This window comes from Bilifractor porci (assembly GCF_009696005.1).
GTDB classification, from domain to species: Bacteria; Bacillota; Clostridia; order Lachnospirales; family Lachnospiraceae; genus Bilifractor; species Bilifractor porci.
In genome coordinates, this window is sequence record NZ_VUMV01000002.1 from 115,344 (window position 1) to 346,029 (window position 230,686).

The 230,686-nt window shown below is 50.5% G+C and carries 208 protein-coding genes, 4 tRNA genes, 4 pseudogenes and 1 riboswitch (2 of these 217 only partly in view); of the genes and pseudogenes, 181 read left to right on the forward strand and 35 right to left on the reverse strand.

The genetic code is table 11. From position 1 onward, the window contains the following. The 23 genes and pseudogenes from FYJ60_RS03400 to FYJ60_RS03505 form a co-directional block, all read left to right on the forward strand. A protein-coding gene (locus FYJ60_RS03400) for a hypothetical protein (RefSeq protein WP_154457174.1) crosses the window boundary here: on the forward strand, positions 1-5,231 show its 3' portion. Its footprint begins 169 nt before the window's first position; only the last 5,231 of its 5,400 coding nucleotides appear in the window; its start codon lies beyond the left edge, outside the window; the stop codon is at positions 5,229-5,231. Between the two features lie 379 nt (positions 5,232-5,610). Next, a pseudogene (locus tag FYJ60_RS12915) lies at positions 5,611-6,534 on the forward strand (Ig-like domain-containing protein); the annotation flags it as partial. Positions 6,535-7,740: 1,206 nt separating this feature from the next. Further along, a pseudogene (locus FYJ60_RS12920) lies at positions 7,741-9,441 on the forward strand (Ig-like domain-containing protein); the annotation flags it as partial. Between the two features lie 222 nt (positions 9,442-9,663). Next, positions 9,664-10,944 carry a DUF4430 domain-containing protein gene (locus FYJ60_RS12575; RefSeq protein WP_235903304.1) on the forward strand — a complete coding sequence of 427 codons (1,281 nt, stop codon included), beginning with the start codon at positions 9,664-9,666 and terminating at the stop codon, positions 10,942-10,944. Beyond that, a complete protein-coding gene (locus FYJ60_RS03415; RefSeq protein ID WP_235903305.1) occupies positions 10,934-12,115 on the forward strand; it encodes an energy-coupling factor transporter transmembrane component T in 1,182 nt (393 codons plus the stop codon). The genes FYJ60_RS12575 and FYJ60_RS03415 overlap by 11 nt, the downstream gene beginning before the upstream one ends. A gap of 232 nt (positions 12,116-12,347) precedes the next feature. Beyond that, positions 12,348-14,228 carry an ABC transporter ATP-binding protein gene (locus tag FYJ60_RS03420; protein WP_330579095.1) on the forward strand — a complete coding sequence of 627 codons (1,881 nt, stop codon included), beginning with the start codon at positions 12,348-12,350 and terminating at the stop codon, positions 14,226-14,228. A 45-nt stretch (positions 14,229-14,273) separates the two neighbouring features. After that, positions 14,274-15,140 carry an ECF transporter S component gene (locus FYJ60_RS03425; protein WP_154457176.1) on the forward strand — a complete coding sequence of 289 codons (867 nt, stop codon included), beginning with the start codon at positions 14,274-14,276 and terminating at the stop codon, positions 15,138-15,140. A 20-nt stretch (positions 15,141-15,160) separates the two neighbouring features. Next, positions 15,161-16,009, forward strand: coding sequence for a class B sortase (srtB, locus tag FYJ60_RS03430; protein WP_205838944.1), 849 nt, complete (start codon positions 15,161-15,163; stop codon positions 16,007-16,009). A gap of 224 nt (positions 16,010-16,233) precedes the next feature. After that, positions 16,234-17,589 (forward strand): adenosylcobinamide amidohydrolase, encoded by a 1,356-nt coding sequence (locus FYJ60_RS03435; protein ID WP_154457178.1) that lies wholly within the window; start codon positions 16,234-16,236, stop codon positions 17,587-17,589. Between the two features lie 265 nt (positions 17,590-17,854). Beyond that, on the forward strand, positions 17,855-19,459 hold the full coding sequence (locus FYJ60_RS12760; RefSeq protein ID WP_154457179.1) for a C40 family peptidase: 1,605 nt from the start codon (positions 17,855-17,857) through the stop codon (positions 19,457-19,459). A gap of 403 nt (positions 19,460-19,862) precedes the next feature. Then, positions 19,863-20,309, forward strand: a complete 447-nt coding sequence (locus FYJ60_RS03445) for an Hsp20/alpha crystallin family protein (RefSeq protein WP_154457568.1) — start codon at positions 19,863-19,865, stop codon at positions 20,307-20,309. Positions 20,310-20,601: 292 nt separating this feature from the next. After that, a complete protein-coding gene (locus FYJ60_RS03450; RefSeq protein ID WP_330579097.1) occupies positions 20,602-21,675 on the forward strand; it encodes a DnaJ C-terminal domain-containing protein in 1,074 nt (357 codons plus the stop codon). 247 nt (positions 21,676-21,922) lie between these two features. Then, the gene (gene clpB, locus FYJ60_RS03455) at positions 21,923-24,529 is read left to right on the forward strand and encodes an ATP-dependent chaperone ClpB (RefSeq protein WP_154457180.1); all 2,607 of its coding nucleotides are present in this window, start codon (positions 21,923-21,925) and stop codon (positions 24,527-24,529) included. A 326-nt stretch (positions 24,530-24,855) separates the two neighbouring features. After that, complete coding sequence (locus FYJ60_RS03460) at positions 24,856-25,029, forward strand: DUF4250 domain-containing protein (protein WP_154457181.1); 174 nt, start codon at positions 24,856-24,858, stop codon at positions 25,027-25,029. Between the two features lie 10 nt (positions 25,030-25,039). Then, positions 25,040-26,023: an N-acetylmuramoyl-L-alanine amidase family protein gene (locus FYJ60_RS03465; RefSeq protein WP_235903307.1), complete on the forward strand. Its 984-nt coding sequence runs from the start codon at positions 25,040-25,042 to the stop codon at positions 26,021-26,023. A gap of 199 nt (positions 26,024-26,222) precedes the next feature. After that, positions 26,223-27,488 carry a serine hydrolase gene (locus FYJ60_RS03470; RefSeq protein ID WP_154457182.1) on the forward strand — a complete coding sequence of 422 codons (1,266 nt, stop codon included), beginning with the start codon at positions 26,223-26,225 and terminating at the stop codon, positions 27,486-27,488. 199 nt (positions 27,489-27,687) lie between these two features. Continuing rightward, a complete protein-coding gene (locus FYJ60_RS03475) occupies positions 27,688-29,370 on the forward strand; it encodes a phospho-sugar mutase (protein WP_154457183.1) in 1,683 nt (560 codons plus the stop codon). 148 nt (positions 29,371-29,518) lie between these two features. Then, positions 29,519-31,309, forward strand: a complete 1,791-nt coding sequence (locus FYJ60_RS03480) for a flavin reductase (protein WP_154457184.1) — start codon at positions 29,519-29,521, stop codon at positions 31,307-31,309. 38 nt (positions 31,310-31,347) lie between these two features. Further along, positions 31,348-31,542 carry a hypothetical protein gene (locus FYJ60_RS03485; RefSeq protein ID WP_154457185.1) on the forward strand — a complete coding sequence of 65 codons (195 nt, stop codon included), beginning with the start codon at positions 31,348-31,350 and terminating at the stop codon, positions 31,540-31,542. Positions 31,543-31,620: 78 nt separating this feature from the next. Then, entirely contained in the window at positions 31,621-31,779 is a 159-nt protein-coding gene (locus FYJ60_RS03490; RefSeq protein ID WP_154457186.1) for a hypothetical protein, read from the forward strand. A gap of 19 nt (positions 31,780-31,798) precedes the next feature. Beyond that, positions 31,799-32,785, forward strand: a complete 987-nt coding sequence (locus FYJ60_RS03495; RefSeq protein WP_154457187.1) for a TAXI family TRAP transporter solute-binding subunit — start codon at positions 31,799-31,801, stop codon at positions 32,783-32,785. Then, complete coding sequence (locus tag FYJ60_RS03500; protein WP_330579098.1) at positions 32,782-34,749, forward strand: TRAP transporter permease; 1,968 nt, start codon at positions 32,782-32,784, stop codon at positions 34,747-34,749. The genes FYJ60_RS03495 and FYJ60_RS03500 overlap by 4 nt, the downstream gene beginning before the upstream one ends. Before the next feature lie 70 nt (positions 34,750-34,819). Then, the gene (locus tag FYJ60_RS03505; protein ID WP_154457188.1) at positions 34,820-35,419 is read left to right on the forward strand and encodes a cytidylate kinase-like family protein; all 600 of its coding nucleotides are present in this window, start codon (positions 34,820-34,822) and stop codon (positions 35,417-35,419) included. Between the two features lie 124 nt (positions 35,420-35,543). Here the strand turns inward: FYJ60_RS03505 and FYJ60_RS03510 are convergent, their stop codons facing one another. Beyond that, positions 35,544-36,383 carry a DegV family protein gene (locus tag FYJ60_RS03510; protein WP_154457189.1) on the reverse strand — a complete coding sequence of 280 codons (840 nt, stop codon included), beginning with the start codon at positions 36,381-36,383 and terminating at the stop codon, positions 35,544-35,546. 255 nt (positions 36,384-36,638) lie between these two features. On the opposite strand from FYJ60_RS03510, the gene FYJ60_RS03515 reads away from it, so the two are divergent. Continuing rightward, entirely contained in the window at positions 36,639-37,991 is a 1,353-nt protein-coding gene (locus FYJ60_RS03515; protein WP_154457190.1) for a coiled-coil domain-containing protein, read from the forward strand. Between the two features lie 268 nt (positions 37,992-38,259). Here the strand turns inward: FYJ60_RS03515 and FYJ60_RS03520 are convergent, their stop codons facing one another. Further along, on the reverse strand, positions 38,260-39,819 hold the full coding sequence (locus FYJ60_RS03520) for a CapA family protein (RefSeq protein ID WP_205838945.1): 1,560 nt from the start codon (positions 39,817-39,819) through the stop codon (positions 38,260-38,262). Between the two features lie 362 nt (positions 39,820-40,181). On the opposite strand from FYJ60_RS03520, the gene FYJ60_RS03525 reads away from it, so the two are divergent. The 7 genes from FYJ60_RS03525 to FYJ60_RS03555 all read left to right on the forward strand — a co-directional run bounded on the left by FYJ60_RS03525 (position 40,182) and on the right by FYJ60_RS03555 (position 46,200). Next, positions 40,182-40,694, forward strand: a complete 513-nt coding sequence (locus FYJ60_RS03525; protein ID WP_154457192.1) for a QueT transporter family protein — start codon at positions 40,182-40,184, stop codon at positions 40,692-40,694. A gap of 99 nt (positions 40,695-40,793) precedes the next feature. After that, positions 40,794-41,426, forward strand: coding sequence for a histidine phosphatase family protein (locus tag FYJ60_RS03530; protein ID WP_154457193.1), 633 nt, complete (start codon positions 40,794-40,796; stop codon positions 41,424-41,426). Positions 41,427-41,590: 164 nt separating this feature from the next. Then, positions 41,591-42,124: an LOG family protein gene (locus tag FYJ60_RS03535; protein ID WP_154457194.1), complete on the forward strand. Its 534-nt coding sequence runs from the start codon at positions 41,591-41,593 to the stop codon at positions 42,122-42,124. Positions 42,125-42,295: 171 nt separating this feature from the next. Next, the gene (locus FYJ60_RS03540) at positions 42,296-43,126 is read left to right on the forward strand and encodes a purine-nucleoside phosphorylase (RefSeq protein WP_154457195.1); all 831 of its coding nucleotides are present in this window, start codon (positions 42,296-42,298) and stop codon (positions 43,124-43,126) included. 133 nt (positions 43,127-43,259) lie between these two features. Continuing rightward, positions 43,260-44,006: a YoaK family protein gene (locus tag FYJ60_RS03545; protein ID WP_154457196.1), complete on the forward strand. Its 747-nt coding sequence runs from the start codon at positions 43,260-43,262 to the stop codon at positions 44,004-44,006. Between the two features lie 202 nt (positions 44,007-44,208). Beyond that, entirely contained in the window at positions 44,209-45,057 is an 849-nt protein-coding gene (locus FYJ60_RS03550; protein WP_154457197.1) for a TPM domain-containing protein, read from the forward strand. A 27-nt stretch (positions 45,058-45,084) separates the two neighbouring features. Next, positions 45,085-46,200, forward strand: coding sequence for a hypothetical protein (locus FYJ60_RS03555; RefSeq protein WP_154457198.1), 1,116 nt, complete (start codon positions 45,085-45,087; stop codon positions 46,198-46,200). Positions 46,201-46,320: 120 nt separating this feature from the next. On the opposite strand, the gene FYJ60_RS03560 is transcribed toward FYJ60_RS03555, so the two are convergent. Beyond that, the gene (locus FYJ60_RS03560; protein ID WP_154457199.1) at positions 46,321-47,043 is read right to left on the reverse strand and encodes a hypothetical protein; all 723 of its coding nucleotides are present in this window, start codon (positions 47,041-47,043) and stop codon (positions 46,321-46,323) included. A gap of 201 nt (positions 47,044-47,244) precedes the next feature. On the opposite strand from FYJ60_RS03560, the gene FYJ60_RS03565 reads away from it, so the two are divergent. Both FYJ60_RS03565 and mnmA read left to right on the forward strand, forming a co-directional pair. After that, the gene (locus FYJ60_RS03565) at positions 47,245-48,354 is read left to right on the forward strand and encodes a DUF362 domain-containing protein (protein ID WP_154457200.1); all 1,110 of its coding nucleotides are present in this window, start codon (positions 47,245-47,247) and stop codon (positions 48,352-48,354) included. A gap of 276 nt (positions 48,355-48,630) precedes the next feature. Continuing rightward, positions 48,631-49,758, forward strand: a complete 1,128-nt coding sequence (gene mnmA / locus FYJ60_RS03570; protein ID WP_154457201.1) for a tRNA 2-thiouridine(34) synthase MnmA — start codon at positions 48,631-48,633, stop codon at positions 49,756-49,758. 141 nt (positions 49,759-49,899) lie between these two features. Here mnmA and bsh read toward each other — a convergent pair whose 3' ends face one another. Further along, the gene (gene bsh / locus FYJ60_RS03575; RefSeq protein WP_154457202.1) at positions 49,900-50,889 is read right to left on the reverse strand and encodes a choloylglycine hydrolase; all 990 of its coding nucleotides are present in this window, start codon (positions 50,887-50,889) and stop codon (positions 49,900-49,902) included. Between the two features lie 308 nt (positions 50,890-51,197). Here bsh and FYJ60_RS03580 point away from each other — a divergent pair, with 308 nt between their 5' ends. From FYJ60_RS03580 to FYJ60_RS03590, 3 genes are all read left to right on the forward strand, one after another. Then, complete coding sequence (locus FYJ60_RS03580) at positions 51,198-52,139, forward strand: DUF1848 domain-containing protein (protein WP_154457203.1); 942 nt, start codon at positions 51,198-51,200, stop codon at positions 52,137-52,139. A gap of 79 nt (positions 52,140-52,218) precedes the next feature. Continuing rightward, positions 52,219-55,203: a DUF3427 domain-containing protein gene (locus FYJ60_RS03585; RefSeq protein ID WP_154457204.1), complete on the forward strand. Its 2,985-nt coding sequence runs from the start codon at positions 52,219-52,221 to the stop codon at positions 55,201-55,203. A 151-nt stretch (positions 55,204-55,354) separates the two neighbouring features. Then, complete coding sequence (locus FYJ60_RS03590) at positions 55,355-55,777, forward strand: (deoxy)nucleoside triphosphate pyrophosphohydrolase (RefSeq protein ID WP_154457205.1); 423 nt, start codon at positions 55,355-55,357, stop codon at positions 55,775-55,777. A gap of 49 nt (positions 55,778-55,826) precedes the next feature. Here FYJ60_RS03590 and FYJ60_RS03595 read toward each other — a convergent pair whose 3' ends face one another. From FYJ60_RS03595 to FYJ60_RS03610, 4 genes are all read right to left on the reverse strand, one after another. Then, positions 55,827-56,564 (reverse strand): GTP-binding protein, encoded by a 738-nt coding sequence (locus tag FYJ60_RS03595; RefSeq protein ID WP_205838946.1) that lies wholly within the window; start codon positions 56,562-56,564, stop codon positions 55,827-55,829. Between the two features lie 22 nt (positions 56,565-56,586). Continuing rightward, positions 56,587-57,978, reverse strand: coding sequence for an SLC13 family permease (locus FYJ60_RS03600; RefSeq protein WP_154457207.1), 1,392 nt, complete (start codon positions 57,976-57,978; stop codon positions 56,587-56,589). Positions 57,979-57,994: 16 nt separating this feature from the next. Next, on the reverse strand, positions 57,995-59,107 hold the full coding sequence (locus FYJ60_RS03605; RefSeq protein WP_154457208.1) for a uroporphyrinogen decarboxylase family protein: 1,113 nt from the start codon (positions 59,105-59,107) through the stop codon (positions 57,995-57,997). A gap of 210 nt (positions 59,108-59,317) precedes the next feature. After that, on the reverse strand, positions 59,318-60,796 hold the full coding sequence (locus FYJ60_RS03610; RefSeq protein WP_154457209.1) for a PucR family transcriptional regulator: 1,479 nt from the start codon (positions 60,794-60,796) through the stop codon (positions 59,318-59,320). Positions 60,797-61,050: 254 nt separating this feature from the next. Here FYJ60_RS03610 and FYJ60_RS03615 point away from each other — a divergent pair, with 254 nt between their 5' ends. From FYJ60_RS03615 to FYJ60_RS03625, 3 genes are all read left to right on the forward strand, one after another. Beyond that, positions 61,051-65,856, forward strand: coding sequence for a hypothetical protein (locus FYJ60_RS03615; protein WP_154457210.1), 4,806 nt, complete (start codon positions 61,051-61,053; stop codon positions 65,854-65,856). 410 nt (positions 65,857-66,266) lie between these two features. Next, complete coding sequence (locus tag FYJ60_RS03620; protein ID WP_154457211.1) at positions 66,267-67,448, forward strand: iron-containing alcohol dehydrogenase; 1,182 nt, start codon at positions 66,267-66,269, stop codon at positions 67,446-67,448. A gap of 194 nt (positions 67,449-67,642) precedes the next feature. After that, on the forward strand, positions 67,643-68,203 hold the full coding sequence (locus FYJ60_RS03625; RefSeq protein WP_235903308.1) for an FKBP-type peptidyl-prolyl cis-trans isomerase: 561 nt from the start codon (positions 67,643-67,645) through the stop codon (positions 68,201-68,203). Between the two features lie 2 nt (positions 68,204-68,205). On the opposite strand, the gene FYJ60_RS03630 is transcribed toward FYJ60_RS03625, so the two are convergent. Next, complete coding sequence (locus tag FYJ60_RS03630) at positions 68,206-69,057, reverse strand: class I SAM-dependent methyltransferase (protein WP_235903309.1); 852 nt, start codon at positions 69,055-69,057, stop codon at positions 68,206-68,208. Positions 69,058-69,459: 402 nt separating this feature from the next. On the opposite strand from FYJ60_RS03630, the gene FYJ60_RS03635 reads away from it, so the two are divergent. From FYJ60_RS03635 to FYJ60_RS03645, 3 genes are all read left to right on the forward strand, one after another. Beyond that, entirely contained in the window at positions 69,460-69,939 is a 480-nt protein-coding gene (locus tag FYJ60_RS03635; RefSeq protein ID WP_154457212.1) for a gamma carbonic anhydrase family protein, read from the forward strand. Between the two features lie 201 nt (positions 69,940-70,140). After that, on the forward strand, positions 70,141-71,499 hold the full coding sequence (gene trkA, locus FYJ60_RS03640; RefSeq protein ID WP_154457213.1) for a Trk system potassium transporter TrkA: 1,359 nt from the start codon (positions 70,141-70,143) through the stop codon (positions 71,497-71,499). Positions 71,500-71,626: 127 nt separating this feature from the next. Beyond that, positions 71,627-73,072, forward strand: coding sequence for a TrkH family potassium uptake protein (locus tag FYJ60_RS03645; RefSeq protein ID WP_330579099.1), 1,446 nt, complete (start codon positions 71,627-71,629; stop codon positions 73,070-73,072). A gap of 18 nt (positions 73,073-73,090) precedes the next feature. Here FYJ60_RS03645 and hisC read toward each other — a convergent pair whose 3' ends face one another. After that, positions 73,091-74,146: a histidinol-phosphate transaminase gene (gene hisC, locus FYJ60_RS03650; RefSeq protein WP_154457214.1), complete on the reverse strand. Its 1,056-nt coding sequence runs from the start codon at positions 74,144-74,146 to the stop codon at positions 73,091-73,093. Positions 74,147-74,161: 15 nt separating this feature from the next. After that, the gene (locus tag FYJ60_RS03655) at positions 74,162-74,812 is read right to left on the reverse strand and encodes an L-rhamnose mutarotase (RefSeq protein ID WP_154457215.1); all 651 of its coding nucleotides are present in this window, start codon (positions 74,810-74,812) and stop codon (positions 74,162-74,164) included. A 172-nt stretch (positions 74,813-74,984) separates the two neighbouring features. On the opposite strand from FYJ60_RS03655, the gene FYJ60_RS03660 reads away from it, so the two are divergent. From FYJ60_RS03660 to FYJ60_RS03710, 12 genes are all read left to right on the forward strand, one after another. Further along, complete coding sequence (locus tag FYJ60_RS03660) at positions 74,985-75,827, forward strand: NYN domain-containing protein (RefSeq protein ID WP_205838947.1); 843 nt, start codon at positions 74,985-74,987, stop codon at positions 75,825-75,827. Continuing rightward, the gene (dapF, locus tag FYJ60_RS03665; protein ID WP_154457217.1) at positions 75,824-76,666 is read left to right on the forward strand and encodes a diaminopimelate epimerase; all 843 of its coding nucleotides are present in this window, start codon (positions 75,824-75,826) and stop codon (positions 76,664-76,666) included. Before FYJ60_RS03660 ends, dapF begins: the two co-directional genes overlap by 4 nt. Positions 76,667-76,711: 45 nt before the next feature. Beyond that, positions 76,712-78,370 carry a putative manganese-dependent inorganic diphosphatase gene (locus FYJ60_RS03670; protein ID WP_154457218.1) on the forward strand — a complete coding sequence of 553 codons (1,659 nt, stop codon included), beginning with the start codon at positions 76,712-76,714 and terminating at the stop codon, positions 78,368-78,370. Between the two features lie 281 nt (positions 78,371-78,651). After that, positions 78,652-79,950, forward strand: a complete 1,299-nt coding sequence (locus FYJ60_RS03675; RefSeq protein ID WP_154457219.1) for an Mbeg1-like protein — start codon at positions 78,652-78,654, stop codon at positions 79,948-79,950. Positions 79,951-80,117: 167 nt separating this feature from the next. After that, positions 80,118-83,711: an FtsK/SpoIIIE domain-containing protein gene (locus FYJ60_RS03680; RefSeq protein ID WP_154457220.1), complete on the forward strand. Its 3,594-nt coding sequence runs from the start codon at positions 80,118-80,120 to the stop codon at positions 83,709-83,711. 17 nt (positions 83,712-83,728) lie between these two features. Further along, positions 83,729-84,028, forward strand: a complete 300-nt coding sequence (locus tag FYJ60_RS03685; protein WP_154457221.1) for a WXG100 family type VII secretion target — start codon at positions 83,729-83,731, stop codon at positions 84,026-84,028. Positions 84,029-84,132: 104 nt separating this feature from the next. After that, positions 84,133-84,450 (forward strand): WXG100 family type VII secretion target, encoded by a 318-nt coding sequence (locus tag FYJ60_RS03690; protein ID WP_154457222.1) that lies wholly within the window; start codon positions 84,133-84,135, stop codon positions 84,448-84,450. Then, positions 84,447-84,773: a hypothetical protein gene (locus tag FYJ60_RS12440; protein ID WP_205838948.1), complete on the forward strand. Its 327-nt coding sequence runs from the start codon at positions 84,447-84,449 to the stop codon at positions 84,771-84,773. The genes FYJ60_RS03690 and FYJ60_RS12440 overlap by 4 nt, the downstream gene beginning before the upstream one ends. After that, positions 84,739-86,445 carry a serine/threonine protein kinase gene (locus tag FYJ60_RS03695; RefSeq protein WP_205838949.1) on the forward strand — a complete coding sequence of 569 codons (1,707 nt, stop codon included), beginning with the start codon at positions 84,739-84,741 and terminating at the stop codon, positions 86,443-86,445. Before FYJ60_RS12440 ends, FYJ60_RS03695 begins: the two co-directional genes overlap by 35 nt. 75 nt (positions 86,446-86,520) lie before the next feature. After that, positions 86,521-89,016: a prolipoprotein diacylglyceryl transferase gene (locus FYJ60_RS03700; RefSeq protein ID WP_154457224.1), complete on the forward strand. Its 2,496-nt coding sequence runs from the start codon at positions 86,521-86,523 to the stop codon at positions 89,014-89,016. Further along, entirely contained in the window at positions 88,973-89,218 is a 246-nt protein-coding gene (locus FYJ60_RS03705; protein WP_154457225.1) for a ubiquitin family protein, read from the forward strand. Before FYJ60_RS03700 ends, FYJ60_RS03705 begins: the two co-directional genes overlap by 44 nt. Positions 89,219-89,524: 306 nt before the next feature. Continuing rightward, on the forward strand, positions 89,525-90,424 hold the full coding sequence (locus FYJ60_RS03710) for an NAD(P)/FAD-dependent oxidoreductase (protein WP_154457226.1): 900 nt from the start codon (positions 89,525-89,527) through the stop codon (positions 90,422-90,424). 36 nt (positions 90,425-90,460) lie between these two features. On the opposite strand, the gene tsaA is transcribed toward FYJ60_RS03710, so the two are convergent. The 3 genes from tsaA to FYJ60_RS03725 all read right to left on the reverse strand — a co-directional run bounded on the left by tsaA (position 90,461) and on the right by FYJ60_RS03725 (position 95,085). Then, entirely contained in the window at positions 90,461-91,144 is a 684-nt protein-coding gene (gene tsaA, locus FYJ60_RS03715) for a tRNA (N6-threonylcarbamoyladenosine(37)-N6)-methyltransferase TrmO (protein WP_154457227.1), read from the reverse strand. Beyond that, a complete protein-coding gene (lon, locus tag FYJ60_RS03720; protein ID WP_330579100.1) occupies positions 91,135-93,600 on the reverse strand; it encodes an endopeptidase La in 2,466 nt (821 codons plus the stop codon). The genes tsaA and lon overlap by 10 nt, the downstream gene beginning before the upstream one ends. A 312-nt stretch (positions 93,601-93,912) precedes the next feature. After that, positions 93,913-95,085, reverse strand: a complete 1,173-nt coding sequence (locus FYJ60_RS03725) for an iron-containing alcohol dehydrogenase (protein ID WP_154457228.1) — start codon at positions 95,083-95,085, stop codon at positions 93,913-93,915. Between the two features lie 244 nt (positions 95,086-95,329). Between FYJ60_RS03725 and FYJ60_RS03730 the strand changes: the two genes are divergently transcribed. The 13 genes from FYJ60_RS03730 to FYJ60_RS03790 all read left to right on the forward strand — a co-directional run bounded on the left by FYJ60_RS03730 (position 95,330) and on the right by FYJ60_RS03790 (position 105,719). After that, positions 95,330-96,505: an aldo/keto reductase gene (locus FYJ60_RS03730; RefSeq protein WP_154457229.1), complete on the forward strand. Its 1,176-nt coding sequence runs from the start codon at positions 95,330-95,332 to the stop codon at positions 96,503-96,505. A gap of 374 nt (positions 96,506-96,879) precedes the next feature. Then, the gene (locus FYJ60_RS03735) at positions 96,880-98,178 is read left to right on the forward strand and encodes a PLP-dependent aminotransferase family protein (protein ID WP_154457230.1); all 1,299 of its coding nucleotides are present in this window, start codon (positions 96,880-96,882) and stop codon (positions 98,176-98,178) included. A 465-nt stretch (positions 98,179-98,643) separates the two neighbouring features. After that, positions 98,644-99,126, forward strand: a complete 483-nt coding sequence (greA, locus tag FYJ60_RS03740) for a transcription elongation factor GreA (RefSeq protein WP_154457231.1) — start codon at positions 98,644-98,646, stop codon at positions 99,124-99,126. Positions 99,127-99,277: 151 nt separating this feature from the next. After that, positions 99,278-100,843 carry a lysine--tRNA ligase gene (gene lysS / locus FYJ60_RS03745; protein WP_154457232.1) on the forward strand — a complete coding sequence of 522 codons (1,566 nt, stop codon included), beginning with the start codon at positions 99,278-99,280 and terminating at the stop codon, positions 100,841-100,843. Positions 100,844-101,149: 306 nt separating this feature from the next. Continuing rightward, positions 101,150-101,479, forward strand: coding sequence for a DUF6462 family protein (locus tag FYJ60_RS03750; RefSeq protein WP_235903310.1), 330 nt, complete (start codon positions 101,150-101,152; stop codon positions 101,477-101,479). Further along, a complete protein-coding gene (locus tag FYJ60_RS03755) occupies positions 101,469-101,702 on the forward strand; it encodes an excisionase (RefSeq protein ID WP_154457233.1) in 234 nt (77 codons plus the stop codon). Before FYJ60_RS03750 ends, FYJ60_RS03755 begins: the two co-directional genes overlap by 11 nt. 8 nt (positions 101,703-101,710) lie before the next feature. After that, on the forward strand, positions 101,711-102,004 hold the full coding sequence (locus tag FYJ60_RS03760; RefSeq protein ID WP_154457234.1) for a hypothetical protein: 294 nt from the start codon (positions 101,711-101,713) through the stop codon (positions 102,002-102,004). A 209-nt stretch (positions 102,005-102,213) separates the two neighbouring features. Continuing rightward, complete coding sequence (locus FYJ60_RS03765) at positions 102,214-103,005, forward strand: DUF4428 domain-containing protein (RefSeq protein WP_154457235.1); 792 nt, start codon at positions 102,214-102,216, stop codon at positions 103,003-103,005. Positions 103,006-103,643: 638 nt separating this feature from the next. Then, on the forward strand, positions 103,644-103,796 hold the full coding sequence (locus FYJ60_RS03770) for a hypothetical protein (protein WP_154457236.1): 153 nt from the start codon (positions 103,644-103,646) through the stop codon (positions 103,794-103,796). Further along, positions 103,789-104,052 (forward strand): hypothetical protein, encoded by a 264-nt coding sequence (locus tag FYJ60_RS03775; RefSeq protein ID WP_154457237.1) that lies wholly within the window; start codon positions 103,789-103,791, stop codon positions 104,050-104,052. The genes FYJ60_RS03770 and FYJ60_RS03775 overlap by 8 nt, the downstream gene beginning before the upstream one ends. Further along, entirely contained in the window at positions 104,039-104,242 is a 204-nt protein-coding gene (locus FYJ60_RS03780) for a hypothetical protein (protein WP_154457238.1), read from the forward strand. The genes FYJ60_RS03775 and FYJ60_RS03780 overlap by 14 nt, the downstream gene beginning before the upstream one ends. Positions 104,243-104,300: 58 nt before the next feature. After that, positions 104,301-105,146 carry a DUF6017 domain-containing protein gene (locus tag FYJ60_RS03785; protein ID WP_154457584.1) on the forward strand — a complete coding sequence of 282 codons (846 nt, stop codon included), beginning with the start codon at positions 104,301-104,303 and terminating at the stop codon, positions 105,144-105,146. A gap of 66 nt (positions 105,147-105,212) precedes the next feature. Further along, complete coding sequence (locus FYJ60_RS03790; RefSeq protein ID WP_154457239.1) at positions 105,213-105,719, forward strand: PcfB family protein; 507 nt, start codon at positions 105,213-105,215, stop codon at positions 105,717-105,719. A 288-nt stretch (positions 105,720-106,007) separates the two neighbouring features. On the opposite strand, the pseudogene FYJ60_RS03795 reads toward FYJ60_RS03790, so the two are convergent. The 6 genes and pseudogenes from FYJ60_RS03795 to istA form a co-directional block, all read right to left on the reverse strand. Continuing rightward, positions 106,008-107,450, reverse strand: a pseudogene (locus FYJ60_RS03795) (DNA polymerase); the annotation flags it as partial. 74 nt (positions 107,451-107,524) lie between these two features. Next, positions 107,525-107,788 carry a hypothetical protein gene (locus tag FYJ60_RS03800; RefSeq protein WP_154457241.1) on the reverse strand — a complete coding sequence of 88 codons (264 nt, stop codon included), beginning with the start codon at positions 107,786-107,788 and terminating at the stop codon, positions 107,525-107,527. An 18-nt stretch (positions 107,789-107,806) separates the two neighbouring features. Then, complete coding sequence (locus FYJ60_RS03805) at positions 107,807-108,367, reverse strand: DUF2815 family protein (RefSeq protein ID WP_154457242.1); 561 nt, start codon at positions 108,365-108,367, stop codon at positions 107,807-107,809. Between the two features lie 2 nt (positions 108,368-108,369). Further along, a complete protein-coding gene (locus tag FYJ60_RS03810) occupies positions 108,370-109,218 on the reverse strand; it encodes a DUF2800 domain-containing protein (RefSeq protein ID WP_330579113.1) in 849 nt (282 codons plus the stop codon). Between the two features lie 49 nt (positions 109,219-109,267). Then, complete coding sequence (gene istB, locus FYJ60_RS03815; protein ID WP_154457243.1) at positions 109,268-110,029, reverse strand: IS21-like element helper ATPase IstB; 762 nt, start codon at positions 110,027-110,029, stop codon at positions 109,268-109,270. Further along, positions 110,022-111,305, reverse strand: coding sequence for an IS21 family transposase (istA, locus tag FYJ60_RS03820; RefSeq protein ID WP_154457244.1), 1,284 nt, complete (start codon positions 111,303-111,305; stop codon positions 110,022-110,024). Before istA ends, istB begins: the two co-directional genes overlap by 8 nt. 92 nt (positions 111,306-111,397) lie before the next feature. Here istA and FYJ60_RS12585 point away from each other — a divergent pair, with 92 nt between their 5' ends. The 5 genes from FYJ60_RS12585 (at position 111,398) to FYJ60_RS03845 (ending at position 116,466) form a co-directional block, all read left to right on the forward strand. Beyond that, positions 111,398-112,003: a group II intron maturase-specific domain-containing protein gene (locus tag FYJ60_RS12585; RefSeq protein ID WP_330579101.1), complete on the forward strand. Its 606-nt coding sequence runs from the start codon at positions 111,398-111,400 to the stop codon at positions 112,001-112,003. A gap of 228 nt (positions 112,004-112,231) precedes the next feature. Further along, positions 112,232-113,143, forward strand: a complete 912-nt coding sequence (locus FYJ60_RS03830) for an ABC transporter ATP-binding protein (RefSeq protein ID WP_154457245.1) — start codon at positions 112,232-112,234, stop codon at positions 113,141-113,143. Continuing rightward, the gene (locus tag FYJ60_RS03835; RefSeq protein WP_154457246.1) at positions 113,143-114,042 is read left to right on the forward strand and encodes an ABC transporter permease; all 900 of its coding nucleotides are present in this window, start codon (positions 113,143-113,145) and stop codon (positions 114,040-114,042) included. Before FYJ60_RS03830 ends, FYJ60_RS03835 begins: the two co-directional genes overlap by 1 nt. 116 nt (positions 114,043-114,158) lie before the next feature. After that, on the forward strand, positions 114,159-114,863 hold the full coding sequence (locus tag FYJ60_RS03840) for an ABC transporter ATP-binding protein (protein ID WP_154457247.1): 705 nt from the start codon (positions 114,159-114,161) through the stop codon (positions 114,861-114,863). Between the two features lies 1 nt (position 114,864). Continuing rightward, positions 114,865-116,466, forward strand: a complete 1,602-nt coding sequence (locus FYJ60_RS03845; RefSeq protein ID WP_154457248.1) for a hypothetical protein — start codon at positions 114,865-114,867, stop codon at positions 116,464-116,466. 107 nt (positions 116,467-116,573) lie between these two features. Here FYJ60_RS03845 and FYJ60_RS03850 read toward each other — a convergent pair whose 3' ends face one another. Next, positions 116,574-116,777: a hypothetical protein gene (locus tag FYJ60_RS03850; protein WP_154457249.1), complete on the reverse strand. Its 204-nt coding sequence runs from the start codon at positions 116,775-116,777 to the stop codon at positions 116,574-116,576. Between the two features lie 430 nt (positions 116,778-117,207). Here FYJ60_RS03850 and FYJ60_RS03855 point away from each other — a divergent pair, with 430 nt between their 5' ends. The 9 genes from FYJ60_RS03855 to FYJ60_RS03895 all read left to right on the forward strand — a co-directional run bounded on the left by FYJ60_RS03855 (position 117,208) and on the right by FYJ60_RS03895 (position 121,209). Continuing rightward, the gene (locus FYJ60_RS03855; protein ID WP_154457250.1) at positions 117,208-117,423 is read left to right on the forward strand and encodes a PF20097 family protein; all 216 of its coding nucleotides are present in this window, start codon (positions 117,208-117,210) and stop codon (positions 117,421-117,423) included. 74 nt (positions 117,424-117,497) lie between these two features. Further along, the gene (locus FYJ60_RS03860; protein WP_154457251.1) at positions 117,498-117,938 is read left to right on the forward strand and encodes a LytTR family DNA-binding domain-containing protein; all 441 of its coding nucleotides are present in this window, start codon (positions 117,498-117,500) and stop codon (positions 117,936-117,938) included. Between the two features lie 3 nt (positions 117,939-117,941). Beyond that, the gene (locus FYJ60_RS03865; RefSeq protein WP_154457252.1) at positions 117,942-118,580 is read left to right on the forward strand and encodes a TetR/AcrR family transcriptional regulator; all 639 of its coding nucleotides are present in this window, start codon (positions 117,942-117,944) and stop codon (positions 118,578-118,580) included. Beyond that, positions 118,570-118,749 (forward strand): cysteine-rich KTR domain-containing protein, encoded by a 180-nt coding sequence (locus tag FYJ60_RS03870; RefSeq protein WP_066564161.1) that lies wholly within the window; start codon positions 118,570-118,572, stop codon positions 118,747-118,749. Before FYJ60_RS03865 ends, FYJ60_RS03870 begins: the two co-directional genes overlap by 11 nt. A gap of 198 nt (positions 118,750-118,947) precedes the next feature. Continuing rightward, positions 118,948-119,466, forward strand: a complete 519-nt coding sequence (locus FYJ60_RS03875) for a flavodoxin domain-containing protein (protein WP_154457253.1) — start codon at positions 118,948-118,950, stop codon at positions 119,464-119,466. Between the two features lie 2 nt (positions 119,467-119,468). After that, positions 119,469-119,570 (forward strand): VOC family protein, encoded by a 102-nt coding sequence (locus tag FYJ60_RS12825; protein WP_334296176.1) that lies wholly within the window; start codon positions 119,469-119,471, stop codon positions 119,568-119,570. A gap of 17 nt (positions 119,571-119,587) precedes the next feature. Continuing rightward, complete coding sequence (locus tag FYJ60_RS03885; RefSeq protein ID WP_154457254.1) at positions 119,588-120,004, forward strand: hypothetical protein; 417 nt, start codon at positions 119,588-119,590, stop codon at positions 120,002-120,004. A gap of 76 nt (positions 120,005-120,080) precedes the next feature. Then, complete coding sequence (locus tag FYJ60_RS03890; protein WP_154457255.1) at positions 120,081-120,392, forward strand: GNAT family N-acetyltransferase; 312 nt, start codon at positions 120,081-120,083, stop codon at positions 120,390-120,392. A 22-nt stretch (positions 120,393-120,414) separates the two neighbouring features. Further along, complete coding sequence (locus FYJ60_RS03895; protein ID WP_205838950.1) at positions 120,415-121,209, forward strand: hypothetical protein; 795 nt, start codon at positions 120,415-120,417, stop codon at positions 121,207-121,209. A gap of 148 nt (positions 121,210-121,357) precedes the next feature. Here FYJ60_RS03895 and FYJ60_RS03900 read toward each other — a convergent pair whose 3' ends face one another. Continuing rightward, the gene (locus tag FYJ60_RS03900; protein ID WP_154457256.1) at positions 121,358-121,867 is read right to left on the reverse strand and encodes a hypothetical protein; all 510 of its coding nucleotides are present in this window, start codon (positions 121,865-121,867) and stop codon (positions 121,358-121,360) included. Further along, entirely contained in the window at positions 121,867-122,658 is a 792-nt protein-coding gene (locus tag FYJ60_RS03905; protein WP_154457257.1) for a DUF1295 domain-containing protein, read from the reverse strand. The genes FYJ60_RS03900 and FYJ60_RS03905 overlap by 1 nt, the downstream gene beginning before the upstream one ends. Positions 122,659-122,793: 135 nt before the next feature. Here FYJ60_RS03905 and FYJ60_RS03910 point away from each other — a divergent pair, with 135 nt between their 5' ends. From FYJ60_RS03910 to FYJ60_RS04015, 23 genes and pseudogenes are all read left to right on the forward strand, one after another. Then, a complete protein-coding gene (locus tag FYJ60_RS03910) occupies positions 122,794-123,348 on the forward strand; it encodes a TetR/AcrR family transcriptional regulator (RefSeq protein WP_205838951.1) in 555 nt (184 codons plus the stop codon). A 52-nt stretch (positions 123,349-123,400) separates the two neighbouring features. Continuing rightward, positions 123,401-123,613: pseudogene (locus tag FYJ60_RS12765) on the forward strand (ATP-binding protein); the annotation flags it as partial. A gap of 229 nt (positions 123,614-123,842) precedes the next feature. Then, entirely contained in the window at positions 123,843-124,655 is an 813-nt protein-coding gene (locus FYJ60_RS03920; RefSeq protein WP_154457259.1) for a nitroreductase family protein, read from the forward strand. A gap of 2 nt (positions 124,656-124,657) precedes the next feature. Further along, complete coding sequence (locus FYJ60_RS03925) at positions 124,658-125,101, forward strand: Rrf2 family transcriptional regulator (RefSeq protein ID WP_330579103.1); 444 nt, start codon at positions 124,658-124,660, stop codon at positions 125,099-125,101. Further along, the gene (locus FYJ60_RS03930) at positions 125,098-126,147 is read left to right on the forward strand and encodes an NADP-dependent oxidoreductase (RefSeq protein WP_154457261.1); all 1,050 of its coding nucleotides are present in this window, start codon (positions 125,098-125,100) and stop codon (positions 126,145-126,147) included. Before FYJ60_RS03925 ends, FYJ60_RS03930 begins: the two co-directional genes overlap by 4 nt. After that, the gene (locus tag FYJ60_RS03935) at positions 126,144-127,304 is read left to right on the forward strand and encodes an ATP-binding protein (protein WP_154457262.1); all 1,161 of its coding nucleotides are present in this window, start codon (positions 126,144-126,146) and stop codon (positions 127,302-127,304) included. The genes FYJ60_RS03930 and FYJ60_RS03935 overlap by 4 nt, the downstream gene beginning before the upstream one ends. A 298-nt stretch (positions 127,305-127,602) precedes the next feature. Continuing rightward, positions 127,603-127,818: a MerR family transcriptional regulator gene (locus tag FYJ60_RS03940; RefSeq protein WP_205838952.1), complete on the forward strand. Its 216-nt coding sequence runs from the start codon at positions 127,603-127,605 to the stop codon at positions 127,816-127,818. A 244-nt stretch (positions 127,819-128,062) separates the two neighbouring features. Continuing rightward, complete coding sequence (locus FYJ60_RS03945; RefSeq protein ID WP_205838953.1) at positions 128,063-128,302, forward strand: hypothetical protein; 240 nt, start codon at positions 128,063-128,065, stop codon at positions 128,300-128,302. 670 nt (positions 128,303-128,972) lie between these two features. Next, the gene (locus FYJ60_RS03950; protein ID WP_205838971.1) at positions 128,973-129,344 is read left to right on the forward strand and encodes a pyridoxamine 5'-phosphate oxidase family protein; all 372 of its coding nucleotides are present in this window, start codon (positions 128,973-128,975) and stop codon (positions 129,342-129,344) included. Positions 129,345-129,355: 11 nt separating this feature from the next. After that, entirely contained in the window at positions 129,356-129,664 is a 309-nt protein-coding gene (locus FYJ60_RS03955) for a winged helix-turn-helix transcriptional regulator (protein ID WP_154457264.1), read from the forward strand. Positions 129,665-129,719: 55 nt separating this feature from the next. Then, complete coding sequence (locus FYJ60_RS03960) at positions 129,720-130,028, forward strand: hypothetical protein (RefSeq protein ID WP_154457265.1); 309 nt, start codon at positions 129,720-129,722, stop codon at positions 130,026-130,028. 276 nt (positions 130,029-130,304) lie between these two features. Continuing rightward, on the forward strand, positions 130,305-131,198 hold the full coding sequence (locus FYJ60_RS03965; RefSeq protein ID WP_154457266.1) for a ribokinase: 894 nt from the start codon (positions 130,305-130,307) through the stop codon (positions 131,196-131,198). A 285-nt stretch (positions 131,199-131,483) separates the two neighbouring features. Next, entirely contained in the window at positions 131,484-131,666 is a 183-nt protein-coding gene (locus FYJ60_RS03970; RefSeq protein WP_154457267.1) for a hypothetical protein, read from the forward strand. A gap of 3 nt (positions 131,667-131,669) precedes the next feature. Next, complete coding sequence (locus FYJ60_RS03975) at positions 131,670-131,945, forward strand: HU family DNA-binding protein (protein WP_154457268.1); 276 nt, start codon at positions 131,670-131,672, stop codon at positions 131,943-131,945. Positions 131,946-132,538: 593 nt separating this feature from the next. Next, positions 132,539-132,670, forward strand: a complete 132-nt coding sequence (locus FYJ60_RS12720) for a hypothetical protein (RefSeq protein ID WP_272818869.1) — start codon at positions 132,539-132,541, stop codon at positions 132,668-132,670. Between the two features lie 125 nt (positions 132,671-132,795). Next, positions 132,796-133,062, forward strand: a complete 267-nt coding sequence (locus FYJ60_RS03980; protein WP_154457269.1) for a hypothetical protein — start codon at positions 132,796-132,798, stop codon at positions 133,060-133,062. A 260-nt stretch (positions 133,063-133,322) separates the two neighbouring features. Further along, positions 133,323-133,943, forward strand: a complete 621-nt coding sequence (locus FYJ60_RS03985) for a hypothetical protein (protein WP_154457270.1) — start codon at positions 133,323-133,325, stop codon at positions 133,941-133,943. 302 nt (positions 133,944-134,245) lie between these two features. Further along, on the forward strand, positions 134,246-135,364 hold the full coding sequence (locus FYJ60_RS03990) for an ATP-binding protein (protein WP_235903311.1): 1,119 nt from the start codon (positions 134,246-134,248) through the stop codon (positions 135,362-135,364). Positions 135,365-135,528: 164 nt separating this feature from the next. Then, the gene (locus FYJ60_RS03995; protein ID WP_154457272.1) at positions 135,529-136,341 is read left to right on the forward strand and encodes a protein-ADP-ribose hydrolase; all 813 of its coding nucleotides are present in this window, start codon (positions 135,529-135,531) and stop codon (positions 136,339-136,341) included. Between the two features lie 372 nt (positions 136,342-136,713). Beyond that, the gene (locus tag FYJ60_RS04000) at positions 136,714-137,025 is read left to right on the forward strand and encodes an ArsR/SmtB family transcription factor (RefSeq protein ID WP_154457273.1); all 312 of its coding nucleotides are present in this window, start codon (positions 136,714-136,716) and stop codon (positions 137,023-137,025) included. After that, complete coding sequence (arsB, locus tag FYJ60_RS04005; protein WP_154457274.1) at positions 137,022-138,068, forward strand: ACR3 family arsenite efflux transporter; 1,047 nt, start codon at positions 137,022-137,024, stop codon at positions 138,066-138,068. The genes FYJ60_RS04000 and arsB overlap by 4 nt, the downstream gene beginning before the upstream one ends. Further along, a complete protein-coding gene (locus tag FYJ60_RS04010) occupies positions 138,047-138,355 on the forward strand; it encodes an IclR family transcriptional regulator domain-containing protein (protein WP_154457275.1) in 309 nt (102 codons plus the stop codon). The genes arsB and FYJ60_RS04010 overlap by 22 nt, the downstream gene beginning before the upstream one ends. Before the next feature lie 94 nt (positions 138,356-138,449). After that, on the forward strand, positions 138,450-138,998 hold the full coding sequence (locus FYJ60_RS04015) for a flavin reductase family protein (protein WP_154457276.1): 549 nt from the start codon (positions 138,450-138,452) through the stop codon (positions 138,996-138,998). Positions 138,999-139,089: 91 nt separating this feature from the next. Here the strand turns inward: FYJ60_RS04015 and larC are convergent, their stop codons facing one another. Further along, positions 139,090-140,361 (reverse strand): nickel pincer cofactor biosynthesis protein LarC, encoded by a 1,272-nt coding sequence (larC, locus tag FYJ60_RS04020; RefSeq protein WP_154457277.1) that lies wholly within the window; start codon positions 140,359-140,361, stop codon positions 139,090-139,092. Positions 140,362-141,144: 783 nt separating this feature from the next. On the opposite strand from larC, the gene FYJ60_RS12590 reads away from it, so the two are divergent. The 5 genes from FYJ60_RS12590 to FYJ60_RS04045 all read left to right on the forward strand — a co-directional run bounded on the left by FYJ60_RS12590 (position 141,145) and on the right by FYJ60_RS04045 (position 151,410). Further along, on the forward strand, positions 141,145-141,306 hold the full coding sequence (locus tag FYJ60_RS12590) for a hypothetical protein (protein ID WP_235903312.1): 162 nt from the start codon (positions 141,145-141,147) through the stop codon (positions 141,304-141,306). A gap of 574 nt (positions 141,307-141,880) precedes the next feature. Beyond that, a complete protein-coding gene (locus FYJ60_RS04030) occupies positions 141,881-145,690 on the forward strand; it encodes an InlB B-repeat-containing protein (RefSeq protein ID WP_154457278.1) in 3,810 nt (1,269 codons plus the stop codon). Between the two features lie 78 nt (positions 145,691-145,768). Then, positions 145,769-149,155: a hypothetical protein gene (locus tag FYJ60_RS04035; RefSeq protein WP_154457279.1), complete on the forward strand. Its 3,387-nt coding sequence runs from the start codon at positions 145,769-145,771 to the stop codon at positions 149,153-149,155. A 499-nt stretch (positions 149,156-149,654) separates the two neighbouring features. Beyond that, positions 149,655-151,028 (forward strand): MATE family efflux transporter, encoded by a 1,374-nt coding sequence (locus FYJ60_RS04040; protein WP_154457280.1) that lies wholly within the window; start codon positions 149,655-149,657, stop codon positions 151,026-151,028. A gap of 85 nt (positions 151,029-151,113) precedes the next feature. Beyond that, a complete protein-coding gene (locus FYJ60_RS04045) occupies positions 151,114-151,410 on the forward strand; it encodes a hypothetical protein (protein ID WP_154457281.1) in 297 nt (98 codons plus the stop codon). Positions 151,411-151,426: 16 nt separating this feature from the next. On the opposite strand, the gene FYJ60_RS04050 is transcribed toward FYJ60_RS04045, so the two are convergent. After that, the gene (locus FYJ60_RS04050; RefSeq protein WP_154457282.1) at positions 151,427-153,892 is read right to left on the reverse strand and encodes a YfhO family protein; all 2,466 of its coding nucleotides are present in this window, start codon (positions 153,890-153,892) and stop codon (positions 151,427-151,429) included. Between the two features lie 391 nt (positions 153,893-154,283). Between FYJ60_RS04050 and FYJ60_RS04055 the strand changes: the two genes are divergently transcribed. The 4 genes from FYJ60_RS04055 to FYJ60_RS04070 all read left to right on the forward strand — a co-directional run bounded on the left by FYJ60_RS04055 (position 154,284) and on the right by FYJ60_RS04070 (position 159,854). Beyond that, positions 154,284-155,195, forward strand: coding sequence for a PrsW family glutamic-type intramembrane protease (locus FYJ60_RS04055; RefSeq protein WP_154457283.1), 912 nt, complete (start codon positions 154,284-154,286; stop codon positions 155,193-155,195). A gap of 394 nt (positions 155,196-155,589) precedes the next feature. Next, the gene (locus FYJ60_RS04060; protein ID WP_154457284.1) at positions 155,590-158,220 is read left to right on the forward strand and encodes an FAD-dependent oxidoreductase; all 2,631 of its coding nucleotides are present in this window, start codon (positions 155,590-155,592) and stop codon (positions 158,218-158,220) included. Positions 158,221-158,286: 66 nt separating this feature from the next. After that, a complete protein-coding gene (locus FYJ60_RS04065; protein WP_205838955.1) occupies positions 158,287-159,171 on the forward strand; it encodes a LysR family transcriptional regulator in 885 nt (294 codons plus the stop codon). 200 nt (positions 159,172-159,371) lie between these two features. Next, positions 159,372-159,854 (forward strand): DUF2798 domain-containing protein, encoded by a 483-nt coding sequence (locus FYJ60_RS04070; protein WP_154457286.1) that lies wholly within the window; start codon positions 159,372-159,374, stop codon positions 159,852-159,854. Between the two features lie 165 nt (positions 159,855-160,019). On the opposite strand, the gene FYJ60_RS04075 is transcribed toward FYJ60_RS04070, so the two are convergent. After that, a complete protein-coding gene (locus tag FYJ60_RS04075; RefSeq protein ID WP_154457287.1) occupies positions 160,020-161,189 on the reverse strand; it encodes an ATP-binding protein in 1,170 nt (389 codons plus the stop codon). 214 nt (positions 161,190-161,403) lie between these two features. Here FYJ60_RS04075 and FYJ60_RS04080 point away from each other — a divergent pair, with 214 nt between their 5' ends. The 29 genes from FYJ60_RS04080 (at position 161,404) to FYJ60_RS04220 (ending at position 192,899) form a co-directional block, all read left to right on the forward strand. Beyond that, the gene (locus FYJ60_RS04080) at positions 161,404-161,610 is read left to right on the forward strand and encodes a PD-(D/E)XK nuclease domain-containing protein (protein ID WP_154457288.1); all 207 of its coding nucleotides are present in this window, start codon (positions 161,404-161,406) and stop codon (positions 161,608-161,610) included. Then, complete coding sequence (locus tag FYJ60_RS04085) at positions 161,597-164,023, forward strand: beta-glucosidase (RefSeq protein WP_235903313.1); 2,427 nt, start codon at positions 161,597-161,599, stop codon at positions 164,021-164,023. Before FYJ60_RS04080 ends, FYJ60_RS04085 begins: the two co-directional genes overlap by 14 nt. Positions 164,024-164,349: 326 nt before the next feature. Then, complete coding sequence (locus FYJ60_RS04090; protein ID WP_154457289.1) at positions 164,350-165,054, forward strand: hypothetical protein; 705 nt, start codon at positions 164,350-164,352, stop codon at positions 165,052-165,054. Between the two features lie 216 nt (positions 165,055-165,270). Then, positions 165,271-165,343 (forward strand) — tRNA-Lys (locus tag FYJ60_RS04095). Between the two features lie 170 nt (positions 165,344-165,513). Further along, positions 165,514-165,915, forward strand: coding sequence for an MmcQ/YjbR family DNA-binding protein (locus FYJ60_RS04100; protein ID WP_154457290.1), 402 nt, complete (start codon positions 165,514-165,516; stop codon positions 165,913-165,915). Between the two features lie 135 nt (positions 165,916-166,050). Next, positions 166,051-166,236: riboswitch (molybdenum cofactor riboswitch) on the forward strand. Between the two features lie 279 nt (positions 166,237-166,515). Next, on the forward strand, positions 166,516-167,754 hold the full coding sequence (locus FYJ60_RS04105; protein WP_205838956.1) for a molybdopterin molybdotransferase MoeA: 1,239 nt from the start codon (positions 166,516-166,518) through the stop codon (positions 167,752-167,754). A gap of 88 nt (positions 167,755-167,842) precedes the next feature. Continuing rightward, positions 167,843-168,391, forward strand: a complete 549-nt coding sequence (gene mobB, locus FYJ60_RS04110) for a molybdopterin-guanine dinucleotide biosynthesis protein B (protein WP_154457292.1) — start codon at positions 167,843-167,845, stop codon at positions 168,389-168,391. Between the two features lie 88 nt (positions 168,392-168,479). Beyond that, complete coding sequence (locus FYJ60_RS04115) at positions 168,480-169,502, forward strand: molybdopterin-binding protein (protein WP_154457293.1); 1,023 nt, start codon at positions 168,480-168,482, stop codon at positions 169,500-169,502. A gap of 89 nt (positions 169,503-169,591) precedes the next feature. Further along, positions 169,592-170,617: a GTP 3',8-cyclase MoaA gene (gene moaA / locus FYJ60_RS04120; protein ID WP_154457294.1), complete on the forward strand. Its 1,026-nt coding sequence runs from the start codon at positions 169,592-169,594 to the stop codon at positions 170,615-170,617. Positions 170,618-170,748: 131 nt separating this feature from the next. Continuing rightward, a complete protein-coding gene (gene modA / locus FYJ60_RS04125) occupies positions 170,749-171,669 on the forward strand; it encodes a molybdate ABC transporter substrate-binding protein (RefSeq protein WP_154457295.1) in 921 nt (306 codons plus the stop codon). Between the two features lie 126 nt (positions 171,670-171,795). Next, a complete protein-coding gene (gene modB / locus FYJ60_RS04130) occupies positions 171,796-172,500 on the forward strand; it encodes a molybdate ABC transporter permease subunit (protein WP_154457296.1) in 705 nt (234 codons plus the stop codon). Between the two features lie 65 nt (positions 172,501-172,565). Next, positions 172,566-173,651: a sulfate/molybdate ABC transporter ATP-binding protein gene (locus tag FYJ60_RS04135; protein WP_154457297.1), complete on the forward strand. Its 1,086-nt coding sequence runs from the start codon at positions 172,566-172,568 to the stop codon at positions 173,649-173,651. A gap of 180 nt (positions 173,652-173,831) precedes the next feature. Next, the gene (gene moaC, locus FYJ60_RS04140; RefSeq protein ID WP_154457298.1) at positions 173,832-174,302 is read left to right on the forward strand and encodes a cyclic pyranopterin monophosphate synthase MoaC; all 471 of its coding nucleotides are present in this window, start codon (positions 173,832-173,834) and stop codon (positions 174,300-174,302) included. A gap of 99 nt (positions 174,303-174,401) precedes the next feature. Further along, positions 174,402-174,641 carry an AbrB/MazE/SpoVT family DNA-binding domain-containing protein gene (locus tag FYJ60_RS04145; protein WP_154457299.1) on the forward strand — a complete coding sequence of 80 codons (240 nt, stop codon included), beginning with the start codon at positions 174,402-174,404 and terminating at the stop codon, positions 174,639-174,641. Positions 174,642-174,643: 2 nt separating this feature from the next. Continuing rightward, complete coding sequence (locus tag FYJ60_RS04150; protein ID WP_154457300.1) at positions 174,644-174,940, forward strand: type II toxin-antitoxin system PemK/MazF family toxin; 297 nt, start codon at positions 174,644-174,646, stop codon at positions 174,938-174,940. A 172-nt stretch (positions 174,941-175,112) separates the two neighbouring features. After that, positions 175,113-175,733: a sulfurtransferase-like selenium metabolism protein YedF gene (gene yedF / locus FYJ60_RS04155; RefSeq protein WP_154457301.1), complete on the forward strand. Its 621-nt coding sequence runs from the start codon at positions 175,113-175,115 to the stop codon at positions 175,731-175,733. Between the two features lie 2 nt (positions 175,734-175,735). Then, positions 175,736-176,878 carry an aminotransferase class V-fold PLP-dependent enzyme gene (locus tag FYJ60_RS04160; RefSeq protein ID WP_154457302.1) on the forward strand — a complete coding sequence of 381 codons (1,143 nt, stop codon included), beginning with the start codon at positions 175,736-175,738 and terminating at the stop codon, positions 176,876-176,878. Next, on the forward strand, positions 176,866-177,093 hold the full coding sequence (locus FYJ60_RS04165) for a DUF3343 domain-containing protein (RefSeq protein WP_154457303.1): 228 nt from the start codon (positions 176,866-176,868) through the stop codon (positions 177,091-177,093). Before FYJ60_RS04160 ends, FYJ60_RS04165 begins: the two co-directional genes overlap by 13 nt. 80 nt (positions 177,094-177,173) lie before the next feature. After that, positions 177,174-178,217, forward strand: a complete 1,044-nt coding sequence (gene selD / locus FYJ60_RS04170; protein ID WP_154457588.1) for a selenide, water dikinase SelD — start codon at positions 177,174-177,176, stop codon at positions 178,215-178,217. A 472-nt stretch (positions 178,218-178,689) separates the two neighbouring features. After that, positions 178,690-180,525, forward strand: a complete 1,836-nt coding sequence (locus FYJ60_RS04175) for an NAD(P)-binding protein (RefSeq protein ID WP_154457304.1) — start codon at positions 178,690-178,692, stop codon at positions 180,523-180,525. Next, positions 180,522-183,278: a formate dehydrogenase subunit alpha gene (gene fdhF, locus FYJ60_RS04180; protein ID WP_154457305.1), complete on the forward strand. Its 2,757-nt coding sequence runs from the start codon at positions 180,522-180,524 to the stop codon at positions 183,276-183,278. Before FYJ60_RS04175 ends, fdhF (FYJ60_RS04180) begins: the two co-directional genes overlap by 4 nt. Before the next feature lie 73 nt (positions 183,279-183,351). Continuing rightward, a complete protein-coding gene (locus FYJ60_RS04185; RefSeq protein WP_205838957.1) occupies positions 183,352-184,257 on the forward strand; it encodes a formate dehydrogenase accessory sulfurtransferase FdhD in 906 nt (301 codons plus the stop codon). A gap of 19 nt (positions 184,258-184,276) precedes the next feature. Further along, positions 184,277-184,369: transfer RNA gene (locus tag FYJ60_RS04190), tRNA-Sec, on the forward strand. An 89-nt stretch (positions 184,370-184,458) separates the two neighbouring features. Further along, on the forward strand, positions 184,459-187,173 hold the full coding sequence (fdhF, locus tag FYJ60_RS04195; protein WP_154457307.1) for a formate dehydrogenase subunit alpha: 2,715 nt from the start codon (positions 184,459-184,461) through the stop codon (positions 187,171-187,173). Positions 187,174-187,269: 96 nt separating this feature from the next. Further along, on the forward strand, positions 187,270-188,724 hold the full coding sequence (gene selA, locus FYJ60_RS04200; protein WP_154457308.1) for an L-seryl-tRNA(Sec) selenium transferase: 1,455 nt from the start codon (positions 187,270-187,272) through the stop codon (positions 188,722-188,724). 27 nt (positions 188,725-188,751) lie between these two features. Continuing rightward, a complete protein-coding gene (gene mobA, locus FYJ60_RS04205; RefSeq protein WP_154457309.1) occupies positions 188,752-189,372 on the forward strand; it encodes a molybdenum cofactor guanylyltransferase in 621 nt (206 codons plus the stop codon). A 98-nt stretch (positions 189,373-189,470) separates the two neighbouring features. Beyond that, on the forward strand, positions 189,471-191,399 hold the full coding sequence (gene selB, locus FYJ60_RS04210; RefSeq protein WP_154457310.1) for a selenocysteine-specific translation elongation factor: 1,929 nt from the start codon (positions 189,471-189,473) through the stop codon (positions 191,397-191,399). A gap of 46 nt (positions 191,400-191,445) precedes the next feature. Then, a complete protein-coding gene (mog, locus tag FYJ60_RS04215) occupies positions 191,446-192,369 on the forward strand; it encodes a molybdopterin adenylyltransferase (RefSeq protein ID WP_154457311.1) in 924 nt (307 codons plus the stop codon). An 80-nt stretch (positions 192,370-192,449) separates the two neighbouring features. After that, on the forward strand, positions 192,450-192,899 hold the full coding sequence (locus FYJ60_RS04220) for an Rrf2 family transcriptional regulator (RefSeq protein ID WP_154457312.1): 450 nt from the start codon (positions 192,450-192,452) through the stop codon (positions 192,897-192,899). Here FYJ60_RS04220 and FYJ60_RS04225 read toward each other — a convergent pair. Continuing rightward, positions 192,889-193,779, reverse strand: a complete 891-nt coding sequence (locus tag FYJ60_RS04225; RefSeq protein WP_154457313.1) for a hypothetical protein — start codon at positions 193,777-193,779, stop codon at positions 192,889-192,891. The genes FYJ60_RS04220 and FYJ60_RS04225 overlap by 11 nt on opposite strands. A 310-nt stretch (positions 193,780-194,089) precedes the next feature. Between FYJ60_RS04225 and FYJ60_RS04230 the strand changes: the two genes are divergently transcribed. Next, entirely contained in the window at positions 194,090-196,732 is a 2,643-nt protein-coding gene (locus FYJ60_RS04230) for a calcium-translocating P-type ATPase, PMCA-type (RefSeq protein ID WP_154457314.1), read from the forward strand. A gap of 26 nt (positions 196,733-196,758) precedes the next feature. On the opposite strand, the gene nrdG is transcribed toward FYJ60_RS04230, so the two are convergent. From nrdG to proS, 3 genes are all read right to left on the reverse strand, one after another. Further along, complete coding sequence (gene nrdG / locus FYJ60_RS04235; protein WP_154457315.1) at positions 196,759-197,271, reverse strand: anaerobic ribonucleoside-triphosphate reductase activating protein; 513 nt, start codon at positions 197,269-197,271, stop codon at positions 196,759-196,761. A gap of 12 nt (positions 197,272-197,283) precedes the next feature. Then, positions 197,284-199,515, reverse strand: coding sequence for an anaerobic ribonucleoside-triphosphate reductase (gene nrdD / locus FYJ60_RS04240; RefSeq protein ID WP_330579104.1), 2,232 nt, complete (start codon positions 199,513-199,515; stop codon positions 197,284-197,286). 239 nt (positions 199,516-199,754) lie between these two features. After that, entirely contained in the window at positions 199,755-201,194 is a 1,440-nt protein-coding gene (proS, locus tag FYJ60_RS04245) for a proline--tRNA ligase (RefSeq protein ID WP_154457316.1), read from the reverse strand. Between the two features lie 245 nt (positions 201,195-201,439). On the opposite strand from proS, the gene FYJ60_RS04250 reads away from it, so the two are divergent. From FYJ60_RS04250 to FYJ60_RS04285, 8 genes are all read left to right on the forward strand, one after another. Further along, positions 201,440-202,774, forward strand: coding sequence for a CCA tRNA nucleotidyltransferase (locus FYJ60_RS04250; protein WP_154457590.1), 1,335 nt, complete (start codon positions 201,440-201,442; stop codon positions 202,772-202,774). Positions 202,775-202,923: 149 nt separating this feature from the next. Next, positions 202,924-203,196 carry an HU family DNA-binding protein gene (locus FYJ60_RS04255; protein WP_154457317.1) on the forward strand — a complete coding sequence of 91 codons (273 nt, stop codon included), beginning with the start codon at positions 202,924-202,926 and terminating at the stop codon, positions 203,194-203,196. Between the two features lie 3 nt (positions 203,197-203,199). Then, a complete protein-coding gene (locus FYJ60_RS04260; protein WP_154457318.1) occupies positions 203,200-203,439 on the forward strand; it encodes an RNA-binding S4 domain-containing protein in 240 nt (79 codons plus the stop codon). Between the two features lie 48 nt (positions 203,440-203,487). Further along, the gene (locus FYJ60_RS04265) at positions 203,488-203,808 is read left to right on the forward strand and encodes an FtsB family cell division protein (protein WP_154457319.1); all 321 of its coding nucleotides are present in this window, start codon (positions 203,488-203,490) and stop codon (positions 203,806-203,808) included. A 60-nt stretch (positions 203,809-203,868) separates the two neighbouring features. Further along, complete coding sequence (tilS, locus tag FYJ60_RS04270) at positions 203,869-205,443, forward strand: tRNA lysidine(34) synthetase TilS (RefSeq protein ID WP_205838958.1); 1,575 nt, start codon at positions 203,869-203,871, stop codon at positions 205,441-205,443. A gap of 78 nt (positions 205,444-205,521) precedes the next feature. Then, the gene (gene hpt / locus FYJ60_RS04275; protein WP_154457321.1) at positions 205,522-206,046 is read left to right on the forward strand and encodes a hypoxanthine phosphoribosyltransferase; all 525 of its coding nucleotides are present in this window, start codon (positions 205,522-205,524) and stop codon (positions 206,044-206,046) included. A 47-nt stretch (positions 206,047-206,093) separates the two neighbouring features. After that, positions 206,094-207,884, forward strand: a complete 1,791-nt coding sequence (ftsH, locus tag FYJ60_RS04280) for an ATP-dependent zinc metalloprotease FtsH (RefSeq protein ID WP_154457591.1) — start codon at positions 206,094-206,096, stop codon at positions 207,882-207,884. A gap of 237 nt (positions 207,885-208,121) precedes the next feature. Further along, positions 208,122-210,269 carry a glycoside hydrolase family 13 protein gene (locus FYJ60_RS04285; protein ID WP_154457322.1) on the forward strand — a complete coding sequence of 716 codons (2,148 nt, stop codon included), beginning with the start codon at positions 208,122-208,124 and terminating at the stop codon, positions 210,267-210,269. 32 nt (positions 210,270-210,301) lie between these two features. On the opposite strand, the gene FYJ60_RS04290 is transcribed toward FYJ60_RS04285, so the two are convergent. After that, positions 210,302-210,631 carry a branched-chain amino acid transporter permease gene (locus FYJ60_RS04290; protein ID WP_154457323.1) on the reverse strand — a complete coding sequence of 110 codons (330 nt, stop codon included), beginning with the start codon at positions 210,629-210,631 and terminating at the stop codon, positions 210,302-210,304. Further along, positions 210,628-211,449 carry an AzlC family ABC transporter permease gene (locus tag FYJ60_RS04295; RefSeq protein WP_154457324.1) on the reverse strand — a complete coding sequence of 274 codons (822 nt, stop codon included), beginning with the start codon at positions 211,447-211,449 and terminating at the stop codon, positions 210,628-210,630. Before FYJ60_RS04295 ends, FYJ60_RS04290 begins: the two co-directional genes overlap by 4 nt. A gap of 126 nt (positions 211,450-211,575) precedes the next feature. Between FYJ60_RS04295 and FYJ60_RS04300 the strand changes: the two genes are divergently transcribed. Both FYJ60_RS04300 and FYJ60_RS04305 read left to right on the forward strand, forming a co-directional pair. Beyond that, a tRNA-Tyr gene (locus tag FYJ60_RS04300) sits at positions 211,576-211,657 on the forward strand. 10 nt (positions 211,658-211,667) lie between these two features. After that, a tRNA-Leu gene (locus tag FYJ60_RS04305) sits at positions 211,668-211,753 on the forward strand. 56 nt (positions 211,754-211,809) lie between these two features. On the opposite strand, the gene FYJ60_RS04310 is transcribed toward FYJ60_RS04305, so the two are convergent. The 3 genes from FYJ60_RS04310 to FYJ60_RS04320 form a co-directional block, all read right to left on the reverse strand. Beyond that, a complete protein-coding gene (locus FYJ60_RS04310) occupies positions 211,810-212,931 on the reverse strand; it encodes a tyrosine-type recombinase/integrase (RefSeq protein ID WP_154457325.1) in 1,122 nt (373 codons plus the stop codon). A gap of 310 nt (positions 212,932-213,241) precedes the next feature. Next, positions 213,242-213,550: a helix-turn-helix domain-containing protein gene (locus FYJ60_RS04315; protein ID WP_154457326.1), complete on the reverse strand. Its 309-nt coding sequence runs from the start codon at positions 213,548-213,550 to the stop codon at positions 213,242-213,244. Positions 213,551-213,566: 16 nt separating this feature from the next. Then, complete coding sequence (locus tag FYJ60_RS04320; protein WP_330579107.1) at positions 213,567-214,226, reverse strand: LexA family protein; 660 nt, start codon at positions 214,224-214,226, stop codon at positions 213,567-213,569. A gap of 58 nt (positions 214,227-214,284) precedes the next feature. Here FYJ60_RS04320 and FYJ60_RS04325 point away from each other — a divergent pair, with 58 nt between their 5' ends. The 28 genes from FYJ60_RS04325 to FYJ60_RS04460 all read left to right on the forward strand — a co-directional run. Further along, positions 214,285-214,626, forward strand: a complete 342-nt coding sequence (locus tag FYJ60_RS04325; RefSeq protein WP_154457328.1) for a helix-turn-helix domain-containing protein — start codon at positions 214,285-214,287, stop codon at positions 214,624-214,626. Positions 214,627-214,846: 220 nt separating this feature from the next. Further along, a complete protein-coding gene (locus FYJ60_RS04330) occupies positions 214,847-215,035 on the forward strand; it encodes a hypothetical protein (protein WP_154457329.1) in 189 nt (62 codons plus the stop codon). Between the two features lie 112 nt (positions 215,036-215,147). Further along, a complete protein-coding gene (locus FYJ60_RS04335) occupies positions 215,148-216,308 on the forward strand; it encodes an SNF2-related protein (RefSeq protein WP_235903316.1) in 1,161 nt (386 codons plus the stop codon). After that, the gene (locus FYJ60_RS04340) at positions 216,295-217,200 is read left to right on the forward strand and encodes a pentapeptide repeat-containing protein (RefSeq protein WP_154457330.1); all 906 of its coding nucleotides are present in this window, start codon (positions 216,295-216,297) and stop codon (positions 217,198-217,200) included. Before FYJ60_RS04335 ends, FYJ60_RS04340 begins: the two co-directional genes overlap by 14 nt. Next, entirely contained in the window at positions 217,190-217,387 is a 198-nt protein-coding gene (locus FYJ60_RS04345) for a hypothetical protein (protein WP_154457331.1), read from the forward strand. The genes FYJ60_RS04340 and FYJ60_RS04345 overlap by 11 nt, the downstream gene beginning before the upstream one ends. Continuing rightward, complete coding sequence (locus FYJ60_RS04350; protein WP_154457332.1) at positions 217,384-217,662, forward strand: ImmA/IrrE family metallo-endopeptidase; 279 nt, start codon at positions 217,384-217,386, stop codon at positions 217,660-217,662. Before FYJ60_RS04345 ends, FYJ60_RS04350 begins: the two co-directional genes overlap by 4 nt. A gap of 11 nt (positions 217,663-217,673) precedes the next feature. Next, complete coding sequence (locus FYJ60_RS04355) at positions 217,674-218,003, forward strand: hypothetical protein (RefSeq protein ID WP_154457333.1); 330 nt, start codon at positions 217,674-217,676, stop codon at positions 218,001-218,003. Further along, a complete protein-coding gene (locus tag FYJ60_RS04360) occupies positions 218,000-218,203 on the forward strand; it encodes a hypothetical protein (protein ID WP_154457334.1) in 204 nt (67 codons plus the stop codon). Before FYJ60_RS04355 ends, FYJ60_RS04360 begins: the two co-directional genes overlap by 4 nt. A gap of 158 nt (positions 218,204-218,361) precedes the next feature. Next, positions 218,362-218,652, forward strand: a complete 291-nt coding sequence (locus FYJ60_RS04365) for a VRR-NUC domain-containing protein (RefSeq protein WP_154457335.1) — start codon at positions 218,362-218,364, stop codon at positions 218,650-218,652. Continuing rightward, a complete protein-coding gene (locus FYJ60_RS04370) occupies positions 218,642-219,475 on the forward strand; it encodes a DNA-methyltransferase (RefSeq protein ID WP_235903317.1) in 834 nt (277 codons plus the stop codon). Before FYJ60_RS04365 ends, FYJ60_RS04370 begins: the two co-directional genes overlap by 11 nt. Then, complete coding sequence (locus tag FYJ60_RS04375; protein WP_154457336.1) at positions 219,450-220,064, forward strand: HD domain-containing protein; 615 nt, start codon at positions 219,450-219,452, stop codon at positions 220,062-220,064. The genes FYJ60_RS04370 and FYJ60_RS04375 overlap by 26 nt, the downstream gene beginning before the upstream one ends. Further along, positions 220,064-220,249: a hypothetical protein gene (locus FYJ60_RS04380; protein WP_154457337.1), complete on the forward strand. Its 186-nt coding sequence runs from the start codon at positions 220,064-220,066 to the stop codon at positions 220,247-220,249. Before FYJ60_RS04375 ends, FYJ60_RS04380 begins: the two co-directional genes overlap by 1 nt. Beyond that, on the forward strand, positions 220,249-221,265 hold the full coding sequence (locus tag FYJ60_RS04385) for an AAA family ATPase (RefSeq protein WP_154457338.1): 1,017 nt from the start codon (positions 220,249-220,251) through the stop codon (positions 221,263-221,265). Before FYJ60_RS04380 ends, FYJ60_RS04385 begins: the two co-directional genes overlap by 1 nt. 3 nt (positions 221,266-221,268) lie before the next feature. Beyond that, entirely contained in the window at positions 221,269-221,784 is a 516-nt protein-coding gene (locus FYJ60_RS04390) for a DUF669 domain-containing protein (protein ID WP_154457339.1), read from the forward strand. A 50-nt stretch (positions 221,785-221,834) separates the two neighbouring features. Continuing rightward, positions 221,835-223,808: a hypothetical protein gene (locus tag FYJ60_RS04395; protein WP_154457340.1), complete on the forward strand. Its 1,974-nt coding sequence runs from the start codon at positions 221,835-221,837 to the stop codon at positions 223,806-223,808. After that, complete coding sequence (locus FYJ60_RS04400; protein WP_154457341.1) at positions 223,759-224,022, forward strand: hypothetical protein; 264 nt, start codon at positions 223,759-223,761, stop codon at positions 224,020-224,022. Before FYJ60_RS04395 ends, FYJ60_RS04400 begins: the two co-directional genes overlap by 50 nt. A 70-nt stretch (positions 224,023-224,092) precedes the next feature. After that, on the forward strand, positions 224,093-224,392 hold the full coding sequence (locus FYJ60_RS04405; protein WP_154457342.1) for a hypothetical protein: 300 nt from the start codon (positions 224,093-224,095) through the stop codon (positions 224,390-224,392). 113 nt (positions 224,393-224,505) lie between these two features. Next, entirely contained in the window at positions 224,506-226,506 is a 2,001-nt protein-coding gene (locus FYJ60_RS04410) for a DNA primase family protein (RefSeq protein WP_154457343.1), read from the forward strand. A 156-nt stretch (positions 226,507-226,662) separates the two neighbouring features. After that, positions 226,663-227,178 carry a hypothetical protein gene (locus FYJ60_RS04415; protein ID WP_235903318.1) on the forward strand — a complete coding sequence of 172 codons (516 nt, stop codon included), beginning with the start codon at positions 226,663-226,665 and terminating at the stop codon, positions 227,176-227,178. A gap of 78 nt (positions 227,179-227,256) precedes the next feature. Continuing rightward, positions 227,257-227,508: a hypothetical protein gene (locus FYJ60_RS04420; RefSeq protein WP_154457344.1), complete on the forward strand. Its 252-nt coding sequence runs from the start codon at positions 227,257-227,259 to the stop codon at positions 227,506-227,508. Beyond that, the gene (locus FYJ60_RS04425) at positions 227,501-227,956 is read left to right on the forward strand and encodes a hypothetical protein (protein WP_154457345.1); all 456 of its coding nucleotides are present in this window, start codon (positions 227,501-227,503) and stop codon (positions 227,954-227,956) included. The genes FYJ60_RS04420 and FYJ60_RS04425 overlap by 8 nt, the downstream gene beginning before the upstream one ends. Further along, a complete protein-coding gene (locus tag FYJ60_RS04430) occupies positions 227,953-228,210 on the forward strand; it encodes a hypothetical protein (protein ID WP_154457346.1) in 258 nt (85 codons plus the stop codon). The genes FYJ60_RS04425 and FYJ60_RS04430 overlap by 4 nt, the downstream gene beginning before the upstream one ends. Further along, on the forward strand, positions 228,197-228,508 hold the full coding sequence (locus FYJ60_RS04435) for a hypothetical protein (RefSeq protein WP_154457347.1): 312 nt from the start codon (positions 228,197-228,199) through the stop codon (positions 228,506-228,508). The genes FYJ60_RS04430 and FYJ60_RS04435 overlap by 14 nt, the downstream gene beginning before the upstream one ends. Before the next feature lie 80 nt (positions 228,509-228,588). Beyond that, positions 228,589-228,789, forward strand: a complete 201-nt coding sequence (locus tag FYJ60_RS04440) for a hypothetical protein (protein WP_154457348.1) — start codon at positions 228,589-228,591, stop codon at positions 228,787-228,789. Positions 228,790-229,023: 234 nt separating this feature from the next. Next, positions 229,024-229,266 carry a hypothetical protein gene (locus FYJ60_RS04445; protein WP_154457349.1) on the forward strand — a complete coding sequence of 81 codons (243 nt, stop codon included), beginning with the start codon at positions 229,024-229,026 and terminating at the stop codon, positions 229,264-229,266. A 345-nt stretch (positions 229,267-229,611) separates the two neighbouring features. Further along, entirely contained in the window at positions 229,612-229,833 is a 222-nt protein-coding gene (locus FYJ60_RS04450; protein WP_154457350.1) for a hypothetical protein, read from the forward strand. A 268-nt stretch (positions 229,834-230,101) separates the two neighbouring features. After that, entirely contained in the window at positions 230,102-230,350 is a 249-nt protein-coding gene (locus tag FYJ60_RS04455) for a DUF3310 domain-containing protein (RefSeq protein WP_235903319.1), read from the forward strand. A gap of 275 nt (positions 230,351-230,625) precedes the next feature. After that, on the forward strand, positions 230,626-230,686 hold the 5' end (the start) of the coding sequence (locus FYJ60_RS04460) for a hypothetical protein (protein ID WP_154457351.1). Its footprint extends 227 nt past the window's final position; only the first 61 of its 288 coding nucleotides appear in the window; it begins with the start codon at positions 230,626-230,628; the stop codon falls past the right edge of the window.

The following is a 230,686-nucleotide window of genomic DNA, read 5'->3' on the forward strand; positions in this document are numbered from 1 at the left end:
ATTTATATACAATCAATAAAGGTATATGGACTCTCAATTTTAATCTGGAAATTCAGGTACAGCTTCCAAGCGATACTTCCAAGATCGTTTCAATTAAAAGCACCTACGATTCTATGAATGTGGACTATGACAAGGCAGCCACTATTACCTATGGAGATAATGGCCTGTGTACGGTTCTTTTTGCAAAACCGTCTTCTAATATCGTTCGTTCTACGCTTATAAACGGAAGTGCATATTTCGATTTTCTTGTCGATACGGACGGTGTTCAGACGACCTATCGGCTTTTGGTAGCTGCCGATACTTTTGATTCTCAATTTTGGGGAAATGTTAACAGGATCAATGTGAAAGACATGGAGAGCAATGAAATACTCAGCGACAACATGTCTATTACAAAAGGAGATCTGAACAGCAAGGTATTATATTTAAGTCCATCGGATTGTTCAGGAAAGCTGGCATTCAACGTGCTGCGCACGCAAGATGATCTTGAGCCGGTGATCAAAGCGACACAATACGGACAGTGGATCAGTATCGGATGCAACTATATTTCGGTAAACGGCGGAGCGCCCCAGCGCTTTGATGTAGATTCCAGACAGTCTCAGAATAATGTCAGCGAAACGGTGACTTTAAAGAAGGGCTGGAATGAAATCAATCTGTTTTTTATACGTGGAAAAGGTGGCTACCTTGGTTCAAAAAAAAGGTTTTCGATATATTTTCCTTTTCCAGATTTTTCCAATCCTCTTGAAAGCAAGCCAATCAGAGATGATACTAACTGCACGGTTGCTACTTATCTGATTCACTGGGATGGAGCGGATGCTGAATCGGCGCAGGCAAGCTCAGATGCTTCTATTAAAGCGTTGGACCCGATCAATTACGGACGGGATGCGACAGACGAAATGACTGTGTACCCATATCAGTTGGGCGATAATTCAGCGGAAATTGTTCTGCCAAAATCTACGACAACAACCGCTATGCTTTGCGGAATTATCCCGAACAGTGCCGGCAGCCAGGTGACGGTGGAAGGACTGGACGAGAGCAAGTATGTCTGTGGGAACTATTTTTTCATAAAATACGCAAACAGCCGACTGTTTGGAGAAGACATAGAAAAAAATGTGGTGCAGAAAGATGACCAGGGCAGGCAGTATTTTACTGTTCATGTTACCGCACCTGACGGAGTGACGAAAAAGGATTACAAAATTTACCTTTTGTATAAATCCAGTGAGGCGCAGCTGAAGTCTGTCAATATCAAGGGAGCAACGGTAGACAATCTGGAGGAAGGGCTTGGAAACGGAGAGAATTCTTTCACCATGAAGCTGGATGCCGATGACGGAGATATTACACTGTCGGATTTCCAGGTATCGGACGGCGCGACCTTTACCGTGGACGGAAAGACGGTGCAGGACGGAAGCATTACCGTGAAACCCGGCAATATTACCAGGATTCATGTCACGGCCGAGGACACCATTACAAGCAAGGATTACTATTTGGTGCATCAGAAGCAGGACGGAACATACCCGTACTTTACGGTATCGGACGAGACCAGGAAGCAGGCGGAAGCGCTGCTTGGCAACTGGTATGACCGGACGTACAGCAACCTGAGTTCCATGAAGCTGAAGAAAGACCTGACAGGCGATGTCTGGCCGGTGTTTGAGGTCGCCGCCACGGATAAACCGGGAGACGGGAAAAATGATCTGGACGGCATGGTTGTCTCTGATCCGAACGACAAAAATGCAAAGCTTTCGGAGTGGAGCCAGCCTTCCGATTACGCGAAGGTGATCCTCTACCTCTGCATGATCGGGGAGAATCCCTGGAATTATACCGATCCGTCCGGGAACAACCTTGTCACATATCTGCAGGCAAACTGGGATGGACCATACGCACAGCCGGTCTGGTCTCTGATGGCATTAAAGGCAGCAGGAGCGGAGATTCCGGAACAGTGCAAGACAACGGTTAAAGGAATGGCTAAGAGCGCTTCTGTGGATCTGGATATCCGCGGGTGGTGCCTGAGCGCGATCGGGGACATGGTTTCTAAGGAGGAACTGGCAAAAACTGTTGAGAGTTTCCGTCCTGCCCTTCTTACCAGCGGTCCGGAGGCCGGAATGTTCTACAACAGCTGGTATCCGGAAGCCAATACAATTTCCCACGGCTGCGTGCTGGAGGGTCTGGCCGGGGCAGGCGTGGATCCGGAGAATATTTTCTCTGTATCAGATACCGCTTCTCCGCTGAAGTCGCTCTGGCAGTATGTCAATGAGGACGGAAGCTACGCATATAACAGAAGTGGCTCCGTACCAAACAACTACATGAAGGACATGATCATCGGTCTGGGTGATACGCTGAACGGCGACAACGTCTGGAAGCGCTACGGACTGACCCTGACCAAATACAATACGCTGCTCACCTCTGTGTCCGCTTATCTGGGCGGAGAGGATGCCAAAACCGCGGACGCGGACAAGCTGGCAGTGCTGAATACAGCTTATGAAGCGGCGAAGACTGCCTATACCGGAGCGGCAAGTCCCTACGGAATCGGGCAGCAGTACTACAATCTCTATGAGGCGATGGCGGCGCTGGATCCGACAGTTGTCGGAAAGCCGGATGTGCGCATCTGCACCATGGAGCAGTCGGATCAGGTGGATGCAGTGATCGAAAAGCTCGATAAGCTTCAGGATCTGGCCAGCGTAACCGACGACCAGGTGAAAGAGGCCAGAGAAGCCTATGACGCCCTGGGTGGCGATGACGAGACACTGCAGAAGAGACTGCAAAGCTATGTCAAAAATGCCTCCAATCTGACGGAGGCGGAGAGCTACCGCGCCTTTGCGGGCAAGGTGGACGCCATCGGAGAGGTCACTGCGGACAGCGGAGACGCGATCGCGGCGGCGCAGGAAGCCTATGGCAAGCTGGACGAGCCGATGCGTGAAAAGGAAATCGTGCAGCAGAAGTACAGCGTTCTGCAGGATGCGGATGCGATTTACAAGGCACTCACTGCCATTGCGGCAATTCCGGAGACGGATCAGCTGACGGCGGCAGACGCGGACACGGTAAAGGCGGCGCGGGAAGCCTATGACCTGCTAAGCCGCACGCAGAAGGCAAAGATTACAACGGCGTCCAGACTGATCCAGGCGGAAGAGCGGCTTCGCGACCTGACGGCTATTTCGTCTGTGGTACAGGCGATTGACGCCCTGCCGGCCGCGGCGGATGTAACGCTGGACAATCAGGATGAAGTGGCGAAGGCGCAGGCGCAGTTCCAGGCGCTTACGCAGGCGCAGCAGGCGCTTGTGGGAGAGGAGAGATCCTCCAAGCTCCAGGCGCTTGTGGCTGCCATTGCGCAGCAGCAGTCGGATGCCCAGCAGGTGGCGGCGGTTGTAAATGCCGTTGATGCCCTGCCGGATCCGGCGGCGCTGACGGTGGACAACTATGAGCAGTACGAGACGGCCGTCACCAATGCGGCAGGAATGTACAACGCCCTGGCGACAGACATCCTGCGCAGCCGTGTGACCAATGCGGACAAGCTGAAGAAGCTGCAGGACAGCATCGCGGATCTGCGCAGCCGGAACCTGCTGGCACAGGCGGAAGCCCTGCCGGATGCCTCGGCGCTGACCGGCAAGGAAGAGGACGGATCGGATGTGCAGGTTACCTCGCAGACGCTGAAGGAGATCGCCTACGCGCAGAATCTCTACGGCGCGATGGCGGACGACGACAGACAGATTTTTGCCAACGAGCATCCGGAGTTGAATACAAAGCTGCAGGAACTCTTTAAGGCTGCCGGCGTCTACGACGAATATGTACAGGATGTGCTTCAGCCGCTGGTGGATAAAATCGGTGCGCTGGAGACGCCGCTGACCAGGGAAAATCTGGCGGAGGCAAACGAGCTGATCGACAAGTACAACAGCAATGATGCGGCGAAGACCTATCTGGACAGCATCATCTACAATGAGGGCACCGAAAACGCGTTTACTCTGAAGGACAAAATGGCCGAAGTGCAGAAGCAGGCGGATCAGCTGACAAAAGATCTCGCGGACGCCGCGGAAGTGGACGCGGAGCTGGAGAAGCTTCCCCAGACCGTGACCAGCCAGGAGGAGCGGGACGCCGCAGAGAAGTCTCTTCAGGCGGCGGAAGAAAAGGTAAAGGCATTGAACGATCAGGCGCGCGCAAATCTGGCGTACACAGACCGTGTGACCGCACTGCAGAACGCAATCAATGCCTTTGACGCGGATAAGACGGCGGCGGATGCCCTGCAGGAGAAAATCGAGGCGGCGCAGAACGCGCTGAACGAGAGCCAGACGGCGGACAGCACCGTGGCGGCGCTCAAGACGGCGGAGGAAGCATACAACGCCGCGGAGAGTACGCCGACGGTAAAGGCGCTTCTGACAGACGGGGCGAGAGAATTTATGGAGGCCAGCGCGGATGCGGAGCAGCAGATTCAGGCTGCCAAACAGAAGGCGCTCCAGACCAAGGCGGAGAAGAACGGCCTGCCGCAGCTGGCGGACGGCTCGGCCCTGCCCTGGGATGTGATGCTCACCGTTGAGCCTCTGGCGCAGAGCAATGACAGCTACGGAACCCTGCAGAATGCCATGAAGGGCAAAGACGCGGAGGCACTGAAGGCCTTCACGCTTACCGCAAAGCGCATCCTCGCGGACGGCACGGAAGAGAGCTGGACGCCGGACACGGCCCTGCCCTTTACACTTGACGCGGGACAGGATCTGACGGGAAGAACCGTCTACCTGGCACTGCTTCCGACAGCCACGCAGCGGACGCACGGACTGATGCGCGCGGCAGTCAGCACAGCCGGCACGACGGATCCGGCATGGGTGAATACCTCCGTTAACAGCTCCCTGGTCAGCTTCTCGGCGGATCAGATGGGAAGCTACATGCTTGGTCTGAAGAACGCCGCGGCGGCGGACAATCAGGAAGAGGAAGACGACAACAAAAACAATAATGAAAATCTGAACGGCCAGGGCAGCGGCCAGAACGGATCCGGAGGAAATGCCGGAACGCCGGCTTCTTCCGGAAGCGGAAACACCGGCAACACGGGAAATGCCGCAAAGACGGCAAACGGCACGGCGGGCAAGACGGCTTCCGGTACGACAGCGGCTCTGAACGCGACGGCGGGCGGCGCGTCCGGCGTGCCCCAGACGGGAGATCCGATTCCGCAGGAGACTGCGGCGGCGCTGGCCATGGTGCTGCTGGGCGCCGCGGTGTTCGCGCTTGCGCGAAAAAAGAAAAAAGAGCTGCAGTAAGAAAATCAGGAGGATTGATTCGATGAAGAAGAGAATCACAATCGGAAAAAGGCTGCTGACCATGCTGCTTGCCGTCCTCCTGACAGCGGGGCTTCTGGCAGGGGTATCTCCTGCGCCGGTACAGGCGCAGGAGGCCGCTGCCTCCTCCTATGTTGTGCTCTCGGTGGAGAAGTTTGCCATCGGGCGCGGCTGGATTACGGAGCCGGACATTGTCCCGGTGACGGAGGGGGAGACGGTGGCGCAGGTGCTGCAGGATTACCTGCCGGCCAAGGGCTATCCGCTGGAGATTAAGGAGACGGCGTCCTACGGCGCCTACCTGTCCGGAATCCAGAACGCGGACCCGGACGGTACGCTGGTGCTCCCGGAGAGCACAAGAAAGATGGCGGCAAAGGCGGGCATTACCATCCCGTCCGACCTGGCCAATAAGGATGCCCCGCACCTGCGGGAGTTTTCCTATGGGAACGACGCGGCCGGAACCAACACCTCCGGCTGGATCTATTCGGTAAACAATACGATTCCGGGCGTCGGAATCGGCTACTACAAGGTCAGTTCCGGAGATGTCGTCCGTCTGCAGTTTACGCTGTACGGCACGGGCGAAGACATCTCCGGGGAGGTCTACGGAGGCACGCCGGACTATGTCCGCGCGGACAAGTCGGCGCTGCTGACCAGGCTGGCCTACATTAACCAGAACCCGTCCCAGTGGCTGGACACAGAGGCAAAGCAGAGCGCTTATCAGGCGGCCTGCACTGTCGTACAGCAGCTGGACGCCACGCAGTCCCAGGTGGACGCGGCGCTGAAGGCTCTGCCGGAGCGCGCCATGGTCTGGCCGGAGCTGGTGACGCTTTCCGCATCGGAGCTGACGCTCTATATAAACGGGGAGTCCGAAAAGCTGACGGCCACCGTCAGCCCGGAGAACGCGGATTTTTCGGAGCTGACCTGGGAGAGCTCCGACAGCAGCATTGCCACGGTTGACCAGAAGGGAAATGTGACGCCCCACGGACGGGGCGACGTGCAGATTTCCGCGAAGACGCAGAGCGGCCTTGCCGGCCAGTGTACCGTGCATGTGGTAGACAGGCCGTACCAGAGCATCACGATGAACACGGCCTCCGTTTTTCTGGAGGCGGATCAGACGGCGCAGCTCTCGGTAACGGGTTCGCCTGCCAACGCCACGGAGGCGCTGCGTCTGACCTGGAGCAGCGACCGGGAGTCGGTGGCAAAGGTAGACCAGAACGGACTTGTCACATCGGTGGCAAAGGGCACCGCGAAGATTACGGCGGTCCAGCAGGGCTCCGGCATCCAGGCGTCCTGCACCGTAACGGTTGGGGACGCCAAGGAAGTGGCGGAGCAGGTGCAGGCGCAGATCGAGGCACTTCCGAAGGCAGGAGATCTGAAAATCAGTGACGCGGACGCGGTGCACGCCGCGCAGGCAGCGTGGGACAGCTTGAGCGATACGGCGCGCGGCTACCTGAAGGATGCGGACGCCCTGGAGCGTCGGCTGAAACGCTGCACGGAGCAGATGACGCAGCTGGAGAAAACCTACGCGGGCGTACTGGCTGTGGAGGCACAGATCGAAGCCCTGCCGTCCCTGTCTGCCCTGACGCTGGCGGACCAGACGGCGGTGGACGCCGCCCAGGCAGCGTATCAGGCGCTCTCCACCACGGAGAAGGGACTGATGGACGCCAGCCTGCTGCGGAAGCTGACGCAGGCATCCGGCAGAATCGAGGAGCTGCAGAAGCAGCTGGCCGCGGCGCAGCAGGCGCTTGCCGGGGTGGATCCGGACGGAGGTCTTTCCCAGGCGGCTGCGGTGGCAGCCGCGGCGGAGGCATACCAGAACCTGGACGACGGGCAGAAGAGCCAGCTGGACGGCGCGCTTATGCAGAGACTGAACACAGCCCTTGCCAACCTGACGGCGCAGGTGGAGGCCGCGGTCAACGCACTGGACACCGGGGCGGCTTTTAATCTTCAGGCGCAGACCGTACAGGACTACCTGGCGGCGGAAAACGCGCTGAACCTCTGCGGCGGCCTGCTGACGGTGTCGGATTCCGTCCAGCAGAAGCGCCCGGCGGCGCAGGCGTATATCGCAGGCGGAATTTCCACATCCGGAAAGGTAACGCAGAGCGGGTCGGACTGGTACTTGAAGCTGGAAGCCTCGCGGCTCTCGTCCCTGACAGCGGTCAGCGAGGCGGTGCGGAAAAAGGACGCCACGGCGGATGATGCCGCGGCGGCATGGAAGATCAGCTGGAAGGATCTGCGCAGCGGATCAGAGGCGGTTCCGGATCAGCCGGAGTCGCTGACCTTCTCGGTCGGCGGCCTTTCCGACCTGTCGGATCCGGCGCTGTATCTGGTGCAGGACGCATCCTCCGGCGCGGGAAAGACAACAGTTAAAAAACTGCAGGCGCAGTTTAACGCCGCGGCCGGTATCGTAACGATCCGGACGGATGTGCCGGGAATCTATGCGGTTGCCGGGCATGTGGTGCCGCTTACCGGACTGACGCTGCAGACAACGGCGTCCCTGCTGAAAGGAGAGTCCCTGCAGCTGACGCCCGGACTGGTGCCGACAGAGACGACGGAGCGGCCCTCCTACGTGTGGAGCAGCTCTTCGGAAGATGTGGCGACGGTCAGCAGCAGCGGCGTGGTAAAAGGTGTAAAAAAAGGAACCGCCACCATCACGGTGCGCGTAAAGGGAGACAGCTCCCTCTACGCATCCTGCAAGGTTACGGTGCGCACCGGGGCGAACGCCCTCTCGAAATCGGTCGGCACGATCCTGAAGGAAACGGACGCCTACGTGCAGTCCGTCGATACCAGCCCGACGGTCGGAAGCGAGTGGTATGTGCTTGCCTCCGCCCGCTACGGAAGGAATCTTTCGGACAGCTATTTTTCCACCTACTATAACCATCTGGCCAACTACCTGAAGGAGAAGAACGGCGTGCTCTCGGACACGAAGATGTCGGAGTACTCCAAGATAATCCTGGTGCTGACGGCTATCGGGAAGGACGCGCAGAATGTGGCGGGCTACAACCTGCTGCAGAATCTTGCGGATTTTGACAAGGTAAAGAGCCAGGGGCTGAACGGCCCGATCTGGGCGCTGATCGCGCTCAAGTCCAACCCGGCCTACAGCATCCCGAAGGTGAGCGGGGTCGGCACGCAGACCACGGAGGATGTGCTGGTGCAGTATCTTCTGGACCGACAGCTTTCGGACGGCGGCTGGGCGCTCTCCGGCACCTCGGCGGACACGGATATTACGGCCATGACGCTGCAGGCGCTTGCACCCTACTATCAGAAAGAGGGAAGAGAGAAGGTAACTGCGGCCATCGACAGGGCGCTGGACCGGCTGGGGAAAATGCAGCTCTCGGACGGCGGCTACGGCACCATGGGCGTGGAGACCTCGGAATCTGTCGCACAGGTGCTTACCGCTCTCACGGCGCTGGGAATCGACCCGAAGACGGACGCGCGCTTTATCAAGGGCGGCAGCTGGACGGTGGAGAACATGATCTCCTACCACATCGACAACAGTGGCTTTATGCATGTAAAGCCCGGCGCGGCCAATAACGGGGGCGCCGCCGCCGGATCGGTGGACGGGCTGGCGACAGGCCAGGGCTTCTATTCGCTGGTAGCCTATCAGCGGATGCTGGACGGAAAGGCTTCCCTGTATGATATGTCCGACGTCACTCTGACGGCGGGAGGACAGGGAGACGGCAAAGGCACGGGGCTGGAGAATACCAAAACCGGCACGTCCGGAACCGGAAGCTCCAGCGGAAAGACAGCAGGAGGAACAGACAGCGGCCGCGGCTCCGGCAGCTCCGGGGGCTCTTCCGGCGGAAGCGGTTCTGGGGCTCGCGTCTACAGCGGCACAGCGGCCGCGTCCGGCGCAGCCGGAAAGACGGCGGGAAAGACGGCGGCCGGCTCCACGGGCGCAGCCAAGCCCGCAGAGTCCGTTTCTTCGGACAGCTCCGGGAACAGCGGCTGGCAGTTTACCGGAAAGGATATGGACCTGACCGGGGATGAGGACGGAGAGGCCTCCGCGGAGATGGCGGTCGGCAGCACCTCCGGCGATCCGGGCAAGTCCGCCGCGGCTTCCGGAAACGGGGCCGAACAGGGCGTGACTTCCCATGCGGGCGCGTTCCTGCCGTATATCATCTGCATACTGGCAGGTGCGGCGGTGTTCGGCGTGTGCCTGTACCTGGCTTACAGGAAAAAGCGCAGGCCGTAGCGTGGGACAGAGTTTTACATAACGAGATATGTTGGGGTCAAAAGGTCTTTTGCCCCCAAATGATGTCAATAATTATTTGTTTTTTGAAACTTCTGGCATCATCAGATAACTTTTGTGGTGAATTTCAAATCAGACGGAAGCCGGACTGCGTGGCGCCTCTTACGGGGTACTGCGCCGGTTTCGGTCTGATGGTTTCGGTCTGGTACCGGGAGGCAGATGATCATGCGGAGGAAACTCAGAAAGGGGTTTGCCGCGTTTCTCGCCCTGTTTGTGCTGCTGGCCTGTCTGGCCGGATGCGGCGGCGTAAACAGCAGTCAAGTAACGCGGATGGACCGGGACGCGCAGAAGACGGCAGAGGAGGTTGTCTCTTCCTCTTCCGGCGGCGCGGAGACACTGGAGCGGGAGACAGAGTTGCCCGCGGACGGCGTGATAACGCAGAAGCAGATGGAGTCCATTGCGGGGAAGCAGGGAGAATACAGCTTCTACGCGACGGACAAGGAGACTGGAATCCTCTATACGTGGATTTACGACGGAGCCAGGATACAGAACCCTGTGGAACAGAATCTTAAAGTCAGCTTCCCGCAGGACAAAACGGAGGAGGTAAAGAAAGCGGCGGATCACGCATCGGTCGGGCTGGGGATCTCTCTGCCCAAGACCAACCTGGCCGCTCCGGCGCGCCTGCGCCTGACGCTTACGGAGAAGTGGGACGCGGACACGGTGATCCTGGTCGGCATGGCGGACGGCTCCCCGGAAAAGGTGACGGATGTCACAGTGGGGGAGACGGAGAAAGACGGCGGCAAGGTGACAACGCTGGAATTCCAGGTGCGAAAGACGGGAGACGTCTTTTATCTGGTCGGCGGGAAGTCCGCGGCCGCGGACAGCAGCTCCTCTTCGGTTTCTTCCTCTTCGGGATCGGCCGGAAGTGAAAAGGGATCACAAAGGACGGCCGCTGGCGGCAGCACGCAGGGAAGTGCTGCGCAGGGCGGCACCGGGACGGCCGGAAATACAGGTGCCGCGAAGAATACGGAAGGCAGCGGCGGCACAGACGGTACGGACGGGACAGGCGGTTCCGGCAGCGGAAACAGCGGATCGGCGCATACCTGTACCATCTCGATCGACTGTATGACTATCCTGAACAACATGGATAACCTGAAGAGCACCAAGACGTCCTTTGTTCCGGCGGACGGGTATATTTTGTACGCCTCGACGGTGGAGTACACCCCCGGCGAGACGGTCTACGACCTTCTGTACCGGATCTGCCGCGACACCGGCATCCAGATGGAGGCTGACTACACGCCGGTCTACAGCTCCTACTATGTGCGTGGCATCAACCAGCTGTACGAATTTGACTGCGGCGAGCTTTCCGGCTGGATGTACAGCGTAAACGGGTGGTTCCCGAACTACGGCTGCTCGAAATACACTATCAGCGACGGCGACGTGATCCAGTGGCGCTATACCTGCGACCTGGGGCGCGATGTGGGAGACCAGTATTATGACAACTGAGAAAGCCGGACAGTCCGCCCCGGCCGGCAGCGTGGGTGCAGAACATAGCACGGGTCCGGAAGGCAGTCCGTATATGGAGGGCAGACCGGGGGCGGGGCGCAGTTTTTGTGCGAAACGCAGCATGGGTACGGAAGGCAGCCCGTATACGGACCACAGTCCGGGTGCGGAGCGAGGGGCGAAAAAACAGAAGAAACGCAGGGCGGATGCCTTTTCGTCCTGCCATCCGGCCGTAAATTTTGTGTATTTTCTGGTGGTGCTTCTGACAACGGTTCTGATGACCCATCCGGTACTGCTTGGCATCTCCTTTGCGGGGGCGCTCTGCTATGCGGGGCGCCTGCGCGGCTGGAGGCCGGTGCTGAAATTTAATATTCTTTATTCTATTCCGGCAATGATTCTGGTCGCGCTGATCAACCCCCTGTTCAACCACTACGGCGTGACCTTTCTGTTTTATCTGAAAACAGGGCCGGTCACGGTCGAGGCGATTGTCTACGGCGTTGTCCTCTCCTCGATGCTTTTTATCTCCATCCTGTGGTTTTCCTGCTGCAACGTCGTGATGACGACGGACAAGTTTGTCTACCTGTTCGGGCGCGTCATTCCGGCGCTTTCGCTGGTTCTGTCCATGGTGTTCCGGTTTGTGCCCCGCTTTCACGCGCAGGCGAAAATTATCCGGAACGGGCAGAAGGCGGTCGGCAGGGACGCTGGCAGCGGTAACCTGATACAGAGAATCCGGCACTCGATTACGATCCTCTCGGTGCTGATCACCTGGGCGCTGGAGAACGCGATCGATACCTCGGATTCCATGCAGTCCCGCGGCTACGGGCTGCACGGGCGGACGGCGTTTTCGATTTTCCGCTTCGATGTCAGAGACGGGATGGCCTGCGGTGTTCTGGGCGCGTCCATGGCGGTTTTTCTGTTGGGCGCGTCGCAGGGCGTGACGACGGCGGTATATAATCCGTATATCAGCATCGGGGGCTGGCCGCTTACGCCGGCCGGCGTCCTCTGCTTTGCGGCGTGGGCGGTTATCTGCTTTTTTCCGTCCGTGCTTGGTGCGGTGGAGGATGCGCGGTTCGCCTCCCTTGCCAGGAAGGCGCGGCTGGAGAGGCATCTGCCCTGGTACCTGCAGGACCCGGTACAGCACGGGAAGGAAAGCTCCGCCCCGACGGCCGGGTAAACCAAACCAACCGAACCGGGGTGGAGTTACATTTGCTGCGGAAGTAACCGGAGACAGCCCTGCCCCGGCTGCCGGGCAGCCAGCCGACCGGTGATTTTACATACTGTGCGGCAGGGCGGAGGGAAATCTGGCTTCGGCGGCAGGATGATATAGACATAAGTACAGATACATGATGACTGCCGCGGTGCTTCCATCCGGAAACGCTCCGCGGCTGCCCGGGGGAGATTAAGACGTGCATATTTTAGAGGTGGAAGCGTTCAGCTTCCAGTATCCGGAGGCTTCGGCTCCTGCCCTGAAGCAGGTAGACATGACAGTAGAGGAAGGCAGCTTTGTGGTGCTCTGCGGAAAAAGCGGATGCGGAAAGAGCACGCTGCTCCGGCAGTGCAAGAGCGTTCTTGCCCCGCACGGGAAGCGCAGCGGCGCGATACGCTACTGCGGCGTGCCGCTGGATGAGGTTTCCCACCGCACGCAGAGCGCGGAGATCGGCTACGTCCTGCAGAATCCGGACAACCAGATTGTGACGGACAAGGTCTGGCATGAGCTTGCCTTCGGGTTGGAAAGCCTGGGGTGCGACACGCCGACCATCCGTCTGCGGGTGGCGGAGATGGCGTCCTATTTCGGAATCCAGGACTGGTTTATGCGCAATGTGTCGGAGCTCTCCGGCGGGCAGAAGCAGCTGCTGAACCTGGCCTCTGTCATGGCCATGCACCCGCGGCTGCTGATTCTGGACGAGCCGACCAGCCAGCTGGATCCGATTGCCGCCTCGGATTTTCTGGAGACGGTGCGGAAGATCAACCGGGACATCGGAACGACCATTCTGCTTACGGAACACCGGCTGGAGGATGTCATACCGTGGGCGGACAGCCTTCTGGTTATGGACAGCGGGCGCATGATCGCAACGGGAACCCCATCGGAGATCGGACAGTGCCTTCACGATATGGGACACGACATGTTTCTCTCCATGCCGACGCCGATGCAGATTTACGCCGGGGTGACGGCGCAGGAGCAGAAAGCGCACGCACTTACGTGTCCGCTGACGGTCAGCGAGGGACGCAGATGGATGCAGGAGTTGCTGGACGCGGAAGCGGTGCAGACAGAACCGCATCCTTCGGACGTGGCCGACGCCAAAGAAAGAAACGGGAAACCCCAAAATCCGTCTGCGGGCGGAACAAGCCCGGAAGAGATTTTGGCGGCATGCGGAGAAAGAGAAAAAGGAGTTTCGGCAGCCGCGGAGATGCCGGAACCTGCGGGCAAACGTAATCCGAAGGATGCCCGCGGCGGGGACATCCCGGCGATCCGGGTCCGGGATGTCTGGTTCCGCTACGACCGCGATCTGCCGGATGTCGTGCGCGGCCTCTCTATGGACGTGCGGCGCGGCGAGATTTTTGCGATTGTCGGCGGCAACGGCACGGGCAAGAGTACGACCATGAATCTGATTGCGCACATTCGTTTTCCCTACCGGGGGCGGATCTGGCTGAACGGCCGCGACATCAATAAGTATTCCGATGATGAGCTGTACCACGGTTTTCTGGGAGTGATGCCGCAGAACCCGCAGAGCCTCTTTGTAAAAAAGACGGTGCGGGAGGATCTGTACGAGATGATAGACGGAAAAAGGCAGAAAAAAACCTCTGCTTATCCGATTGACATGCCGAAAAAGGAAGCCGTGGAGGGTATCGCCTCGTTGACCATGCTGGAGGATCTGCTGGATCGCCACCCGTATGATCTGTCCGGCGGAGAGCAGCAGCGGCTGGCTCTTGCGAAGGTGCTGCTGCTGCGCCCGCAGATTCTGCTTATGGACGAGCCGACAAAGGGTATCGACAATTACTTCAAGCGGGATCTGGGGCAGATTCTGCGCCGGCTTACCGCCCATGGGGTGACGGTTCTGATGATCTCTCACGATGTGGAGTTCTGCGCGCAGTACGCGGATCGGGTGGGGCTGTTTTTCCAGGGCAATCTTGTCACAAGCAACACAACCCGCGCCTTTTTTGCGGGGAACAGCTTCTACACGACAGCGGCGAACCGGATGGCCCGTCACTTCTATCCGGACGCGGTCACCGCGGAGGATGTGATCACGGCGATGAACCGCACATTAGCCCAGAGCCGCGGAAGCTGATATGGCGGAAGCCGGACGGAAAAGACTGGAAAGGAGAGACGATTCATGCTGGAGGAAGAAAAGCTTGACCGGTTTCTGGATGCTTTTCTGGAAAACAAGCGCCCGCAGCAGCCGGTAGACACGGATTTCCGCGACAGCGAGGCTGCGGCGCAGCCGGAGGATTCTGTTTTTGCGCAGGCGCAGCAGATCCTCGTGGCTCCCGTGCACAAGGGAAAGCTGACAAAGCGTACCATTGTCTCCATTTTTATCATCCTGCTTCTGATACCGCTTACCATCTGGGTCGGCATTAATGTGTTCGGAGACAGAAAATATCTGGTCATCAGTCTGGTGATCCTGGTTTTTTCCATGCTGCCCTTTTTTATGGTGTTCGAGGGAAGAAAGCCGAAGGCGCGGGAGCTGATGATTATCGCGGTGATGACGGCTCTGGCGGTTGCTTCGCGTGCCGTGCTGTTCGCGTTTCCCAGCTTTAAGCCGGTGGAGACCTTTGCCATCCTTACCGGCGTGTGCTTCGGCGCGGAATCCGGTTTTCTGGTCGGATCGCTGACCATGCTCTCCTCCAATATGCTGTTCGGGCAGGGGCCGTGGACGCCCTGGCAGATGTTCTCGGCCGGCATCATCGGCTTCCTGGCCGGGATTCTGTACCAGAAGGGATGGCTGAAGGCCAGCCGCTGGTCTCTGTGCGTCTATGGTTTTCTGACCACGGTTTTTATCTACGGCGGCATTATGAATCCGGCGGCGCTGGTGATGAGCTCTTACGCGATTAACTGGAAGAACCTGCTGGCGATCTATATCTCCGGCGTGCCGGTGGATCTGGTACACGCGCTGGCAAACGTGCTGTGCCTCTGGTTTATCAGTCAGCCGATGCTGGAAAAGTTGGAGCGGATTAAGGTAAAATACGGTCTGATTGAATGAAGGGAAAGGAGTGCAGAAAAGTGCACAGTTGTATGGAACGGATTCGGAAATGGGCGCAGAGCCTGACACAGCGTCAGAAACTTATCATCCTTCGGGTGGTGATGGCCACGGCGGCTGCGCTGATTGTTTTCGGCGCGGCGCGGATGTTCTGGCTGCAGAAGCAGTATGCGGACGCGGATCGGGAGTATGCAAAGGTACGGGAGCTGGCAGGTGTTACCGATCCGTCGGGGGATAACAACTTGGAGTCTGTCGGTACAGTTTCTTCTTCCTCATCGGGAAGTGCCGCGGCGCTTTTGCCCGGGGAGCTGCCGACGGTCGCGTTGGACAAGCTGCAGAAGGAGAATCCGGACACGGTCGGCTGGCTGTATGCGCCGGCGCTGGGAATCAACTATCCGATCATGCAGGATACGGACAACACGTACTATATTAAGCATACCTTTTCCGGCGGCCGCAATGACAGCGGCAGTATTTTCCTGGACGCGGAGGCAGCGGCGGACTTTTCCGATAAGAATACCTACATCTTCGGGCATAACATGCGGAACGGCTCCATGTTCGGGAGTCTGAAAAAGGTGCGGGAGACCGGGCTGGTATCGGAAAATCCGTATTTCTGGATTTACCGTGAGGACGGCTGGCACATGTACCAGATTTTCTCGTATCATAATGCCAATGCGGACCGGAAGGACATGGCCTTTCAGACGTCATTTGAGAATGATCAGGCGTATCAGCAGTTTCTGACCTACCTGCAGGAGCAGTCGGAGGAGGATCTGCATGTGGCGCTGGATGTGAACGACAAGATTGTCTCGCTGTCCACCTGCACCGGGGATTCCGCCGTGCGGCTTGTTGTGCACGGGAAGCTGGTGGACGTGTAAATCCACCGGCAGGTGAAAAACGCTTACGCACGGACATAGTGCGCGGAGGTGGAAAAAGAGAATCTGCAGGAAGAAGGCCGGGCAGATTTCATCGGAGGAATGCCCCCGGAACCCCGGAAATTTCTGCGGAGGCTCCGGCCGCCAGAAAGCTCGTCGCACCCACATCACAAACCTGAAATTCGGGCTTGACAGGAAGGAAAAGAAAGCGGAGAAAGAGAACAGAGATGGAAAATCTGAGCGGAGAAAAAAACGAAGCGGAAATGACATTCCGAAGGACAAACAGCAGCAGTATCTTTCACTTTAACAGCCCCAGAAAGACACTTTGCACCTCTCCTTTGAACGGAGGCATCCGGGAGGGAATTACCACCCTGATGAACATTAACTGCCAGGGCGACGGCTCCTATGAGGTTGTCATGAAAGAGGACGATTACGGGGAGGAGCTGGCGCGGCAGGTGCGGGAAGAGGGGGAGAATCCGGAAACTACGGTGGCCATGAGCACGGCGGCCTGGATCGAGCTGTCTGCGGAAGCAGAGGAAACCTATGAGGATCTGACCGTGCGCGCCGTGGTGTCCGGGGGAATTGAGCACAACGCGGTCAGTCCGGGAGATCCCACCTGGTATATGGAAAAGAACGGGCAGTATATCCCGGCTCCGGACGGCCGGGAGGACTGTCAGAAACGGATCGGGGGCACATCTGTCCGGAGCATGAGCCGGGAAGAACAGGCAGAGAAAGCAGGAAAAAAAGAACAGGGAGAACAGGCAGGAGAAGAAGACCAGGCAGAGCAGGAAGAGAAAGCGGGAAAAGAAGGACAGAAGGAGAAGGCAGAAGCGGACGGGAAGGATCCCGGATTTATCGGAACCATCAATATTATTCTGATGGTAAACCAGCGCATGACGGACGCCGCCATGCTGCGCGCGTTGGTTTTGTGCTCGGAGGCGAAGGCGGCGGCGGTTCAGGAGCTGCTTCTGGGATCCTGCTATTCCCATGAAATTGCCACGGGGTCCGGGACAGACGGAACGATCATTGCTGCTCCGATGGAATCGGAATACCTGCTTACCACCGCCTCCGGCCATGTAAAGCTGGGGGAGCTGATCGGAAAGACCGTCAAAAAGGCGCTGAAAGAGGCTCTGGTGAAGCAGTCCTCCGCCTGCCCGGCCAGACAGTTCCAGATTCTCCAGCGAGTCCGGCGGTTCGGGCTGAACGTGGGAAGCTTCTGGAATTTCTATGAAAAAAACAGGGAATTGTTTCAGAAGGCCGGTGTCTGTTTCTCCGGCGCGGAGGATCTGGTGACCAGGCTCCAGGCAGTCAACCAGTCCTCCACAGGCGTTATCGTCACCTCTCTCTATGTTCATCTGATGGATCAGTACCGGTGGGGTCTGGTGATGTACCCGGAGGTCATCCGGGAAGGGAAGCGGCTGCTTCAGCAGAATCTGTACTGCGGGAACGGGAAGTTCCTCTGCGATGTCTTTCCGGAAGCGGTCTTAAATCCGGAGGAAGGGAAGAAATTCAATTTCGTGACACAGTATATGTATTTTCTGATGTTATATATGTGGGTTCTGACAGGAGCAAATCTGCACTGACAGACGGCCGGCGCATCGGATTCATCCGGGGTGTCTGAGACATTTGCGGGCATCCAGCCTGGCAGCTGCAGTACATGCCATCATCCGGGTTTTCCGCGATACTTGCGGGCATCCGGCCTGGCAGAAGCAGTGCATTCCATCATCCGGTTTTCCGGTGGTACCCCGCGGCACTTGCGGGCAGCCTGCATACCGGTTCTGTCGGAACCACAGAATAGAATAATCTCATGACATCAGGGTGGAAAGGCTTTCAGAGAGGAGAACATTAGTGAAAACATATCTTACACGGGCGGCGGCTGTTTTCTTCGCCGCCATGCTGGCGGCTTCTGCGGCCCCGGCATCCGTTTTTGCTGAAGATATCGTTTCGACATCTTCGGCAGCCACGTCAGCGTCGTCGGCGAAACTGGCGGCAGATTCGACAGCCACGTCTTCATCGGAATCGGCAGCAGAATCCATCGGCAATCCGGGGAGCGCATCGACGGAAACGCCGGGAACCACGCCGACGGAAACGCCGGGAGCCACTCCGACGGTAACACCGGGGGCTGCGCCGACGGAAACGCCGGGAACTACGCCGACAGTAACACTGGGGACGACCCCGGCCTCACCGGCGGATGAAACCTCTGGGGCGGGGAACGCGGGCTCCTCCGGTGAGAAGGAAAAAGAAGAGGAAGAGAAGCTTCCGGAAAAAGCGCCGGACGGCGAAGAGGAAGCGCAGAAGCATACCGGATCGAACGAAGAGCTGATCCGGAGCCAGAACATCATTGACCTTCCGGAAGTCCTTTCCGGCGACTGGCGGTTCCAGAAGGTGGAGGCGGAAAAGTCCATAGCCAGGGAGGACATGAGCATCCTTACGGAGAAGAAAGACAATGCGGCCGCCGCAGGAACGCTGAAAAGGAACGGCTATGCGTTCATCCTGTCGGATGAAGGGGACGGATGGGTCTACGTGGAATCCGGCAGTGTCCGCGGATTTGCGAAGAGCAGCCAGTTCTACTCCGGACAGGAGGCGTCCAGGTATCGGCAGGAAGAGTCCTACCGGCTGGTACAGAACGCCGTGGCCGATCATCACGCGGCGGATCTGTCCTGCTTTAAGGCCGTGGCGGAGGCGGCAGTCAGCCCTTCGGAGAATCTCGCGTATCTTTACAAGCATCTGACCGCGGGAGAAGTCGTGGCGGACAAGGTGTACGGCATTGTGTCCACGCAGAGCACGCCCCTGATGATGCGGGAGTCGGAGGATGTTAAGAGCAAATCGGTAGGAAACATTCCGAAGGGAGGGCTTCTCTATATTCTGGAGGATGACGGTTCGGATTTTCTGTATGTGGAATCCGGGGACACCAAGGGTTTTGTCCGCAGACAGTATATCAGGACCGGGGATGACGTAAACGCGGAGGTGGAGAAAAAGGGAGAGGACTCCTATGCGGAGGCGAAAAAGCTGGTGGATGACGACGAAAACGCGGCGCTTTATCACACCTTTACATCAATCAAGGAATATCAGGCGGTGAATCCGGTCAGACAGCAGATCCTGGATCTGGCGCAGACAACGCTGGGCCATCCGTATGTCTGGGGCGGCAATGATATCTACAACGGCTGCGACTGCTCCGGCCTGGTGCAGCAAATCTACGCACGGGTCGGTATTTCCCTTCCCAGGGTAGCGGAAGCGCAGGCGCAGGTCGGAACCAAGATCACACCAGCCTCCGCTCAGCCGGGAGACCTGATCTTCTACGCGGAAAACGGCTATATCTACCATGTGGCCATCTACGCAGGGGAGGGGAAAACAGTAGAAGCTTACGGCACGGATTACGGCATCCTCTCGACAACAGCCTTTTCCGGCCGCCCGGTCTGCTGGTGTACCAATGTCATAGACGAACTGAATTAACGCCGGAACGGCAGAAGGCAGAGAATGAGTATTCAAAGAAGCTTGTTCTCTGCTTTCTCTTTTTCTGTCGCTCTCCGGCATCTTTTCCGGATATCCGGATACGGCCTGTATTGTGATCACACACTGCTCTTCGGCTTTCAGCAAATGCGGGAGAGTGTTGAATATTGAGAGCCCAAAAATAAAATTAAAAAATTAGCACTCACCTATTGACAGTGCTAACAATCGGTGCTATAACATAATTGCACGAAGGAAAAGGGAACAAAAAGTTCCGTATCCGCTCCCCCGTATGAGACCTGGGAACGGAGAGAGGTTTTCCTCGTGCAGAGAATATAACAAAAACAATAACCAGGCGTCCAGCCTGAGGAATTTGATTAGATGGATTGGAATGGAGGAATGACTTATGATGTATCTGCCGAGCTTATTTGGAGAAGATTTATTTGATAACTGGTTTGATGATTTTGACAGGGCTTTTTATCCGGCAAAGAGTACCGCACAGCAGAAAACCCACGGCCTGATGCGCACGGATGTTGTGGAGAAGGATGATCACTACGAATTAAATGTAGATCTTCCGGGTTATAAAAAAGAGGATATAGAGCTTTCTCTGGATCAGGGCTATCTGAAAATCTCCGCGAAGAAGGATCAGAACACCGAGGAAAAGAATAAAGAGGGAAAAGTCATTCGCAGAGAGCGTTATTCCGGCAGTATGGCAAGAAGCTTTTATGTCGGGGATGACATCACCGAAGAGGATGTACAGGCTAAGTTCGAGAACGGTGTTCTGACGGTTTCCGTTCCGAAGAAGGATGTACAGAAAGCAGTTCCGGAGAAGAAGACAATCGCGATTGAAGGCTGATCCGCAGTCCGGATGGCCGTGTAAGCGAATAAAAACAAATGGCCGCCGCGTACCTGTGTATCAGGAAACGCGGCGGTTCTTCTGTAATTCCGCAGGACTATAATCCGGAATAAGAATAATATCTTACCGGCTGTCTGCACGGGAAACAGGCGGGTGGCGGGAGACAGGAGAAGCATTTGTACCGTTATCGTATCAATATTTTGTAGCTGTTGAGTCAGGATATGGAGGATTATTCAGGTAATACTGCCGGAAGAACCGGCGGGAAGGTTCGTACGGAGAGAAGGTGAGAACCGTGAAGAGAGATTATTATGAGGTGCTCGGCCTGTCCAAGGGGGCGGGAGAGCAGGAGATTAAACGGGCATACCGGAAACTCGCGAAGAAATACCATCCGGATATGAATCAGGGGAATCCGCAGGCGGAAAAAATGTTCCAGGAGGTTAACGAGGCGTATTCCGTACTGAACGATCCGGAGAAAAAGAAAATATATGACACCTACGGCATGGCTGCCTTTGCGGAAGGGATGGATCCGAAAAAATACGCGGAGGCGCAGCAGGCATGGCAGCAGAGTGGAGGTTACGCGGGCGGAAACGCGCAGGATGCGTCTGACTTTTTCCGTCAGTTCCGGGGGTTCCACAGTGGAACTGATTCGGACGGCACACAGTATCACACCTATCATTTTGAGGGCGGCAATGCGGAAGATATTTTCGGCGATCTGTTCGGCCATGGTTTCGGCCATGCCTCCGGCGGTTCGGGTTTTGGCGGGGCGTCCGGCTTTGGAGGAAACGGATCGGAGTGGTCCGGCATGGGAAATTCTTCCTATGAGAATAATGATCTGCACTCGGAGCTGAGCATCGGGTTTGATGAGGCGGTTTATGGATGTACAAAGACAATCCGGCTTGGTTCGGCTGCCGCTTCGGGAAACAATGGAATGCAGACCCTCCAGATCAGAATTCCGGCGGGCATGGAGGACGGAAAGAGCATTCGTCTGAAGGGCAGGGGAAACACCGGAAGAAACGGCCGGGGCGACCTGTACATAAAAATTCATGTGGAACCAAGAGCGGGTTTTTCCAGAAAGGGAAGGGATATTTACACCACAGCTAAAATTCCGTTCACAACGGCTGTATTCGGCGGAGAGGCAAGAGTGTCCACCCTGAAGGGAAGTGTTGTCTGCAAAATTCCGGCAGGCATGCAGTGCGGCGGGAAGATCCGTCTGCGTGGCAAGGGCGTTCCGGAAGGCGCCGGAAAACCTGCGGGAGATGAGTATGTGACGATTGAAATACAGGTTCCCAGAACGCTGTCGGCAGAGCAGAAAAAAGCTCTGAAGGAATTTGAAAAGGCCTCCGGAGGCCACAGCGCGGTGAGCTGAAGAAAAGAAAAATAAGAAGATAGATAAGAAGATAAAGAACTATCTGCTGCCTTCGTCAGGAAATGATCAGACCGGCATACAGGCATGAGTCCGGTTTGGCTGACGGGGGAGGCAGGATTGAAAATAAAAATTAGCACTCAACACTTGACAGTGCTAACAATGAATGCTATAGTTATGCTGTTGGGAAAAAGGTAGACATAAAGAATGACGGATTTATCATACTACGTTGCGAAACGGGGGTGAGGATATGAACATACAGAAATTTACCCAGAAATCACTGGAGGCAGTGAACAATCTGGAAAAGGTTGCCTATGAATTCGGCAACCAGGAAATCGAGCAGGAGCATCTGCTATATGCCCTGCTGCATCAGGAAGACAGCCTGATCCTGGAACTCATTGAAAAGATGGGGATAGACAAGAATCTGTTCCTGAATGAGGTGGAGCAGGCGCTGAACGCAAAAGTAAAGGTTCAGGGCGGTCAGCATGTCATCGGCCAGTATCTGAACGAGTCGCTGAATATGGCGGAGGACGAGGCCAGAGCCATGGGGGACGAATATGTTTCCGTGGAGCACCTGTTCCTGGCCATGCTTAAAAACCCCAGTCCTTCCATGAAGCAGCTGTTTCAGCAGAACGGGATTACCAGAGAGCGTTTTCTGCAGGCGCTGAGCTCGGTCAGGGGAAACCAGAGGGTAACGTCCGATAATCCGGAGGCGACCTACGATACACTGAAGAAATATGGCACGGATCTTGTGGAAAAGGCAAGAGAGCAGAAGATGGACCCGGTGATCGGGCGTGACGAGGAAATCCGGAACGTCATCCGTATTCTGTCGCGTAAGACGAAAAATAACCCGGTGCTGATCGGTGAGCCTGGCGTCGGCAAGACCGCCGTGGTGGAAGGGCTTGCACAGCGTATCGTGTCCAAGGATGTGCCGGAGGTTCTTCGTGACAAGACGATTTTTTCCCTGGACATGGGAGCCCTTGTGGCGGGCGCCAAGTACAGGGGAGAGTTTGAGGAACGTCTGAAGGCTGTTCTGGAGGAAGTGCGCAAGAGCAACGGAAGAATTATCCTCTTTATTGATGAGCTGCACCTGATTGTGGGCGCCGGAAAAACAGAGGGAGCCATGGATGCCGGCAATATGCTGAAGCCTATGCTGGCAAGAGGCGAGCTTCACTGCATCGGTGCCACGACGTTGGACGAGTATCGAAAATATATTGAGAAGGATCCCGCTCTGGAGCGTCGTTTCCAGCATGTCATGGTCAGCGAGCCCAGTGTGGAGGATACCATCTCCATTCTGCGTGGACTGAAGGAAAGCTATGAAAATTATCACGGTGTGGAGATCACAGACGGCGCCCTTGTGGCGGCGGCGACGCTCTCAGACCGTTATATTACAGACCGGTTTCTGCCGGACAAGGCCATCGACCTGGTGGATGAGGCCTGCGCCCAGATTAAGACCGAGAAAAACTCCATGCCGACCGAGCTGGATGAGCTGGATCGCCGGATTCTCCGCCTGAAAGCGGACGAGGAATCGCTGAAAAAGGAGACCGATACTCTGAGTAAGGAAAGACTGGCCTCTCTTCAGAAGGAGCTGGCAGACCTGCAGACAAAGTTTAACAGCAGGAAGGCACAGTGGGAGAACGAGAAGGCTTCTCTGGAGGGACTCTCAAAGCTGCGTGAGCAGATTTTTGAGTGTAACAAGAAGATCGAGGCCGCAGAGAGAGCTTATGATTACTCCGCGCTGGCGGAACTCCGCAACGGCGAGCTGCCCAGGCTGCAGAAACAGCTGGCGGACGAGGAGGAGCGCGTAAGGAAGGCGGATCTTCAGCTGGTTCATGAAAGCGTGGATGAGGATGAGATCGCCAGAATCGTGTCGCGTCTGACCGGTATTCCGGTTGCCAAGCTGACAGAGGGTGAGAAAACAAAAATTCTTCACCTGGATGAAGAGCTGCACAAACGGGTTGTCGGTCAGGACGAGGCTGTGGAAAAGGTTTCGGATGCCATTATCCGTTCCAAAGCGGGTATCAAGGATCCCACCAGGCCCATCGGCTCTTTCCTGTTTCTGGGTCCCACCGGCGTCGGCAAAACGGAGCTGGCAAAGACACTTGCGGAAAAGCTGTTCGACAATGAGAACAACATGGTTCGTATTGATATGAGTGAGTACATGGAGAAGTATTCTGTCTCCAGGCTGATCGGAGCTCCTCCGGGATATGTCGGCTATGATGAAGGCGGACAGCTGACAGAGGCAGTCCGCAGAAAACCGTACTGCGTCGTGCTCTTTGATGAGATTGAAAAAGCGCATCCGGATGTGTTTAACGTACTGCTGCAGGTTCTGGATGATGGCCGTATCACGGATTCTCAGGGCAGGACGGTGGATTTTAAGAACACCATCCTGATTATGACATCCAACATCGGCTCCCAGTATCTGCTGGACGGCATCGAGCCGGACGGCACTATCAGCAAGAGCGCGCAGGAGGCTGTACACAAGGATCTGCGGGCGCACTTCCGTCCGGAATTCCTGAACCGGCTGGACGAAATTATTATGTTCCGTCCACTGACAAAGGACAACATCGGGCATATCGTGGATCTTCAGATTGCGGATCTGAACCGCAGGCTGGCGGTACAGCAGCTGAAAATCGCATTGTCACCGGAGGCAAAGCAGTATATTATAAATGGAGGCTACGACCCGGTATACGGTGCGCGTCCTCTGAAGAGATATATTCAGAAATATGTGGAAACCCTTTCCGCGAAATTGATTCTGGAAGGAAATGTCCATCAGGGTGATACGATCCTGATTGATGTTGTAAACAATGAGCTGAAGGCTGTCATAGAGCCGACGGCAGAGGTTGTGGACAATTAAGGCGGGGAACCGTCAGGCCGCGGGCGGCCAGGGCGGCTGCCCCGGCTGCAGGGGCGTGCCGGAAAGGACAGCTCACTTAGGGATTCCTGATTTCGGAAAACATCGGCATAGTCGAGGACACTTGGCTGTGCCGTTATTTTTTTTCATGTTGAAAGGAAGCCGCTCTGACCGCCCACAACGAGGAACGCAAGGAGTTCCGAATCTGAGGTACTGAAATAGATACCATTATTTCAGGAAAGCGCTTGAATTCAGAAATAACAGACCTGTTTGGAGATCTTTCTGCAGCTTCACATCAGTGAGAAAACAGAAAGAGAATGAGGAGGAAGATGATGCCAGGAGATCCGGTTATGCTTTTGAGCTATGTGAACACAAAGCTGAGGGATCAGTATTCCAGTCTGCAGGAATTCTGCAGATGCGAGCAGATTGGGGAAGAAGAGCTGAAAACCAAACTGAAAATGATTGATTATTACTACGATGCCGCAAGAAATCAATTTGTCTGAGAGGTAAGGGATGAGAAAAAAGAAATGGCTGTGTGGAATGCTTGGCGCGGCACTGATTCTGGCAAGTCTGGGCGGCTGCGGGAAGCCGGCAGGGCAGGCGGCGGACGCGCAGGCGGGCAGCGGAGCTTCTGCCGCTGTTCTCTCGGAAAGCGGGGAAACGGCGGAGAATGTTTCGGAAGAGTCTGCACCGGAAAGAGCAGAAAGTGTCACAGGGGATTCCAGGAATGCGGCTTCGCAGACGGTTTCCGGCTCCAGTGAGACAGCGGCGGAACAGACAGGCAGCGCGCAGTCGGCGGGGCAGGAGCCGCTGACGGCGGAAAGCGCTTCGCAGGAGGCCGGGCCGACAGAACCGGCGGACAAGGGAATTACCGTCGCGCTGGATCCCGGACACCAGGCACCGGATGTGGATATGAGCGGGCAGGAGCCAAACGCGCCGGGATCCTCTGTCATGAAAACAAAGGCCACCGGCGGGACTTCCGGGACGACGACAGGTGTGCCGGAGTATCAGCTGAATCTGGAAATTGCCCTGCAGGTGCGGGATCTTCTGGAAGCAGAGGGATACACCGTGGTTATGACAAGGGAGGACAATGAGACGGCCATCAGCAATGCGGAGCGGGCAGCGCTAGCCAACGAATCCGGCGCGTCCGTGATGGTCCGGATTCACGCCAATGGCTCGGAGGATCCGGGAGCCAGCGGCGCTCTGGCTCTGGTCGGCTCCTCGTCCAATCCTTATGTGGGCTCTCTGTACGGGGAAAGCTCCCGGCTGGCGGAGGATGTGCTGAGCGCCTACTGCAGCGCCACGGGCATGGCGGACAACGGGGTAATTACATCCGACACCATGACCGGTATCAACTGGAGCACCATTCCGGTCATGATTCTGGAGATGGGATTTATGACAAACCCGACGGATGACACGAATATGGAGGAACCGGATTTCCAGAAAAAAATGGCGGAAGGAATTGCGCAGGGAATTCAGAATTATTTCGGCCGGTAAAACATGCGCCGCGGCAGGAAGAAGACAGGTACCTGGAGCCGGAAACCGCTGATTTGCGGGTGACACAGCTTATCGGGCATATGCCGTAGTCGGGAGCAGGCAGACGCCCGGAGCAGGAAGCCGCTGATTTGCGGGTGACACAGTTTTTCGGGCATGCGTCGTGTCTGGGGTTAGTCAGACTGGGAAAGGACGGAAAGGGATGAAAAAACGCTATGGCAGAAGAACAGCCGTGGCCGCCGTTCTGGCGGCCGCTCTGCTGTCCGGCTGCGGAAGAACAGCAGAGAGCGCGGTCGCGGAAAACTCTTCGGACGGGCTGGCCTTTTCACAGGAGGCAGTCACGGAGAGCGGTGCGAAAGCGCGGAGCAGTTCCGCCGGTGCTATGTCAGATAGCGGCAGAGGCAGCGGGGAGACGGAAAAAGCATCGGGAACGGAGGGGGAATCTGTTGTTTCTGCTTCCTCCGATATAAGCCCGGTGGCGGAGAACCGTTCAGCCGGGAGTCAGCCGCAGGAGCTGGTGGATCTGGAGGAGCAGATACGAGCCGTCATGGCGGGAGAAGTGACCGGAGACACGCGGGGCTCCGTGTATGTGGAGGAGCTGAACGGCACCGGCTGCGCCTGGTATGACAGCAGTTCTGCGCAGACAGGAAAGACTCCGGAGACAGCCGGACCCATGCAGGCGGCAAGCCTGATTAAGCTTTACATTGCAGGTGCCGTGTGGGAGAAGATCTCTGTGGTTCGGGGTCAGGAAAACGAAGAGGGAGAAACCAACAGTCTTCTGCTTGCCATGCTTGCAGAAAGCGATAATACCGCGGCGAATACGTTGACTTCCAGGCTGGGACAGGGAAACGATACCGTAGGCCGGCAGGTGGTGAATGATTACTGTAAGCGGCACGGATATACCGATACCCACATGGGAAGGATGCTCCTGGAATCCAATGCGGCGGATGATAACTATACTTCTGTTCGGGATTGCTCCCGGTTTTTAAAGAATGTCTGGCTTTCCTCCGGGGAGGCGGATGCCGAGGCTGTGAAAAATGCTTTGGGCGCACAAAACACATCGGCCTCGCAGACAAATGCTGCGGGCGCACAAAACGCCACGGACACACAGGAAAACGCCGCGGATTCACAAAACGCTGCGGACAGCGGGGAGAAGAACGGCGGAGGAGAGGCGGGTACGGCAGAGGTTTATGCATATGAGACGGATATGCCGGGAGCGGCGCAGATCCTGCAGGCGTTGGAGCAGCAGGTCCGGAAAGGGAAGATTCCGGCAGGCATTCCGTCCGACATAAAGACGGCAAACAAGACAGGAGAGCTGGACGATGTGCAGAATGACGCGGCTGTTGTTTTTCTTTCGGACAGACCTTATTGTATCAGCGTCATGATACAGAATGTCACCGCTTCCGGAGCCGCCATACAGACAATTACGCAGGTGTCCGCAGCCGTTTACCGGTATATGTCCGGGTAAGGCACACCGCCGTCTCTTTGATTCTGCTTGCTTTTTCAGATTTGTTTTCTGTCAGTAGAAAAAGCCGTGTTTCTATGGTAAGATTACCTATGAAAAACAGGAATGATTCCTGCGCCGGACGGATGCCCAAAGGCTGAGCACAGGGAAGACGGCATCTGGCGGATGCAGGAGAAAAATCAGAAGAAAGGCAGGCCTAATCATGTATCGGGACGAATATGATCGATGGTTGCAGGCGGATCTCGTGGACTTTGATCTGAAAAAGGAGCTTAGAGATGTCGCCGGAGACGATGATGCCATCCGGGAGCGGTTTGCGGTAGCCCTTAAATTCGGAACAGCGGGACTCCGCGGCACACTGGGAGCAGGAACGAACCGGATGAACATCTGGGTGGTGAGGCAGGCGACCCAGGGCGTGGCAAACTGGGTTAAAACGCAGGGCGGAAACCAGACGGTGGCGATCAGCTATGACAGCCGCCTGAAGGGCTGGAACTTTGCCAGGGACGCGGCGGGCGTTCTTGCGGCGAACGGGATTCAGGTACGCATCTATGACGAGCTGATGCCGGTTCCGGCGCTTAGCTTCGCCACCAGATATTATCATTGCAACGCAGGCATTATGGTAACGGCCTCCCACAATCCGGCCAAATACAACGGGTATAAGGCATACGGACCGGACGGCTGCCAGATGACGGATGACGCTGCCGCAGTGGTCTACAACGAGATTCAGAAGACGGACGTTCTGACCGGGGCTGCGTACATGCCTTTTGCCGAGGGCGTCGAAAAGGGGCTGATCCGTTTCGTCGGAACAGAGTGCAAGGAAGCGTTCTATGAGACCATAGAAAAATACCAGGTTCGTCCGGGACTCTGTCGGACAGCCGGTCTGAAGCTGGTGTACTCCCCGCTGAACGGCACGGGGCTGGTTCCGGTTACCCGTGTTCTGCAGGATATCGGTATCGAAGATATTACGATCGTGCCGGAGCAGGAATATCCGAACGGTTATTTTACCACCTGTTCCTATCCGAATCCGGAGATTTTTGACGCCCTGAAGGAGGGGCTGAAGCTGGCGGAGGACACGGAAGCGGATCTGATGCTGGCGACGGATCCGGACGCGGACAGGGTCGGGATTGCCATGCGCTGTCCGGACGGAAGCTACGAGCTGGTGACCGGAAACGAAATGGGTGTTCTGCTTCTCGATTACATCTGCGCCGGACGCATCGAAAAGGGAACCATGCCGCAGAATCCGGTCGCGGTGAAGTCCATTGTTTCCACGCCGCTGGCGGATGAGGTGGCAAAGCATTACGGCGTAGAGCTTCGGAGCGTCCTGACAGGCTTCAAGTGGATCGGCGACCAGATCGCTGCTCTGGAGGCGGACGGCCAGGTGGATCGGTTTATCTTCGGGTTTGAGGAGAGCTACGGGTACCTGGCAGGACCTTATGTGCGGGACAAAGACGCAGTAATCAGTTCCATGCTGATCTGCGAGATGGCTGCCTACTACCGCAGCATCGGATCTTCCATCAAGCAGAGGCTGGAGGAGATCTACGCGCAGTATGGCCGCTACCTGAACAAGGTGGACAGCTTTGAGTTCCCAGGACTTTCCGGAATGGACAAAATGGCTGCCATTATGGATAATCTGCGGCAGAATCCCCCGTCGGATTTTGCGGGAAGACGCGTCATAAAGGTAACGGATTACGACAAGCCGGAAGAAACCGGACTCCCCAAAGCGAATGTCCTGATCTATACGCTGGAGGACGGAGCGGCTGTTGTTGTGCGTCCGTCCGGAACCGAGCCGAAGATCAAGACCTATTTCACAACAAAGGGAGCGACTCTGGAGGAGGCGCAGAAGGAGAAAGACGAGCTGGCGGATGCCGTGCGCCCGCTTCTGTCCTGATTCCCGCGTATCTCTCAGGAAGCTGCCAGGGCGGCCGGCTGCAGGAAACCGGAAGAAAATGCCTTGAACGGCTTTGGGGAAGGACAGTGCTTTTCTTTATCGGAAGCAAAAAATGAATACCGGATAATCCGAATAGAAGGAGGATGAAATGAGAGTAACAGACGACATCAGATATGTGGGGGTCAATGACCACAAGGTGGATCTTTTTGAGGGACAGTATGTCGTACCGAACGGTATGGCTTATAACTCCTATGTCATCATGGATGAGAAGATTGCGGTTATGGACACCGTGGACATTAACTTCACGCATGAGTGGCTGGATAATCTTGCAGAGGTGCTGGGGGACAGAAAGCCGGATTACCTGGTGATCCAGCATATGGAGCCGGATCATTCCGCGAACATTATGAATTTCATGAAGGTATATCCGGACACCACGATTGTGGCAAACAAGAAAACCTTTGTGATGATGGATCAGTTTTTCGACATGGATCCGGGATTCAAAAAAGAGGTTGTGGACAACGGAGGAACCCTTACGCTTGGAAAACATGTACTGACTTTTGTGTTTGCCCCGATGGTTCACTGGCCGGAGGTTATGGTTACCTATGACAGCACGGACAAGGTTCTGTTCTCCGCAGACGGATTCGGGAAATTCGGCGCCAACGATGTGGAGGAGCCCTGGGATGACGAGAGCCGGCGCTATTACATCGGAATTGTCGGCAAATACGGCGCGCAGGTGCAGAATCTGCTGAAGGTGGCGGCCACTCTGGACATCCGCATCATCTGCCCGCTTCACGGACCGGTTCTTACGGAAAACCTTGGTCATTACATCGGCCTGTATGACAAGTGGTCCTCCTATACACCGGAAGAAGAAGGCATTGTGGTCGCTTACACCTCTGTCTACGGACATACAAAAGCGGCGGCAGAGCAGCTGGCGGAGATGCTCCGGGAGAACGGGGCACCCAAGGTCGTCGTTCATGATCTGGCAAGGACGGACATGGCGCTTGCGGTCGCGGACGCTTTCCGTTACAGCAAGCTGGTTCTGGCCACAACGACCTACAACGCGGAGCTCTTCCCGTTTATGCGCCAGTTTATTGATCATCTGACAGAGCGGAATTTCCAGAACCGTACCGTGGCGTTTATCGAAAACGGAACATGGTCTCCGCTTGCCAATAAACTGATGAAGGAGAAGTTTGCAAACAGCAAAAACCTGACCTTTATCAACACCTGTGTCACCATCCGCTCCGCACTGAAGAAGGACAGCAAAGAAGCGCTTGCAAAGATGGCGGATGAGCTGACGAAGGACTATAAGGCTCTTTCTCCGGATAAAGCGGATAAAAATGATATGACAGCCCTGTTCCGCATCGGCTACGGCCTGTATGTCGTGACAACCAATGACGGGAAAAAGGACAACGGGATGATCTGCAATACGGTGACCCAGCTGACCGATTCCCCGAACCGCATCGGCGTCAATATCAACAAGCAGAATTATACCTATCATGTCATCAAGCAGACCGGAAAGCTGAATATCAACTGCCTGTCTGTGGAGGCACCCTTCTCCGTATTCCAGCAGTATGGATTCCAGAGTGGACGTACGGCGGATAAGTTTGCGGGAGAGGAGGTTCTTCGCTCCGACAACGGACTGAGGATTCTTCCGCATTACATTAACGCCATGATGTCTCTGGAGGTAGAGTCCTACGTGGATCTGGACACGCACGGCATGTTTATCTGTACGGTAACGGAGGCCCGCGTGATGTCGGATAAGGACACCATGACTTACACCTACTATCAGAAGAATGTTAAGCCAAAGCCGGAGACAAAGGGCAAAAAGGGCTGGGTATGTACGGTCTGCGGCTACATCTATGAGGGAGAGGAGCTTCCGCCGGATTTCGTCTGCCCGATCTGCAAGCACGGAGCTGCGGATTTCGAGCCGATAAAATAAATTCTATCAGTTTTGGTTTTTGAAAGGAGGAACAGATTATGGCTTTTGAAGGATGTCAGGAGGGTAAGGCAACACCGAAGCTGCAGGAGATTAAGTGCCCGAAGTGCGGGGCGGATATGGAGATTTTCGTCGCCATGCAGGATTCTCAGGCCGGCACTCTGGCAGAGGATGCTGTCTGTGACAAATGCGGCTATACCATTCAGGCGGGAACACCGGTTTCTGAAATCAAATAAACAGAAGGATGCGGTGTTCCGGAGGCCGGCGCGGGATTCCTCTGCGCCGGCCTTTTCTGCGGAAGGCGGATTCACAGGATGCCGTCGGCAGCCGGAGAGACGCAGCACCGCGTCGTGCGGCATGTGCGGCTTTTCGAGCAGCTGTCAGAGGCGGAAGCCGGGGAAATATTGCGCCGCGTCGCGGAATGTGTGCGGCATCCGGTTCAGATGTTAACAGACGGAGCCGCGGGAAAATGAGGACAGGAGATTTTTATTTATGAGAAAAAAATGGCTTCGGGCGTGCGGACTGGTTCTGTGCCTGCTTCTTGCTCTTACGCTTGGCGGGTGCAGACAGTACCGCGCCCGTATGATGTTCGGCACGGGAGGAACGGCGGGAACTTACTATTCCTATGGCGGAGTGCTTGCCCAGTACATGAAGGATTACGCGGATGTCCGGGTGACAGCGGTGTCCACAGGCGGATCGAAGGTAAATATCCAGAGTATCCAGGACGGGGATTTCCAGCTTGGCTTTACCCAGTCGGATGTCATGACTTACGGATGGAACGGAACCAGAGCTTTTGAAAAGGACGGAGCCACCCACGATTTCCGCGTGCTCGGCTGTGTTTACGCGGAGACGGTGCAGCTGATCACTATGGATAAAAATATCAATTCCGTGGCGGATCTGAAAGGGAAAAGCGTCTCCATTGGAGAAGCGGGATCCGGCGTATATTTTAATGCTCTGGATGTGCTGGAGGGAGCAGGACTTTCTCTGGATGATATTAAGCCCCAGTATCAGTCGTTTGAGGATTCCAAAGAATCACTGAAAGATGGCAAGATTGACGCCGCGTTTATTGTGGCGGGGGCGCCTACATCGGCGATTACGGAGCTGGCCACTACAAACGGGGTGAGACTGCTGAATATTGACAAGGATCTGAGGGATCGGATTCTGGAAAAGTGCCCGTATTATGAGGCACTGGAGATTCCTGCCGGCACCTATCCGGGACAGGATGAGCCTGTAGAAACCATCACGGTCGAAGCAACGGTTATTGTGTCTGCCGCGGCGGATAAAGAAATGGTTCATGATCTGACGGCAGCGATTTTTGATCACAGCGAGGAGATCGCGGAGGAAAACGCAAAGGGAGAGGAGCTTTCCCTGGAGACTGCCACAAGCATTACAACGGTGCCCTACCATGAAGGAGCAGCGCAGTATTACGCGGAGCACGGGTATACCGTGAATACGGAAGAGGGAGGGTCTGTTCAGTGAGCGAGTGGAAAAATCATGCCGGACAGCAGTCCGCGGCGGAGAATGCAGAGGTTGCGGAAAAAGCGGATATCGACTCTGTGATGAAAAAATATGACCGGGAATCCAATACCCGGATCTGGACGGGAAAACCGAAGATGGCCATTACCATTATACTGGCCGCGTTTTCTGTCTGGTGCATCTATGTCACCCTGTTTGCGACATTTCTGGAGGAAATACGGCTTACTTCGTTCATGGGGCTGATTATTCTGATGGGCTTTCTGATTTATCCGGCGAAAAAGGGACTTCAGAAGGAAAACCATATGCCGGTCAGCGACATCATTTTTATGGTACTCGGCGCAGGGGCGTTTTTCTACTTTACCTTTCAGGCGAACGTCATTGTAAATCAGGGAACCCGCTTCCATTGGTATCAGATTATCATCGGCATCATCGGAATTGCCGCCCTGGTGGAGGTCACTCGGCGCTGCGTGGGAATTCCCATTCTGATTGTCGCAGCCTTCTTTGTGGTGTACGCGTTGACCTACGGCCTTACCAATCCGGATTTCTTCGGGCGGGTGCGGTATTTAATCCGCAACCTGTTTTACACCAAGGAGGGCGTATTTTCCACGCCGGTCAATGTCTGCTCCAAATATATTGTTGTGTTTATCATTTTCGGCGCGTTTCTGGAACGGACGGGCATTTCCAATTTCTTTATTGATCTGGCGAATTGCGTGGCAGGAAGGTTTGCGGGAGGACCCGCCAAGGTTGCTGTTATTTCATCGGCGCTCTGCGGAATGGTTTCCGGCTCTTCCGTGGGAAATACGGTGACAACCGGGTCGGTCACCATTCCAATGATGAAAAAGACCGGTTACAAGCCGGAATTTGCCGGGGCTGTAGAGGCAGCTGCTTCCACAGGCGGTCAGATTATGCCTCCGATCATGGGTGCGGCGGCATTTCTGATGGCAGATTTTGTCGGCGTTCCCTACTCGGATATCATCGGACGGGCAGTTCTTCCGGCGGTGCTGTACTTTCTCGGTATTTTTATTTCCGTTCATCTGGAGGCGAAAAAACTGCATCTGACGGGCATCCCGAAGGAGCAGCTCCCGAAGGCCGGAAAACTGATAAAAAAGATTTATCTGCTGCTTCCGCTGGTTATGCTGGTGGTCTGGGTATCCGGGAATTTTATGACCATGCAGAGAGCGGCGTCTCTGGCGATCCTTCTTTCTGTGGTGGTCAGCCTCTTTGACAAAGACAACCGGATCACACCCCGGAAGATTCTGGACGCGCTGGAGGCCGGCGGAAAGAGTACCATCACGGTTGCGGCTGCCTGCGGCGTGGCGGGAATCATCTCCGGATCCATCACCATGACAGGGCTGGCAAATGACCTGATCAATGCCATTGTAGGCGTGGCCGGAAATCATCTGATTATCGCCCTTCTGCTGACCATGCTGTGCTGCATTATCCTGGGTATGGGGGTTCCGACAACGGCCAATTACTGTATCATGGCGGCGACCACCGCGCCGATTCTGATCCGCATGGGAGTTCCGACCATGGCGGCGCATTTCTTTGTATTCTATTTCGGGATTGTTGCGGACATTACGCCTCCGGTTGCGCTGGCGGCTTATGCGGGTTCTGCGATTGCCAGGAGCAACCCGATGAGGACGGCGTTCAATGCTTCCAAGCTGGCCATTGCCGTGTTTATCGTTCCGTATATGTTCTGCTATAATCCGGCCATGCTGCTGATTGATACCAGTGCGTTGTCAGTAATCGGCATCGCCGTTACGGCGGTCATCGGTATTTTCGGCCTTTCGGCTGCGCTGGAAGGATATTGTTTTGCGGACATGAATCCGGTTATCCGTGCAGCATTTGCAGCCGGAGGACTGCTGCTGATTCATCCGGGAACGGTGACCGACCTGATCGGACTGGCTCTTGTAGCCGCGTGCCTGGCTGTACAGTATGTAAAAGGAAGGAAAATTTCTGCGGCGTGATGCAGCAGGAGAGCTTTCGCTGAAGTACTGCCCGGACGCACGGGCTGCGGCCGGGAGAAAGGGAGAAAGAATGGGAGAGAAAAGACTGCCGGTTATTACGATCAGCCGCCAGTACGCGGCTTATGGAAGAACAATAGCCAGAATGCTGTCGGAGCGGCTGGATATTCCTTTTTATGACAGGGACGTTATCCGCCAGACAGCGAAGGAGAGCGGGTATTCCGAGGAGGATATTCAGAAAGAGGGAGAGGCCATGAGCCGGGCCAGCAAATTCATGAACAACCTGCTGAATAACGCGTCCGTGTATACCAGCTCTTATGACGGGATTTACTGGGCGCAGCGGGATGTTATTCTGAAGCTGGCGGAGAAACCCTGCATTATTGTCGGCCGTTGTGCGGACTATATTCTGAAAGAAGCCGGAGTCCCTGCGTTTAAAATTTATCTTTACGCGGATCTGGAGGACAGAATCCGCCGGGCCGGAGAACTGGAGGAAAATAAGGGCGAGGATTTACGAAAAATCGTTCCGCGAAGAGAGACGCTGCGGGAGGTGTATTACAAACAGTATACCGGTCAGGATATGGGCGTCTGCAGCAATTACAATATCTGTCTGGACACGGGAACACTGGGGGCAGAGAAATGTACGCAGATCCTGTGCGACGCGCTTCAGGCTTAGTATTTGAAAATCCGCGAGGAACAGGAAGACCGCAGCTATTGCGGCCGCGACCCTGTTCCTCGCGGATTTTTTTGCAGATGGCCGGCAGAACACCTGGAAGGGCATGGATTTGCGTAAGTAGCTTTCAGAGAGTGTTGGTTTCGTAAGCCACAATCAGTCCGCCCAGATCGGCATAGTAGCTGCAAATCCCTGCGCACTCATCAATAGAAACATCACAATTCCGGAAGACCTTCCGGATGGCATCCGCCAGAGCGGCTGCTCCCGTCGGATTGTCACAGTGGGAGATGCGGACTTTGCCTCCGTCAAAACCGGTTTCCGACATGGTGTCCAGGAGCAGTTTTCTGGTGCGGTTTGCGCCGCGGCATTTTCCGACCATCTGAATGGTTCCTTCTGCGCTTCCCGCTCCGACAAACTGCAGACCGATCATGCCGGCGATTTTGGCGACCGCGGAACTGACGCGTCCTCCCCGGCTGAGATTGGTCAGGGATTCCAGGGAAAAAAGGATATGTACCCCCGAGAAATACCGGTGCAGGCGGGCGGAAAGCTCGTCAAAAGGGATTTCTTTTTCTATGTCCTGTTTCAGGCGTTCCAGTCCGAGTCTGATTTCCGGACCGGTGGAAAGAGAATCCACGACATGAACCTGGGTGCCCGGATGCTCATCCATGTATTCCACGGCGGCGTTCAGAGCCGCGTTATAGGCGCCGGAAAGCTGTCCGCTGATGGTCATGCAGAGAATGCGGTCCGCCCCTTCCATGGCATCCATCCAGTCTCCGATGCTGGGACACGAGGTACTGGTTGCGCCGCCGGATTCATGAATCCGGTGCATCAGAGCCGGGGCATTCAGGGATTCCACATCGGGATATTCCAGGCCGTTGAAGATGATTTTCAGCGGTACGGCATGGTAATCCAACCCGTCAAACCGGAAAATATTGGAGGATGAATCTGCAATCACGCGTATGTTCATAAAATTGTGTTCCTCTCTGTAAGCTCTGTAAGCTGTCCTTATTATAAGCCCTTTTTTGTTCGTTTCACAGGGATTATTCCGGCTATAAGTCTTAAAAATGCGTAAAAAGATGCAGGGAAAAACGACAAATGTTACAAAAATATTGCAGAAAGCTTTACAATTCTGTTGCGTAAGGTTATAATTGCGTTACACTCCTGAAAAATAAAAATATCCGGTGACAACACACCGGATATTTCGTTTGAGAGGTGATTATCTATGCACAGAAAAAAACTTCTTTCTGCGGTACTGTCCGCTTCCCTTATGATGGGATTCACCGTCGCGTGTTTTGCGGATACCCAGGAAGATCTGGACAATGCGCAGCAGCAGAAACAACAGCAGGAATCAGACCTGCAGAACTACGAAAGCCGCATCGCGGAGCTCCAGTCAAAAAAGAACCAGTCTTCAGCCTACCTCCAGAGCCTGAACGACCAGCTTACCGAGCTTACCGGCCAGATGGATTCCCTGGATGTTCAGTATCAGGACAAGAGCTACGCGCTTACCCAGTTGGAAACCGAGCTGGACAGTGCGCAGCAGGACGAGGCAGAGCAGCATGACGGAATGGCGAAACGGATTCAGTACATGTATGAAAACGGAACAGGGGCAGGTGCTCTTTCCACTCTTTTTGAGGCGGACAGCTTTTCAGATTTCCTGAACCGTGCGGAGAACATGTCAGAGCTGAACAATTATGACCGGCAGATGCTGGCACAGTATCAGAACCTCTGTGATCAGATTGAACAGCAGGAAAAGGAAGTGCAGGCGGAACAGCAGCAGATTGAAAACCTGCAGCAGCAGAGCGAGGAAAAGAAGCAGGAGATTCAGAACCTGATCGAGAGCACAGCTGCAGATCTGGCAAGCATCTCCACAGATATTGACAGTCAGCAGGAAGAGGTGACGTCGCTTCTCTCCAATATCAGCCGACAGGAAGGTCTGATTGAGACGCTCCTCCAGCAGAAGCAGGAGGAGCAGCAGAAGGCGGCAGAGGCGGCAGCCGAGCAGGCCAGGGAAGCCGCGGCACAGGCAGCGAAAGCGGCTCAGCAGTCCGCAGCGGCAACTTCTTCCGCGGAAACGGACAGCAGTGCGGAACAGGCTGACAGCGGGGAAAGCGTAAGTTCCTCCAGCACAGCGGAAGGCACGCAGAGCTCTTCCTCGGATGTCCAGACGGACAGCGCACAGACTGACAGCTCCGCAGAGACAGATACTTCCGCGGATTCTGCCTCAGACAGCACTTCCGGTTCTTCCGCGGCAGACACGGCCTCTACCAGCTGGACAGGCGCGGTTCTCACCGCGTTTGCCGGAACGGTACAGGGACCGTCCGGGAAAGAAACCTACTATAATATGGACATGAGCGGAGTTGTTTCCATCATGCGGGGCATAGGAAACAGCGATGAATACTGGGTAAGGAATGATGGAGTGAAAATGCTTGGCAGCTATGTCATGGTTGCGGCAAACCTCAGTGTTCATCCGCGGGGAAGTCTGGTGCCAACGTCACTGGGAACAGGAATTGTCTGTGATACCGGAGGATTTGCGGCATCTAACCCGAACCAGCTGGATATCGCGACAAGCTGGTAAACGGTCAGCGCGGAAATGGCTGCGCAAAGAGCAAACAAAAAAGCCGCCTCAGGCGGCATAGGGAGTATAAAAAAGATAAGGAAGTCCGGGGCTTGCCCCGGACTTCCTGCGTTTCACGCTCTGTTTGGATTCCTGGCGTTGTGCGCCCCGTCCGGGCTTCCTGCGTTTGTGCGCTTTGCCCGGACTCCTGGTGCTGTTGTGCGCCCGGCGGGCGCACGCTCTGTTTTATGGCGGGGAAACAGCAGGAAACACCGGTTCCGCCGATTCTTCAGTTTCCCTCTGCGGCAGTATCTTCCAGCGGATTGTCCATATACAGGAACTCGCTGCTGATATTGCTTTCCAGCACGTTTTTAATGTAGTCCAGAGAGAACTCCGGATTGGTCTCCCGTATTCCGTGGGCGTCAGCCTGCTCTTCTGTGTAATCAGAGAACAGAACCGTGTGGGAATCGGTTCCGCCGCTTCCGTAGTCGGTGACGGTGGGAACCAGCCGCGGGTTCTGGACGGTGCAGGTTTTTGTGCCGTCCCCGTTGTCCGTAAAGGAAAGCGTGCAGTCCAGCATGACCCCGATCAGCTCGTCCGGCTGTTCCTGTGTGGAGACCAGATTGCCGAGGGAGTACACGCAGAACACCTGCCTTCCGTCGGAGGCCTGAATCCATTCGCCGTCCTGGATGACATGCGGATGGTCGCCGATAATGACGTCCGCTCCCCAGTCCGCCATATTCTGGGCGGCAGCCCTTTGTTCGTCTGTTATATCGTGGCTGTCCTCCACGCCCCAGTGGCAGCTGACCACAACCGCGTCGGCTTCCTGCTTTGCCAGGGCAATCTGCTGCTGAATGGTGTCTGTCTCGCTCATGTAAATCACGCGCTCCGGCGTGTCTGCGGGTTCATCGTTGTTTGTCACCTCGGTGTAGGTCAGAAAGGCAATCTTATATCCGTTTTTCTCCAGGATGGGAATATTGCTGTAGTCTCCGGGCGTCCAGAGCCCGGTGGTGATAATTCCCTGATCCTTTTTCGTGTTCCAGAAATCCAGCGTGGCCTGGATGCCGTCTCCCAGATAGTCATACACATGGTTGTTGCTCAGACTGAAGACGTTAAAGCCGGCGTCAATCAGAGCCTGTCCGTCCTCTCCGGGAGTGGAGAAAACGGGATACCCGCTGGGCTCATAGACATCATTGATCAGCGTCTCCACGTCAATCCACGCGGCATCGTGTTCCTTAATAAAAGGAGACACGCCCTGGTAGAGATATCCGAAATCGTAGGTGCCGTCCGTGCTGCGGGCCGCCGCCTGTTCGTAAAGGCGCTGGTGAATCAGGTTGTCGCCGCAGGCAACAAGGCTGACCTGATTGACAGGCTCCGGGGTGACGGCCACGGCAGCCTGGGGTTCTTCCGCCGCGGCGGAATCGGAGGCCACGGCCTCCGAGGCGGAGGTACTTCCGGTTTCCACGTTATTGGAGGAGACTGCGGCCTGCGCCAGACGGCTGACCTGTTGATCCGCGTTTTTGGCCTGCAGGCGGATGGATATAATTCCGGCTATGGCAGCTGTGACAAGAAGGATGGCAAGAAGTGACTTCAGGATAATCTGCCGGCGGCGCTTTTTGCGCGCCCGGATCTTCCATTCCCGGTTTTTTCTACGTCTCTCAAGAGAGGCTCTTGCCCGTGCGCGGTCCTGCTCAAAGGTACTCTCGCTGCCGCTGTTTCTGCTTTCTGTATCGTCACCGCCTTCCCAGGAGGCGGATTCATCTATTGTGCTGTCATTGGAAGAAACGGCCTCCTCTGTAAAGGCGTGTTGGCGGCGGTTTTCTTCCGTTTCGGAATGATTTTTGTTCATAATCTGGTACTCCGGATTTTCGTTCTGTTTTCTGCTGCTGCCTGCTGTCCATTTCCCGTCTGCTGCAGACTGCGTACGCGGTCTGTGTTTGTCAACGCAGCGGTGGTTTGCTGTCCGGTTTCCGTCTGCTGTGGATTGCGCAAGCCGGTCTGTATTGGTATACGCAGCGGTGGTTTGCTGTCCGGTTTGCATCTGCCGCGGACAGCTGCTTCCGGCATTATAACACAGGCAGAAGCATTTGGGGCACCCTTGTGCTTTTTTATGCGGTATGCTATGGTATTCCTGCCTCCGGGCTGTGGCAGGCAAAACGTCAGTTCGAGACCTTCCTGACGAGAAAAACAAAACTAAAGGAGAAATTCAATATGGAACACAACAAAATACTATTTCTTACACAGGCAGCCATGATTGCGGCTGTCTATGTTGTTCTGACCTGCGTCTTTTCCGCGTTTTCGTTCGGAGAGGTGCAGGTGCGGGTTGCCGAGGCGCTTACCATCCTTCCGGTATTTACTCCGGCGGCGGTTCCCGGCCTTTTTATTGGCTGCCTGATCGGTAATATCTTTGGCGGGGCAGTTCTGCCGGACATTCTTTTCGGAAGCCTGGCTACCCTGGCGGGTGCGGTGGGAACACGGCTCCTGCGCAGAAAAAGCCCGGTGCTCTGTACGCTTTCGCCGATTCTTTCCAACACGATTGTCGTCCCGCTTGTTCTGCGGTACGCGTATGGCATCCGGATGCCGATTCCGTTCCTGATGCTGACGGTGGGAATCGGGGAGGTCATCGGATGCGGAGTCCTTGGCTTTCTGCTCTATCAGGTTCTGCGGAAGTATAAGGAAACAATTTTCAGGACAAGCCGTTTTGAACATTCTGCGGCGCACTGAGTGTGCCGCGTTCTGACGGCAGTGCCACAGCCGGCAGCCCTTTCATGGACAGGATTACAAAACAAGTCTGCCGGATGCCGCGGCAGTGGAGGAACGATCATGCACAGATTATATTTTCTCCGTCACGGAGAGACAAACATCAATGTGGAAGGCGGACGCTTTCAGGGGCAGATTGACACCCCGGAGGCAGATCTTACCGAAAACGGCATAGAGCAGGCCAGGCAGGCCCGCCGGGAATTTGCCCGGCTGGGGTTTTCCTACGAGCTTGTCTATTCCAGTCCTCTGAACCGTGCAGTCCGGACGGCGGTTCTGGTCTCCGGACGCCCGCAGGGTGAGATCATCCTGGACAGCCGTCTGCTGGAGATGAACTTCGGCCCGCTGGAGGGGATGACCTGGGATCACATGGAGCCGTCCAAATACAGGGCTATGATGGAGGATTTCGGAAATTATTATCCGGGTCCGGGAATGGAAAGCGGCGTGCAGCTGCTTGCACGGGTCAGCAGCTTTCTGGAGGATATGAAGCAGCAGAGTGCGGAGTCCGCGCTTGTTTCCACACACGGCGGAACCATCCGTGCCATGCTGACGCATCTGCACCAGATCGATTACCGCAGATTCTGGAAAAATCCGGTCGGAAACTGCGCGTGGTTTGAGCTGACACTGGTGGACGGGAAATGGGTTCTTACCGGACAGGATACCAAAAAAGAAAGAGATCCGGAGGCGCTGGAGTCCTGAAAACGGCTCCGGCGCCTTGCCGTTTTTCCGGACTGTGGATATAATGAGGCCGGGGTCAAAAGGTATTTTGCCCCCAAATGATGGCACGAACAGTCCCGTTTCTTGGAGGTTCCCGGGCATTGACATAGAAGGAACGCAAAAAGTCTGGCTGGTGTGAGGAAAATATGAATATTACAGTATATCTTGGCGCGAATAAGGGAAACGATCCGGCTCTTTCCAGAGCGGTACACGAGCTGGGAACATGGATCGGGGAGAGCGGAAATGCTCTTGTATACGGCGGATCCCGTTCCGGACTGATGGGGGAGCTGGCGCAGAGCGTCCTGGCCGCGGGCGGCGCGGTGACAGGGGTGGAGCCGGAGTTTTTTGTCGCGTCAGAATATCAGTATGATGAGATAACGAGGCTGATTGTCACAAAAGACATGGCAGAGCGGAAAGCAAAGATGATTGAGCTGGGAGACGCGTTCCTGGCGTTTCCGGGCGGAACCGGGACGCTGGAGGAAATTGCAGAGGTCATGTCCGCGGTGTCCCTGGGACATCTGGACGCGCCGTGTATCCTGTACAATCTGAACGGATATTACAATGATCTGAAGCGGCTTCTAAGGCACATGATAGAGATGGGGCTTTCTTCCCCGGAGCGGCAGAAAGGGATAAGCTTCGCGGACAATCTGGCGGAAATCCGCAGGATTCTTTCTCCATGACGAGGGGGTTCTGCGGAGTCTTGAAGAACCGGGGGCAGGGTCATGCAGGGCTGAGACCACAGAATCCAGGGCAGGCCGGAAGGCCGGGGATGGTTTGAGACTGTCTGTCCTGGTTGGCTGCACAGCCTGTACGCCCTAAATGAATGATATACAACAGAGGAGAACGCCGGTATGGCAGAGATCTATGAAGAATTAAAGGCAGCGCTTGCGTCTGTGCGCAGTAAAACGGATTTTGTTCCGGAAATCGGGCTGACGCTGGGCTCAGGCCTGGGAAGCCTGGCGGAAAGCATGGACGTCGAGTGCAGAATCAATTACCGGGAGATTGCGGGTTTTCCCATCTCCACGGTTGCCGGGCATGACGGAAGCTTTCTTTTCGGAAAAATAGCCGGGCGGCGTGTGGCTGCCATGAGCGGAAGGGTTCATTATTATGAAGGATATCCCATGAAGAAAGTGGTCATGCCGGTTCGTCTGATGCGCCTTCTGGGTGCGCAGGCGGTTTTGCTGACCAACGCGGCAGGCGGCATCAATCAGACATTCCGTCCGGGAGACCTGATGCTGATTACCGACCACATCTCCCAGTTCGTCCCGGATCCGCTGATCGGGTCGAATCCGGAGGAGCTGGGTCCAAGGTTTCCGGACATGACATGCGTCTATGACCGGGAACTGCGGGAGACTGTACTCCGCGCGGCGGAAATGCAGGGGACGAACATCCGGCAGGGCGTCTACCTGCAGACGGCCGGACCCGCCTATGAAACCCCGGCGGAAATCCGGATGTTCCGGAGTATGGGAGCAGACGCGGTGGGGATGAGTACGGTCTGCGAGGCTATTGCCGCCCGCCACTGCGGTCTGCGGGTATGCGGCATCTCCTGTATTACTAATATGGCGGCCGGTATTCTGCCGGATCAGCCGCTGAGCCACGAGGAAGTACAGGAGACAGGGAGGAAGGCAGGGCGGAAATTTGAGGATCTGTTGAAGCAGACGATCCGGGATATTTCTTTGTAAGGCGGATTTCCCTGCGGAACTCAAAAAATGGGAAGTCGGCTGAAACTATCCCTATCCGCAGGCGGGCCGCATCGACAGGTTTCCCTGCGGAGCGCAGAAAAGAGAGCGGGAAATCGGAGGAAAGACAGAAGGAATGAGACATCACATAGAAGCGTCATCAAAAAACGATACAAACCAGGAGTTTTTTCTTGAGTGTGAAAAACACTGGGTATTCTGGTCGCTGATCCTGGTGGGCGGCTTTTACGGAGCCTATACCTTTATGGCCAGAGGAGGCGTGTTCTGCAACGCCCAGACAGCAAATGTTGTGCTCCTGTCCATGGCAATCGGTAGCGGGGACTGGGAAAAGGCACTGTACCTGCTTATCCCGATTTCCGCCTATTTCATGGGGGCAATTCTGTCGGAGTTCCTGGCAAAAAAAGTCAAGCGCTTCCGCATGCTGCGCTGGGACACCATTCTGGTGGGATTTGAAATTCCGGTGGTTATACTGCTTGGGGCACTTCCCGCCAGCGCACCGGACCAGATCTGCCAGGTCACGCTGAATTTTATCTGTTCCATGCAGTTTAATACCTTCCGCCAGAACGAGGGAATACCTATGGCCACTACCTTTGTGACCAATCATATCCGCCAGACGGGCAGCAACCTGGTAAAAGCGGTTCGGGACAAGGATCCGAAGGCGGATCTCCGGTGGAAGATGCATGGCTCCATGATTCTGTTTTTCCTGGTCGGGGGGATTTTTTCCACGCTTTTGTGCGAGGCGTTTTCCGTCCGGGCCATCTGGGGAATTATTCCGGTTCTTTTTTATACCTTTATACGGCTGATGATTGCGGACCGGACATACGAAAGAGAACTGCTGGCCAAGGTGCCAAGAGGACATTCCTGAAACAGCGGAAACAGGGCTTGCCAGAGAAGGATGATTCCCATATAGTTAATTCTATAAGGATCCCGGCACAGTTCCGGCAGACGGATAGATTCCTTCTGTAGGGACTGCGGTACGGTTCTGACAGACGGAAAGCCTTTCAAATGAATGGATTCAGGGAAGGTTCTTCTTCTATATCATTAACACAGATTTTCGGAGAAACGCCATGAAAAATGACCAGAGAAAACGGAAAGCCAGACAAGCAGCGGGGAAGGCAGGCATCGCGCGGTGTCTTCTGCTGTTTCTGCTCCTGTCGGCAGCGCTTCTTCCGGCATTCGGAGCCGCAGGTGTCCCGGTGTTTGCGGACACTTCCGGAAGCTCTGCTTATGTGACGGATTCGCAGGAACTTCTGACGCGGGAGGAAGCAGATCAGCTGGCAGAGGCGTGCGGGGAATTTGCGGAAAAATATGACTGCAATATTTTCTTTGTGTCGGCCGGGGATCAGCAGATCGGAGAAAACCACACGGAGGAAGACGACCAGACCTATCTGGAAAATTTCAATGAGCAGAATTTCGGCGCGGGCTCGGATTCCGTCGGCCTGCTGATTGATATGGATCTCCGGTATTATTATATCGATATCATGGGGGATCAGGCGCTTCAGGTTTTTACGGATCAGAAGCAGGCAAAGCTGCGGGATGCCGTCGAAGAAGAGCTGGCACAGGGAAATTACGCGCAGGCGGCATTTACCTTTGTGGATAAGGCGGATTACTGGTACGGACGGAACCCGAAGTCCGGCAGCTATGTCATGTGGACCCTGATCTCCATCGGGGTGGCGGCGCTGATCGTGTTCTTCTGGTACAGGTCGGCAGCGGCAAAGCATAAGGAGCAGCATGTGTCCGCAGAAGCGGCGGCGTATGTCCGTCCGAATTCTTTCCGGCTGTCTGTCCGTCAGGACCGGTTTTTACGAACCTATGTGACGCGGGTGGCAAAGCCGAAAAACGATGGCGGCGGAGGAACCTCAACCCATTCATCGGGCAGCGGGACCAGTCATAGCGGGGGCGGCGGTCATTTCTGACGGAATACAGAAGAAGGGCGGGTAGATATGGCAAACCAGACCTATAAATGTCTGAACTGCGGAGGCGAGCTGAACTGGGATCCGGCCAGTCAGAAGCTGAAGTGTCCCTACTGCGGTTCGGAATTTGACCTTTCTGTTTTTGAACAGAAGGAGGAAAAGGCAAAGCAGGATATCCGGGATAAGGCCTATGAGAAGGGAGCCAGTGCCGAGGAGAGCGGACAGACCAGGTCCACGGATGACACGGAGGTGCGTCCGGAGGATCTGCGGGTCTATAAATGCTCTGTCTGCGGGGCGGAGGTGATTACGGACAAGACGACGGTAGCCACCTCCTGCGCGTTCTGCGGGAATCCGGTCATTCTGGAAGAAAACCTGGACACACAGTTCCATCCGGACGCCATTATCCCGTTCCGCATCAGCAGGGAGGAAATCAAGGGGCTTTATACCCAGTACCTGAAGTCCAGACCCTTTACGCCGCGGGATTTTTATACCGATGCCCATATCCAGAAGATCAAGGGAATCTATGTCCCGTTCTGGCTCTACGATATGCCGATGGAGGGACAGCTTCACGGAACCGGCGAGCGCGTCAGCTCCTATTCCGACAGCAATTATATCTACACGAAGCACGATGTATTTGAGGTTGAGAGAGAGGGGACGCTTCAGATTGACAGCCTTCCGGTTGACGCTTCCTCTAAAATGCCGGACGAGGCGGTAGACAGCATCGAGCCGTTTGACTACAAAGACCTTGCGCCGTTTAAAATGGCCTACATGCCGGGGTTCTTCGCGGAACGCTATGATGAGGACGCCTCGTTCTGCAGTTCCCGTGCCCTGAAGAGGGCAGGGCAGACCACAGTGGAAATGCTTCGCGGCACCGTAACAGGGTACAGCAGCGTGACCGTGACCGGCAGCAGCACCGGCGTGCAGGGAGGGGAAAAAGGCGTGCGCTCCCGCTATGTCCTGATGCCGGTTTATCTGCTCTATACAAAATACAAGGGAAAAGATTACCTGTTCTCCATGAACGGGCAGACCGGAAAGGCGGTCGGAAATGTGCCCATCGACGGGAAGAGAGCCGCCCTTTTCTGGCTGATCCGTTTTCCCATTGTTCTGGCAGCGGCGCTGCTGATCAACCTCCTTATTTTCGCGTAAACGCGTTGATTTGGGTTTCTTCCATATATCCGGCATGGAAATATTTCCCCATATCTTTGCGTAAACGCGATGATTTGGCACCAAAATATAAATTTCGGTTGTTATTGGCTTCGTGCTCTTTCAGGACATCCCCATCAGAAGAGAGGTCAGACTTTCTTCCGTAATGCCCTTACCTTCTTCCCCTGCGTCACAGGAAACCGCATAATGATAAGAATCCACGCTGAAGGTGGCTTCGTTGATCCGGGTTCCGTCTCCCCTGCAGGTGACGGGCAGCCCCTTCATGGAATATTCCCAGGTGGAGGAGTATTCGCTGTAATCGCCGGACAGGGTCTGCCCCTCGGTGTCCGTGGATTTCCGGATGGTCAGGGTATCGCTTCCGTTGGAGTAGTCCGCTTCGATGGTTCCGTCCATGTAGAGGTATGTCTGCAGGGTAAGACCGTCATAGAAGGACAGCGCCGCGTCAATCGGAGGTGTGAAATCCACGCCGGATCCTTCCACCGCTTCCTCCAGGGAAGAAGTCTCTGTCCATGGGTTCGGAATCTGCGCAGAACCGCTTTCTGTTCCTCCAGACGAAGCTTCTGCGGAAACAGAGGAACTTGTTCCGGTGTCGGTGCTGTCTGCGGAGACAGAGGATGCTTTTTTTGTACTGTCTGCAGAGGCAGAGGCATCCGCAGGCGCTTTCTGTGCTGCGGATGAGCCGGAAGATGCCGTGCCGGTTTCAGAGACAGAGGCAGACGCGGCGGTTTCGGAAGCCGCGTGCACACCACATCCGGAGAAAGTACCGGTTCCGGCCAGAACAGCCGCCAGAACAAGAGCGGCGGCAGAAACTGTTCTTTTCATCATTATCACTCCTTTCCCCAAAGCGGGGTTTTATCATACATGCAGGTTCTCCTCCGCGGTTGTAAAAGCAGGGAAAAGAAACTGCAGATTCAGGGGTCTGCGTTCAGTATACCATATTCCGGATTTGTCGTGACGCCGGAGATGTTATAATATAAAAGCCACGGGACAGCGAAGAACCTCAGAAGGAACGGGAGAAGAAGAAAAATGATCAGAAAAAATCAGATCTGGAAAATATACGGTACTGAATATAAAAAAATGACCATGGAGCTTCTGGAAAAGACGGATCTGGCAGCTTTGATTTCAGACCGAAAGCTGCGTATCGGCATTAAGCCAAATCTGGTGTGTCCGACTCCGGCGGATTTCGGAGCGACCACCCATCCGGAGATCGTCGCGGGAATTCTGGAGTATCTGCAGGGACACGGCTTTTCCCATCTGGTCATGGCAGAAGGCTCCTGGGTGGGAGACAGAACGTCAGAAGCACTGGAATACTGCGGGTATCGGGAGCTTTCGGAGCGTTATGGTGTGGAATTTAAGGATACAAAAAAGCTTCCCTTTCATGCGGCTGACTGCGGCGGCCTGGAACTGAATCTTACGGATATCGTGGACGAGGTGGATTTCTGGATCAATGTTCCGGTGCTGAAGGGACACTGCCAGACAAAAATGACCTGCGCGCTGAAAAATATGAAAGGACTGCTTCCGGATTCGGAAAAGCGCAGATTCCACCGGATGGGTCTGCACAAACCCATTGCCCATCTGTCCGCGGGCATCCGCCAGGACTTTATTGTTGTGGACCATATCTGCGGAGACCCTGATTTCGAGGAAGGAGGCAGTCCGCTTGTCCGGAACTGCATCATGGCATCCCGCGACCCGGTACTTACGGACAGCTATGCCTGTGCCCTGCTCGGGCTGTCGGCAGCGGATGTGCCGTATGTCGGCATGGCGGAAAAACTAGGCACGGGGACGGCAGACCTGAAAAATGCAGAAATTATCTGCCTGAACGGCGGCGAAGAAGAGCGGGAGGAAGGAAATGCAGCGTCCCGCCGGGTTCTGGATGTCTCCTACGCCGTGGAGGAAGTGGATTCCTGCAGCGCCTGTTACGGGAGCCTGATCCCGGCTTTGTACCGCTTAAAAGAGGAAGGACTGCTGGATCAGCTGAAGGATAAAATCGCTATCGGCCAGGGGCATCAGGGGAAAACAGGGAAGCTCGGAATCGGGCGGTGCACAAAGAATTTCGCGTTCAGTATTCCGGGCTGCCCGCCGGACGAGGAAAAAATATATCAGGAACTGAAGAAATATATTCTGGCGGAGACGTAACAGCTTTGCATCCCGGATTTCCGCTGCTTACCGCAGATACATTTCCGGTAAGATTCCGGCCGGATAAAGGAAGCTTTTAGCACTGCTAGTTTAATTTATGCCGCCCCGGCAGCTAGGCATGCTCGGAGTTATCGTCTGAGCTGGTATTGTGTTTTATCTTGACTGCCCGGCAGAAGGGTATTCGTAGAGTTTTCATCTGAGCCGTTGTTTTGTTTGATTTTATTTTAACTGCCCCGGTCACGGGGCATACCGGTTTTTGTGAGGTTGAATGATAAAATGGAAAAGGAGAATAGTTCCGTAAAGACAGCGCTGATTGCCATGAGCGGAGGAGTGGACAGCTCGGTTGCGGCCTACATCATGCACCAGAAAGGATATCGGTGCATGGGCACGACCATGCGCCTGTTTTCCAACGGAGAAATTCACAGAGAGGGAGCGCACACCTGCTGCTCCGCAAAGGATGTGGAAGACGCGGCCATGGTGGCGGAGGAAATAGGGATTCCCTATGGCGTCATCAATATGATGGATGATTTCAATGAAAAGATCATTCAGAAGTTTATCCGCGTCTACGAGGAAGGCGGGACGCCCAATCCGTGTATCGACTGCAATCGTTACATGAAGTTTGACAAGCTGATGGAATTCGCGCATGAAAACGGCTATGACTATATTGTGACAGGCCATTACGCGCGGATCGAGAGAGATGAAAACACAGGCCGCTGGCTGCTGAAAAAGGCGGTGGATTCCACCAAGGATCAGAGCTATGTCCTGTATTCCCTGACGCAGGAACAGCTGGCGCACACACAATTTCCGCTGGGAGAACTGCGGAAAACAGAGGTGCGGAAAATTGCCGGAGCCCTGAAATTTGTCAATGCCGATAAACATGACAGCCAGGACATTTGCTTTGTCCCCGACGGGGATTATGTTGAATTTATCGAAAATTACACCGGAAAAGCACACGCCCCGGGAGATTTTCTGGATCTGCAGGGAAACAAAATCGGAACACACCAGGGCGCCATCAGTTATACCATCGGCCAGAGGCGGGGACTGCATCTGGCCATGGGCGAACATGTGTATGTCTGCCGTAAGGATATGAAAAACAACACCGTCACGGTAGGTCCGGGACAGGCGCTTTTCTCCCGTACGCTGATTGCGGATGACATGAACTGGATTTCCATTCCGGAGCTGTCCGGCCCCATGCACGTGGCCGCAAAAGCAAGATACCGTCAGAAGGAGCAGCCTGCCACAGTATGGCCGCTGAAAGACGGAAAAATCCGCCTGGTATTCGATGAGCCGCAGCGCGCGCTGACTGTGGGACAGGCCCTTGTCCTGTACGACGGAGATGTTGTCGTCGGAGGCGGCACAATCACAGAAGTGCCGGAAGAAGAGCCCGTCGGTTCCGCCGGTTAAGCAGATGGTGTCCGGCAGCCGCTTAACCAGCCTGTTTGAACATAAGGTAATAAGATTACTAAAGCCTTTCTGTTAAGCAGATGGTGTCCGACAGCCGCCGAATCAGCCTGTTTAGGCATAAACTGCAGAAACAGGGATTTCTCAGTTCATCATGCGGATCTGCTCCTGCTTTTCCAGCTCGTAGGTGACAAGCTCCGTACCGTCCAGATTTTCATGGTGCATGTCTACACCGGTAATCTGGCTGTTTTCGTAGGTGGTGTAGTAGTAAATCCCTTTTTCCATATTGCAGCAGGAGCTGTAAATGGTGTATTCACAGAGGTCATTTCCTTTTTCGTCTTTACCCAGACGGCAGCATCCTTTTTGCTGTTCTACGGAACCCAGAATCTTGAAAAACTGCCCGATGCTTTCTTCCTCGCTGCTCCCCGACAGGGAATTCATCTTTGTAAAAGCCACCTTTACAAAACGAGAGGCGGAGGAGAGATCTCCGGGAATGCCCATGCCGCCCATTCCGCGGCTGTAGGGATTCATACTCATTCCGGGAATCAGGCGGTTCTCCGGCAGAGACGCGGAAGCGTTCATATAATCCTGCAGGTGAGTCAACTGATAGTCAAAGGTCGGGTTGTTTGTCATAACACCGACGGGATTGTCGTATATCTTGCCTCCCTCTGCGGTCTGCTCAAAAACAATGGATTCCGCCGGATCTGCAATCATCCAGTGAAGCGGAGACGGGGGAAGCTCTTTGGCAAAAGCATCATCGGTCAGGTTGATTCGTTCCAGAAGCACGCGTGCCTCCTTCACGGTCGCGCATTTTCCCAGAATCCATGAAATAAATTCAAAGGAGGCCACGTTGTCTCTGTCCCCGGCAACCGGACGGTAGCAGGCATTGCCCGGAAAATTAAGACCGGCCATGCTGAGTCCTTTTTCATTGGTCGCATCGTAGTACAGCGGGTAGCCGGAAACGACAAAGGCCATGCCGATCATGGCATAATGTGTAACCATGTCGTCCATATGGCGCATAGGAAGAACCTTATTCCTGGGGGTGATTGTCACCGTCTCGTGGTATGAAAATTCCAGATCCAGGTTCCGCCCGAAGTAATGATTTTTGGTTGCGTAAACAGCAGCGGTGCACATTGCAATACCTCCCTTGTGAAAAATAATTTAAGTGGTATAAAAAAACAGACAACTTCTGCAGCCGTGTCCATCCTCACGCAGTCAGGGCGTTCCGCTTTTCCCTGCCGCTGCGTGCGCATGACAGTTCATACATGGATGCATGTGCCCTGTCATACACTGTGTTCAGACTGATACATTCAGTGTACCACAGAGGGAGGATTCCGGTATAATAAAAAGAAAATTTCCCATGGCATTGGCATCCTGCCTGCGGCTCCTGTGCCGACAGCGGGACTATAAGGGCACAGAGCCGAATAGAAAAGGGGATATCTATGATTATCAATACAGGACAGCGGACGGATATACCGGCTTTTTACAGCAGGTGGTTTTACAATCGCATCCGTGAGGGCTATGTCTGTGTACGCAATCCTTATTTCGAGACGAAAGTAACCCGTTACAGACTGACCCCGGATGTGGTGGATCTTCTGTGCTTCTGCACCAAAAATCCGGCGCCGATGCTGGACAGACTGCAGGAGCTTTCGGCCTATCGGCAGTTCTGGTTTGTAACCATTACACCTTACGGAAAGGACATAGAACCGCATGTACCGGAAGCAGATAAGGTTATCCGGTCATTTCAGCGCCTGTCTGAAATGGTGTCTCCCCGCTGTATCGGCTGGCGTTACGATCCGATCCTGATCACGGATCAATATTCGGTAGATTTCCATGTCCGGTCTTTCCGTCGGATGTGCGGAATGCTGCAGGGCTATACCCATCAGGTTGTCATCAGCTTTCTTGACCTGTACGAAAAAACAAAGCGGAATTTTCCGGAAGCAAGAGAAGTAACGCAATCCGAAAGGCTTGAAATAGGAAGGGCGTTTTCTGAAATCGGAGCTTCTTTTCACATGAATATGCGGACCTGCCTGGAAGGAGAAGATCTGGAGCCCTTTGGCTTTGACTGCTCCGGCTGTATGACAAAACAGGTTCTGGAACAGGCGATGGGAGAGGAATTCTGCATTCCCTCCTCCGCAGCGCCGCAGGCAAGGCCGGGATGCAGCTGTCTGATCGGAAATGATATCGGCGCCTACAACAGCTGCGGACACGGCTGCCGCTACTGCTATGCCAACCAGGATATGGGGATTGTCCGGACAAGAATGAAATGGCATGATCCCGACTCCCCCTTTCTGATCGGAGGTTCCATGCCGGGGGACGAAGTACACGATGCCGTGCAGAAGCGTTGGGCCACCGGGCAGATGGTACTGCCGCTTGGGGGATAATGAGATAAAAGAAACTTGGCTGGAATGAGGAAAAGAGATAACGGGAATGGTATTTCAAATACAGAAGGTGCGGTAAGAGATGGACAATATTCGTAGGAAAGTTCTGAATGAATATGCGAAGAAGATAGAGGATGGGGCGTATTCAGCATTTATTGATGGAACACATAATACAAATCTGGCCTATAAGCCAGAGTTTGTTTCAAATAATTATAGAGAAGGAAGGAAAGTTCTCTCCACTATTGAATCCGAACTGCTGCGTTGTGAGAAGTTCTATATCAGTGTGGCATTTATCACGCTGAGCGGAATTACGCCTCTTCTTCAAACGCTGAAGGAATTGGAAATGAAAGGAATTCCTGGGAAAATTCTTACAACAGATTATCTTAACTTCAGCGATCCAAGAGCAATTCATAAACTGCAAGAGCTGACCAATATAGAGATACGTATGTATATGGCAGATGAAGCAGAAGGCTTCCATACCAAGGGTTATATTTTTGAGAATAAAGAGATATACCGTATTATTGTGGGCAGTTCCAATCTGACTATGACAGCGCTGACGAGGAACAAAGAGTGGAACACAAAAATAGTATCTACGGAAGATGGAGAATACGCGGAAAAGATACGACAGGAGTTTCAGGAACTGTGGAGTTCGGAGAACACCAAACGCTATGACCAGTTCATGCCAGCCTATCAGACGGCATATGAAGTCAGTCGGGAGCAGCGAAGAATAGCGAAAAAGGCATTCCAAAATAGCCTTGCTATAGATCTTGAGACTTATCGGCTGAAACCAAACTCCATGCAGGTCGGCTTTATCAAAAATTTGAAAAAAATGATAAAGGAAGGAAAAAAACGAGCGCTCCTTATTTCGGCTACGGGGACGGGCAAGACCTATGCCTCGGCTTTTGCCATGCGAGAAGAAAATCCGGAAAAGATGCTTTTTATTGTTCATAGAGAGCAGATCGCAAAGCAGGCGATGGCAAGCTATAAGAGGGTATTTGGAAACACAAAGACATTTGGCCTGCTGTCCGGAAATTCTAAGAATTATGATGCAGATTATCTTTTTGCAACGATGCAGATGATGGCAAAAGATGAAACGCTGCAGCATTTTGAAAGGGATGAGTTTTCATTTATCACGATTGATGAAGTGCATAAATCCGGATCGGCAAGCTACCAGAAAATTCTGAGATATTTTCATCCAAAGTTCTGGCTCGGTATGTCTGCTACTCCGGAAAGGACGGATGGTTACGATATTTATCAGCTTTTCGATCACAACATTGCCTATGAGATTCGTCTGCAACAGGCGATGGAGGAAAATCTGCTCTGTCCATTCCACTATTTTGGCATCACGGATTTGATCCTTGACGGTGAAATTTCACAAGATGAATCCTTTTTGGAAAGGACAGATCCAGCGGAAAGAATTCGGCAGTTTAATTACCTTACGAGCGATGCCAGGGTAGATTATATTTTGGCAAAGGCTGCGTATTATGGGCATAGTGGTGATCGGGTGAAGGGCTTGATGTTCGTCAGCCGCCGAGAGGTCGGTGAGAATCTCTCGCAGAAACTCAATGAGAGAGGGCTTCGGACAGTATTCCTGTCAGGTGAGACTTCTCAGGAAAAGAGAGAGAACTATATTGAGAGACTGAGCACAGATAATCCAGACGCTGATCTGTTGGATTATATTCTTACAGTCGATATTTTTAACGAAGGAGTCGATATCCCTGAAGTTAATCAGGTGATCCTGCTACGGCCGACACAGAGCCCAATCATTTTTGTGCAGCAGCTTGGCCGGGGACTTCGAAAGGCAAATAACAAGGAATTTGTTGTTATTCTTGATTTTATCGGAAATTATACAAATAACTATATGATCCCGATCGCACTGTCCGGTGACCGTTCTTATAATAAAGATAATATGCGCCGTTATGTAGCGGATGGCGCACGGGTGATACCGGGAAGTTCTTCGATTCACTTTGATGAAATTTCGCGAAAACGGATCTATGCGGCAATCGACAGTGCAAATGTGAATGACATAAAGCTGATGCGCGGGAATTATGAGAATCTGAAGTTTAAGTTAGGGCGAATTCCTACCTTGCGCGATTTCGATGAATATGGTGAAATGGATGTACTGCTTATCATAGGCAAATGTGGATCCTACCACAATTTTCTCGTAAAATATGAAAAAGAATACAAGATCAGGCTTACCGAGCGGGAAACAAGAGTTATCGAATTCGTTTCGTTAAAACTTGCGGATGGGAAACGGGCGGAAGAACTTCTTTTGCTAAAGCATGCTCTTGAGGCACCGGAGAATATTTTTTCCGGGTGTGCCGCACCTATTCAGGATTCTTTCAGGCTCAATGTGATCAATTACCTGACAAATGAATTTCCTACCGGGGCGGGGAAAAAGAAATTTTCGGATTGTGTTCTGATTCAACCAAATGGATCGGGTAATGGGGACTATAATCTGTCGGAATCGTTTCGCAAGATGTTGGGAGATCCGGAATTTCGGGCAATTCTTGCGGAAGTACTGGATTTCGGACTGTACAGAAATAAAAGAGATTATAGCAATACTTATCGAGATACAAAGCTGGTTCTCTACCGCAAATATACCTACGAGGACGTCTGTCGCTTGCTGAATTGGGAGCACAATGAAGTGCCACTTAATATTGGTGGCTACAAATATGATCCGAAGACAAAAACATTTCCGGTATTTGTGAATTACATAAAGGATGAGTCGGTCGCGGCGACACAGCAGTATGAGGATATTTTCACTGCGCCGGATCGCTTGACAGCGATTTCCAAATCAGGGCGAACACTTACTTCTGATGATGTGCAAAATTTTCTGCGGTGCGAAGAACGTGGTATCGCCGTACATCTTTTTGTTCGGAAAAATAAAGATGATAAGGTGTCAAAGGAGTTTTACTATCTTGGCAGAATGTTCCCGGATAAGACCATGCAGCCGGAAGAATTTATCCTCCCCGGCACAGATAAAACTGCTGTCCGGATGTACTGGAAGCTGGATGTACCGGTCAGGGAAGATTTGTACGAATATATTACGGAAAAAGAGCTTTGAAAGTTTTAGATGATAACGCTTTTGAATGAGATGTACTAAGAGGGGTAGGCAGTGTGAAGTTTTTTTGAAAAAGCCAGCGCCAGCGTCAAAGCAAAAGGTTCTAATGATCTTTGGAAATTTATAGACATTATAGATACAGGGAGAAAACAAGATGAGAAAAATACATGTTGCCTGTGCTGTTATCCTGCATGATGGAAAGATTTTCGCGACCCAGCGTGGTTACGGTGAATATAAGGATGGCTGGGAGTTTCCCGGCGGAAAGATCGAGGAAGGGGAAACGCCGGAACATGCGATTGTGAGAGAAATTCGGGAAGAATTAAATACAGAAATTGAGCCGGTTCGGCTGCTCGATACAATCGAAGAAGATTACCCGACATTTCACATCTCCATGAAATGCTTTTTATGCCGGGTGAAGAGCGGAAAACTGGAACTTCTGGAGCACGAGGCTGCGCGTTGGCTGGACAGGGAGCATCTGTATGATGTCGCATGGCTTCCGGCAGATCTGGAGCTGGTAAGAAATCAGGTGGAGAAACTGCTGGCGGATGGGGAGAAGGACGCTGCCCCGAAGGCATGATTTGCAGTGAGAAAGAAAACCGCTGCACCTGAAATGGTGTGGTGTTTTTTCAAAATCGTATTCTGATTTTTATCTTTCGCCTTTCTGATCGGTCAGAATCTATATACTTGGAACTGAGCTGATTTTCGGAGAAAGAAAATAGATTTTCATACTTCAATTGTCCAATCGGAGTAAAATAATTCTGATATTCAGGACAGAGCTCTTGATAAAAATTCATGCTCAGGATTCTGGTATCTGCAAGGTTTTTTTCGTTCAAAGGAAGGATCAGCGCATTTTTGTTGTGCTCCCGGATAGACTGCAGGCAAGACATAAATTGTTCGGGAACCAGTGCATTGCACCGGTTCATTATAATAATCGGAGCCTCGGCAATTTGATTCCAGAGTAAGCTTCCCATGATGTGCATACGCGCAGGTAAATGCTGCATATTCAGAATATGACAGAATAGTCCGGGAGCACAGTCGGGGATGAGGTGGAGGAGGGGAAGGAGGTCTTTTATTCTTCCGGCTCCGCAGAGTTCAATGATAAAACGTTCCGGATTATCTTCGGCCAGGGATTCCTGCATGAAATGGATAAGTTCTGTTTGTCCGCTGCAGCAGATACATCCTCCGAGAATAGGGTAGATACGGAAACAATCCGGGTTGGAAGCAGAATAGGCTATGGATCCCTCTTCGTTAAGAAATAACACATTCCGTTTTCGCGGAAGTTGCACCTTCTGTATTGACTGTATTAGCGAAGTTTTACCGGCACCTTTGGCGCCGGTAAAACAGTCTGTGAATATTGTTTTCATATTATCTTTGAGAACACCCTCTCTATAATCCAAACAGCCTGGAATAATAAGGAAGAAAAGCCATAATTCCACACATGCAGAGGGAGGGCAGTATGCCATATTTCAGTAAATCAAGAGGCTTATAATAGCCATAACCATAGCTGAACAAATAGATTGGTTCAATCCAGAGCAACATAGGCGCGCAGGCCCAGAAAGCTGGCAGAGCCAGAAGAGCAGCGGGAGTTGCTCCACTTACGGCGACTAGAGAGAGCAGAGGCGCCCCGAAAAGGGCAACAATAGCCGGAGCTGTCGGAATGAAAGCGCGGATGATACAGATTACCAATCCCAGAACAAAGAACATAGGGATCAGGCTCCAGCCGGCGATACCGGAGAAGAGTCGTGCTACAATCCAGTCCATGATTCCAGTGGAAGTCATCCCGCCGATTAGAACGCCGACAGATCCAATGGTCAGACAGAGATCCCAGTTAATTCTTGCGGCAGTTGCCTTCCAGTCCAGGACGGCAATGCCGGGGAAAAACAGGACGGCCATTCCGACAACTGCAACAACAGTAACATTCAGAACGGAAACCCAGGTGCCAAGAAGCCAGCAGATAAGCATAGCAGCAATGATCAGTATAGTCTTTTTCTCTTGAATTTTCAGAGAACCGGTTTTTTCCAGATTATCCTGAAGAGTGTGGATAGCTTCTGAGGATATATCTTCTGGTTTGTATAGGTGAACAATCCACAGTGAACCAATCAGGATGCACAGAAGCGCCAGCGGGGCAAAGAACAGAACCCATTGCAGAAAGGACATCGTGATTCCCTGTGTTTCCAGAAGCTGGATGATTAAAAGGTTTCCTGGAGTTCCCGCAGGTGTAATCAGGCCGCCTACGCCTGCAGCGCAGGGAATTCCAATCATCAGGCTTTTTCCCAGATTGGAGTTTCCCGGCTCACAGTTATTGGCTTTCAGAAGTGCCAGACCGAGATTCAAATAAATAATACATGTAGAAAGATTTGACATTATGCCAGAGGTCAGACCACAGGCAAACATGATTGCGATTACAAGTTTTTTAGGGTCACCTTTTGCCAAGCGGGTCAGAACATTGCATATTCTGAGAGGTACAGACGTGTTTTCCAATGCCAGAGAAATTGCAAAGGTTGCGATTGCAAAGAAAAAGGCTGTTCCGCCAAAGGAAGAATAAACATCTTCCAGTTTCATGACGCCCAGCCCTGGCATAAGGAACATCATCAGCAGGGCAGTAACACACATTGGTAATGAATTTAAAATCCACATCAGGATTGTTCCGAAGAATACCGCCAGGGACAGCAGGCCAACTCTTGTGACACCGTCTGCCAGCGGTATTATCTCGGCGGCAATAATCAAGATGGCGCACAGAAGAAGACCGGTGATTGATTTTCTGGCAGATGTTTTCATTTATATCACCATCCTTTCATTTCCCTGCAGCATCATCAGCAGCTTTAGCCATCATCTGCATATTTTCTATTTTTCCGTTAAAAGGAATATCGCAGCCAGAACATACCATGTATCCTCTCGGGCCGATTGTGTGAATGAGGTTCATTGTATAGTCATAAACGTCTTGAGGCTTGGAAAAAGCAATCATAGATGCCGGAACATCTCCCATAATGCACATCATATCGCCGATAACTTCTTTGGCTTTATGGATGTCAGTTTTCCCATCCAGTGCCATAATTGCTTTTTTAGGTGTAATGTCACGGAAATAGGGTAGGCCGAGATCCCAGCAAGCATCCAGGTGCAGAATGGGCAGGACATTGTACTGAATACAGAGATCAACAAGATCTCGGAAATATTTCCAGCTGAAGCGTTGGAACATAGTCGGATTCAATGTTTCCGGCGTGCCTCTCCAGCCGCCGATCCATACGCCGAACGGTTTGGCGGGGGATTCAAACAACTTTTGATAACGATTCATGTTGTATTTATGGATGACTTCAAATACAGCGTCTACCTTATCCGGAATTTCCATCAGATCATCAATTAAAAAGGCCTCCAGAGAACGGCCTCCGCAAAGCATTTCAAAGGGAGTGAGCAGAGAGCTGTTTTTAATAACAACAAAACCGGCATCTTCAAATCGTTTTTTTGCTGTAGGGCCATAGGAAACTAGCGGCTTCATTCTGGTGAGTGGATCACGAAGTTTTTCTTTCATGAATTTCAGATACCATGACTCAAAACCGTCACGCAGAATGATGTCATAATCCGCTTGGGTCACAAGTTCTTTTTCCTTTACCTGCCAGAGCTGGTTATCCGGAATATCCTCTCCGGGAACGCCAATGTTGGACAGCCAAAGGGTCGGAAGACCTTCCGGAGAAGAAAGTGTTGTCTGAACACCATCAACGTTGCCCAGCATTTTGGTCGCTTCGATATTACAGGTGCAGTTTAACTCCATGTCGCTGAGAAAATCGGATACATTGGTGTGTGTCATCGGTGCGGCGACAGCAGCAAGACCAGAAATAACCGGGATTTTATCCACAGGTTCCAGCGCGATAGCAGCCTTAATGCGTTCCAGACGTTCTTCATAAGTTCCCATAAAAATACCTCCTGAGTGCTTGTTCTTTTGATATTAAGCGAAGAAGATCATCTTTCTTTTCCTGTACAGGGTTTTTTCCGTTGTTTTTATGGTAAAAAAGAATGGACGAAAGAGAAAGGTGCAGATTAGGATAAAGAGAAATTTTCTTTGTGCAAAAATGTAGATAATAAAGAAATGGGAACCATACCAAAGGCCGGATAGTTCTCACTGTCAGCTGTCGTAATATAAAAATGTATAGAAAAACTCATTGATTTTCTGAAAGTCACGGGTGCTGGATAAAATATCTATTTCTTGAAAAGAGATAATATTGCGCATTCGCTCAAAGCGGTATAGGAAACTATTGCGATGAATTCCGAGGATGGCTGCAGCGGTTCCCGGGTGGAAACCACTGTAAAACCAGGCGCGCAGAGTTTCGTAATAGTGCGTATTGTTTTCCTCATCATATCTGTGGAGCCTGGATATTTCAGGCCTGAGATAGGTTCCGGAAAGATTGTCTTGTTTGAACAGGGTGTGGATATAGCTGTGGATATGATCTTCTGCACGGGAACGAAGCATTCCATTTTCCTTACAGCGTGCAAGTTCCATATGTGCCTGGCGAAAATATGGATGAAGATTCTGTATTCCATGGAATGTCATGCTTACTCCACAGTAGAACTTTTCCCCCAATGTATTCAGCTCAGATTCTACACGTTGTTCTGCTGTAAGACCGTTTTGTATATTACATAGAATGACGAGAAAACGATCTTCTCTGAAAACTGCTGCATTATGGAGACAGCCAGAAAGACGGGTATAACAGCCGGCAAGCAAGACCGGTTCGCCCGTTACGTTTTCTTCCAGCAGATAGAAGCGGAATAAATCACGATCAATGTTCCATCTAAGTACTTTTTGAAACAGAATCAGACTTTTTTCAGGGCAGGGACGCCCATCAATCAGGGCAGAGATCAGCTCTCCAATCCGGGAAGTGGGGCTGAAAACGTCTGGATGTCTGTACATGTATTGCTGCATATATTGGATCAGTACAGAAACCAGCCAGGAAAGCCCCTTCTCAAAAGGCTTTAACATGCTGAAAATTACCAGATGTCCGGCCATATAATTGTTGACAACAAGGCTGCAGTGCATGTATTGATAGTTTCCCATGTGAGAATTCCTGGTGGTTGGTTCTCTGTCAAGAAAAACGTTTGTAAGGTCAATGCTCTCCTGCAGTTTTTCCATGCGTTCTTCTGTAAGACCATTATTCTTCAGAATTTCTGCCCAGTGCCAGTGAATGGAAGCAGGGTAATCTGGAGAAATGGCCAGAGCTCTCCCGTCTGGAGCGTAGATAAATGCTGGGTTTTGTAAAATCCAGGCACTGTTATGCAGCATTTCCTGTAGACCATTATTAGAATTGCAGCAGTCCTTAAGACAATGTTCCCATTTCTGAAAATGTTCCATAATAGCGGAAACCTCGTTAAAGGCTTCTTCCGGGTCTACGTTGTGTATCAGGATCATATCGTATCGGTGAACAATCAGAGTATCATTTTCGGAGGAATCAAAAAATTCTCCGGCGCTTCCAATATAAACGGAATTTGGGTTTAAATCCCGCGGGATGATCCAGCGCACATTTTCTATTGTTGGAGATCCATTCTTTATCAGAGGAATTTTTTCTGGGTAAGGAAGCTTATTATAAATGTTCCAGATACTGATTTTCATGATACCTGTGTCTCCGTAATCTGTGATTTTGGCTGCTGTTAGTATTGTACCTTTCTTTTTTTATGCTGTCGACTTTTCTGTTTTCGCCAGTTTGGAAAAGTAAACCAGCCTGCCAGCCTTTTGCTAAGGTTAAAAATAAAGCGTAAAGCAGGAAAAACCTATTTATAGGTTTTTTTAGTGCTCTTTCGCTTTTCTTTTCAAGGCAGAAAAGGTATTATGAAAAAGTATAATATTTTTTAAGAGGGGGGAAACCATTGAAGAAAAGAAAAAAGCGTGGACGATTAATGTTCATCAGCGCACTGCTGTGCATGATGATGGTATTCAGCCTAAATCCGGTCAGCACACTGGCAGAAGGAGAAGGCGTGGTCGGTACGGCTTCGGTTGCAGCAACGGAGGATGCCGGAGAAAAAGGCACGACACAGGCAGACAATAAGACGGAAAGTACTGTGCCTCAGGCAGAGGAAATGGATGGGGACGCACAGTCACAGGAACCCGCGGCAGGAGCAAAGGCTGAGGAAGTACCGGAGATAACAACTGTGCCGTCGGAAACATCTGAGGTTTCGCAGGGTGACAGCACGGAAACAACAGCACCTGCCGGGACAGAGGAAACGTCCGGAGCGGCTGATGCCGCGGCAAAGGCAGCGAAAATGCCGGCTGCACTTCCAGCGGATGGCGAACCGTTCTGGATTAACGAAGACACGGAGACTACCTATGCGACCCTGGCGGAGGCAGTCGCTGCGGCGAATGAGGGCAGCACGGTTCACATGCGTGGCGAGATTAGCGCTTCTGCCGTGAGCGGAGCCAAGGTGGACAAGAACATCACGCTGGACGTGGCTGCTGACACAACCATCACCGGGACGGGAAGCGGCAATGGTTTTACGCTGGCTTCCGGATCGAAACTGCAGACGTCGGACGGAGCAACGCTCACAATGACCGGCTTTGGTACCGCACTTACGGTTGACACCGGTGCGGTCATGACGGACGGCACATATGTGTTCACGAACGTTAATACCGGTATCAGCCTGAAGGGCGCGATGAGCGGTACGGACCAGTCGAAGATGCACGTGACGGTGACGGCAAATAAGGGAGCTGCTGGTATAGTAACGACAGGCAAAGACTTAAAGTTTGATCATGTGTCGCTCATCTGGAATGGAGGTAATCAACAGGGTTACGCTGATTGTAGTCTGTACGCACAATACTCGGACATCACAATCCGTGATGTGTGGCTGGATTACACGGAGAACAAACCTTTAAACCTGTATCAATGTAACGTTCAGATCAGTGGGAAATTTTCCGGAAGCTATAATGGATTTGTTCTGTTGGTAGAACAAAACTGCAGGGCAGAAATTCGTGAATCGACTGTGGTTGTGCAGACGTCCAGGGTTAACGTGACCGGTGAACTGACGATTGATAAATCAACATTTACTGTTATGAACAGTAATTCCGGCGGATTCAACGTTAATTTTGGGGGCACGCTTCGCGTTAATAATTCCACACTGAAGGCAGATCATGTTGATCCAGCTTTTATTGCGGTTGGATCGCGCGAAAAATCCAATCTGTACATCGGCGGCTCTTCGGTAATCGAGACGCCCGGAAGTTCTTCCGCGGATTCTATCGGTGGCAACGGCGCGTTTGTTGTGACAGGCGGATCCTATAAAGTTGACGAGAACCAGCTTACCCGGGATGACCTGATCCCGACGAACGGCGAAGCCAATGGCAATGAAAAGCTTACCCTTTTCAATCTGGCAGATCCGTCGGTTTCCACCATCTCCATGGTAAATGCTAACGGTACAACGTATCCGTATCCGGTAGCGCAGGCAAATGAAGACGGCCAGAAGCGTGTCTGGGGTCCGAAGGCGACGGTGGTGTTCAAGCTGAATAACGGCAATGCCACATTTGCCGACGGGGCGACGGCGGACAAGACAGCTGCGACGATCCGCGGCAATTCCCTGAACTTTGTGAAGGGCAATACGGATCCGGGCACACCGGTAAGCAGCGATGAATTCCTCGGGTGGTACTACAAGGATAGTAAAGGTACAGAGCATCCGTTTACGATGGATACGGCTGTGAGTGGCGATACCGAAGTTTACGCCAAGTGGAACAAAATCAGCGTTGTGTACCATAACGGCGAGGGGCAGTCGTTCATTCAGAGCCCGCAGCCGGGCCAGACGGAGATGACGGTCATCGGCTATTCGGATATTGTGAACCGCAATTCGGACTTTGCCGTACAGGGAAAGACATTCGAGTACTGGACGACGGCAGAGGACGGAACGGGCACGCAGTACAAGAAGGGCGCTGCGGTTTCGTTTGAGAACGGGCAGACGCAGGTTGATTTGTACGCATATTACGGGGCAAAGCAGTACAGTGTCAGATTCTCGGCCGGCGGCGGCACGTTCAGTCCGAATTCCATCTATCACAATCCTAATTACTTTACGATTGAGACGGACAGCTACGGCGGGGAGACGGCGGTTCTCAAGAAGACGGCCACATATGGACAGACTCTGCACGACCTGACAGAGGCTCTCGGACTGGATTACAATCAGCTGAAGCCGGATGCGGATGCGGTGTGGAGCGGCTACAAGCTCGCTGACACGACATCCTGGTCAACCAGCGCGTTTTCCGGTGACGACTCAGAGGTTCGTTTTGATGATTACGTCGTATGGTTCATCATTCCGATAAACGGCGAAAATCCGACGATAACGGATGACATGACCTGGTATCTGCGCTGGACACCGACCGCCGAGCGCTCCAAACTCAACGGAACCATCACGCTCCCGGCTTATATCTGGCACGGCGGCAAAGAGAATGGCGATGACTCCACACGGATTCAGTCGGTTAAGCCGGGTGACACGGTGATCCTGACAGCAGCTGTTGACGTGAAGGAAGTAAAGGAAAAACTTAAAGCCATCGCGGGAAACTTTGGCGTCGGCCGGGATGAGTACAGCAGCATTGTCATAACGGATCCGAAGTGCACGTTTACGGCCGGCTTTGATATTCCGGAAGGATTTGCGGTTCCGGATGAGACGGCCATCCAGGTTAGCGCCGATGGGCTCGGCAGCTGTTTTGATGTGACGCAGACAAAGGTGAGCGGGCGAAAGATTACCGTGACCTTTGAACTGAAGAGCGGCATTGACAATTATCAGAAGCTTTATGATGCGGTAAACAGCACCGGTATACAGACGGCTCTTTCTGAATCGGATACGATCACCTTCACCATCGACGGTCTCATGGTCAATGGGGAAAACAAGTCTGACAGAGATGTCCTTGAAGTTTCCGGTGATGTGAGCGGCAATTTCCAGGCGATCGCGACGCTGGACCGCAATCCGGACGCCACAAGCCAGGGCACATCGTATTATTTCGCCTTTACGTTTAAGCCGTCTCAGACAGACTCCGGAAAGGACAGCAATGCAGACAGTAAGAATCCGATTTCGATTTCTTACCGCCTGAGCAAGACACAGAACCTGGTACTGCCGGGCGACATGACAACAGAGGGCGCGGCGGACAGCCGATCCATCCGGGAAGTGCAGCCGGGCGGCGTGTTAAACTATGTCGGCAGACTCGATGTTTCTTCCATAAAAGATCAGATTGACACGATGGAGGGGAGTGAGAGGGAACATAAGATCCGCAACGTGAAGAGCTCTTTCAGAGCTGTAATCACACTCGGTGATGGACTCTCCAGCAATGCGGACGCAGGCAGCGTGACGCTCACGGACAATGATCTGTTTGAAATCAGCGGTGTGACGGTTGAAGGCAGCACTGTCACGGTTGACATGACGCTGAAAAACGATTATACAAGCTTCACGGAACTTAAAGAGACCGTTGACAGCGTGAGCGATATTCTGGAAGTTACGGTTCCGGTTAACGTTTCGGCCAGTCTCCCGAGTGCCGCACGCATCACATCGACCGGAAGCTTAAACGGAATGTTCTCAGCGGAGGTTGTGGACGAGAAGGGACAAGTCCTGTATGAGCCGTCCTTCACATGGAAGGCGAAGCAGGCCTGCGAAGGAACAACGTCTGCGCTTGGAAACGGTAAAGATGATGCCCAGGGTGAGAACGACAACGATACAATTGCCTATACGGTAAAGACACCGTCCCTGTTCAATCTTCCGGGAGATATCCGTGTTCTGGAAGGCGATAATGAGCTGACCGGGAATGATACTATATACAAGAGCAGCGTCGGAGATCCGATTGTGCTTATTGGCGCTCTTGACGTGGACGATATCGTCAGCCAGCTTGATGCTATCAGCGATTCTTATGGAAACCCGGACAACATCACTCTTACTAATGCGGTCGGTGAGCCGGGCGTGACGTTTGGATTTACACTGAAGCTGAAATTCCCGGACGGTGTGACCATTGCTCCGGATGCAAAGGTGGAGGCGGTTGCTCCGACTTTCGGTAAGGATGCATTTGCCATCAAAAGCTCGGAGGTGAATGGTCAGGAAATAACGGTGAGGTTCGGGCTTGCGGATGACTCGGTGGACACGTTTGACAGGCTTTCCGAGATTGTTCATCAGGTTGGATATTCGGATGCGGAGCACGTCATGAAGATCCGCTTCTCCGGACTTACAGTCACGGGATCCGGTCAGCAGACGATCACGGTTGAGACGCTGCAGGGCAGCTTCTTTGCAAATGCGAAGAACGCGGAAGGTACGGTAAAGCCGTTTAACTTTACATGGAACGGTGTTCAGTCCACAGCAGGCGGTGTGCTCTCTGATCTTCTCGGTGAGGGAAAGGACGTAGCACAGGCAGCAGATGATAACACGATGATTGCATTTACGCTGACGGCGGCTGAGAAACCAACAGAACCGGCACCCAAACCAACAGAACCGGCACCCAACCCGACGGATCCAGCACCGAAACCAGAGGTGACAGACACAGCAAGACAGTCTGTTTCCCCTACAACCGCTCCGGCCCAAAAGATCCGGACGGTGGACAAAGTCGGGAAGAATGCGCCGAAGACCGGAGACCAGATGAATCTGAGTCTGTGGCTTATCGTATTGAGTGCGGCAGCAGAGGCATTGGTTATCATGCTGATCTGCAGAAGAAAAGCAGAAAAGTAATACGCTCATGCGCAAAAGAGTGCCTGGCAGGCGGAAGAACTGATTAATCAGACACGAAACTATGGAAGGCAGTCAGGATAGAAAACCTGGCTGCCTTTTCATACAAATTGTGATTGGGGTAATATAATATATATTTTTTCATATGTTTGATTCCCTTTGTTATATCTGTAATTCCTTGATACAATACAGGTATAAGCTCCGTCTGTTCACAGAGAGGGTCGGGCAGGTTTTCCGGCAATGCGGCCGGGGATTCGGCCGGGCTTATCCGGAAGGCCGGTTCCTGCCGGGCGGACGTGCACCGTATTTGTGAATGTTCGGAGAGAGCAAGCCTGCTTTTTGCTAAAAGCGAGGCGGGTTTGTTGTGTGTAGGAGAGGTGTAGAAGTGCGTTAGAGTGAAATGGGAGGCAGCTATGGAAAATTTTGTGCAGTATGCGCCGACGGAAATTGTCTTTGGAAAAAAGACGGAAGAAAAGGCAGGAGAAGAGGTTAAAAAGTGGGGAGGAACCAATGTACTGGTCGTTTTCGGAAGTGACCGGGTAAAAAAGAACGGGCTTCTGGGCAGGGTTGAACAATCGCTGTCAGATCAGGGTATTTTATTCCGGGAATTCGGGGGTACTCTGCCGAATCCCCGTTTGGCTCATGCGGAAGAAGGTGTTCGGAAAGCCGTGATCTATGATGTGGATTTTATTCTGGCTGTCGGCGGAGGAAGCGTGATTGATACCGCCAAGGCCATTGCTCACGGAACGGCTAACCCGGAGACGGATCTCTGGGATATCTGGACCGGAAAGGCTCCGCTTACGCAGTCGCTTCCTGTGGGATGTGTGCTGACTTTTGCGGCAGCGGGAAGTGAGATGAGTGATTCCGCGGTTCTTACGAATGAAGAGGTCGGACTGAAAAAAGGTATCAATACTCCGCTGAACCGGCCGAAGTTTTCCATTCTGAACCCGGAGCTTGCTTTTACCGCGCCGAAATACCAGATTGTCTGCGGGGTGGCGGATATTATGATGCATACGATGGAGCGCTATTTCATTCCGGGCATTACCTGTCAGCTTACGGACGAGATCGCCGAGGGGCTGCTTCGCACCATGGTTAAGAACGGCGCAGTGGTATCGGAGACTCCGGACGATTTTGATGCGATGGCGGAGGTCATGTGGTGTTCCAGCATTTCTCATAATAACCTGACGGAGTGCGGAAGGGGAAAGGATTTTTCCGTACATAAGTTCGGCATGCCTCTCAGCGCGCGGTTTGATTCTACGCACGGGGCGACGCTCACGGCTGTCTGGGGTTCGTGGGCACGGTTCCAGATGGACGGAGCGGTTGACCGTTTTGCGCGCTATGCCAGAAAGGTTTGGGGCGTGACGGAGACGGACGACAATAGGGCGGCGGAAATGGGAATCGACAGGACGGAAGAGTTTTTCCGGTCTCTGGGTCTGCCTGTTACTCTTCCCGAACTGTTAGGAAGAAAGCTGACAGAGGAGGAAATCTGCGAAATGGCCGATATGATTACGATGGGCGATACGATCCGGCTGTCCCGGATTCATCCGATCGGGAAGAAAGCGGCAGAAAAGATTTACCGGGAAGCGAATAAGTAAAAGGCCGAACACTAATACAAACATTTTTCACAACTCCGTGATATGCTGATATACAGTTTTATTTCCCGCAATACATGATTCGGACATGCTTATCAGTCGGGAAAAAGATATGGTATATTTTTACCGTTCTGTTTCCCGGAAGGCATGTACAAATCTTCCGGGAAACAAGTTTGACAGGAACAGGAGCTGGAAAAATGAAAAAGGAAAACAGGAAAATGGCGCAGGAACTGCGTGCGAAGGAGCGTGCCGCTGCGGACAGGAGAAAGAGAACACAGAAAATAGTGATTACCGTGCTGGTTCTTGCGGCAGTCGCGGTTGTGACAGTTGGTATAATTCTGACCTCCACTTCGATCGGGAAGAAGAGTTCAGCCTCATCGGAATCGGTGGCATCTGCCAGTGCTTCTTCGGCAGGTACGGCTGCCGGAACTTCTGCTTCTTCCGGGGCGTCCTCTTCCTCGGAAAAGACACTGGATACAACAGAGGGAACGGTAGTAGAGGCCGGCGATACGATCAACCTGGATTATGTGGGCAGCGTGGACGGCGTAGAGTTTGAAGGAGGAAGCACCCAGGGACAGGGGGCGGATCTGACTCTCGGATCCGGAACCTATATTGACGGCTTTGAAGAGGCTGTGGAGGGCCACAAAGTCGGAGAGAATTTCGATATCAATGTGACCTTCCCGGAAAATTACGGCAACTCTGATCTTGCGGGCAAGGATGCCGTGTTTAACATTACCATCAACGGAGTTTATAAATAATATTATTTCTTTTTGTGAACTTCCACCAGAAACATAGGGGTAGTTGCAGCATAATTTATTTTCTCACTCTCGGACCAGACTTTCTGCCAGATTTCTGTATCGACACAGATTTCGGCGTCTGTCAGTCCGAGTTTTTTTAATGTCCGGATATCCCAGTCGGGGCGGTTCTGCCGGGTTAGGGGAACTCTGCGGACAATTCCGTCCATGGCATCCTCATCGATTCCCGGATCTGTCTCAAAATTGCGGATTCCGTTTTCTTCCACGATTCTCCGTTCTTCCTGCCGTGCCGTCTGCATTTTATCATCGTAGATCCAGGTGTACCAGTTGGCATCAAAATTGAGCAGAAGACCGCCTTTTTTCAGGACACGGAGCCAGGAGGCATAGGCATTTTCAGGATGCTCCAGGTTCCATGTCAGGTTTCTGGATATAACAATATCAAAGGTGCCGTCGGGAAAAGTCAGGTTCTGTGCGTCCATCTGACGGAAACAGATATTGTCGGCCAGGGCTCCCGCGTTTTTTCTTGCTTCGTCCAGCATGGCTGCCGTAAAGTCTGCCGCTGTGACAGAATAGCCGGCTCCGGCCAGGATAATGGAAAAGAAGCCGGGACCGGTACCGATATCAAGGACGGATAGGGCTTGGGGCGGTACGGACGGGAAGACAGACCGGATACGCTTTTCGATTTCGCCCAGCCAGTCCCCGCCGACTTCTCCGGCCAGTTCTTCCTGATTCACAAGCGAGTAGCCGCCCGCGCGGTTGGTCCAGTAGCTTTCGATCTCCTGGTGCAGAGATTTTCCGGCAGTGCTGTTTTCTTTTGCGGACATGCAGCCCGGTTCTTCTTTTTTTGTGTCTGACATTTTTCTATTTCCTTCTGTATTTGTGGTGATCCTGTTTGTTGTCGTTTCTGGAGCGAAAGCTTCCTGGTCCGCAAGCGGCCCGTAAGCTTTTGCTCTGAAACTGGACTTATGAAGTATTTTCTTGTATAAGTCCTTCGCGCTGCTCCGCTGCTTGCGCAGCTCTCGCATCGCTAACAGGTATTCGCATTTTCGCGGTGCTTCACACCGCTTCATGCTCATACCTGTTGTCGTTTCTGGAGCGAAAGCTTCCTGGTCCGCAAGCGGCCCGTAAGCTTTCGCTCCGAAACTGGACTTATACAGTAAATCATGTTAAGTGTATCATATTCTGTGGAAGTTCAGGGAAAAAGATGGTAGCATGGCAGTATGGAACGATGGAGAAGAGACAGGAGGGCATCAGATTATATGCGGGAGAAAAATTATTACCGGACTGAGGGATGTTATCTCTCCGGAGATGTGACGGTGGGGGATGATAGTAATTTCTGGTATGGAGCGGTGGTTCGCGGGGATGCGGCTCCTGTTTCGATCGGAAAGCGCACGAACGTGCAGGACAATGCTGTGATTCACGGCAGCATTGGGCATCCGGTCCGGGTGGGAGACGGCGTGACGGTTGGGCATTCTGCCATTGTTCATGGTTGCACCGTCGGTGACAATACGTTGATCGGCATGGGAGCCATTGTACTGGATGACGCGGTGATAGGAAAGAACTGCATTATAGGCGCCGGCTCGCTGGTAGCCGGAGGAACGGTTGTGCCGGACGGAAGCATCTGGTTCGGGGCGCCGGCCAGGTTTCACAGGCAGATGCGGGAAAAGGATATCGATGCAAATCGGAAGAATGCGGATCATTATGTGAAAATGGCCGCAGAGCATATTGCACCGCATTGATCAAAGTGTTATAATTGCCAGACTGCGGGCCATAATTTCTTTGAAATGGGCTCGCAGTCAGGTTTTTACCTGTTTTTCCTATAAAGATATGGGTGTCAAAATACCTTTTGCCACCCATGGATTACGCGTGGCGTCGGACTTATGACACGGTAATCCTAACATTCTTTCTTCAGATATCAGATTATCCAGGAAGGGGCAGTTATGCAAATTGTCATAATCGGCTGCGGGAAGGTCGGCAAGACTCTGGTCGCACAGCTTGTGGCGGAAAATCACAACATCACGGTTATCGATACCAATCCGGAGGTTGTGGAGGACATCACGGAGCTGTACGATGTTCTGGGAATTGTGGGAAACGGTACCAGCAATCAGATTCTTCAGTCTGCGGATATTGAACACACGGATGTCCTGATTGCCGTGACAGACCGGGACGAAGTAAACCTTTTGTGCTGCGTGATCGCCAAGCAGAAATCAGCCTGCCACACGATCGCAAGGGTAAGAAATCCTATTTACTCGGCGGAGCGGCATTTCCTCCGGCATGAACTGCAGCTGTCCCTGACGATCAATCCGGAGCAGGAGGCGGCGAGGGAGATTGCGCGTCTGCTTCAGTTCCCGAATGCGGTGGAAATAGACAGCTTTGCTCAGGATCGGATTGATATGCTCCGGTTCCGGATCATGAAAAATTCTCCGCTGGAGGGAAAGGCGCTTCGCGACCTGTCCCCGATTCTGGGCGGAAATATTCTTGTCTGCATGGCCGGTACGGAAAACGGGTCGGTCGTCATACCGGATGGAAATTATGTGGTTAAGGTCGGAGATACCCTGACCATTATCGCCATGCCCGGAGAAGCAGAGAAATTTTTCAACCGCATCGGGATTACCACCAACAGGGCGAAAAATACGATTATTATCGGCGGAGGCGGCATTTCCTACTATCTGACGGAATTCCTTCTGAAGATGGGTACAGAAGTGAAAATCATCGAGCAGAACAAGGCACGCTGCGAGGAGCTGAACGAGCTCTTCCCAAGTGCGGTCATTGACTGCGGGGACGGAAGCAGCCAGGAGCTTCTGAATGCGGAGCATCTGGAGACGATGGATTCTCTGGTGGCCTGTACAGGGATTGATGAGGTGAACGCGATTCTTTCCCTGTACGCCAGAAAAAAGGTCAGAAAGAAAGTTGTCACCAAGCTGAACCATGTGGAGTTTGACGACGTGATTGACAGTTTGGATCTGGACAGTGTCGTCAATCCGAGAAAGCTGACGGCTCAGAAAATTCTGCAGTACATCCGTGCGATGAATAACAGCATGGGAAGTAATGTAGAGACACTTTATCGTCTGATGAACGGGAAGGTGGAGGCTCTTGCCTTTATTATCCAGAAGGCGTCTCCGGTGACGGGCGTCCGTCTGGCGGACCTGCGGACAAAGCAGAACACGCTGATCGCCGGTATTATCCGCGGCGGCCGTCTGATTATCCCCGGCGGGCAGGACACCATAGAGGTAGGGGATTCGGTCATTGTTGTGACGACGAATCTCGGCTTTGTAGATATTTCTGATATTCTGGATTGACGCAGCTGTGGAATCCGGACTTCGCAGTCCCGGTCTGATCACCGTGGAACAAAGGCGGGCAGGCAGGGCTGTCACGTCTCCGGAGACAGTCTGACGTTCTGGCTTGCATGAAAGAGGAAAAAAAACAGTGAATTATTCAATGATCCGGTTCATTCTGGCCTGGGTACTGAAGGTAGAGGGAGTGCTGATGCTGCTCCCTTGTATCATTTCTCTTATTTACCGGGATCCGGAAGGGAAAGTTTACCTTTTGCTGGCGCTTGCCGCCATGCTTGTGGGAGGACTGATCAGCGCCCGCAGACCGAAGAATATGGAGCTGTATCCCAAGGACGGCTTTGTCGCCGTGGGACTCTCCTGGGTGCTCTTAAGTGCCTACGGGGCGCTTCCGTTTGTGTTTACCGGCGAGATTCCTTCCTATGTGGATGCTTTTTTTGAGATCGTCTCCGGTTTTACAACAACCGGTTCTTCCATCCTTTCGGATGTGGAGGCTCTGTCACACACCACCCTGCTGTGGAGAAGCTTCTCGCACTGGGTCGGCGGCATGGGAGTTCTTGTGTTTATCCTGATGATGATACCGTCTCAGAACGGATCGCACATGAATCTGATGAAGGCGGAGAGCCCCGGCCCGGAGGTTTCCAAATTTGTTCCCAAAGTCCGCAATACGGCCAGGATTCTGTACCGCCTCTACCTGATCATGACAGTGGTGCAGATTGTGCTGCTTCTGGCTGCAGGTATGTACTGGTTTGATGCTCTCTGCATTTCCTTCGGAACCGCGGGCACCGGAGGTTTTGGTATTCTGAATTCCAGCTGCGGAAGCTACACACCCGCACAGCAGTGGATTATTACGGTATTCATGATTGCCTTCGGCGTGAATTTCAGTTTTTACTATCTGCTGAAAATCCGCAGGCCGAAGGACGCGTTTAAGATGGAAGAAGTCCGTTATTATATCATCATCATCCTTCTTGCCATCGGTGTTATCGCATGGAACATCAGCGGGTCCGGAATGTATCACGGGGTGGAAGAGACGGTTCGGGCATCGGCTTTTCAGGTCGGCAGTATTATTACCACCACCGGATTTTCCACGACAGATTTTGATATGTGGCCGACCCTGTCCAAGACCATACTGGTCGGACTGATGGTGATTGGCGCCTGCGCGGGAAGTACCGGAGGCGGTATCAAGGTCAGCCGGTTTGTTATCTGTCTGAAATCTGTCAAACAGGCGATTTACGCCATTGCCCATCCGCGCGCGGTGCGGAAGATCCGCATGGACGGACATCCGGTGCCGGAAAATATTATGCGCTCCCTGTATGGGTATATGGTTGCCTATTTCGCCATCTTTGCTTTTTCTGTGCTGGCAGTCAGCGTGGATAATTTTTCGTTCGAGACGAATTTCACCGCGGTTGCCGCCACGCTGAACAACATCGGTCCGGGACTTGCCCAGGTGGGGCCGACACAGAATTTCGGAGGGTTCAGCATTTTCTCCAAGCTGGTGCTGTCCTTTGACATGCTGGCCGGAAGACTGGAACTTTTCCCCCTCCTGATGATCTTCTATCCGAAGACATGGAAAAACTGTTAATGACAAAATAAAGCCGGTTTACCGGAGAATCTCATCCAGCGCGTCAAACAGCGCCTGCATTTGTTCTTTGGTGCCTATGGTAATGCGAAGATAGTTATCGATTCTGGGTCTGTTGAAATAGCGCACATAGATGTGCCGTTTCCGCAGACCCTCAAATATTTTTACGGCCGAAACAGTTTCATGGGAGGCAAAAAGGAAATTTGCCTTCGAGTCCGCGAAATGGAAGCCCCGCTTTCTCAGTTCGTCCTTTGCCCATTCGCGCGTTTCTATTATTTTTCTGGTTGTATTCCGGAAATAGATGTCGTCCTGCAGGGCGGCTTTTCCCAGAAAAATAGAGGGGCGGTTCATGGTATAGGAATTGACAGAATATTTTACATCCTGCATGAAGCGGATCAGCTTTTCGTTTCCGATGGCGAAACCGATTCGCATGCCTGCCATGGAGCGTGACTTGGAAAAGGTCTGCACAACCAGAAGGTTGTCGTATTTTTTCAGGAGCGGGAGGGCGGAGGCGGTGCCGAAATCCACGTAGGCTTCGTCGACGATCACGACGGAATCCGGATTCTGGCGGATGATCTGCTCGACACCCTCCGGATTCATTGCAGCGCCGGTGGGCGCGTTGGGGTTCGGGAAAATAATGCCTCCGTTTTCCAGGGTGTAATCTTCCGGACAGATGCGGAACTGATCGTCCAGAGGGATGGTCCGGTAAGGAATCCGATATACATCCGCCCAGACTTCGTAGAAGGAATAGGTAATATCAGGGAAAAGGACAGGCTTTTTCCCATGGAAGAAGGTCAGAAAAGCCATGGAGATTACGTCGTCGGATCCGACTCCGACAAAGATCTGCGAGGGACTGACCTGATAATGATCTGCCAGGGCATGCACCAGGTCTGCCGAGGCCGGATCCGGATACAGACGCATCTGACCGGCATCCATGGCGCTTAGGGCTTTCTGTACGCCCGGTGCCGGAGGATACGGATTCTCATTGGTGTTCAGTTTTATCATATCCGGCTGGTTCGGCTGTTCTCCGGGAACATACGGAACCACCTTTCTCACATTGTCTTCCCAGCTGCCCATAAATGATCTGCCTCCTTAATTGTGATATCCGATCCTGACGATATGGTTGTGATGCTCCCCGGTAATCCAGTCTACATCGTCGGTGTACCAGCTCATGATTTCCAGCATTTTTGTCTCCCAGGCAACCGTGTCCTTTTTGTCCTGTTCGGTGGGAGCCTTTTCCATGGTCACATCAATCTCGTCATACCCGAAAATAAAATCTTCGGCATTCCAGATGGAAAAATTGCTGTCCGGTCCGGGATCGGTTTTTCCCTGGCGGGCATCAATCAGGCCGTCATGGCGCCGCTTGTATTCTTCCTGGAAGCTGCCTTTTAAGCGGGTGACGAACACGCGGTGACGGATTTGTTCCTTGTTCGGCCTGACAATGCCGAAATCATGATACATCAGTCTCATCTCGCGGTCCGGTCCGGAAATCCAACGGAAAGATCCCGCCATCTCATTCTCCAGAGCCTGAAATTCCTTCCGGGTGTGATCATCGGGCTTCGGTCCCATTTCGTCTGTCTCGTAGTAACCGAAGACCAGATCTTCAATATTCCACAGGCTGAAATTCTTTATTTCCAGATCGTCCATGATCCGGGTCAGGCGGTTCCAGATTCTGCCCAGACCGCTGCGGAAATCATTAAAACGCCCGGCTGAAATCTGCAGGGCAACAGCATGTCTTTCCATGATAATCCTCCTGGTAGACTTTTGATATTTGAAAATGCTATACTAACGTAAGGTTTGTATATTTTTATACGTGTATAAGTCCGCCTGCCCGGTTCCGTAAGCGGACCGTCCGCTCGTACAAAGAAGCAGGACTGATACACTTATGATAGTGGGGGAATGGAGGAAAGTCAATTTGGAAAATGACAGACGGTATGCGGTTCTGATCGACGCGGATAATATTTCAGAAAAATATATTAAGATTATTCTGGAGGAGACGGCGAACAACGGAATTGCTACTTACAAGAGAATATACGGGGACTGGACCAGCACGCATATGAACAAGTGGAAGCCTGTCCTGCTGGACAATTCCATTATTCCCATGCAGCAGTACAGCTATACGACAGGAAAAAACGCGACGGATTCCGCCATGATTATTGACGCGATGGATATTCTGTATTCCGATACGGTGGACGGGTTCTGCCTGGTTTCCTCGGACAGCGATTTTACCCGTTTGGCGGCGCGACTCCGGGAGGCGGGCAAGCAGGTCATCGGCATGGGGGAGAGCAAGACACCGCAGCCTTTTATTTCGGCCTGCAATCAGTTTAAGTATCTGGACCTGCTGCTGGAACAGAAACTGGAGGAGGAGGCCGCGGAGGCGGAAAAGACGGCAAAGGTATCGGAAGAGAAGGTGAAGAAGGTCCGCACCAAAACCAGACAGCAGAAGGATCTGGAGAAAAAGCGCCAGAAGGATCTGAACCGTGTCCGGAACACCATTGACGCCATTCTGGAGAAGTTTTCGGATGATGACGGCTGGATTTTCTCCGGCAAGCTGGGAGATCACCTGTCCAAGCGGCTGCCGGATTTTGATGTGCGGAACTTCGGATTTTCCAAATTCACTGCCTTTATCAAGTCTCTGGGCAGCTACGAATGGAATGAAATCCTGGACAACAATCACCAGAAGCAGATTTACTTCCGCAGAAGATTGAAGGACGATAAAGTCGGAAAAACAGAGGAGAAGAAAGGCGTTTTGGAATGAAGTTTACAAAGATGCACGGATGCGGCAATGATTATGTATACGTCAACTGTTTTACAGAGAAGGTGGATCATCCGGAAGAAACGGCCATTCTGGTCAGCGACAGGCATTTCGGAATCGGGTCGGACGGCCTGATCCTGATTAAACCCTCCGATGTGGCGGATTTTGAGATGGATATGTACAACGCGGACGGATCCCGCGGGGCTATGTGCGGGAACGGAATCCGCTGTGTGGCAAAATATGTGTATGATAACGGCCTGACGGACAAGACCCGGATTACGGTCAGCACCGGAAGCGGAATCAAGACGCTGGATCTGTCGGTGGAAAACGGCTGCGTAAAGACGGTCCGTGTAAACATGGGGAGTCCGGTCCTGGAGGCGGAAAAGATTCCGGTTGTCTCCGATACGTCCAGGGTGATCAGCCAGCCGATTACGGTGGCCGGAAAGGACTTCTTCTATACGGCATTGTCCATGGGAAATCCGCACGCGGTTGTTTTTCTGGATGATGTGGAGAATCTGAAAATTGAGGAAATCGGTCCGGAATTTGAGCATCACAGAAATTTTCCGGACAGAGTCAACACGGAGTTCATCAAGGTGATCGATGATCACACCATTCAGATGCGCGTCTGGGAAAGAGGCTCCGGGGAGACACTTGCCTGCGGCACCGGCGCCTGCGCGGCGGCAGTGGCCTCCATTCTGAATCACAAGGTAAGCAGCCGGAAGGTTTCGGTTCTTCTGCGCGGCGGAGAGCTGCAGATAGAGTGGGCCGGAGAAGGGCAGCCGGTTTATCTGACCGGACCGGCCGTTACGGTATTTACGGGCGAATATCCTGCCGGAAAATAACCGGAGGGGAGAATACGGCGCGTTTTGCGGAAGGCGGAAGCAGAAATGAAGAAGAATAATGAGATTTATATTGTGGGGCACAGAAATCCGGATACGGATTCCATTTGTTCGGCGATTGCCTACGCGGATATCAAGAACCGGTCGGAAAAAACAAAAATTTACCGGGCCATGCGTGCGGGCCAGGTGAACGAGGAGACCGAATTTGTCCTGAAGTATTTCCAGGTGGACCAGCCGGATTATCTGCCGGATGCAGGGACGCAGGTGGAGGAGATCGAGATCCACAAGGTTCCGGGCGTCTCTGGGGATATGTCTGTGAAGCAGGCATGGAACAGCATGAAAGAGCAGAATATCGTCACGCTTCCGATCACCACAAAGACCAATCGCCTGCAGGGGCTGATTACGGTGACGGATATCGCAAAATCCTATATGGATGTGTACGACAGTGATGTACTTTCCAAGGCGAAAGCGCAGTACTCTGTCATCGCGGAGACCCTGGACGGAGAAATCCTGGTGGGAGACGGACAGAAGCATTTCGAGACTGGCCGGGTTATCATCGGAGCCTTTCATCCGGATATGATGTCGTCCTTTATTCATGAACACGATCTGGTTATTCTCGGAAACCGTGTGGAGGACCAGCTCTGCTGCATTGACCTGAAGGCGGGCTGCCTGGTTGTCGGACTGGGGGCAAAGGTCAGCAATTCCATCAAGAAGCTGGCGGAGGAAGCCGGAAGTGTTATCATCAGCAGTCCGCACGATACCTACACCATCGCGCGGCTGATCAACCAGGCTATCCCTATCAGCCATCTGATGAATGCGAAGGATCTGATTAAATTCAGCATTTCAGATAAGGTGGATGACATTGAAGAGGTGATGAAGAACAGCCGGCACAGGGATTATCCCATTCTGGACAAGAGAGGCTGCTATGTAGGAACCATCTCCCGCAGGAATCTGATCGGCCTTCATGGGAAGAGACTGATTCTGGTGGATCACAATGAAAAATCACAGGCGGTTCTGAATGTCGGTGAGGCGGAAATCCTGGAAATTGTGGACCATCACAGGCTGGGGTCTCTGGAGACAGTGGGTCCGATTATGTTCCGGAACGAGCCGGTTGGCTGTACCGCGACCATCATGTATGAAATTTATCATGAGAGAAGGCTGAAAATTCCGCAGAAAATCGCCGGCCTGCTCTGCTCCGCGATTATTTCGGACACTCTACTGTTCCGCTCTCCTACCTGTACGCCGCTGGATCAGAAGGCGGCCAGGGAGATGGCGGAGATCGCCGGAATTCAGGATCTGGAAAAATATGCCGCCGACATGTTCCGCGCGGGAAGCAATCTGGAGGACAAATCGGCGGAGGAGATTTTCTACCAGGATAACAAACGGTTCAATATAGAGAAAACGGTATTCGCCGTCGGACAGATCTCCTCCATGTCCGGAGAAGAGCTCCATCTGATTAAGGACAAGCTGATCCCGCATCTGGAGATGGAGTGCGGAAAGCACGATGTCCATATGGTGTTTTTCATGCTGACCAATATTATTGAGGAGTCCACGGAGCTGCTGTATTACGGGGAAGGCGCAAAGGAGCTGATTGAGGAGGCTTTCCACACCGAGGTCGGCGCGGCCAGCTGTGTTCTGCCGGGCGTCATTTCCAGGAAAAAGCAGCTGATCCCGGCATTTATGCGGGCTCTGCAGGAGAAGGATTGAACGGATACGGAACAGCAGCGTCGGCCCGGTTCTTTTCCGGGGCGGAGAACAGGGATCCCACACATCTTTCATAAAAGGCAGGAGTAAGAATTGTGAAAAATTACTCCTGCTTTTTCTTTGCATTCTTATGTAAACTCAGCTATAATAAGCATACACTTCAGCGGCAGTTCCGCTCGGAACTGTCATCTCTATTTTTTATCAGTTGAAGAAAGCGTTACCGGTGCCGTTTGTCAGTTCTGTCCGGCCAGCCTCTGTCCGGTCAGAAAAGGAGGGAGGCTGCCTTGGGATGCACGGATTCGGAAATGGTTGTGGCTTCACAGATCGCCAGGATGGATTTTGATCCCGCCATCCTTAAAGAGGGCGGGTGCAGCGTAGGAGAAGTCATCGAAGAGGAAAAGAAGTATGCGGATAAGAACAGAAAAAAAGAGCTGGAAAAACTGGAGGCGCTTCTGAGGGAAACGCCGGGGGCGGAAAACAGCAGGAACTGGATCATCCGGGATGTGTGCAACGACCAGAGGGGCAGCGGGATGTATGCCTGTCTGCTGGAAACGTCTCCGGGAGAAGCGGTTCTTGCTTTCCGGTGCAGTGAGTCAGATACGCCGGAAAGCATCATGAAGGACTGGGTGCTGTCCGATCTGGGACTTCTTAACCACATGCTGACCCCGCAGCAGTGGGCGGCGGAAGCCTATACGCAGGAGGTGTACCGGAAATATGGAAACAGCTTTGCCACGTTTTCTTTTTCCGGACATTCTCTGGGAGGAAATCTGGCGGAGCACGCGGCGATAACCGCTCCGGCAGCTATGAGGGAAAAAATCGGGATATGCCGGAATCTGGACGGACCGGGATTTTCCGGCGCCTACCTGACCGCCCATGCGGGGGAAATCGCCGAAACCGCCGCACGGATCCGGCATGACAGGTGGAGTCTTGTGGGAAATCTGCTGAATGCTGTGCCCGGAACAAGGACAGAGACCGTTACCGCGGTGACTCCGATGATGGGAAATCCCCTGAAGTCGTTTCTGTGGAGACATGATACACAGACGTTGATCTACGATAAAAACGGCAATTTTGTCAGCGGCGTGCAGGACCTGCTTGCCAGGGGATTGTCTTCGTTGTCCAGGAAACTGGATTTTTCCATGTTTGTTTTCTCTCCCGGCAGGATGGTCTTAAGCAGCCAGACAAACCGGCTGAGGGAGAGGTGGAAAAGCGCGGAAATAGTTGAGGATTTTGCAGACCCCAAAAGTTTTCCGGTATCGGCAGGATCCGATGCGCAGACAGCCGCGGACACCGGCGCCGTCAGGCGGAATCTGGAAAAGGCGGAAGCTCTTGTCCCGAAAATCCTGCGGCTTGCCGCGGAGGCGGAGGCGGCGGCCGTCCGGGTTTCTTATTCCGCGGCGGAAGCAGGAGAGGGAAAACGGCAGGTGTGCCGATGCGCAGAGCTTCTGGAAAAAGACGGGCGGGCGCTGAAAGGCTGGGCGTCCCGCGGCAGAATGATCTGTCAGGGCTATGAGGAGGCGGAGCGGCAGGCAGGTGTGCTGGCAGCAAACCTGCTGTCCGGCCGGCCCCTTACCGCAAAGAGGTAGATGACAGAAACGACACAGACGGGACAAGAATCAGCCCCTGAAGTGGTCTCTTCCTATGAAGGGGCAGGCGGCAGAAAAATACAGACGGGAGAAGAATCTGTCCTTGAAGCGTTCTTTTTCTGTGAAGGGGCAGGCGGCAGCGGCGGGACGGCGCCGGAGGGATCGGGATGGAAAGTGACAGAAAAACAGAAAAGAGCGGGAACACGGCCTGCTGTTCTCCCATGCAGATATACAGGATTTCCGGGCTGAAGGAACTATCCGCAGGGAGCAGAAAGGGGAACCTGATCCGAAGCGGCACCCTGGAGGCGTTTCAGTTTCTTCTTGTCCGGAGAGAGGACGGGTACTGGTACATGGGACAGGACGGCAGACGGCTGAAATTCGGGCAGACACTTGCGGCAGGCGGTTTACGGCTGGTGTGGCTGGGTGATTTTCTGGCGGTCGGTTCAGACGGAGAATTTGAGCTGGAGACGCTCCTGCAGGAAAAAATTCTTTCTGCGGGGCAGATTGCCGGAGAAATGCAGGAAAACACTGCACCAGACCGGGGGACCGTCATCTTTCGCCGGTCTCCACGGGGAACTTCCGGTCTGCATGAAGAGACGGTGGAGCTGGAGCTTCCGCCGGAACAGCCGCCGGAGAGAAAAGAATCCCTTCTTCTGACTGCGGGTCCGGCGCTGACGATGACGGTTCCCATGCTTCTGGGGTGCTCTGTCACCGTGTATGTGGCAAGAACGGGATATGGGGGAGGGGGCATTTACCTGTATCTGGGGCTTGTCACGGCAGTCTCGTCCGCGGGGCTGGCCTTTTTCTGGTCTCTGGCACGGATGAGGGAGGATAAAAAAAGAGAGATCCGGGAAAAGCAGCTTCGCCGGGAGAAATACGGGGAATATCTGCAGAAGATCCGCCGGAGACTGTCGGAGGAGGCGGGGTATAACACTGCCATGCTGCATCAGCTTTATCCTTCGGCGGAGGAGTGCCTGCAGTACACGGAAAAAAGACCGGAGCTGTGGAACAGAAGTCCGGGCGAAAAGGATTTCCTCTTTGCCCGGCTGGGGCTGGGAAGTGTGCCTTTTCAGGTCCATCTGGAAATGCCGAAGACCGGATATCGGAATGACAGGGATCCGCTGGTGTCTGAGATGCGTCGGACGGCGGAGGAATTCCGGTACCTGAAGTCCGTCCCGTTCGGGGTATCTCTGCAGAAGGATCCGGTGCTTGGGTTTGCCGGAAGCGGTGCGGTCCGTCTGATGCAGCTGGCGGCGGCGCAGCTTTCGTCCGCCTGCAGCGGTTCGGATCTGAAACTGGGATTTTTCTGGAACAGGGAAAATACGGACAACAGGGACTGGGACTGCTTTCGGCTGTTCCCGCACGTGTGGTCGGAAGACGGGAACCGGAGACTTCTTGCCGCGGACAGGGAGGAGGCGGAAGAGATTCTGGCTTATCTGGCCGGGCTGTTCAGGAAAAGAGGGGAAGAAAAAGAAAACCGACATCCACACTATGTGCTGTTCTTTCAGGATCCTTCTGCTCTTCAGGGGGAGTGGCTTCTCCGCTGCCTTTTGAACCGGGACGGAGATATCGGGCTTTCTGCTGTATTTTTGGCAGACCGCCCGGAGGAGCTCCCGTTTTTCTGCCGCACGGTCGTTTTTTCCGACGGTCGGCGCGCAGTCGTGCGGAATCCGGAGGCACCCGCGGCAGAACAGGCGGAATTTGTTCCGGACAGAGTTTCCCGCCGGATGCTGGAGAACTTTGGAAGAAGAACAGCAGGAATCCGGACCGGAGAGGAGAGGCGCAGCCATGCGCCTCCGGAGCAGCCGGGGTTTCTGCGGCTGCACAATGCCTGTACGGTGCAGGAGCTGTCCATAGCGGAAAACTGGAAATCCGGACGGACCTGGCAGAATATCCGTGCGCGGATCGGGTACGGCGCTGACGGAGAAACCTGTTTTCTGGACATCCATGAAAAGCATCACGGCCCCCACGGGCTGATCGCCGGGGCGACCGGAAGCGGCAAATCTGTTCTGCTGGAAGCCTTTCTTCTGTCCCTGGCTGTCTGTTACAGCCCGGAGGACATCAGTTTTTTTATCATTGATTTTAAGGGAGGCGGCCTGGCAAATCAGTTCGAGGGAATCCCGCATCTTGCCGGAAGCATCACTAATCTTTCCGGCTCGCGGATCCAGAGGGCGCTTCTGTCTGTGAAAAGTGAGAACAGGCGCCGGCAGAGGCTTCTGGCAGCCGTCGGGGTAAACCACATTGACGCCTATACAAGACTGGTAAAAAGCGGACGGGCAGAGGAACCCATGCCTCACCTGCTGCTGGTGATTGATGAGTTCGCAGAGCTGAAGCGGGAATTCCCGGACTTTATGCAGGAGCTGATCAGTGTGGCCCAGGTGGGAAGGAGCCTTGGCATTCATCTGATCCTTGCGACACAGAAGCCGGGAGGGACGGTGAGTGAATCCATCTGGAGCAACAGCAGGTTCCGTATCTGCCTGCGGGTTCAGAGCCGGCAGGACAGCATGGATATGCTGCGTCACGGGGATGCCGCGGGGCTTGTCCTTCCGGGACAGGCCTATCTGCAGGTGGGGAATGATGAGATTTTCCGGCTTTTCCAGGCCGCGTGCCCGGAATATCCCTATGAAGGGGAGGCCGGAAGATATCGGAACGGCGCGGTCATGCTGACAAGAACCGGTGCCAGGGCGGTACAGCCTCTTCCGGTGCAGAGCGGGGAAAACGAGCTGGATGCTGTGATCGGGGAAATAAAAAGAACGGCGCAGCGGCAGAAAACGGTTCCCTGCAGGCCGCTTTGGCTGCCCTCCCTTCCGGACAGGATTACGCTTGCGGAGTTAGAAAAAAACTATCCGGATCCCTCAAAAACCGGCGGCAGGGAGGAAGCCCCGGAACTCAAAACACCGGTGGGACTGCTGGACGATCCGGAGCATCAGAGACAGCTGCCGCTGGAAGTGAATTTTACGGAGAAAGGCCATATGGCAGTCTGCGGGACTGCGTTTTGCGGGAAGAGTACCTTTCTGCATACCATGCTCTCGGGGCTCCTGCAGAATTTCGGGGCGGACCGCCTTCAGGTGCTGGTTCTGGATTTCAGCAGTCATCTGCTGGAGGAGCTGGCCGGCCGGGAGCAGGTCCTGGCAGTTCTGGGAGAAGGAGAAGAAGACCGGACGGAGGAATGGATGAAAAAACTGGAGGAGGAGATGAATTTTCGCAGGAAAAACGGGGCCGGGCACAGGCCGGATGTTCTTCTGGTTATTGACCAGCTCCCGGAATTCCGTCGGGAGACTTGCGGCAGATACGATGACCTGCTGGAAGCATTGGCAGTCTGTGGCAGACAGCTCCGGCTCTATCTGGCTGTTTCCGCGGCCGGTTTCGGGATCATGGAAATTCCTTTCCGCCTTGCCGAAAATATTCCTCAGATTTTCTGCCTGGAGCAGACGGAACCCCTGCGCTACCAGGACTGTCTCCGGGTGAACCGGCTCTCCGTCTGTCCCGAACCCGGACACAGGGGGAGGGGGCTTGCCGCCGTCTGCGGGAGTGTTCTTGAATTTCAGACCGCCCTGGCGGTTAGTAAAGAAACACCTGATATCCGTAGGCAGGCAGAAGCCGTAGTGGACAGTAAAAAAATATCTGATATCCGGGAACAGCAGGAAGCTTTGACAAATAACCGACAGGCGGCCCGGCGTCCGGATAAGGAGACAGAGAGGACGTGCGTAAGAGGGGCGCAGAAGAAAACAAATAAGAATAGGAAAGAAACCAAATTGTGAAAAGGAGGAGATTCTTAATGGCAGAATTCAGTGTTACGGTGAACCGGATGTATCAGCAGGCGGAAGAGCTTTCCGGGCTGAACCGGCGGTTCTGCGCCGCAGTCCAGGATCTGAGGCAGACAGAAAATGCGCTGAACCGGATGTGGGAGGGGGCGGCCAGGGAGACGTTTCATTGCGCCTTCGGACGGGGCTGTGTGCAGATGGACAAGTTTTCCGAGACCATATCGTCCTATACCATCTCCCTGCAGGAAATCTGCAGGAGGTATCAGGAGGCAGAAAGAAGAAATCTGGAGCTGGCATCGGGGAGATCCTGGTAAATACCCCATCCGGGTGACGGTGACGGGGATCTGGAACAAAGGCATCTGATGCCGACGAATAGAAAAATAACAGGACGGCAGAAAATCAGAAAGGAGAAGATGGTATGGCAGAAAAAATCAAGGTAACGCCGGAGCAGCTGAAATCTACGGCTGCCCGGTTTTCGGAGGAAGCGGAGACCGTGCGGCAGCTTTCGGAGCTGATGATGCAGATTGCCCGGTCCATATCCGGAGCGTGGACCGGCGCGGCGGCCGCCGCTTATGTATCCCGGCTGCAGGCTCTGGAGACAGATATCCGGCATCTGGTTCAGATGATCCAAAGCCAGAGCCTGAATCTGCAGGATATGGCGCGGAATTACACAGAGGCGGAGAATCTGAACGCGGAAGCGGCAGGCGCCCTGGCCCGTGATGTGGTTTCTCTGTGAGACCGGAAACAGCAGGGCTGAATTACCGGACCGCAATCCGGAATATTCAGGAAATACAGGATGCCGCAGCCGCTGTCTGCAGGCTGGCGTACGAACTGGAGGAGGCTCTCGCAGAAATGCGGACAGGCTGGACCGGACAGGCTGCGGAACTGTTTCAGGGCGAAGGAAAGAAGCTGCAGGAGAATCTTCTGCGGCATGCCGGTCTGCTGCGCCGTGCCGCTTCGGGGATGTCTGCGGCTGCCTGGGAGCTGTATCAGACGGAGCAGAGGCTGTTGGAGCAGGAAAACGATGCGCAGGGGAGAAATACTGGACGGGAAATATGAAATCCTGAAAGTGATCGGGAAGGGCGGGATGTCGGTGGTTTATCTTGCCAGGGATATCCGCCTGCACAAATACTGGGCGGTGAAGGAAATCTTCCGGACGGGAAGAGATGCGGCGGGGCGGAAAACCGTCTGCGGCCTTCTGACGGAGGCAAGCCTTATGAGAGCGCTTGACCATCCGGCGCTTCCCCGCATCGTGGATATTCTGGAAAAGGACAGTCAGATCTACCTCATCATGGATTATATCGAGGGAGAAAGCCTGTACTGCCTTTTGCAGAAAAACGGTCCTTTTTCCGAGAGAGAGACGGCGGATATCGGCATCCAGCTCTGTGATGTTCTTCAATATCTGCATACCCGGAATCCGCCGGTCATTTACCGGGACATGAAGCCGTCCAATGTGATCCGCAGGCCGGGCGGGAAGCTGGCTCTGATTGATTTTGGAATTGCCAGGGAATACAAGGAGGACAGTGAGCTGGACACCGTCATTCTCGGGACGGAGGGATATGCCGCACCGGAGCAGCACGGAACCGGACAGAGCGACCGGAGATCCGATATTTTTGCTCTTGGAATGACACTGATTCATCTTCTGACAGGAACAGACCCGAAGCATGACCCGTATCTGTACCGGGCACATCCCCTTCGCGGAATCGATAAAGGGATCAGCGAGGGGATGGAGATAATTCTCAATAAATGCACCGCGTTTCGTCCGGAGGACAGATATCAGAACTGCCTGGAGCTGAAAAAGGATCTGGAAAATCCGGAGAAGCTGTCCGCCGTCCGAAAGAGAAAAAAGAAGAGAAAACGGCTGCTGTATTCGGCTGTTTGTGTTTCCCTGGTTTTGTCTGTGTCCGGAGGCATTGTCCTGCATGCGGCCGGGCAGTGGAAAAAGGACAGTGAATACCGCGCCCTTCTTTCCGTTCCTCCCTCTGTATCCTGTCGGGAACGGGTGCAAGGTTATAAAAAAGCCATAGAACTGGAGGAGAAACGGCCGGAGGCGTATCTGAAGCTTCTGCAGACATGGCAGGAACAGGGCGTTTTTACGGAGCAGGAGAGCCGTTATTTTACGAACGCCTATAACCGGAACCTGCGGTATTTTCAGGCGGATGACCCGCGGGTGCTGGAGCTGAATTATCAGGCCGGAGTTACCTGCCTTTATCTCTATACAGGAGGGGACGGTTCGTTCCGGAACCGCATCCTGAAAAGCGATCCTTATTTCCGCAGGGTGACCGGCAGCGGAAGCGAGGATTATGCCAATTACCGTCTCTCGGAGACCTATTGTATGCTGGGGGATTTTTATAAGAAATATGTCTGCAATGCTGTCGGCGTGTATGAGCCCGGAAAAAAGGATTATCAAGCGCTGCTGCGCTCTTTCCGTCTCTGCCTGCAGAAGTCGGAAAGCAGCCGGTACGGCGGCGCGGATTATGTGGGCCTTTTGATGGACAGGGAAATGCTGTATATCCTGAATGACCAGAGAAGGGGATTGGCGGCAGAACAGATCCCTCTGGAAGAGGTGCTCGACCTTGTTTCTGAAATAAAAAAAGACGCAGGGGAGAGACAGGCTGCGCAGAACAAATCATTTGTGCTGCAGGAAGAAGTCCTTTCCGGCAGCGGGACCTGCTGGAATAACATCACCAGAACCTATGAAAATTTCAAAAAATCGGATTCGGAGCCGTGAAAGAGGTTTATCAGCAAAACACGGCGCAGGCAGCTGCCGGCCGCGCCGGAGCAATGACAGGGGGAAACTGGAATTATGAAAAAAGAAAAAATCAGGTATCTGCTTCTGGCAGCCGTGCTGGCCGGAATGCCTTTCTCCGCAGAGCAGACGGCGGTGCCGGTCATGGCGGAAGAACCGACGGGGCAGGATATGTCAGGGCAGAGGGCGGATTTCGAAATAAGCCGGACAAATCAAATGGTTCCGGGTGAAATGGAAGAGGAAATATTTCCAGGTTCGGCTCAGACCTCGGAAGCGGATGTGTCAGCGGAAGAATATGACCGCGAGAGCGGGGCGCAGGAGGATGCTTCACAGGAAGAAGCTTTACAGGAGGAAAGTGCAGGGGAAGAAGCCGTGCAGAATGAGGTGATGGAAATTCCCCTATGGATAACAGCTGAAAAATATTTCGGGCAGCCGGACCCGGATCTCACGGAGGAAATCCGCAGCCAGATTCTTTCCGCGCTGGCACCGCAGAAAGTATCGGGGGCAGGAGCCAAGGAAGAACAGGAGGATTTCTCCGCAGAAGAAACTGCGGACATGCTGCTTTCGGAAATTCACTGGGAATATGACGATAGCGGTGTCTGGGGAGAGGAAGGGGAATATCGACCCGAAGGATCCTCCGTCATCCGCTTTACTTATGATACGGATCAGAATGCGGAGGAGGAAGATTATCGCTTTGTTTTGAATGGCGATCCGGATAACAGGGAAGCGGTTCTGACTACAAAACAGAAAACGGCGGAAGGAGAAGTCCTGGTGGCCTACCGGACAGTCGGACTGGAAACAGGACCGGACGGAAACCGCTGGGGCAGAGAGGATACAGGAGTCTCTGTGTTTGTGAAAGATAAGAAGCACTGGAAGGTGTCCGCCTCCGCACCGGAGGAAGGAATCTGGTCGGATTCGGTGACCTGGAACGACCGGGGTGGGACGGCAGATCATGTCTTCTATCTCAGGGATATTTCGGAAGAAGGGAATGGCACGATATTTCCGGCCTTCTCGGAAAGCTTCGGAATCCGAGAGGACACCGGGGAAATTTCCGAAAGCCATTCCGGAGGGAGCGGAGAAAATACGGGGAATAAGGACACCGGCGAAGAGCTTTCGGAAAGTAACGGGGAGAAAGAGACGGAGAGCGGAGAAGAGGTTCCTTCCGGAGACAGGGAGCCATCCGGGGAAAATACGGAAAGCAGGGATGAAAGGCAGGAGAATTCTTCGGACAACAACAATACGATCCGAAAAGACAGCACTCCGGAAGAATACGCGGATGATGAGCCCGAGGATCCGGATGATACGGATGAGGCAGAGGCTCTGGCAATTCTGCCGGAGACGAAGAAAACGCCTCCGATCATTCAGTTCATCGGACTGGAAAACGGCAGGCTGGGCAGTGGGGGAAATCTGCCGGAGATCTCTATGGACGGCGGGGATTCTGACCATGTAGAGGTCCATCTGTACAGAGTCCGCCCGGACGGAACCGAAGAGGATCTCGCGAAAATCCTGAGCCCGTCAGAAAAGAAGGCATCGGACGGGACCGGGAGACCGAAACTGCAGACCGGAGTGCTGGAACAGATCCGCGAAAACGATGGTATCTACAGGATGTCTGTGGATTACCGGGATCCGGACGGGGTAGTGAAAAAGGCAGGAGAGACAGAGTTTACCGTGAATCATTTCGGCTCGGTCTATTCCATCAGCCAGTCGGTCCGTAAACTGCAGAATTCCGTTGTGAAAAAAGTAAAAGAAAGCCTGGTTATTACAGAGTATAATCCGGACGCGCTGCTGGAAGGAAGCCGGCATGTGGAGATAACCAGGGACGGGGAGCCTCTTTCTAAGGTTCGTTTTACCGTAAAAGACAGGACGGCAGAGACAGCGCAGAGGGGCGGAAAGGAGAAAAACAGCGGCAGCTGGCATGTCTGCGACTATATCATAGATTCTTCTAATTTCAGGAAGGACGGAATATACAAGGTAGTTGTTTCTTCGGCGGACCAGGCCGGAAATCAGCCGGAAAGCCAGACAGACAAAAGCAGGGAAATCCTGTTCCGCGTCGATTCTACTCCGCCGGAGCTGGTCAGTCTTACCGGTCTGGAGAAAAAGGTGATACGCAAAAAACAGCAGGATGTCACCTATGAGGCCTTTGACGCAATGGGACTGAAATCGGTGGAGGTACAGTGCGGAAACAGGGTAATCTTCAGAAGAACAGATTTTACAGACAGAATCCGGGACAGCGGCAGCTTTCAGGTGCCTGCCGGCTTCTGCAGCACGGTAACAGTTGCCGTGACAGATCTGGCGGGAAACACCGCGGTGAACAGGAAAACGGTCACGGTTTCAGAGAATCCGGTTCTTCTGACAGCGGCAGAGCTCGGGAAAATACAGCTTCATCTTTCTCGGATTTTGATTCCGGCAGGACTTGCGTGTGCGGGAGGAATCCTGGGAATCCTCTATGCGGTACAGAAAAGAGGAAAAAAGCGGAACGCTGCGGAAGATGGGAAAGGAGCGGTAAGTCATGCTGCTGCAGATTCAGGTAGTCATGCTGGACAAGACCTTTGACTTCAGAGTAAACGAAAAAATGCCGGTGTCAGTCATGAAGAGGCAGATCCTTCAGGAGCTGTCTCTTGGAGGAGAGGGAGCCTTTGAGGGAAAATCAGAAGACTGGACACTGGTGGATGCAGACCGAGAGTGTTTTCCGGATGAAAACAGAAGTGTGGAAGAAAATCACATCCGGGGAGGAAGCACACTTCTTCTTTTGTAGACGTCCTGTCCCGCAGGTGTTTGTGCCCGGCCGTTCATATACTGTCCGGAATGCGGAGCCGGACGGATCGGTACAGAAATTGCCAGCATAAAGTTTTAGTCGGAAATAAAAAAATATAAGAAGAGAACACCACCTGTGGCAAGGTATTAAGCGACCAAACAGAAACTGCAGGTATTTGCGGCCTGGCCGTCCGGATGCTATAATCAAAAAACAGAATATTTCTTCATTTACTTCAGGATTACCAAGCGGCACGGGAGTGCCGAATACTTTTGACAACCGCAACATTATCTTTAAGAAAGGAATATTATGACAGATTTGATTATTGTAGGAGCAGGGACAGCCGGCCTGACAGCCGCCATCTACGGAATCCGTGCCGGAAAATCCGTTCTGATTCTGGAAGCAAAGACCTACGGAGGGCAGATTGTTAATACGCCGGATATTGAAAATTATCCGGGGCTGGCACATATTTCCGGATTTGATTATGCGACAGCTCTTTATGAACAGGCAACCGGTCTTGGGGCAAAGTTCAGAAATGAGAGAGTGCTGTCTGTGGAGGATAAGGGAAAAACAAAAGTTGTCCATACCAGGCGTCATGAATACGAGTGCAAGGCAGTTATTCTGGCCACAGGGGCAAAGAACCGGCAGCTCGGACTGGACAGGGAAGAGGAACTTGTCGGGAAGGGGATTTCCTACTGCGCGACCTGCGACGGCTCCTTCTTTAAGGGACAGACAGTCGCTGTCAACGGCGGAGGAAATACCGCGCTGGAGGATGCTGCTTATCTGGCGGAAATCTGCAAAAAGGTGTATCTGATTCACAGTAGAGACCAGTTCCGCGGGGATGCGGCAGATGTGGAAAAACTGCGGGAAAAGGAAAATGTGGAGTTTGTCCTGAACGCATCCGTCTCCGGGCTGATCGGAGAGGGTCATCTGGCAGGAATTGTTGTGAAGGATAAGCTGACCGGGAATACGCGGGAGCTTCCGGTATCCGGTCTGTTTGTGGCCATCGGGCAGGAGCCGGATAATCAGGCCTTCAGCAGCCTGGTCAGGCTGGATCCGTCCGGGTATATCCAGGCGGGAGAAGATTGTCTGACCGGCACTCCCGGCATTTATACGGCAGGGGACTGCAGGACAAAAAAAGTGCGGCAGCTGACGACAGCCGCCGCGGACGGGGCAGTGGCCGCACTGGCAGCCTGCGCCGATATGTAATATTAAATATTTCTTTTTCCTTGCGGCCGGACTGATCTATTTTACGTTTACTTCGAGGACGGTGAGTGTCCGGCCTTCCACCCGGAAACGGATGTCCGCGTGGTCAAAGGAGATACCGTAAATCCGCTCCGGGTCTTTCTGATAGGAAGGGCGGGGATCTTCTGCGAGGACTTCCAAAAGACCGACTCTCTTTTTCTCACTGATTTTCCGCAGAAGATTTTCCGGAAATACAACATCCAGATGAGAAAAAGGGTGCGAGTCTGTAAATCCTCCCTGCGCGTCCGGAAAGGAATCGGAGGAAGGGATATAAGGCTTAATGTCATAAATCGGCGTTCCATCCATCAGGTCAGCGCCGGTTACGGTCAGCACCGGCCCCAGATCCTTTCGGATTTCTACGGAATTCAGCTCGACACAGGAAAGTCCCAGCGAGTTGGGGCGAAAAGGGGAGCGGGTGGCAAAAACACCCATCCGGATATTTCCGCCAAGTCTCGGCGGCCGGACAGTAGGACTCCAGTTCTTTTTTGCCTTTTCTGTATTCTCGGAAAACTCCCAGATTATCCAGATTCGGGAAAAGCCTTCAAGCCCGCGCACGGCTTCTGCCGCGCGGTATCCGGGCTCGAAGATGATTTCCGCTGTCGTGTGTGCCAGGCCGCTCTGCCTCGGAATTCCGAATTTGGTATTAAAGTCAGAGTGGATCCTGGCAATCGGCGTTATCTCCATGTTTTCTTTCCTGCTTTTTTCCCTGTCTCCTGGGCAGGAGCCTTCTTATCGGAGAGGTTTTCTGCTCCGTCTTTGCTGCTTTCTCTCTCTTTTTCTTCCGTTCTTGATTTGGCGGTTTCATCGGCAATATCAAACAGGGGGCGGTTCAGCCTCGGAAGAGAGATTCCCAATGCCTCGTGGATGACATCACCAACGGTGTCCACAGGTACAATCTCCAGCGAGGAGGTAACCTCCTTCGGCACATCCTCCAGATCCCGCACGTTATCCTTCGGGATTAAAACCTTCCGTACGCCGGCACGCTGCGCAGCCATCAGTTTTTCCGGAAGTCCGCCGATGGGAAGCACCTGTCCGCGCAGAGAAATTTCTCCGGTCATGGCCAGATGCGGGTCAACCCGCTTTCCTGTCACCAGCGATACCAGTGCGGTGAACAGCGTGACACCGGCGGAGGGTCCGTCCTTCGGAACAGCGCCTTCCGGTACATGGATATGGATATCCTTGTCGGAAAAATCCAGTTTTTTGTTCAGGAAACTGGACTTTAGAAGGCTCAGCGCAATTTCGGCGGATTCCTTCATGACATCTCCAAGCTGGCCGGTAATGATAATCTTTCCGTTTCCGGGCATCACGGAGGTTTCAATAAACAGAATTTCGCCGCCGGCCTGGGTCCAGGCCAGTCCGGTTACGACTCCCTCCCTGGTGCTGGGTTTCAGTATCCTGTCGTGCGGAATCGGTTTATTTCCAAGGTATTTCCCCAGATCCGCCTCTTTTACGGAGAGAATCTGATCGTCTCCCTTTTCCACAATTTCCGTTGCCGCGTGACGGCATAGAATATCCAGCTGCTTCTTCAGCCCACGCACACCTGCCTCCATGGTGTAGGAGTCTATGATTTTTTTCATGGCTCCCTGAGAGATGTGCAGCTGCTTTTTGGTGATGCCGGCATCCTCCATTGCCCTGGGCATCAGATACTGTTTGGCAATCTGAAGCTTCTCAAACGGTGTGTAGCCCGGAAGCTGAATGACCTCCATACGGTCCAGCAGTGGTCCCGGAATGGTGTCATAGGTGTTCGCCGTGCAGATAAAGAACACGTTGGACAGATCGTATGGCACATTCAGGTAGTGATCCGTAAAAGTATTATTCTGTTCAGGATCCAGTACCTCCAGAAGAGCACTGGCCGGATCCCCCTGGAAGCTCTGGGCGAGCTTGTCCACCTCATCCAGAACAACAACCGGATTCATGGAACCGGAGCGCTTGATGCCCTCCATAATCCGCCCCGGCATAGCGCCGACATAGGTTCTCCGGTGTCCCCGGATTTCTGCTTCATCCCGGACTCCGCCAAGACTGATCCGGACATATTTTCTGCCCAGCGCCTCTGCGATGCTTTTGCCCATGCTGGTTTTTCCGGTACCGGGAGCGCCCACCAGAAGGAGAATGGAGCCGGACTGGCTTTTTTTCAGTGTCATCACGGCAATCTGCTGGATAATCCTGTCCTTGACCTTTTTCAAGCCGTAATGATCCCGATCCAGGATTTTTCTGGCATTGGCCAGATCGGGAACCGGCGTCGGATCCAGCTTCCATTTGAGACTGGTCATAAAATCAAGATAGCTTTCCAGAACGCTTCGCTCCGGATCTGTCGGCTGAGACTCCAGATAGCGGTGCAGGGCACGGTCCGCCTCTTTGCGGGCTTCCTCCGGCATATCGGCGGCCTCAATCTTCTTCCGGTATTCATCCTCTTCGGACGCAGAGTTGGGATCCATGCTCTCCAGTTCCTTCTGGAGCATTCCCATCTGCTTCCGGATTGCCTGCCGTTTGTAGGTCACGCCTTCTGTCTCGTTGTACCGCTTATCCAGATCCAGCTGCAGGTCGATGCTCCCCTTGAATTTCCGGAGAGCCTCCTCAATCAGAAGCCCTCTTTCCTTCAGTGAATCGGTACTCAGAAGATGATATTTTTCATCCTGGCTCATGTCAAAAAACTGGCAGAACGCGGCGCCGTATTCATTGATGGAATGGATGCCCTTGATATACTGGATAGCCAGCTCGCCGCCCTGTATATGCGTGGCAATTTCCGTCGTCATTTTTTTCAGGTCATCCAGAAGGTTCTGTTCCGCCTTCACGGTGATGTCGGAAACCTCTTCCAGTGATTCAAAAGAGCCTTCCAGCAGTGTATCCCCCACATTCAGATCGGTAAGCCTGACTTTTTCTCTGGTTTGTGCGTGGATCCGTGTTCCCTTGGGAGTTTCCCGGAGCTCCAGAACCTCGGCCTCCACGCCGAGGCCGTAGAAATCCTCCATGGTAAGAGAAGTACGCTCCTTTGACTCCTTCAGGGGCATCAGCAGCACACGGTTATTATCTATTTTTATTCTGCTTTTTTCATCATCGGTCAGATCAGAAATTCCCAGCTGATAATCCACATCGGGAAGAATAACAGTATCATATACAGGTATGATCATATAGGTTTTCAATTCAATCGCCTCCTTTACCTGCGATGTCTTTCCTTACATGTCTTTCTGGTAGCACTCGATAATAATGAGTGCTAATCACTGAGGCTATTGTAACATCTTTTTTTCAGGTGTCAAGGGGAGAGTTGGAGGGGAGAGTGAACTTTTTATCAGCCTTTTATCATCGCCTTTTTTCGGGATGTCAGCTGGGAAGAGAATGGAAAGCGGTGACAAAAAAGATGATATTATTATAAGAAAAAAGCAAAAAAGCAAAGAAAAACCTGCCGGACAAGGGATTGTCCGGCAGGGAAAGAAAGGCGGTATGATCTGGATGGATTATCGGAACGCGCGTTCGTAGATGCCGGCGATTTCTTCATCGGTGGTTTCCGCCGGATCCGCCACAAACAGGCGGAGCATGGTTGCCCTTGCGTTTTTGGCAAGGGTCATGGCATCTTCCTTTTTAATACCGTAGTCAGACATCTTCAGATTGTCTACACCGCAGGCCCGCTGCAGACTGGCAAGAGCTTCCAGAAAGTCCTCCGGTTTTTCTGCATCTGTTTTTCCCAGGAATCTTGCCATGTCCACAAAACGGTCATCGCAGACATGCTTATTGATCCAGAAGCGGAAATACTCCAGAGAGAGCATAATCAGACCGGCTCCGTGCGGAAGCTGCATATGATAAGCGCTCATGGCGTGTTCCATGCTGTGCTCTGAGGTACAGGACGCAAAGACCATGGAGTAGCCGGAGAGCGTATTGGCAAAGGCAACCTTTTCCCTTGCCTCCATGTCATTGCCGTCTTTTACCGCGCGGGGAAGATATTTTCCTATGTTTTCAATGGCGGTCCGCTCCACCATCTCACTCATCAGATTGTGTTTGCAGCTGATGTATCCTTCCAGGGAGTGGAACAGTGCGTCAAAGCCCTGATATGCGGTATACATGGGCGGAACCGTTTTCATCAGTTCCGGATCAACAATGGCATAGGCGGCGAAGGGACATCCGCTCACACCGATTTTTTCATGGGCGCCGGGATTGGAGATCACGCTGGTGGCGTCTACTTCCGAACCGGTTCCGGCCGAGGTGGTAATGGCAATCCAGGGGAGGGCCTTTTCAGAAGGAATCTGTTTTCCACCCGCGGGGGAATTGGCAAAATCCCAGAGGGTATCGGTGTGCTGGGGAATCAGCATGGCAATGCTCTTCGAGGCATCCATGACAGACCCTCCGCCAAGGGCGATTACAAAATCCACCCCGTTTTCACGTCCGATCCTTGCGCCCTCTTCCACCGCCGTGTTTTCCGGATTGGCAGCGATATGGTTGAAGTGGACATAATCAATCCCGAGAGCCTTCAGTTCTCCGACGGTTTTATCAAAGGAACCGTTTTTAATGGTAGATTTTCCGTTGCTGGTGACCAGCAGGGCCTTTTTTCCCAGAGCCGGAAGGGTATGCAGGAGCTCCAGAGAGTTTCTGCCGAATACGACGCGTGTCGGTGCAAAGCAGTTAAAAATATCCATTTTTAAGACCTCCATTACAGAATGATCGCTCAACGCCCTAATCATATACCATAATCCGGGCGGAAAAAAGGTACTAATCTGAAGTATATTTCAGAGTGAATTCCGGTGAACCTTGCAGAAAATAAGCGTATCTGCTGCCGCAGGAAGCTTCTTGCTGAACAGTATTTTTGGAACAGTATTTTTCAATTCTGCATTCGTGTTATAATTCCGGTTAAGGAAAAAATCTATCCGGAGAGGAGAAGAAATGCAGTACAGAAAGAACAGATACGGGGAACCGATTTCGGTTCTTGGATTCGGATGCATGCGGTTTACCAGAAAAGGAACAGGAATTGATCTGGAGGAAGCAGAGCGGGAAATCCTTCACGCGGTTGAGCTGGGGGTTAATTATTTTGATACCGCGTATGTCTATCCGGGAAGCGAAGCGGCGCTGGGTAAAATCCTTTCCCGAAACCCGATCCGGGATAAGATCAATATAGCCACAAAGCTCCCGCAGTACCTGGTGAAGACCAGAGCTGCCATTGACCGATATTTTAACGAAGAGCTGTCCCGGCTGCAGACGGATCATGTGGATTACTATCTGATGCATATGCTTACAGATCTTTCGGAGTGGGAGCGCCTGAAAAAACTCGGTATAGAAGAATGGATCACCCGGAAGAAGGAATCCGGACAGATTCGGAACATCGGTTTTTCCTTTCACGGGAATACGGAGATGTTCCTGAAGATTCTGAATGCCTACGACTGGGATTTCTGTCAGATCCAGTATAATTATATGGATGAGAATACACAGGCCGGGCGAACAGGCCTGCAGGCGGCAGCGGCCAGGGGGATCCCGGTTATTATCATGGAGCCTCTCCGGGGAGGCAGGCTGATTCAAATGCTGCCAGAAAAAGCAAGAAAGGCAGTCGCCGCGGATCCGGGAAAAAGAAGTGCCGCGGAGCTGGGACTGTCCTGGCTCTGGAATCAGCCGGAGGTTACCTGCGTCTTATCCGGGATGAATTCTATGGAGATGGTAGAGGAAAACTGCAGGATCGCTTCCCGGGTACATCCGGGTGCGCTCTCCGAACAGGATCTGAGGCTGATCGGGCAGATCAGGGATTTTATTAATGAAAAATTACGGGTGAACTGCACAGGCTGCCGCTACTGCATGCCCTGTCCGCAGGGAGTGGATATTCCCGGCGCGTTCCGCTGCTATAACGCTATGTATATGGAAAGCAAAAGCGCCGGGCGGCATGAATATTTCCAGACAGTTGCCCTGCGTCGGGAGCCCGCGTTTCCTTCCCAGTGCATCGGCTGCGGAAAATGCGAGAAACACTGCCCGCAGCAGATTCCCATCCGGCAGGAACTGAAAAACGCCGGGAAGGCACTGCTCCCGCCGTATTACCGCGCCGCTGTCGCCATCGCAAGAAAATTTACTGTATAAGTCCAGTCGCTAAGCAGAAACGGGCGCATGCTGGCATGCAAGAGCGTTTCTGCTTAAGCGACGACAACAGGTATGAGCATGGAGGGGAGCGTAAGCGACACGAGAATGCGAATAGCTGATAGCGGCGCGAGAGCTGCGAAGCAGCGGAGGGACGCGTGGACTTATACAGTATAAGGCAAACGAGAGTCCAGTCGCTAAACAGAAACGGGCGCATGCTTGCTTGTGCAGGAATTATACTTTTAACTTGCAAAACCAAAAAATCATCCGTCTCACGCCGGGTTTTTATAAAAAGGGGATTGACAGAACAGATACTTTCCCATAGCATAGATAAGGTACTTGAAAACAAGTAAAAACAGGCGTTAGGAGGAACTTCCATGAAACCATACAGGGAAATGAGCAGAGAAGAGCTGAAAGCCGAGGAGGAGAAGCTGCGGAAGGAATATCGCAAGTATCAGGCGATGGAACTGCATCTTGACATGAGCCGCGGTAAACCCTGCAAGGAACAGCTGGATCTTTCCATGGGAATGATGGATGTGCTGGATTCCAATGCGGATCTGTGCTGTGAAGACGGAACGGACTGCCGGAATTACGGTGTCTTAAGCGGCATCCATGAGGCAAAGGTTCTCATCGGCGACATGATGGAAAATAATCCGGACAACATCATCATTTATGGAAATTCCTCTCTTAACGTCATGTACGATACTGTTTCCCGCGCGTATACGCACGGAATTATGGGGAATACTCCATGGTGCAGGCTGGATAAGATAAAATTTCTCTGCCCGGTACCCGGCTATGACAGACATTTTGGAATCACGGAGTATTTCGGGATTGAGATGATACCTGTTCCCATGTCTCCGACGGGGCCGGATATGGATATGGTGGAAAATCTGGTTTCGGAAGATCCTTCCATCAAGGGAATCTGGTGTGTGCCGAAATACGCAAATCCGACAGGCTACTCCTACTCGGATGAAACGGTACGCCGTTTTGCCAGACTGAAGCCGGCGGCTCCTGATTTCCGGATTTTCTGGGACAATGCTTATGGCATCCATCATCTGTATGACGACAGACAGGATTACCTGATTGAGATTCTGGCGGAATGCAAGCGTGCCGGAAACCCGGATATGGTTTACAAGTTTGCCTCCACATCCAAGATCACCTTCCCCGGAAGCGGAATCGCGGCTCTGGCAACGTCTCCTAATAATATGGAAGATATTCTTGCGCAGATGAAGGTGCAGACCATCGGACACGACAAAGTTAACCAGCTCAGACATGTACGGTTCTTTAAGGATATTCACGGGATGACCGAGCATATGCGGAAACAGGCCGATATCATCCGCCCGAAATTTGAGGCCGTGGAGCAGATATTGGATGAAAACCTGACAGGACTGGACATCGGAACCTGGACAAAGCCGCTGGGAGGCTATTTCATCAGTTTTGATTCCCTTCCGGGATGCGCAAAATCCATCGTTGCACATGCCAAGAAGGCAGGCGTGGTGATGACAGGCGCCGGGGCAACCTGGCCGTATCACAAAGACCCGAACGATTCCAATATCCGGATTGCGCCGACCTATCCGCCAATGGAAGATCTGATTAAAGCGGCACAGCTGTTCTCGCTCTGTGTCAAGCTTGTCAGCGTAGAAAAACTGCTGGGAGAAGAACGGACAGCCGAATGACACATATTCCGGAGGGCGGACAGAACGCCGGAATTCTTGAATAGGAATCGGAGAAAAGACCTGCCGCTGCTGTTTCCGGAAAACCGGGGAAAAGAGATAAAAACCGAAAAATGATAGTCAGAGCTGTGGGGGAGAGCTGTGCTTTTCTTCACAGCTTATTTTCTGCTAAAAAGCGGAAACAGAAAGCAGACTGCAGGCGATTCCTGGCTACAGAGACACCACTGCAGGGACAACTCCGGAAACAGCGTTCCAGAACGCAAAACCATATTGACAATGCTTGCAGAAGCGTTCTATAATAACGGCGCTGTCGCTGAAAAAATTCAGAAATTGACAAAAAAATCAGAAAATTGCAGAGACAGCATTGGCATGTAAAACGGCCTGTACGCATCAGAAGAAGGGACTTATATTACTTGCAGCGTCCCGCCTGCGGGGCATGAGAGTTAATTTTTGGAGGATGAAGCAGTTATGGAAGAAAAGAAGAACATTCTTACTTATGCGGGTCTTCGGCAGCTGGAGGACGAGCTGCAGGACCTGAAAGTAAATCAGCGTCGTGAAATTGCGGAAAAAATCAAGGTTGCCAGAGAGCAGGGCGACTTGTCCGAGAACGCGGAATATGATGCAGCCAAAGATGAGCAGAGAGATATTGAAGCAAGGATCGAAGAGATTGAAAAAATCCTGAAGAATGCGGAAGTTGTTGTGGAAGATGAGGTGGATTCCGGGAAAATCAACATCGGCTGCAAAGTGGCGCTGCAGGATCTCGAATACGATGAAGAAGTAGATTTCAGCATTGTCGGTTCTACAGAGGCAAACAGCCTGAAGGGGAAAATTTCCAATGAATCCCCGGTTGGAAAAGCGTTGATCGGTCATGTGATCGGCGATATTGTCGCGGTAGAGACACCGGCAGGGAATGTTCAGTATAAAATCCTGAATATTGAGAGAAATATTTAAGATCCGGCATGTCAGGCATCCATGACATGAATCGGGTGACAAAAGTACCTTCTGCCACCTATTCTATTCATCATCCTGTGAGGCGCCGGGCTTTTAACACAGTAATCATTACATATAGCACATAAAGAATTTTAGAAAGAGGAGGGTACCCATGGCAGAACAGCAGAACAGCAGTCAGCAGAAACAGGGAGGCCGGAAACCGGCACAGGATCTGAATCAGGTGCTGAAGGTACGCAGGGAAAAGCTGGCGGAGCTGCAGGCGGCGGGAAAGGATCCCTTTGTCATCACAAAGTACGACCAGACCTGCCACAGCCGGGAAATCGTGGAACACTTTGAGGAGATGGACGGCAGGGAGGTTTCCATTGCAGGCCGTATCATGAGCAAGCGTGTCATGGGAAAAGCTTCCTTCTGCCATGTCCAGGATAAACTGGGCACCATTCAGTGTTATGTGCAGAGAGATTCTCTGGGAGATGAAGCCTACAAAGAATTCAAACGCATGGACATCGGCGATATTGTCGGTGTGAAGGGCTATGTATTCAAAACGCAGACAGGAGAAATCTCGGTTCATGCGGAGCAGGTAACATTGCTGTCCAAATCACTGCAGCCGCTTCCGGAAAAGTTCCACGGCCTGGTGAACACGGATATCCGCTACCGTCAGAGATATGTCGATCTGATTATGAATCAGGACGTAAAAGAAACATTTATTAAAAGATCCGAGATTATCAGGGAGATCCGGAATTTCCTGGATGGAAGGGGCTTTATGGAGGTCGAGACTCCTATGCTGGTGGATAATGCCGGAGGAGCAGCGGCCCGTCCGTTTATTACTCATTATAATGCCCTTGGCGAAGATAAAAAGCTTCGGATTTCCCTGGAGCTGTACCTGAAGCGTCTGATTGTCGGAGGACTGGAGAGGGTATATGAGATCGGACGTGTTTTCCGGAATGAAGGACTGGATCAGAGACATAACCCGGAATTTACTCTGATGGAGCTGTATCAGGCATACACAGATTATTACGGCATGATGGAGCTGACAGAGAGCATGTTCCGTTATCTGGCTCAAAAGGTCTGCGGAAGCACAACCATTTATTATGGAAATAAAGAGGATGGAACAGGCAAGGAGATCGATCTGGGCAAGCCCTTCCGCCGTCTGACCATGGAAGATGCGATCAAAGAAGAAACCGGCATTGATTTTGAGACAATCCGGACGGATGAAGAGGCAAAAGCCCTCGCCAGAGAACGGGGAATCGAATTCGAGGAGCGTCATAAGAGGGGCGATATCATCAATCTGTTCTTCGACGAATACTGTGAGGACAAGATGATACAGCCGACCTTTATCATGGATCATCCGATTGAGATCAGCCCTCTTACCAAGAAGAAGCCGGACGATCCTTCCAAGGTAGAACGGTTCGAGCTGTATATCAATGGCTGGGAGATGTGCAATGCTTATTCGGAGCTGAACGATCCGATTGACCAGAGAGAGCGTTTTGCCGCCCAGGATGCCCTGTCTGCACAGGGAGACGAAGAGGCGCAGCACACAGACGAGGACTTCCTGCATGCGCTGGAGATCGGCATGCCTCCCACGGGGGGAATCGGTTACGGGATTGACCGTCTGGTCATGCTTCTGACAAACAGCGCGGCCATTCGGGACGTTTTGCTCTTCCCGACAATGAGATCACTCAAGGCCGAGAACGACAATATAGAGGACAAAAAAGACTGATAACCACTATATGTTGTGTTTCTACTTGCTGTCAAAACGGGTTTGACATCAATTTGACATCAAAAAAACATCGATTGACGCAGAATATTACAGCGTGACAGATATCAGAACAAAATAGAACGGGGCGCAGGCTCCGTTAAGATGGGCATTTCTTAGAGCAATCTTGGAAGTGCCCTTTTTGTATTTGATAATAATTTTAGAAAAGGAAGATAGAGCCTCGACCTATTAAATTCAGTGATGTCCTTAACTGTCATATTCCGAAAGAACCCGTAAATGAAAAAACACAAAACATAGTGGAGGTACAGTATGGAAAATCAGTACAGATCGATTAAAAGCATGAAGGAAGTGCCGGAACAGATTCGAAAGATCCGGCGGCAGTATCTGCGGTATCAGCAGGCAGAAGTTGTTTACAGCCTTTCTCACAAGAAGCTCCTGGAGCTGGCAAGTGATGCCGGTGCAATCTACCGCATGGACAGTACGGTGCTGATTAACAAGGATATTTTTGATCAGTATCTGGAACGGTTTCATGAGCCTGCCACAAAAAAAACAAGTCCGGACGCATCAGTTGAAAGATCCGGAGCTCAAAAAAATAAAAAGAAAACTTCAAATCGGAAGGGAGCAGACGATGGACGGTAATATCTGGATGTTCTCCGATCAGATCGATGATGAGGATCTGGAATTTATGACTCATGAATTTGTCACCTACAAAATGGCGTGTAATTATTACCGTCTCGGGCTCAAAGTAGTCACTCGGCTTTCCCATGAGTGTGGGGCAGTCTACAAGGTTGGAAAGAAAGTTCTGATCAGAAGAAGCATATTTGAAAGTTACCTCAGAGAGAAGCAGATGATTAGGAGGTGATTGTATAAATGATTGTGCTGAAAATAGTTGGAAAAATTTTTCTTTTACCAATATTGCTTGCATTATTTATTTTGGGAATGGTTATCGCAGTGATCGGGGGAATCTATCATCTGATACACGGATTTTTCTGGGCGTTGATGATTATTGCAGTCATTCTGTTTGCCGTTTTTAAGATGTGGCAGAATGTTGTTATGGGAATCGCCTTTATGACAGCCAGTCTGATGATAGTGACGATGCTGGATAGCCTGTCTTCCCTGACCGGTGGAGCTGTCGGAAGGGTTATTGCATTGCTGAGGTCGTAATAGTTTAACTGTGAGTATAATAGTGTGTTATTTATGGAACGAAGCAAATTCGGAAGATCAGAATGAGGGAGTTTTTTGAGACATGTCTTGGTGTATAATAATCCTATAACATCCAGAGCAGGCATTTATAAGAAAATGCTTAATGATTTGGTATTGGAAGCCTTTAACATTACAAATGGATGAAATGCAGATAAGGGGGATTTAGCGTAATGGGAATTTTTAAAACGGAAGACTGCCCGATTTGTGGAACACCAACAGGAGCTATGTCGAAAAGCTCCGCAAAATATAATGGGCTGTATGTATGTCAGGACTGCGCGAAAAAGCTGTCGGCAAATAAGATTTCACTGATCAGACTGAAAAAATATCCATTAGAGGAATTACAGAAAATTGTAAATGCAGAGACAGAGAAAAAGGAAGAACATGAGGCCGAAGTCGAGGCATTCTCTGCCACCAAAGAGATAGGAAAATTTATTCTATTTGATGATGTGAATAAGAAATTTGCCATTCCCAAAACAAGCCTTACGGGAAAGATTCGAGATATGAAAATTTTCGATTATTCGTCCATTGTTGAGTACGAATTGCTGGAAGATGGGAACAGTATCGAAAAAGGTGGTGTGGGACGGGCAATTGTTGGCGGCGCGTTATTTGGCGGGGTAGGTGCTGTTGTAGGAGCAACCACAGGCCATAAGCACAAAGCCACCTGTTCAAAGCTCCAGATTAAAATCACTCTGAATGACATATCTATGCCGGTGGTGTATGTTAATTTTATTGAAGCTGAGACCAAGAAAAATGGGGCTTTATACAAGATGATTTATCCAATGGCGCAGGAAGCACTGTCTGTTCTGAGTATTATTACAAAGTCCCAGGAACAGGGAAATACGGCAAATACGGAAGGCGTTTCCGAGGCTGATGAAATATTAAAATTTAAAAAGCTGCTTGATGCAGGAATCATTACGCAAGAGGAATTTGATCTGAAGAAAAAGCAGCTTCTGGGAATATAAAACAAATCTCTGCTAAGAGTATATCTTTGTCCCTGATGATCTGATCGGATTGTCAGGGCTTTTTTTTCTTTTCAAGGGAGCCGGTTCCGGCTCCTTTTTTCAAAAATAATTTTTTCAGATCCACATTGGGACAGTCCTCTGTCCACAGCAAGTCGATGAAAGAAAAACAATTCTTTCATTGATCATTGATAAGTGGATATACAGCACTCAGAAGTTCCGCACAGGAAGAGCAGCGCGCATTCCGCCGCCGTGATCCGGTTTACCGGGGAGCGATCAACGGAGATGCAGAACGGATCTTAAGAGTCCGACTGCGATGATGGTCTCGTGATGAGAGGAGATTAACCTGTGCAGCATAATGATACTTCCGTAATTCGCGGCCCGGCCATAATGAAGGCGGGGAGGAGTAACGATCCTATGGTCTGAGTGTTCCCGATCGAGTCCGGGGTGCGAGCGGCAAATAGGACGAGAAACACACAAGCAGTTAACACTGATTGACAGTGAAAACTATGTGGCGAAATCAGCAAATGGTTCCGCCATATCCTTTTGCTGTTAAGCAAAGATTTCCGACCTGCCTTTGTCCACACCACTGGCCGGATCGGAGAGAAAACAAATGACAATTGTTTGTGAAGGAGAAGCTTATGAAATACATTGCAGTCATTCTGATTGCGGCCAGTGTCCTGAACGCCTTTTTCATGTGGTGCATCTGCTCCGTAGGCGGAAAAGCGGACCGGGAAGAGGAAGAAGAAATGAGAAAGCGGGCGAACCAAGGAGAGGCGGAAAAGAATGAATAAAACGACAGTCAGATATGCGGAAGACCGGCCTGAGGACTGCCGTTTCTGCTACTGGTGGGGAGGCCGGAACAGGAAATGCCTTCTGGGTGAGGAAAACTGTTATTATCTGCTTCCAGCGAAGAAGCCGGAATCAGAAAGAAACCGATGCGAGGGATGTCCTTATGGGCGGGCAAATCCCTGCATCGGTTTTTGCATGAAGGAGATTCTGAAGGGAACTCGGAGAGCGCAGGAGGCGGATGCCCATGAAAGAGGATAACAGGCTTGTCTGTTACAGGCTTTTGATGAGCCAGAGTTCCGGGAGCGGCCTGGAATTAAGCGAAGATGCTTTCTGCCGGGGATGCAAAAACCACAGGCCAGGCTTTAAGTACCGGTTCTGTGCTTTTGTTGAGTGTCAGGAAATAAAGGGCATGACAACCTATCGGGAAAAATTCAGAGAGGAGGGCTGATCAGTTGAAAAGTAAAAAATCAATCGAGGCCGCCTGCGGAGAGAGGGGGTGATGAATGTTGGCTGTATTCCGCGTTGAGAAAAACAAAAACTATACAGTCATGTCAAATGTTCACCTGCGGGATCAGAACTTATCTCTCAAGGCAAAGGGACTCCTGTCACTTTTGCTGAGTCTTCCGGATGACTGGCACTACAGTATCCGGGGCCTTGCAAAGATATCGAAGGAGAGTCCGGACGGAATCAGCTCCGGATTAAAGGAGCTGGAAAAGGCCGGGTACCTTACCAGAAGACAGATCCGGGGAGAGCATGGACGCATGGGCCAGACAGAGTACATCATCTATGAGATGCCGCGCGCACCGTGTGAGGATTCACCGTGTACGGAAAATCCGGTCACGGCAAAACCGGATACGGAGACACCGTGTACGGAAAGTGCCGCACAAATAAATACTGATAAAACAAATAAAGACAGATCAAATACGGAGATGAATAATAATCGATTCATTTCTTGTCAGGAGGCCGCAGAAGTCAGGGCAGATGAGATGAGAAAGGAAAGGGATGCATATCGTGATCTCATCAGGGAAAATATCTCCTATGATGCGCTGATAACAGATCATCCGGATCAGGCTGACATCGATGAGATCATTGAGATCATGCTCGATGCGGTCTGTTCCACAAAGCCGTTTATTACGGTGGGTGGGGAACAGAGGCCGGCGGAGGTGGTAAAGGCAAGGCTGCTTAAGCTGGACTGTGAGCATATCCGATATGTTCTTTCCTGCATGCGGGAAAATACGACCAGAGTGCGCAACATAAAGCAATATCTTCTTGCGGTCCTGTACAATGCACCGGTGACGATCAGCAATTACTACGGCGCACTGGTCAATCATGATCTGTACGGAAACAGTTAACCGGAAAGCAGGGGGGGCGAAGAAATCCGTCATACCTGCTTCTTTTGATCAGGGAGGAGGAATGCCATGCAGGATGAGGTCAATGAGAAGGTTGTGGTCCTGGTGATCAATACCGGCAGGAAGGGCCTTCACCTGACAGGCTCAATGCTGAGAGCTGCGATTCGGAAGTACATGCAGTATCTGCAGAAGCAGAAAGCCCTGGATGAAAAATATGCGGAGACATATCAGCCGGAAGGCAAACAGTCCATGAAGGACCTGATGAAGCAGAACTCGAAGCTTGCAAACATTGAGGTGACAGACCACAACATCAGAGACTTTGAAAGGGTGGCAAAGAAGTACAATATCGATTTTGCTCTGAAGAAGGATAAGCTGTCGGAAAAACCGCGTTATATGGTCTTTTTCAAGGCCAGGGATGTGGATGTTATGACGGCGGCCTTCAAGGAATATACGGAGCGGACGTCCCTGAAGGAGAAGAAGCCTTCGATCCGCAGGAAGCTGTATCTGTATCAGCAGAAGATCAGCCACAGAAATCGGGAGAAGGTAAAGCAGAGAGAACGGGGGCAGGAGCGATGAATCCGGATTTGAAAAAGAAGCTGGTGCAGGCGGTGCCCTACGGGATCATCTGGTATCTGGTGGATAAGGTCGGATCTGTTTACAGAATTGCAGAGGGCAGTCAGGCCGGAGAAAAACTGGTCTATACGTTTCTGCATTTCGGGGATGCTTTTACAGAAAAGCTTCCGAGCTTTCATCCCCAGGACATGCTCGTTGGTCTCATCGGCGCATTGATTGTCCGTGGAATTGTTTACTACCGGAGTAAAAATGCGAAGAAGTACCGGCAGGGCGTGGAATACGGGTCCGCCAGATGTCGAGCGCTCCCATCGCCTTCAGAGCGCCGACGGAGCCGCCATAGCCGCAGGCGAGAACCGCGATCTTACCTTTCTGCCGGAGCTCACCGTTGACGCCGTGTTTGACGACCGGCTTATGGAACATCGCTGATGCCGTAGCACAATAGATATCTTCTCCTCTGGCAAAGGAGTCCATCGTATGCTGTTCACCAGAGAGATAAGCCAGGACTCTTGCCTCGATGGAAGAGAAGTCGCTGACGATGAATTTCATGCCAGGACGGGGAATAAAAGCAGTCCGGATCAGCTCGGACAGAACGTTCGGAACGGAATCATAGAGAAGATCAAGAGAGTCATAGTCACCGTTTTTTACGAGGGCTCTTGCCTCCGCCAGATCCGGCATGTGGTTCTGAGGAAGGTTCTGTAACTGAATCAGCCGCCCGGAGAATCGTCCACTGCGGTTTGCCCCATAGAACTGGAACATTCCTCTTGCTCTGTGGTCCCGACAGGCAGCGTTCTGCATGGCCTGATACTTCTTTACCGAGGATTTGGCAATCTGCTGACGGAGCATTAACACTTCCTTCAGATCATCCGGAGCAGTTTCCAGAAGGGATGCCACAGCCTTCTTGCCAAGGGTATCTGTCTTAAGGCCGTGGGCACTCAGCCAGTCCTTCATCTGCACGACAGAGTTCGGATTGGAAAGACCGGTCAGCTTTTTGAGCTTCTCGGTAAGAGAGGCTCTTGACCGGCTGTCAATTGCAATGGCCTGTTCTGCCATCTCAAGGTCTACAAGAATGCCCCTGTCGTTGATCTCCTGATCGATGTGGTATTCCTCCCAGACCGATTCCGGGACAGGGAAGTTACGCAGGTGCTTTTTGATGGACATTTCCACCTCGACATCGCGGCGGTTGTATTTCTTAAAGACCTCCCATTTATCCGGTGCGTCAGAGGGGAGATTCCTTGTTCTGCCGCCGTTCGTCTTTGTCGGCTTGCACGGAGTGCAGAAGTAGCGGAGGAGTTCCTTGCCTTCTGCCATTTTCTGTTCTTCGAGATCTAATGCCTCGCCGACGCCTTTCAGAGAGAGGGGAAGGCCAAGATAGGCAGACCAGATCATGGAACAGCGCCAGGATGCCGGGTCGAGGTAATTTCGGACGCTGTCTTCCGGAATACTGTAGGTGACAAAGCGCTCCGGGTAATATTTTCTAAGATATGCGGAAAGACAGATCCGCTCAAAGCTTGCATTAAATGCCCACTTTGTCACTGTTTCGTCTGTTAGTGCGTCCAGAACATCTTCAGGAACAGTATCGCCGGCAGTCAGATCCAGGACGGTTACCGGATCATCATCTCTGGCAAATCCGAAGAGAAGAATCTCAAAGGCCGGACTTTCCGTGTACCGGTACACGCCGGACTTGTTCAGATCGACGTCTGAGAATGTTTCGAGATCGATACTAAGTGATTTCATAATGTGTCTCCATAAAAAATGAGCGGCGGGAATTCTGCCTCCCGCCGCCGTTACATGTTTCCGTTATTCAGTTGTCAGTGTTTCAGATCTTCGAGAGAAGCCATGCGCCTTTCGTGGTATTCTTTATCCCACTGCTGCTTTTGCGCTGCGAATTCCTTGTCACGCTCTGCGGCGGCTGCCTGATTTTTCATCTTCTGATCGTGCGGTTCCTTCTCATACGTATCGTCGCGCTTGGTATTCCGGATGGAGATCACGACCATAGGGATCGTGAGGCCCAGTCCGCCGAGCCCGAAGAGGGCGTAGATGATGTAGAGAACCGTATCAAGAATGTCTTTCATATCGCTGCCTTTCTGCTATCAGCCAAGAAAATCATCATCGCCGGTGTTATCGGAGAAGTCGGAGAAATCATCAGCAGCACTGCTATGACCACCGAGAGGCTCTCCGTCCCTGATCTTCTGAATGTTACCAAGACCACAGGCCACGCCCTTGTTTCCGTTGGAGTTGAAAGCGTAGAAAGTGACAGATACCCTTGCATAGCAGCCGCTGTAAACTTCGCTGCGATCAAGAATCGGCTGAACATGAGCATCAACGATCTGGGGCGGAGTGGTGCTGTTGGCATTGACGAAGAAGCTGTCCTTGTAGGCCTCGTCATCACGCTCAATATCACCGTCGCGGAGAGGAAGCTTGATCGCAGCCTTGTTCGGCTTCTTGCCGCCGAACTTGCTGATACCGTCCTCGATAGCGGCATCGACGGCCTTGTTGATGGCGTCAATCGTCTTCTTGTCGGACTTCGGGATGATCAGCGAAACGCTGTACTTTTCCTTGCCTCCGTTGATGGACTTCGGTTCCCATACATTTGCATAAGAGAGTCTTACGATACCGGTTACGACTTTTGTGGGATTCTGATTGGTTGACATAATTAAATTTCCTCCTTGAATTCATCATGAACATCATTTGCTATTAATTCCGGCCTCTTGTCCGTTCTCGGCACGAGTGTCGGTTTGCCCGGCGGCTTCATCACAAGTCCGCCAAGGACTTCATGGAACGTTTTCTTACCCATCAGGCGTTCCATTTCCGTGATAGGGATGAGGCTTCTCCTGTAAATGTCGGTATAGCCGGCATTCTTCGCGGCCTCTGATACAGCCTGCTCATCTGTATACTTTCTCTTTGAGCGTCCCTCGACCAGTTTGTAGGTTCTCCACTTCTTTCCATGCTCGGCTGCTTCATCTGTGGCATACTGCATCAGATCTTCAGCCCATTTCATCAGTGGATCGAGATCGGGAAGGATCTCATCAATCTCTTCATCCGAGAGGAGGGGTGGCTTCTGGAATTCGTACTTTGCGAGAGCGAGCTGCTTTTCGGCTCTTGCACGGCACTTGACTGCTGCTTTGCAAAAGCGGCACCAGTCGCCGGAGCAGTAATCGCCGAGTCCTTCATTGGCCAGAGCAACTTTAGGTTTTAAGACTTCATCTGCCCATTCCCTGAGGTGTGATACCGTGGTGTTCCAAGTCGAAATATTGTCTCGTCTCGGCTGGAAGATGGTCAGCGATACTTCCTCGAAGTTGTACAGATCTCCGAAGAGATCCAGTGCGCCGAGTGCATAGAGCATCATCTGCGGGTTTTCTTCTGACTCCACGAGCACTCCCTGACCGTACTTCAGATCAATGACATGCATCCTGTTATCGGAAACAATGATGCAGTCGCTGGTCCCGAAGCCATGCGGAATGTAAGCTGAAAGGTCAAGTTCGATCTCCGTGTAAGCCTGTATTAACTGTCAAGTAGAAATGTACAAAAAATCCTAAATAAAAATGTACAGTTTACGGTGATGGTTCCTCCTGTTCAAAGTCCTTCAACCGATAGGATTTTCCTGTGATCGATACGACATGGGAATGATGTAGAACACGGTTCAGGATTGCATCTGCTACGACTGCATCATAAAAAACGCTGTCCCAATCTCCGAAGTTGATATTTGTCGTCAGGATCGTACTTTTCTTCTCATAACGCATATCGATCAGTTGGAAAAACAGGTTGGAATCCTCCTTGTCAATCGGAAGGTACCCGATTTCATCAATAATCAAAAGCTTGTAGTGGTTGAAATGCTTCAGCCTCGCTTCCAGACGATTCTCCAGCTTTGCTTTTTTCAATTGCTGCAGAAGATCGCTGCATTTGATGAAATAGGTGATGTTATGGTGTTTTGCAGCAGCAACCCCGATGGATGTTGCCAGATGCGTCTTACCAACTCCGCTCGATCCGAGAAAGACGATATTCTCCGCCTTCTCCATAAATCCAAGGGTGCAGAATTCCTGCATCTGGGCTTCGCTCACGGAAGGTTGGAAGCTGAAGTCAAAATCCGAAAGTGTCTTTACGAACGGAAATGCCGCCGCATGAATCGTACTTTGTGCTGCAGATTGTTCCTTGAAGTCCACTTCATAATTCGTTAGTTTTAAGAGCCCCTCCGTAAAAGAAAGATTCTTTGTTCCCACATCTCCGGCGACTTCTTCCAGATGGAGTTCCATCTGGTTCAGCCGGAGTGTTCCAAGGTTCTGTATCGTCTGTTTGTAGATACTGCTGTTATTCATACACTGCTCCTAACGCCCTGAGATTTTCCTTTGCTCGTGCTGCGATATTTTCTTCTGCAAACGAATGCGTTCTGCAAATGAGATCCCGGTAATGGTCCTCTTGATAGTTGATTTTCTTTTCCGACAAAGGCTGCAGTGCGATGCGTTTCATGTTACAATACACATGGATGTAGTCATCGTAAACCTGCAGGGTAACGCTTTTGCCAATGTATTCCGGCGGTACGGAATACTGCTTTCCGCGGTAGCGGAAGAGGCTGGCGTTGTCTATGCGGACTTTATGATCGACCAGCTGATAGGGATTTCTGATGGTCTGCTGCGGTAACGGGCCGAAGGAATCCTTTTCTTTTTTCAGATACATCAACGGAATCTTTCCGGTTCCGGGGTGTACTTTCGAGTTTTCCCTGTTGTTGATCTTTGCCAGAAGTTCCACGAATCCAAGGTAAGTCAGCCGACCATTGTATGCACGGAGTTCATCGAGAATCCGCATCGGAGATTCCACTTTTCCTTTTGTCTTTGGCGTGGCGGCAATACATGGCTGGACACGGAATCCATAATCATCGGCGAACTGCTGGAAGCGAATATTTATTTTTCCTTTCGAGCCTCTTGTCCTTGGCTGATCCATGATCGTTTTCATGTTATCTGTCACAATCTCTTCCGGCACACCGCCAAACACCGTAAACGCGTCATCCAGGCAGAAGAAAAGTACATCCTGTGACTTTGTTGGTACCATCCGGTAAATGCGGTATCTGGAGAAGGAAAGAAGCAGGACAAAGATGTTTACTTCGACCCATCCGAGATCTGTCGTTAAAAGCCTCAGGGATTCCTTCCAGTCCAGCTGTGCCTGCTTTCCCGCTGGTGTCTCATAGCGGAGATAGGCTTCTGATTTTGCCGGAAGTCTTTTACGAAAATACGCGGCGAATTCTGGTTCCCTGGAAAGGTAATAGCAAAAGTTACTGTAAGCGCCATGATAACCATGGTTATCGCACAGATACTGCCAAAGAACGCGGCGGTAATAAAAGACCTGTTCATTTTCATCCGAAAGAAGTTCTCGGATGATGTCCTTGTAAGGGGTTAGGCAGTTGCTCGATGTCCGATGCTTTGACTTATGAAATCCATTGATATATTTATCAACAGTTCTTCTGTCCACATCCAGTTCTCGGGCAATCTGGCTTTTATTAATTTTCAGGTTGGCTGATTCCATAAATAGTTTTAACTTGTATAAGTCCTCCAGTTTCTCAATTTTCAGATTCGTTGTAACAGGTGATTTGATAATCATCGCCAAGCCTCCTTTATCAGCTTTTACGATGATACCATTTGTACATTTTTATTCCGGAACTTTTGTACATATTTAATTATGACATAGCATGTGTGATAGCAGTCAGAAGCGAAGCGAGTGCAAAACGTGTCATGCGGACGGTCACGGACTGGATACAGAGGAAACTCGGGCTAAAGGTAAACACGACCAAGACCCATATCACGAGACCAACGAAGCTGAAATATCTTGGCTTCGGCTTCTACATGGACAGCAAAGCGAATGAATGGAAATGCAGACCACATCAGGATTCTGTGAAAAAGTTCAAGAGCAGACTGAAAGAGCTGACCTGTCGAAAAATGCCTGGAACGGTCACAAGTAAGATTGCCAAAATCAACCAAGTGACAAGAGGGTGGATTAACTACTACGCCCTTGGCTCCATGAAAGCAGCGATGACAGAAATTGACGCACATTTAAGGACAAGGCTTCGTGTTATCATCTGGAAACAGTGGAAAGTACCGAAGAAGCGAGAATGGGGGTTGCTTAAATTGGGAATAGACCCATACAGGGCAAAACGAACGTCACAATGGGGCGACCATTATCAATTCGTAGCCACTAAATCATGTCTGAGTCGAGCAGTATCGAAAGCTGTGCTTGCAAAAGCAGGACTCATCAGCTGTCTCGACTATTACAATGAGCGCCACGCTTTGAAGTTATGTTGAACCGCCGTATGCCGAACGGCATGTACGGTGGTGTGAGAGGGGAGAGAAAATCTCCCCTACTCGATTGTTTTAATGCATCTTGGTTCATATATTATGCATCTTAGTAATGCTCATATAGACATATAGATAAATATACGATAAAACAAAAACAGATATATAAAATCTTTATATATGTTGTTGCTTCTGCTGCTAAACATAGTAGATCAGATTGAGATAAAGGAGAACAAAATGGGATCAGATATCATAAAAATAAGTCATTTAACCAAGAACTTCGGTGATATAAAAGCTGTTAATGACCTGAATTTCAAGGTTAAAAGAGGAGAACTGTTTGCTTTCCTCGGCGTTAATGGCGCTGGAAAGAGCACAACAATTTCTATTATATGTGGTCAACTTCACAAGGATAGTGGAAGTGTGGAGATTGATGGAGTAGCTGCTGAAAAGCTGGGAAATGAGCTGGGTAAGAAACTGGGAATAGTATTTCAGGATAGTGTGCTGGATAAACCACTTACTGTAAGAGAAAACTTGAAAAGCAGGGCTGCGCTCTATGGAATCACTGGAAAGGAATTTGATGTGAGGCTTGGGGAGCTTACAGGACTTCTTGGATTTGAAGATTATATAAACAGACCTGTTGGTAAATTGTCAGGAGGACAGCGTAGAAGAATTGATATAGCCAGAGCGTTGTTTCATAAGCCTGAAATACTGATTTTGGATGAACCGACCACAGGTCTTGATCCGCAGACCAGAAGGAGAATCTGGGAAGTTATTGAAAAACTAAGAACAGATGAGAATCTTACAATTTTTCTTACAACACATTATATGGAGGAAGCTGCTAATGCGGGATATGTCGTAATCCTTGATAAAGGAAGCATAGTAGCTGAAGGAACACCATTTGAATTAAAGAGCGCCTATGTGCAGGATACAGTATCAATCTATGGTGTGACAGAAGATGAAATGAAGTCTTTGGGTATGAAGTATAAGGTAATAAAGGACGGATATCAGATAAAAATAGGAAATACCATTGAAGCAACAAAGCTTATAGTTAAACATCAGGATATATTTAGAGATTACGAGGTAGTAAAAGGCGGAATGGATGATGTATTTCTTGCGGTAACAGGCAAGGTGCTGGGAGGCGAAAACTAATGAAGGCAGTTATTTCTCTTATGAACAGGAACAGGAAATTATTTTTCAGGGATAAAGGAATGTTTTTCTCATCTCTGATTACACCTATTATTCTGATTGTGCTGTATGTCACATTTTTAGCAAAGGTCTATAAAGATTCTTTTACATCAGCATTTCCGGAAGGATTTACGATTGCGGAAAAGTTGATTGATGGGACAGTTGCATCCCAGCTAGTTGCCGCTCTCTTAGCAGTAAGCTGTGTAACAGTTACATTCTGCGTGAATCTTACAATGGTGCAGGATAAGGCGAATGGTGCAAGGAAGGATTTCAATGTTTCCCCGATAAGCCGCTCAAAGATATATCTTGGATATTTCCTTGCAACAGTACTGAATTCATTGCTGGTAAATGGGCTGGCACTTGTGATCGGACTTCTTTACATAGGAAAAATGGGCTGGTATTTAAGCTGTGTGGATGTGCTTTGGATTATCTTTGATGAGCTTCTTCTTGTGCTATTTGGAAGTACACTTTCAAGCATTATAAGCTATCCGCTTGCCACGCAGGGGCAGATGTCAGCAGTAGGAACGATTGTCAGTGCAGGCTATGGCTTTATCTGTGGAGCATATATGCCAATCTCTAATTTTGGCTCTGGATTGCAGAAAGCATTGTCATATCTTCCGGGGACTTATGGAACTTCACTTATTAAGAATCATATGCTCCGTGGCATATTTGAGGAGATGGAGAGTGAGAAACTTCCGAAGGAGCTGATAACGGCAATCAGGGAAACGTTAGACTGCAATCCGCAGTTTCATGGAAATGTAGTAAATACAACACAGATGATCGTTATTATGGCAGGCAGTATCGTGGTATTGGGAGCAGTTTTTCTTGTTATGACTTGTCTGCCGGAAAAAGAAAACAGGTAAAGAAGCATAGAAAAGCTGGAAAAAGAAGAGGCTGATAAGATTAACAGGAAAATCGAAGAACGTCGTAGAAAAAAGAACGATGAGTAAAAAAGAATTTTGAAAATGAGGAAAATGATATGTTAAGAATTGAACATCTGACAAAGAAATATGGTGATAAAACAGCAGTAGACGATTTGAATTTGCATATACAGAAGGGTGAAATCTATGGGTTTATCGGTCATAATGGAGCCGGTAAAACAACCACATTAAAGTCTGTTGTGGGAATTTTGCAGTTTGACCGGGGTGAAATTTACATAGGCGGTGAGTCCGTCAAAGAACAGCCATTGAAATGTAAGAGCAAAATTGCATATATCCCGGATAATCCCGACCTTTATGATTATATGACAGGAATCAAGTATCTGAATTTTATAGCAGATATTTTTAAGGTCAGTGCGGCGGATAGAAAAGAGCGTATTCACAAATATGCTGATTTGTTTGAAATTACAGATGAACTGGCGCAGCCGATTGCTGCATATTCACATGGAATGAAGCAGAAGCTGGCGATTATTTCAGCATGGCTTCATGAACCGGAGCTTATTATCATGGATGAACCATTTGTAGGACTTGATCCTAAGGCATCACACTTGTTAAAAGAAATGATGCGTGCGTTTTGCGATAATGGCGGAGCAATCTTTTTCTCAACGCATGTACTTGAAGTTGCAGAAAAATTATGCGACAAGGTTGCTATTATCAAAGGCGGTAAGTTAATCAGACAGGGAACTATGGATGAGGTCAAGGGAGATGAGTCTCTGGAAGATGTATTCCTGGAATTGGAGAAGTAGGATGTTAAAGCTTTTAGTAAAAAAACAACTGAGTGAAATTTTTCGTGTATATTTTTACAATGCGAAGAAGAATAAAGCCCGTTCTAAGGTGTCCACAATCATGTTTATGATATGGTTTGCGGTTATTATGATAGGAGTTCTTGGGGGCATATTTACGATGCTTTCAAGAAAATTATGTGCACCAATGGCGGCACTCGATATGGGATGGATGTATTATGCGCTTATGGGGCTTCTTGCAATTTTACTTGGTACATTTGGCAGTGTATTTAACACATTTTCCGGTCTGTATCTGGCAAAGGATAATGATCTGCTTTTGTCCATGCCAATTCCGGTATCAGCAATTGTTGCATCACGACTGCTTAGTGTTTACATTTTGGGACTGATGTACTCGGCAGTCGTAATTATCCCGGCGTGGATTGTGTATATGGTGACAGCTGGAGTTAATACGCAGAACATATTTGGTGGAATTATTCTTACACTGTTGATTTCTGTATTTGTTATGACGCTGTCCTGCTTGCTTGGATATGTTGTTGCAAAAGTAAGCCTGAAATTAAAGCATAAAAGCATGATTACGGTATTGGTATCGCTTTTATTTATCGGTGCTTATTATTTCTTCTATTTCAAGGCACGGAATATGATTACAGACCTGCTTACCAACCTGACTGTGTATGGAGAAAAGATCAAGGGTTCTGCATATCTGCTCTTTACCTTTGGTAGTGTTGGCGCAGGAGATATGCAATCTTCTCTTATAATGATTGCATTGGTTACAGTTCTGTTTTTAGCGATGTGGTTTTTGATATCAAAAAGCTTCTTACAGGTGGCAATATCCACTGGCAAAGTCGGCAAAGTGAAATATCGCAGAAAGACTATGATACAGGAAAGCGTATCGAAAGCACTGCTATTAAGGGAGTTTAAACATTTTACATCAAGTTCTGGATATATGTTAAACAGTGGACTTGGCGTGTTCCTGATGCCTGTATGTGCGGCTGGACTTTTATGGAAGGGAAGAAAGCTGTTTACAATGCTGAATGGCATGTTTGGAAGTCAGGATGGAAGTGTTCTGCTGCTGATTACGGTCATGCTTTGTGGTCTTATATCCATGAATATTATGACGGCACCTTCGATATCTTTGGAGGGTAAAAGTCTGTGGATTGCACAGTCTCTTCCTGTGACACCATGGCAGGTACTTCGCGCGAAACTGGATATGCAGCTTATTTTAAATAGTATACCTGCGATGCTTTGCATGATTTGTACAGCAGTAGTCTGCCCATTTAAAATCGGACAGTTTGTAATGATGATCCTGCAGGTACTATCCTATGTGTTTGTCATGGCAGTATTTGGTTTATTTATGGGAGTGATAAAGCCGGTGCTTACCTGGACAAATGAGCTTACACCGATAAAGCAGAGTGCTTCTGTGATGATAACACTGTTTGGCGGATTCGGATATACAGCACTTCTGTTTATCGGATATATGGCGCTGCCGGGTTATACATTGGGATATATGCGCTATATCGGAATTTTTATAGCAGTAAATGTTGTGGCTGGTCTGACATTGTATATTTGGCTTAAAACAAAAGGCTGTGATAGATTTGCAGAACTTTGATAACGGAAACAAAAGTAGGAAATTATGAAATAAAAGTCAAGTAATAAACAATACTGAAAGAGGCTGCTTATATTAGCATTTCCAATCATCATGTGGATGTTGTTTACTCAGATTTTTGGAACGATTTGGATCGTGAGTGTAGCATCGGTCTTAGTATTTATTTGTAAATTGGGAATTTTAGGAGTGTTTCTGGCAGTTCTATTGGATGAAGGTGTCAGGGTTCTGATTAATTTTTGGAAATATTCAAGAATCGTAAAGAAGTGGAGAGAATAGTAAAGCTCTGCGTCTAAAGCGTCACTGTATCTGTCCATTTTACCATCCTTACTGTTTATAGAAAGTGCAGTGGTGTGTGGTAATCTTCAACTATTGATATTCGCAGTGCTTTTTGCACCATGTCATATACTGATAGGCTATATGAATGCGATAATGAAATAAACACTTGACAAGTTACCAAGCGGTTACTATAATATGAAGTAACCAAAAGGTAACTTATAATATTATAAGACAGACGCAAAGACGCAGTGCTTATTTTCCTGATGTGGATTTTAAGTGCTGCTTTTTTTAAGAAAAATGAGAGAGACTATTCAGAGCCAACCTCCAAAATGCTGCGCATTTCGTCGGTGTGGCGTATCCGTCAAATAGATTTTCAGAAATAATTGTTCGTTCATGCAAGCATGACTCACAATTTTTCTGGAAATCTGCTTGGCTCTGAACAGTTACAACTTGATGGAGGAATCAAGAATGGTTTGTACAAAATGTGGTAAAGAAATGAGAAAAGGATATTTATTTGCAAGCAAAGATGGAGCATTCAGTTTTGCTAATGAGGTGCCGGGTGTATTTGAGAAGGCAGACAAAGCGGATGGATTTATAGAGATTACTTCTTTAAAGCCGGGGCATCGGACAAGTATAGCGGCTGAGTGCTGTGAGGAATGTCGCTTGCTGGTAATTGGGTATTAGGAGCATTCATATAAGCTGTTTCCTTATATTTGTCAGGAAACTGCTACAATAACATATTTATATGGAGAAAGCAGATGAAAGTATCAGTCATTCGTCCTTCTTCGTATGAGGAGGATGAAATAATATTCAGGTGTCATACCTTATCAGATGACATGGACAGGTTAATACATAGATTAAGGTATGGTGAAATAAAGTTTACCGGATATGATGAGCATGGAATCAGTACGATTGTAGCATCGGATATCTATTATTTTGAGACGGTGGATAACAAAGTATTCGCTTATTGCAGGCAAAGTGTTTATGAGGTTAAGGAAAGACTATATCAGCTAGAAGATGTGATAGAAGAACTTCCATTCATGAGGATTTCAAAGTCCATGATTGTAAATATTGAAAAAATCCTGCATATTTCGCCGGCACTTGGTGGCAGATTTGAAGCAGTGTTGGAAAATGATGAGAAAGTAATTATTTCGAGGCTGTATGTGCCAATTTTAAAAAATAAATTAGGAGTGAGGTAAGTGATGAGTATCAGAGAGAAGAATACAAAGGAAAGAATTTTAGACGAAGCATTAAAGCTGTTTGCCCAGAGTGGTTATATGGGAACTTCCATGAATGATATTGCCGACAGGATGGGAGTGACGAAAGCAGCTCTATATAAGCACTATAAGAGCAAGCAGGAAATCTTAGACAGCATTGTGGAGAAAATGAACCGGATGGATCAGGAAAGAGTGAAGAAATATGATATGCCGGAAGGAAATATGAAAGAAGTGGTGGAGGGCTACCGGTCTACAGCACTTGATAAGATTAAAGAATTTACGAAGGTGCAGTTTTTACACTGGACGCAGGAAGAATTTCCGTGCTGTTTTCGTAAAATGCTGACATTGGAGCAGTACAGAGATCCGGAAATGGCAAAGCTGTATCAAAACTACCTGTCAGGTGGTCCACTTGCATATATAGAAAATGTGTTTCAGGGACTGACGGAGCATAAGGAGGAAGCGGGACAAATTGCATTGGAATTTTACGGACCGATTTTTTTGCTTTACAGCATTTATGATGGAGCTGAGGATAAGGAAAGAATTATTGAGCTGGTTGAACAGCACGTGAACCGTTTTTCTGAGCAATTTATGGATAAGAAAGAAGGGATGGCAGATGCAAAATGAGAATCAAAATGGGAAGCAGGAATGGGTGTACTGCCCGGTCTGTGGAAATAAAACCAGACTGAGACTTCGGGAAGATACGGTTCTTACGCATTTTCCGCTATTTTGTCCGAAATGTAAAAAAGAAAGTCTGATAGATGCAAAGGAATATGTGGTAAAAGCAATTAAATAAAGTTATCGGATTTTGAGCCAGACGCTAAGACGCAGTGCGGATTGTGAGTAATACTACAATTCACATTGCGTTTTATTTACGCGAGCAACGAGCCAAAGTCCGTGCTTGCACGAGACCTTGGCGACTGCCGCGATAACTTGAGAAACTCGCGAAGCGTGTTTCTCATAGTTTATACGCATGAACAAGGAGGAAAGAAAAATGAGAGCAATCATTTATACATCAAATACAGGAAGCACAGCTAAATATGCAAAGCTGTTGTCACATCAGATTTGTGTTCCGTCATATAGCATGGAGGAAGCAAAAACAAAGGTGAAGCCGGGAGCAGAAATCATTTATATGGGATGGATTATGGCAGGAAAAATCAAAGGATATCCGGAAGCTGCCAGAAAGTACAATATCCAGGCAGTATGCGGTGTTGGCATGGGGCAGACCGGAACACAGCTTGTTGAGGTCAGAACGAAAAATAAAGTGCCACAGAGAATTCCACTTTTTACACTGCAGGGAACCTTTGATATCAGAAAACTTCATGGTGTTTACAAAATGATGATGAATGTCATGGTAAAGACCGCCGGAAAAGCATTGGCGGATAAATCCGACAGGACACCGGAGGAGGATGATATGCTGGATATGATGCTGAATGGTTCAGAGCGTGTGAAAGCCGAGAATCTGAAACACATAATTGAATGGTATGACATAGCAGAACGAGGGGAAAATTAAATATGAAAATAGAACATATTGCTATGTATGTGAATGATTTGGAAAGAACAAAAGATTTCTTCACAAAGTATATTGAAGGAAATCTGATAGAAATCACTGAGTAGAAAAGAGGTAAATATCGATGAAATTATATTTTGGTAATACAGTAACGACAGTTACAACAATTATGATTCTTGTATTGCTAGGTTTTATTGGAGAATCCATAGCAAACCGGACAAACATCAATTACTGGGGACGCAGAAGTCTGTTCCTTCTGGCATATGGACTTACGATATGCTGCTTTGCAGCTGCAAGGGATGGGCTTGACAAGACAATTCAGAACACGATTGACGGAAGCTGTGCACCGGGGGTATTTCCGCTTATCAGCATCCCGAATCTGATTGGCTGCGTTGGAGCTGCAATTATAATCATTGCAGCTATTGCAACACCGATAGCAAAGTCGCAGCAAATGAGACAGATTTGGTTTTATGTGATGTCCGGCGGAGTAATGTTGAAGATTCTTGTAATGGAAGTGGCAAGAATTATTGTCAGAGTATAGTAATTTTATTGTGTTAAATAAATAGGGAAAGTGACTATGAGCAATATCATTATTTTGGCAGGAAGCGAGCGAAAGGATGGCAATACAGACATGCTGGTTGATGCTTTCAAAAAAGGTGCCGCAAACTGTAAAAGTAATTACGGAATGGGCTCTATCGATGGAAGGAGTCTGTGCTGTAGAAGCAGAGACAGATCCGGAAAATGTGGCATCGCAGAATGTTTTAAGGAGAGCCGGTTTTGTGAAGAATGGAGTAATTGGAGAAGAAGGTCCCAGATTTGTTTACAGAGGAAAAGAAAATGAAAATCCTCAGAGCTATTCATTCTGGAGAAAGAATGGATTTTATGTGATAAGCGAAAATGAATATATTGTGATGGAACAATTGTTATAACAGGGAAATGGAGAAAAATAATATGAAGAAATTAAATGGGGTATTAATTGCAGTAGCAATGTCGCTCGCATTGTGTGCGTGTGGAACAGAAGCAACAGGCTCTATGAGCATTATGGAGACAGGTGAACAGCAGACTGTGAAACAGAATACTGGCACTGAACAGGCTGATACAGAAGAAAATTCGTTAAAACAGGATACTGAGAAAACTACATCAGAAATTTCTGAATCTCAGCAGACACAGACAAAAAAGCTATCCTATTTGGAGCTTGACAAGGTATTAAATGAAATCAACACAGAAATTAAGCAGGGAACAGCCGGAAGCGGCTCAACCTCAATAAAAGTTGCAGCACACTTATTAAATTGGGGTGTAGGAACCAGCATGACAACAGATGAGATAAAGGAGGAGACTGTAAACTGGCTTTCTGATAAAGGAAATTCTGAACAGGTGGAGTTTTCAAACAAGCTGGCATCTGTTTACGAAGCATATAACAGGCTGCTTGGAAGTGATGCGAAGCAGTTACTTGAAAGTGCCGGTTGTGATGATGCAGCATATCCATGGAGCGATTCTCCTGTAGAAACGATAGAGGCAATCGTAGAAGTGGTGCAGCTTCCGGATGAAGCAAATGAGATAGGCTCAAGCGTAGATCCTTCTTGGGAGGATGTTGTAGAACTTGTAAATTTAAGAGGAGATGAGACGACCGTATATTTACTTGCGGATGGTCGATATATGGATAGGACAAATGCTGTGTACATTTTTGACGGAGCTGATACATGGACGGATGAGTCTGGGGTGGAGTGGAATAAGGCTGTTAGATAGTATGTTAATATGCGTTGCTTGTGGCAATGGTTCTTTTCAATATTAAATTGAACTATCGACGGTGCTCTGGTATCATGGACGCCCATTAAAATAATATGAGAGCACGGCCGGAAGAAGACAGGCCGCATTCAGGTATTGTAAAAGCCGCTCAAAGCAGGATTCCCAGCATAATGCAGAACTGGGCGACGGAGTTGGTGATCTGTTCTTTCCAGTTTGCTTTTGCGTCGCGCCGGTCTTTCTTTTGGGCAAACCACACCATGAGACCCATGCCGGCGGCTCCGGTTAAAAATAAAAAGAGCGCCGGCATATTTGTCATGTGGCGGATTACGGCCGCAATGGACCAGCGGCCGCGGTCAACGAACAGCGCCAGGATGATAAGCAGAAATCCGGCGGGCATCAGATAGCGCATCTGTTTGTTCAGAAAGCGCAGATCCCTGTGCCGCAGAGCGATGACGAATTTCCATCCGGCCTTGAGCGCGCCGGCGAGGATCACCAGCAGGACGCCTGCTTGAAACAGCCGGCTGTTGAATCGTGCCGCCAGGATGGCGGAGCTGACGCTGAAGAACAGGACTGGCAGGCAGTCGACAAGCGCCATGAAAAGGGTGAAACCTTCCGGTACCGGCCCGGGGAGCGTTCTGCTTTGCTTTTCTTTGTCCATTATGCCACCAGCCATTTGTGATTCTTTACGGAGTAGAGAGGGATGAACGGGATCATGATCGGGGTCGTGGATTTGTATTTCTGATATTCCGGATCGGCGCCGTAGTTCTTGTCCTGGCGGATTTCCAGCCGACGGGCGCCGCCGAACATGACGTAGATGATGCCGGCGTAGCCGAGGAGGGCGCAGATCCATTCCGCCGCGCCGCGGCAGATGATGATTCCGGAGACGAAGACACCGGTCCAGAAGATCATCTCACCGAAGTAGTTCGGGCAGCGCACAAGACGGAACAGCCCGGTGTCCACGAAGCGCCCCGGATTCTTCTTCTTGGCCCAGTTTTTCTGGAGATCAGCGGCTGCTTCCAGCGTCAGGCCGGCAGCGGAGATGAGAAGCCCGATGACGCAAAGCGCGTCTGTGCCGCTTCCGTTCATGAGCCGGAATGTCACAGGGGACGTCTGGAGTGCATAGAGAATAGAAGCGGAGATCCAGATCGCCAGCTTGGCGCCGAAAGAAACCCCGTCGTTTTGTTTGACTTCCCCTTTCATGCGTCTGGTGTAAGCTGTCTTGCGGTCCCGGTAGACCAGATAGCCGGAAAGCCGGCAGCCGTAGAGGATAAAGAGTACGCATTGCAGGGCGGTGCCCACGGTGAGCGCGTGACGGAAAAGGGCGAGCTGTCCGGCGCCGATAAGCGCCACCGCCGCACCGTATCCGATGGAAATGAACCAGACATATTTGCGGAAGCCGCAGGAACTGGCGATCAGCGCCAGCACCAGAAGAATCAGAAATGTTTTCATATGTTATCCTCGTTTCTTTTTGACAGATTCTGCCTGTTGGGAGCATAATCAATCATAGCGACATTTGTCGCTATTTTCAAGATGATTCCGGTGAGAAATTATATTTGCAACAGTAAACAGGAGGTGCCGTTTTTTATGAGAAGAAAAGATCTGGACGAGGACCGGATCCGCGAGTGTCTGACCGGGGCTCTCCTGCAGCTCATGAAAGAGAAAGAGTTCGGCGCGGTATCCGTTGGTGAAATCGCAGAACGGGCGGGTGTGCACCGCGCTACCTTTTACAGGCACTTCCGTTCGAAGGAAGATGTCCTGCGCGCCTTCCTGTCGCAGATCTTCAAGGGGGCAGCAGGGAACAGGGAGATGCTGCAGAAGGACTTTTCATCTTTTATCATGCCGGTTTTTCAGGCGCTGTACGACAAAAGGGAACTGATTCTGCTGCTTCACCGCGCCGGCCTTTCCGGCCTGTTTATGGATGCACTGAAGGACTATTTCGATTCGAACGGGCAGCGCGAAGCGCCGGGGCGGGAGAAAACTGGCGCGGACGGCAGGGAGAAAAATTCCGGCGCCGGGCTTCTGGAAGAATACCGGACAGCTTACCGGATCGGGGGTATCTATTCCTGCCTGCTTCTCTGGTTCTCCCACGGGATGGCGGAGACGCCGGAAGAAATGACGCGCATCGCGGCTTCGATGTAAAGCGGCAAGCGTGAATAGTTAACCGATTGAAGGCAATATCTATGGATTATAAGGCAGCAACGCAAAATTTCTTTCTAAAGATATCATTACAGAATTTCGCTGGCGTGGTGATGAAGTGCATATGTATCCGCTGACATTTGCGGAGTTCATGGCTGTGTATGAGGGTGAGAAAGGGGATGGATGGCGCGATTATGTGCTTTACGGCGGGATCCCGCTGGTACTCACATTTACCACGCCGGATCAGAAGAGCGATTTCCTGTTGAATCCTGACAGCATGGATTTATAAATGTGTCTGGTGGCCGGCTGTTCTCGCGGATAGAATGGAAATGAATTTTTCTGACTGCGTAGAGGACTTTCTCAAGGAGCGACTTTTTTCTCTGGACGGATCATTCCGGATTATCGGGAAGGCAAAGATGCAAATTTGGTATTGACAGATAAAATTACACTTGGTAATGTATTAGCAACTGATACAGATACAACAAAGAAAACGAGAAATGAACACAGAAATTATTAGAAATAGAAAAAGCGTACGGACATATAAAGAACAGCCAATTCCGGAACAGACAATGAACCGGGTGAGAGATTATCTTGAGCATGACACCGGACTGTTTGAAGTGCCTGTTGCCTTTTCCATTCTTAATGCGCGGGAAGATGGGGTCAGCAGTCCTGTGATTCTTGGCGAGGATACCTATGTAGCTGGAAAATACAAAAAGCAGAAGAATGCTGAAATTTCATTCGGGTATGTTTTTGAAAAGTTTATCCTTTATGCTACTTCCATTGGATTTGGGACGGTATGGCTGGCAGCAACGATTGACCGTAAAGCATTCGAAAAAGCCGTTCATTTAAAGGAAGATGAGGTTATGCCGGCAGTTACCCCGATAGGATATGCGGCCGATAAACGTTCCATATGTGAGAGTATGATGCGAAAAGGAATGAAATCAGACAGCCGCCTTCCCTTTGAGGAATTGTTTTTCCATGGCAGTTTTCAGAATCCGCTGAATGAGAGCGATGCGGATATATGGCAGCTGCCGTTCGAGATGGTGCGCCTTGCTCCTTCTGCAACGAATAAGCAGCCGTGGAGAGTTGTTACAGAAAAAGACCGGGTTCATTTTTATGAAAAAAAGACAAAGGGGTATGCCAAAGAAGCTACCGGAGATATTCAGAAGGTGGATCTTGGAATTGCGCTGTGCCATTTTGAAATCGCTGCTGAAGAAGGCGGTTTAAAGGGCAAATTCATACAGTCGGATCCCGGTATCACGGCAGCAGAAGACACAGAGTATATTGCGACATATATACTGGAGGGATGATCGTGGACACTAAATTTTCGTCGTCTATTCATACGCTGATCCTGATCTCTGAATCAACAACGCCCATGAATTCTGATCAGATTGCGGAAAGTGTCGGGACAAATGCAAGCTACATACGAAAGCTCACCACAAGATTGAGTAAAGCCGGAATCATTGAGGGACGCCGGGGTGTCAGCGGTTTCCGGCTTGTCAGGAAGCCGGAGGATATTTCTCTCCTTGATATTTACAAGGCCGTTATGGAGACAGACAGCCTCCATCTGTTTGATCTCCATCAGAATCCGAATGACGCCTGTATTGTCGGGCACAATATTCGGCCGGTTCTCGGAAGTATGTTCCGGGATATGGAAGAAAGTGTGGAAAAAAGATTACAGGGTATGACGCTCGCAGCCTGTATTGATAACATGCAGGAATATATCAGGAAGAAGAACAAGGAGGCCGTTCATTGAAAGCAGCAGTTTTAACGCATTATGACAAAAAAGGCACAGATCTGGAAATTCATGACATTCCGGTACCTGTTCCAGAGGATGATGAAATCCTTGTGCGTATTATGGCAGCAGCTGTAAATCCGCTGGACAACATGATTATCCGCGGGGAAGTAAAACTGATTGTTCCCTATAAAGTACCGCTCATTATGGGCAATGAATTTTCCGGAGTGGTTGAAAAGACCGGAAAGAGAGCTGCGCGATTTAAAGCCGGTGACCGGGTTTACGGACGGATGCCGCTTAAAAAAATCGGAGCATTTGCGGAATATGCTTCGGTGAAAGAATCTGCTCTTGCCCATATTCCGGACAATCTGTCCTTTGAGGAGGCGGCGACGGTTCCGCTTACTGCGCTTACGGCAATGCAGGCCTTTGAGATCATGCAGGTAAAACCGGGGGAATCCGTGTTCATTTCCGGTGGAACAGGAAGCCTGGGTGCGATGGCGATTCCGGTAGCCAGGAGTCTCGGACTGCATGTTTATACTAACGGCAGTGCGGAAAATGAAGAACGTGTACGAAAACTTGGTGCCGAGAAATTCATCGACTATAAAAAAGAAAACTACGCCGAGGTATTATCCGATGTCGACCATGTTCTTGATACGCTTGGCGATCGTGCGCTTCCTGACGAATTCAAGGTGCTGAAAAAAGGTGGCAGCCTGGTATCTCTAAGAGGAATGCCAAATGGCAGGTTCGCAAAAAGAAGCAGGATGCCGCTTGTTAAGAGAATACTTTTTCAGGCTGCCGGGAGAAAATATGACAAAATGGCGGCGACAAAGAACCAGACCTATGATTTCCTCTTTGTACATGAGGACGGGAATCAGTTGGAAAAGATAGCCGGCCTGTTTGACAAGGATCATCCGCTGGAAACTTCTATTGATACTGTATTCAGTCTGGATCAGGTAAATGAAGCTCTGGATAAGGTAAAGCACGGTGGATCCAAAGGAAAAACAATCATTAAAGTTCATGAATCTCGGAACACTAATTTATCCCGTATCGTGGGAAGGATATTGTGAAGGTAATAACCGGCATTCGAAGATGTGGAAAGTCTGTTCTTTTGAATGAATTGTATTACGACTATCTACTGTCCGACGGCGTTTCTTCAGACCATATCATCAAAGTATCGCTCGATCTGAAAAAATGGGAAGCACTCAGAAATGGAGATATGCTTTATCATTACATAGCCGACGCGATTCATGATGATGAGCTGTACTACGTGTTTTTAGACGAGATTCAGCTTGTCGATGGGTTTGAGGAAGTTGTCAATTCAATCAAGGCTGAATTTAATACGGATGTATATATTACCGGCTCCAATTCCAAATTTCTGTCTCATGACATCAATACCATCTTTCGCGGACGAGGAATTGAAATAAAGGTTTTTCCACTGTCCTTTGCAGAATTTCTTGCTTACCGGCAAATAGATAAGATGGATGCCTTTGATGAGTATGTACAATTTGGAGGACTTCCCTACGCTGTCCAGGAAACGGAGGAGCAGGATAAACGATCTTATCTGGATATGGTTGTAAATACGGTAGTAACCAGGGATATGATTGAGCGTTATGATATCCGCAATGAAGCATTGTTTACTGCATTAATAGAACTCCTTTGCTCTTCTATCGGTTCGTATGTTTCCACAAATAAAATTACGAATATGCTAAAGAGCAATGGCTTTAAGTCAGTGGATAATGAAACTGTCAGCAGATACCTGAGCCATATTTGCGATGCTTTTCTTTTTTATCGGGCCGACCGGTATGACATTAAGGGAAAAGAATATCTAAAAACACAGAATAAGTATTATGCTGCTGACATGGGCCTTCGTAATGCAGCTATTCATTACAGGCAGATCGAGATCACACATATTATTGAAAATCTTGTATACCTGGAACTGCTTCGAAGAGAATATATTGTAGATATCGGGAAAAACAGGGAAAAAGAAATTGATTTTGTAGCCAGGGAACTGGGAGGCAGACAATATTACATACAAGTTTCTTATACCATACAAGATGAGGTGACGAGGAAACGTGAGATTTCAGCGTTCCATAGACTCGATGATGGCTTTAAGAAGATTCTGATCACTATGGATCGTAATCCGTTGTCGAATCTTGAGATCGGCTACCAGATGATGAACCTGTTTGATTTTCTATTGAATGAGCAGGCACTGGAAATGGCTTAACGCAGCAAAACGCAAAACTTTAAAAATGTAAAAGTTTTGCGCTTTGTATGGACGCAGTTTATCAGCTAGCTTTGTCGGTCGACATACTGTCCCCGGCAGGTGAGATTCCGGTGTGTGTCGCTTTAGGATGCTAAGCGGGAATCGGACAAAAATGCGGATTCCGCATTTTTGCATCATTTTATAGAGATGTGCAGCTTCTCGGAGATTTTGAGTCCATTCTGAACAGCCTGGTGCGAAGTGAAAATCTCTTGACCGTACCCTTAGGGGTCAGCTTATGGTTTAGCTGGAGGTGATGGTTGTGTATATCAATGAAGCCGCTAAATTGTCCGGAATAACAAAGAAAGCAATCGAATACTACTGCCAGAAAGGACTACTGGATCCAGCGTTATCAGATAAGGGATACAGAATTTTCTCTGTTGAAGAGTTGAAAAAGATTTCGCTTTTGCGCAGTCTCGGAATATCTGTTCAAAATATTCCGGAACTAATTCATGTGAATGGCAGCGCAGCCTTTTAAAAAATCGTTGATTCTCAGTTATGTGACATCCAGAGAAGAAAAGAACAGAACGATCTTTTGAAAGAGTTGGAAGTATCAATGGACTGGAACACTGTGAATCGCAAAGTAGAAGCGGCAGAATGCAGGGAATCTGTAGAAGAGATGAACCGGGTTCTGCTGCAGAATTTCAATTCCGTAATTCATAAAAATGATACGGTTTATATCCTTGGAGATATCTGTCATCATATGAAGATTGAAGATGCGGATGAACTCTCATACGGAAGCCTTTGGCATTACAACGCCGGTGGTTGGTACGATCATGAATTTTCTCATCTTTAAGGTGCTGTACAGGAGGAAGGCTGATTTTAACCTGATACGGGACGACATGAGGCTGGACAATCTGTATTTGAAGAACATTCTCACCAAAGGGGAATATCCTGACCGGTTTCCGGCCAAAGAGCTAAAGAACCATATACCGGCGGAAGAGATGGCGAAACTGCTGTGAAAAAGAAAATTTGGGATTTGTAAGCACCAATCTACAAGTGCGCCATGCGGGCGGATCATAAAACCTATGGGTTGCCCCTTGACGGTGTTCAGCCCACACTTTTTGTTTAGCGGGAGATTGTAGAATGCGCCAACAAGTTGGAAAGGATTTTCCTCTGTGAAATGGAGGAAAAAAACTTCCTGCCGGTCAGCGTGAGACAATGGAAAGAACCGATATTGCGTTTCGGGATGTGACATTCGGATATGGGGGAGATGAAGATGGTGGAACACCTCTCCCTCCGGATGGAGGCGGGAAAGACCCGAACCGCTTGCGATCACAATTTGTGATCTCAGGTTTTGAAAAGAATCCATGCCACCAGGTTTCAACCTGATTTTCCCGAACGGTACATGAAAAAAAGACGGATATCCGCAAAAATACAATGAGGCACCAGCGCTTGTATCCGAGAGGGCAGTATCTGAACAAGATCATATCGAAGAAGGACAATGGGTGAATTAAGATAATAACAGGACTTTGTGCGAAGTTGACATGGTATTATCTGCAATGCCAGGTATCCTGAAAAATCGTACTTATGCTCCTTATTTGTCGGTCATATAATTGAAGCAGTTCAAAAATATAACCGATGTTTAAGGAGAATATTTACATGACAAACATTGAAAAGGTAAACTAGTTTCTGGACGAGGCCAAGACCTTCTATTTTCTGACTACCGATGGGGATAAACCAAAAGGACGTCCGTTTGGGTTTCATCTGCTGGATGAAGATAAGCTGTATTTTGGATGTGGTACATTCAAAAATGTTTTTCTTCAGCTCACAAAGAATCCGAATGTGGAAGTTCTCGCAGTCCGTGGCGGCGAGTTTATGCGCTATGATGGCACTGTGAAGATCGTGAAGGACGATGCTCTTCTGGAAAAAGTTCGTGCTGCGCTGCCGCAGGTTATGGGGCTGTATGACAAGAATGGATGGGAAATGGGAATGTTCTATCTGGAAAACGGTCATGTGGAAATTCGCGGAATGCTCGATTTGAAAGAAGAATTTAATGTCTGAGGAGCAATAGAATGAAGCAGTTATTTGAAGCGGATTCGACTATGGAAGAACGCTTTGGCAAATGCCCGTATGCAACAGCACAAAGCCTGATTTCTGGAAAGTGGGCAATTCTGATCCTGCGCTATCTGGAGGACGGCCCGATTCGTTTCAATGAGCTTCAGCGCCGGATGCCGAGAATGACTCATGCAACACTGTCAGTTCAGTTGAAAGACCTTATGGAGAACGGACTTGTTGAGCGGAAACAGTATGAATCCATCCCGCCAAAGGTGGAGTATTCTCTGACGGATAGCTGCCGGAGTTTTCCATTATCTGACACGTGAGGGCGTCAGAGACCTGATCAGCGCAATGGCGGAACATTTCCGGGGAGGACTCCTTGTGTTTGATTTTGTCAGTGAAAAAGGGATGTCGGCGGGGAACACGCACGTCAAGACGACGGATAATGCGGCGAAGTTGACTTTCAGTATGGAAAATGTCGAAAAGGAAGTTCCTGTCTTCAGCGAATATATATCTAAAGTACAGCAGAAGAGCTATATGGAAGGCTATCCGGTTCCCGGAGTGAAATGCAATCTGATTACCAAAGTATATATCAAACCCAAGAGAGACAAGTACTTCGTCGCGAATGTAGAATTTTCCGATATGGAAGCACTCGGTTACGATGCGGGCTTAATTTCTAAAGTGGAATGATATGACATAAAAGGAGAATGACAACATTCTTGAGATGTGGTATACCAAGCATAGGTTATTGGCTATGGGAACAAGAAGCAATATATTCTGACGCGCAACGGATAATGTATGTTCCGGGGATCTTTTGGTTTGCCGTGGAGCAGCAGGGATATTCTTTATATATCATACAGCCGGAGCAAAGGCAGCCGTTCATCAGGAAGAAGTCAGGGTGTTTTCTGACGGATGAAAGCGCAGGGAAATGACAGGCGTTTGCGGAAAGGGTAATCTGGTGGCAGGATGAAGGTTCTGAATTTTGGCTCACTGAATATTGATTATGTTTACCGGGTAGATCATATCCTGGTTCGGGGAGAGACCCTGTTGTCTGATGACAGGAAGGTTTACGCAGGCGGAAAGGGTCTGAACCAGTCCGTGGCGCTGGGAAGGGCAGGCCTGGATGTCTGGCATGCCGGAAATATCGGGCAGGAAGGGAAACTTCTTCTGGATGTTCTGCGCGATGCACATGTTCATACAGAGTTTGTCCGGATACGGGAGGATATACCCTGCGGGCACACAGTGATCCAGAATGACAAGGAAGGCGATAACTGCATTCTCCTGTTCGGAGGCGCCAATCAGGGCGTCACAGAAGAACAGGTCAATGATGTGCTGGGGCATTTTCATGCAGGGGATTACCTTATCCTGCAAAATGAAGTGAATTGTCTTGCCGTGATCATGAACAAGGCACATGAAAGAGGAATGAAAATTGTTCTGAACCCTTCCCCGATAAACGAGCAGATTTCCACGCTCCCCTTGAATTTCGTGGATTACTTTTTTGTCAATGAAATCGAGGCAGGCCTTCTGACCGGAATAAAAAGCAGGGCTGCCGGGGAACTGGTTCCTGCTGTCCGAAGGCGTTTCCCGGAGACAAAGGTCATATTGACCTTGGGAGCGGAAGGCTCCTTCTATATTGAGGGAGAGACCGTACTACACCAGGATATTTTCAGGGTGGAAACCGTGGATACCACAGCAGCGGGGGATACGTTCAGTGGTTATTTTATGGCGGGCATTCTTCGCGGAAAGAACCCCGCGGAAGCGTTGCGGCTTGCCTCAAAAGCCGCTGCCCTTGCAGTATCCCGCAGAGGCGCCGCCCCTTCTATTCCCACTATGGGAGAAGTCCTGGACTTTCCAGCATGACAAATAACAAGATGACGGTATTGCTTATACGTCACATAGAGATTAAGAGACCGGCGATGACAGCTCATGTCAGAATGATCATGAACTGCCATCTCCGGATTTTTTTGCTGTCCAGGACAGGGCGATGAAGAACCCGGAATTTTTACCGTTCTATGTTGGGAGACGGGCTTGAGTGAGATAGATAAATAGGCAGAATATTTACATCGTGTAAAGATATTGTCATGCTTGAATGCTTCAAGATGAATAATTTGCATGCTATGATCAAATACAAGGAGGAGAATTACTGTGGCTGAAATGCTGGTTAACAACTTTGCGGAAATCATACAATGTAAGCCAAATGTAAGCAACAGGTTAAGGGGAGTGTCCGGGACAATGCCCCTTGTTTTTTATGCAAAGTTTACGAATTCAGGCAGAATAGGCATCGCCTTTTATGGAAATGAATGCATGGTTAATGGCGAGGAGAAATGACTTATGAATAGAATGGAATTGATTGAACAGATCCGGGTCAAAACCGGGAAGAAGAAAAAGGATATTGAGGAGATTTTAACCGCATTCACAGAGACCGTATCAGAAGAACTGGATAAAGGGGAGAAGGTGAGGCTGGCAGGATTCGGTACATTTGAGGTGTTCCATCGTACGGCCCGTTCCGGCAGAAACCCCAAAACAGGCGAACAGATTATGATCAGTGACGGCAAGATCCCGAAGTTCAGGGCGGGGAAGAGGCTTAGAAAGCATCTGAATCAATAATTCAGAATATCAGGAAAATAGTTTCCTTTTTTTATCCGGTCGAAAATGACACTGGAAAAGACTGCGGAGAATATTCGGACGGCACTGGGCGGTATTACAGAACAGCTTACGGTCAGGGGTTATCGGGAATGCTGTGAGAACTGCGGCCGGGAGGCCGCGCTGGAACACTATCGCATGGGAAATGAGTACCAGCTTTTGTGCTCCGATTGCTTTTCCAAAAAGGAAAGGAGATATCCGACAGGAGCCAAAAGGAAAGCACTGAAGGAAGAGACGGTAATCGGGGGGCGTGATAGGGGCGCTGTTTGGTTCGCTTGTCGGTGCAGCGGTCATCGTGCTTCTCGGGCAGCTTGGGTATGTTTCCGTATTATCCGGCATAGCCATGGGATTCTGTGTGTTAAAAGGGTACCGGCTTCTGGGAAACCGTATCAGCAGGAAGGGGATCGTGATCAGCTTCCTGGTAATTGCGCTTATGGTATATGCAGCAGACCGGTTCGACTGGTCCCTGTCCTTTTCGCGGTGGTCAGAAGGAGAGGTTAGATGTAATAACAGCCTTCCAATATTTCCCGGAACTTCTGAGGGAGGGGTATATCAACGTGGCCAGCTACAGGCTGAATCTGCTGCTTGTGTATGTTTTTTCTGTGCTTGGCGCCATCCCGACGGTTTTGAATATTGTCAGAAGTGACCGAAACGCAAAGACGTTCAGCCAGATGGGGGAAGAGGGGTAATCCATGCAGGGCAATCTGTGCGGACTTACCGAAGTGCCTTAACAGGATGGAGTAGAAGGAAGTAGGGCAAGCAGTAGGATCAAAAGGACAGGCTTGGCTGCAAGAAGGAGATAGGGGAGAGCTATATGAAACAGATTCTTGCCCTTTCTGCAGGAGATGGCACCCTGGATGTTGATGTGGATTCGTTTGATGTCAATATTGCTTTTGACAGCTATAACGAAGTGGAAGAAATAACAATTCCGGATGAGGCGCTGGAAGCAGAGGAGAATTCTGCGGATTCTTCTCAGCAGCCACCTGCGGATCTGGGAACTTCCGACTGGACGGGAATGACTTTTGACTTGAACGGCGATACGTATCAGATCCCTTTTGCCTATGCGGACAACATACTGTAAAACGGATAACTGCCCGTCCCTTGAACTTCCGGGCGGCATTACCTGGGGATCGACCGCAGAGGACGTAGTGAAAGTGTACGGGGAACCGTATGATGAGCCATACCGCTCAGATGATCTTGGCTATTCTGTCTATAATTATCAAACGATACCTACTTTGACAGTGCCAGCACCCCCCTAAGCCGGCAATCCCGACCAACGGAACGGCAAACGGCAATGAGAAGCTGGACTACGTTACCCTTGCGGATCCTTCTGTCAATACCGTGACAGTGCTGAATAACCAGGGGTCGTACTACAATTATGCAGTCAGCAAAGCCTCCAGCGATAGAAAGAAGCATATTTGGACATCGACTAATACAGATTCCTCAAAGGCATTCAAGGGCTGGTATATCGAGGAAACCAAAACAAAATTTGCTCCATCGATGCAGGTGACCGAAGATATAACAGTAGTGCCAAGATGGGCGGGTATGGAAAATATTTCACAATACGATATGCCACTTTATGGGGATATCCTGGCGAACACCAATACAGAGCATGATAAAGTGATGGAGGTTGCGCCAGGTGCGACCCTGACCTATACAGGCAGGCTGAATGTGCTGCCTGTTCAGGACCAGATCACCGCGATGAAGAACAACTTTGCAGGCCGGGGTGGAAATGTAGATGAAATTACGACTGATGACATCAAGAGCACATTTACCGCAAGTCTGACATTCCCGGCTGAGTTTACATTACCGGAGAACCTGGATGATAAGGTCTCTCTTACGGTCAATAATCTGTTTGCAATTTCGGATGTCACAAAGTCAGGCAGCACGGTCACCGTGACGATGAAATTGAAGGAAGATTATACGACATTTCAGACTTTTGGCAGACGGGGATATAGGTGAGGCATTGAATAGATTATCCTGAGCAGGAGTCATTTCATGGGACGATTATTTGCATGTGATGAAAAAAGAGCAAGTTAACGCTTCATATTTTGATAAAAATGCAAAATATGGAGCGTTAACATGAAAATTAAATTTCCTTATGGTATGATGAACCAGAAACCTGTAAATATGAAACAGGGAGGAAGATCAGGAATGGATCTGTATGTTCGGGAGAAGTATTAAAAAAAATCAGAGGGTTCTACAGGAGCAACGACATTATCAAGGTCATTACAGGCGTACTCAGATGCGGAAAGTCAACCCTGATGAAAATGGTAGCTGATGAGCTGAAAGCACAGGGAGTGCCGGTAGAGAGAATCCTCTATCTGGATCTGGATCAGCGCAAATACAGGAAGATTAAAACCGCGGATCAGCTGGAAGACCTCATTACCAGCAGCATTCATGAAGCAGATCAGAATTATGTCTTTGTAGATGAGATTCAGAATGTGAAGGGATTTGAAGAAGTCATCAATGGCTTTCGGGAGGATGGAAACTGCTCCATTTTTATTACGGGTTCAAATTCCTACCTGTTGAGTGGAGAACTTGCCACAAAGCTGACCGGCAGATACATCGAATTTGAAATGTTTACACTGACATTTGAGGAATATGAACAGATGAAAGCGTTCTATCATGTGCAGATCAGTGACAATCCGATGATAGAACTCCAGAATTACATTTTGGAGGGTGGTTTTCCGAGAGCTGTGCTGATTGATAATCTGGAAGATAAGCGCCGTTATACGGAGAGCGTGGTACAGGAAATTTTTGAAAAGGATATCCGCCATCGCGTGAAGATCAGAAAACGGGAGAGCTTTGAGACCGCACGCCAGTATCTGATCAACAATTTCGGTTCGACGACAAGCATTTCCAATCTGCAGCGTGATCTTAAGAAAAATGGGCAGACGATAACCAGACAGACACTGGCGAGATATATTCAGGCGCTGGTGGATGCAAAGGTTCTGTATGAGTGTAATCGTTTTGACATGAAGTCTCGCAAATCCATTGCAGGTGAGAAAAAGTATTATCTGAGTGATCTGAGTTTCTATTTTGCTTTGAATACCGATAACCGGATCAATTATGAACCTGTACTGGAAAACATTGTGTATTTGTACGCGAGAAGCATGGATAGCAGGGTCAGTGTCGGAAGAATCGGCAAGCTGGAATGCGACTTTATCATGCGCGACACATCGATGAATTATGCCTATGTGCAGGTAGCATATACGATTGCCCAGGGCAGAGAAACAGAAGATAGGAAATACAGGCCATTGGAGATGATCCGGGATAATTATCCGAAGTATATTGCTACGACGGACTATCTGCTTCAGAAGAGAAATGGCATTCAGCACGTAAATCTGATGGACTTCATGAAAGCGGAAAAAATATTCTGACAGTGGGACTGGCGCGCAATAAATTAAACACTTTGGTAATCATAAAATTCCCATTCTGGGAATCCACAAAAAAGAATCCGAATGCCTATAGGCCTGCGGCATCCGAACTTAGAGGCAGAGTCGTCCGGAGCCCGGCTGTCCTGCAGAAAGGAAGAAGAAATAATATGGATATGCACGATTTAACAGAACAACTCCATTTTCTGATCAAGTGTCTGGAAACAGAAATGCCGGAGTATGCGGAATATGCCATGCCTGAGGATCCGAAACAGGCATTTGACCTGTATCGGGCGCTCTGCAATGTCCGTATGCCGTCCGGGGATACCGGGCATACATTACCGGACGATTTTTATACAGTGCAGTCGGAAGTCTTAAAAAGAATTACCGGGGAAAAGGGAATCACAGAGGCGGCGGAACTGCCGCCGGCCAAACTGGATCCTCGTTTATCTCTCTGGCAGGGTGATATCACGACGCTGCGGGCTGATGCGGTTGTGAATGCCGCCAATGCCCAGATGCTCGGCTGCTTCTCTCCGCTTCATGGCTGCATTGATAACATCATTCACACGATGGCTGGTGTGGAACTTCGGGAAAAGTGCTATCAGATCATGAAAACACAGGGGCATGAGGAGCCGACCGGCATGGCAAAGATCACACCGGGATACAATCTTCCGGCACGATATGTCATTCATACCGTCGGACCGATTGTGTCCGGATGGCTGACCGGAAAGGACAAAGAACTGCTGGCTTCCTGCTACCGGTCGGTTCTTTCTCTTGCCTCCGATCATCAGCTGGAATCCGTTGCGTTCTGCTGCATCTCCACCGGCGTATTTCATTTTCCGCAGGACAAGGCGGCGGAAATTGCTGTGAGTACGGTAAGAAGCTGGCTCGATGCACATCCGGGCACATCGGTACAACGTGTTATCTTCAATGTATTTAAGGGCAGCGACCTTGATCTTTACAGGAAGATATTGCTCGGTTAGACATTTGCGGGAGCGTTTTTCATTCATCAATGTAATCACTACGAAAAAGACAGTACAAATTAAACACAAAATAAATGTAATAATTTTATTGACAACAAGAAACGAACGTGATATCTTACAACCAAGGCGAGTTCCTTGTATCCAGCATTAATATACTCAGAAGCCGGCAATCAACCATATCTTCTTTTGCCTGTTATCCCGGTCTCAAAAGATTAGAACAAAAAATCAAAATCCATAATCTTCCAGATTGGAAATTTTTCATATGGAAGATTATGGATATTATTTTTATACAAATACATTGACATATGTCTATGTAAAGCGTTATTCTTATACATAGATAATCATCAATACTTTGGTAGGGAGGTTATTACTATGGAGGCAGAAAAGGTTTCGTCCATTTGCAGGGCGCTTGGTGATCCGAATCGGCTGAAAATTGTTCAGATGCTTTCGGGCTGCGAGAAGTGTGCCTGTGTGATCCTTGAGGCATTTGATATTACGCAGCCGACTCTTTCCCATCATATGAAAATTCTCTGTGACTGCGGTCTTGTTCATGTCCGGAAAGAGGGAAAATGGAGCCATTACTCTTTGAACTGCGAGACGCTGCGGGATTTTCAGCGATTTATCGGTGCACTGGATTGTGAGAAAAGTGTCAGATGTGCGGACGGAAAGTGTGACTGCAGATGAGACAACAGACAGGCATCAGCTTTTTTCAAAAATATCTGACGGTATGGGTTCTGCTGTGCATGGCTGCCGGCATTCTGATCGGCCATTTTATCCCGGCGGTGCCGGATGCGCTGGGGCGGATGGAAATCTCCGGCATCTCCATACCGATCGCCATTCTGATCTGGATTATGATCTATCCGATGATGATCAAGGTGGACTTCCAGAGCGTGAAGGAAGTCGGGAAAAATCCCAAGGGACTCTTTGTTACATGGATTGTAAACTGGCTGGTCAAGCCGTTTACGATGTACGGATTTGCCTGGCTTTTTCTCTTTGTGATATTTAAGAATTTCATTACACCGGATCTGGCGACCCAGTACCTGGCAGGTGCCGTGCTTCTGGGGGCAGCTCCCTGTACGGCGATGGTATTTGTCTGGAGTACGCTGGTGAACGGTAATCCTGCCTATACCGTGGTACAGGTAGCGACAAATGACTTGATCATTCTGATTGCCTTTGTGCCGATTGTGAAATTCCTGCTGGGTGTTTCCAACGTGTCCGTTCCTTACGGCACGCTGTTCGTCAGCATCTTTCTCTTTGTAGTGATTCCCCTGGCGGGAGGCGTTATTACCCGTATTGCGGTGACGAAAAAGAAGGGAAAAGACTATCTGGAGAATGTGTTTGTCCACAAGTTTGACAATGCCACGACGGTAGGGCTTCTTCTGACACTGGTGATCATCTTCAGCTCACAGGCGAAGGTTATCCTCGGTAATCCGCTCCACATTGTGCTGATTGCGGTGCCGCTGATCGTCCAAACCTTTGTGATTTTCTTCATTGCCTACGGGGCGTGCAAGCTGATCCGGCTGCCATTTGAAATTGCAGCTCCGGCAGGTATGATCGGTGCGTCGAATTTCTTTGAACTGGCCGTCGCTGTGGCGATTGCCCTGTTCGGAACTACAAGTCCTGCGGCGCTTGCCACAACGGTCGGTGTTCTGACGGAGGTGCCGGTGATGCTGACCCTGGTGAAAATCGCCAACAGGACGAAAGGATGGTTTGCGGATGGCAGATAAAATTGTGGCATTCATCTGTACGCAAAGGTTTTGATCATATTTCCTCAGATTCTTCTAATCATGATTTGAAGGAAGAGTATGAAAAAATAAAACGTGCAGGCTTTTATATTAAGTATGAAAAAGAAAATGATTTTTATTGCATTGCGGTTCCTCTTCTGAATTCTGCAGCTCATGTTATAGGTGCTGTTAGTGTTGTTGTCCCAAATTGCCGATATAGCGATGCGCTTAGGACAAAAATCACCGAAAAATTAATGGAAACCGCTTCTGTTATCCGAAAAAGTCTGTAGACGAATGAAGAAATGCCAGAGGCAGGGGATATCAGAACAGATTTCGGCAAACACCGCAGGGTGTCCGCATAAAACAGAAAGAGAGGTTACAGAGATGGAATTTACAGGAAAGAAATCAGTCATTACACCGGAAGGCGTCTTTATCATCGGAACGTATGATGAAAATGGGGTTCCGAATGCCATGAACGCGGCATGGGGACAGCAGAGCGATTACGGGGAAATCACGCTTTTCCTCGGAAAGCACAAGACAACGGAGAATATCAAGAAGACAAAGGCTTTCACGGTTGCCATGGCGACAAAGGATACCGTAGTGATTTCTGATTACTTCGGCGTAGAGACGGGAAATAAGGTCAACAAAATTGAGAAGGCAGGGGTTCATGTCCACAAATCTGCTCATGTCAATGCGCCGATCATTGAAGAGTATCCTCTGACGCTCGAATGCGAGATGAAGTCATGGGATGACGAGACCGGGATTCTTGTAGGAACGATTGTAAGCTCACAGGCGGATGACCGTATTCTTACAGATGGAAAGGTAGATCTTGATAAGATGCAGCCGATCATGTTCGATATGAGTACTGGCACCTACAGGGGTATCGGACCGGTTGTAGGTCAGGCATTTCACGATGGCCTGCAGCTGAAATAAGATAATCCGGCAATAGGAGAATCCGGCAGGAGGGGCAGTGATGAAGCAATCCTGCCGGACTTCTCCTGAAAGTGGCGGGGAAGAGAAACCATCAAGATTTTCCCTGCGTTTGGAGATAAGCGGTTACGTCTGCAAGCCCCATGTTCTGTTCTCTTGCAATTCGCGCAAGGCCTTCATACTCGTATTTCTCTTTTGTGACGCCATAGCCTGAAGATATTTTTTTTCGTATGTTCCCCCATTTCGTTTCTACTGTTTCGACGGTACGTGAAAGCGTATAACGGCGGCTGATGTTTTCACGCACACCGAGGGTAGTTGTGTGCCGGAATATCAGCCGGATCATTTGGTCGGAATCCTTTTTGCGGCACATGACTGACAGCAATACTCCCGGACGGGATTTCTTCATTTGAATGGGAACTGTATATACGTCCAAAGCGCCTGCCGCAAAAAATTGTTCTTCCGCAAACCCTATCGCCTCTGCTGTCATATCATCAAGATTGCAGCTAAGCTCAATAATGGTATCCCCGGAATCTTTTGTTTCTCCGAGGAGAGCCCGGACACAGTTCGCCACAGGAAAATCCTTTTTCCCCATGCCATAGCCGATGGCAGTTGTTTGCATCAGCGGCATCTCCCCGAATTCTATGGCGAAGTGCTTCAGCAGTGCCGCCCCGGTAGGCGTACACAATTCACTTTTGATCTCGCCTCCGTAAATCGGGACGTCCCGCAAAATGTATGCGGTTGCCGGAGCAGGAACGGGAAGAATACCATGGGCGCATTTTACATAGCCGCTGCCGACATGAACAGGTGAAACCACAACTTTTTCAGGAGACAGGCGGTTCATCAGCATACAGACTGCCAATACATCAGTAACCGCATCCATCGTTCCGACTTCATGAAAGTGAATGTCCGTCACAGGGACTCCATGTGTATGGCTTTCTGCCTCTGCGATCAGGGAATAAACAGCGAGGACATCTGCCTTTACCTTTTCAGATATGGCCAGTTCTTCGATCATATGCCTGATTTCGCCCATACTGCTGTGATGATGGGGCTTTTCGCTGCCCTGCAGACACTCCTGTTCGTGCATATGTTTATGAGAATATTCATGCTTATATTCATACTTGTGGTCATGATCATGGGTATGAGCGTGCATGTCTTCGGATTCCTCTTCCCCGTTGATCTTTACGGTCAGGTGCGTGCCCTTAATTCCGCACTTGAAAGATACATCGCAGGAAACCGTGACACCGGGAATCCCGGCATGGTTCAGTTCGGCAAGAAATTCTTCTTTGTCCGGAAGAAGCTCCAGCAGCGCTGCCGCCAGCATATCACCCGCAGCGCCCATGCCGCAGTCCAAATATAAAGTTTTCATTTTCATCTCCATTCTGCCACATTCATCGGATGACACAAACCGTCTTGGAAGTATGTTAACTCTCAGCACAGTTCTGCAGAATTATTATACCGTATGTTTTTATTTCCTGGTATCCAAATCCGGCAAAACAGCAGAATGGTATTTTTTTGCGTATTTCTTGCTATAACAGGATGACGTTATTCTTCATCTGTTATTTTTTTTGGGGGGGGGGTATCTGATTCGGTTTCTGATAGATTGCCTGGCGGGATATTCCTGCCCGCTCGGCAATCTCTGTCATTGAAAAAGCTGTTCTGGACGGATTTTCCAGGGCCAGATCCAGAAGTGCATTGGTGATTGCTTTCCTTGTTTCTCTTGCCACAACGTTCCTTCTTCCTTTTCCACGAAACATGATCCGGAGAAATGCCGGCATGTCCGGTACAGTTTCAGAGTTTTATTAATAATGAGCTGCCCTGATCATATGCCGCGGCAGATAAACGTTGCTAACTGATGCTTATCTTACACCATACCCGGAAACTATGAAATGTTAAAATATTTACATTGTGTAAATAACTTGTCATGTGTGAATGCTTTTGGTGAAGAATTTGCATGCAATTTTGCTTTTTCAAACGAAGTGAGGCTGCTCATCCCGGAGTTTTTGCTTTTGTCTCGTATGCAGATAACATAGAGACAGAAGAGCTGCGGTCAAACCGGATATTCCGGAATAAAACTTCAGGGAGGGCTGATTGTTTTGGGTGCAACAGAAATACGCAAATTTGGATATTCACGAAAGTCAAGGGGGTCAATATGATTGTTCTGGATTTCCCCCTGCTTGACACCCGCCATTCCTCAGGCGGAGTTACAGGAGAATTTATTGCCGATCTGGTGCTGCAGATTCTTTCCTATGTCGCCCAGGTTGAAAGAGAAAATACGCACCAACGGCAGAAGGAAGGGATCCGGGAAGCCTAAAGAAGGGGCGCCCGTTTCGGAAGACCCAGACTGCCTGTACCGGATGAATTTGACAAGGTGGCAGACGCCGTCAGGCAGAAAAAGATCAGCCTGAGAAAAGGAGCCGGGATGCTTGGTATCAGCTACACAACGCTGAGGAACTGGATGAAAAATCAGGACAACCAGAAAACTTAGAAAATCAGGGAAGGACATACGAAAACAACCAAGAAAGTGTTGAAAACGTAGAAGTTATTTATCCGTGGTGATATAATGAGAAATGAGTGAAAAGACTAAGAGAAACGATAAAATAAGACATGGATTGCGGTTTAATAAGGATGTAAATTATTGGCTGCTTTTATTAACAAAGTTTATCAGTGCTTAGAAAGCGGTTGACCACTTCCGCTGCAAGCAAAATACCGAAGGCTTCTTTGCCGGAGAATTGGGGTGTTTGCCCCGTTTAAGACCAATCATATCTGGCAGCAGGAAAAGATAGTTTCAGGTTTGCGTCATTTCAAATAGAAAAACATCTCTAAGAAATTTCAAAGAGATTATAGAATCGTATAGCAAAAGGTGTTTTGGGAAAGGACAAGATGAGATGAGTGGCAAAAGAAACGGCATAAAACGTTCAATCATCAGCATTCTGCTAGGCTGTGTGATGCTCTCTGCCAGTGTACCGCTATACGTCAATGCGGATGAGCAACCTGCACAGCAGCAAGAGGTGGAGGAACAGACAGCGGTAGAGAGTGACAGTTCTGTCGGAGAAAAAAAAGAAATAGAGAAATCTCAACAGGATAAAAATGGAGAAGCGGAAGATAAGCCGGAAAAAGAACTGGCGGAATCTCATTCCTCTGCAAAATCGGAAACTTCGCAAACATCGCAAACATTAAATAGTGATTCGCAGATATTAAATAGTGAAGAAAAAAATAATGTTGCTCAAGATACAGCTTCTCCGGAAGGACATTCCAAAAGTTCCGGTGAGGCTGAACCAAATACGAACGGAATCGGTAAAAATATGCCGACCTTTGAAGGAACTGGCACGGCTGACAATCATGTTACGGTTACTGCTCATGCCGAGGCAGGTGTCTTTCCGGAAGGCACTTCGATGAAAGTTACCTCTGCATCATCCAACAGCGCTATGCAGGCAGCGGAAACACTGCTTGATGCACCCGTTATAGATGCTGCTGCTGTAGATATTTCCTTTTTTGATCAAAACGGAACCGAGATAGAACCCAAGGAGGGAAGAAAGGTTTATATCAGCTTTCAAACCGACACAGATATTAGCGGAGATACCCATACGGTTATTCACATTCAGGACGACGGTACGGCAGAGACGGTGAATTCTGTAAGCCAGGTCACCGGGGAATCTGCACAGTTTTCCGCTGGCAGTTTTTCTGTATATGCCTTAGTGGGTACCGGAGATAAGAGCTCCTGCATGGAAACCTATGAATTTTATGATCCCGAGGGGAATGTGGTTTCCTCCCAGAAAGTAAAGAAAGGGGACACTCTTTTCAAGCCGGAAGTTCCAAAGACTTTGGATGGAAAGACCTTCACCGGATGGACAGATGATGCAGGCAATTATTTTGACAGTTTTGGAGAAGTAGGAGACGTTTCACAGGACGGCGCTACGATTGCGCTGCATGCCAGCTATCAGGATGCGGTTTATCTGTATTATTACGACCAATATGGCAACCTGGTTGAAAGCCAGCCGGTGGCGCCGAATTCGATGGTGGCCATTGCTGCAGATACTCCGTTGATACAGGTACAGCCGCTTACCGAATGCCAGGATGGATGGAGTACGGTACAGGGAGGCACAGAAGATGTGTCAGGCTCTTTCACGGTGTGCACGGAATCCGTAAAACTTTATCCGATTCTGAAGGAAGGCTACTGGGTTGATTTTCAGACCAACAGCGAATCCTCGGTGGGCAGACAGTTCATATCCAGAAATGCCGAAGGAGCGGACAGACAGGTAAAGAAACCTGAAACAGACCCGGTAAAGCAGGGGTATGTTTTTGACCAATGGTACGCAGACAAGGAGCTGAGTAAACCTTACGATTTTACACAGGAGGTGACGAAGCCACTCACTTTATACGCAGGGTATAAACCTGCCTCTGACACTGAATATACAGTCCGATATTGGATTGAATATCAAAAGGAATCCGGAACCGGCGTGGGAGACGGAACCTGGGATTATAAGATGATCGCCCAAGAAGTTCTTAAAGGGACAACCGGTGATAAAGCGGGATATCATACAAAACTTATTTTTTCGGCCCCTTATGGAAAGTCTGACCGTGAGTATGAATTGAACACGGATCTCACGACGGCAAATCGCTATGATTCTGCCCGGCCGACGATTGAAGCTGATGGCTCCACTGTACTGAATGTGTATTATCGTTGCAAGTCCTATTCTCTTTCCATCATTGTTCCGAAAGCAGATGGTACAGCACAGAATTTGAAATACGAAAACGTAAAATGTTCCGCGGATCTGACAAATTTCTGGAAGGAAGTATTTTCCATCAGACCGGAGAGTGAATTGTTTGATGGAGTACACAGGTTTTTCTTTTATTTAGCGGATGGTGGCGCTGAATTCGTTGAAGCACCATCTAAGCTGAGTAATATGCAGGCTGAAGATGTCGCTATGAACTGGCAGGGAACCGGGCGCGACAATTCATTCTATGAACAATATCTGGAAACACTGCACGGAAAGGCCCCAGAGGGGAAAACGGTGGTTAATAATACCTCTATACGGGGAGCTTCCGATACAAAGACTTATTATTTACAGAAAGAAGACCAGTTCAGCAGCGGCACATTTGGTGGCACTGATGTTACTACGAATGATTTTCCGGGGTTTACACCGGTTATGGAATACTCAGATGGCAATTACCATCCATTCGGTGAGCATAATGCCCAGGTCTGGTTCCGATATCCGGAATCTGCATTCCAAAGCCGAAATCCGGGTGCCACATATTTTGTTGCTAGAAATCCAGACGGTACGCAGCACATGTATAACGGTGCAGATGACCCTATCCGGATTTATTATACGCGGAACAGTTATTCGCTGAACTTTCATACGGAAGGCGGTCCGGAAGTTACCAATCAGAATGTTCTGTATGAGGATGATCTGAGCCAGTACGATCCGTCAGAGTACGTTGTGAATCAGACGGCCATGAAAAATGGAAACGAGGAGTTTGTATTTGCCGGCTGGTATACGGATTCCAACTATTCAAAACCGTTTGATTTCAATTCTACAATGCCGGCGTATGAACTGGATTTGTATGCAAAGTGGGTTCCCAAGACATATACGGTGACGTTTGATACGGGAAAAGGCTCACCTGTCAAAAAAATTACAGATATCAGGTATGGCACGACTGTGGCAAGGCCGGAGAATCCGACATATGAAGGACACATCTTCCTTGGATGGACACTGGATGACAGACCGTACAGCTTCGAGTCCGGCGTGACCGGAGATATTGTTTTGAAGGCGGAGTGGAGAAGCATTGATGCATGGCGCGTGCAGTACGATCTGAACGGCGGCAGCGGTAAGTGTCCTTCCAATGTGGAGAATTATTACGAGAATGCCGGTGTGACAGTTGCTTCTGCGGATGGTATCACAGCTCCGGAGGGGAAGGTTTTCCTGGGCTGGAAATCCAGCAGTGACGGTAAAGTGTATTACCCGAATGCCTCTGCCCCGATGTCGTTTGGCGGTATGACACTTACCGCGCAGTGGGGAGATGCGGAAAAGACGGTACAGCTGATTTACGATTTCAATTTTGAAAGATTTGGGATTCATACAGAGGGGAATTCTTCTTATACAACTGGTGCCCTGAAGAACAACAGCAGAATAGAGCTGCAGGATATCTCTTCATTTCGTGCAGTGCCTTCAGGTTATGCCTTCAAGGGCTGGTATCTGGACAAAGAATGCAAAGACGGTCCGTATAACACAGTTATGGCAGATAGTCTTGTTGGAGACGGCAACCGGGTGTACGCAAAATGGAATCGAATATATATGATTACCTATACAGACGGAGCCGGAGGAAGCATTTTTGCTGATCGGATCTATCAGGTAGAGAACGGAGAAAGCACACCGGAATACGGAGATACATGTTCCCGTGAAGGCTATATCTTCAGGGGATGGTCACCTGCCATCAGGAAAACGGTTACCGGAGACGAGACGTATTCTGCAGTCTGGGAGAAAAACACCGGGAATGCTGAAGAGAAACCGGATACGAGTGCATTGCAGCCAACTTCCGGGAAAACTACAGGAATGCAAGCCGTGTCGGCTGTTGTGGTTTCCTCCACTCCGAAAACAGGGGATTCGGGACAAACGATGCTCTGGTTAGTGCTTTTGATAATTTCTTCTGCATCTGCTCTTATGATTGTACTTGCCTATCACCGCAGAAGTTATTGATTCGATGTATATCGGCAGACGAAATGAAAGAAACGTATGCGTTTGTTCGCATGCAGTCAGAGGGAAAGGAAGGAAAAAATGAAGGGAAAGAGAAGTAAACGGTTGTCCGTATTTCTGGGAGCGCTCCTGTGCTTTGTGATGGTAATTGGGCTGCTTCCGACAAAGGCTCTGGCGGAGGGAGGCTCTTCTGCGGCAGAACCGGTGATGGAGGCCAGCCAGGAGGAGACAGAGGATCAAGCGGATAAAGAGGAAGAAGCGACAGAGCCGACAGCGGCTCCGATTATAACGCCGACGGCTGCGTCATCGGAAGGAACAGAAGAGCCTTCGGCTGTGCCGGCAACGACAAACACCAACACCCCGGAAGCTGAGACAGACAAGAAGAGCCAGGAAAATTCTCTGGATGAGGCTTCTCCAAAGAAGGCTCCGGCGAACCCGAAACAAAATTCCGGAGTAAAAGGAGATTCTGCCGATAACCCGGTCACGACGACGGAAGAATTGGCTGCGGCGGTCAGCGCTGCAGAAACAGGGGATACCATTTATTTAGGAAAAGGGCATTTTTCTCTCTACAATCAGAAAGCTGACGCAAAAAATAAGAATCTTACATTTATAGGTTCCGGTATCGCCAGTACCTTTTGGGGTATTGGCGCAGAGACTCCCGATCCTGAACATTTCGGTACAGAGTTTAACGGAGACTACAGCTTTGACAGCCGGTATAATGCCGGCGGAAAAGGTAATCTGACAGATACAACTATTAAATGGCAGAACATGACCCTGCAGTCGGGTGGATCTAATATCAATTATCTTGGGTTTATTGGAATCGGTCATACGATTGTAGAAAACTGCGTTGTTAATGGGGGAACCAATTATTGGGGGTATCAGGATAGTATTTTCAGAAATACTACATTCAATAATACTGCCGATTATGTTATGTGGACCAATACCGGGACGGCATACACTTTCGACGGATGTATTTTTAATGTAGCTGGAAAGACACTTAATGTTTATCGTGATTCTGTAAGCTCCTACGGTTCCACGCTGACAGTTAATTTAAATAACTGCACGATAAATTCCACAAAGCCAAATAAAAGCGTGCTGAACATTAAAGATCAGGGCGATAATCCGTGTGGCTGGGATTTTGTAATCAATGTAAACGGAAATATTGCGGTTTCGGGTCTGAATGCCAATTCCAGAACATGTTCCAGACTGTTCCAGGTTTACAATGATAAAAATACCGGAACAGTGAAACACTATGCCACGGTCAACATCAACGGTACGCCAGTCTGGAAAGACGGGGCGCGTGCAGTCGATCACAATTTTGACGGTATTACAGGTGGAAGCTACACAGATGGTACAGAGGGAGCTGGTTCTGCACAGTATACTGACGGTTATAAGGATAACGCATTTGACACATCCACAAGTGAATGGTTTACTAATGCCGACGGTTCTTCTTACCGTACAATAACAAAAATTTGTAGATATTGTGGATATGCAGAGACTTCCAAAGAGGAGAAACCTGCAGCTCCGAAGCAATGGGAATATTCTAAATCAAAGATGGCGACAAACCTGGACGAGCATTTTCAGTCGAATGTCAGTCTTACTCTGCCTTCTTCGGAACAGCAGCTGACAACAGAGATCTGTTTTGTGCTGGATGGTTCCAGTTATTCTAATACCGGCGAGAGTGCGCTTAAAATGCTCAGCTCACTGAAGGAAGCAGTTGCAGAAAGCGGAGCAAAGATTCAGGTTGATATTGTGGGATTCAAGCAGATCGCCTACGATGACGGCTCTTATGATCTGGCTACACAGTATGACGAGATTGCCAAAGCGTTCCAAAAGAAGCATTCCCACGGTACAAACATGCATGCGGGACTGCTGCTTGCAAAGGAGGTTCTGGCAAGAGATACCTCTATTCCCGACAGCCGGAAGTATATGATTCTTATATCAGATGGTGATTCTTATCTCTATTGTAAGAACGGAGATTATACAACGCCATATTCCCGTTCGTTTATCCCGGCTGCTTCTGCCGGAGGTCAGGCATATGGAGGCTTCTATGATGAGGCATGGTATAAACCAAGCGCACCATATGGAACGAATGTCGGACGTCCGAAGACAAATGATGTGATGGCGTGGGACAGATATCTGAAGGATATTGCTGATCGGAATGCAGAAAGCAATGGGGATTCCTACGAATATATATGGAATTATTACGATCATTTATGGGAGAATAAGACCCCAGAGGAGGTTTCCGCAGATGGTTTCAAAACGATGCCGACGGGTAATGCCATTACAGGAGAAAACACGAGGCAGGCATCTAATATAGATATGGCATACCTGTATGCAGCAAGCGCGTACAGTGAACTGGCACAGAAATATAATTGTTGCGCGCTGCAGGCACAAAGTCTGAATACTGCAGACGGAGGCAAGTCTGCCTTTATGGGTTATCTGAACAATGTTGGTAATGGAGGAACAGTAGATTTCCGTACAATCCGAAACGATATTGTCTATTATCTGGATGCTGGAAGTACAGTAGAAGATTATATGGGATATTCGGAGGGAAATTACAACTTTAATCTGGACGCTCCCTCTTCCATGGTGATTGTTGTTAAAGATGCGGACGGGAAGCAGAAAACGTATAATGCTGTTAAAATTAGTGAAAATAAGTACGGGTTCAAGCCTGTTGCAGACAGCGGAAATCCGGACAGCGGAGAAGACACCGCATATAGTTATGTAGCGGAATATTTCCCCGGAGACCGGCAGAAGACGGAACACCTTGTCTGGACGATCAATGTCCCGGTGACCAATTTTGAACACGTCAGCCTGAATTACACGCTGAAGCTGGAGAATCCCAAGACAGAACCGGGTACCTATGGACAATATGATGCCAACGGCTCTCAAAATTATGACGGCCTTTTCACCAATGGAAAAGCAGTGCTGAATCCGGTTGATTCCAAGGGACAGACGGGTGCACCGGAAGAGTTCGCCAAACCGACGGTTTCTTATACTGTTCCGGCGACCATTACGTATACCGATGGGGTTGAGAAGGAAGAAATCTTTGCGGATCAGGAGTACAAAGCGGAAATCGGACAGAAGACACCCCCGTTTGAAGGAACACCGGTCAGGGACGGTTATACATTTAAGGGATGGGCTCCTTCTGTTGCAGATACTGTTGCTGGAAATGTGAAATATACGGCAGTCTGGGAAAAGATAGCGGAAACTCCCGGTATAAACCCGACCCCCACAGATTCAGGAAAACCGGCTTCCCCTGCGCCTACGGGTTCGATAAAGCCTGCATCTCCGGCAAAACCGGCTGTTCCGGTAAAGACGGCTGTTACAGCACAAACAGCCGGTACTTCGCCGAAAACAGGAGACAGCAGCAGCCTGATGCTGTGGATGCTTCTGTTTGCCGCCGCGGCTGCCGGAACCATTGGTATCTGTGTGTATGCGAGAAAGAAGAAAAACATCAAATAATTGACTGAAGCTTCTGCCGCCAGATTTCGGTTTGGCGGCAGTTTTTTAACTTTTATTAAGAGGAAAGGTTTGTTTTGGCACGTTCTTCTTTGGATTCTATTAAGAAACAGCTGCTGAAAGAAAAGGAAAAGGCAGAAGTTCTGGCAGAAGCCTGGTGAAAGGTTTTCTATGAGGTAAAAAAGGATGGTACGCCTTATAAAAATGTAAGAAAAACGTTATCAGGGGCATCTTATCGCAGAATTCCTTATGCTTTCGACCCTTATCATAATGAATTGGACGTTCATGCATGGGGCGCTTATGGGAATGAAGAAGACACGATTCCTGCTTACACGGATCAAATTTCAGAGTGTAAAAAGCCCGAAAACATCCATGAGGGTATTTACGTTTTGATCTGAATGATATAAAAGATGTGGTGGCAGAAAGGACGCGTTATTGGACTGACCGCGCGGGGCAGGGGAATAGGCGTTGAAGAACCGGGTGGAGACAAGACAGGCTTATAATGAAAAAAGTAGATTTTGAGAATGGGAATATCACACAGAATATTCTGAAAACGGCTTTCCCGATGCTTATCGCGCAGATTCTGAATCTTCTGTACAGCATTGTGGACAGAATTTATATTGGAAGAATTCCGCGTACAGGCACACAGGCGCTTGGGGCAGTGGGACTCTGCTTTCCGATCATTATTATCATCACCGGTTTTACTAACATGTTCGGCCTTGGCGGAGCCCCTCTTTTTTCCATGGAACTGGGAAGAGGAGACAGGAAGGAGGCTGCCGAAATCCAGAATACGGCATTCCGGCTGCTTTTCCTGTCGGCACTGATTTTAACGATTCTGGGAGAACTTTTCGGAAGGGAGTTCCTGCTTCTGTTCGGGGCAGATGAGAGCGAGATCCCGGTTTCGCTGTCCTATCTGCGGATTTATCTTCTGGGAACTGTTTTTCTGATGATTTCCACGGGAATGAATTCCTATATCAATGCCCAGGGCTACGCCACGATCGGCATGTGCTCTGTAATAATCGGTGCGGCGGCCAATCTTGTCCTGGATCCGATTTTTATTTTTCAGGCCGGTATGGGAGTGAAGGGAGCCGCGATAGCGACCGTGCTGTCCCAGATTCTCTCTTTTCTGTATGTTATGAGCTTCCTGCGGGGGAAGAAAAACGAATTCCCGGTATCTTTTGGATTCCGGCTTCCGCATGCGGGAGAAATTGTCAGCCTCGGAACCGCGCCTTTTATCATGCAGTTTACAAATTCTCTGGTGCAGGTTGCCTGCAATCAGGTTCTTATGCAGTTTGGCGGCTCCATGTACGTGTCCGTCATGACCATTGTTTCCTCGGTCAGATCCATTCTGGACACGCCGGTATTTGCGGTGACAGAAGGAACATCACCTGCCATCAGTTATAATTACGGGGCGGAAAGGCCGGACAATGTCAAGAAAGCGGTTCGTGTCATGATGGCGCTGGCAGTGCCGTATACCTTTCTGGTGTGGCTTCTGATTCTGATGCGGCCGGTCTGGTTTATACGGATTTTCAGTACCGACCAGACCATTATGAAGGACGCTTCCCGTGCCCTGCATCTGTATTTTTTTGCTTTTATTTTTCAGTCGCTTCAGTACAGCGGACAGACGGTTTTTAAGGCGCTGAACAAGAAGAAAAGAGCCATCTTCTTCAGCCTTTTCCGGAAAGTGATTCTGGTTGTTCCACTGACCTATATTCTTCCGGGTGTCTTCGGACTTGGAACAGACGGGGTTTTTATCGCGGAACCGGTTTCCAATGTGGTCGGAGGGACGGCCTGCTTTCTTGTTATGCTGCTGACCGTCTGGCCGGAGCTGGACAGGATGAAAAAACAAAATAAGCAAAAGTCAGAGTATGGGTGAAGCTTCGTTAGAAAAAAAGTATAATAAATCCCGTTTACCCGGAAATACAGCAGTAATATAAAAAACGCAAAGCTGGGTTTCCGTATTGCAGGAATCTATTCTGGTGCTGACCTCTTTGAGCCATATTCTGGACGAGACAAACCGCAGGATAGATCTGTATCTTGAAGTGGACAGCGGAGAGAATATCCCTATCCTTTTCAGCTATATTGAGAACAAAAAGTACCACATCTCAAACCTGCAGAAAATGAAATCTCAGTCCGTTCTGAAGGATGATATCGCTGTTGTGTTCACGGTAGATATGAGGAAGAGAAAGCAGCACGAAATCTTCCTGGAGGAAATCAGCGCGCTGCCATATGTACACTATGTAGAAGAGATAAAGTGACGGCATTGCGCGGATTTCATATCTGTTTTTTTCGCCTTTTCCGGTCTGCAAGGGAAAACAGAACAAATGCGCTCAGTGACAGGAGGCTGATGGCTGCCCCGGCGGAAAGTCCCGGCGTCGTGTAATGAAATTCGATGCTGTGTGTTCCGGCAGGAATGCGGATCAGCATCATTCCTCCGGAATTGATGATTGCGGTTTCTTCTCCGTCTATAAAAGCTTTCCATCCGCTGTCATTCGGGACGGAAAAGTAGACGAGCTTGTCATCGGAATAATCGCTCTCGCAGATAAAGCCGTCAGAGGTTCTCTGGAAATTTCCTACGGCGCGGCCGGTATCGTACGCGACTCGTTCCGCCGCGACCTTCTGAAGCTCGTCGTCGGTCAGAACAATCTTCTCGACCGGACTGCTTTTGGACAAATTATCGGCACTGCGTCCGGAAGGGCTGTAGCCTTCCTGATCGCTGTCGAAAACAAGGCCTGCATTATCCGAAGGATCCAGTTTACCGGTTCCGGAGCCGGCTATTTTGTCTGTCGCGGCATCTGTCTGAATGGATTCCAGCGCGGTGCGAGAGGAAACGCAGGGGGTGAGATCGCTTACACCCTCATAGTCATCCTGCTGAATTACAGCGGATCTCAGGAGGACGAGTCCTCTCTCGCTTACGTCGATTTTTTTCAAGTCCTCCTCGGTAATCACCTGATCGACCGCAAAACCGATCGGGCACGCATTCCGCTCGACAACATAATAAGTTTTTCCATTCACTTCATATGTCCGGAGCGGCGTCCGCCCCTCCGGGTCAGTTGTTACATCATATTTTCCACCGAAAAGCTCCGCCAGTCCCGCATAAGATGTCTTGTCCAGTCTGCGTGCCTGCTTGTAAAAGTCGAACAGGCTGTCAAAATACACAATCGAATTTGAGACCGTCGAGCTGAAAATGCGCAGACCGGATGCTCCATTGGAATAAAGCATCATGTTTTCGTCGATATAGCGGTACTGCTCATCAATCGGCTCAAGCTGGCTGTATAGGCTTATTCTTTCGGTGTACTTCTCACTGACCCCGTCTGCAAACCGATAATAGCCCAGCGTGTATCCGGTTGTGAGGAGCGCAAAAACGGCAGTCCAGGCGGTGACGGCGCGGCAGAAATGCCGCGCGTTTGCCGAAAGCCGGTAGAGGATGAAAAGCCCGGCCAGCGCCACGGCAAAGATCAGAAGGAAAAATCCCCTGTGGCAGACCAGGCTGTTTTCCGTATCGTTCCACTTGATGAGATTCAAGGCGGCATAAAAGACGATAAGAACAACAGCGTTGGCAAGGATGGCCTTTTTCAGCACATCCCTGTTTTCCTTTCGTACCTCCTGTTCCATCACAATGGCAGAGGCAGACACCATCAATAATATCAGCATATACCACCAGCGCTGATTCGCTTCGGTGAACAGAAGAAACGCAGATGTCAGCAGAGGAGAGAAGGCGGCCACCAGCAAAACGCGCAGCATTCTGGAGAGCCAGTCTTTGTGTCTGCCGTGCAGATAGGCCAGGACGCCGCTCATACCGATCAGGGGCAGGTAAGCGGAAGTGGATGTCCACCTTCGGTTGTATACGGCGCTGCTGTCGTACATCGCCTCGCCCGGAAACAAAAATCCTTTGAGCAGGTACAGGAGCATCCGCGGTTCGGGAAAAAACTGTGACAGAAGAACCCGGACACTGCTTCTCTTATTTCCGGAAATGAACAGGATATTTGGGAGAAACAGAATTCCGGCGATCATGACGCCCCAAAGACCGGCAATACTGCAGAAAATCAGATTTCTGACAGTCAGCTTCAGATCTCTTTTTCCATATCGGAGGAAAAAATAGAGGATCAGAAAAACGACCTGTCCGACAAAGAAGAAATAGCTGTTCAGGCAGGAAAGCGCTGTTACGGCGATGAAATGCCTTCCGTCACGAAGGATGCATTTCCCCGACTTCATCATCCGGTCAAATTCCAAAAGAAGAAGGGGGAACAGAATTGTGGCATCGTGGAAAGTGTAGAATTCGAGATTCACTGCCTGAAAGCCGGAAAACGCGTAGAGCAGCGACCCGATCACAGCGTAATTATCATCACGTGTGAACTGGCGGATATAAAGAAACGAGGTCACTCCCGCAGCAATGTACTTCAAAACATAGAGCCACCCCATCAGACATGGCGTGGCGCTCACCGGGAACAGCATTGTGATCCAGAAGGAAATGCTTCCAAGGCCGTAAAAGCTGTACGCACCGACGGTCTGTGTTCCCAGGTCGACACCCCAGGACCACGACTGGCCGCCCAGAATGGCCTTGTGCATGCCGACACTAAAAGGAACCGCCTGTGCGTTGTAATCTCCGCACAGGGTAAATGCGCCTTTATTCATCAGAATCAGCCACAGAAACGAAAAAAAGGCGACAAGGGAGTTAATAAAAATGCATTGCCAGAGGGCATTATCTTTCTTCTTTATATACGAAAATTTCCTGAACATAAGCGATCCCGAAGTTATATATTTGATGCAGTGCTTTCTATTATAGCCGGGACTGTATCTGAATACAATTAAGCCGGTGTAAATTATGCTGCAGGAGGAAGATCAATGCGGATTACGATCATGTCGATTTATGATTTCCTTCTGAATGACAACAGTTTTGGGCTGTGATTTGCAAAGCATAGGCGTCAGACTGTAGAAACAAACAGGAAACATATTCAGGCGCGCAATAAATTAAATAGCCCCGGCATCATAAAATACCCGTGGTGTCGAATATCTTTTAATTCCGCAGAAAATGGGGCATAATAACACCCGTAATTATTCCCAGCACCGGATGTGCAGATAACGTGGGATCAAGACGGTATGTCTGTTGTGCAGACAAAAGGAGCAGAATATGGAAAACAGTACGGATTCCGTGGTTAATATTGCCGTGGATAAATACAGCGGCCGGGCAGACAAGACAGGTACAGATAACAAAAAGAAGCGAAGAAACCAGTTAGCGCTGACCTGCATTCTCATTCTTTTGTTTGCATACGGAATAGCCATCAATGAATCGGATTATATGGGAAACGCTCATACATCTGTTATTCAGTATCTTGAGGTGTACAGTGCCTTTTTACCGCTTTTTATATATATAGTACCGTTTGGGATTTGTATGAAATGGATCTGCGGCAAATATGAAATGGATGGACGGGAGCTTCTGGCTGCTGTTTTCTGCGGGGCATTTATTCCTGCTGCCTTTGCCGGTGAGCTGAATGGAGGCTTTGATGCTTTGATGAAATCTCTGATGGGTCATTCCTATTCTGACGCCTGGATCGGTTCGTTAGAAGCGGGAATCGTGGAGGAGATTCTGAAGCTGGCTGCAGCAGCAATGCTCTTATATGTGTTTGGCATGAGGGCGCTGAAACATTACCTGGTTATCGGAATGTGTGTCGGGATGGGATTTCAGATCGAAGAGGATATCGCGTATATCACAGAAAGCGGCTTTACTAAGGTGAATGAGGCATTTCCGACAGCGCTGGACAGGGTTACCGGTGCGCTTGGTTCACACTGGGCTTATGCGGCTGTTACGGCTGCCGGACTCTATCTGATTGTCAGAGCCCACGGCAGAAATCACAAGAGAAAAGGGATCGGATGGATTCTCCTTGTGATGACAGATCATTTTCTGTATGATACACCGATCGGAGACGCGCAGCTCTTTAACGCAATTCTTACTGCAGCGGTCGTGCTGCCTGTAATCCTTTTTTTCAGCAGCCCGGAGATGGAAGCAGAAGAGAAAGTTTACGATACGGAGCATATTGATTGATGCGGATGCCCGGCAGATCTTCTTCGGAGGACCGCTTGGAAGGCTTTGTTTCCGTCTGCTTTTCAGGAGGGATGAAGGAAAGATATTTTCGGCATAATACCGGAACAGAAAAGCATAAGACAACAGCCGGGGCTTAAAGCTCCGGCTGTTTGCTACAACATAAAGGCAGAAAATTTTTGCTGAGAGCAGAGGCGGAGCTCTCACTGGAAAGAATAGTCAGGGGAGCTGAAATCAGTCCCTCAATCATGCGAAATATCATAAGTAAAACTTATGAATAATACGAAATATATAATTTTACATTTTGCTATTCCTGATGTTATTCTTCAGATAAGACAGGAGAAAGATTATTTTCTGCTTTAAAAGACTGTGAAGCAGGTATCTGGAGGAAAATGGGATGAAATATGTGATTATTGGCGGCGTGGCTGCGGGAACGAAGGCTGCCGCAAAACTGAAGCGTCTGGATCGAAGCGCGAGTGTTGAAATTATTACCGAGAGTGACAGCATCTCTTATGCGGGCTGCGGACTGCCCTATTATATCGGTGGGGTAATTGCCGAGAAGGAAGAGCTTATTGTTAATTCCCCGGAAAAGTTTCAGTCACTGACAGGAGTGCAGGTGACGACCGGATGCAGGGCGGTGCAGTTAGAACCAGTGGGGAAAAAGATTGCCCTGCTGAACCTGTCCACGGGCGAACGTTTTGAAAAAGCGTATGACAGGCTGATTCTTGCCACCGGAGCCAGGCCTTTTGTTCCGGATATTCCGGGGACGGATCAGAAGGGGGTATTTACTGTCCGGACACCGGATGACGCGGAAGAGATCCGGTCTTATATTAAAAATAACGGATGCAGAACAGCTGCTGTTGTCGGCGCGGGATTTATCGGTCTGGAAGTGGCTGAGAATCTGATGGCACAGGGACTGAGGGTCACTGTCGTGGATATGGCAGGACAGATTCTTCCCGGAGTATTTGATCCTGAGATGGCAGATTACCTGAAGCGGAAGCTTCAGGACAGAGGGCTCCGCATTCTTACGGGTGCGGCACTGAAAGCGGTCACAGGCGGTGATAAGGCAGAAGGAATCCAGACATCCGCGGGTCCCGTCAGCGCAGATGTGGTTATTCTGTCTATAGGAATACGGCCTGCCACGGATTTTCTGAAAGGCAGCGGACTGGAAATGGCAAAGGAAATGATTCTGGCGGATCCGGAAATGAAGACCAGTTTGCCGGATATTTATACAGTAGGAGACTGTGCAGAGGTATTTAACCGGATTACCGGAAAACGGCAGTGGTCTCCAATGGGCTCCACAGCCAATATAACAGGAAGGCTGCTCGCCTGCTGTCTGGAAAAAAATTCCGGCAGGGATTCTGCAAAAGACACAGGCTGCTATGTCTCCGGCCATGCTCAGGAGGACGGGAGATATCATGGATGCCTTGGAACTGCCGTAGTGAAGCTGGCTGATGGCCTTTGTGCGGCCAGAACCGGGCTTACAGAGGGCGCTGCCAGAGAGTCCGGATTTGATCCGATCACGGTGATCAGTGTGCTGGATGATAAGCCGGCTTATTATCCGGGATCGGATTCGTTTATTATCAAGTTGATTGCAGACCGGAATTCACACCGTCTGCTGGGACATCAGGTAATTGGCGGCGGATCCGTAGACAAAATGAATGATATTGCCGTTACCGGAATTTCCCTGAAAGCCAGGGTAGAAGATTTCTGCGATATGGATTTTTCCTATGCGCCTCCTTTTTCCACCGCCATTCATCCGTTTGCGCAGGCCTGCTGCATTCTGAAGAATAAGATGGATGGTGTGCTGGAATCGTTTACGCCAGGGGAATATGCAGACGGAGCGGCCAAAGATTACCGGGTTATTGATGCCCAGCCGCAGCCGAAAATTCCCGGAGCTTTGTGGATTGACCTGACCAGAGTAAATGGGCCGGTAGAAGGACTGGGGCCGGATGAAAAACTGCTGCTTGTCTGCGCAAAAGGAAAACGGGGATATCTGCTACAAAACCGTCTGAAAGCGGCGGGCTACAAAAAAACGAGGGTTTTGGAAGGAGGGGCGTTTTTCAACCGGATCAAGGCGGGAACTGTCGGCGGACAGATTCCCCCGGAAGAAGTCAAGAGGGTAAAAGGGCTTGGATGCCTGCAGGACAAGCGGTATCCGGATGTTTTTAACATTCGGGTGATTACCAGAAACGGTAAAATCACTGCAGGGGAACAGAAGGTCCTCGCCGAAGCTGCGGAAAGATATGGATCCGGAGAGGTTACTATGACAACCCGTCTGACCGTGGAAGTGCAGGGCGTACATTACGACAGGCTTCAGGACGCCATGGATTTTTTGAATGAAAACGGGCTTTTGACCGGGGGAACGGGTTCAAAGGTGCGTCCTGTGGTATCCTGTAAGGGAACAACGTGTCAGTACGGACTTCTGGATACGTTCAGCCTGAGTGAAAAAATGCATGAAAGATTTTACGTGGGCTATCATGATGTCGTGCTCCCGCATAAATTTAAGATTGCCGTCGGAGGATGTCCGAATAACTGCGTAAAACCGGATCTGAACGATATTGGAATTATCGGGCAGAGAATTCCTCATATCAATATGGAAAAATGCCGCGGCTGCAGGAACTGCCAGATAGAAAAAGCGTGCCCGGTCCACGTGGCGGAAGTGAAGGAAGGAAAAATCCGGATTGATCCGGAGCGCTGCAATCACTGCGGCAGATGTGTCGGGAAATGTCCGTTTGGAGCCGTGGAAGATTATACAGACGGATATAAAATCTATCTGGGCGGACGCTGGGGCAAAAGAGTTGCCAGGGGACACGAACTTCAGAAAATTTTTACGTCAGAGGAAGAGGTTCTTGATTTTGTAGAGAAGGTTATTTTATTCTACAGAGAAGAGGGCGCTTCCGGCGAACGCTTCGCCGATATGGTTGAACGCCTGGGATTTGCGTACGTGCAGGACGGGCTGCTGCATGCAGAGCTGGACAAAAGCAGGGCTCTTAAGAAGGATGTTGTCGGAGGGGCAACCTGCTGACGGGATTTCCGTTTGATGACGCTCTTTTTGCGGGGCGGCAGGCTGTTTCAGAAAGGAGACGGGCTGATGCTGGATATCCGTACTCAAACATTTCTGACGGTATGTGAGACCATGAGTTATACAAAAGCTGCGGAACTATTACATGTTTCGCAGCCTGCTGTTTCCCAGCATATCCGGTTTCTGGAAGAAAACTATCACGTCAGGCTCTTTGTCCGGGATAAAAAGACACTGTATCTGACAAGAGAAGGAGAGGCGCTTCGGAGGGTCGCACTGCATACCAGAAATGATGAACAGAATTTAATTCGGGGGTTTCGTGAAAACCGGGACGGAAAACGGGAAATCCGGATTGGGGCGACCATTACGGTCGGGGAATTTATTCTTCCACAGCTTCTTGCGGACTGCATGAAAAAATATCCCTACAGTGAAGTACAGGCAACGATTTCAAACACCAGAAATCTGATCAGGGGACTGCGTGAAGGGCAACTGCATATGGCTTTGGTAGAAGGATATTTCGACCGTGATGAATTTGAAAGTATTCTATATGAAACCGAGCGTTTTGCGCCTTATTGCGGAAAGGAATACGTCTTTTCCAGGGAAATTCACAAGCTGGATGATCTTATGGCGGAACCTCTGATTATCCGGGAACCGGGTTCCGGGACGAGGGAGATTCTGGAAAAAAGTCTGATGCAGGTAAACAGAAGTCTGGAGGATTTTCGGCAAACCATACAGATCAACAGTATGTATGCCATTGTCCATCTTCTGGAAAACAATATGGGAATTACATTCATGTATGAAGCGGCTGCAAAAACCGGAATCCGACATGGAAGGCTAAGAGAAATACCGCTGGAAAATTATTCGGTTTCCCATGATATTTCCATGATCTGGAGTGCGGGGAGTGCTTTCCGCGATAAGTACAGGGAGGATGCGAGAAGGATTCTCGGCAAAGCATAACGGTCTGCCGGGGCAGAAATGTAAACAGGGAAGAACCATCACAAAAAATCCTATTTACATGTATTTTTTCACGCTTTACAAAGAACAGATCTATGCTATAATTGCCTCTGTTAAAATTTTATATCGGTATAAGATTGGAAACGCACACTCCTTTAGTGATAACGAACAACACGGTCATTATTACAGAAGGAGTGCTTTTTATGCCTAAAACGAAGCTCGAAAATTTTATCTTTACCGTAATTATGGCGTTTATTATGGTGTATGCCTTGATCTGCTACAATATTGCTCTGAATATCGGCGGAATGCAGGATCGGATATTTTTAATGGCATTCGGAGAACTGAAAATTATGTGGCCGGTGGCGATTTTCCTGGAGATATTCGTCATGGAGCGTCCGGTTTTGTTTCTGACGAAACGTATCATAACTCCGGATATGCCGTTCATCTGGATCCTGTTGATCCGCTGTTCTCTTACCGTCTGTCTGATGTGTCCGGCAATGAGTTTTGTCGCCACGATTTTATTTAAGGATTCTTCGAGGGCAGGATTCATCAGCGTATGGCTTCAGACCGCCGCTATGAACTTTCCGATGGCGCTGGCGTGGCAGATCTTTTTCGGGGGACCGCTTGGAAGGCTTTGTTTCCGTCTGCTTTTCAGGAGGGGGGAAGGAAAGAAATTTTCTGCATAATACCGGAACAGAAAAAGCATAAGACAACAGCCGGGGCTTAAAGCTCCGGCTATTTGTTATAACATAAAAGCAGAAAATTTTTGCTGAGAGCAGAGGCGCATTCTCTCATTTGTTCTGGTTATCGTTCTGTATTTGCATGCGGTAAAGAAAAAAGCAGGGACTGCATTACAGCAGATGGGGGCTGCCGTCGTCGGAATCATAGGTGTCAAGAAAGCTGTGGCGGTTCCCGTTGTGATCCTTATATCCCAGAACTGCATTCATGCAGATATTCTCCATGCTGCGGAAAATGTTTCCCTCGACAGAAGGAGTTGTTTTCTTCAGCTGGGCGATCAGCCGTTTTGCTTCCAGACGTTTGGAACCGGTTCCGCCGTGGCCGTCCACGGAGCAGGTGTCCGTAAAATGGCAGGCGCAGCGGATAAACTGCAGGCCGTTGGCATCCCGCCATGCCTTGATATCATCCTCGCGAATCAGATACAGGGGACGGATCAGTTCCATTCCCTCAAAGTTGGTGCTATGGAGCTTTGGCATCATGGTCTGAGTCTGGCCGCTGTACAGAATGCTCATCAGAGTAGTTTCTATCACGTCGTCATAATGGTGGCCGAGGGCAATTTTGTTGCATCCGAGATCCTTTGCCTGGCGGTACAGATAGCCGCGGCGCATTCTGGCGCAGATATAACAAGGGGATTTGGGAATATTGTCTACCGCGTCAAAGATTCTGGTGCGGAACATCGTGAGGGGAATTCCCAGGAGTTTGGAGTTTCCCTGGATCATCCCCAGAGTTGTTTCGCTGTAGCCCGGATCCATACACAGATAGACCACCTCAAAGGGGATCTTGTTTCTTCGCTTCAATTCCTTGAAAAGCATTGCCATCAGCATGGAATCCTTGCCGCCGGAAATGCATACGGCAATCTTATCATTCGGCTGGATCAGGTCATAGTCAATGATCGCTTTTACAAAGCGTCCCATGAGGTCGCGCTTGAACCTTTTCCGGAGGCTCTTCTCAATTTCCGCACGGCGCTCCTCGTTGGCGGATTCTGATTTCATGGCGCGGACAAGCCAGCTTCCATAGCCGCCCTCCAGCTGATAGGCGTCATAGCCCTCGCCCAGAAGCTCTTCTGCAGGGGTTTTGCTTAATACTCCGAACATGCAGTAGAGGACTATTTTTTTGTCCGGGGGAAGCTCGAAGCTGCCCGCAAGCAGATCCTGCAGGGGAATGCGGATGGAGCCCGGAATACTGCCGAGACGGTGCGCATTCTCGTCCCGGATATCCACCAAAATATAATCCTCCGCACGCCAGCTCTCCAGCTCGGCGGGGGTAACTGTCTGTACACTCATTTATTGATTCTCCGTTCCATATATCTTGATAGCTGCTGGAATTTTTTCCGTAAAGCGGGTTTATTATATGCCGAAGACATAAAAAGTTCAATCGCGGCACGTTCGCAATTTAATTCGCAGTATATCGTGTATACGTTGATATACTGCGGATTATTCTTTATAATTATTATTTTCCAATGATTACGATAAACTTCAGCAGGCGATTTCGGATTATATGGATCAATCCGTCAGCTTCCATGATGTGGGTGCGGAGGAACTGGATACATTGGCGGACGAAGCGCTGGAACAGATAGATCTCAGACGATATGATTCGGAGATGCGGGCCAGCGGCTTCCGCGAAGTCCTGAAGTTTGGTATCGCTTTTTCGGGTAAAAAAGTGCGTGTGAAGATGAAAAGGTGTGGGCAGTATGCGTCAGCATGAACAGAAAATCCGGGAAATTATCCGAAAGATGCCGCTTACGGACAAGATTGCGCTGTGCGAGGGCGCGTCTTTCTGGGAGACCAAGGCTTTTCCTGAATATGGAATTCCGGCAATGTTCCTGTGCGACGGACCTCACGGGCTGCGGAAGCAGGAATCGAAAGCCAGAGCGGATATGCTGGGGGTGCATCAATCCGCAAAGGCTACCTGTTTTCCCGCGGAAGATGTGATTGCTTCCGGCTGGGATCCGGAGCTTGCCGGGAAGATCGGAAAAGCCATCGGAGAGGAGGCGCTGGCTCAGGACGTCTCGGTTGTCCTCGGTCCCGGTGTAAATATAAAGCGGAATCCGCTGTGCGGCAGGAATTTTGAATATTTCAGTGAGGATCCGGTTTTGGCGGGAGAGCTGGCGGCGGGCTTTGTCCGCGGCCTGGAATCCTGCGGCGTCGGGGCATGCCTGAAGCATTTTGCGGCTAATTCTCAGGAAAAGAGCCGTTTCAATTCAGACAGTGTGATAGATGAGCGCACACTCCGGGAACTATATCTTCCGGCATTTGAGAGGGCGGTAAAGAAGGGAAAACCTTCTGCGGTTATGTGCGCCTATCCGAAGCTGAATGGTATCCACTGCAGCGATAACCGAAATCTTCTCACAGAGATTCTGCGGGAGGAATGGGGATTTGACGGAATGGTGGTAACCGATTGGGCTGCCATGAATAACCGGATCGAAGGCTTCCGGGCCGGGTGCGATCTCAATATGCCGGGCGGGAGCAATTATATGGGGAAAGAAACAATCCGCGCGGTGCAGGGCGGAAAGCTGCCGGAAGCGGACGTTGACAGGAGCGCGGGACGCATCCTTTCCCTGGCATTCCGCTCTGCGGATGTGAGGAGCAGGTACAGGAAGGCAGAAGATGAGGCCGCTCTCTATGAGGAACACAATGCCCTTGCCGGGGAAGCAGCGGAGCAGGGGGCTGTGCTTCTGAAAAACGAAGATGGAATTCTTCCCCTGTCCGGGCGGGAAAAGCTTGCGGTCATCGGACATATGGCAAAAGACATGCGGTTTCAGGGATCGGGCTCCAGCCATGTCCATGCCGTCAGGGTGAGCCAGCCGCTCTCGTATTTCCGGAACGCCGCTTATGCAGAGGGCTGTGACAAAGAGGGAAACACATCGGATCGACTGCTTTCCGAAGTCCGGAAAAAAGCTTCAGAATCGGACAGGGTTATCGTATTTGCGGGACTCCCGGAACGCTATGAATCGGAAGGTTTTGACCGCACCGATATGCAGATGCCGGAAGGACATCTCCGCATGATCGAGGCAGCGGTTTCGGCAAACCCTGAAACTGTCGTGGTGCTTCTGTGCGGAAGTCCGGTGGAATGCCCGTGGGCGGACCGGGTAAAGGGAATTTTATATCTGGGACTTCCCGGACAGGCGGGAGGAGAGGCGGTGTTCCGTCTCCTTTTTGGAGAAATCAATCCCTCCGGAAGACTTGCGGAGACATGGCCGATCCGCTATGAAGACTGCCCGTCTGCCTCTTTTTACGGAAAGACCAGAGACGCGCTCTATCTGGAGGGGATGTATTCGGGCTACCGGTATTATCAGAAAGCCGGGCAAAAAGTCCGCTGGCCATTCGGGTACGGACTCAGTTACACGGAGTTTTCCTATTCGGATCTGAAGATCGAAAAACCTTCGGGCAGATGGCATCCCATTTCAGCAGAAAAACCAGAATTTACGGTGCGCTTTGTGGTGAAAAATACAGGGAAACGCGCGGGGGCAGAGGTGGCACAGCTCTATGTGGAGGCACCGCAGGACGGTGTGCATCGCCCGGTAAGGCTTCTTCGCCGCTTTCAGAAAATCACGCTGGAGGCCGGAGAGGAGAAAACGGTCAGCTTCCTTCTCAACAGACGGGATTTTGCCATGTGGCAGGACAGGTGTATCGTTCCGACGGGGACTTATCGGATTGCGGCAGGGAAAAACTGCGATGAAATCTGCATGAGAAAAGAAATAAGGATAGAGGGAGAAGATGTCTCAAGATCGGAGAACGCAGAGAAGAAAAGCTGGTATGATACCTGTAAGGGAATTCCGTGCCGGAAAGATCTGGAACAGGCATTGGGAAAACCCATCCGTATACAGAGGAAAGAAAAAGGAACCTTTACCATGGATAATACCATCCTTGAAATGAAGGACAGCTCGCTGGTCATGCGGATGCTGTATCAGGCGGTCAAAACTTTTCTGGCGGTCAAATGCAATGGACGTCAGGATCCCCAAAACCCGGAATTTCGGATGCAGCTGGCTTCCAGTGTGGGAAGTCCTTTGAGGTGTTTACAGATTTCGGGCGGACTCCGGGGAGGGCTGATGCAGGGACTTCTGGAGATTGCCAACGGGCATTATGGGAAAGGCATTAAAAAGATTATTTTCGGATAAGTGGATCGTATCATTTTATTGATGTTGGGGTCAAAAGGTATTTTGCCCTCAAATGATACCTTCGGATTGCTTCATTGCTTCGCAATTCCCGCAATCCTCCCGCCATTCGCAATCCCGCAGAATCCTTACAAAACAAGGATTCTGCTTCTTGCTCATGTCGGGGCGGGTCCCAAGGTCAAACGCCTTTTCGTGCAAGCACGAAGGCGTTAAGACCTTTTGACCCTGGTATCATCTTATTTCAGGTACAGGAATATTTTATCCGGCGCAGCGCGAGAGGAAGGGAAAACCCGGTGGCCGGATGAAGGAAACGAAGTGGGGAGGCGGGCATGGATAAGCGTACAATCCGTCGAGTGGTCATCGCGTTGATTGCTGTTTCGGCGGCGATATATATTTTGCAGATTGCGATTTTTCATGATGAGAGAACAACTGCGTTTTATCTGCTGCAGGATCTGGCGTTTATGCCGGTGACGATTGCCATTGCTACATTGGTGGTCGGCGAGATTATCAATGAACGTGAAAAGAAGGAGCGCCTGGAAAAAACAAGAATGCTGACCAGCTCCTTTTTTACCGGTATCGGCGCTTACCTGTTAAAAGAGATTCTTCGGATGACAGATACAGATGCATTTCTGACTGAAGTGGTGCGGTCCGGTGCGTATCAGTCCGGAACGGAAAAGGAAATCCTTAATCAGCTCCAGAACGCAAAGTTAAATGTGCATATTGACGAGGAAGGGTACACAAAGATACGGCAGCTTATCCGGGGGAACCAGACAAACATCCTCGTTATTGCATCCAATCCGCTGGTCATTGAGCATGAGTGCTTTACGGAAATGCTCTGGGGAGTTTTCCATCTCATGGACGAATTTCGGCTCAGAGGTACCTGGGAAGAACTGTCAGAGCGTGATGTAGATCACTTCAACGAGGATTTTGAGAAAGTCCTTCGGCTACTGCTCATGAACTGGGTCGGAGATGTGCGGTATCTCAAGGAAACATATCCGGACTTTTATGCAGCGGCTGCAACAAAGATTGAATAAAAGGTCGACATAAGTCGCGCGTTTTTTTGCAATAGCTATTTTTATGCTGATGTTTCTTATGATGGAAATTTGCCTGTCCTATGGCATAACAGCCTGCGCGTTTGAAATGCGGCCTGAAAACTCCTGAAAAAATCTTAAATTCCCTCTTGATTTTTTATTCAGGATTTCATATAATACCACTGTTGCAGCGATAACGGCTGCGGTAATTGATAAGATGCGCCATTAGCTCAGCTGGTAGAGCAGTAGACTCTTAATCTATTTGTCCAGGGTTCGAGTCCCTGATGGCGCACATCGAAGCACTGTTTTTGGTACCTTGAAGTACCGGGGACGGTGTTTCTTTTTTAGTATTTGTTCTGCCGTAATCAGTGGAACTACAAACAGAAAAAAGTACAGCGCTGTCTGCACGGCCGAAGAGCAAGAGAAAGAGCAAGTTGATGAATTTCCGTAGGGTCTGGTGAAATGAAAGAGAATCCTGTCATCGGAAGGCTGCTGGCGTATGTCAGAAAAAATTATAAGGAGCCGTGGGATGCTCCGTTTTCTGCCCCTTCGGATGCGATTGCCCTGCGGCATGCGGAAAACCGAAAATGGTACAGGCTTGTTTCTTCGGCTTCCAGGCGCCAGCTGGGGCTTGAAGGTGATCCGGATGAGAAACTGGATATTCTGAATGTCAAGCTGGATCCGGCGTTTGCGGATGTGATGCGGCAACAGGACGGGATACTTCCGGGATATCATATGAATCATTCGCTCTGGACAACCGTACTGCTGGATGGGACGGTACCGGAGGAAACGATTTACCGGCTGCTGGATATGAGTTATCAGGCAACGCTGCCAAAGAAAAAGACAAGAAAGAAGGCGCGCTGAAGCAGCTTTGGGCAACCGGACTTCCGCGGCGGATGTCCGAGCCGGTTCCAAATTAGATTATATATTACAAAAATGCACGAAATCAACTTCTAAAAGCGATTGATTTTGTGCATTTTTTGCGTTACTATTTTTGTAATTGAATATGGTTTCCAAGCCTTTATGCCTGAAGCTGTCCGTGCTGCATGAAACGAGCAGAACCGGCGGTATGGGACAAAGGCCGAAGCAGAGAATGTTCTCTGCACAGAGCCATGCGGGAAACGGCATGACTTTCCGGATGGAAGTAATTCCATCAATTTGAGAAGGAGACATGTGGAGACTGTCACAGGGTCATCTGTCTGTGACAGCTGTTGCTTTTTGCGTATCCGGCTGCTGTGTAAGTCCGGCTGCAGGTGTGCCCGTAAGGAGTTATACGTACGGAGAGATCCTGCCTGTGTGCCAGTGGTTTTACAAAACGGGATGAAGAGGGAGACTGTCTGCTTTTTGGCCGACGGTCTTTTTTGATTTGTGCGAAAAAACATGCCGGAGTTAGAAAAGGCTTTTGTTTGTCTGCCTCGTATGGAAAATGCGCAGGGAGCGGGCATAAGAAGTCAACAAGTAAGTATGGAAGGATATTTGTGGGGTGTGGGAATGAATACAGAGCCTCTGGAACTGGAAATGGCGGTGCGGCTTCTCCGGGAGCATGTGAAAAGAATGACAGAGACGGAAGAAGTCGTGCTGGAAAAGGCGGATCGGCGTGTGCTGGCGGAGGATATCTGCGCGGAGCGTGACCAGCCTCCGTTTCCCCGATCTCCGCTGGATGGTTATGCGCTGAGAAGTGAAGACATCCGCGGGGCGGACAGGGAACATCCGGTGGAGCTGCGGGTGCTGACGGAAGTAGATGCGGGCCACTGCGCGGAGCTGGAGGTAACGCCGGGGACGGCTGTCCGGATTATGACAGGGGCGCCGATCCCGGAGGGGGCGGATGCTGTTCTGCGCCAGGAGGATTCGGATTACGGGGAAGACACGGTTCTGGTCTATCACAGTCTCAGACCCTGGCAGAATTACTGCTTTCAGGGCGAGGATTACAAGGCGGGCTCCTGTCTGATGAAGGCCGGGCTGCAGCTCCATGCGGTGGAAATCGGCATTCTGTCCGGGCTTGGAAGAAAGACGGTCAGGGTGTACCGGAAGCCCCGGCTCCTGTTAATGTCCACGGGAGACGAATTGGCGGAGCCCGGAACGCCTCTCCGGAAGGGGCAGATTTATGACTCCAACCTGCATATGCTCTGCGCCCAGTGCCGCATCTGGGACGTGGATATTGCGGGGAGAAAGCTGGTTCAGGATCATGCGGAGGAGGCCGCGGAGTATCTGCGGGAGAACGTGGGACAGGCGGATCTGATTCTTACCACAGGAGGCGTTTCTGTCGGCAAAAAGGATATTATGCACGAGGTATACCGGCTTCTGGGTGTGGAGCGTATTTTCTGGAAGGTGCGCATCAAACCCGGCATGCCGACGCTGGCGGGCATGTACGAAGGAAGGGAGATCATCAGTCTTTCGGGGAATCCCTATGGAGCGGCCGCAAATATGAATCTCCTGGTAAAGCCTGTTCTGGAAAAGATGACGGGCAGGCGGGAGCTTGGTACGGAATACAGGGAGGCGGTTCTGGAAAACGGTTATCCGAAAAAAAGCCCGACCCGGCGTTTTGTGCGGGCTTTTTATGCGGACGGAAAGGTACGTATTGCACAGGGCTCCAATGACTCCGGCATCCTGAGCAATATGGCCGGATGCAACTGCATGGTGGAGTTCCCCTCCGGTTCGCAGGAGGCAGAGGCGGGGGATCAGGTTCGTGTCTGCATGCTCTGAGAAGCAGGAAGTCGGATGGAAGCGGACATGAGAAGTACGGTTACGTCTGTCCGAAAACACGACCGGAAGCAGCAGTCGGGAGAAGGGTATGAAAGAAAATACAGCAGGAACAAAGAATCCGGTGCCGCAACGGCAGATTGTTGTCAGAATCTGCGGAATCAAAAATTCAGGGAAGACAACATTGATTGTCAGCCTGATCCGCATCCTTACCGGCAGAGGGCTCCGGGTGGCCGTGCTGAAGCATGACGGGCATGATTTTACCTGTGATGTGCCGGGAACCGACAGTTACCGGTTTGACCGGGCCGGGGCGTATGGAACGGCGGTTTTCTCCGCCTCGCAGTGTTTTATTCACAAAAGAACGGCGGGGGAATCCATGGGAAATCTGGCTGCCCAGTTTCCGGACGCGGATGTGATTCTGATTGAGGGAATGAAGGAGGAGCCGGGGCCGAAAATAGAGGTGGTACGGGGCTGCATTTCCAGGGAGCCTGCGTCCAATCCGGAAGGACGGTTTTTGATTGTTACCGATCTTCCGGCGGAACTGTTTTCGGAACCTGTGCTGGGCTTCGAAGATGCGGAAAAAATTGCGGATAGAATTCTGGAGACAGGAAGAACGTCTGTCACAGGGAAAAAGGTATAAGCCGGAGTGGCAGAAGGATTCGGGTAGTGTCAAGTGATTTATGAAAACCCAGAGCCAAAGAAAAAGGCTTTGTATGGAGGAAATGTAAATGAAGTTGATGAAAACGGAAGACGCGGTCGGACAGGTCCTGTGTCATGACATCACGCAGATTATCCGTGGAGAGAAAAAGGGACCCGTATTCCGGAAGGGTCATGTGATAAGAGAAGAGGATATTCCGGTTCTCCTTTCAGTCGGGAAAGATCATGTGTATATCTGGGAAAATAATGAAAATACCCTGCATGAAAATGAAGCGGCGGAGATTCTTTACGATCTTTGCAGAAATGACTATATGCATTCGACAGCGGTAAAGGAAGGAAAAATCGAGCTGGTGTCAGACATCGACGGACTTCTCAAGGTGGATAGGGAAAAGCTGAATGCGGTAAATGCGCTGGGAGAGATGATGATTGCCACAAGGCACGGGAATTTTCCGGTAAAGAAGGGCGATCATCTGGCAGGAACCAGGATCATTCCATTGGTGATTGAAAAAGAAAAAATGGAGCGTGCCAGACGCGCCGCGCCCGGCGGGAAGATTCTTACCGTTCTGCCGTTTCATCATAAAAAGGCCGGCATTGTGACAACCGGCAATGAGGTTTATTACGGCAGGATTCAGGATACCTTTACCGACGTCGTGCAGGGCAAGCTGTCGGAGTTTGATGTGGAGATCATCGGGCACGAGGTCTGCAGCGACGACCACGAGATGATTACCGGGGCGATCCGGAAGCTTCTGGATGCCGGGGCGGATATGATTTTCTGCACAGGCGGCATGAGCGTGGATCCGGACGACAGGACGCCGCTGGCGATTAAGAACACGGGAGCAAGGATTGTGACCTACGGTGCGCCGGTGCTGCCGGGTGCTATGTTTCTTCTGGCTTATTACGGGGAGAAGCATATTCCGGTATGCGGCCTTCCGGGCTGTGTCATGTACAATAAGCGGACGGTCTTTGACCTGGTCCTTCCCAGGCTGATGGCGGATGAAATTCTGGAGAAGAGGGATCTGGATGTGCTGGGAGAGGGCGGGTTGTGTCTGAACTGCGGGACCTGCACGTTCCCGAACTGCGGATTCGGAAAGTAAACCCCCTGCTTTTACAGGGTTCATAAGGAATATAGCGATACGGCAAAGAAGGCTGCCGCGAAAAGACAGTCTCAACAGGGCGGATGTGTATGAAGGACGGTTTTGGCAGAGAAATTGAATATATGAGGATTTCCATCACGGACCGCTGCAATCTGCGCTGCCGCTACTGTATGCCGGACGGAATCCGGCAGGTTCCGGCAAGCCAGATCCTTTCCTATGAGCAGATTGCGGAGATTGTGTCCGCGGCTGCCGGCCTGGGGATCAGCAGAATTAAGGTGACAGGCGGAGAGCCGCTTGCAAGGCTTGGATGTCCGGAACTGGTCGCGCGGCTGAAGCGGATTCCGGGAATCCGGCAGGTTACGATGACGACCAACGGCGTACTGCTGGGGCAGTATCTGAAGGAGCTGCGAAGGGCGGGGCTGGACGGGGTCAATATCAGCCTGGACACGCTGAACCGGGAAACTTTCCGGCAGATTACAGGAAGAGACCAGCTCCCGGCTGTCCTGGAGGGACTGGAAGCAGCTCTGGAGGAGTCGGAATGGTCACGCAGGGACGGAAAGAGCGGGGACGCTCCTTTCCGGGTCAAGGTAAATTGTGTGCTCCAGAGGGGCGTCAATGACGGGGAGTGGCCGGAGCTTGCCGGTCTTGCCGGAAACAGGAATTTGGATGTCCGGTTTATCGAGATGATGCCTGTCGGACACGGCCGGCTGGTTCCGGGAGTTTCCAATACAGAGCTCTTCCGGGAGATGCGCCGGAAATGGCCGGAGCTTCATCCCGACACGGCTGTCCACGGAAACGGGCCGGCTGTTTATGTACAGATTCCCGGCTGGAAGGGAAGCATCGGCTTTATCAGCGCCATGCACGGGAAATTCTGCGGCAGCTGCAACCGTATCCGGCTGACCTCACAGGGAAAACTGAAGCCTTGTCTCTGTTATGGGGAGACAGAGGATCTGATGAGGGTATTCCGGGAATATCCGGGTGTGGAAGAAGAAAAAAGGCGAAAAATACTGACGGAAATCCTGGAAAAGGCAGTCCGGGAAAAGCCGGCGGCGCACTGCTTTGAGAACAGGGCAGGCATCACCGAGCAGATGGATATGGTCAGTATCGGCGGCTGAGCATGCGTCGGGCGGCCTGGGCTGCCGGGAAAGGCCGCGGGGGATGAAAATCTCCGGATTGTCCGCGGTTGGAAGGATAGGAGGTTTATCCCTGAAAAAAGGCAGGGATGCGGTAAATAGGATAGGAAGGTATGAAAAAGAAAATTCTGTCACTGGTGATGGCCGGGGCAGTTGTGCTTGGACTGACAGGCTGCGGAGGATCCTCCGCTGCGTCAGAGGCGTCTTCCTCCGAGACGGCGGGAACGAAAGAGGCGGTATCTTCTGCTTCCGGAAGTACACAAGAGGGAGGAGAAAAGACGGAGATCCAGGTTTTTATCGCTGCCAGTCTGAATACGGTTATGACGGAAATCGCGCAGAAATATAACGAGACGCACCCGGATGTCACGATTACGTTTAACGCGGACAGCTCCGGAACGCTGCTTACCCAGATTGAGGAGGGGTATGCGTGCGATCTGTTTTTCTCTGCGGCGCAGAAGCAGATGGACACCCTGCAGGAAGACGGGCTGGTTCTGGACGGAACACGCCAAAACGTGGTCAATAACCGGGTGTGTGTCATTACACTGAAGGACAGCGGGACAAAGGTGACCGGGCTGGAAAATCTGGGAGATGCCGCCAGCATCGCATTGGCGGACGGATCGGTCCCGGTGGGAAAATATACCAGGACCGCGCTGATGAGTCTGAGAATTCTGCCCGAAACTGATGATCCTTCCGCGTACACGACGCAGCAGGTATCGGAAGCGCTGGGCGGTGTGGAAATCAGCGAGCAGGGCAATGTGAGCAAGGTACTCAGCGCTGTCGTGGAAGGCTCCTGCGAAGTGGGAACCACGTATTATTCGGATACATACGGCTATGAGGACAAGCTCGATATCCTGCAGAAAGTAAGCTACGACCTGACGGGCAATGTCATTTACCCGATTGCGCAGGTGAAGAATGATGAGGCGGACAGTGCCGAGACGGCGGCTGCCGCGGATTTTGAAAGCTATATCCTTTCGGATGAGGCCAAGACGATCTTCCAGAACTATTACTTTGATACAAATGTATCAGGCAGCTGACACCCGTAGGCTGACGGACGGCATGACGGAGAAATCCATAGGGAAAGCGGCCGTGTCTGAAAGATACAGGACCGCAGGCTGTGTATGTCCCCGCGGACAAATAGATATAGCAGAAGAGGAGGAACCATGAGTGAACTGGCGGATATACTGAAAAATCTGGACTGGAGTCCGCTCTGGATCTCGCTGAAGACGGGAGTGGTCGCAACGGTTATTTCCTTTTTTCTGGGAATCTTTGCGGCCCGGCGTTCCATCAGGCGGGGACCGGCAGCCCGGTCTGTGCTGGATGGAATTCTGACATTGCCCATGGTGCTTCCCCCGACTGCGACGGGCTTTTTTCTTCTGCTGCTTTTCAGCAAGAGACGTCCGTTCGGCGCTTTTCTCTACGGGCAGTTCGGGATCAAGGTGGTGCAGTCCTGGCTGGGCTGCATTATCGCCGCGACGGTGATCGCTTTTCCGCTGATGTACCGGAACGCGAGAGCTGCCTTCGAGCAGATTGATATGAACCTGGTATATGCCGGAAGAACGCTGGGAATGTCCGACACGAAAATTTTCTGGAAAGTCGTGATGCCCACCTCGGGTCCGGGAATTATGGCCGGAACGGTTCTGACCTTTGCGCGGGCGCTGGGAGAATACGGGGCGACATCCATGCTGGCGGGAAATATTCCAGGAAAGACGGCGACGGTTTCGCAGCGGATCGCCATGGTCATCCAGGACGGGGATTATCTGACGGCGGGGGTCTGGGTCATTGTTGTCCTGCTGATTGCCTTTGCGGTGATTTTTCTGATGAACTTTGTGGCGGGAAAGAACATGAAAAATCTGGAAAGATGGTAGGAGACGTTTCGACAGGGTTCTCTGCGGGAGGCATTCACACGGACAGCGGAAACGGGAGAGACAGAATGAATCTGGAGGTAGACATCAGCAAAAAACTGCGGGATTTTGATCTGCGGGTCTCCTTTTCGGAGGGGAGAAAAAGAATCGGCATTCTGGGCGCCTCCGGATGCGGGAAAAGCATGACGCTCAAAAGCATTGCCGGGATTGAGACGCCGGATGCGGGAAGGATCTGTGCTGACGGCCGGGTTCTGTACGATTCCGCCCGGAAAATCAACCAGAAACCGCAGAAAAGGAACATCGGTTATCTTTTTCAGAACTATGCACTGTTTCCGGCCATGACGGTGGCGGAAAATATTGCTGCCGGACTGTCCGGGACGCGGGAGGAAAAGCGCAGAAGGGTCAGGGAAATGACAGGGCGGTTTCATCTGGAAGGGCTGGAGGACCATTATCCGTCCAGGCTGTCCGGAGGACAGCAGCAGAGGGCGGCGCTTGCCAGGCTGATGGCCTGCCGGCCGGAGATCATTCTACTGGATGAACCGTTTTCCGCCATGGACGCCTATCTTCGGGATCAGCTGCAGGAACAGCTCTCGGAGATGTTGGAGGGATACGGGGGAACGGTGGTTCTGGTCTCCCACAACCGGGATGAGATCTACCGTTTCTGTGACGATGTGCTGATTATGGAACAGGGACAGGTGATACGTGCCGGAGAAAAGAAAGCGGTGTTTGCAGAACCCCGGATCCGGCAGGCGGCGGTGCTTACGGGCTGTAAAAACTTCTGCTCGCTGGAGAGAAGAGACGCGCACCACGCCTTTCTGAAGGATTGGGGAATAGAACTTTTTACGGAACGGGAAATACCGGAGGAAACCACATGTATCGGGTACCGTGCGCACTGGTTTATTCCTGTCTGGGCGGGGGAGCATCCGGAGTATGAGGGGAAAATTCCGCCGAACAGTTTCCGTGTTCAGGAAAGACGCCGGGTGAAACTTCCCTTTGAGATGAATTTCTACCTAGTTCCTCAGGGAAAACGGCAGCCGGAGAATCCGGCGTATATTTCCTGGTTCGCGCAGGAAAATATTCAGAAGTTTCTGGAAAAAAAAGGCATGCCGGATTTTCTTCAGCTGGATGAAAAACAGATACTTTTCCTGAAATGAAACACGAAAATAGAATAAAGGATTCTCAGATTCTTCAGGACTTTTTCTCAGCTCGTAAAGTTGATCCGGGACAGGTATCCGGTTTTTAGAGTTGGAGGGAAAGTCTTTTTACTGTTACAATAAATACAGAGATGTCTGTAACGCGATTCAGGAAAATAACAGACCGGGAGAAGGAAAACTATGGAATTTACGCATTTTGATGAGAAGGGGAACGCCAGAATGGTTGACGTCTCCGAAAAGGAAATTACTCATAGGGAAGCCACTGCTGTGGGAACCATCCGCGTCAGCCGCGAGGTGTATGATGCGGTTGCGGCAAAGAAGGTGAAGAAGGGAGATGTCCTGACGGTGGCGCAGGTAGCCGGAATTATGGGCTGCAAGCGTACCCCGGAGCTGATTCCCATGTGCCACGCGCTCAGCCTGACAAACGCGGCGGTTACTTTTGAGGCAGATTCGGAAAACTGCGCGTTCCATGCCCACTGCACCGTAAAAACCGACGGAAAAACAGGGGTGGAAATGGAGGCGCTGACCGGCGTCATGACTGCCCTGCTGACGGTCTATGATATGTGCAAGGCCATTGACCGCCGCATGGTGATCTCCGATGTGCATCTGGAAGAAAAGAGCGGAGGAAAAAGCGGCCATTTCCGGTTTTGAGAGGGCTGTCGTGTATTGCCTGGTTGACAGAACAATATCATAGGGATATCCTAAGGATATACATAGCTGAGGCTCTTACAGGATGAGAGGAGTACAAACATGAAGACACAGATAAAAACATGGGGAAACAGTCAGGCAATACGCATACCAAAGGATATGCTGGAAGAGGCAGGCTTTCATGATTGTGATGATTTAAATATAGAGGTATGGGATCATAAAATCGTGATCTCAAAAATACACAGACGGCTTTCTCTGGAGGAACGCATAGAGAAGTTTGGTCCGATCTGCAGATTTCCGGAAACAGAATGGGGAAAGCCTGTGGGTAGAGAGGAACTGTAGGAATGAGTATATATGTGCAGGGGGATCTGCTGAAGGCTGAAGGAATCCGCGATTTAATTCTTATTGTGAGTAAAAATGTTTATAACGAGACAGGGCAGGCTATTGTCTGTCCTGTTAGAGACGGCAGGTATTCTTCCCCCACAACCTATGTTCTGGAAGGAAAGGGACAGACAGTCATTTGCGATCACCTTCGTTATTTGGATTTGGACGCCAGAAATATCAGAAAAACTGGGGAAGTTTCAATCAATGATATGGTTGAAATTTCAAATATTGTTGAGAGTCTGTTTGATTACTACTGATTGAGATACAGCGATATATTTGTTATCACGAATATTCGTGAAACAATTCTGCGAGAGTGTGGACATTGGATGTGCCGTTGCGTCATGGTATACTGGTTTCAATACGATATTCCTTTCAAATACCCGCAGAATGTGGGATTGCCAGAGGAAAGAAGACAGGGAGGTATAAAAAATGCTGGTAGATGCAAGAAACAAGGCGTGTCCGCAGCCGGTGGTGATGGCCGTGCAGGCACTGAAGGAGCTTGGCGACGGTGAAACCGCAGAGGTGCTGGTGAATGACCCGGCTGCGGTAGAGAATCTGAAGCGGATGGCGAAGGGAAAAGGATGCCCGGTGACGGTACGCCAGGAGGGAGACCAGTGGCGTGTGACGATTACAAAGCAGGGAGCCCAGGACGCGGCAGCGGAGAAAGCGGCGGATTCTGATGAGGAGATTACCTGTGCGCCGCTCGGACGCAGAGAAGTGATTGTGATAGGGACAGACCGGTTCGGACAGGGAGACGGCAATCCGCAGCTGGGAAAAACGCTGATCAAAAGTTACATTTATGCGCTTGCCCAGCAGGATATTCTTCCGGAAATCATGATTTTCCTGAACGGCGGCGCTCACCTGACGGCAGAGGGCAGCGAGTCACTGGAGGATCTGAAAAGTCTGGAGAACCGCGGCGTCCAGATTTTCACCTGTGGCATCTGCGCTGATTTTTACGGGGTGAAGGATAAGATCCGCGTGGGTGTGATTTCCAATATGTATGACATTGCCCGCATGATGCAGGAAGCGGACAAGGTCGTCCGGATCTGAAGATGATTTACTTTAACTGTGCGGCGACATCCTTTCAAAGACCTCCCTGTGTGGCGGACGCGGTGCTGCGGGCCATGAACGGATTCGGGAATGCTTCACGGGGGACAGCGGATGCGGAACTGGATGCGGCCCGCTCCGTATTCCGGACGCGCAAAGAGCTGGCGGAGCTCTTCGGGTTTGATGCGCCGGAGCGTGTGGTTTTTACCGCAAATGTGACAGAGGCGCTGAATATGGCTCTTTTCGGACTCTTAAATCCGGGTGACCGTGTGGTGGCGACAGACTGGGATCACAACTCGGTCCTGCGCCCGCTCTATCAGCTGGAGCTGAAAGGGGTTCAGCTGGATTTTATTCATGCGGACCGTTCCGGAAATCTGATCCTGGAAGAAGCGCAGGAGAAGATTACGGACGGAACAAAGCTGGTGGTCTGCACCCATGCCTCTAATCTGACCGGAAATCTGCTCCATCTGAAAAAGATGGCCGAGCTTGCTCACAGGCACGGGGCGCTTCTGCTGGCGGATGCGGCGCAGACGGCAGGGACGATCCCCATTTCCATGCGGGACGCGGAGGTTGACGTGCTCTGCTTCACGGGACATAAGGGTCTGATGGGACCGCAGGGGACGGGCGGACTGTGCGTCGGGAGAAACGTGGAGATACGCCCTCTTGTTATGGGAGGAACGGGGATTCAGTCTTATCTGGAAAGGCAGCCCGACGAATATCCGACACATCTGGAGGCAGGGACGCTGAACGGTCACGGGATTGCCGGACTGGGCGCTGCCGTGCGCTTTATTCTGGATACCGGTGTGGAAACTATCCATCGCCGGGAGATGGAGCTGACGCGGGGATTCCTGGACAGAATCCGGAATATTCCGGGGCTTCGCACCTACGGGAATTTTCGCGGGGACAGGGCGGCGATTGTGGCTCTGAATGTGGGAGATATTCCGTCCTCTGATGCGGCGGATTTTTTGCTGGAAGAATACGGAATTGCGACAAGGGCGGGGGCTCACTGCGCGCCCCGGATGCACCGGGCGCTGGGAACGGATAAAACAGGCGCCGTGCGTTTCTCTTTTGGCTATTTTAACACGGAGGAAGAACTGGATATCGCCGCGGAGGCGCTGGGAAAGCTGGCAGAAAAATGGAGCAGCTGATTGTATCTTTTCATACAGCCACAGAGGCGATGGAGGTGGAGGACATCTGCAGGGAGCAGAAGATCTCCGGCCGTCTGATTCCCGTGCCGCCGGACATAAAGGCGGACTGCGGGCTGGCCTGGAGGACGGAACCCGGTAACCGGGAGCTTCTGCAGAAGGCGCTGGAGGGAAAAGTGGTTCCTGCCGGGTGGAATCTCCGGGAGTGCAGGTACTGAGAGTCGGAAGGCGCGGCACTTTGCAAAATACTGCTCAGAAATGGGATGTGCGGATGTCAGACGAAGGAGTGGGGCTTGTGATGGAAAAGGATGTCAAACTGACAAAGCTTTCGGAATGCGCCGGCTGCGGCGCAAAGGTCGGCGCGGGGGAACTGGCAAAACTCCTGGGCGGCCTGCCGGTAAACCGGGATCCCAATCTGCTGGTCGGGTATGACCGCAGTGACGATGCCTGCGTGTATCGGATTTCCGAGGATCTGGCCATGGTACAGACAGTGGATTTTTTTCCGCCGATCGTGGATGATCCGTTCCGGTTTGGAGCCATTGCCGCGGCGAACGCGCTGTCAGATATCTACGCGATGGGCGGGGAACCGAAAACGGCGCTGAATGTCATGGCTGTACCGGAGAATATGGCGCGGGAGACGGTACACGCGATTCTGCGGGGCGGCTACAGCAAGGTCTTTGAGGCGGGGGCGGTAATCGCCGGCGGACACAGCATTTATGACAAGGAGCCAAAATACGGAATGGCTGTCACAGGTTTTGTCCATCCGGAGAAAATGCTTACCAATTCCGGCGCGAAGCCGGGGGATGTGCTGATCTATACAAAGCGGCTGGGAATCGGTGTGATCACTTCCGGGGCAAAGGCAGGAATGGTCTCCGGGGAGACGGCGGAGCTGGCTGAAAAACAGATGATGACGCTGAACCGCGCGGCCAGGGACATCATGGTAAAATACCGGGTGCACGCCTGCACCGACGTGACCGGTTTCGGGATGCTGGGACACAGCCTGGAAATGGCGCAGGGAAGTGACCTGGAGATTCATTTTCAGACAGACCGCATCCGCTTTCTTCCGGAAGCCATGGATCTGGCTGTGCTGGGAATTCTTCCCGCTGGTATGTACCGGAACCGCCATTTCGCGGAGGAGTGGGTGGAACCGGGAAGGACAGAGACGGCATTTCAGGATCTTCTCTATGACCCGCAGACATCCGGCGGGCTTCTTATTTCGGCGGATCCGGCGGACGCGGATGTGCTTCTGGAGGAACTGCAGGGGAACCCGGATACGCGGCAGGCGGAGAAAATTGCCCAGGTGCGGGAATACCGGGGAGGGAAGAGGCTCTTTCTGGACTGAAAAGAGGACAGGTACCCTGCTGCCGGGTATCCGTCCGCGGCAGGCCAGGCGTATCTGGACCATACGGACAGATGCCGGGGGGCCGGGCGTCCGGCTGAGGCAGGAAAGGCGAAAATACAGAATTTTGCTGAGTTAGTCGGCATGAACACATCACATTGTCGTGTGAAGACCGGGCCGTGTCCATCGAAGTGCGGAAAAATGCACAAAAAAATATAAATTCAAATCTATTTACTGTAAATACTGCTCATGGTGTGCTATTCTGTTCCTACGGATTACTGTACCGATTCAGAAGCCGGCAAAGAAGCGAAGCCGTATCAAAGCGATACAGTAATCATCGAATAGACAGACAGGGTCTGCGGAGGCGTAGGATAGAAACTGTCTGCTCTTCTGTTACGGGTGAAAGGTTTGAAAGTTGCCTCAGAGCAATCTGCGGCAGCCTTCTATGCATTGCGGAAACATAGGAGGTGATGCAATGGGTAAAATGTTGCTGGCAGATCCGAACCGTGTCGATGTGAAGATCGGTGCGCTTCTGCGGAAATTTGAGACGAAGGTCCGGGTGTACCCGCCGGGAACCTGTCCGATCACGGCGCAGCTGTCCTTCCTGGAGGCGTCCATGAACCAGACCTGTGGAAAGTGCGTACCGTGCAGGGACGGACTCCCCCAGCTGGCGGAGATGCTGCGGAGCATACTGAACGGCGACGCCACCATGGATACGCTGAAGGAGATGAAGTCCCTGGCGGAATTTATCCGGGATTCGGCGGACTGCGCCATCGGCTATCAGTCGGCGCAGGATCTTCTGGATGGGATGGAAACCTTCAAAATCGAGTATGAGAGTCATGTGCGGGATCATATCTGTCCCTCCAATGTCGGGCAGAAGGTTCCCTGCGTCAACTTGTGTCCGGCGCATGTTGATATCCCGGCGTACATTGCGCTGATCCGGGAGGAGAAATACGCGGACGCGGTCAGGATGATCCGGAAGGACAATCCGCTGCCGACGGCGTGCGCCATGATCTGTGAGCATCCCTGCGAGGAGCGCTGCCGCAGAAACCTGATTGATGATTCACTGAATATCCGGGGACTAAAAAAGTACGCGGTGGATCACGCGGCGGCGGACAAGGTCCCGGTTCCGAAGAAAAACCCGTCTACCGGAAAAAGCATTGCCGTGATCGGCGGCGGACCAGCCGGCCTTACCGCGGCTTATTTCCTGGCGCTGATGGGACACCGGGTGGTTATCTACGAGCGCCATGACAGGCTGGGCGGCATGCTTCGCTACGGAATCCCGAATTACCGCTTCCCCAAGGACCGTCTGGAAGAGGATGTCAGGGCCATTCTGGATGCCGGAGACATCGAGGTGGTCTACCGCACGGAGATCGGGAAAGATCTTTCCGTGGAGGATATCCGGAAACAATATGACGCCATGTTTGTGGCGATCGGCGCGCAGCGGGGCAAGAAGCTTCGCATGGACGGCGTGGACGCCGGAAATGTGGAATCCGCTGTGGAAATGCTGGATGAGGTCGGGAACGGAAAACTTCCGGATTATACGGGCAAGAGAGTTGCCGTAATCGGCGGCGGCAATGTCGCGATGGACGCGGCAAGGACGGCCCTGCGCTGTCACGCGGAGGATGTCATGATTGTCTACCGCCGGCGCCGGGAAGACATGACAGCCCTGGATACCGAGATTGAGTCTGCTGTTATGGAAGGAATTGAGCTTCTTACGCTGGATGCCCCGAAGAGAATCGAGACGGACGAGAAGGGAAATTGTTCCGCCCTGGTTGTACAGCCGCAGATGATCGGCCCGTACCGCGGGGGAAGACCGTCTCCTGTGGACGCGGACAAGCCGGAGCTCAGGATTCCCTGCGAGGTGGTTTTGATTGCCGTCGGGCAGGATATTGTGAGCAAACCGTTTGAGGAGTTCGGCATGGCGGCGGACCGCGGAGTTTTCCGGGCAGGCCTGGATACGGCAGTGGAAAATCTTCCGGGCGTCTATGCCGGCGGAGACTGCGCCACAGGCCCCTCCACCGCGATCCGGGCGATTGCGGCAGGGAAAGTCGCCGCGCACAATATTGACGAATATCTGGGATATCACCATAAAATAGATTTCCAGGTGGAAGTTCCCGTTCCGCGGGAAAACAACAGGGTTCCGACCGGAAGGGCCAATATTTCCGAGCGGCCGCCCTACATCCGGAGAAATGATTTTGAACATGTGGAAAATTCATTTACCCATGAGGAAGCCATGCAGGAATGTGACCGCTGTCTCAGGTGCGATCATTTCGGCTGCGGCGTCCTGAAAGGAGGAATGGACGAATGATTCATGTCACGATAGACGGCATGCAGATGGAGGTGCAGGAGGGCACCACGATTCTGCAGGCGGCCAGAGGTGCCGGGATCCACATTCCGACGCTCTGCTATCTGGAGGGGATCAACTATGTCGGGTCCTGCCGTGTCTGTGTGGTGGAGGTGGAAGGCATGGAAAAGCTGCCGACTGCCTGCAACACACCTGCAGAGGAAGGCATGGTGGTGCAGACCATGTCGGAGCGTGTCGTGAACGCGAGGAAGATGGCGCTGAACCTTCTTCTCTCCAATCATCACAGAGGCTGCTTCTCCTGCCCGTCAAACGGTGCGTGTGAGCTGCAGGAGCTCTGCTACCGGTACGGGGTGGAGGAATCCACCTTTGCGGGGGCAAGGAAGCAGATTGAGACGCCTCCGGTAGAGGGACATCCGTTTCTCTCCTATCACCCGGAGCTGTGCATCCACTGCGAGCGGTGTGTAAGCACCTGCGCGAAGGCAACGGGAAGAGAGGCGATTACTTTCCGGAAAACCGGCATGTTCGGCATCATCAACGCGCCGTTCGGGGAGGATTACAAGGACACGCTCTGCGAGTCCTGCGGAAACTGCGCGCAGAACTGCCCGACCGGGGCCATTACGGAAAAGAGAAAGAAAAAGTACCGCAGCTGGGAGGTCTCCCGTGTCCTGACCACGTGCCCGCACTGTGCGGTGGGCTGCCAGATGTATCTTCTGGTAAAGGACGGGAAGATCGTCGATGTGGAAGCCGCTGACGGCCCTTCCAATCACAAGCTGCTCTGCGTCAAGGGAAGGAGCGCGTCCTTTGATTTCGTGGACTCTCCCAGAAGAATCCGGACGCCGCTGATAAAAAACAAAGAAACCGGCGAATTTGAGGAGGCCACCTGGGACGAAGCCCTGGATCTGGTCGCGGAGAAGTTTACCGATATCAGGGATTCGTTGGGCGGCGACGCGCTTGCCGGGTTTGCCTGCTCCCGCTCCACCAATGAGGACATTTACATGCTCCAGAAAATGGTGCGGACGGCGTTCCAGAGCAACAACACAGATAACTGCGCCCGTGTTTGACACGCCCCTACTGTTGCCGGTCTGGCAACCACGTTTGGATCGGGGGCTATGACAAATACGATCCAGGATATCACACAGGATGCGAACCTGATCCTGTTGATAGGCTCGAATCCGGAAGAGGCACATCCGGTATTCGGCATGCAGATCCGTCAGGCAGTGCAGCGAGGCGCGCACCTGCTTGTGGCAGATCCGCGTGATATTGACCTTTCCAAGAAGGCGGATATTCACCTGAAACTGAAACCAGGCACGAATGTCGCTTTTGTGAACGGAATGATGCATATTATCATCGAGGAAGGACTGCAGAATCAGAAATTCATTGATGAGAGAACAGAAAATTTTGAGGAATTAAAGAAGGTTACCGAGCCATACACAGCCGAGAAAACAGCGGAGATTTGCGGGATTGATCCGCAGCAGCTCCGGGAGGCGGCCAGGCTTTACGCGACAGCCGGAAATTCCGCCATTCTGTACTGTCTGGGTGTCACCGAGCACACCAGCGGAACAGAGGGCGTCATGTCTCTGGCAAATCTGGCTATGCTCTGCGGCATGATAGGCCGTCCCGGAACCGGCGTGAATCCGATCCGCGGACAGAACAACGTGCAGGGCGCCTGCGATATGGGGGCGGATCCGGACAAATTCCCCGGCTATCAGAAAATTACGGACCCGAAGGTTTTTGAGAAATTTGAAAAGGCGTGGGGAACAAAACTGAATCCCAATCCGGGAACCAAGGCGACCCAGTGCTTCCACAAGATGATGACGGGAGACATCAAAGGACTGTTTATCTTCGGCGAAGATCCGGTCCGGACGGATCCGGATACGAACCATGTGATCCATGCCCTTAAGTCTCTGGATTTCTTTGTCATCGACGAACTCTTTATGACGGAGACCGCGAAATACGCGGATGTCATTCTTCCGGGACGTTCCTATGCGGAAAAGGAAGGAACCTTTACCAATACGGAGCGCCGGGTGCAGAGAGTGCGCAAGGCAGTGGAAATTGAAGGAAATACCATGGCGGATACGGATATCTTCACCGAAATCATGAACCGCATGGGGTATCCGCAGCCGAAGCTGACGCCGGCCCAGATTATGGATGAGATTGCGTCTGTGACGCCGTCCTTTGCGGGAATCAGTCATGAAAGACTGGACAGTGAGGAAGTGGACGGACGCGGCCTGCAGTGGCCGTGCACCGGGAAGGATCATCCGGGAACCAGAATTATGCATGTGGGAAAATTCGCCAGAGGAAAAGGGCTGTTCCAGCCCGCAGAGTACCGCGCGTCCTGTGAACTGCCGGATGACGAGTACCCGCTGGTTATGATGACCGGACGGATTCTGTACCACTACAATGCCTGCGCCATGACGGACAAGACCGAGGGAATCAATGAGATTGCGCCGGAGGCGTTCATTGAGCTGAACACGGCGGATGCCGAAAAATACGGCATCGCCGACGGAGAGATGATCGGAATTTCTTCCAGGAGATCAGAGATCAGCGCCCGTGCCCGCGTGTCAGACAAAACACGGCCGGGAGAAACCTGGATGCCGTTCCATTACCTGAAGGCCGGAGCAAATTGGCTTACCAGCGCTGCTCTGGACAGCATTTCCGCGACGCCGGAGTACAAGGTCTGCGCCATTAAGGTCAGGAAGCTGTCGCCGGAGGAAACAGAGGCGGCAGAGGCCAGCGCAAGGACGACACTCGCCTGACACCGGAAAAAAATAATGATATGCCGCAGGCAGGCCAAAAAGAGTGATGCCGGAACATCCGGCGTGGAGAATTATGACGGAAGTAGCAGACGAAAGCAGCCGTGACGGCCTGACCGGAGAAACTCCGGTCAGGACCATCCGGCGGGATGGAAAAGTGGAGAAAACCGGTCAGGAGCTTCTGCATGAGCAGGTGCTCCAGGTCTTTGTGAACGGGAAGCTGACCATGCGCCTTGTCTGCACACGGGAATATCTGCCGGAGCTGGTGATGGGCCGTCTCCTGACAGAGAAAATGATTCTCTGCGCGGAGGATGTCCGGTCTGTCACCGTCTGCCGTTTTGGAAGGAATGCCCTGGTCACGCTGCGCGAACGCGAAGGAGATGCCCTTCCCGCTTCAGACAGTGGAGACGGAGGACAGGCGCAAAAAAGCCCGGAAGGCGCTTCGGAAGAGCCGGGGAACAAGGACGGGAGAAGGCCGGAAAGCGGTGCGGCGGTGGAGACAGTGGCGTCCTGCTGTACCGGAAGCCGGATTCTGGACCGAAGTCTGGCTGCGGCTCCGGAGCTGCGTCCGTCTGCCGGGCGGGAGATCCGGAAAGAATGGGTTTTCCGTCTGGCGGATGCTTTTGCCAAAGAACAGCCGCTTTACGCGGCTACCCGCTCCATCCACAGCTGTATTCTCAGCCGCTGCGGCCGCGTTCTGTTTTCCTGCGAGGATATCGGCAGGCATAATGCCCTGGACAAGGCCATAGGCTACGCTCTTCTCCATGAGATCCCTCTCTCGGAGTGCGAGGTCTACACAAGCGGGAGAATTCCGCTGGATATGACCAAGAAGGTCATACGGGCGGGGATTCCGGTGCTGGTCAGCAAAGCGGCTCCCACGGTGGAGGCGGTGGAACTGGCGCGCTCCTTCGGCATTATGGTCATCGGGCAGGCCCGTCCGGATTCCTTCCGGCTGTACTGTGGAGAGAGCAGTCTGGTCTGACAGCGGCGCCGTTCTTTACGGAGGCGGATAAGTGCTGGTGTGCTTCGCGGTCTTCAAAACCGTTGTGGGGAGTTAGCAGCTTCCCGGATGGGTTCGATTCCCATCCCCTCCGCTCTTCAAATTTTCTGTTCATACACATCTGTCTCAGAACTGTACAAAGACCGGCCGGTGGAAAACGCCGGACCGGCAGAGGAGGTACAAATGGTATCGCTGATGATTAATGGGTATGAATGTATGGTACAGGAAGGTACCACAATTCTGGAAGCGGCACAAGGTGCCGGTGCGCAAATCCCAACGCTCTGTTTCCTGAAAGAAATCAATGAGATCGGATCCTGCCGTCTCTGCGTGGTAGAGGCGGAGGGGGAAGATCATCTTCTTCCCGCATGTAATACCATCGTAAGAGAGGGCATGAAAATTCAGACGGAATCGCCAAGGGTTGTGGCTGCCCGAAGGGAGGTTCTGGATCTCCTGCTGTCCAATCACAAGCGAAACTGCTTTTTCTGCAGCAGGAACGGAGCCTGCGACCTGCAGAAATGGTGTAATTATTATGGCGTGGAGGAGAGCCGCTACATCGGCTCCAGAAAAAAGATCGAGAGGCCGCCAAAGGACAGCCATCCGTTTCTTTCCTACCACCCGGAGCTGTGCATCCACTGCCAGCGCTGCGTGAGTACTTGTGAGAACGCAACCGGGCGCCACGCGATTAATCTGGGAAAAACGGGGATGTTCACGGTCATCGACGTGCCGTTTGGAGACGATTGGAAGACGACGCTCTGCGAATCCTGCGGAAACTGTGCGCAGGCATGTCCGACGGGGGCGCTGACCGAGAAAAGAACCAAACAGTACAGACCCTGGGAGGTGCGCCGCGTCAGGACGACCTGTCCGCACTGTGCGACCGGCTGCCAGATGGACCTGATTGTCAAGGACAACCGGATTGTGGATGTCGAGGGGGCGGACGGGCCGTCCAATCATGGGCTTCTGTGTGTCAAGGGCAGATCCGGCAGCTTTGATTTTGTCCATTCTCCGGACAGACTGCGGTATCCTCTGATCCGGAACCGGGAGACAGGACAGCTGGAAAGAGCGACCTGGGATGAGGCGCTCGATCTGGTGGCATCCCGTTTCATGGAGATCAAAAAGAAATACGGAACCGGATCGCTGGCAGGGTTCGCCTGCTCCCGGTCCCCCAATGAAGACATCTACATGGTCCAGAAAATGGTCCGGACCTGCTTCGGAAACAACAACGTGGACAACTGCGCGAGAGTCTGCCATTCCGCGTCCGTTTCCGGCCTGGCCACGACTCTGGGCTCCGGTGCGATGACCAATCCGATCGGGGATATCACACACGATGTGGACTGCATCCTTCTGGTAGGTTCCAATCCGGAAGAGGCGCATCCGGTTGTCGGGATGCAGATCCGCGAGGCCGTTCAGCACGGGACAAAGCTGATTATTGTGGATCCCAGGAAACTGGGACTCTCCCAATATGCGGATATTCATCTCCGGATCCGTCCCGGAACCAATATCATGTTCGCCAACGGCATGATGCATGTGATGATCCGGGAAGGGCTGGTGGATCAGGAGTTTATCCGGGAGCGCACAGAGGGATTTGAAGAGCTGAAGAAAATCGTCAGCGATTATACGCCGGAGAAGGTTGCGGAGGTCTGCGGAATTGATAAGGACAAGCTGATAGAAGCGGCCAGAATGTACGCGTCCGCGAAGAAAGCGCCGATTATTTATTGTCTGGGAGTCACGGAGCACAGCTCCGGGACGGAGGGGGTCATGGCAATGTCGAACATGGCCATGCTCTGCGGAAAACTGGGGAAACCCGGCTGCGGCGTCAATCCGCTGCGCGGACAGAACAATGTGCAGGGAGCCTGTGACATGGGAGCCATGCCGGATAAATATCCGGGGTATCAGAGTGTGATGGATGCGGCAGTCCGCGCGAAGTTTGAAAAGGCATGGGGAGTTCCGCTGAATCCGGACACCGGAGTTTTTGCGACGGATGTTTTCGGTGCCGCGATCCGCAAGGAAATCCGTGGCCTGTACATCTACGGCGAGGATCCTGTCGTGACGGACGCGGATACCACGCATATTATCAAGGCGCTGAAAAGTCTGGATTTCTTCGTGCTGCAGGAGCTGTTTCTGACGGAGACCGCTCAGTACGCGGACGTTATCCTCCCGGGTATGAGCTACGCGGAGAAGGAAGGAACCTTTACCAATACGGAGAGGAGAGTCTGCCGGGTGAGGAAGGCAGTAGATCTCACGAAGGATCCGTCCTTTGACATCCGTTTGGATACGGATATCATCATTGACCTGATGAACCGTATGGGTTATCCGCAGAAAAAGATGACATCGGCGCAGATTATGGATGAAATTGCGTCTGTGACTCCGAGCTTTGCAGGCATCAGCCATCAGAGGCTGGATGAGACGCCGGACTTTCTGCAGTGGCCCTGTACAGGCAGGGATCATCCGGGAACACCGATCATGCATGTGGGGAAATTTTCCAGGGGGCTGGGATGGCTTTACCCGACCAGATATACGCCTCCGGCAGAGACGCCGGACAGGGATTATCCGTTCTGCCTGATGACGGGAAGAATTCTTTATCACTACACAACCCGCGCCATGACGGGACGGACGCCGGGGCTGATGGAGATTGAGGGCAGTTCCTTTATCGAGATGAACCAAAAAGACGCGGATCGGATGGGAATCGCGGACGGGGAGAAAATCCGGGTCTCCTCCAGGCGGGGAAGTATTACCACCTCAGCGAGAGTGGGAACGAGGGTCAACGAGGGAGAAACCTGGATGCCCTTCCATTTTCCGGACGGAAACGCGAACTGGCTGACCAATGCCGCCCTGGATCCGAAATGCCGGATTCCGGAATACAAGGTTTGCGCGGTCCGGATTGAAAAAATATCCGGTTGATCCGGAAGCGGCTTCCGGAGCCGAAGTCAGAAAAGGATGTCGGCGCATGCGCCGGGCGGGGAGATGAGCCGGGAGAATCTGAGGCACGGAGCAGAGATGAGACAGGAACTTTTAAGACAAATACCGAAGATAGACGTACTGCTGCAGGATGAAAGACTGCGGCAGGTGATAGAGAAATACGGGAGGACCCGCACGGCGGATGTCCTGCGCACGGTGACCGGGGAAATCCGCGGGGCGGTTTTGTCAGGAGAAGAAACCACTGTGCCGGATGCGGATGAGATTCTGCGGATGGCCCTGTGCAGACTGGAGGAAAATCCTGCCTGTTCTCTCAGGCCGGTGATAAACGGAACCGGCATCATCCTTCACACGAACCTGGGCCGGGCGCCCCTGTCCGAGCGGGCGCTGCGGGCGGTGGAGGCTGCCGCCGGGGGGTATTCCAATCTGGAATACCGTCTGGACTCCGGGAGCAGAGGGTCTCGCCACGACCATGTGACGGAGATTCTGCGGGAACTCTGCGGGACAGAGGACGCCATGGTGGTCAATAATAATGCGGCCGCCGTTCTTCTTTCGGTGGCAGCGCTTGCCCGCGGGAAGGAGGTTCTGGTCTCCCGCGGGGAGCTGATAGAGATCGGCGGATCCTTCCGGATTCCGGATGTCTGTGAGCAGAGCGGAGCCGTTCTCCGCGAGGTAGGGACGACAAACCGCACACGCCTTGCGGATTACCAGGGCGCGCTGAATGAGGAGACGGGCGCTGTCTTTAAGGCGCACACCAGCAATTACCGGATTGTCGGGTTTACGGAGGAGACATCTCTGGAAGAACTTTCCGGGCTTGCCCTGGAAAACGGCATCCCGCTGATTTATGATATGGGAAGCGGGCTGTTTGAAGGGCTGGAACGGTACGGGATCGAAGAGCCGGACATCCTGCATGCACAGAAAGCAGGAGCAGATGTGATTACGTTCAGCGGAGACAAGCTTCTTGGCGCCGCCCAGGCAGGGCTGATTGTCGGCAGAAAGCAGTATATTGAGAGGATGAAGCGTCATCCGCTGGCCAGAGCGCTCCGGGTGGACAAAATGACCCTTGCGGCACTGGAGGCTACCCTATATGAATACCGGGACAGAAATCAGGCGCGCCGGGAGATTCCTGTTCTCCGGATGATCTCGGAGAGTCCGGAAGCACTTCGGAAAAAGGCGGAAGCGCTCTGCGCGCGGCTGGCCGGCACCGCCGGGAGCGGAAGGCTGACGTTTGCCGTGGAACCATGCCGGGACCGGACCGGGGGCGGATCGGCTCCGCTGAATGCCCTGGAAGGATATGCAGTGACTGTGCGTCTGGACACCGGAGGATCAGAAGATATATCTGTTCCGGAGAAAAAGTGTATGTCCTGCACAGGTATTCATACGCTGGAGGATCTGGAGAAGGCTCTGCGGCTGGCGGAATTTCCTCTGATTGCCCGGATCACACAGGATCGTCTCTGGATCTCTGTCCGGACGCTTCTGGCGGGGGATGAGGAAAAAATCGCAGAGGATTTTGAAAAAATCAGTAGGCTGCCGTAATGGAAAAATCCGAGATCGGAGAACGGGGTGCTGCAGGTGAAACGGATCGCGGTGGATGCCCTGATTCTGGCAGGCGGAAAAAATCTCCGCATGCGGGGAAATTACAAGGGAGATCTGAAAGCAGGGGGAGAAACCTTTGCGGATCATCTGATCCGCGAGATGAAAAAAATATCGGACCATATTTATCTCTCCTATGGTGCAGTCAGCCACGGGGAGAAAGAGGGATGTACGGTTGTCCGGGACATTCACCCCGGCTGCGGTCCTGTTTCCGGACTGGAGGCAGGGCTTACATTCTGCTGTTCGGAATATCTTCTGGCGGCGGCGTGTGATATGCCGTTTCTTCGGGCGGAGTTTTACGAGCTGCTATTGGACAGGGGGGCGGAAGAAGCGGAAAAAACCGGCCTCTTTCCGGACTGTATTGTTCCGCTTCTGCACGGACGCCCGGATGTTCTTGCTGCTGTATACAGCAAAAGAATGCTTCCGGTTATCCGCCGGCTGATCAGGCAGGGCATTTATAAGCCGCGCGCAGCGGCGGAGCAGGTGAATACCCTGTATGTTCCGCTGGACGGCCTTCCGGAATACGCGACTATGCTGCAGAACATCAATACGCCGGAGGAGTACAGTAAAATAACAGAACGTTCATTATAGATAATAGCGTGTACAGGCGGGGAGCTTATACACTGATTCATCATGGAATGCCGGGAAAAGCCGGCAAAATGATTCCATGGGAATGTTGTGGAAGAGAAATGAATAACATCATCATCGGAACGGCGGGACATGTGGATCATGGAAAAACCTGTCTGATAAAGGCGCTGACCGGGACGGACACGGACCGGCTGGCGGAGGAAAAGAAAAGGGGAATCACCATCGAGAACGGATTTGCCAGCCTGCCGAACGAGGAAGGGCTGCGGATCGGCATCATAGACGTTCCCGGACATGAGAAATTTATCCGGAATATGCTGGCTGGAATCGGGGGCATAGACCTGGTTCTTCTGGTTATCGCCTTGGATGAGGGAATTATGCCGCAGACCAGGGAGCATTTTGATATTCTGAAAATGCTTCACATCCCGCGGGGGATTCTTGTATTTACCAAGCTGGATCTGGCGGATGAAGAACTGATCCGTATGGCGGAAGAAGAGACGGATGAAATGGTAAAGGGAAGCTTCCTGGAGCATGCGCCCCGGATCTGCGTCTCGGCTGTGACAGGAGAAAACATTCCGGAGCTGAAGAGGCTGATTCTTGAAAACGTCCGGAATACGGCCGTAAGGAGAATAGATCCGGAGATGTTCCGGCTTCCGGCAGATCGTGTTTTTTCCCTAAAAGGTGTGGGCACTGTCGTGACAGGAACGCTGGTGGAAGGTTCCTGCTCCGTGGGGGAAGAGCTGATGGTTTACCCGCAGCAGAAGATTGTACGGGTCCGTTCGATACAGAGCCACAATCAGCAGGAAACCACGGCATATGCGGGACAGCGGACCGCGCTGAATCTGGCGGATATCCGTAAGGAGGAGCTGGAGAGAGGAGAAGTCATCGCGCGGCCGGGGCGGATGATCCCGTCCATGATGCTGGATGCCCGTGTGCAGCTGTTTTCCGATGCCCGGCATACCCTGAAAAATAACAGCAGGGTACATATCAGTTTCGGGGCTGCCAGGGCGGACTGCAAGGCGGTTCTTCTGGATGCCGCGGAGCTGAAGGCAGGGGAGGAAGCCTATGTGCAGTTCCGTTTTGAAGAGCCGGTGGCCGTAAGAAAGGGTGACCGGTTCATCCTGCTTTTTTATTCCCCGGTAGAAACCTTCGGCGGCGGCGTATTTCTGGAGGCGGACGCCAGAAAGCACAGGAGAAACCAGGAGAATGTTCTTCGCGGACTGCAGATCAAGGAACAGGGAACAGACGCGGAGCAGCTGGAGGAAGAGCTTCGGGAATACAGTGCAGAGATCCCTTCTGTATCGGAGTTTTCGGTACGTCTGAATCTTACGGAAGAAAGAACGGCGGAACTTCTGCTGGAGCTGAAGGAAAAGAAGCGGGCCATCTCCATCGGAACCGACAGGTATATTCACATGGATTTCTGGAAGGTGATTGCCGCCTGCGCAGAGAAGATGCTGAAAAAATTTCACGAGGAAAACTCCGTTATCCGGCAGATGGAAAAAGCGGAGTTTTACAACCGGATCAGCGCCCGGTTTGCGCTGAAAAAGAATCAGCAGGAGCTGATTCTTCATGAACTGGTAAAGCGGAAGGTGCTCCAGATTTCCGAAGGCGGAGTGATGCTTTACGGCGTGGACGAGACGCCGGACGCAGAGGTGGCCCGCCTTGCCGAGCAGCTCCTGAAGCAGTACCGGAAGGCCGGGTTTGAAGTGCCTTACACAGAAAAACTGGCGGAACAGTACAGAAACCCAAGGCAGATCCGCCAGATCCTGTCAGATCTGGGGAAGAAGGGGAAACTTGTCCGGGTGGATGCGTCCGCCTATATGGCGAAGGAGCACTGGGACTACGTGACAGACGTTCTCTATCAGAAGCTAGACAGAGACGGACAGATCACCCTGGCAGAGTATCGGGATCTCCTTCACACCTCCCGGAAATATTCGCAGATGTTCCTGGAGGCGTTTGATAAAAGAAAATACACAAAACTGGTCGGGGATGTCCACTATAAAATTAAGGACAGGCCGGAGAATCGTACCTGAAGAGGCGTCAGGCCAGAGAAAAAATCAGAAAGCAGGAGACAGGGCAATGGGAAAAGTAATTGCTGTGTGTGTCAGTGAAAAAAAGGGTACGCAGAAGAGACCGGTGGACAGTATTACGCTGAAAACCGACTGGGGCGTGGAGGGAGACGCCCATGCGGGAAAATGGCATCGCCAGGTCAGTCTTCTTTCCTATGAGAAAATAGAAGAATTTCGTCGTAAGGGAGCTAAGGTAGAGTTCGGCGCGTTCGGGGAGAATATTGTTGTGGAGGGATACGATTTGAAAGAACTTCCTGTGGGAACCCGATTTCGTATCGGAGAAGTTCTTCTGGAACTTACCCAGGTCGGAAAAGCCTGCCACAGCCACTGTGAAATCTATAAGGTGATGGGAGACTGCATTATGCCAAGGGAAGGAGTTTTTACGGTTGTTCTGAAAGGAGGAACCATCCGTCCGGGAGACACCGTGACCATGCTGGAACCTTCTCCGGACAGGCCCTTTACGGCAGCGGTGATCACACTTTCGGACAGGGCAAGCAGGGGAGAATATGAGGACAAATCCGGCCCGGCAGTCCGGGAGGTGCTGGAAAAGGCCGGCTATCATGTTGTAGAGCAGATCATTCTGCCGGATGGAAAAGAAAAACTGAAAGCAGAGCTGATCCGCCTGACAGAACAGCGGCAGGTCAACGTAATTTTTACCACAGGTGGAACCGGATTTTCCGTGCGCGACCTGACCCCGGAGGCAACAAAGGAAGTCAGTGAGCGGGAGGTGCCGGGAATCGGGGAGGCTCTGAGGGCTTATTCTATGCAGTTTACCACGCATGCCATCCTGAGCCGTCAGACGGCGGGAATCCGTAAGAAAACTCTGATCGTAAATCTTCCCGGCAGTCCTAAGGCATGCCGGGAGGATCTGGATTTCCTGCTGTCCCCGCTGAAACATGGGCTGGGAATTCTGCGCGGCACAGAGACAGACTGAAAAATGAACTTGAAACCTGCCCGGATTGCGGTTATTATATAATGTAAAAAAAAACATGACAGCACTACAGGGAGTTAAGGATGCAGGTTTCCACAAAATTTACGATTGCCATTCATATTCTGGCGGCCGCGGAATATTTTAAGGAAGATTATAAGATTACCAGTGAGTTTCTGGCCTCCAGTATCGGGAGCAACCCGGTTATCATACGAAACATCATGGGACAGCTGAAGGACGCCAATCTGATTGCCGTCCGCCGCGGTCCGGGAGGAATTACGCTTACAAGGCCGATGGATCAGATTACGTTTTATGATGTCTATGAGGCGGTGGAGACAAACAAGGAAGAACTGTTTAATTTCCATGAAAACCTGAATCTCAACTGCCCGGTCGGGAGAAATATCCACGGAGCGCTGGATGACAAGCTGGCAGAGCTTCAGAAAGAGTTCGAGGAGGATCTGAAGAAATTCAATGTCGGCATGGTAGTCCGTGACCTGCAGAAAGAAAGCAAAAAGGAAGCGCAGGTCAACGGATAGCCAGATGCAGCAAATGGCTCCGCGCGATCAGGAAGATGGCGAGGTCCATGAACAGGTGGGCAATAAAGGTACTCAGGATAACGCCGTTGGAGGTAAGAAGAAACCCTGAGTGAAAGCCGAACCAGCAGACAAAAGCGGAATAGGCGGCCAGCAGGCCGAGAATCGGAAGGTTGCGCCAGATTCCCTTTAGCATACGCGCAAATTCTTTTACCGTAAAATCAAAATAAAAGAATCTGCCGGCGGCAAGTGTCAGAAAGTACAGGATCAGCTGATTGTAGTTGGTATCCTGGTAAATAAAGCGGATGTACAGCAGGATCAGGATGATGTAAAACGAACTGGTCAGCCGTACATCTGCTTTTTCTTCTGTGCCCAGGTATTTCAGGTGCACAAAGGTCATATCCAGCCATGCGGTCAGGAACACGGAAAGAAGGATAAAAATCAGAAGAAAAACATCCTGGTACTGGATCCAGTAGGCATAGGCGGCAGGCATGTGCGCGTCAATCAGGTAGTACAGCGTCAGAAAAAACAGGACGGAGGTGGCGGAAAAGCAGAGCTCAAAGAATCGCTCGACCAGGTCGTACTGTTTTTTCCGGATATGCCGGAGCTGACTGGGCGTATAGCTGCCGGAACCTTCCGGACGGCTGTGATCTGCCGGATTCCCATTCCCGTAATAGGCATCGTTAGAATCACGGCGGTAAAGGATCCGGCTGTTTTCCAGATCCGCCTTCCGGACCTCCTGTTTTGCCCCGGCTTTTGCCGCGATCAGAATAATGGCCAGCACTGCTGCCAGGCCGAGAAATGCCGCCAGCAGGAACTGTCCCGCGTTTGCAAAGTCAAAATAATGTTCCAGATAATATTGATTGACGATTGATGTATCCATGCCCTGTATTGTAGGAGCAAGATATGAACGAAGTGTGAACAAAAAGACAGAGCCTGGGCTCTTTCCCGGCAGATGCCTGCGCCCTGTCGGATCGGACAAACTGCCCGGAGTGTAAAAAATTATTTGTGCTTTCTTGTCAGGAGGATAAATATCCGCTAGGATGAAGATGCCAGGGTTAAAAGGCCATAAATCGATCATGCCTGTATGAATCGGGGTACGACCTTGGAACCCTCCTGGTATAGAAACAGACATTTAAGGGGTTCATGTATCATGGCATCATCACAGAAAACGTACAGGGAGCGGATAGAGTATGGCAGAAGTTTATGAGAAAGACCTGAGCGAGCTTCAGGCGGAACTGGGGAGCCGGGATACGGGCCTCTCGGAACAGGAAGCCGGTGAGAGGCTGCAGAAGTATGGGAAGAACGAGCTGGAGAAGGCCGGGAAAAAGAATGTTTTTCAGAAGTTTCTGGATGAACTGAAAGATCCGATGCTGATTATGCTTCTCGCCGCGGCGGTTGTTTCCGCGGTTACCAACGCGGTTTCCGGAGAATCCATGGCGGAGGTTTTTATTATTCTGATTGTGGTGGGACTGAACGCCGCGCTGGGAGTCTTTCAGGAGAGCAAGGCGGAAAACGCGGTGGAGGCGCTGCAGAAAATGACGGCGGCTACCTGCCATGTCATCCGTGACGGAAAACAGGAGGAGGTTCCCAGCAGCAGCCTGGTACCGGGAGATGTTGTACTCCTGGAAGCGGGGGACATGGTTCCGGCTGACGGACGGCTTCTGGAGGCGGAGTCTCTGCGCATAGACGAATCCTCTCTGACAGGAGAATCGGTGCCCGTGCAGAAGCTTGTGAAAATGGTGAAGCAGGAGGATTCCGGAGAGGTATCTCTGGGCGACCGTAAGAATATGGCCTTTATGGGCAGCAGTGTCTCCTATGGAAGAGGTAAGCTTCTGGTAACGGACACAGGCATGCGGACGGAAATGGGAAAAATCGCCGATGTCCTGAATCAGACGGAGGACAGCGAGACGCCGCTGCAGAAGAAGCTGAATGAGCTTGGCAAAAAGCTGTCTGTCATGGTCATCCTGATCTGCGTCTTCATTTTTGTGTTCGATATGGTTATGGCTCCGGAGAGAAACCTGAGCACGGTCCTGCAGATCTTCATGATTGCCGTCTCCCTTGCAGTCGCGGCAATTCCGGAGGGACTGGCTACGGTTGTCACGCTGGTTCTTTCTCTGGGCGTTACCCGCATGTCCAAGGCCAACGCCATTGTGCGCAGGCTGACAGCCGTGGAGGCGCTGGGCTGCACTAATGTCATCTGTTCCGATAAGACGGGGACGCTGACGCAGAACAGGATGACGGTGGTCCGGACCTTTGGGGACCGGAAGCTTTTGGCGGAAGCCATGTCTCTGTGCAGCGATGCGCAGGCAGATGAGGACGGGGCAGTTCAGGGGGAGCCGACAGAGGCGGCGCTTGTGGCCTTTGCGGAGAAAGAGGGCTTCCACAAGAAGCAGGCGGAAAAGACCATGCCCCGTATCGCGGAGTGTCCCTTTGATTCCTCGCGCAAGATGATGACAACGTTCCACCGCACGGAAAAGGGAATTATACAGTATACCAAGGGGGCTCCGGACGTTGTCCTGGGCCGCTGCGCTACCTGGATCAGGGATGGGAAGGAACTGCCTCTGGATGAAGAGGGAAGGCGGATCATCCGGGATCAGGTCAGTGCCATGGCTGCGGACGCGCTGCGTGTTCTTGCCGCAGCGAAAAGATCCTATAAGACGCTTCCGGAAAATCATTCCCCGGAGCAGGCAGAGCAGAATCTGTGCTTTATCGGACTGGCCGGCATGATGGATCCGGTGCGGAAGGAGGTTCCGGACGCGCTGAGAAAATGCCGGGAGGCCGGAATCCGGCCGGTCATGATTACCGGCGACCACCGGGATACGGCGGCGGCCATAGCCAGGGAGCTTGGGATTATTCAGGAAGATTCCGAGGTAAAAACCGGGGCGGAGCTGGACCGCATCAGTGATGAGGAGCTGTACAGAGATATTGATAAATACCATGTCTACGCGAGGGTGAAGCCGGAGCATAAGGTCCGGATTGTAAACGCGTGGAAGAAGAGGGGCGCCATTACGGCTATGACCGGTGACGGCGTGAACGACGCGCCGTCTGTAAAATCCGCGGATATCGGAATCGGCATGGGCATTACAGGAACGGATGTAACCAAAAACGCGGCGGATCTGATTCTGACGGACGACAACTACGCGACGATTGTGCGGGCCGTGGAAGAGGGAAGGCAGATCTATGATAATATCCGCAAGGCGATCCAGTTCCTCTTGAGCACCAACATCAGCGAGGTAATTATTGTTTTCCTGTTTACCCTGCTTCGTTTCAATACCTTCCGGCCGATGCACCTGCTCTTTATCAATCTGCTGACAGACTGCTTTCCGGCCATGGCACTGGGAATGGAGTCAGAGGAAAAGGATGTGATGAAAAGGCCGCCCAGAAAATCCGACGATTCGGTTTTCTCCGGCGGAATGGGAAGGGATATCGCCTATCAGGGAAGCCTGGTCGCCGTCCTGGTCCTGATTTCTTACCTTTTCGGCTCTTTTGCACAGCTGGGAGAGCCTGGACATTCTGTGACCGGGCTGACAATGGCCTTCGTGACGCTGAACCTGTGTGAGATTTTCCACAGCTTTAACATGCGGTCAAGAATCCATTCGGTGTTTACTCTTGGGAGCCAGAACCTGACGCTGTGGCTTTCCGGCGTCAGCGGATTTGTTCTGACGACACTGGCGGTAAAGATTCCGGCCGCCGCGAAGGTGCTTCAGCTGGAGGACCTTTCCTGGGGACTGTACGGGACGGCTGTGCTGATCGCTTTTCTGGTCATCCCGGTGGTAGAGATAGTAAAGGCTGTGCAGCGGGCGCTCCGCCGCAAAAAAACAGCATCGGCCTGAGTGGCCGATGCCGGATAAAAAATCTGTTATTTTGTGTGTTTTTCCGGTGGAACATAGCCGTGCAGCGGAATCAGACGCTGGTTGCTGCTTCCCCGGAAAAGCAGGGTAATGTCCTTCAGGGATTCCTCAAACCTTCCGTCTACGACCAGATCCAGGCAGGAGAGAATGGTGTCGGTGACTTCCGTATATTTCTTTCCGCCTTTTACCAGGTCCACGTCAAAGGTATAGCCGGTGTAGCACCAGATATCCTTTTCCGGAAATTCCGCCTTTACGCGCATGAGAAAGGGAGCCAGCGCACGCTGGTTTTCTTCCTCAAACGGATCGCCGCCAAGCAGGGTCAGCCCCTGGATGTAGTCCGGCTTCAGCAACTCCAGGATATGGTCCTCCACTTCCTCTGTGAACGGTTTTCCGTAGGCGAAGTCCCAGGTCTCCGGCTGGAAACATCCCTTGCAGTGGTTCCGGCATCCGGAAACGAAAAGGCTCACCCGCACGCCGGGACCGTCCGCAATATCAAATTCTTTAATGATAGAATAATTCATCGGTGTCTTATCTTACAGGTGCAGCACCCTGTCCTTGATCTCCTGTGTTCTCCCCTGGTTCCAGAACTGTGTTCCGATGTAACCGCAGGTCCGGCGCGCGACAGACATCTTGCTCTGGTCCGTGTTGCCGCAGTTCGGGCATACCCAGATCAGTTTGCCGTGCTCGTCCTCTTTAATCTGGATCTCACCGTCATAGCCGCATACTTCACAGTAATCGCTCTTGGTGTTCAGCTCCGCGTACATGATATTGTCGTAGATAAATTTCATGACCGACAGAACCGCCGGGATATTGTCCTGCATATTCGGCACTTCCACATAGCTGATGGCACCGCCCGGAGACAGCTCCTGGAATTCGGACTCAAACTTCAGCTTCGTAAAGGCGTCGATCTTTTCCCGCACGTTCACGTGGTAGGAGTTGGTAATGTAGTTGTGGTCGGTGACGTCCTTGATGATTCCGAACCGCTTCTGCAGGCACTTCGCAAATTTGTAGGTCGTGGACTCCATGGGGGTGCCGTACAGGGAGTAGCTGATGTTTTCCGCCGCCCTCCATTTGGCGCAGGCGTCGTTCAGTTTTTTCATGACGGCCAGGGCAAAGGGCTTTGCCTCCGGATCCGTGTGGCTCTTTCCTGTCATGTACACGCACATCTCATACAGGCCGGCATAGCCCAGGGAAATGGTGGAGTAGTTATTAAACAGAAGCTTGTCGATGGTCTCTCCCTTTTTCAGGCGGGCCAGCGCGCCGTACTGCCACAGAATCGGGGCAACATCGGATACCGTGCCCAGGAGACGCTCATGACGGCAGCGCAGCGCCCTGTGACAGAGTTCCAGCCGCTCATCCAGAATCTCCCAGAATTTGTCCATATCCCTGCCGGAAGAACATGCCACATCGACCAGGTTGATGGTGACGACGCCCTGATTAAAGCGGCCGTAGTATTTATGTTTGCCCTCTGTGTAGTTGCCGCAGTTGGAGACATTGCCCTCGTCGCACTGTCCCTGATCCGGGGTGAGGAAGGAACGGCAGCCCATGCAGGGATAAACATCGCCCTTCAGCTCCTTCATCTTTTTGGCGGAGATATAATCCGGAACCATCCGTTTGGCCGTGCATTTTGCCGCCAGTTCCGTAAGACTCCGGTATTTGGAATCCTCGTGGATATTATCTTCATCCAGAACGTAAATCAGTTTCGGGAACGCCGGGGTGACCCAGACGCCTTTTTCGTTTTTGACGCCCTGCATTCTCTGGATCAGAACCTCGCGGATAATGGCGGCCAGATCTTCTCTGGTCTGTCCTTCCGGAACCTCATCCAGGTACATAAACATGGTGACAAAAGGCGCCTGCCCGTTGCAGGTCATCAGCGTGATCAGCTGGTACTGGATGGTCTGGATGCCGCTTCGTATTTCCTCTGCCAGCCGCCTTTCTGTTACCTTGGAGATGATTTCGGGATCCATGCTCTCTCCGCAGGATTTTCGCTCTTCCTCCACCAGCTTACGGATTTTTTTACGGCTGATGTCCACAAAAGGAGCCAGGTGCGCCAGAGAGAAGGACTGTCCTCCGTACTGGTTGGAGGCGACCTGGGCTACAATCTGTGTCGTTACGTTGCAGGCGGTGAAGAAGCTGTGCGGCTTTTCAATCAGGGTTTCGCTGATTACCGTTCCGTTCTGCAGCATATCCTCCAGGTTGATCAGGTCACAGTTGTGCTCCTTCTGGGCAAAATAATCGGAATCATGGAAATGGATGATGCCTGCCTCGTGGGCGCGGACAATTTCTTCCGGAAGGAGAATACGGCGGGACAGATCCTTGCTGACCTCGCCGGCCATGTAATCACGCTGGGTGGAATTGATGACGGGGTTCTTGTTGGAGTTTTCCTGCTTTACTTCCTCGTTCATCTGGTTGATCAGAGCCAGGATGCCGTTATCGGTGGTGTTTGATTTTCTTGCCAGCTGTCTCTTGTAGCGGTAGCGCACATATTTCTGCGCAACCTCATAGCCACGCATCTCCATAATGCCGGTCTCTACCAGATCCTGGATGTCCTCTACGTTGATGGCATGGGGATAATCCGCGACCTGCTTTGCGATTTTTTCCGCCACTGCCAGAATCTGGTATTCATTCAACTGGTGGATTTTATCCACTTCCCGGTTTGCCTTGCTGATTGCGTTTACAATTTTGCTGATATCAAAAGAAACCTCTTCCCCGCTGCGCTTAATGACATTGGTTTTGATTTCCATATCAAGATCCATCTGCTGCATCCTTCTTCACTCCTCTTTTCTTCTGATTCTTCTGTGGTTTTATCCGGTCCCCCGCTGCCGGTCTGTCCGGCTGTTTTTCCGGATTTCTGCACCAGCACGCCGGATGCCCTATATGATACAATATTTAGTACAGAAATTAAAAAACAGGCACAAGATATTGTGCCTGTTTATCATAACCTAAATCTTCCGAAAAGGGAAGGATAAAGTTGCATAAAACAAAATGATTTTTTTGTAAAGGATTAGTACGCCTTGCCCCAGAACACCATCTTTTTTGCAGGGCGTCCGCAGCAGACACAGGTGTCTGCAATCTGTTCCTGCTCAAACGGAATGCAGCGGCTGGTTGCCGTGGTGTCCGCCTTTATTTTTTCCTCGCAGGCGGGATCCCCGCACCACATGGCGCGGACAAACCCGGGTTTGTTGTTGACGATTTCCTTAAACTCCTCGTAGTTGTGAGCGTCGTAGGTGTGGCTGTCGCGATGTGTCTTTGCGCGCAGGAACATATCTTTCTGGATGGTTTCCAGGAGCTGCGGAACAACAGACGGGAGCTCGTTGATGGAGACAATGGTTTTCTCCCTTGTGTCTCTGCGGACCAGAACGGCCTGGTTCTTTTCGATGTCCTTCGGCCCAAGCTCCACACGGATCGGAATACCGCGCATCTCCTGTTCGGAGAATTTCCAGCCCGGACTCTTTTCGGAGTCATCCAGATCTGTGCGGACACCGGCACTTTCCAGAGCGGCCTTCACGGACAGGGCTTTGTCCAGAACACCTTCCGCGTCCTGGCGGATAGGGATAACCATGACCTGTGTGGGGGCAATGTGCGGGGGCAGAACCAATCCGCTGTTATCTCCGTGTACCATGATCAGCGCGCCGATAACACGGGTTGTCATTCCCCAGGAAGTCTGGTACACATATTTAACGGTGTTGTCCTTGTCTGTGAAGGTTACATCGTAGGCTCTGGCAAAAATATCGCCGAAGTTGTGGCTGGTACCGGACTGAAGCGCTTTTCCGTCGTGCATCAGCGTCTCTACGGTGTAGGTGTGGAGGGCGCCGGCAAACTTTTCCTTCTCTGTTTTCTGTCCTTTAATCACAGGGATGGCCAGGCTGTTTTCCAGAAAATCCGCATAAATATTGAGCATCTGGACGGTTCTTTCCTCGGCCTCCTCTGCAGTTGCGTGAGCGGTGTGGCCTTCCTGCCACAGAAACTCTCTGGAGCGGAGGAACGGACGGGTGGTCTTTTCCCAGCGCACCACTGAGCACCACTGGTTATACAGACGGGGAAGATCTCTGTGGGACTGGATATCCCTGGAATAGAAATCGCAGAACAGGGTCTCCGATGTAGGACGGACGCAGAGTCGTTCGGTCAGTTTTTCCTGTCCGCCGGAGGTAACCCACGCAACCTCCGGAGCAAATCCCTGAACCAGCTCCGACTCTTTATTAAGAAGACTTTCGGGAATCAGCATGGGCATATATACATTTTTCACGCCGGTTGCCTTAAAGCGGGCATCCAGATCCTTCTGAATGTTTTCCCACAGTGCGTAGCCGGCGGGCTTGATTGCCATGCAGCCTTTTACGCTGGTATATCCGATCAGATCCGCCTTGATGCAGACATCGGTATACCACTGCGCGAAATCTTCATCCATGGAAGTGATGGCCTGTACTAATTTTTTCTCTTTTGCCATGGTAAAATTCCTCCCCGGAATATGTTAATATCAGTAAAGACAGCAGGAATTATTGTAGAATAGGAGGAGGGGTGCTGTCAAGGTGTCGAGACGGCGTCCAGGCATCGGGAGGACACATGGCATTGACAGAAAGCGCGTGTGTTTTTAAGATGATCTGGAAAAAGACAGCCGGTATTTCAGAGGGCAGGGAGGTCTGGAACATGCCGGGGCGCAGGCACAGCCGGAAGGACAGGAGGAAAGAAAGCATGCAGATACGTCTGCCGGGAACGGTAAAAACCATCTTGAATACACTGCACCACGCGGGATATGAGGCCTACGCGGTGGGAGGCTGTGTCAGGGATTCTCTTCTGCACCGGGTTCCGGACGACTGGGATATTACGACATCCGCCAGGCCGGAGCAGGTCAAGGCGCTGTTTTCCCATACGGTGGACACGGGCATCGAGCATGGGACGGTAACGGTTCTGATCGGAAGCAAAACCCATGAGGTGACAACGTACCGGATTGACGGAAAATACGAGGACTGCCGGCACCCGGAAAATGTCACCTTCACCGCCAGCCTGAAGGAAGATCTGAAGAGGCGCGATTTCACGATCAATGCCATGGCATACAATGAGGAAGAGGGGCTGATTGATCTCTACGGGGGGCTGAAGGATCTGGAGGCCGGGGTGATCCGCTGCGTGGGTCCTGCCGAGGAACGATTTTCCGAGGACGCGCTGCGAATCCTGCGCGCGGTCCGTTTTTCCGCCCAGCTGGATTTTTCCATAGACCGGGACACCCTGGCCGGGGTGATCCTTCTTGCCCCGAATCTGGAGAAAATCAGCGCGGAGAGAATCTGTACAGAACTGACCAAGCTGATTGTCTCCGATCATCCGGAGTATCTGAAGGTGGCATACGAAGCGGGAATCACAAAGGTGATTCTTCCGGAATTTGACGCCATGATGCAGACACCGCAGAATAATCCGCATCACAGGTATAATGTAGGAGAACACACCCTTGCGGCCATGCGGGCCATACAGAACCGGCGCCTCCTGCGTTTTACCATGCTGCTGCACGACATGGGAAAGCCGTCCTGCCGCACCACGGACGCCGACGGGGTGGATCATTTCTTCGGACACGGACCGAAGGGGGCGGAAATTGCGGAGAAGGTGATGCGCCGTCTGAAGATGGACAACGACACCATACGGAAGACAGTAAAACTGATTTATTATCATGACTGGTGGATCCGGCCGGAAGAGGCAGAAGTGCGGAAGGCCGTGTGCGTCATCGGAAAGGAACTGTTTCCGGCATGGCTGAAGGTGCAGGACGCGGACGCCATGGCGCAGAGCGAATACCAGAGAGAAGAAAAGCTGACCCGCATCATACGGGTTGCGCAGCTTTACGATAAGATCATCGGGGAAGGGCAGTGCGTCAGCCTGGACGGGCTTGCCGTCAGCGGAAAGGATCTGCTGGACGCGGGCGTGCCGCGGGGACCGGAAATCGGCAGAAATCTTCAGAAAGCGCTGGAACTTGTGCTGAAGGACCAGAGCAAGAACAGGAAGGACATTCTGCTGAAGGAGCTGGGAGTCGCCGGGAGAAACTGACCGCTTTTCCTGCGGCTTGTCAGGAAGTGCCGCCCGCGCTGTCCCGCTTTGGCTCCGGGACCTGTCTGTGTACATAAGTTCACTTGACAAAGAAACAGCGGGAAGGTATATATATCTTAATTACTTTTCTTTTTTAGGAGGATAATAAAATGAATAAAACTGAATTGATTGCCGAGATTGCAGAGAAAGCCGGTCTGTCCAAAAAGGACTCCGAGGCAGCTGTAAAGGCATTTGTTGACGCTGTTTCAGAAAGCCTGAAAAAAGGAGACAAGGTGCAGCTGGTCGGCTTCGGTACTTTTGAAGTTTCCGAGAGACCTGCACGTACCGGCAGAAATCCTCAGACCGGCGAGACCATTGAGATCGCCGCGTCCAGAACTCCGAAGTTCAAAGCAGGAAAAGCACTGAAGGATATGTTCAAGTAATCAATGAGGTTAGATAAATATCTGAAGGTTTCCCGCCTGATTAAGCGGCGGACAGTGGCCAATGAGGCGTGCGACGCCGGAAGGGTACTTCTGAACGGCAAACCCGCGCGGGCCTCATCGCCCGTCAAAGCCGGAGATGTCATTGAGATTCTGTTCGGAACAAAATCGGTAAAGGCAGAGGTGCTGGATGTGCAGGAAACCGTGAAAAAAGAAGGCGCCCAGGAGCTTTACAGGTATCTGTAAGAGGGAAACCGGGAACGCCTGTAACAGAGTATGACAGGATGAAGATACATGCGTCAGAATAAGAAAACCATGATTGGCATTATCCTTGTGGTGTTTGCCCTGATGGCGGTGCTTCTGGTCATGAGCCGGCGGCTGCAGACCAGGATCAGCGCGGGACAGGAGGAGATTTCTTCTCTGTCCGAACAGACGGAGCAGGAGAACCAGCGGACAGAAGATATCAACAGTCTGCAGGAGGAAATGCAGAGCGACAGCTATAAGGAAGAATATGCCAAGGAAAAGCTGGGATTGATCAAAGACGGTGAGATAATCTTCAGGGAGTCAGACGGCAGCACAGATCAGGCGGTCAAATCAGACAGCAGTAATGGATAAACAGAGCCATGTCCGGAATCAAAAACGGACATGGCTCTTTGTGATACGATGCGGGAGAAGATGGAAAGAACAGTGAGGGAAGCGGGAAGAGGCGCGGGCACGGATCCGTTTACGGAAAGAATACGGCAGTATATCGAAAAATATCGGTTGATCCGGGCCGGGGATTCTGTCTGTGCAGGGCTCTCCGGAGGGGCGGATTCTGTCTGTCTGCTGATGGCGCTGGTGTATCTGCGGGATCATGGGGAACTCCCGCCCGCAGTGAGCCTTTCGGCGGTACACGTCAATCACTGCCTCCGCGGAGCAGAGAGTGACAAAGACCAGGACTTTGTCCGGGCGCTGTGCGGGGAAAGGAAAATTCCACTCTACATGTACTCCTATCCGGTGCGGGAGATCGCCGGAAACAGGGGAATGGGGGAGGAAGAAACCGGCCGCCTGCTGCGCAGAGAGGCCTACGCGGAATGCATACATAAACACGGGGTGTCTGTGATTGCCCTGGCGCATCACAGAAATGACTGCGCTGAGACTTTCCTTTTTCACGCGGCACGGGGAAGCTCCCTGAAGGGGATGGCGGGAATCCGCCCGGCAGCCGAATTTGCCGGAGCCCGCATGATCCGCCCCCTGCTGTGTGTCCGGCGGGATGAGATAGAGGACTGGCTCTCCGCACGGAAGATACCATGGCGGACGGACAGGACAAATCTGGAGGATGATTATACCCGGAACGGAATCCGGCACCGTGTGATCCCCTATCTGGAGGAGCATGTCAATACCGGAGCGGTGGATCATATGGCAGATCTGGCGGGGGATCTGGCGGAAGCAGAGGATTATCTTGCCAAAGAAACGCAGAAGGCGGAGAAAAAATATGTCTCACGGTGCGGCGGTACGGCCTTTATCCGCGACGAACTCCGGCAGGAGCCGGAAATCCTGCAGAAAAGGGTTCTTTACGAGGCGTTCTGCGGGTTTGGTGGTTCCGAAAAGAACGTGGGCAGGACACAGATTCTGGATCTGAAAAGACTGATGGACCGTCCGGCCGGAAAACAGCTGGATCTTCCTTATGGCGTGCGGGCGCTTCGGGAATATGAGGGAATCCGGCTGCTGCGGGGTGCGGGGAAAGACAATCCGGAGAAGAAAACGCCGGACCCTGTGAAAAACACAGACGGGAAAACACCCGGAACATCGCTTCCGTGTCCGGGGGAGATGGAATACGGGGGCTGGAGGTTTACGTGCGTGCTTCACGGACAGGATGAGTTGCCCCGGATTCTGGAGCGGTTAAACCGGGAGTCAGAACTGGCGAGGAAAAAGAGCGGGGAAGACAGCCGGACACAGGAGCCGGCAGAAACCGGCGGGAAAAAACAAAAGCAGTATACGAAGTGGCTGGATTATGATAAAATTAAAAACGATTTATCCTTCCGGACGCGGCAACCGGGAGATTATCTGACGATCAGCGGAGACGGCGGGCGGAAAAAGCTGAAAAAGTATCTGATTGACAGCAAAATTCCGCGCATGGAAAGAGAAAAGCTGGTCTTGCTGGCATCCGGCAGCGAGGTCTGGTGGATTGTCGGATACCGGATCAGCGGGAGCTGCCGGGTTACGGAGAATACGCGGCGGATTCTGGAAATTTCCGCAGAAGAAATTTAAGAAGAGAACCGGAAGCGTCCGGCCGTCCGCAAGGAGACGCCCGGAGACCGGAGAAATCACAAGGGAGAGGAGCCGGAAATGGCAGACAATATCAGTGTGTTAATCAGTGAAGAAGAACTGGATAAAAGAATTCGCGAGCTGGGAGCCCAGATCAGCAGAGAGTACGAGGGAAAAGAGCTTCACATGATCTGTGTCCTGAAAGGGGGCGTATTCTTCATGGTGGAGCTGGCAAAGCGGATTACCGTTCCGGTCAGCCTGGACTTTATGGCTGTTTCCAGCTACGGAAGCGGCACGGTCAGCAGCGGGTCTATCCGCATCAAAAAGGATCTGGATGAGAGCATAGAAGGAAAGGACGTGCTGATTGTAGAGGATATTATTGATTCCGGCAGGACGCTTTCCCACCTGCTGTCCCTGCTCCGGACCCGCCATCCCGCCAGCATAGAGCTGTGTACCATGCTGGACAAACCGGAGCGCCGGGAGGTAAAGGATGTTCATGTCCGCTACACCGGTTTTGTGGTTCCGGATGAATTTGTCGTCGGGTACGGGCTGGACTACGACCAGAAATACAGAAACCTTCCCTATATCGGTGTGCTAAAGGAGTAAGCAGAGAATTGGAAAGCAGACGAGGCTGGAGAATTTACCTTATTATGATGATCGGGCTGATCATCGTGTTCATGATCGTTCCGAATATTTTCAGCAGGACAGATGTAGTCAGCCGGAAACAATATGAAAATTACCTGGAGAATGATGAGGTTACGGAGGCGGAGGTTGTACAGAACCAGGAGGTTCCCACAGGGGCGGTTCTCTTTACGCTGAAGGATGGAACCGAAGGAAGAATCTACGTCAGCGATGTGGAACAGGCGCAGGATGAGCTGGATCAGTACAACGTCACCTACGAACTGCGGAATGTCTCGCATGACAGCAACCTGCTTACGGTGGCGCTTCCCATTATTGTCGGCATCCTGCTGGTTGTGGTCCTTTTCAGTATGATGGGGAGAAGCGCCGGCGGCAGCGCAAACGCCAGGATGATGGATTTCGGAAAAAGCCGGGCGCAGATGACCCGCGACAGTAAAATCCGCTTTTCTGATGTAGCCGGCATGGCAGAGGAAAAGGAGGACCTGGAGGAAATTGTGGACTTTCTCCGGAATCCCGCAAAATATACAAAGCTTGGCGCCAGAATTCCCAAGGGAATTATCCTTGTGGGCCAGCCGGGAACAGGAAAGACGCTTCTTGCCAAGGCGGTGGCCGGGGAGGCGGGAGTTCCCTTCTTCTCTATATCCGGATCGGATTTTGTGGAGATGTTTGTCGGCGTAGGCGCGTCCCGCGTCAGGGATCTGTTTGCGGAGGCGAAGAAGAATGCACCCTGCATCATCTTTATTGATGAGATTGACGCAGTCGGCCGGCGCAGGGGCACCGGTATGGGCGGCGGACACGACGAGAGAGAGCAGACACTGAACCAGCTGCTGGTGGAGATGGACGGTTTTGGCGTCAATGAGGGCATTATTGTCATGGCGGCCACAAACCGTGTGGATATTCTGGATCCGGCCATCCTTCGTCCGGGAAGATTTGACCGGAAGGTGATGGTCAGCCTGCCGGATATCCGCGGACGGGAAGCCATTCTCCGGGTACACGCCAGAAACAAGGCTCTCGGGGATGATGTGAACCTGAAGCAGATTGCCCAGACGACGGCAGGATTCTCCGGGGCAGATCTGGAAAACCTGATGAATGAGGCGGCCATCCGCGCGGCGAGGGAAGGCCATTCCTACATGTCGCAGGAAGACATCAAGGAATCCTTTATCAAGGTCGGAATCGGGACGGAAAAGAAGAGCCACGTGATTTCGGAAAAGGAGAAGCGGATCACCGCCTATCATGAGACGGGACACGCCATTCTGTTCCATGTGCTTCCGGATATGGATCCGGTTTATACCATTTCCGTTATCCCTACGGGACCCGGAGCGGCCGGATATACTATGCCCCAGCCGGAGAACGACAACATGTTCAGTACCCGCGGAAGGATGATGCAGCAGATTACGGTCGATCTGGGCGGCCGCGCGGCAGAGGAAATTATTTTTGATGATATCACCACGGGCGCGTCCCAGGATATCAAACAGGCGACCAATACGGCAAGGGCAATGGTCACGAAATACGGAATGTCCTCCCGCCTCGGCCTGGTTAATTACGGCGAGGACTCGGAAGAAGTGTTTATCGGACGGGACTGGGGACACACCAAGAGTTACAGCGAGAACGTGGCCTCTGCCATTGATGAGGAAGTGAAGGAAATTATAGAAAACTGCCATGCGCAGGCAAGACGTCTGATTGAGGAACATCGGTATGTTCTGGACACCTGTGCGCAGAGGCTGATGGAAAAAGAAAAATTGAACCGCGTGGAGTTTGAGGCAATTTTTGCAGAAGAGGCAGAAGTAAAGGCAGGGGACAGGTAATACTAGACAAAAACATATGGGTATTTTTGTGAAGTTTGTGCAGACTTTTCACAGGGGGCATGCTATTATACTTACCGTAAAACCCCCCAATACATTATATAGTTTTTGCTACACCCCAAAAAGAGAAATACCTTCTCTAAAAAAAGGCAGCCTTTACAGGCTGCCTTTTTTTACAGGCACGCGCCGCGGATACCCATACCACGGCAGCAGAACAGAAAGGATTCGGGCACTGGAAATATGGACGGAATTTTACACGGCATGGATTACACACAATATATGATCCATATGAGGCCACTGCTCAGAAAGCAGGCACTGTACAGCGATGAGACGGAAATGTTTGTCACCCCAATGGAGCCGGACCCCGGCGATGTGGTGACCATCCGTTTCCGGACCGCAAGGAATGACGCGGACCTGGTGTATCTTCATCATGAAAATGACAGGCTCCGGATGCATTTTGAGCGGACAGAGAGCGATTTTGACTACTATTCGGTAAGAGTCCCGGTGGAAGAGGATTCTTTCGCCTATTACTTTGAGATCCGGGCGGGGAAAACGATCTGCTATTATGACAGGCTGGGAACCTCTCATCAGCCGTCCACGGAGCATATGTTCCGGATTCATCCGGGATTCCATACGCCGGACTGGGCTAAAGGCTGTGTCATGTATCAGATCTTTGTGGACCGGTTCCGCAACGGAGATCCGTCCAATGATGTTCTGGATCATGAGTACAATTATATCCACCGGCACGTACACAAGGTAAACAACTGGTATCAGATGCCGGAAGCCATGGATGTCCAGAATTTTTACGGAGGCGACCTGCAGGGGGTGCTGGACAAGCTTGATTATCTGCAGAAGCTGGGAATCCGGGCCATTTACCTGAACCCGGTCTTTGTCTCCCCGTCCAATCACAAATACGATACGCAGGATTACGACTATATCGATCCGCATTTCGGGAAGATTATCACGGAGCAGAAAGAGATGAGGCCGGAGGAAGGCGTCCTTCCTGACGGTTCCGAGGATAATACGCAGGCTTCCCGGTACATTGCCAGAGTGACGGACAGAAGAAATCTGGGCGCGGGCAATGACCTCTTCATCCGTCTGGTGGAGGAAGCGCACCGCCGCGGCATGAAGGTCATCCTGGACGGAGTGTTCAATCACTGCGGATCCTTTAATAAGTGGATGGACCGGGAGAGAATCTATGAAAACCAGCAGGGATACGAAAAGGGAGCCTATATCGCCGAGGACAGTCCTTACCACAGCTTCTTCCAGTTCAATCCGGGCGGCCGCTGGCCGTTTAACGGGAATTACGACAGCTGGTGGGGGAACGATACGCTTCCCAAGCTGAATTATGAAAACTCCCGCGAGCTGCAGAAAACGATTCTCCGGATCGGGAGAAAATGGGTTTCCCCTCCCTATAACGCAGACGGCTGGCGGCTGGATGTGGCCGCGGACCTGGGGCATTCTCCGGAGTTTAACCATGCCTTTTGGAAGGAATTCCGGAAGGAGGTCAAGGACGCGAATCCGGAGGCGATTATTCTGGCGGAACATTACGGGGACGCCGACGCTTGGCTGGGCGGAGACGAATGGGACACGGTGATGAACTACGATGCCTTTATGGAGCCGGTGTCCTGGTTTCTGACCGGTATGGAAAAACACAGTGACGCCTATCGGGAAGACCTGCTGGGAAACAGTGACAGCTTTGCGGATGCCATGCGGTATCACATGACAGCCTTTTCCATGCCGTCACTGCTTACTGCCATGAATGAGCTGGATAACCATGATCACTCCCGCTTTCTGACAAGAACGAATCATCGCGTGGGGAGGGTGGCGACGCAGGGATCCGAGGCAGCTTCCAGAGATGTGGACAAGGCTGTCCTCCAGGAAGCTGTTGTTATTCAGATGACCTGGCCGGGAGCGCCCACCGTTTATTACGGGGACGAGGCCGGGCTGTGCGGCTTTACCGATCCGGATAACCGCCGGACCTATCCCTGGGGGATGGAGGATGACCAGCTGATCGACTTCTACCGGACGGTCATCGGTATTCACAATTCTCACGAGGTGTTACGGACAGGTTCTGTGATCATCCTGCACAGAGATTATAATGTGCTTGTCTACGGACGATTTAACCGTGAGGAGCAGGTTCTGGTTTGTATCAGCAACCGGGCGCAGGAATTTGATGTGGAGGCTGAGGTTTGGCCTGCCGGCATTTCCAAGGTTGATGAAAGCGTCCGGCTGAAAAAAATCCTGGAATGTGACGCGGACGGATACACAACCGCCCCGGAGGAGATACCGATGACAGCCGGAAACGTGAAGCTGCACATGGCGCCGAAGAGCGCGCTCATTCTCCTTCACAGCCGGGAAACAGATATCCGGCGGGAACAGGAGTAACTGGCAGAGTCCGGGGAGATTCGGGCTCTGTTTCAGCGGAAAACAGTCTGCACCAGAATCATGTACAGGATGGTTCCGCTGGCCATGGAGAGCAGCATCTGCCGTTTCCAGAGAAAGGTGAGCACGACGACGGCGATGGAGACCAGTTCCGGAATACCGAAGGTGCCGCCGGTGAAACGGACATCGCGGAGACAGTAGATCACCAGGAGGCCGAAAACCGCGGGCGCCAGAACTTTGCCGAGGTATGTAATATACCTCGGTGTTTTTTTGCCCTGGGGAAAGCAGATATAGGGGAGAAATCTTGTCAGGACAGTGCCCAGCACGACAGCGGCGATAGTAATAATAATCTGGAAAGAGGTCATCTCTCTTCTCCTTTCTTCCCTGGTGTCTGTCCGGCGGCAGGTTCCGTGTCGATCCATTTTCGAAATAAGGTGAGAATTCCGAGAATCAGAAGCATGGCCGGTATGATAAAACGATCTGCGCTGAACAGCAGCAGACACAGGACAGAGGACAAAAGACCGACAAATTCACTGATGTGGTTCCGGAAGAGATGCCGGAAGCCTTCCCCGTCCTTCAGCCACTGATTCATAAAAATAGTGACAAACATGGCGGTCATCACGAAATCCAGTCCCCGTGTATTGAAGGTAATCAGTGTCCCTGCCAGGCCGCCAAGAGCGGCGCCCGCGATCCAGTAGGCCTGGTCCAGCAGAGAGACCCAGAAATAAAACCAGCTTTTGTCCACATTCTCCGGGATATCCGCGGAATAGTTGACGGCAAAAGTCTCATCGCTGGTTGTGTAGATCAGATAAAACTTCTTCCACCCCATGTGCCGGTACTTATCCAGCATGGAGATCCCGTAGAACAGGTGTCTTGCGCCTACCATAACGGCGGTGGCGAAGGCAGAGAAGGGATGGAAGGAGGATACCAGGATGTCGGCCAGAAGAAACTCCATGGATCCGGTATAGATGACTGCAGCTGTCACAACCGGGAGCCAGGGCGGAAGCCCCTGAGAAACCATCAGAATCCCGTAGGTGATGCCGAGAAACACATATCCGGCCATAACGGGAAGGGTAAGAGGAAACGAAGCCTTCAGGGCACGGAAGCTGTCCTTTGTGTCTTTCGGCGCAGCCTTACGGCCGGCAGAAACTCTTTTGAAACGGGTGGTTGAAAAACGGTTCATTGTAAACAGTACCTTTCAGAAGATGCTTAGAACTGCAGACAGCACTAATAATAGAAGAACTTTTGTTAAAATTCAATCCTGTCTTGAAAACCTGATTCGGTTACGATATAATTTAATTCTGTCTGAGGGCGGTTTCCCGAGTGGCCAAAGGGGACAGACTGTAAATCTGCTAGCACTGCTTTCGGTGGTTCGAATCCACCACCGCCCATCTGCCTCATGCCGGCGTGGCGGAACTGGTAGACGCCCGGGACTTAAAATCCCGTGGGTAGCGATACCCGTACCGGTTCGATTCCGGTCGCCGGCAGGCAGCAAAGCCCCGGAAGTCCTTTATATACAAGGGTTTCCGGGGCTTTTTATATCTTACGTGTAGCAAACGTGTAGCATTTTTACAGATTTTATCTTGTCGTTGTCTTTTTCACGCATTTTTTCTGTCACATGAAAATAGACATTTTTAGTAACTTCGCTGTCCGCATGCCCGAGTCTCCGTGATATTGTTTCCAAAGGAACGCCAGATTCCGCGAGCAATGCCGTGTGTGTATGCCGCAAGCTATGTGGTGTTAATCTCCTTCCGAGTATACGCTCTGTGTTTTCTCTGAAATACTTGCTGTATACGTCATAGCAAATATAGTCACCATTGCCGTTCGACAAAAACAAGTCTGTTTGAAACACATACTGTATTTGTTCTTCTTTGGAAAACTTCTTGATCCGTTCTGCGCATTCCAACAACTCATCTTGCATGTATACATCACGTTCTGACATTTCTGTTTTTGTTGTACTGATTTTATGTATATCTCTGGAAAAAGTTTTTGTCACATGAATCTCCCTTTTCTCAAAGTCCACATCCGAATCGTTCAGAGCGATAAACTCTCCGATTCTCAAACCTGACAGAATCAGAAACTCTGTGACCAGCTTCCAACGCTCTACGGTCATGCCTGACAGCAGCTTGTCTATTTCGTCATGTTCCAGATATTTTTCTGCATCCTTTACCCGGACAGAGGGGACACGTTTATTTTGCAGCCGGTCAAGATATGACACATCATCAATATATCCTGCCTGATATGCCCATCGCATCAGGGCTTTGAATCTCGTTAGGCGTTCATTATAGGTGATGTCACTTCCAGTGTATAGCTTATCGGCCACCAAAGGCGCATTTAAGCGCTTTATGAGCGCCTTGTTACCGATTAAGCGTTTAATTGTAGAAAGCCGTCTCCGAGCCGCCTGCGCAGTCTGCGGCTTATATTCTCGCTGTTGTCTGGCAATATATTTTTCGCAGAGTTCTTCTAGGGTTAAATCTTTGACTTTTGCTTCGTGAGTAATTTTATCAATTTTTTCTCTAAGCGCTTCTTCTGCTATCCGCTCGTCCGTCCTCTTTTTTCCTGATGGTTTGATGGTGACAGTTGCAACTTTAATTTCACCAGTTAAAGGATTTTCGTATCGTTCACGATAGCAGACGTTTCCAGACTTTAATTTTTGACTCCACATCAAAATCACCTCATTACAGGACGAAGTGTAATATTACAGGACGATATTACAGGTGAAAAGCCTTATTTTATGCGGGTCTTACAGATATTACAGGACAAATCAATTTCTTAGCATTTTAATAAAAAAGTGGTTGGTTATGTCTAATATTCATAATAAGAAAAAATATAATATAGTAGTTAATATAGTAATATACTGTAATATCTGTAAGTTAAAAATTTAACAAGTCTCAAACCCTTATAAATAAAGGCTTCCCGGATATTACAGGTGCGAGTTCCCATCCTGTAATATCCTGTAATATGTACTGTAATAATTACTGATTAGATAGTAACTTGTCTATAAGTGTTGAGATTATAGCCTGATTTTCTTTGGTAAGTAGATTAAATCTGTTTTCTTCACCGACAAGTGAAGAAATAGACACTCCCAGAGCTTCTGACATGTGTCTCATGAGAACAATACCCGGATTTCTCTGTCCGGCTTCCAGTTTGCTGATGTATGACCTCTGGTTTTCCTTGGAAGCGGTTCCTATCCTGTTGGCAAGCTTCGTCTGCGTGAGTCCGAGTTCTTTTCTCCTGTCACGAACGTTTCTCCCCAACATCTTCAAAAATTCCTCATCCGTCATACACTTGACCCCCACGTTAATATTTCTGTCTATTTTCGACAACTTTTCCAATAATGTGTACAGGCACGGTTGTGATTTGCTCGTTGGTGAATTCCATAGGTTTATAAGCCGGGTTGAAGCTGATCAGGCTAATTCCGCTTTCGTACTTCATAAGCCGTTTGCATGTAGCAGAGTCTCCGTTGATTGTGGCAATAACCACATCGCCAGATTCAGCATCATCCTGTTTCCTTACAATCACGGTGTCACCTTCAGAGATTCTTGGAGACATTGAGTCTCCCTTTATCCGGAGTCCGAAAAAATCCCCAGCCTTAGCCATTGCGTCTGGTATTTCTTCCCAATCCACAACGTCGGTAATCATCTCTATGGGTATACCGGCTGCAACGTTACCCAGGACAGGTATTCTAATTCCCTTGTTTGAGTTTCCATTGGGTATTGGTGTCTCCGTTCTTCCGATGAGATAATCAATCGACACTCCAAAATAATCAGCTACTTTTTCTAATTTGTTTGTTCCAGGGGCAGATGTCCTCCATCTGCTTATTGTACCGTTCCCCATGTTTAATTCTTCCTCTAACCGAGGCAAACTGAGTCCCCTCTGATTTGCGAGGAGACGAATCCTATCTACTAGCGTCAATTTGTGTACTCCCTTCCGTCTTAAAAATGACATGAAAAAATTCATGCAAAACTATTGACAGCTAGAAAATATTCATGTAATATAAGCATGTACAGACGAGTACATGAAAATAATCTATTGGTCACTTGGCGGTGGAATCAATAGGGTATATGAATATTTTCAGCTATTTTTATGCCCTTATAATAGAATATTTTCATGCAATAGTCAATATACAAATGAACATTTTCTAGGAAAGGGGGTGAAGTTTTTGCTAGAAAAAATAAAAGCCCTTTGCGAGTCGAAGGGAGTAACCGTTTACAGGCTAGAGAAAGACCTTGGTTTTTCTTCAGGGAGCGTTTCTAAATGGGACACCAATTCTCCCAGTGTAGAAAAAGCGAAAGCCGTTGCCGATTATTTTGGCGTATCTGTCGAATCACTTTTAAAACAGAAGAATGAGAGAAACTAATGTACACATATGAAAACAGAAAGCAACTGTCTGATCGTTTCTCCATCAGTCTGTCAACTGTGGATGACCGGTTGAGAAAGATACGGAAACTCGTACCTGACAGATACCCGAAAGCGTCATTCATTGACAACGGGGGTATCCACAGAGTACGGAGTGACGTATTTGAAGATTACATGTTGAACGGAGAAAAGATCAAGGCAGGAATAGCGGAGGATTTCAAATGAATGAGACATTGAGTGAATGTATTTTAAAATCTCGTTCTGCACTCATCAGCGTTTTAGGCTGGTACGATTCAGACCCGGACAGGGCAGAAGCATATGTGCCGGCAATTGCTGAAATTGCATTGGGATACCTCAACAAAGCTGAAAAGCTGTTAGAGGAAGAAGGTGATGCAAATTGTCAGAGGTAAAGTTATTCCCATTTCAGGAAGATGTTCTGAACATGACGAAAGGTTATAACCGGGTAGCTTATTACCTTGACATGTAACGGGACTCGGTAAAACCTTCGTAGGCTCTGAGAAGATGAATCAACTCGGAGAAAAGACGAATCTGATTGTTTGCCAGAAATCCAAAATATCTGACTGGATGGAACACCTTCAGAAATTCTATTCCGGTCATGTGTACGATCTGACAAACAAGAAACAGTTCGGCAGCTTCTTGAATGACAGCTCAACGGAAACACGATTTGGAATCATAAATTATGAATTGGCTTTTCGTAGACCGGAGCTGTTGAATCTCAGAGATTACACTCTCATGTTGGATGAATCACAGCTTATTTCTAACGAGAAAGCGAAGCGGTCAAAATTCATTTTGAAGCTGCGTCCGAAGAATGTGATCCTGCTGTCTGGTTCTCCTACATCTGGAAAGTATGAAAAACTTTGGAGCCAGTGCAAGTTACTCGGATGGGACATCAGTCGTCAGGTTTTCTGGAACAGCTACATTGTTACCAAAAAAGTAGACTATGGAATCGGATTTCCAATAACCGTAGTGACTGGATATAAGAATGTAGACCATCTGAAAGAGAAGCTGCATGAACACGGAGCAGTGTTTCTGAAGACGGACGAAGTTCTTACTCTTCCAGAGCAGGTAGAGCAGACAATCAGAATCAGACCGTCGCCGGAATATAAGAAGTTCCGCAAGACATCATACCTGAAGATGAAAGACGGAACAGAGCTTGTAGGAGATAACACTCTCACAAAGATTCTGTATTCACGAAAACTATGCGGAGAGTACAGCAAAGACAAGTTGGAAGCGTTTCGTGATCTTGTGGCGTCAACTGAAGATCACCTGGTTGTGTTCTACTGCTTTACATCGGAGTTAAGAGCGCTTGAAGGAATAGCGGATGTGGAAAACCGCAAGTGTGGAGTTGTGAACGGTCAGAGAAAAGACAAGGCAGAAGACATTGACATTCTGTTCGTCCAGTATCAGGCCGGGGCTTATGGCTTAAACCTACAGGGATTCAGCAATCGTATCATTTACTTCTCATTGCCACTGGGCAAAGGCAGTTGCGATATGTGGGAGCAGAGCAAGAAGCGTATTCATCGGATAGGTCAGAATCAGACATGTTTCTACTATTACTTGTTGGTACAGAACAGTATAGAAACATGGAATATGAAAGCGCTGAAGGAAGGGAAGGAACTTACAGACAAGCTGTTTGAAAGGATGAACAATGAAGGGGTATAAGGTTTTTCATAAGGACTGGACTTGTAGAGGCAAGCATTACACTTGTCCCGGATATTTTGAGGAAGATGTAAAACCGAAAATATGTAATGCCGGAATGCACTTCTGTGAAAGAGCGTTGGATTGCTTTAATTATTGTTGCTTCAACACTGATAATCATGTTGCAGAAGTAGAAGCTGTCGGAGAAATAGATACAGACGGTGAAAAATATTGTACAAACAAGCTAAAAATCATTCGCGAAATTCCGTGGAATGAAGTTCTAAAACTTGTAAATGTCGGTAAGGATTGTACGGGAAGAGGCAACACAGGTAACTATAATGCCGGTCACTACAACACTGGAGAAGCTAATACTGGTAACTGTAATACAGGCTCAAACAATGCCGGTGAGCATAATGCCGGTTACTACAACACTGGAGAAGCTAATACTGGTGACTGTAATGCTGGTGATCGGAATGCAGGTAACCGTAATGCCGGTGATTTTAATACTGGTGATTGGAATATTGGTAGCCGTAATACCGGTGATTGGAATTTTACCAATCTGAGCACAGGGTGTTTTTGTACGGAAGAGCAGCATATCAAGATATTCGACAAAGAAACCAACTGGACAATCAATGATTGGCGCAGATCAAACGGCTATCGGGTGATGTTATATTGTCCGCAAAAGACAAAAGTTGTCGAGTGGATAGAAGAAGGGAGGATGTCCGAGAAAGAAAAAGAAGATAATCCCACATACAAAACAACAGGCGGCTATCTGAGAGTGACAGAAGAGTATCCAGACCGTCAGGCATGGTGGGACAGTCTGGATGAAGATAGTAAAAATTGTGTTTACGATCTTCCGAACTTTGATGCAGAGAAATTTTACAAATGCACAGGAATTAGAGTCGATGGAAAATAAACAGAAAATATTAACGAGGTTGTGTGAGGTCTTGCGACAGACGGATGATATGTCAGATTTACTTAGTTTTACATATCTTCCGCATGAAGACGAGGTTATCGCAAGATTTGAGAACCGCAGGAAGATGATTAAAGTTACCGCATTAAGCGGTGTATCAATGGTGAGAGAAATTATTAATAAATTATGAAAGATCATATCAAAATTCTTGGAATGACCTATAAGGTTGCAGAAGTGGAATGTGTAAACAAAGAAGAAATGAGGAAAGGTGAGATTAATTTTCTCACAAATGAAATTCGCATTGACAAAAATATGCCGGACGACCTGAAAGAACAGGCGCTTATCCATGAGGTGCTACACGCTATATTTGATCTGCTCGGATATGAAGACCTTTGCACAGACGAAAACAAGGTGCAAGGCATTGCGACCGCCTTACACCAAGTGCTTAAAGAAAACGCCCGATAGGAGGATATGATATGGGGATTCAATGGGAATTGAGTCAGAGGACAACAACTAATTTGTATGACGCAAGTGTATACCTTACTGATGGTGGTAAGAGAACCGATATATCTATTAAAAAAGAAATATGGAAATTGATGGAACGTCCGGACAGGGTGTCTTGTGGCGTGGACAAAGATGCAGGAAGGATTTACTTCCGTGAGGATAAGCAGGGATATTCCGTGACGAAGAGCGGATCAAAGATGCGGGTTTATTTTCATATGGCTGCACCACATAAAGATTTTGTGGGTGACTATGATGTACATTTCGATCCTGTACAAAAGATGTTTTACATCAGTAAACGATGAACGACGATGGATACCATAACCTGTGTAACGCCGTGATTATACAGGCAATAAAAGATCACCGCAGTGCTGTAAGGAAAAATAATAAGGATGAGGTTGAAAGAATAGAAAGATTTTTCAGAAGCAGATATTTTTCTTTTTATTCTGACCTTGACGGGGAAGATGTTTTGAGGAGGCTGAAAAAGTATGAAGATAATTCTTAATGTGCTACTAAGGTCAGCCGCATTTGTGATGTTAAGTACGGCGATGTTTATACAGCATCCGATGGACAGTGCGTCTGTATTATGCACGGTAATCAGTTTGAGTGGTTTGGGGGTGTTATCGTTGTGTGCCGTAGCAGATTTAACAGGTAAGAAAAGGAATGGCAGCAGAGAAGAACTTTGAAAACCGTGTAAAGGCTTATCTGAAAAGTAAAGGTGTCTGGTACATCAAATACTGGGGTGGTGCGAGGTTCACCAAATCAGGCATACCGGATTTACTTGCCTGCGTGAATGGCAAGTTCGTTGCAATCGAATTGAAAGCACCGAATGGCAAGCCGTCAGAGCTACAGCTTTACACGATAGAACAGATCAAGAAAGCAGGGGGAAAGGCGTTCGTGCTTTACCCGAAAGACTTCAATAAGTTTAAGGAATGGATGGAACATGAAATGTGAATTATACAACGACAGCATGCAGAATTGGAAGTGCTATCCAATTCATAAGGCACAGTTGATTATTGCCGATGTACCCTACAACGTGGGTACTAACTTTTACGGAAGTAACCCTATGTGGTACAAAGGCGGTGACAATAAAAACGGGGAATCAAAATTAGCAGGAAAAGCGGCTTTTGCATCGGATTTTAATTTCAATCTGTATGAATATTTTCACTTCTGTTCACAGTTGATGAGAAAAGACGACAAGAAAGCAGTAGCAAGGGGGAGATCGTCAAATAGTCCGTGTATGATTGTATTCTGTTCGTTTGAGCAGACACAAACACTAATCAATGCTGCGGAGAAACACGGATTTATCCATTATATCCCACTATCATTCATCAAAAACTATTCCCCGCAGGTGTTAAAAGCCAATATGCGGATTGTGGGAGCAACCGAACACGCATTGTTGTTTTACCGTGACAAGTTGCCAAAGTTCAGGAACGGTTTACAAGTAGATGAGAACGGAAAGAACATTCGCGGAACTGGACACATGATTTTTGATTGGTTCGTGTGGGAACGTGACCCGAAGGATATTCCCAAAATTCATCCGGCACAAAAGCCGGTATCACTTATGAAAAGACTGATAGAAATCTTTACAGACCCTGGAGATGTCGTGATTGATCCGTGTTTCGGTTCCGGTTCAACCGCAAGGGCGTGTCAGGAGTTGGGGAGAAATTTCTATGGTTTTGAAATAAACAAGACCTTCTATAAGAGGGCAAAAGAGGAAATGTTACTGAAAGGAGAGGAACTTGGAAACGTTGGACAACAAAAAATATGTGGTTGACAGGCTGATGTCAACCGGACGGGAAGGGATGTGTGATCTTATCTCTTACATGGACGAGGTCGGATTTTTCGAAGCGCCGTGCAGTGGTGGGAATCATCTGTGTTGCAAATACGGTCTGGTTCAGCACACAAGAAATGTAATGATGGCCGCAGAGAACATCGGATACGCACTGCTCGGAAAGAAAGATTATGAAGAAATCAGACCGTCTGTAATCATCGTTTCTGCACTTCATGATCTGGGGAAGTGTGGAGACTTCGGAAAACCGCTCTATGTTCCGAACATGATCAAAAACAAGAAGTACAAGAAATCCACGGCAGATACAGAATCAGAGTATATACAGTCTGATGCAAAGCCGTATGAGCGGAATAAAAATTTAACGAATGTTCCGCATTCTTTCAAATCAGCCAGTATCGCATGGCGGTTCATCGATCTGACTGAGGACGAAGAGTATGCCATCATGTACCATGACGGTCTGTATGACCGTGAGACAGGCGGAATGGCGATCATTCCCGGACACGAAACACCATTATACATTATCGTACACACGGCAGATTTGTGGTCTGCGAGAATCACGGAAGGAGAAAAATGATGGATTGGAAAGATGTACCAAAGTACGGAAAAGACGGACGGTTTATTACTGAGGATGAATTCAGAGATGCAGTTATCGATGTTGCGTCCGATTTAGCTGTTAGAGTCAGCCCAAGAGTCGCATTGGAAGCTATAACCTTTGGAGTGTTACTTAATAAGAAACTTTTTGAGAAGGAGGGCAAATAATGGGAAAACTTGTATTTATTATGGGACGGTCGGGAACCGGAAAATCCCACAGCATGAAGAACATTCCTGCCGACAGGCTCGGAGTAATTAACATCGAGGGCAAAGACCTTCCGTTTGGAAAGACCGCACCTGCATTTAAGGCAGAAACAGTCTGCACGGATGATCCGGAAGACATTGAAGAAACAATGGACAGCATGTCAAAGGATCATGACATTATTGTCATTGATGATTTCCAGTACCTTATGGGGCATGAATTTATGCGCAGAGTGTACGAAAAAGGCTTTGATAAGTGGAATGAAATTGCAAAACACACGTTTGACACGCTGAGACACATTTCCAGGTTGCCTAGTAATGTGGTTGTTTATGTAATGTGCCATACAGACAAGGATGATGACGGCAATGAGAAGATAAAGACCCTAGGAAAGATGCTTGATGACAAGATCGTTCTTGAGGGCATGTCCACCATCGTTCTGAAATCCGAATGCGTGGATGGGAAGTATTATTTCTTCACACAGAACAGCGGACAGGACACCGTGAAATCACCAGAAGACATGTTCCCATCAAGGGCGATCCCCAATGACCTTCTGTATGTAGATAACAAAATTCGTAACTATTGGGACATGAACGGGGCAAAATCGGATTCTGAGATTCAGAAAGAGGATCAGGCCAACACTGTGTCAGAAGATTCTGTATCTGCACCAAAAAGAACGAGAAGAAGTAGGAGACAAGCGGAAGAAAAAGATGTAGAATCAAAAGTGGACACACAGTCCACAGATGAAATTATGAATATTCCGGATGGTGAAGAAGAAGAAGTCCCCTTTGAAGAAAAAGATGCATTGTTAAAAGAGGACACCTATTTCAAAACGGCAGACGGAAATTACATTATGAAACACGCCGGGGATATTGCACCAGAGAATGCAGAGATCATTACAAAAGAAGAGTTTGTAAAAGGCGGTTCAGAAGTCGCACAGAACACCGAAGAAGCACCAGTAAGACGCAGAAGAAGGAGAGGATAAGTCATGGGAGTAGATTTCAGTGCATTTAATAACAGATTCAGCAAGGATGAAATTAAAAAAGCTGAACAGAGATATAAGAAGTTTGAGGAAGAACACGGGAACAATTATAAAGAAGTCCCGTCAGGCGTATACGCAGTTGACGTCGACAAGATGGAAGTTGGGAAAAGCTCGTGGGGAGCAGGCCAGATCAACATCACGTTTGTGATTACGGACGGTGATTACAAGGGACAGAAACTTTTCTACAACGGAACGTTCGATGATAATTTTGCACACGGGGAAGAGCAGACAGCAAGGCTTATCGAGGGTCTGACGGATTGCGGAATATCAAAAGAAACCGCACTGTTGATGCAGGAATCGTCGGACGTAAAGGAGAACATTCTCGATATTTATCAGGAAATTCATGACAAACTTTCCTACGACCTTGATTATGACGTGAAAACCAGTAAGAAACTTAATCCTAACACCAATAAGCCCTATGTCAATAAATTCTTTAGTATTGATGCAGTGTATGACAAATGATTTTTTATGCCAAAATAGTTGACTGACAGTCCACACAGAGAGACAAGAAAATGCTTTTTTATGATATGGAAGTGTTCAAGTATGACTGGTTAGGTGTCTTCATTGACATGGAAACTGAGCGCACAACAGTCATACACAATGACAGAAAGACTCTGACTGACTATTTCAACGAGCATTCATCTTCCATATGGGTAGGGTACAACAACAAGCATTATGACCAGTACATTGTGAAGGGAATAATGCTTGATTTAAACCCGAAAGACATCAACGACTCGATCATCATTCACCGCATGGACGGCTGGCAAATATCACCGGAATTCAACAAGATTCCAATGATTAACTACGATGTGAAGCAGAACCTTCCCGGATATATCCGTAACTTTGGCTTGAAAACAATCGAAGGATTTATGGGTTCGGACATCCGGGAAACAGAGGTTCGCTTCGATGTTGACAGGCCACTCACAGAAGAAGAGCTGCAACAGACAATCTACTACTGTACGCATGATGTAGAAGAGACAATCAAGGTTTTCATGGCGAATGGCGATACTTTTTACGCCATGAAACAGATTGTCGAAGCGTTCCCGAAACAGGTGACACTTGCAGACATCGGGGATACCGAAGCAAGGATAACTGCAAAGGTTCTCGGATGCAGGAAGACCGACAGGATGGATGAATTTGATTTTGAGTTTCTACCGTGTTTGAGGTTGAAAAAATACAAATTCGTTCAGGATTGGTTTGCGGAGCGCAGGGCAGAAGCGCAGAGGTTACACCTTGGTAATGCGTCAGAAAAAGAGAAGAAAGAGTGGTACAAGCAACAGAATCTGTCTTGTGAAATCTGCGGAATTACGTTTCAGTTTGGATTCGGCGGTGTACACGGAGCGCCTGATCATCCGATACGTCTTACAAGGGCAGACGGGGCAGGGTATCACGTTGATGTGAATAACTATTATCCTTCCATGTTGAACGCTTACGGCCTTGTTACACGGTCTGCAACAAACGATAACTACATGAAGGTGTACAACACCAGGAAAGCCATGAAGATGAAGCAGCTTGCCGCCAAAACAAGGCAGGAAGCAAAGGCATGGAAGAAGAAACAGTTGCCGTACAAGAAGATGCTTAATGCCCTGTCAGGAGCCATGAAGGATAGAACGAATCCTGCATATGATCCACGGAATAACAATACCATGTGTATCAACGGACAGCTTATGCTGCTAGACCTTGTGGAACATCTGGAGGTAATACCGGGATTCAGACCGATCAACGTGAACACGGACGGTCTTGTTGTATGGATTCCCGACACGGACGAAGCGTTCTATCAGATGGATGACATTTGTTATGAATGGGAGCAGAGATGCAGTACGGACAAATGTGAGATAGGGCTTGCGCTTGACTGTTTGGATTCAATCACACAGAAAGACGTAAACAACTATTTGTGGGTGGATGCAGAGGGGGGAATTGAGCGTATCGGTTCATATGTAAAGGAGCTGTCACAAATAGACAATGACCTGCCGATTATCAACAAGGCGGTTGTTGATTGCTTATCAAAAGGCGTTCCGGTCGAGGAAACAATCAACGGCTGCAATGATCTAGGAATGTTTCAGAAGATGGCAAAGCTCACAAAGGCATATGACCATGTGGAGAAGGAGTTCGGAGAATATAAAGTCAGAAGCCATTTCTACAACGGAAGGGACGGAGTGCACGCAAAAGGACAGCTAAAGAGCCGTGATTATATTTACCAGAGAGAAAACAGAATTCTACATGAGCAGAATTTCCGTGTGTTTGCTTCAAAGGACATGAGGGAAGGGCGTTTGATCAAGTGCAAAGCGCTTGACAACGGAAAGTTTAGAAGAGACAAGTTCGGCAATACACCGGATCACTGTTTTATCTGGAATGAGTCTACAGAAGGCGTGAAATGCCCGGAAAATCTGGACAAGGAATGGTATATCGATTTAGCGAGACAGAGGATAGAGGATTATGGATTCAAAGATGAGAGGGACAATTATCAAGAGGATGCGGTCTGCTGACGCAGGATATTTCTTTGTAAAAGGTGATGACGGAAAAGAATATTATGCGGCAAGAAAGTTCTGCAAGAACTATGTGAAGAAACACTGGAATCAGTTTGTGCAGGTAGGAAAGGTTGTCTATTTCATACCGAAGAAGAGTGACAGGGAACGTCCAAACGCAACGGAAATAGATTTCGAGGATGATCACCATGACAACAACAGAGTTGGAAATTAAATATCCCGGAGGAATAATGCGGCTGAAGTTGGAACGGTTCTTTCCGTGTACAGGAAGAGACTTAAGAAAATTGTTTCGCACGACTCTGAACGCTTCTCCGGACTACACAGAAGCGTGTGAAAAGATGGAAGCCTATCTGAATAAGGCGCTTGCTGATGTTTCCGATGTAGTGCGCTTGAAAGAGTATGCGAACGGATATGCAGACTATCACGAAAAGTACAAGGAAAAGCTGGAAGAAGTCGCAAAGATGCAGGCCGACTTAGACCGGAACAAAGCCGCGATGAATAATTATGAACGAAGTTCTCCGCAGTATAAGATGCTTCACACGCACTACAAGGAACACAAAGACCGCCTGAGCGCAAAGAAATAATCACTGAAATTTTACAAGGCTTGTGCCACGGAGAACAAACGGGAGTTTGAAAAACTCATCAGGTATCAGAAGAAGTACAAAGAAAATCTGAAACTATTAACGGAGTTGACGGGATGAATTGGAACGGTAATGACAAGGTATTTCGGACATATTTTCACGGGAAGAAGAAACAGGACAAAGAGAAAGTCCGATGTGTCCCGGCAGAAAAGGTAAAAGATCAGGAAGGGCACACTTTTGAAGAGGTAAGAGACGATGGTTTTTTCGGTGCCGTACTGAATCCCGGATATATTGACATTTCGTTTGATACCAAAGAAATGTCAGATGCCATGTTCGACATATTAGACTCACAGAGCCTTCATTGTCTGGAACTGAGCAACCCGAAGAACGGTCATATCCATACTTACTGGAAGAAGCCTAAAGACTGGAAATACAAGGACGGGGAAGATATTACACTTGCTTGCGGACTTATCGCAGATATTCACAGCGGCAGCACCTTCATTCCTCTTTGTATTGACGGTGCAAAGAGATTCCCACCAGAGTATGACGAGACAGACGAGAACGGGGATTATGACGAGGTTCCGAAGTTCCTATATCCGGTCAATACCAATAAGAAATTTTGGCATATGAGAGCCGGGGAAGGGAGAAACAGCGACTTACACGGTTATATCCTAGTTCTCTGGACACAGTTGCAAATGTCCAAAGACGAGGTGCGCAGGATGTACAAGGAGATTATCAACCCGTACATTCTTGCGGAACCACTTGATGAACGGGAACTCGACACAATCATGAGGGATGATTCGTTTCAGAGTATTGAGAATGACGAGGTTGTCCCGATTGAAAGTTTCTACGATGGGAGAACGTTTCTTACAGACGTGTTTTCAGATTACATGATCGAACACGCACACGTCTGCAAGATCAGCGGGAGACTGCATGTCTATGAGAACGGGATATACGTGTACGGAAAAGACAAACTGTATCACAGAATGCTGAAATATGACCGCAGAATGAAGCGGAACAACAAGGCAGAGGTATATGAATTCTTGTGGAGTGAAGCCCCGGAGATAGACGGAGGAATGAAACCGCAGTATGTGGCTTTTGAAAACGGTATTTATGACATCATAAACGACTGCATGATGCCATTCAGCCCGGAATTCATTATCACCAACAAGATACCGTGGAATTACAACCCGACAGCGTACTGTGAATCGACAGATAAGATGCTTGATAACGTGTCATGCCACGACAAGGACATCCGCTATTTACTGGAACAGTTTATAGGATATTGCATGTTTAGAAGCAACGTGTACCAGAAAGCGGTGATACTTGTCGGCAGCGGAGCAAACGGAAAATCCGCAATGCTCAGAACCATACAGGCGATGCTTGGAACAGAAAATTTTTCAACACTGGATATTAACGCACTTAACGACAGGTTTTCCACATCGTTGATGTATGAAAAACTCGCAAATATCGGTGATGATATTTCCGATGAGTTCTTACACGGCAATCAGGTGGCAACGTTCAAGAAAGTAGTAACCGGTGACCGGATTAAGGCAGAGGACAAAGGCGTTGAGCCATACGAATTCAACCCGTATGCGAAACTTATTTTCTCCTGTAACGACATGCCTAGAATCCGTGATAGGAGCGGGGCGGTAAAGCGTAGACTGATTATGATTCCGTTTAACGCAAAGTTCAGTCCGGACGATAAAGACTATGACCCGCACATCGAGGACAAAGTTCAGACAAGGGAGAGTATCGAATATCTGATTCGGATTTCCCTTAATGCTTTCCGTGACGTAATAAAGGAAAACAAATTCCACGAGTCAAGCGCGACAAACGAGACACTTAAAAGCTATGACACGGAGAATAACCCGATTATAGGTTTCGTCACAGAACTCGACGAAGGTGTACATCCGGATGACCCATGGAAAGCATTGATCGGTCAACCGGTAAGAGTAACTTATGACAAATACATTCATTATTGTGATTCTTCCGGTATTCATCGAATGACAATAAGCACTTTTTCTAAACAGCTTTCCTTGCTGTACGGAATTAAAAGCTCAGTCTCGATAATAGACGGGAAGTCTCACAGGGTATATACGAAGGAGAAACAATGAAAGTATTGGTAGCTTGCGAGGAATCGCAGAGAGTGTGTACAGAGTTCCGAAAACGAGGACATGAAGCGTACAGTTGCGATATTCAGAAATGCAGTGGTGGTCACCCGGAATGGCACATTCTCGACAACGCTTTATACGTGATAGGGGGGGGGTACCGTGAAGCTGCAAAACGGTAAGTGGTTGACCGTTGACCATTGGGATTTGATCATTGCACACCCGCCATGCACTTACCTGTCACACGTAAATACAGCCGGTCACAGCTTGAAAAAGACACCAGAAAACCGCATAGAGGGCGCAACAATCGAACGGATTCACGCTATGGAATTTTTTATGAGGTGCTTTCAGGCACCTTGCGAGAAAGTAGCGGTTGAGAATCCGGTCGGAATCATGAATTCCGTTTTCAGGCAGCCAGATCAGATTATCGAACCGTACCAGTTCGCAGAATCCATAGACGATTCTGAGAATTATGTTACGAAGCGCACATGTTTGTGGTTAAAAGGGCTAAATCCGTTGAAAACGAATGATCTTCCCAGACCAGACAATGCAAAATTGTTCGGGACGTATGCAACTGGAAAATCAAAATGTTGGGAAGATTCAAGCACAAGAGACGCAGGAGTCAGAAGCAAGACATTTCTGGGCATAGCAAAAGCAATGGCAGAACAGTGGGGATAATTTATGAGATACGAAGTAAATGAATGCTGCGATTGCGCTAATGACACATATCCATGTATTGGTGACTCATGCAGTCTCATGCATACAGTCAGATACCGATGCGATGACTGCGATACAGACGATCTGACAGAAGATCAAATACATCACATTGACGGAATGGATTTGTGTGACGATTGCTATCGGGACTATACCATGTGGGACGATTACGATTACTGCGACGAGTGCCAGGGATATGGTGACGATTACAGCTTTGATGATGACGGAGAATTAGTTGATAACTGTACAGATTGCGCTTTCAATCCATACAGAAAGGAGAACGATGATGAGTAAGTTTACAGAAGATGAAAAAATAATTTTAAGAAATCTGCCGAAAGAATATAAGTATATCGCAAGGGATAAAGATGGAATGATTTATGTCTATGATATGTTGCCTACAAGGTTGTATAGCCGATTCGCATTAAAGGGAATTTGGCGAAGTTTAAGCGTGTTTGAAAATATATTCAAAGGTGTTACATGGGAAAACAGCCCGATCTGTTTCCGTGATCCGCAGATTCTCGATGATAAAGAACGAGAGTATCTTACGGCGGTGTTGAAGCCACTGCCGAAAGTTAAAACAATTAAGAAAGTCGAAACACCAATGATAAATAGCGAATATTTAATGGTGATATTTCGCAATAGAGAAATCATGTCATTCCCGTTTTTCAAATTACATGCGATGTACAGGGGCATGGAAGTTGGAAGAGAATACACGCTTAAAGAGCTGGGGTTGAAATTATGAGTGCAATCACAAAGAAAGCAGAAGTGTTTAAGGAAGAACTGAAAAAGAATTATATAGGTTGTAGAACCTGTAAGCACAGACCAGAAATAGACGATGATGGTGACGTGGTTCCACCAAAAATGAACGAGCCAGTCAATTATTCTTTTGAAGATTACAAATGTCCGTTTGTTTGTGACGATTCGTATTACAACAGAATGCCAGACGATGATTTCTACTGTAGCTATTGGGAAGGAGAACAGGATGAGACTGATTAATGCAGATGAATTGAAACACGGTTTCAATACTCATTTTGTAAGCGAAAAATACGGTTATGAAAATATTGATGTACGAGAAGTGATCGAGCGTATAGATGCTATGCCAACACTCGGGGGAACGCCAATATCGGCACACTGGATTCCAGAATGCCCTAATAAACGCACTGGGAAAGCCTACAGGCACACATGTTCGAGATGTGGAAGAACCGTATATGATGAACGGCAGGTATCTATTGACGAGAAGGGATACTATTTTTGTCCGCACTGTGGTGCGAAGATGAACGAGGTGGAAGAATGAAAGAAACTTTATACATGCGAAATTTGTCACATCGACTACGCTGACCCACAAAAGGCCACAAAATGTATAGGAGATAAGAAATGGATGAACATTGTTTGTTTTTGAAAAACAGGGATATAAGGATACTTGATGAATTACAAGAAGATGTAAATTTATTGCAATCGAGAATTAATGAGGTACGCAGGCATGTTCTGGAATGCAAAAGTAAAGAAGATTTTGAAAAAATAGATGAAGAGATACCGTTTGACGAGGGTTATAAGCATATAGAACTTTTTGACTAGATTATAAACCAACCGGTTTATATACTGCCCCACGTAACTGAAGAATCCCAACAGTATGACTGATGAATAGGGTTACAACGGAAAATAAAAAACAGGACGCAACAAATGTGATGGCACACGTAAACAGCCGGACGGGGCAGCGGCACACAGACAGATGCTCCGGGGGATGGATGACGATAAAAGGATTCCGCCGCCCGGAGGTCTGGAGGAGGGAAGATATGAGAGGTGAACAGGATGAAATGTGTTAGATGTCCTCTATACCACTACTGGAGCAATGAAAGCGATAGTGGCGAGGCGTGTGCGATATTTGGAGATGGGTGGGATAGCCCATTTCAGTATGAAGATAAAGACGGAACAACAGTAGGGTGTTATCTTGATAGTCACTTTATCAAAAAAGCAGACGCAGAGCGAGATGAATACTATGCGGCAATGGCAGAAAGCATGATGAGAGGTGAACAGGACGAATGGATGATCTAATCAGCAGACAGGCAGCGATTGATGCGCTTAGAACGTGTTATGACACAGAAACTGTCACATACACAAATGGCAATGAATACATTGACTACGATCAAATGTTAGATTTATTAAATTCGCTTCCGACCGTACAGCCCGAACCGTCAATCCCGTTGTCGTGGATTGAGAAACCAGTAGCACATGCACATTGGTTTACGCTAGATCCGAATCAGCGCACGGGAAAAGCATATGAATTCGCATGTTCAAATTGTGAACGAGTCGTATTCACTTCTAGGCAAAAATCCATAAATGAGTTGGGATATGTATTTTGTCCACACTGCGGCGCAAAGATGGACGAGGATAATGAAAATGGATAAAGAAAAAACAATACATGCACATTGGGAACTTGCCCCTGAAGATACGGCGTATGACAACGTGTGGATATGTTCAAACTGCGGTGAAGATTTCACACAACACAGAAAACCGAAATTTAGATATTGTCCGAACTGTGGAGCAAGGATGGATGAGGGTGAGAATGATGAAAACAAGAACGAGATGGAAAACGTGGAACAGAAAACATCCGATTATTAACAAAAGATTGTTTTGTGAAGAGCTCGGTGGGTTTTATAAGATTACCAAGATTCAATCGTGTAAAGAATACTGCCGTAATGCGGTTACGCCTGATGGGTCAAACTGGTTCATAAAAGAAAGGGCGTTTGTGAGAACGGACAGCAATATCAAATATATAGTTCCGTATTTGTGGTTATATTCAAATAGCACAGACGAAAGTGGGAATTTGTTGAAGAGGTAATAGATAAAATTGAAAGCCGAAACAGACCAATGATAGGAGATGAGACAGATGATGGAAGAGATTAAACCAGATGACATCATTTCCCATCCTTCACATTATTGCGAAGGACGGAAATATGAGCCAAAAGACGTTATAGCCGATTGGGATTTGGATTTCTTTTTGGGGTCTGCAATCAAATATATTTCCAGAGCAGGAAGAAAGCCGGGGAATTCCAAAGAACAGGATTTAAGAAAAGCGATCCAGTATCTTGAATTTGAAATCGAGAAGGAGAAACCAGATGGGTGTTCCGACAGATGAACAAGAAACTATAGTACAAATTAGCCGTATCAGCGGCAAGGCTACGTTTATACCTCTGACTCAACAATGCTTACAAAATTACACAAATTAATGAAGAAAAACCCGGAAGAATGGCGGCTGGTGCATCAGGACACAGTGAATGGAGAAGTCGTATCTGAGACATTTGAGTGTCCAAAGAAATTAATTAGTCTCCGTGCTTCTACATCATCCAGAGTTATGACAGAAGAACAGAGACAGGCTGCAGCAGAAAGATTAAGAAAGGCGAGGGAGAACAAATGAATTTTGCAGGAGCGTTATTCGCATTACAAAGAGGACACAAGGTAAAAAGACATCATT

Bases quoted from the DNA above. Each gene is read 5' to 3' on its own strand.
- FYJ60_RS04425 (WP_154457345.1), top strand. From the start codon at position 227,501: ATGAGTAAGTTTACAGAAGATGAAAAAATAATTTTAAGAAATCTGCCG.
- FYJ60_RS04385 (WP_154457338.1), top strand. From the start codon at position 220,249: ATGGGAAAACTTGTATTTATTATGGGACGGTCGGGAACCGGAAAATCC.
- FYJ60_RS03470 (WP_154457182.1), top strand. From the start codon at position 26,223: ATGAAAAAACGCTATGGCAGAAGAACAGCCGTGGCCGCCGTTCTGGCG.
- FYJ60_RS04225 (WP_154457313.1), bottom strand. From the start codon at position 193,779: ATGGATACATCAATCGTCAATCAATATTATCTGGAACATTATTTTGAC.
- FYJ60_RS04370 (WP_235903317.1), top strand. From the start codon at position 218,642: ATGAAATGTGAATTATACAACGACAGCATGCAGAATTGGAAGTGCTAT.
- FYJ60_RS04105 (WP_205838956.1), top strand. From the start codon at position 166,516: ATGGAAGGATATTTGTGGGGTGTGGGAATGAATACAGAGCCTCTGGAA.
- FYJ60_RS04015 (WP_154457276.1), top strand. From the start codon at position 138,450: ATGGAATTTACAGGAAAGAAATCAGTCATTACACCGGAAGGCGTCTTT.
- FYJ60_RS03755 (WP_154457233.1), top strand. From the start codon at position 101,469: ATGGACGGTAATATCTGGATGTTCTCCGATCAGATCGATGATGAGGAT.
- FYJ60_RS04030 (WP_154457278.1), top strand. From the start codon at position 141,881: ATGAGTGGCAAAAGAAACGGCATAAAACGTTCAATCATCAGCATTCTG.
- FYJ60_RS04435 (WP_154457347.1), top strand. From the start codon at position 228,197: ATGAGACTGATTAATGCAGATGAATTGAAACACGGTTTCAATACTCAT.
- FYJ60_RS04395 (WP_154457340.1), top strand. From the start codon at position 221,835: ATGCTTTTTTATGATATGGAAGTGTTCAAGTATGACTGGTTAGGTGTC.
- FYJ60_RS04135 (WP_154457297.1), top strand. From the start codon at position 172,566: ATGAATCTGGAGGTAGACATCAGCAAAAAACTGCGGGATTTTGATCTG.
- FYJ60_RS04360 (WP_154457334.1), top strand. From the start codon at position 218,000: ATGAACGACGATGGATACCATAACCTGTGTAACGCCGTGATTATACAG.
- FYJ60_RS03920 (WP_154457259.1), top strand. From the start codon at position 123,843: ATGAACACAGAAATTATTAGAAATAGAAAAAGCGTACGGACATATAAA.
- FYJ60_RS04420 (WP_154457344.1), top strand. From the start codon at position 227,257: ATGCATACAGTCAGATACCGATGCGATGACTGCGATACAGACGATCTG.
- modB (WP_154457296.1), top strand. From the start codon at position 171,796: ATGAGTGAACTGGCGGATATACTGAAAAATCTGGACTGGAGTCCGCTC.
- FYJ60_RS03975 (WP_154457268.1), top strand. From the start codon at position 131,670: ATGAATAGAATGGAATTGATTGAACAGATCCGGGTCAAAACCGGGAAG.
- FYJ60_RS03725 (WP_154457228.1), bottom strand. From the start codon at position 95,085: ATGGATATTTTTAACTGCTTTGCACCGACACGCGTCGTATTCGGCAGA.
- FYJ60_RS03735 (WP_154457230.1), top strand. From the start codon at position 96,880: ATGAAACCATACAGGGAAATGAGCAGAGAAGAGCTGAAAGCCGAGGAG.
- FYJ60_RS03620 (WP_154457211.1), top strand. From the start codon at position 66,267: ATGGAAAATTTTGTGCAGTATGCGCCGACGGAAATTGTCTTTGGAAAA.
- fdhF (WP_154457307.1), top strand. From the start codon at position 184,459: ATGGTATCGCTGATGATTAATGGGTATGAATGTATGGTACAGGAAGGT.
- FYJ60_RS03885 (WP_154457254.1), top strand. From the start codon at position 119,588: ATGAAATTATATTTTGGTAATACAGTAACGACAGTTACAACAATTATG.
- FYJ60_RS03595 (WP_205838946.1), bottom strand. From the start codon at position 56,564: ATGAAAACAATATTCACAGACTGTTTTACCGGCGCCAAAGGTGCCGGT.
- FYJ60_RS03770 (WP_154457236.1), top strand. From the start codon at position 103,644: ATGAAATACATTGCAGTCATTCTGATTGCGGCCAGTGTCCTGAACGCC.
- FYJ60_RS03475 (WP_154457183.1), top strand. From the start codon at position 27,688: ATGTATCGGGACGAATATGATCGATGGTTGCAGGCGGATCTCGTGGAC.
- nrdD (WP_330579104.1), bottom strand. From the start codon at position 199,515: ATGCAGCAGATGGATCTTGATATGGAAATCAAAACCAATGTCATTAAG.
- selB (WP_154457310.1), top strand. From the start codon at position 189,471: ATGAATAACATCATCATCGGAACGGCGGGACATGTGGATCATGGAAAA.
- FYJ60_RS04355 (WP_154457333.1), top strand. From the start codon at position 217,674: ATGGGGATTCAATGGGAATTGAGTCAGAGGACAACAACTAATTTGTAT.
- FYJ60_RS04085 (WP_235903313.1), top strand. From the start codon at position 161,597: ATGCGTCAGCATGAACAGAAAATCCGGGAAATTATCCGAAAGATGCCG.
- FYJ60_RS03510 (WP_154457189.1), bottom strand. From the start codon at position 36,383: ATGAACATACGCGTGATTGCAGATTCATCCTCCAATATTTTCCGGTTT.
- FYJ60_RS03860 (WP_154457251.1), top strand. From the start codon at position 117,498: ATGAAAGTATCAGTCATTCGTCCTTCTTCGTATGAGGAGGATGAAATA.
- FYJ60_RS04160 (WP_154457302.1), top strand. From the start codon at position 175,736: ATGATTTACTTTAACTGTGCGGCGACATCCTTTCAAAGACCTCCCTGT.
- FYJ60_RS04315 (WP_154457326.1), bottom strand. From the start codon at position 213,550: ATGACGGATGAGGAATTTTTGAAGATGTTGGGGAGAAACGTTCGTGAC.
- FYJ60_RS03580 (WP_154457203.1), top strand. From the start codon at position 51,198: ATGATTATCAATACAGGACAGCGGACGGATATACCGGCTTTTTACAGC.
- FYJ60_RS04250 (WP_154457590.1), top strand. From the start codon at position 201,440: ATGCAGATACGTCTGCCGGGAACGGTAAAAACCATCTTGAATACACTG.
- mobB (WP_154457292.1), top strand. From the start codon at position 167,843: ATGAAAGAAAATACAGCAGGAACAAAGAATCCGGTGCCGCAACGGCAG.
- nrdG (WP_154457315.1), bottom strand. From the start codon at position 197,271: ATGAATTATTCTATCATTAAAGAATTTGATATTGCGGACGGTCCCGGC.
- ftsH (WP_154457591.1), top strand. From the start codon at position 206,094: ATGATCGGGCTGATCATCGTGTTCATGATCGTTCCGAATATTTTCAGC.
- modA (WP_154457295.1), top strand. From the start codon at position 170,749: ATGAAAAAGAAAATTCTGTCACTGGTGATGGCCGGGGCAGTTGTGCTT.
- FYJ60_RS03835 (WP_154457246.1), top strand. From the start codon at position 113,143: ATGAAGGCAGTTATTTCTCTTATGAACAGGAACAGGAAATTATTTTTC.
- FYJ60_RS04350 (WP_154457332.1), top strand. From the start codon at position 217,384: ATGAAAGATCATATCAAAATTCTTGGAATGACCTATAAGGTTGCAGAA.
- FYJ60_RS03505 (WP_154457188.1), top strand. From the start codon at position 34,820: ATGGGAGAGAAAAGACTGCCGGTTATTACGATCAGCCGCCAGTACGCG.
- FYJ60_RS04450 (WP_154457350.1), top strand. From the start codon at position 229,612: ATGGATAAAGAAAAAACAATACATGCACATTGGGAACTTGCCCCTGAA.
- FYJ60_RS03780 (WP_154457238.1), top strand. From the start codon at position 104,039: ATGAAAGAGGATAACAGGCTTGTCTGTTACAGGCTTTTGATGAGCCAG.
- FYJ60_RS03610 (WP_154457209.1), bottom strand. From the start codon at position 60,796: ATGAAAATCAGTATCTGGAACATTTATAATAAGCTTCCTTACCCAGAA.
- FYJ60_RS04090 (WP_154457289.1), top strand. From the start codon at position 164,350: ATGGATAAGCGTACAATCCGTCGAGTGGTCATCGCGTTGATTGCTGTT.
- FYJ60_RS04165 (WP_154457303.1), top strand. From the start codon at position 176,866: ATGGAGCAGCTGATTGTATCTTTTCATACAGCCACAGAGGCGATGGAG.
- FYJ60_RS04060 (WP_154457284.1), top strand. From the start codon at position 155,590: ATGAAATATGTGATTATTGGCGGCGTGGCTGCGGGAACGAAGGCTGCC.
- selD (WP_154457588.1), top strand. From the start codon at position 177,174: ATGGAAAAGGATGTCAAACTGACAAAGCTTTCGGAATGCGCCGGCTGC.
- FYJ60_RS03600 (WP_154457207.1), bottom strand. From the start codon at position 57,978: ATGAAAACATCTGCCAGAAAATCAATCACCGGTCTTCTTCTGTGCGCC.
- FYJ60_RS03980 (WP_154457269.1), top strand. From the start codon at position 132,796: ATGAAACAGATTCTTGCCCTTTCTGCAGGAGATGGCACCCTGGATGTT.
- FYJ60_RS03865 (WP_154457252.1), top strand. From the start codon at position 117,942: ATGAGTATCAGAGAGAAGAATACAAAGGAAAGAATTTTAGACGAAGCA.
- FYJ60_RS04365 (WP_154457335.1), top strand. From the start codon at position 218,362: ATGGCAGCAGAGAAGAACTTTGAAAACCGTGTAAAGGCTTATCTGAAA.
- FYJ60_RS04440 (WP_154457348.1), top strand. From the start codon at position 228,589: ATGGATGAACATTGTTTGTTTTTGAAAAACAGGGATATAAGGATACTT.
- FYJ60_RS03415 (WP_235903305.1), top strand. From the start codon at position 10,934: ATGACAACTGAGAAAGCCGGACAGTCCGCCCCGGCCGGCAGCGTGGGT.
- FYJ60_RS04260 (WP_154457318.1), top strand. From the start codon at position 203,200: ATGAGGTTAGATAAATATCTGAAGGTTTCCCGCCTGATTAAGCGGCGG.
- trkA (WP_154457213.1), top strand. From the start codon at position 70,141: ATGCAAATTGTCATAATCGGCTGCGGGAAGGTCGGCAAGACTCTGGTC.
- FYJ60_RS03525 (WP_154457192.1), top strand. From the start codon at position 40,182: ATGGAACACAACAAAATACTATTTCTTACACAGGCAGCCATGATTGCG.
- FYJ60_RS04175 (WP_154457304.1), top strand. From the start codon at position 178,690: ATGGGTAAAATGTTGCTGGCAGATCCGAACCGTGTCGATGTGAAGATC.
- FYJ60_RS12575 (WP_235903304.1), top strand. From the start codon at position 9,664: ATGCGGAGGAAACTCAGAAAGGGGTTTGCCGCGTTTCTCGCCCTGTTT.
- dapF (WP_154457217.1), top strand. From the start codon at position 75,824: ATGAAGTTTACAAAGATGCACGGATGCGGCAATGATTATGTATACGTC.
- FYJ60_RS04290 (WP_154457323.1), bottom strand. From the start codon at position 210,631: ATGACCTCTTTCCAGATTATTATTACTATCGCCGCTGTCGTGCTGGGC.
- FYJ60_RS03635 (WP_154457212.1), top strand. From the start codon at position 69,460: ATGCGGGAGAAAAATTATTACCGGACTGAGGGATGTTATCTCTCCGGA.
- FYJ60_RS04055 (WP_154457283.1), top strand. From the start codon at position 154,284: ATGGAAAACAGTACGGATTCCGTGGTTAATATTGCCGTGGATAAATAC.
- FYJ60_RS03805 (WP_154457242.1), bottom strand. From the start codon at position 108,367: ATGTCAACCAATCAGAATCCCACAAAAGTCGTAACCGGTATCGTAAGA.
- FYJ60_RS04345 (WP_154457331.1), top strand. From the start codon at position 217,190: ATGGAAAATAAACAGAAAATATTAACGAGGTTGTGTGAGGTCTTGCGA.
- hisC (WP_154457214.1), bottom strand. From the start codon at position 74,146: ATGGGCAGCTGGGAAGACAATGTGAGAAAGGTGGTTCCGTATGTTCCC.
- FYJ60_RS04115 (WP_154457293.1), top strand. From the start codon at position 168,480: ATGAAGTTGATGAAAACGGAAGACGCGGTCGGACAGGTCCTGTGTCAT.
- bsh (WP_154457202.1), bottom strand. From the start codon at position 50,889: ATGTGCACCGCTGCTGTTTACGCAACCAAAAATCATTACTTCGGGCGG.
- FYJ60_RS03840 (WP_154457247.1), top strand. From the start codon at position 114,159: ATGTTAAGAATTGAACATCTGACAAAGAAATATGGTGATAAAACAGCA.
- FYJ60_RS03695 (WP_205838949.1), top strand. From the start codon at position 84,739: ATGCGCAGGGGAGAAATACTGGACGGGAAATATGAAATCCTGAAAGTG.
- FYJ60_RS04070 (WP_154457286.1), top strand. From the start codon at position 159,372: ATGCCTAAAACGAAGCTCGAAAATTTTATCTTTACCGTAATTATGGCG.
- FYJ60_RS03750 (WP_235903310.1), top strand. From the start codon at position 101,150: ATGGAAAATCAGTACAGATCGATTAAAAGCATGAAGGAAGTGCCGGAA.
- FYJ60_RS03495 (WP_154457187.1), top strand. From the start codon at position 31,799: ATGAGAAAAAAATGGCTTCGGGCGTGCGGACTGGTTCTGTGCCTGCTT.
- FYJ60_RS04390 (WP_154457339.1), top strand. From the start codon at position 221,269: ATGGGAGTAGATTTCAGTGCATTTAATAACAGATTCAGCAAGGATGAA.
- FYJ60_RS04230 (WP_154457314.1), top strand. From the start codon at position 194,090: ATGGCAGAAGTTTATGAGAAAGACCTGAGCGAGCTTCAGGCGGAACTG.
- FYJ60_RS03910 (WP_205838951.1), top strand. From the start codon at position 122,794: ATGAGAAGAAAAGATCTGGACGAGGACCGGATCCGCGAGTGTCTGACC.
- FYJ60_RS04100 (WP_154457290.1), top strand. From the start codon at position 165,514: ATGAAAGAGAATCCTGTCATCGGAAGGCTGCTGGCGTATGTCAGAAAA.
- FYJ60_RS04445 (WP_154457349.1), top strand. From the start codon at position 229,024: ATGAAATGTGTTAGATGTCCTCTATACCACTACTGGAGCAATGAAAGC.
- FYJ60_RS03530 (WP_154457193.1), top strand. From the start codon at position 40,794: ATGCACAGATTATATTTTCTCCGTCACGGAGAGACAAACATCAATGTG.
- FYJ60_RS03760 (WP_154457234.1), top strand. From the start codon at position 101,711: ATGATTGTGCTGAAAATAGTTGGAAAAATTTTTCTTTTACCAATATTG.
- FYJ60_RS03765 (WP_154457235.1), top strand. From the start codon at position 102,214: ATGGGAATTTTTAAAACGGAAGACTGCCCGATTTGTGGAACACCAACA.
- mog (WP_154457311.1), top strand. From the start codon at position 191,446: ATGGGAAAAGTAATTGCTGTGTGTGTCAGTGAAAAAAAGGGTACGCAG.
- FYJ60_RS04410 (WP_154457343.1), top strand. From the start codon at position 224,506: ATGAATTGGAACGGTAATGACAAGGTATTTCGGACATATTTTCACGGG.
- FYJ60_RS03830 (WP_154457245.1), top strand. From the start codon at position 112,232: ATGGGATCAGATATCATAAAAATAAGTCATTTAACCAAGAACTTCGGT.
- FYJ60_RS03445 (WP_154457568.1), top strand. From the start codon at position 19,863: ATGTATCTGCCGAGCTTATTTGGAGAAGATTTATTTGATAACTGGTTT.
- FYJ60_RS03655 (WP_154457215.1), bottom strand. From the start codon at position 74,812: ATGGAAAGACATGCTGTTGCCCTGCAGATTTCAGCCGGGCGTTTTAAT.
- FYJ60_RS04185 (WP_205838957.1), top strand. From the start codon at position 183,352: ATGACGGAAGTAGCAGACGAAAGCAGCCGTGACGGCCTGACCGGAGAA.
- FYJ60_RS03545 (WP_154457196.1), top strand. From the start codon at position 43,260: ATGAGACATCACATAGAAGCGTCATCAAAAAACGATACAAACCAGGAG.
- FYJ60_RS04150 (WP_154457300.1), top strand. From the start codon at position 174,644: ATGAGTATATATGTGCAGGGGGATCTGCTGAAGGCTGAAGGAATCCGC.
- FYJ60_RS03465 (WP_235903307.1), top strand. From the start codon at position 25,040: ATGAGAAAAAAGAAATGGCTGTGTGGAATGCTTGGCGCGGCACTGATT.
- FYJ60_RS03800 (WP_154457241.1), bottom strand. From the start codon at position 107,788: ATGAAAGACATTCTTGATACGGTTCTCTACATCATCTACGCCCTCTTC.
- FYJ60_RS03680 (WP_154457220.1), top strand. From the start codon at position 80,118: ATGGAAAGTGACAGAAAAACAGAAAAGAGCGGGAACACGGCCTGCTGT.
- istA (WP_154457244.1), bottom strand. From the start codon at position 111,305: ATGATTATCAAATCACCTGTTACAACGAATCTGAAAATTGAGAAACTG.
- FYJ60_RS03945 (WP_205838953.1), top strand. From the start codon at position 128,063: ATGAACTCTCATACGGAAGCCTTTGGCATTACAACGCCGGTGGTTGGT.
- FYJ60_RS04400 (WP_154457341.1), top strand. From the start codon at position 223,759: ATGGATTCAAAGATGAGAGGGACAATTATCAAGAGGATGCGGTCTGCT.
- FYJ60_RS03870 (WP_066564161.1), top strand. From the start codon at position 118,570: ATGCAAAATGAGAATCAAAATGGGAAGCAGGAATGGGTGTACTGCCCG.
- FYJ60_RS04220 (WP_154457312.1), top strand. From the start codon at position 192,450: ATGCAGGTTTCCACAAAATTTACGATTGCCATTCATATTCTGGCGGCC.
- lysS (WP_154457232.1), top strand. From the start codon at position 99,278: ATGGCAGAACAGCAGAACAGCAGTCAGCAGAAACAGGGAGGCCGGAAA.
- FYJ60_RS03710 (WP_154457226.1), top strand. From the start codon at position 89,525: ATGACAGATTTGATTATTGTAGGAGCAGGGACAGCCGGCCTGACAGCC.
- FYJ60_RS03955 (WP_154457264.1), top strand. From the start codon at position 129,356: ATGAAGCAGTTATTTGAAGCGGATTCGACTATGGAAGAACGCTTTGGC.
- FYJ60_RS03435 (WP_154457178.1), top strand. From the start codon at position 16,234: ATGGAAAATCTGAGCGGAGAAAAAAACGAAGCGGAAATGACATTCCGA.
- FYJ60_RS03900 (WP_154457256.1), bottom strand. From the start codon at position 121,867: ATGGACAAAGAAAAGCAAAGCAGAACGCTCCCCGGGCCGGTACCGGAA.
- FYJ60_RS04000 (WP_154457273.1), top strand. From the start codon at position 136,714: ATGGAGGCAGAAAAGGTTTCGTCCATTTGCAGGGCGCTTGGTGATCCG.
- FYJ60_RS03490 (WP_154457186.1), top strand. From the start codon at position 31,621: ATGCCGTCGGCAGCCGGAGAGACGCAGCACCGCGTCGTGCGGCATGTG.
- FYJ60_RS03625 (WP_235903308.1), top strand. From the start codon at position 67,643: ATGAAAAAGGAAAACAGGAAAATGGCGCAGGAACTGCGTGCGAAGGAG.
- FYJ60_RS03425 (WP_154457176.1), top strand. From the start codon at position 14,274: ATGCTGGAGGAAGAAAAGCTTGACCGGTTTCTGGATGCTTTTCTGGAA.
- FYJ60_RS03705 (WP_154457225.1), top strand. From the start codon at position 88,973: ATGCTGCTGCAGATTCAGGTAGTCATGCTGGACAAGACCTTTGACTTC.
- FYJ60_RS03515 (WP_154457190.1), top strand. From the start codon at position 36,639: ATGCACAGAAAAAAACTTCTTTCTGCGGTACTGTCCGCTTCCCTTATG.
- FYJ60_RS03875 (WP_154457253.1), top strand. From the start codon at position 118,948: ATGAGAGCAATCATTTATACATCAAATACAGGAAGCACAGCTAAATAT.
- FYJ60_RS04310 (WP_154457325.1), bottom strand. From the start codon at position 212,931: ATGTGGAGTCAAAAATTAAAGTCTGGAAACGTCTGCTATCGTGAACGA.
- FYJ60_RS03460 (WP_154457181.1), top strand. From the start codon at position 24,856: ATGATGCCAGGAGATCCGGTTATGCTTTTGAGCTATGTGAACACAAAG.
- hpt (WP_154457321.1), top strand. From the start codon at position 205,522: ATGGCAGACAATATCAGTGTGTTAATCAGTGAAGAAGAACTGGATAAA.
- istB (WP_154457243.1), bottom strand. From the start codon at position 110,029: ATGAATAACAGCAGTATCTACAAACAGACGATACAGAACCTTGGAACA.
- arsB (WP_154457274.1), top strand. From the start codon at position 137,022: ATGAGACAACAGACAGGCATCAGCTTTTTTCAAAAATATCTGACGGTA.
- FYJ60_RS03995 (WP_154457272.1), top strand. From the start codon at position 135,529: ATGGATATGCACGATTTAACAGAACAACTCCATTTTCTGATCAAGTGT.
- FYJ60_RS04340 (WP_154457330.1), top strand. From the start codon at position 216,295: ATGAAGGGGTATAAGGTTTTTCATAAGGACTGGACTTGTAGAGGCAAG.
- FYJ60_RS04040 (WP_154457280.1), top strand. From the start codon at position 149,655: ATGAAAAAAGTAGATTTTGAGAATGGGAATATCACACAGAATATTCTG.
- FYJ60_RS03905 (WP_154457257.1), bottom strand. From the start codon at position 122,658: ATGAAAACATTTCTGATTCTTCTGGTGCTGGCGCTGATCGCCAGTTCC.
- FYJ60_RS03990 (WP_235903311.1), top strand. From the start codon at position 134,246: ATGAAAATGGTAGCTGATGAGCTGAAAGCACAGGGAGTGCCGGTAGAG.
- FYJ60_RS04050 (WP_154457282.1), bottom strand. From the start codon at position 153,892: ATGTTCAGGAAATTTTCGTATATAAAGAAGAAAGATAATGCCCTCTGG.
- greA (WP_154457231.1), top strand. From the start codon at position 98,644: ATGGAAGAAAAGAAGAACATTCTTACTTATGCGGGTCTTCGGCAGCTG.
- FYJ60_RS03845 (WP_154457248.1), top strand. From the start codon at position 114,865: ATGTTAAAGCTTTTAGTAAAAAAACAACTGAGTGAAATTTTTCGTGTA.
- yedF (WP_154457301.1), top strand. From the start codon at position 175,113: ATGCTGGTAGATGCAAGAAACAAGGCGTGTCCGCAGCCGGTGGTGATG.
- FYJ60_RS04075 (WP_154457287.1), bottom strand. From the start codon at position 161,189: ATGAGTGTACAGACAGTTACCCCCGCCGAGCTGGAGAGCTGGCGTGCG.
- FYJ60_RS03775 (WP_154457237.1), top strand. From the start codon at position 103,789: ATGAATAAAACGACAGTCAGATATGCGGAAGACCGGCCTGAGGACTGC.
- FYJ60_RS03520 (WP_205838945.1), bottom strand. From the start codon at position 39,819: ATGAACAAAAATCATTCCGAAACGGAAGAAAACCGCCGCCAACACGCC.
- FYJ60_RS03485 (WP_154457185.1), top strand. From the start codon at position 31,348: ATGGCTTTTGAAGGATGTCAGGAGGGTAAGGCAACACCGAAGCTGCAG.
- FYJ60_RS04325 (WP_154457328.1), top strand. From the start codon at position 214,285: ATGAAAATAATCTATTGGTCACTTGGCGGTGGAATCAATAGGGTATAT.
- FYJ60_RS03790 (WP_154457239.1), top strand. From the start codon at position 105,213: ATGCAGGATGAGGTCAATGAGAAGGTTGTGGTCCTGGTGATCAATACC.
- FYJ60_RS03605 (WP_154457208.1), bottom strand. From the start codon at position 59,107: ATGGGAACTTATGAAGAACGTCTGGAACGCATTAAGGCTGCTATCGCG.
- selA (WP_154457308.1), top strand. From the start codon at position 187,270: ATGAGACAGGAACTTTTAAGACAAATACCGAAGATAGACGTACTGCTG.
- FYJ60_RS03690 (WP_154457222.1), top strand. From the start codon at position 84,133: ATGGCAGAAAAAATCAAGGTAACGCCGGAGCAGCTGAAATCTACGGCT.
- FYJ60_RS03700 (WP_154457224.1), top strand. From the start codon at position 86,521: ATGAAAAAAGAAAAAATCAGGTATCTGCTTCTGGCAGCCGTGCTGGCC.
- FYJ60_RS03965 (WP_154457266.1), top strand. From the start codon at position 130,305: ATGAAGGTTCTGAATTTTGGCTCACTGAATATTGATTATGTTTACCGG.
- FYJ60_RS04380 (WP_154457337.1), top strand. From the start codon at position 220,064: ATGGATTGGAAAGATGTACCAAAGTACGGAAAAGACGGACGGTTTATT.
- FYJ60_RS12590 (WP_235903312.1), top strand. From the start codon at position 141,145: ATGATTGTTCTGGATTTCCCCCTGCTTGACACCCGCCATTCCTCAGGC.
- moaC (WP_154457298.1), top strand. From the start codon at position 173,832: ATGGAATTTACGCATTTTGATGAGAAGGGGAACGCCAGAATGGTTGAC.
- FYJ60_RS04255 (WP_154457317.1), top strand. From the start codon at position 202,924: ATGAATAAAACTGAATTGATTGCCGAGATTGCAGAGAAAGCCGGTCTG.
- FYJ60_RS03630 (WP_235903309.1), bottom strand. From the start codon at position 69,057: ATGTCAGACACAAAAAAAGAAGAACCGGGCTGCATGTCCGCAAAAGAA.
- proS (WP_154457316.1), bottom strand. From the start codon at position 201,194: ATGGCAAAAGAGAAAAAATTAGTACAGGCCATCACTTCCATGGATGAA.
- FYJ60_RS04335 (WP_235903316.1), top strand. From the start codon at position 215,148: ATGAATCAACTCGGAGAAAAGACGAATCTGATTGTTTGCCAGAAATCC.
- FYJ60_RS04265 (WP_154457319.1), top strand. From the start codon at position 203,488: ATGCGTCAGAATAAGAAAACCATGATTGGCATTATCCTTGTGGTGTTT.
- FYJ60_RS04065 (WP_205838955.1), top strand. From the start codon at position 158,287: ATGCTGGATATCCGTACTCAAACATTTCTGACGGTATGTGAGACCATG.
- FYJ60_RS04295 (WP_154457324.1), bottom strand. From the start codon at position 211,449: ATGAACCGTTTTTCAACCACCCGTTTCAAAAGAGTTTCTGCCGGCCGT.
- FYJ60_RS03855 (WP_154457250.1), top strand. From the start codon at position 117,208: ATGGTTTGTACAAAATGTGGTAAAGAAATGAGAAAAGGATATTTATTT.
- FYJ60_RS04430 (WP_154457346.1), top strand. From the start codon at position 227,953: ATGAGTGCAATCACAAAGAAAGCAGAAGTGTTTAAGGAAGAACTGAAA.
- FYJ60_RS03560 (WP_154457199.1), bottom strand. From the start codon at position 47,043: ATGATGAAAAGAACAGTTTCTGCCGCCGCTCTTGTTCTGGCGGCTGTT.
- FYJ60_RS04035 (WP_154457279.1), top strand. From the start codon at position 145,769: ATGAAGGGAAAGAGAAGTAAACGGTTGTCCGTATTTCTGGGAGCGCTC.
- FYJ60_RS03730 (WP_154457229.1), top strand. From the start codon at position 95,330: ATGCAGTACAGAAAGAACAGATACGGGGAACCGATTTCGGTTCTTGGA.
- FYJ60_RS04285 (WP_154457322.1), top strand. From the start codon at position 208,122: ATGGACGGAATTTTACACGGCATGGATTACACACAATATATGATCCAT.
- FYJ60_RS03895 (WP_205838950.1), top strand. From the start codon at position 120,415: ATGAAGAAATTAAATGGGGTATTAATTGCAGTAGCAATGTCGCTCGCA.
- FYJ60_RS03540 (WP_154457195.1), top strand. From the start codon at position 42,296: ATGGCAGAGATCTATGAAGAATTAAAGGCAGCGCTTGCGTCTGTGCGC.
- FYJ60_RS03480 (WP_154457184.1), top strand. From the start codon at position 29,519: ATGAGAGTAACAGACGACATCAGATATGTGGGGGTCAATGACCACAAG.
- FYJ60_RS04080 (WP_154457288.1), top strand. From the start codon at position 161,404: ATGGATCAATCCGTCAGCTTCCATGATGTGGGTGCGGAGGAACTGGAT.
- tilS (WP_205838958.1), top strand. From the start codon at position 203,869: ATGGAAAGAACAGTGAGGGAAGCGGGAAGAGGCGCGGGCACGGATCCG.
- FYJ60_RS03590 (WP_154457205.1), top strand. From the start codon at position 55,355: ATGAGAAAAATACATGTTGCCTGTGCTGTTATCCTGCATGATGGAAAG.
- mnmA (WP_154457201.1), top strand. From the start codon at position 48,631: ATGGAAAAGGAGAATAGTTCCGTAAAGACAGCGCTGATTGCCATGAGC.
- FYJ60_RS12825 (WP_334296176.1), top strand. From the start codon at position 119,469: ATGAAAATAGAACATATTGCTATGTATGTGAATGATTTGGAAAGAACA.
- tsaA (WP_154457227.1), bottom strand. From the start codon at position 91,144: ATGGAGATAACGCCGATTGCCAGGATCCACTCTGACTTTAATACCAAA.
- FYJ60_RS04455 (WP_235903319.1), top strand. From the start codon at position 230,102: ATGATGGAAGAGATTAAACCAGATGACATCATTTCCCATCCTTCACAT.
- FYJ60_RS03685 (WP_154457221.1), top strand. From the start codon at position 83,729: ATGGCAGAATTCAGTGTTACGGTGAACCGGATGTATCAGCAGGCGGAA.
- FYJ60_RS03535 (WP_154457194.1), top strand. From the start codon at position 41,591: ATGAATATTACAGTATATCTTGGCGCGAATAAGGGAAACGATCCGGCT.
- FYJ60_RS03890 (WP_154457255.1), top strand. From the start codon at position 120,081: ATGGCAATACAGACATGCTGGTTGATGCTTTCAAAAAAGGTGCCGCAA.
- FYJ60_RS03555 (WP_154457198.1), top strand. From the start codon at position 45,085: ATGGCAAACCAGACCTATAAATGTCTGAACTGCGGAGGCGAGCTGAAC.
- FYJ60_RS03550 (WP_154457197.1), top strand. From the start codon at position 44,209: ATGAAAAATGACCAGAGAAAACGGAAAGCCAGACAAGCAGCGGGGAAG.
- FYJ60_RS04010 (WP_154457275.1), top strand. From the start codon at position 138,047: ATGGTTTGCGGATGGCAGATAAAATTGTGGCATTCATCTGTACGCAAA.
- FYJ60_RS04330 (WP_154457329.1), top strand. From the start codon at position 214,847: ATGAATGAGACATTGAGTGAATGTATTTTAAAATCTCGTTCTGCACTC.
- FYJ60_RS03850 (WP_154457249.1), bottom strand. From the start codon at position 116,777: ATGGACAGATACAGTGACGCTTTAGACGCAGAGCTTTACTATTCTCTC.
- FYJ60_RS03585 (WP_154457204.1), top strand. From the start codon at position 52,219: ATGGACAATATTCGTAGGAAAGTTCTGAATGAATATGCGAAGAAGATA.
- FYJ60_RS04320 (WP_330579107.1), bottom strand. From the start codon at position 214,226: ATGAATTTTTTCATGTCATTTTTAAGACGGAAGGGAGTACACAAATTG.
- clpB (WP_154457180.1), top strand. From the start codon at position 21,923: ATGAACATACAGAAATTTACCCAGAAATCACTGGAGGCAGTGAACAAT.
- larC (WP_154457277.1), bottom strand. From the start codon at position 140,361: ATGAAAACTTTATATTTGGACTGCGGCATGGGCGCTGCGGGTGATATG.
- moaA (WP_154457294.1), top strand. From the start codon at position 169,592: ATGAAGGACGGTTTTGGCAGAGAAATTGAATATATGAGGATTTCCATC.
- FYJ60_RS04145 (WP_154457299.1), top strand. From the start codon at position 174,402: ATGAAGACACAGATAAAAACATGGGGAAACAGTCAGGCAATACGCATA.
- FYJ60_RS03670 (WP_154457218.1), top strand. From the start codon at position 76,712: ATGAAGAAGAATAATGAGATTTATATTGTGGGGCACAGAAATCCGGAT.
- FYJ60_RS03565 (WP_154457200.1), top strand. From the start codon at position 47,245: ATGATCAGAAAAAATCAGATCTGGAAAATATACGGTACTGAATATAAA.